Raw genomic sequence first — 172,035 nt, 5'->3', positions numbered from 1 at the left:
GGTTCTTTAAGGTAAGGAGGTGATCCAACCGCAGGTTCCCCTACGGTTACCTTGTTACGACTTCACCCCAGTCATGAATCACAAAGTGGTAAGCGCCCTCCCGAAGGTTAAGCTACCTACTTCTTTTGCAACCCACTCCCATGGTGTGACGGGCGGTGTGTACAAGGCCCGGGAACGTATTCACCGTGGCATTCTGATCCACGATTACTAGCGATTCCGACTTCATGGAGTCGAGTTGCAGACTCCAATCCGGACTACGACATACTTTATGAGGTCCGCTTGCTCTCGCGAGGTCGCTTCTCTTTGTATATGCCATTGTAGCACGTGTGTAGCCCTACTCGTAAGGGCCATGATGACTTGACGTCATCCCCACCTTCCTCCAGTTTATCACTGGCAGTCTCCTTTGAGTTCCCGGCCGGACCGCTGGCAACAAAGGATAAGGGTTGCGCTCGTTGCGGGACTTAACCCAACATTTCACAACACGAGCTGACGACAGCCATGCAGCACCTGTCTCAGAGTTCCCGAAGGCACCAAAGCATCTCTGCTAAGTTCTCTGGATGTCAAGAGTAGGTAAGGTTCTTCGCGTTGCATCGAATTAAACCACATGCTCCACCGCTTGTGCGGGCCCCCGTCAATTCATTTGAGTTTTAACCTTGCGGCCGTACTCCCCAGGCGGTCGACTTAACGCGTTAGCTCCGGAAGCCACGCCTCAAGGGCACAACCTCCAAGTCGACATCGTTTACGGCGTGGACTACCAGGGTATCTAATCCTGTTTGCTCCCCACGCTTTCGCACCTGAGCGTCAGTCTTTGTCCAGGGGGCCGCCTTCGCCACCGGTATTCCTCCAGATCTCTACGCATTTCACCGCTACACCTGGAATTCTACCCCCCTCTACAAGACTCTAGCCTGCCAGTTTCGGATGCAGTTCCCAGGTTGAGCCCGGGGATTTCACATCCGACTTGACAGACCGCCTGCGTGCGCTTTACGCCCAGTAATTCCGATTAACGCTTGCACCCTCCGTATTACCGCGGCTGCTGGCACGGAGTTAGCCGGTGCTTCTTCTGCGAGTAACGTCAATTGCTGAGGTTATTAACCTCAACACCTTCCTCCTCGCTGAAAGTACTTTACAACCCGAAGGCCTTCTTCATACACGCGGCATGGCTGCATCAGGCTTGCGCCCATTGTGCAATATTCCCCACTGCTGCCTCCCGTAGGAGTCTGGACCGTGTCTCAGTTCCAGTGTGGCTGGTCATCCTCTCAGACCAGCTAGGGATCGTCGCCTAGGTGAGCCGTTACCCCACCTACTAGCTAATCCCATCTGGGCACATCCGATGGCAAGAGGCCCGAAGGTCCCCCTCTTTGGTCTTGCGACGTTATGCGGTATTAGCTACCGTTTCCAGTAGTTATCCCCCTCCATCGGGCAGTTTCCCAGACATTACTCACCCGTCCGCCACTCGTCACCCAAGGAGCAAGCTCCTCTGTGCTACCGTTCGACTTGCATGTGTTAGGCCTGCCGCCAGCGTTCAATCTGAGCCATGATCAAACTCTTCAATTTAAGTTTGATGCTCGTGAATTAAACTTCGTAATGAATTACGTGTTCACTCAGAGACTTGGTATTCATTTTTCGTCTTGCGACGTTAAGAATCCGTATCATTGAGTGCCCACACAGATTGTCTGATAAATTGTTAAAGAGCAGTGCCGCTTCGCTTTTTCTCAGCGGCGCGGGGTGTGCATATTACGCCATCCCGCTTCAGAGTCAAGCATTTATTTTTGCTTTTCTCCGCGAAGTTCTCAGTGGAACCCCGCTGACCCGGCGGCCTGTAGCCCGTTGTTCCGTGTCAGTGGAGGCGCATTATAGGGAGTTATTTCAGGCTGACAAGTTAAAAATATAAAAAACCTATCAATCGATTACTTTTCAATCAATATATGTGATACAAACCCATTAGAGCCTTCTTTTTAAACAAAAACGGGTCCTGACGGACCCGTTTTTGATGTTTTGCGGCTTACTGCACTGCCACAATACGATCGTCATTCACTTCCAGGCGAATCGTTTTGCCCGGCATCAGCTCACCAGACAGGATTTGCTGTGCCAGCGGGTTTTCGATCTGCTGCTGAATAGCACGTTTCAATGGACGCGCCCCGTAAACAGGATCGTAGCCATTCGCACTCAGCAGTTTAAGCGCCTCATCAGAAATGTGGATTTCATAGCCACGTTCTTCCAGACGTTTGTACAGACGCTGCAACTGAATCTGGGCAATAGATGCAATGTGTTGTTCCCCAAGAGGATGGAATACAACAACTTCATCTATACGGTTGATGAATTCCGGACGGAAGTTTTGGCTCACAACTCCCAGCACCAGATCTTTCATATGGCCGTAATCGAGTTCACCGAAACGTTCCTGAATCAAGTCTGAACCGAGGTTAGAGGTCATAATCACTACCGTATTACGGAAGTCAACCGTTCTCCCCTGCCCGTCAGTCAGGCGGCCGTCATCAAGTACCTGCAGCAGAATATTGAACACATCCGGATGCGCTTTTTCAACTTCATCCAGCAAAATGACCGAATAAGGACGACGACGCACTGCTTCCGTCAGGTATCCACCTTCTTCATAACCGACATATCCCGGAGGCGCCCCTACCAGACGAGACACGGAGTGTTTCTCCATAAACTCGGACATATCGATACGTACCATTGCGTCATCGCTGTCGAACATAAAGTTGGCCAGCGCTTTGCACAGTTCAGTTTTACCCACACCGGTTGGTCCAAGGAACAGGAACGAACCAATCGGGCGATTAGGATCGGACAGCCCAGCACGGCTACGGCGAATAGCGTTAGAAACAGCTTCGACCGCCTCATTCTGCCCAATGACGCGACTATGCAGTTCCTGCTCCATCCGCAGCAGTTTTTCACGTTCACCTTCCAGCATTCTGGCGACCGGGATCCCCGTCCAGCGCGCCAGCACTTCAGCAATTTCCGCATCAGTCACTTTATTACGCAACAGACGCATCGTTTTGCCTTCGGACTGGGTGGCTGCTTCCAGCTGTTTTTCCAGCTCAGGAATTTTACCGTATTGTAATTCGGACATCCGCGCCAGGTCGCCAACACGACGAGCCTGTTCAATCGCGATTTTCGCCTGCTCCAGTTCAGCCTTGATGGTTTGCGTTCCGGAGAGTGACGCTTTTTCCGCTTTCCATTCTTCCTCTAACTCAGAATACTGACGTTCTTTCTCGTCCAGCTCTTCGTTGAGCATATCAAGGCGTTTCTTGCTCGCCTCATCAGACTCTTTCATCAACGCCTGCTGCTCCAGTTTCAACTGGATAATTCGGCGGTCGAGTCGGTCCAGTTCTTCCGGCTTGGAGTCAATCTGCATACGAATGCTGGACGCGGCTTCATCGATTAGATCGATGGCTTTATCCGGTAGCTGACGGTCAGCGATATAGCGATGGGACAGCGTCGCTGCTGCAACAATTGCCGGGTCAGTTATCTGCACGTGGTGGTGCAGTTCGTAACGTTCTTTCAAACCACGCAGAATGGCAATGGTGTCTTCTACTGAAGGCTCAGCGACAAACACTTTCTGGAAACGACGCTCCAGCGCAGCATCTTTTTCGATATACTGACGATATTCATCGAGCGTCGTGGCACCCACGCAGTGAAGTTCCCCACGCGCCAGCGCTGGTTTCAGCATGTTCCCGGCATCCATTGCGCCATCCGCTTTACCTGCACCTACCATAGTATGCAATTCATCGATAAACAGAATGACGTTGCCTTCCTGTTTCGAAAGATCGTTCAGAACACCTTTCAGACGTTCTTCAAACTCACCACGATATTTCGCCCCAGCCACCAGCGCGCCCATATCCAGCGCCAGTACGCGACGGCCTTTTAAACCTTCTGGCACCTCACCATTAATGATTCGCTGAGCAAGGCCTTCAACGATTGCCGTCTTACCGACACCAGGCTCACCAATTAATACCGGGTTGTTTTTAGTACGACGTTGCAGTACCTGAATGGTACGACGAATTTCTTCATCACGCCCAATAACCGGATCGAGCTTGCCCTGTTCGGCACGTTCGGTCAGATCAACAGTATATTTTTTCAAGGCTTGACGTTGGTCTTCAGCCCCTTGGTCGTTCACGCTTTCACCTCCACGCATCTGTTCAATTGCCTGAGTGATATTGGCGGTCGTCGCCCCCGCTGATTTTAATAAATCTGTCAGCGTACCGCGCGACTCAAGCGCCGCCAGAACGAACAGTTCTGACGAAATAAAGTTGTCCCCACGCTTTTGCGCCAGCTTGTCGCAAAGATTCAGTACACGCACCAGTTCTTGAGAAGGCTGCACATCACCGCCGGTACCTTCTACCTGCGGTAAACGGCTCAACGCCTGATCAATAGCTGTACGTAACTGGCCGGCATTAATGCCAGCAGACGTTAATAAAGGACGTACCGATCCCCCTTCCTGATTCAGCAAGGCGCTCATTAGATGAAGTGGTTCGATGAATTGGTTGTCGTGCCCCAATGCGAGTGACTGGGCATCGGCAAGAGCAAGCTGGAATTTATTAGTAAGACGATCCAGACGCATAACTCCTCCCATAACAGGTCAAAATTGCTACTGGAGATTAAATGAGGTCATCCCTCAATTATTCAAGGTGAATGACCTGAATTATGTGAAAAGAAAATTACGCGTACCGGATCGTCTTGATTCTTTAGGTTATATCAGCCAAATAAAACTTGCCATACGACCCGTGGTATTGTCGCGACGATAAGAGAAGAAAGTCTCACTTTCGCTGAAGGTGCAATGGTCGCCTCCGTAGAGGTTCTCAACCCCGACATTTGCCAGACGCTGGCGCGCTAGTTGATAGATATCTGCCAAATACTTTTCACCGCGAGCCTGAAATGCGCTTTCCGCTTGCGGATCTATTGCCATAAACGCTTCGCGGACTTCTGGTCCCACCTCAAAAGCGTTCGGGCCAATCGCCGGCCCTAACCAGGCAATAATGTTTTCAGGTTTATCAGTAAAACACGACACCGTCTCTTCCAGGACACCCGCACATAGCCCGCGCCAGCCCGCATGGGCCGCCGCGACTTCCGTTCCTGCTCGGTTACAGAACAGCACTGGCAAACAGTCCGCCGTCATCACCGCACATACGGTGCCTGGCGTATTGCTCCAGGAGGCATCTGCACGCTTTGAAGAGTAAGGCCCGCCGCTAAGCTTGAGGACATCTTTACCATGAACCTGTTCTAGCCAGACGGGTTTCGAAGGCAGATTGCCCGCAGCCAACAGCCGATTGCGGTTCTCTTCAACATGCTCCGGGTTATCGCCGCAATGGGCCCCCAGATTCAGCGAATCATAAGGCGGCATACTGACACCGCCAATACGTGTAGAACTACAGGCTGCGACGCCTTGTGGCAGCGGCCACTGCGGGACAATTAGCTTACTCATAACCAGGCAACATCATCCTTATGTTCTTCGAAATCGGCACGCATCACCGCGATCAGATCAACCATATCTTGTGGAATCGGCGCGTGCCATTCCATTTCGATACCAGAGATCGGGTGATACAGGCGCAGCATGGTGGCATGCAGTGCCTGACGATCAAATTTACGCAGCGTAGAAATGAATTCGTCCGATGCGCCTTTCGGTGGGCGTGGACGACCACCGTAAACCTGATCGCCCACCAACGGATGGGTGATATGCGCCATGTGCACGCGGATCTGGTGCGTACGTCCGGTTTCCAGACGCAGCCGCAGACGCGTGTGCACACGGAAGTGCTCCATAATACGATAGTGAGTCACCGCCGGTTTACCCATTGGATGGACTGACATATGCGTACGTTTGGTTGGATGACGACTGATCGGTTCTTCAACCGTACCACCCGCAGTCATATGACCGATTGCCACAGCCTCATATTCACGCGTGATTTCACGCAGCTGCAACGACTCTACCAGACGCGTTTGTGCCGGAACGGTTTTTGCCACCACCATTAATCCGGTCGTGTCTTTATCCAGGCGGTGCACAATACCGGCCCGCGGAACATCCGCTATTGGCGGGTAGTAATGCAGTAACGCATTCAGTACCGTACCATCCGGATTACCGGCGCCCGGATGTACCACGAGGTCACGTGATTTGTTGATGACAAGAATGTCATCATCTTCATAAACGATATCCAACGGGATATCCTGAGCTTCAAAACGGACTTCTTCATCAATTTCAGCATTGATGGAGACTCGTTCTCCACCTAACACTTTTTCTTTCGGTTTATCGCAAAGATGACCATTTACCAGCACGCGCTGATCGAGGATCCATTCTTTTATGCGTGAACGCGAATAATCAGGGAACAATTCGGCCAAAGCCTGATCTAAGCGTTGACCGAGCTGATTTTCGGAGACTGTTGCGGTGAGTTCTACTCGTTGTGCCATAAACTGCTTCTTCGTTTAACGTTGGGTTTTACGGCTTTGCCGTTTAATATAGTGTGCTATTGTAGCTGGTCTTAACCGGGAGCAGGAACAGAGAATCTCCCGTAAAACATTTTGAGGAAAGTCAAAACGTCATGACGCGCATGAAATATCTGGTGGCAGCAGCCACGTTGAGCCTGTTTTTGGCGGGTTGCTCTGGTTCAAAGGAAGAGGTGCCCGATAATCCGCCAAATGAAATTTACGCGACTGCTCAGCAAAAGCTGCAGGACGGTAACTGGAAACAGGCAATAACGCAATTGGAAGCGTTGGATAACCGTTATCCATTTGGACCGTATTCTCAGCAGGTGCAATTAGATCTCATCTACGCCTACTACAAAAACGCCGATCTGCCACTTGCTCAGGCTGCTATCGATCGTTTTATCCGCCTGAACCCGACACATCCTAACATTGATTACGTCATGTACATGCGTGGCCTGACCAATATGGCGTTGGATGATAGCGCACTGCAAGGATTCTTTGGTGTCGATCGCAGCGATCGCGATCCTCAGCATGCCCGAGCTGCGTTTAATGACTTTTCCAAACTGGTACGCGGTTATCCGAATAGCCAGTACACGACGGATGCCACCAAACGACTGGTCTTCCTGAAAGATCGCCTGGCTAAGTATGAGTACTCCGTTGCTGAATACTACACTGCACGTGGCGCATGGGTTGCAGTTGTGAACCGAGTGGAAGGAATGCTGCGCGATTTCCCGGATACACAGGCAACACGTGATGCTCTACCGTTGATGGAAAACGCCTATCGCCAGATGCAGATGAATGCACAGGCCGAAAAAGTGGCGAAAATTATTGCCGCCAACAGCAGCAACACCTGATTTATCTGTAAATGCAAAACGGCAGCCTTTGGGCTGCCGTTTTTTTATCCGTTGACGCTGTAACTGAAGCGGTTTAGCTGCAACGCATCCAGTCAAATATGGCCTGCTTTCAGGTATTCCTCAAGTAATAAATCACCTGTTCCTGCGGTGCCTCACAAAAAGGTTTTCTTGACAAAAAGCGACAAAAAAATGTGATTTAAATCACACATTTTGACATTAGGAACGGTATGCTGGAATCACCAAGACGGGAAAGACAAGAGGTAAAATTTATGACAATGAACATTACCAGTAAACAAATGGAAATTACTCCGGCAATTCGCCAGCATGTCGCAGACCGTCTCGCCAAATTAGATAAATGGCAAACTCATCTGATTAATCCACATATCGTCCTGTCCAAGGAGCCACAGGGTTTCATTGCTGATGCCACCATCAATACACCGAACGGACATCTGGTCGCCAGCGCAAAACACGAAGATATGTACACCGCAATTAACGATTTGATCAACAAGCTGGAACGGCAGCTCAATAAAGTGCAGCACAAAGGCGAAGCCCGTCGTGCAACAACTTCAGTAAAAGACGCCAACTTCGTCGAAGCAGAAGAAGAGTAGTCCCTTACATTGAGTGTATCGCCAACGCGCCTTCGGGCGCGTTTTTTGTTGACAGGGTGAAAACAGTACAGGTACTTTACTGTCGTAGCCAAAGGAAAATTACATGAAACTTGTCCCGTTCTTCTTCGCATTCTTTTTTACCTTCCCCTGAATGGGAGGCGTTTCGTCGTGTGATAAAGAATGCGAAGACGAACAATAAGGCCTCCCACAACGGGGGGCCTTTTTTATTGATAACAAGAAAGGCAACACTATGACATCGGAAAACCCGTTACTGGCGCTGCGAGAGAAGATAAGCACGCTGGATGAAAAATTACTGGCTTTGCTGGCTGAGCGACGTGGACTGGCCGTAGAAGTCGGCAAAGCTAAGCTGCTTTCTCATCGTCCCGTTCGCGATATTGACCGCGAACGTGATCTGTTAGACCGGTTGATTCAGCTTGGTAAAACACATCACCTCGACGCACACTACATCACCCGACTATTCCAGCTCATCATCGAAGACTCCGTACTCACCCAACAGGCGCTCCTTCAGCAGCATCTGAACAAGATCAACCCACACTCAGCACGGGTCGCTTTTCTGGGGCCAAAAGGCTCGTATTCTCACCTTGCAGCACGTCAGTATGCCGCACGCCACTTTGAGCAGTTTATTGAGAGCGGCTGCGCAAAATTTGCCGATATTTTCAACCAGGTAGAAACAGGGCAAGCCGACTACGCGGTGGTACCGATTGAAAACACCAGTTCCGGTGCGATCAACGATGTCTACGACCTCCTGCAACATACCAGCCTTTCTATCGTGGGGGAGATGACGATCACTATCGACCACTGTGTGCTGGTTTCCGGTACTGCGGATCTAAATAGCATTGAAACCGTGTACAGCCACCCGCAACCGTTCCAGCAGTGCAGCAAGTTTCTCAACCGCTATCCACACTGGAAGATCGAGTATACAGAAAGCACCTCTGCTGCAATGGAAAAGGTCGCGCAGGCCAACTCACCACACGTAGCGGCTCTTGGAAGCGAGGCCGGTGGCGTACTGCATGGTCTGCAGGTCCTCGCACATATTGAAGCCAATCAGTCGCAAAATATTACCCGTTTTGTCGTGCTGGCACGCAAGGCAATAAATGTTTCCGACCAGGTTCCGGCGAAAACCACGCTGCTAATGGCGACGGGTCAGCAGGCTGGTGCGCTGGTTGAAGCGCTCCTGGTGCTGCGTAACCATAATCTGATAATGACTAAACTGGAATCACGCCCGATTCACGGCAATCCGTGGGAAGAGATGTTTTATCTCGATATACAGGCCAATCTGGAATCACCAGAGATGCAAAAAGCATTGAAGGAGCTGGGGGAAATTACCCGTTCGATGAAAGTACTTGGCTGTTATCCAAGTGAGAATGTAGTGCCGGTCAATCCGAGCTAAAGTGTGACAATGCCGGATAGCGCTACGCTAATCCGGCCTACGATTCATACGATTTTGTAGGCCGGATAAGACGCGTAAGCGTTGCCATCCGGCATTTTACTTACTGGCGACTGTCGTTAGCCTGGCGCAACAGAGTACGGCTTTCACTCTGAAAACGTTTAGCATAATCACCAAACCAGTGTTCAACCTTACGGAAGCTGTCGATAAAGGCCTGCTTGTCCCCCTGTTCCAGTAAACCAATCGCTTCGCCAAAACGTTTGTAATAACGTTTGATCAGCGCGAGGTTACTCTCTGAAGACATAATAATATCGGCATACAACTGCGGATCCTGGGCAAACAGCCGTCCTACCATCGCCAGTTCAAGGCGGTAGATCGGTGAAGAGAGCGCCAGCAACTGCTCCAGTTGCACATTCTCCTCTGCTAAATGCAAGCCGTAAGCAAACGTCGCAAAATGACGCAACGCCTGGATAAAGGCCATATTCTGGTCATGCTCAACGGCGCTAATCCGATGTAGCCGCGCGCCCCAGACCTGAATCTGTTCCAGGAACCACTGATAAGCTTCCGGCTGACGCCCGTCACACCACACAACCACCTGCTTTGCCAGGCTGCCGCTGTCCGGGCCAAACATCGGATGTAAACCCACTACGGGACCATCGTGCGCCGCCAGCATCGCCTGCAGCGGGCCATTTTTCACCGAGGCCAGATCGACCAGGATACAGTCAGCAGGCAAGCGCGGTAATTTCGCAATAACCTGCTCCGTGACGTGAATTGGCACACTGACAATCACCATTCCGGCGTCAGCCACAATTTCCTGCGCACGATCCCAGTCCTGCTGTTCGAGAATACGCACCTGATAACCCGACAGGGTGAGCATTTTTTCAAACAGCCGCCCCATCTGACCGCCGCCACCGACGATCACCACCGGACGCAGAGAAGGACAAAGCGTTTTAAAGCCTTTGTCATTCTCGCTGGAGTAAGACTCGCGCATTACCCGACGTAAAACATCCTCAATAAGATCTGGAGGGACTCCGAGCGCTTCTGCCTCCGCACGGCGCGAAGCCAGCATAGATGCCTCGCGCTCAGGTACGTAGATCGGTAGCCCAAAGCGGCTTTTAACTTCGCCGACTTCAGCAACCAGTTCCAGACGGCGCGCAAGTAAATCCAGTAGCGCCTTATCCACTTCATCAATTTGATCGCGCAACGCGGTCAATTCAGCAACCATAACTAACCTCTTAAACCAGGCGCGTCGCCAGATGGCCGTTCAAGTCTTTGCTAATTTCACGCAACAACGCGTCCGTCATTTCCCAGCTAATGCAGGCGTCAGTTACAGAGACGCCGTATTTCATTTCACTGCGCGGTTGCTCGGAGGACTGGTTGCCTTCGTGAATATTACTTTCAATCATCAGGCCGATGATTGAACGGTTGCCATCTTTAATTTGAGCAACCACAGACTCAGCCACGGCTGGCTGACGACGGTAATCTTTATTGGAGTTACCATGACTGCAATCTACCATCAGTGAAGGCCGCAGTCCCGCCTGCTCCATCTCTTTTTCGCACTGTGCTACGTCTGCCGGACTGTAATTCGGCGCTTTACCGCCACGCAGGATCACATGGCCATCCGGGTTACCCTGGGTTTGCAGCAATGCAACCTGCCCTGCCTGGTTAATGCCAACAAAGCGGTGCGACTGCGCAGCTGCGCGCATGGCATTGATTGCTGTCGCCAGGCTGCCGTCAGTTCCGTTTTTAAAGCCTACCGGCATGGACAAACCCGAAGCCATTTCACGGTGAGTCTGCGATTCAGTCGTACGCGCACCAATAGCTGACCAGCTAAACAGATCGCCCAGGTATTGCGGACTGTTTGGATCTAATGCTTCCGTTGCCAGCGGCAGCCCCATATTAACCAGCTCAAGCAGCAGTTGACGCGCAATCTTCAGGCCTGCTTCTACATCAAAAGAGCCATCCATATGAGGATCGTTAATCAACCCTTTCCAGCCGACGGTGGTACGGGGTTTTTCAAAATAAACGCGCATCACCAGATAGAGGCTATCGCTGACCTCTGCGGCAAGGGTCTTAAATCGACGAGCATATTCAAGAGCAGTTTCAGGGTCATGAATTGAGCAAGGACCACATACCACCAACAGACGCGGATCGCGACCCGCTATAATGTCAGAAATGGTTTTGCGCGATTGAGCAATTTGCTCCTCTTGCGCCAGGCTCAACGGGAATTCCGTTTTGAGTTGTTCCGGGGTCATCAGAACCTGTTCGTCGGTGATATGTACGTTGTTCAGCGCGTCTTTTTGCATGGTGGTGATCCTGTTTAGCTCGTTTGCGATAGTGTCCTCTGCGAGGAGGAGATAACGATAACATAACAGGTAAAGATTTCAATCCACAATCCGTAAATTTTAATTTACACAACTACATTTTAACGCAAAAAACTGGCCTATAGATGTACATTTAAATTTACACCCCCTCATATTTCAGATCCACTATGCTTTTTTAATAAACCCAGGGAGTACAGGCAATGAAGCAACTCATCAGCACCCTATTTGTATTATTTCTTAGCGGCTGCCAGATAGATCCTTATACCCACGCCCCCACATGGACCAGTACCGACTGGTACGATGCGGGGATACAAGACTCTATTTCGGGTAATGTCATTAAAGATAATGAAATACTTGCCGACAACTACAATGATCCAGAGGTCGATCGTCCACAATATCTTAAGGGTTATGCCGAGGGACAAAGAAAAATCTGTCAGCCAGACTTTGTCTATGCACGAGGATTGAGCGGAAAAACCTTCCCCCCAGCTTGCGATACTGTCGAGAATGTCAGCCAATTACACAGTGCCTGGCAAAAAGGAGCAAACGAGGGAGCCGCCTCAACAAGATTAAATTAAACAAAGACTTACAATTCACCAATCACTGAGGTTTAGCTTAGGTCGTCAATATTAGCCCTCCAGATATAATGACGCCCTGAAAAAATAATGTTATTTTGCTACAAACAATCGCCAATTTATTTCGACGTATACAGCTGACGCTAGTAGGTAACATCTCATGAGCTTTTCTTATCGACTCATACTTCTACTGGCACTGCTCATGACCGGGTTACCGTTGTTTGCCCAAAGCATGACTGAAGAAGCAAAATCTGTACGTTCAATGGTTGCCGGCATCGTCAGTTACACTCGCTGGCCAGCACTTTCAGGTCCACCAAAACTGTGTATTTTCTCTTCATCACGTTTTTCCAGCGTACTGCAAGATACCAGTTCTGCGGCGTTGCCTTATCTTCCCGTCATTGTTCATACGGACCAGGAAGTTTTAGTTGCACAGTGTGATGGTTTTTATTTTGGTAAAGAATCGCCTACATACCAGGTGGAATTAAAGAATAAATATCCATCTAAGGCATTGTTATTAATTGCTGAACAGAATACTGAATGCGTTATTGGTAGCGCCTTCTGCCTCATAATTAATGATAAAGACGTAAGATTTTCCGTAAATATGGATGCCCTGTCGCGCAGCGGTGTAAGGGTTAGTCCAGACGTATTGATGCTGGCACGGAATAATAAGCATGGATAAGGGTATTTCTCCCATAAAACGCCCGACGTTTAAACGGACATTACGGCGTATCAGCATAATCAGCGTTCTGGTAACAATGACGCTGATCTGGCTGCTGCTTAGCATTTCTTCCGTGTTAGCTTTAAAGCAATATGCGCAAAAAAATCTGGATTTGACCGCCGCGACTATGACTCACTCGCTTGAAGCCGCGTTAGTCTTTTCTGATGGCTTTGCCGCAACAGAAACACTGGCTGCACTGGGGAAACAAGGGCAATTTTCAGTTGCCGAAGTACGCAACCAGGATCAAAAAGTGATCGCCACCTGGCGCTATGACGCACAGGATACAACAGACAAAATCAGCGGACTGATAAGCCACTGGCTTTTCCCACAACCGGTTACTCAGCCCATTATGCACAATGGTAACGTTATCGGTGAAGTATGCGTGGTTGCGCGCGATAGCGTGATCAGCCATTTTATTTATTTGTCATTAGCCGTTCTTACCGGATGCATTTTATTGGCATCGGGTATTGCATTAATGCTCACTCGCTATTTACACAACGGCGTTGTGGAGGCTCTGCAGAATATTACTGAAGTGGTGCATGATGTTCGTACTAACCGTAACTTCTCGCGACGAGTTTCAGAAGAACGTATTGAAGAGTTTCATCTTTTTGCTCAAGACTTTAATAGTCTGCTGGATGAGATGGAAGAATGGCAGCTACGGCTCCAGGCCAAGAATGCACAACTATTGCGTACCGCACTGCATGACCCTCTTACCGGTCTTGCTAATCGGGCCGCATTTCGTAACAGCATTAACGCCCTGATGAACGACAAAGACGCTCACGGTAGTTCGGCGTTGTTATTCCTCGATGGTGATAACTTTAAATTTATTAATGACACCTGGGGGCATGCTGCAGGCGATCGGGTTCTGATTGAAGTCGCCAAAAGACTGGCCGAATTTGGTGGCAATCGCCATCAACCGTACCGTCTGGGAGGGGATGAATTTGCCATGGTGTTGTACAGCGTTCATTCAGAACACGAAGTTGAGCACATTTGTACCGCACTGTCGCAAGAGTTTAACCGACCTTTTGACCTTGATAATGGTCATCTGGCAAGCATGACGCTAAGCATCGGTTTTGCGCTGACGTGGGAACATGCCTCTGCTGAAAAATTACAAGAACTGGCCGATCACAATATGTATCAGGCGAAACATTTGCGTTCTCAACGCATAATTAAAAAATAAGGAATTACACACATGCTGAAACGTCTATTATCCCCGTTTATTTTGATAATGCTGATTCTGGCAGGCTGTCAGGCTCCTCAGGGTAAATTTACACCTGAACAAATTGCAGCCATGAAATCATACGGGTTTACTGAAGCTTCGGGAGACTGGTCTCTGGGTCTGTCCGATACCATCCTGTTTGATAAAAACGACTATAAACTCCGCCCTGAAAGTGAAAAACAGATCCAGGAAATGGCATCCAAACTGGCTGCTACCGGCTTGAACCACGCTCGTCTGGATGGTCATACCGACAACTATGGTGAAGACAGCTACAATGAGGCTCTGTCACTCAAGCGTGCTAACGTAGTTGCAGATGCCTGGGCTCAGGGTGCTAACATCCCCAGAACTAATCTGACGACGCAGGGACTGGGTAAAAAATACCCGATCGCCAGTAACCAGACGTCAAAAGGTCGTGCCGAAAACCGCCGTGTTGCGGTGGTTATCAGCACGCCTTAATCATCACTCGGCTGACTGCGCCAGAACAGTATGCGAAGCACTGAACCAGCGCAGCCAGTCAATTGCTATAAAAAACAAAAGACTAATACCTGCAACTGGCATCAAGGCCCCCAGAACAATCGCCACCGCCAGCACAGCAAATCGCCCTTTCCCATTGAGCATCAGCCAGCACTGAACCAGCGTCTGTGCCGGGTTAACCGCTGAACGAGCGGGTCGACGAATCCACCACAGTCGATAGCCAATCACAATCATCAGGCAAAGCCCTGCACCAAAGATAATCAACAGCCATTGATTCAATTGACCAAACAGGATCCCCATATGGAAATCAACGCCCCAACGCGTCAGTTTCGCGATTAACGGGAAATCAGCAAATCGCGTCCGGTCGATTACCTGCATCGTTGTCGCATCAATAGAAACCGCATCGACCTGAGTAGGCCAACGGCGGTCAATCTCAGTGACGGTCCAACCATGCTGTGTATCTTTTGCCGGGCGGATCTCCAGCTTTTTAGCCTTTATCCCCGCCGCCTGCGCCACACGTAAAACGACATCAAACTGGTTACCGTCAATGACACTCATTGCGGGCATCACCATTTCAGCGTGATGCCCGGCATGGTCATGGTGAGATTCTATGGCGCCATGGAGTTGAGTATTGACCTGCGGCGTCAGCCAGCCAAAAGCCGCGCGCATTTTATCCACATTCCCCCCAGCCCATTGTGACCAGGTCAACCCTGTAGCGGAGAACAACAACATTCCCCCCAACAGAAACCACCCCAGCACTACGTGTAAGCGACGGCTGTTTTGCACACGATTATTCAGCCTGCGTTTTGGTCGCGTAAAAAACCAAAGCGCGATGCCGCCCAGGGCCGCTATCCACATCCAGGATGCCGCCAGTTCACTATACAGACGCCCTGTATCGCCCAGCAGCAAAGAACGGTGAGCATAGTCGATCCATTGTCGCAGAGGTAAGATCCCACTGGTGCCATATACGGTCATATCCCCATTTACCGACAGCGTAACCGGGTCGATAAAAATCGCCCGGTTTTCTGAGGGAGCCAGTGTCGGATCAGCAAACATGACCCGGGTTGTTGTCCCTGGCTCCAGAGCAGGCCGTACCGCATGCACACGCAACTGATTGCCGGTTATCTGCTGCGCTTTTGCAACTTGAGCCGCCAGCGATTGCAGCTCCCCTGGTCCTGTTCCCTGAAGCGCTCGTGAGTAAATCGCCTCTTCCAGCTGAGGCGTGGCGACATAGAGTGTACCGGTAAGCGCCGCTACAAAGATAAATGGTCCGACGAACAGACCGATATAGAAATGAAGGCGTCGCAGCAGGGCTACCCATGCCGCACGCGGGGTGCAGGTTGTCATACTTTTCCTTAGAAAAAGCAAAAGAGTGTCGTAGCGCTTATGCGTACAAACGTATTGTTAGAATCAGGAAAAAGCAGGCCTGCGCGGCGGCGCACGGGTATCGGGATAAAGCCAGGGGAAAAAGTGCCAGAATGTCGCTGTAGGATGCAACGGCATTTTTTTCTGAATAAGTAACACACCACACAGCAGGATCACCAGCGCCAGTATCAGCCCGGGGACATGAGCCAACAGGACACAATAGCCGCACGCTTCTCCGTGATCGACAGGCATCGTCATCGGTGCTGCACTCGAATGAGTTTCAGCGTGCTCCGCCATCATGCTCATGTCATGGTGCATACCCGGCATAGTGCTCATGGGATCTTGTTGCAAAGAGACAGAAATCAGCGGCGCAACGACGATCAACAGGATCGCAAACAACGCAAACCATGCCGCGTATCGTTGATTAATTGACTGAGAAGTTACACCAATAGCCACTGTTCCTCCGGCAACGAAGAGTCATTGTAAATGATTTATGAACTAATGGTTAACAATGTGAGTTTCAACGATATAAAAAAAGGGGCCAGCCAATTGGCCAGCCCCTTCTGTCAGGATGTCGCCTGAGCGATATCTTAGTTAAGACGCTCTTTGATACGAGCAGACTTACCAGTACGCTCACGCAGGTAGTACAGTTTAGCTTTACGAACAGCACCACGACGTTTGACAGAAATGCTGTCAACTACCGGAGAGTGAGTCTGGAAGACACGCTCAACGCCTTCGCCGTTGGAGATTTTACGAACAGTGAATGCAGAGTGCAGACCGCGGTTACGAATAGCGATAACCACGCCCTCGAATGCCTGCAGACGTTTTTTGGAACCTTCAACAACCCATACTTTCACTTCCACGGTATCACCCGGACGGAAGGAAGGTACGTCCTGCTTCATCTGTTCTTGTTCAAGTTGCTTAATAATGTTGCTCATAATTTAATCTCTTATCCTGGGTAAACTGATATTGGGGGCTTACGCCTGCCCATCATGTTTATGTTGCTGTTGTGCGTGTTCCTTTTTGAACTCCGCCAGCAACCTTGCTTGCTCTTCAGTCAGAGCCAGGTTTTCCAGAAGTTCAGGTCTTCTAAGCCAGGTCCGGCCCAGCGACTGTTTCAAACGCCAGCGACGTATCTCAGCGTGGTTCCCCGACAGTAAAACTGCCGGTACTTCCATCTGTTCTAACACTTCAGGTCGGGTATAGTGTGGGCAGTCCAGCAACCCGTCAGCAAACGAATCTTCGATTGCTGATGCTTCATGACCCAGAACTCCCGGAATAAACCGGGAAACGGAGTCGATCAGCGTCATTGCTGGTAACTCACCACCGCTGAGAACGTAATCGCCGATTGACCATTCTTCATCAATTTCGGTTTGAATCACGCGCTCATCTATTCCTTCATAGCGACCACACACCAGAATCAGCTTCTGATTCGTGGCCAGTTCGCTAACGCCCGCTTGATCAAGCTTGCGTCCCTGAGGTGACAGATAAATCACCTTTGCGCCTTCACCAGCCGCAGCTTTTGCTGCATGAATGGCGTCCCGTAAAGGTTGCACCATCATTAACATCCCCGGTCCGCCGCCGTAAGGACGATCGTCCACGGTACGGTGTCGGTCATGAGTAAAGTCACGAGGACTCCAGCTCTGGATGTTCAGCAGACCATTTTTTACTGCCCGGCCAGTTACTCCGTAATCGGTAATTGCGCGGAACATTTCTGGAAACAGGCTAACGATACCTATAAACACAAGCCAATCCCCATAACGCCGACTTTTACCGTTTATCCGGTGGTTTAAAAACCAGGATCCCAATCTACTTCGATAGTACGAGTAGCGAGATCGACTTTCTTGATAACCTGCCCATCGAGGAACGGTACTAAACGTTCCTTGATACCAAACGCATCTTTCAGGTTTGCCTTAATGACGATTACGTCATTCGATCCGGTTTCCATCATATCGACGACTTTACCGAGATCGTAGCCTTCAGTGGTCACTACCTGACAGCCCATAAGGTCTTTCCAGTAGTAAGAACCATCTTCCAGCGCTGGCAACTGCGAGGAATCTACGACAATTTCGCAATTCGTCAGTAGATTCGCCGAATCACGATCGTCAACGCCTTTCAGCTTGATGATCAGATCCTGATTGTGGTGCTTCCAGCTTTCCAGCTGTACTTGCTGCCACTGACCCGCCTTCTGGATAAACCAAGGCTGATAGTCAAAAATGCTTTCGGCGTCTTCAGTGGAAGAAAACACTCTGAGCCAACCACGGATACCGTAAGAAGACCCCATTTTACCCAAAACGATGGGGTCCACGGGTGCCTGTGCGGCGAGTTGCTTGCTCATCATGACCACCGTGACAGATTAAGCTGCTTTGTTTGCTGCTTTGATCAGCGTAGCTACGCGATCAGAAATAGTCGCGCCCTGGCCAACCCAGTGAGCGATGCGATCCAGATCCAGGCGAGTGCCTTCTTCTTTTTCGCTAGCGATTGGGTTAAAGAAGCCAACGCGCTCAATGAAGCGACCGTTGCGTGCATTACGGCTGTCGGTGACAACAACCTGGTAGAACGGACGCTTTTTAGCGCCGTGACGAGCTAAACGAATAGTTACCATAACATCCTCTTGTGTGAATAAAACACCGGGCCCCATCGAGGGAAGGGACCCGGTGTCATATTAAAAGCCCGAAAATTTTACTGATTTCTGGGAAAAAAGCAATCAGCATGTGATGAAGCTTTATGCCAGGGCGTTACCGTTGCAGCCAGTTTGGCGTCGGCGTGCACGCAGAAAGCGGAGCATACACGCAGTTCGTGAGCATTTACTCGCTCCGCTCGCCCTGCGGGTCGCCCTGAAGTGCGTTCAAAACACTATAGTGTTTTGTTGAGCACACTCCGGCGTCAAAATGGCAAACAAGGTAGCCCGATATATTTATCTACCAGGGAAGCCTGGCGGCATCATGCCCTTCATATTCCGCATCATCTTCGCCATTCCGCCCTTCTTCATTTTCTTCATCATGCGCTGCATGTCGTCGAACTGTTTCAGAAGACGGTTAACATCCTGTACCTGCATACCACAGCCCAGTGCGATACGGCGTTTGCGAGAACCTTTGATAATTTCCGGCTTGGCGCGTTCTTTCATCGTCATTGAGTTGATGATGGCTTCCATACGCACCAGCACTTTATCGTCCATCTGCGATTTCACGTTGTCAGGAATCTGACCCATACCCGGCAGCTTGCCCATCAGGCTTGCCATACCGCCCATGTTTTTCATCTGTTTAAGCTGCTCTAAGAAGTCGTTCAGGTCGAAACCGTCGCCCTTCTTCAGCTTGGTCGCCAGCTTTTCAGCCTGCGCGCGGTCAACCTTGCTCTCAATATCTTCAATAAGCGACAACACATCGCCCATACCGAGAATACGCGAAGCAATACGATCCGGATGGAACGGCTCCAGCGCTTCTGTTTTTTCACCCACACCGAGGAATTTAATCGGCTTACCGGTGATATGACGAATAGAGAGCGCAGCACCGCCACGGGCATCACCATCGACTTTAGTCAGAACCACACCGGTTAACGGCAGTGCTTCGTTAAACGCTTTTGCGGTATTCGCGGCGTCCTGACCAGTCATGGCATCGACAACAAACAGCGTTTCTACCGGATTGATAGACGCGTGGACCTGTTTGATTTCGTCCATCATGGCTTCGTCAACGTGTAAACGACCAGCGGTATCCACCAGCAACACGTCGTAGAACTTGAGTTTGGCTTCTTTCAGCGCGGCGTTAACGATATCAACCGGCTTCTGACCAACATCAGACGGGAAGAAGTCCACACCGACCTGCTCGGCCAGCGTTTCCAGCTGCTTGATCGCCGCCGGGCGATATACGTCAGCGGATACGACCAGCACTTTCTTCTTGTGCTTCTCGCGCAGGAATTTACCCAGTTTACCGACGCTGGTTGTTTTACCCGCACCTTGCAAACCCGCCATCAGAACGACGGCCGGAGGTTGCGCAGCCAGATTCAACGTCTGGTTTTCTTCGCCCATTGCCGCAACCAGTTCGTTACGGACAATCTTGACGAACTCCTGCCCTGGCGTCAGGCTTTTGTTAACTTCATGACCAACCGCTTTCTCTTTTACGCGATTGATAAACTCACGCACTACCGGCAGCGCAACGTCAGCCTCCAGCAGCGCCATGCGCACTTCGCGCAGCGTTTCTTTAACGTTGTCTTCAGTAAGGCGTCCACGGCCACTGATATTGCGCAGCGTGCGCGACAAACGATCGGTTAAATTATCAAACATTGTCTCTCGCCTGGGGTGGAAACGGTCGGTCGCGACAGCGACACATCAACAGAAATTTGTCGCAGTATAACATGAAGCCGCCTTTGTTGTTATGCAACGGTTGGAGCAGCGGTCACGTAACGCTATACTGCTTTTCTTTATCACTGGCCAAACTGTCGACACATATATGCCCGTTTTTGCTCTGTTCGCCCTTGTCGCCTATTCCATCAGCCTCGCGCTGATCGTTCCCGCCCTGCTGCAGAAAAACAGCGGCTGGCGGCGCATGGCTATTCTTTCGGCGGTTATCGCGCTGGTATGCCACGCTTTTGCCCTGGAAGCTCGTATTCTGCCCGGAGGCGAAAGCGGACAAAACCTGAGCCTGCTGAACGTTGGTTCACTGGTCAGCCTGATGATTTGTACCGTAATGACCATCGTAGCCTCACGCAATCGTGGTTGGCTATTGCTGCCGATTGTTTATGCCTTCGCATTGATCAATCTGGCATGCGCCACGTTTATGCCCAACGAGTACATCACCCATCTCGAAGCCACGCCGGGTATGATGATCCATATCGGACTGTCGCTATTATCTTATGCAACGTTAATCATTGCCGCACTGTATGCGCTGCAGTTGGCGTGGATCGATTATCAGCTCAAAAACAAAAAACTGGCTTTCAACAACGAAATGCCGCCGTTGATGAGCATTGAACGTAAAATGTTTCATATCACCCAGATAGGCGTAGTTCTGTTGACGCTGACCCTGTGTACTGGCCTGTTTTACATGCATAACCTGTTCAGTACGGAAAATATAGACAAAGCCGTTCTCTCTATCGTGGCATGGTTTGTCTATATCGTTCTGCTGTGGGGGCATTACCATGAGGGCTGGCGCGGACGTCGTGTCGTGTGGTTTAACGTCGCGGGCGCAGGCATTCTGACGCTGGCCTATTTCGGCAGCCGCATACTGCAGCAGCTTGTGAGTTAAGTCTTTAAGGAACCCTACGTGGAACATATCTCCACCACCACGCTCATTGTCACTCTTCTCATCATGGTGGTTATTTCTGCCTACTTTTCCGGCTCTGAAACCGGAATGATGACCCTGAACCGCTACCGTCTACGTCACCGGGCAAAACAGGGTAACCGTCAGGCAAAACGCGTTGAAAAATTACTTCGTAAGCCAGACCGCCTGATAAGCCTGGTGCTCATCGGTAATAACCTGGTAAATATCCTGGCCTCGGCGCTCGGTACCATTGTCGGTATGCGCCTGTATGGCGATGCGGGTGTGGCGATTGCCACCGGTGTTCTGACTTTCGTCGTGCTGGTGTTTGCCGAAGTGTTGCCGAAAACTATTGCCGCGCTGTACCCGGAAAAGGTCGCCTATCCCAGCAGCGTATTGCTTGCCCCATTGCAAATACTGATGATGCCACTGGTCTGGTTGCTTAATACCATCACGCGTCTGCTGATGCGCCTGATGGGCATTAAAACGGATATCGTGGTGAGCGGTTCGCTGAGTAAAGATGAACTTCGTACCCTGGTGAATGAATCGCGCTCGCAAATCTCTCGCCGTAACCAGGATATGCTGCTGTCAGTGCTGGATCTGGAAAAAGTCAGCGTTGACGACATCATGGTACCGCGCAACGAAATTATCGGTATTGATATTAACGATGACTGGAAATCAATCGTGCGCCAGTTGTCGCACTCCCCGCACGGTCGCATTGTGCTGTACCGTGACTCGCTGGACGACGCCATCAGCATGCTGCGCGTACGTGAAGCCTGGCGCCTGATGGCCGAGAAAAAAGAGTTTACCAAAGAGACTATGCTACGCGCCGCCGACGAAATCTATTTCGTCCCGGAAGGCACACCGCTCAGCACCCAGTTGATTAAATTTCAGCGTAATAAAAAGAAGGTGGGTCTGGTGGTCAACGAATATGGTGATATTCAGGGACTGGTCACGGTCGAAGATATTCTGGAAGAGATTGTCGGCGACTTCACCACCTCAATGTCACCAACGCTTGCAGAGGAAGTCACGCCGCAGAATGACGGTTCAGTGATTATTGACGGCAGCGCCAACGTTCGTGAAATCAACAAAGCCTTTAACTGGCACTTACCGGAAGATGACGCGAGAACGGTGAACGGCATTATTCTTGAAGCGCTGGAAGAGATCCCGATTGCCGGTACGCGAGTGCGCATTGGTCAGTACGATATCGATATTCTCGACGTGCAGGACAATATGATTAAGCAGGTACAGGTATTACCGGTAAAACCGCTGCGCGAGAGCGTGGGAGACTAGGAAGATGATTGTAGGCCGGGTAAAACATCTGCATTACCCGGCACTACAGGCTGGTTAGCCTTTGGCTTTTGCCACAGACACCATCGCTGCACGAATGGTACGTCCGTTCAGGGTATAACCCTTCTGCATCACCATCAGTACATTACCGGCAGCCACTTCGTCAGACTCAACCATTGCAATAGCCTGATGCACGTTCGGGTCCATCGGCACATCAATATCCGCAACCACCTGCACACCAAACTTCGCTACGACATCCAGCATCGACTTACGGGTCAGCTCAATACCTTCAACCATCGCCGTCATGGAATCGCTGTCTTTGTTCGCCACTTCCAGCGCACGATCCAGGCTATCCAGCACCGGCAGCAGTTCGTTGACGAATTTTTCCAGCGCGAACTTATGCGCCTTTTCTACGTCCAGTTCGGTACGACGACGCAGGTTTTCCATTTCAGCTTTGATACGCAACACGCTGTCACGCTCACGCGTTTCGGCCTCGGCAAGCTGAGCTTCCAGATTCGCAATTTTTTCATCGCGCGGATCCACCTGCTCAGCAGAAGCGTCTGGTTCAACCGCCTCAACTTCTTCATGCTGATCCATGATAATTTCTTCCGGGGCTTGCCCCTCAGGCGTTTTCTGTTCTTTACTACTCATGAATTTCTCCGCGTTTTTTTCGCATTCATCTCGCTAACTTGGCTTATTATGGGGATCAGATTCAGGGATTCAAGGGAAGTACTCACATTGTCACTAATCTTCGCTACAAGGACCTCGAGAAAATGAACAAACATTTCAAGTGTATTGGCATTGTGGGGCATCCACGTCACCCCACTGCACTGACGACACATGAAATGCTCTACCGCTGGCTGTGCACGAAAGGTTATGAGGTTATCGTGGAGCAACAAATCGCCCACGAACTCCAACTGAAAAATGTGAAAACCGGCACTCTGGCGGAGATAGGCCAACAAGCGGACCTCGCTGTGGTTGTTGGTGGCGATGGCAATATGCTTGGTGCAGCGCGCACACTGGCACGCTATGACATTAAGGTTATCGGGATTAACCGTGGCAACCTCGGTTTTCTGACAGACCTTGACCCGGACAACGCCCATCAACAGTTAGCCGACGTGCTGGAAGGCCACTACATCAGTGAAAAGCGCTTTTTGCTTGAAGCCCAGGTCTGCCAGCAGGATTGCCAGAAGCGCATCAGCACCGCCATCAACGAAGTTGTTCTGCACCCTGGAAAAGTCGCGCACATGATCGAATTCGAGGTCTATATCGATGAGACCTTCGCCTTCTCCCAACGCTCGGACGGGCTCATTATTTCTACGCCAACCGGCTCAACGGCCTACTCGCTTTCCGCCGGCGGTCCGATTCTGACGCCATCGCTCGATGCCATTACGCTGGTACCGATGTTCCCGCACACATTGTCGGCACGCCCGCTGGTGATTAACAGTAACAGCACAATTCGGTTGCGCTTCTCCCATCGCCGGAATGACCTGGAAATTAGCTGCGACAGCCAGATTGCGTTACCTATACAGGAAGGTGAAGACGTATTGATTCGTCGTTGTGATTACCACCTGAACCTGATTCACCCAAAAGATTACAGCTATTTCAATACATTAAGCACGAAACTGGGTTGGTCAAAAAAATTATTCTAATTTAACACCAGCCTCTTTACTGTATAAAAAACCAGTTTATACTGTATGTAATTACAGTCATGGTTTTTCATACAGGAAAACAGCTATGTTGGCACAACTGACCATCAGCAATTTTGCTATCGTTCGTGAACTTGAGATCGATTTCCAGAGCGGAATGACCGTCATCACCGGTGAGACCGGGGCGGGTAAGTCCATTGCCATTGATGCCCTCGGTTTGTGCCTGGGTGGGCGTGCAGATGCCGACATGGTGCGCACTGGTGCCACACGTGCCGACCTGTGTGCCCGCTTCTCTTTGAAAGACACACCTGCGGCGCTGCGCTGGCTGGAGGAAAACCAGCTTGAAGATGGTCGTGAGTGTTTGCTCCGCCGCGTGATCAGCTGCGACGGACGCTCCCGCGGCTTTATCAACGGCACCGCCGTTCCACTGTCACAGCTTCGCGAACTGGGCCAACTGCTTATTCAAATCCACGGCCAGCACGCACACCAGCTCCTGACTAAACCTGAGCAGCAAAAATTCCTGCTCGATGGCTACGCCAATGAAGCCTCACTGACTCAGGAAATGGCTGCACGCTACCAGCTGTGGCACCAGAGCTGCCGTGACCTGGCGCATCATCAGCAGCAAAGCCAGGAGCGCGCCGCACGTGCGGAGCTATTACAGTATCAGTTAAAGGAGCTGAATGAATTTAACCCTCAGGCCGGTGAATTTGAACAAATCGATGAAGAGTACAAGCGTCTGGCTAACAGCGGGCAATTACTCACCACCAGCCAACAGGCGCTGGCTATCATGGCAGATGGCGAAGACATTAACCTGCAAAGCCAACTGTACACAGCAAAGCAGTTGGTTGGCGAACTGGCGGAAATGGACAGTAAGCTCTCCGGTATTCTGGACATGCTCGAAGAGGCCACCATCCAGCTCAGCGAAGCCAGCGACGAATTGCGCCACTACTGCGACCGACTGGATTTAGACCCAAACCGTTTGTTCGAGCTTGAGCAGCGGATTTCTAAGCAAATCTCTCTGGCGCGCAAACATCATGTCGCACCGGAAGCGCTTCCTCAGTTTTACCAGTCTCTGCTGGATGAACAACAGCAGCTTGACGATCAGGCCGACTCGCTGGAAACCTTAACGCTGTCGGTGAACAATCACCACCAACAAGCGCTGGAAACAGCTAAAGCACTGCATCAGCAGCGGCTGTATTACGCTCAGGAGCTTGGGCAGCTGATTACAGAAAGTATGCATACCCTCTCTATGCCGCACGGCCTCTTTTGTATTGATGTAAAGTTTGATGAACATCATCTGAGCGCAGACGGTGCCGATCGCGTTGAATTTAAAGTCACCACGAACCCTGGTCAACCGATGCAGGCCATTGCGAAAGTCGCTTCTGGTGGGGAACTGTCACGTATCGCACTGGCTATTCAGGTCATCACTGCGCGTAAAATGGAAACCCCGGCACTGATTTTCGATGAAGTTGACGTCGGTATTAGCGGCCCTACAGCCGCCGTCGTGGGGAAAATGTTACGCCAGTTGGGTGAATCAACACAGGTTATGTGTGTCACACACCTCCCACAGGTTGCTGGTTGTGGCCACCAACACTTCTTTGTCAGCAAAGAAACTGACGGCGCGATGACTGAAACGCATATGCAACCGCTCGACAAACGCGCGCGCCTGCAAGAGCTAGCCCGCTTGCTTGGCGGTAGCGAAGTGACGCGCAATACCCTGGCAAATGCAAAAGAACTGCTGGCAGCGTAAACTTTTTTCCCTTGTAACGGTCTGAGTTCAACATAAAATCGCCAGCCGACCCGACAGCAAAAGGTTTTAAAGTGGTGAAAGGTCTATTATCATCGGCATATTACATATGAGCCGCGTACTGCTCGGGCCCGAAAAGGAATCAAATCACTATGCGCTGTAAAACGCTGACTGCTGCTGCAGCAGTACTACTGATGTTGACTGCAGGCTGTTCCACTCTGGAGCGAGTGGTTTACCGTCCTGACATCAACCAGGGAAACTATCTGACCGCTAACGATGTATCCAAAATTCGTGTGGGTATGACGCAACAGCAGGTTGCTTATGCTCTGGGTACGCCGATGATGTCCGATCCTTTTGGCACCAACACCTGGTTCTATGTGTTCCGCCAGCAACCAGGACATGAAGGCGTAACGCAGCAAACGCTGACTCTGACCTTTAACAGCAGTGGTGTATTGACCAATATCGATAACAAACCAGCGCTGACTGACAATAAATAAGGTTCAGAACGCAGGTTTCAGAGATCAAAAAAGGTGCTCAGTGAGCACCTTTTTTATATCTGCTACTTTTTAGCAGATTTCTCTGCCCGCTGTCTGCGCAGCTCTTTCGGGTCAGCAATCAATGGTCGATATATTTCTACTCGATCACCATCATGCACGGTATCGGCAAGTTTTACCGGACGACTGTAGATACCTACTTTATTTTTGCTGAGATCGATATCGGTGCGTAATTCCAGCAACCCGGAGGTGCGAATGGCCTCTTCAACCGTTGCCCCCTCTTGCAGCGTTACGCGTTGCAGGTACTGTTTTTCCGGCAGCGCATACGCGACTTCGACGACAATCTTAGCCGACACTGACACTGTAAACCTCTTTTGCACGAACGGTGAAGGCCTGCACCATGTTAGACGCCAGCTCTTTGAAGATCCGGCCAAACGCCAGTTCAATTAACTTGTTGGTGAACTCAAAATCAAGCTGAAACTCAATGCGGCACGCATCCTGGCTGAGCGGCGTAAATTTCCATCCGCCGATCAGTTTTTTGAAAGGGCCATCGACCAGATGCATCAGGATGCTCTGGTTATTGGTCAGTTGATTGCGCGTGGTGAACGTTTTGCTGATCCCTGCTTTAGAAACATCCACAGCCGCCGTCATCTGTCCTGGTGTTGACTCCAGGACACGACTTCCGGTGCAACCGGGTAAAAACTGGGGATAGGATTTAACATCATTCACTAACTGATACATCTGTTCCGCACTGTAAGGTACTAAAGCGGTCCGGCTAATCTGAGGCATAACAATTTCCATCAATATCAATCGTACAAATAATACCATTTATCATCCGCTAAAAAAAACGCTATAGCCTAACTCGTGCTAAGATAGCGCCTTACGCCCCGCTGGATGAAATGGGGTGTTTTTCGATTCCAGATTACCTATACTGAGCGGCATTATGACGAAGAAAAAAGCACACAAACCTGGCTCAGCCACAATCGCGCTTAACAAACGCGCACGACACGAATACTTTATCGAAGAAGAGTTCGAAGCCGGACTCGCCCTGCAAGGCTGGGAAGTTAAATCCCTGCGCGCAGGCAAAGCCAATATTAGCGATAGCTATGTCATTCTCAAAGACAGTGAAGCTTTCCTGTTTGGCGCAAACTTCACCCCGATGGCGGTTGCCTCAACACACGTTGTGTGCGACCCCACCCGTACCCGGAAACTGCTGTTAAACCAGCGTGAACTTGACTCTCTTTATGGTCGAATGAACCGTGAGGGTTATACCGTGGTTGCACTTTCGCTGTACTGGAAGAATGCCTGGTGCAAAGTGAAAATTGGCGTCGCCAAAGGTAAGAAGCAGCACGATAAACGCTCCGATGTGAAAGAGCGTGAATGGCAGTTGGATAAAGCTCGTATTATGAAAAATGCAGGCCGATAAATCTCCATACTTTGTGATCAGTCTCTCCCGCGGAGACTGGTCGTTATTGTTTAGTTATTGAAACCACCCCAATACATTCACCGTATTTATAGTTTATTTTTGCTGAATCGTTAAAATCCCAAATACACCGTTCTCTTTTTATTGCCCCTCATAGCTTAATAAAATAAAACATCAAGCCACCACCATCTTATTTCCACCGGTGAATAACATTATTATTACTGGTGTTTATTATATATCTTTCCGACTCAGCAGATAAAACCAAAAAACCTTAAAATACAATGCAATATGAAAACATCCGTACTCAATCAGCCTTTAATTAGTATCTACCTGAATTATCACCATATGTTTTTAATATGTAGAAGTTGCAGAATACTTTCTTTGTGACTATATCATCTAATACGAAAGAACTATCTGACCACGGGGCCAGGATTAATTTTATATAAGCAGCTGACATCATTACGACCTAACCAATGAAATTACATGTGTAAATTCATCTTCATGATGAACGGGGCACCTGTCTGCTCATTATTCCCAGCGCGCCGTTGCGAATTAATACTCCCGGCCAGCCATCAGGAGTGAACATATGCGTCTACTCGCCGTTGTATCAAAATTGACTGGGGTCTCCACAAATATTGAAGCCTCTGAAGTTACGCTCAGTGCACCGTCTGTCGTGAAGCTGTCCGTTCAACGTGAGGACATCAGTCAACTGACTCGTATTAATCAGGATCTGGTTGTCACACTCCGCTCAGGCGAAACCATCACGATTAAAAATTTTTACGTCGCAAACGGTAATGACAAAAGCCAGCTCGTTCTCGAAGATAACAACGGCGCACTGTGGTGGGTTCAGGATACCGATGGCGCATTCCACTTTCAGCACATTGATGACCTGACACCGCTGATGACAGCGGAAGGCAGTCATGAAGGCGGAGCTGTCTGGCCCTGGGTTCTCGGCGGCGTCGCGGTTGCGGGGGGCATCGCCCTCGCTGCAGGCGGAGGCGGTGGTGGAGGTGGTGGTGGCGGTGATAGCGGGAATAACGCTGGCAACGGAAATGGCAACGGCGGTAATGGTAGCGGAAACAGTAATAACGGTAATGGTGACAGCGATGGTGATGGCGGTGCGCCACCGACAACGACGCCAGCAACACCAGATGTGCCCGTTATTACCAGCGTAACAGATGATCAGGAGCTTATTACTGGCATCGTAAATCAGCAGGAATCCACCAACGATAGTACCCCTACTCTTCAGGGAACCGGCCCCGCGAACACTACTTTGCATATTTTCGACAACGGCACTGAAATTGGCCAGGTCACTATTGATGCCAATGGTAACTGGACATTTACGCCTTCATCTCCTCTCGCGGATGGTACTCACGAGTTCACGGTCAGCGCATCGAACAATGCGGGCAGCAGTGAAATGTCTGAAGTCTGGGAGATTATCATCGACACCGTCTCCCCTGATGCGCCAGTAGTCAGCCAGGTAACCGACGATGCAGATTCCATTACCGGACCTGTCAACAATAACGCCGTGACTAACGACGACACGCCAACCCTCTCCGGTACCGGTGAAGCCGGCAACTTCATCAGCATTTCTGATAATGGCATCCTGATTGGCATGACCCAGGTTGATGAGAATGGCAACTGGACTTTTACGCCGGATATACCGCTGAGCGAGGGCATCCACAATCTGACGGCCACGCAAACCGACGCTGCAGGTAACGTGAGTACAGAAACCTCCGTACCAACATTTACCGTCGATATCACCCCACCGTTAGCCGCAACAATTTCCGGTATTAATCCTGAAGGTACAACGGTAACCGGCAACGCGGAAGCCGGTAGCAAAGTCATGATTATTGGCAGCAATAACCAGTTGCTCGGCTCAGCCATCGTCGAGCCAGGCGGCAATTTCTCTATTAATATTTCACCATCGCAGACACATGGCGAATCACTTACGGTCAGGATTCAGGACGAAGCGGGCAACGTTGGTCCGGAGACGCAATTCAACGCTCAGAACTCTGGCTATCCGGGTGTACCGGTTATCGTCAGCGTGATGGATGACGTCGCACCGTCTACCGGAACCTTGAGCAACAATCAGGCTACTAACGACGCTACACCTACCCTTTCCGGAACCGCAGAAGCCAACAGTACAGTTAAAATTTATAACAACGGTACGCTTATCGACAATGTGCTTGCAGACGGTAGCGGCAACTGGAGTTGGACGTCCGGCATGCAGTTGCCAGATGGTCCGTACGCTTTCACTGTCACCGCGACTAACCAGTCGGGTACAGGGGGAATGTCGCCAGCATTCAACATAAATATCGACACTCAACCACCATCACCTCCGGATGATCTGAGCGTATCAACTGATGGATCCGTCATCACAGGAACGGCCGAGCCAGGCAATACTGTGGTTATTACCGATGGCAACAGTAATCAGATAGGTAGTGGCGTCGCCGGACCGGATGGTTCTTTTACCATTACGATTACCCCGCCGCAGACCAATGGCGAAACGCTAACGGCCATCGCAACCGATCCGGCAGGAAACCCGAGCCAGCCAGAAACCGCGCTTGCACCGGATACTACCGCCCCACTGCCGCCTGGCAATTTGCTGATCACTCCTACTGGCGACCAGGTCTCCGGCACGGCAGAGCCCAACAGTACAGTGCATATACTGAATCCGGCCGGCGACATCATTAGTACAGCAACAGCCGGCGTTAACGGGGAGTTTACCGCTACGCTGGTTCCGCCACAGATTAACGGAGAGAAGCTTGCCGCTAACGCCACTGATGCGGCTGGCAACACAGGTGAAAATGCTAATGTCACCGCGCCGGACACCACGGCGCCTGATGCACCAACAGGTGTAACCGTCGCCGGGGATGGTGGTTCGGTGAGTGGTCACGCTGAGGCGGGTAGTACCATCACCATCAAAAACAGCAATGGCATTGCTATTGGCACTGGCCAGGCAGACAGCGGGGGGAATTTCACCGTGCCGATCTCGCCGTCACAAATCAACGGTGAAACGGTAAAAGCCACCGCAACGGATAACACAGGAAACGAGAGCCAGCCGACCACTGCGCTTGCCCCGGACCTCACTGCGCCAGACCAGCCCGTTATCATTGCCGTCATAGACAATGTTGCCGAGATCGTCGGCAACATCGATAACAATACGCTAACTAACGACGACAAACCGGAAATCAAGGGCACCGCCGAGGCCGGTTCTCAGGTCAAAATATATGATAATGGCGTACTGCTGACGACCGTTACCGCCGATATCAACGGTAACTGGAACTACACACCAACCACCTCACTAGGTCAGGGTGCGCACGTATTTACAGTGACGGCGACGGATGCCGCCAACAACACCAGCAGCGCCGCAAGCTGGAAAATTATTGTTGATAGTGTTGCTCCAACCGTACCGGTCATTACCCTGATAAGCGACGACGTCGGCACTATCACCGGTAACATCGCGAATAACGGCTGGGTGACCAATGACAGTACACCCACCATCTCTGGGACCGGTGAACCTGGCTCTCTGGTGACGCTGTATGATGGCAGCCTGCTGATGACAGTGATACTTATCGATAAATCAGGTACCTGGAGCTATACCGTACCAGCGGACAAAGCGCTCAGCGACCGCGATCACCATTTTAAGGTGACAGCCACAGATGCAGCTGGTAACGTCGTCACCTCACAAACCATCGTCACTGTTACCGTTGATACTCAGGCCCCTGGAGCCCCCACTATTTCGACCGCCACAGACGACGTCGGAAATGCGCCAGTCGATCTGCCTTCTGGTAGCCGTTCAAACGACAACCTGCCGCTACTGAAAGGCACCGGAACAGTTGGATCCACCATCACTATTTACGATGGTGCTACCCCGATTGGAACGGCGACAGTCATCACGGGAGGGAGCTGGAGTTTCCAGGTTAGCCAGCCTCTCAGTGAAGGCCCCCACAATCTGTCTGCTATCGCGACAGACACAGCGGGCAATGTCAGTAACGCCGGAAATTTCACGCTGACTATTGATACCACACCACCCGCAGCACCCGTCATCACTTCTGCGGAAGGCCTGATTGGCAGTGATACGAAAACGTTGAGTAACGGGGGCAGCACGAAGAGTACCGAGCCAAAACTGTCCGGAACCGGTGAAGCTGGTGCGACAATTACTATTTTTGATAATAACGGTCCCATTGGCACCGCCCTCGTGAAGCCCGATGGAACCTGGACATTTACGCCTCCCACTCCCCTGTCGGATGGCCCACACAAATTCACCGCAACGGCTACCGACATTGCGGGCAACTCGGGGATCCCGTCAGCAGGCTTTACTCTGACGGTGGATAATCAGCCGCCGGTGAGGCCCGCTCCACCGACGATGACTGATGATACCAACCCGATAACCGGAATTATCACCAACGGTACCACTAACGATACCACGCCAACCTTCAGCGGGACGGGGAGTGCCGGGGATCGTATTTCCATTTTCCTTAATGGCAATACTACACCGCTGGGTGAAGTGACGGTCGGTGCAGATGGCAGCTGGAGTTATACGCCAACCACCCCAGTCGCTCAGGGTAATTACCAGGTGACTATCACAGCAACCGATCCGGCAGGAAATGTCAGCTTACCATCGGATCCTGTCCTACTGAACATCGATACAACACCGCCTGCACCTCCGGTGATTATCGCCGCCAGTGATGACGTCGGTAACGTCAAAGGCGATATCGGTCCCAATGCCGTGACCGATGACACGACACCGACCATTCGCGGAACCGGTACTACCGGAGACACCATCACCCTGTATAACGGCAGCACGGTTATCGGCACCACTACTGTCGTTAACGGCGAATGGAGCATCACTCCCGGAATGGCGCTGGCAAACGGAAACTATACCCTGAACGCCATCGCAACCGATGTGGCTGGTAACGCCAGCGGCAGCTCAAACAGCATCTCGTTTACGGTAAACAACACAACATTGGCCTCACCACTGGTAACAGATATTCAGGATAACGCCGGCGTTATTACGGGTTCGCTTGGTAACGGAAGCGTCACGGATGATACGACCCCCACCATTAGCGGAACCGGCACTCCCGGCAGCACCGTATTAATTTATGATGGCAGTAATCCTGTCGCTATTGCTACGGCAACTGTTGGCGCGAATGGGAACTGGAGTGTTGAAGTTACTCTCTCCGCTAACGCCTCTCACACACTGACTTTCGGCGCACAGGATGCCGCAGGTAACGTGCTACCAGCAGGGAACGCTGTCACCTTAACTGTCGACACTCTGGCACCCGACGCACCTACAGTCACCAGCGTAGATCCAAACGGTACGCTGGTTATCGGTAAAGCCGAAGCGGGCAGTACCGTTATCATTCGCAGCGGTACTACGGTTCTCGGCCAGGGGATCGCAGACGGTTCCGGAAATTATTCTGTCACCCTGTCACCGGCGCAAACAACAGGTCAGGCATTGAACGTCATCGCCCAGGATCCCGCGGGTAATCAGAGCGGTCCAACCTCTTTTGCAGCCGCCACTTCCAGTGTACCGCACCCGCCAACTCTTGAAATCGTAGATGATATCGCTCCCGGCGTTGGCGTCATTGGTAACGGTAAAACCACCAACGATACCCAACCGCTACTGCAAGGAAACGCGACTGCTGGCGCAACGGTCAATATATTTCAAAATGGGATCCTGCTGACCACAGTGACTGCCGATGCCATTTCTGGCGCATGGAGTTATCAACTGCCTACAATCCTGGCGGAAGGTACAACCTATAATTTTACTGTGTCACAAACTGTTGGCGGTACTGACAGCGGTCTGTCACCCAACTACGCCATCACCATCGACAGCACCGCCCCACTGGCGCCGACCATCACCAGCATCATAGACGACATCTCACCGGGCGCAGGATCGTTAGATAAGGGGCAAATGACTAACGACTCGCGCCCAACCTTAAACGGAACCGGTGAAGCTGGCGCCACTATCACCCTCTATGATAAAGGTGTTGCGATTGCCACAACCACGGTAAACAGCAGCGGATTCTGGAGCTTTACCCCGACAAACTCGCTGGGAGAAGGCGAGCATATTTTTACCGTGCGCGCGACTGACGCAGCAGGCAATCAGGGAGATGAGTCTACGGACTTCCGGATTATTGTTGATACTTTGATCCCGGACGCCCCATCCATTGTGACGGTGACGGACGATGTTGGCACTCCCCAAACGCTTACATCAGGACAGTCAACCAACGATAGTACGCCAACGCTCAACGGCGTTACCGAGCCTTATTCCATTGTCACTATTCGCGATAATGGCGCGGTAATTGGCACTGCCACCAGCGACGAAAACGGCAACTGGAACTTTACGCCGCCATCTTCACTCAGCGAAGGCAGTCATTCGTTGACCGCAACCGTCACGGATGGTGCTGGTAATATCAGCCCGGCGACGCCACCGTTCGTCCTGATTGTAGACACACTACCACCCGCCGCGCCGCTTATTACCTCAGTAATTGACGATCAACCCGGCAGCACATCGCTGACAAACGGGCAACTGACCAATGACGCGCAACCTACGCTGAACGGTACAGGGGAAGTTGGCTCCACCATCACGATCCGCGATAAAGGCGTTGATATCGGCACGGCCCTGGTCGATGAGTCAGGTAACTGGAGCTTCACACCGGATAACGCGCTGAGTCAGGGGCAGCATGTATTTACCGCCGTTGCTACTGACAAGGCGGGTAATACAGGCGGTTCCTCCTCGTCCTTCACCCTCGAACTGGATTCCCTTGCTCCACAGGCACCGGTCATCAGTACAGTGCAGGATAATACGGCTCCCACAACAGGCCCGATTAATAATGGTCAGACAACGAACGAAACCCGCCCGGCATTGAGCGGGACTGGCGAAATTGGCGCAACTATTACTGTCCTGAGTGACGGTCAGCCAATCGGCACCACCACCGTAGGCGCTGGTGGGACCTGGAGTTTTACCCCCACAACAGCGCTGGGCAATGGTACGCATACGCTGACCGTAACCGCCACCGACAGCGCAGGCAACACCAGCCCTGCATCTAACAGTTTTACGCTCACGGTTGATACCGTATCGCCAACCACGCCCGCCATCACTCAGGTCGTCGATGACGTCGGCCCGATAACCGGTATTCTGAGCAACGGCCAGGCCACAAACGATGCACTCCCCACACTTAGCGGCACCGCCGAGGCCAATTCAACGGTCAAAATTTACGATAACGGATCGCTTATCGGTACGGTTTCGGCAGACGGGAATGGAGCCTGGAATTTCACCCCCGGGACCGCACTTGGTAACGGCAATCACACACTGACCGTGACTTCAACGGATACCGCCGGAAACGTCAGTCCCTCGTCGGCCGGGTTTGGTATCATCGTTGATACCATCCCCCCTCTTGCGCCCACGATTATTGAAGCTTTCGATGACGTGCAGCCAGGAACCGGTACGCTGTCGAGCGGTGCGTTTACCAATGACACTCGTCCTGTTCTGAGCGGTTCAGCGGAGGCCAGTGCGCGAGTCGCCATTTACGACAATGGCACACTGCTGTTTACGGTAACAGCGGCAATAGATGGCACCTGGGAATATCTGCCAACCACCCTGAGTAATGGCCAGCACGTATTTACCGCCATCGCCACCGACGCCGCCGGAAACGTCAGCTCTGCCTCCGCCGGGTTTATTATCAATGTCGACACGGTCCCGCCTTCAATACCACAGCTAATCACGGTGGTGGATGATGTTGCAGGCGGTGCGTTTAATGTGGCGCTGAGCAACGGGCAACTGACTAATGATGCCCGTCCAACGCTAAACGGCACCGCCGAAGCGGGCAGCACCGTTAGTATCTATGACGGTGGTACACTGCTCGGCACCGCGCTCGTGCAAAGCAATAACAGCTGGTCGTTTACGCCAGGCACACCGCTTGCTAACGGTTCACATACCTTCACTGTGACCGCCACCGATGCCGCGGGAAATACCAGCGGCGCGACAGCCGGGTTTACCGTTATCGTGGACATTACTGCTCCGGCGCAACCATCAATTAGCAGCATTATTGATGATGTGGGACCAAACACAGGGGTAATTGGCAACAACCAGGTCACCAATGACGCGCGCCCGACATTAAACGGCACCACGGAAGCCAATGCCCGGGTCGATATTTATGACAACGGCAACTTTGTCATCAGCGTGACGGCAGACGGAAACGGCAACTGGAGTTACACCCCACCCACAGCGCTGACTCAGGGTGCGCATGCCTTTACTATCACGGCAACGGATACCGCAGGAAATACCAGCGGGACATCGTCTGCCGCCGCGATAGTGGTCGATACCCTCGCTCCGGGCATTCCTACCGGACTGGTGATTAACGCCAACGGCACCACGTTAGCAGGTGTTGCTGAAGCAAACAGTACAGTAATCATCACCTCAAGTAGCGGAACCGTACTCGGCACCGCAACGGCCAATGCATCCGGCAACTTTACTTTCATCCTTAACCCACCGCAGATCAGTGGGCAAACGCTGCTGGTTAGCGCACAGGATGCGGCAGGCAACATGGGTTCGCCAGGTAGCGCGCTGGCTCCGTTTACTGGCGTGCCACCTGCTCCTGTTATTTCCAGTGTATTTGATGATATAGGTACGATAACTGGCGCAGTCGCCGCCGGGAAAACCACCAATGATACCCGCCCGACGCTTAGCGGAACGGCGCAGGCTAACGCCGTCGTCAGCCTCTACAATAATGGGGTATTGATGGGCACAACGACTGCTGACGGTAACGGACTCTGGAGCTTTACCCCTGGCAGTGCACTCAGCGAAGGCAACCACGCATTTACCGCCAGTGCGGCAAATGCCAACGGTTCAGGCGGTTTATCCGGCGCATTCAGCGTCATCGTGGATACCACGCCACCGCCAGCACCAACGGTCCTGATCAGTGCCGATGGCGGAACCATCAGTGGTATCGCCGAAGCGGGAAGCACCGTCACCATCTCCCTGCCTGGTGGTGGCAGCGTAACGGCTATCGCCAACAGCAGCGGTGTATACAGCGTAACCCTGCCGGTTCGCCAGATTGAGGGCCAGTCGTTGTCCGCCACCGCAACCGATGCGGCTGGCAACACCTCATCACCGACAAGTGTTATCGCCCCGGTATTGCCGCTGTTGGCCGAAGACAACGTCACCCGGCTGGCATTACAAACCGATGTCACCATCACCAATGAGCACAAAAGCGATTATGGTTTTCTGTTGGTGGATGCACTGGGAACAGTGGCTAACGTGCTGGGGAACAACACGGCCGCCGTCAATTTCAGCATCCAGTCTGGTGGCAGTGGTTCCGTCACCATCAACGCTGCCGCAACCGGCATTGTGCTGTCACTGCTGAGCACCATGGAGATCGTTATCCAGCGCTTTGACACCGCGCTCAACGCCTGGGTTACGGTAGTCGATACCTCAAAACCCCAGTTTGCCGATCTGCTAACGCTCGGTGCTTCAGGAGTGACGCTCAACTATGATGGATTGACAGGCGGGGATTACCGCGTAGTCAGCTACAACACCAGCCTGCTGGCTACCGGTGCCTATACCAGTCTGGATGTTGCGGTGGTGAAAACCAGCGCCGGAAACATCACCGGTGGCTTGACGGAATCCGGCAACATCATCACAGATACCGACCCCACCAACGGACAGGATAACGCCCCTTCCGGTACCCGGGTGACCTCGATTACCGATGGCAACGGGAATCTGGTGAACATCCCCGCGGGTGGAGCTGATATTCAGGGTAAATACGGCATCCTGCATATTAACCAGGACGGTAGCTATACCTACACTCTCACCAACACATCGGCATCGGTCTATGGGCGTTCCGAAAGCTTCACCTATACGTTGACTCACGGTAATGATCACTCTTCGGCAAAATTAGTGGTCACACTAGGTCAAAGCCCTGCAACCAGTACCGTAACGGCTGCGGATGATGTAGCCTCACTGACCTACGGAACGGAAGTCAGCGCGGTCGACCATGGACCGTCAAAACAAACCGGCTTCACACTCGCGAATATCGGCCTGGGTAATGTTCTGGACGTCAGTCTGGTAAACGGCCTGACCAACCCGATCAAATTCAACGTTGATGACGGTGCCACCCGCACGCTGACAATTCAGGCTGATGTTCTCGGCGTTACGCTTGGCGGTTTTGATCTCTACGTCTACCGTTTCAATGAGACAATCCAGCAGTATGAGCAATATCGGGTACAACCAAACTGGGTCACCGCGCTGTTAGGCGGCAGCTCAACGGCATATACCATCACGCTGCCTGGTGGCGACTATTTGTTCCTGCTTAACGCCTCAGGCGGCCTGACCCTGCTGACAAGCTATACCCTGAATATTCAGGCGGATCACACCTACGCAGTAGACAGTCTGAGCGCCTCAACCAACGGCAACATTCTGGCTAATGACTCGGCTCCGGCCAATACGGTCATCACTGAAGTGAACGGCGTCACGGTCAATGCCACGGGCACCACGCGCATTGACGGGCAGTACGGTACGCTGATAATCGATGCGAAAGGCAATTACACCTACACGCTGAAAAGTGGATTGGGCGCAGACAGCATCAATACGCCGGACAGCTTTGTCTATACGGTAAAAGCACCAAACGGCGATACCGGCAGCGCGTCGCTGAACATCAAGGCGACGCCACAGGCGCTGGATGCAGTAAATGACATCAGCAGCCAGATGGCGGTCACCACACTGCAGGACACCTCTCAGCCGTTTACTGATACCAGCGTAGGGAATGCCAGTTGGAACACTTTGCTGGTGCCAAGCTCGAAAAGCGGCACTGGCACCATCGAGGTGGCAGCGGGTACAGCGGTGCAGAATGTCGTGCTGCACTTTAACGTGGCATCCGGGCTAACGCTTGGCGGGCTGAATGTCGTCTGGGCGTTGTACGACAGCAAAGGCGTTAAGGTGGCCGGGGATTCATTCAACGGTGGGTTGTTGCTCGGCGGCAACATTGATATCGCCCTGAACGGGCTCGTGCTGCACGCAGGGAACTATCGTCTGGACTATACCGGTAGCGTCGGTGCACTGGGTGTGGGTTCCATTACCATCACGCCAAGTGTCAAAGGCTCGGTAGTCGACCTCGATAACTTCGAAACTTCCGGCGTGAATAACGTCACAGGCAATATCTATGACGGGGACCATATTGCCAGCGTGCATACCCTGCTGACGGTGAATGGCGCAGGCGGCAGCACCGCTACGCTGGATCCGCTGGGGAGCAGTACCGCCAGCGCTACCATCAATGGATTGTACGGCAAACTGACCATCGGGATTGACGGCCATTACACCTATACCCTCAACAATGATGTCTCTCTTGCGACGATCACCAACAAAGAGACATTTACCTACACCCTGAACGACCAGAAAGGCCATACCGATACTGCCACGCTGACCATCGACATGAATCCGCAGGTCGTGAGCACCGCCGATGCCGATCGTCTTATCGGCAGCGCATATGGCGATACGCTGATTTATCACCTGCTCAGCGCCAACGATGCGACCGGTGGCAACGGAACAACGGACACATGGACTAATTTCTCACTGGCGCAGGGAGACAAAATCGATATCGGCGACCTGCTGGTCGGCTGGAACGGGCAAAACGCCACGCTCGGCAATTATCTCTCCGTTTCCACCAATGGTAACAACACGGTGGTTTCTATCGACCGCGACGGTACGGGCGCAACGTATCACTCGACTAATCTCATTACTCTGGAGAACGTACACACCACGCTCGACGAGCTGATCCAACAAAACCACATTGTGACCTGAAATCAGTACCGTAACGCCATAACTACAGCCCCGGATGCCATGACGTCCGGGGCAATAACAGTCGTCACAGCCGTATTTTGAAAGGGATAAACTATGAGACGTGTCGCCCCTGTCGCTTTACTGCTGGCATTAACGCTCTGTTCCTTATGGGTTAATGCCGAAGATGAACCTCACGTTATTACGCCGGAAGGGCTGGCCACCAGCCAGATGCTTCCCTCTCTCGATGGTTCCATGGCCGAACTACCGCTTAGCGCCGCCGCGCCCGGCAATCTGACGCTTAGCGATGCGGTAAGCCGCGCTGTAAGCTGGCACCCCTCTATTCGTGAATCCATCGGTAAACTGCTCTCACAGAATGAGCAGATCGACGTGGCGAAATCGAAATATTATCCGCAGGTCACTGCCGGAATGAACAACGGATACAGCAATACCTATAACGATCACGGTTTCAGTCCGTCACTGGTGATCTCGGTATCACAAATGCTGTACGACTTCGGCAAAGTAGCAAGCCAGGTCCGGGCTGAAACCGCCGGGGCCGCTCAGCAACAGGCAAACGTATTACTCAGCATTGATACCGTCGCCCACGCCACCGCAAACGCCATTGTCCAGGTTCAGGCGTGGCAGCAAATGGTCGATGCCGCCGAAGAGCAGCTCGTCGCCCTGAACGGCATCGGCAGGCTGACCCGGGAACGCAATAATGAAGGGGCGACGTCGCAGTCAGACGTGGTACAAACTGACGCGCGTATTGAGTCTGCTCGCTCACAGCTGGCGCAGTATCAGGCTAACCTCGACAGCAGCAAGGCGACGCTGATGAGTTTTCTCGGCTGGAACTCACTCAACGGCATCAGCAATGAGTTCCCGGTCAAACTGGACAGCAGTTGTGATGTGGCAAAACCGGACGACAGGCTGGTTCCTGCCGTACTCGCGGCATGGGCACAGGCAAACATCGCACAGGCAAACCTGGACTACGCCAATGCGCAAATGACACCGACCTTCTCTCTGGAGCCCTCTGTTCAGCATTACCTTAATGACAAGTATCCCAGCCATGAAGTACTCGACAAAACACAGTACTCAACGTGGGTAAAAGTTGAGATGCCGCTGTATCAGGGCGGCGGCCTCACAGCCCGACGCAACGCCGCCAGCCATGCGGTAGAGTCCGCACAATATTCCATCCAGCGCACCCGACTCGACGTACGTCAGAAATTACTGGAGTCCCGTAGCCAGGCGATGAGTCTCGCCAGCGCCCTGCAAATTCTGCGCCGCCAGCATCAGCTGAGCGAACGTACGCGCGAACTTTATCAGCAGCAGTATCTCGACCTCGGTTCACGTCCGCTGCTCGACGTACTGAATGCAGAACAGGAAGTGTATCAGGCCCGTTTTGCCGAGCTACAGACCCAAAGTCAGCTTCGTCAGCTTCAACTGAACTGCCTCTACAACACCGGATCGCTACGTCAGGCGTTCGCCTTAAATAACCGCAGCATCCAGTCGGTGGAGATACAGCTATGAGCCAGGTCGACCCGCATACCGAAGATGTCATTGGAGAACCGACTCTCAGCCAATGGGCGCAGGCGATTACCCACATTGCCGGCCACTACCGCGTGACCTGTTCACCCGGTGCAATTCAGGCCAACGCCCCGTGGTTTGCTGGTAAAAACAGGTCTCTCGCCCTGACGCAACTGGCCCGACAGGCGGGGTTGTCATTTCATACACTGGATACCACAAAGCAGGTATTCAGCCAGTGGCGTTTACCAGTGGTGGCTGAACTTCGCGACGGCCAAATTATGGTGATAGAACATTTCAACGGCGAAGATACGCTGGATGTGTTTATCATTGCCGAAGAGGGACAGCGCAATCGGTTGACTGTTACGGAACTGCTGCCGGAAATCCACACCATCACCGCATTGCGCCCATTATCAGCGCTGAAAGACAGTCGGGTAGATCGCTACATTTCGCGCTTTAAGCCTGACTGGATGCGTGAACTGGTGTTAAAGGACATCCGTCCTTACCTGCCGGTAATGATCGCCGCATTTCTGATTAACGTCCTGTCGCTCGCCGGGATTATCTTTTCCATGCAGGTCTATGACCGGGTGATCCCTGCCCAGTCATATCCTACGTTGTATGTTCTCTCAACTGGAGTGCTGGTAGCGGTGCTGTTTGGCTTTTTACTCCGCGAAGCGCGCACCCATATTATGGATCTGCTCGGTAAACGCGCTGACATGCGGATTTCCGATCGCGTGTTCAGCCATGCCTTGCGGCTGCGCAACAGCGCAGTGCCTCGCTCAACGGGAAGCTTTATTTCCCAGCTACGCGAGCTGGAGCAGGTACGTGAGATGATCACCTCCTCCACCATGTCGACCATTGTTGATCTGCCCTTTTTCTTTCTGTTTATTGTCGTGCTGGCATGCATTGCCCCACCGCTGGCGTGGATAGCTCCTGTCGCCGCCATTCTGATGATCCTGCCGGGATTGCTGTTACAGAAAAAACTGTCGGTGCTCGCCAACCAGGCTGCTCACGAATCCACTCTACGTAACGCCGTGCTAGTCGAGAGCGTACAGGGGCTGGAAGACATCAAACTGATGCAGGCGGAGAACCGCTTTTTGCAGCAGTGGAACAGCTACATCCGCATTACCGGAGAGTCCGGTCTGCGCACCCGCAAGCTGACACAGGGACTGATTGGCTGGGGAATGTCGGTACAAAGTCTGGTCTACGCGGCAATCATTATGTTCGGCGCACCGATGGTCATTGAAGGTACGATGACCACCGGGGCCGTGGTGGCGGCCTCCATGCTCGGCTCACGGATGATCGCCCCAATGGCTAACCTGTGCGGCGTGCTGGCACGCTGGCAGCAGGTCAAAGCGGCGAAGATGGGTCTGGACAGCATTATGCAGTTGCCCACTGAAACCCAGCACGATGAAAACCGGGTACATCAGGAGATCTTTCATGGCCACTATCTGTTTGAAAATGCGCATTTTCGCTACCACAGTGAGGACCAGCGCGTACCGCTGCGCATCTCGCGCCTGGAAATCATGCCAGGAGAACGGGTCGCCATCCTCGGACGTAACGGCGCAGGAAAATCCACTCTGCTACAGGCAATGGCAGGCGGCATAGACATTATTCAGGGCGATGTCCGGCTTGATAACCTGAGCCTGGCGCAAATCGATATGGCTGATTTACGCAGAAACATCGGATTTCTCAGCCAAAACGCGCGACTGTTTTTCGGGACGCTGCGCGAGAACCTGACCCTCGGCGCACCACATGCCAGCGATGCGCAGATATTTGACGCACTGGAAGTCAGCGGCGCAGCAGCATTTGTGAAGCAGCTCGCCAAAGGGCTGGCTCACCCTATTATGGAGGGTGGCAACGGTCTCTCCGGCGGGCAGCGACAGTCAATTCTGCTGGCAAGAATGCTTCTGAGATCCCCCAATATCGTACTGCTCGACGAGCCAAGCGCATCGCTGGATGAACACACCGAGCGAGAGTTTATTCAACGACTGAACCTGTGGCTGGGCAACCGCACGTTGGTTGTCGCCACCCATCGCGTTCCGGTTCTCGAACTTGTCGAACGCGTGGTGGTGTTAAAAGAAGGTCAACTGGTAATGGATGCCCCGAAAGCACAAGCGCTGAATGCAAGCCGGGCTTCCACACAGACTCACGGTCGGGAGTGGAAAAATGAAAACCAATCCGCATGATGCCGCCATGGACGACCTCGATATCCGCCGCGAACACCGTTTTTCCGGTGCCAGCAGTATTATTCTGCTCAGCACACTGCTGTTTGCGGTATTAGCGATATGGGCGTATTTCGGCAAACTGGATGAAGTTTCCACCGGTAGCGGGAAAGTGATCCCCAGCTCGCGTGAGCAGGTGTTGCAGTCGCTCGACGGCGGTATCCTCGCAGAACTGACGGTGCGCGAAGGAGATAAAGTGCAAGCCAATCAAATTGTGGCTCGCCTCGACCCGACCCGTTCTGAATCAAACGTTGGTGAAAGCGCAGCCCGATTCCGCGCCTCGCTGGCCTCCAGCGCAAGGCTCAATGCCGAAGTCAACGATCTACCGCTGACATTTCCCGACTCGCTAAAAGCCTGGCCGGAGCTTATCGCCACCGAAACCCGCTTGTATAAAAGCCGTCGGGCACAACTTGCCGACTCGATGGTGGAACTGCAGGATGCGCTGGTATCAGTGAATAAAGAGCTGGCGATCACCCAACGACTGGAGAAAAGCGGAGCCGCCAGCCATGTGGAAGTGCTGCGCCTGCAGCGACAAAAAAGCGATTTGGGGCTGAAAATCACCGACCTGCGCTCGCAATATTACGTGCAGGCGCGTGAAGCACTGTCAAAAGCGAACGCAGAAGTGGATATGCTCGCATCTATTTTGAAAGGACGCGAGGATTCTGTTACCCGCCTGACGGTACGTACCCCCATGCGCGGCATCGTGAAAAACATCCAGGTCACCACCATTGGCGGCGTAATTCCGCCTAACGGCGAAATGATGGAGATCGTGCCAGTGGACGATCACCTGTTGATAGAAACACGCCTGTCACCGCGCGACATCGCATTTATCCATCCCGGCCAGCGGGCGTTGGTGAAGATCACTGCCTATGACTACGCCATTTATGGCGGACTGGAAGGTGTGGTTGAAACCATCTCACCGGATACTATCCAGGACAAAGTAAAACCGGAAATTTTCTACTACCGCGTTTTTATCCGCACCCACCAGGACTATTTGCAGAACAAACTGGGACGTCATTTCTCTATCGTTCCGGGTATGATTGCCACAGTGGATATAAAAACAGGTGAAAAAACCATCGTCGACTATTTAATCAAACCGTTTAACCGCGCAAAAGAAGCGCTGCGCGAGCGGTAAATCGTTGAGGATAAGGGGTTGCAGGGGCTGGTCACGCATGTCACAAGTCTGTTATACTTACTGCAACACATTGGGGCTGATTCTGGATTCGACGGGATTTGCGAAACCCAAGGTGCATGCCGAGGGGCGGTTGGCCTCGTAAAAAGCCGCAAAAAAATAGTCGCAAACGACGAAAACTACGCTTTAGCAGCTTAATAACCTGCTAAGAGCCCTCTCTCCCTAGCTTCCGCTCTTAAGACGGGGATCAAGAGAGGTCAAACCCAAAAGAGATCGCATGGATGTCCTGCCTGGGGCTGAAGTGCTAAAACTAATCAGGCTAGTTCGTTAGTGGCGTGTCTGTCCGCAGCTGGCGTGCGAATGTAAAGACTGACTAAGCATGTAGTACCGAGGATGTAGGAATTTCGGACGCGGGTTCAACTCCCGCCAGCTCCACCAAATAAAACAAGGGGTTACGTGAAAACGTAACCCCTTTTTGTTTGGCTGTGGCGGCAAAATGGCGGCAGCCAATTTGCCCACCGTTCATAACATCTTAGCCGTTTGTGTAATAAAGGTGATTCACATGGAAGAAATGCACTTTGTTTACATCAATGCGAATGCGCGCATTGGTGCCCATTCAATAAGCAGTGTTAGCCACAGCGATAACCACATTCAGGGTATATGCCAATCAGCCCATTCAATAAGAACGTTTCGTAAAGATAGAATACTTCAAGAATGCACATCTGCTGATGAAGCACAGCAAGCCTGTCTGTCCTTCCTTCCAGAAAATTACATCCATCTAACCAAGGCGACCAAGCCCAAAACCCTAACTTTTGACGTCTGTTTTACAGGTTTCAAAAAGGCAGATAAAGAGCGTTTGATTGAAGTTGCCGAGGCGCACAGCATGACAGTGAGAAGTTCCGTTACTCAAAATCTGCAGATGCTCTGTTGCGGATACAATGCCGGTCCTTCCAAAGTAAATGCTGCACGCATGAAGGGTACGATCATCATTGATGAAGAAAGTTTTGTGCATTTTATAGAAACGGGTGAAATTCCTGACGCATAAAAAACCTGCCGCAGCAGGTTCTTGTTTTAAAAATTCATGTGCCCTTGACCACCCGGCGTAGGGTGCGGCGGGGCATTATTGATTATTGTCGGGGTAACGATAAATCGTACAACCGTTTCATGGGTGACAAATGTGCTGCCGCAATTAATGTTCTGGCACTGGCAGTAACGCTCCTTCGTGCTATCAGTAACCTGAAAGCTGCTCCGGGTGTGCGCCGCATGTCCACACTTTGGGCAATTCATCATTTTTTATTCTCCGCCACCATTAAAATCTCAATAATGATACACAAAGAATCAATATTGAGAACTTATTTATTCCATTTCTAAATCATCAATCTTTACTTCAAGCTCCATGCTGGTCGTAAATCCATTATCCGGGCTGACAGAATGCGTCAGGGTGGTAATGGTCCATTCTGCATCATCGATCGGCTGCTTAAACCCCGTGACCTTCACCGGCATTTCCGTATAGAGATCAGCCCGCCCCTCAGCGAGCTGCAGGGAAAATGAAGCAACCCCGCGCTGCAGACGTTCCCACTGCATTTTTGCTGCGCGCTCTGCATTGCTCCGGTTGGCGTAGGTACGATTAAGAACCAGCACGTTTTCATCCGTTCCCACCAGATAATCGCCCTGTTTTGCTTCCGGCTCTTTAGGTGTGGTGGTTTTCTTTCGACGACGCTTAACACTGGTTGTCTCTTTTTTCCTGGGTTCACGCGTATGCAACCAGCTGGCAATAACACCGGTATAGGCACCACGATCAGCAAGGGTGAACCGATGACCGTCACCGGCTTTGCGCGTGATGGTGATAACCGGCAGCGGCTTGCCGCTTGCCGTTCTTCCCTGTCCCTGGCGGATAAACAGCAGATTCCCGTCCTTAACGGAAGCAATCGCCCCATACTGTCTAGCCAGTTTCATCAGAAAACTTGCATCGCTTTCATTGGTCTGGTCCAGATGATCCAGCGCCTTATCCGTCAGGTCTTTACCCAGCGCCATTTTGAGGTTATGCCGGGCGGCGATTTCCTTTACCACCTCCCCCACCGTTGTCTGATGCCATGATTTTTCGCGCCGTGTATTGAGGGTTTCACGGAAATCTGCGCTACGCGCCCTGATGGTCAGCCGGTCAGGGGCACCGCTGTGTTCAATTTCATCCACGGTAAAAGCCCCTTTAGGGAAAAGCGGCTGGCCTTTCCAGCCCAGCGCCAGCTGAATCACTGCCCCACGTCGCGGCAGGGCGATCAGCCCGTCGGCGTCGTCCAGTTCCAGATCAAGCTGGTCCGCTTCAAAGCCCCGGTTATCCGTCAGCGTCAGACTCATCAGGCGGGTATCCAGCACAGTCGTCACGTCCTTACCTTCAATGACGATACTGAAAGCCGGGCTTTTGCTGTTCAGGTTAATGAGATCAGAATTAACGTTCACTGCAGCAATCCTCCAGCCGTGTTTTTAATCCCCCCAATCGCAGAGGCAGCAGAGTCCTGCAGGTTACTGAGCTGGTCACTCAGGCTCCCGAACATGTCAGACAGCGACTCATCAACCCGTTTGAGGGTGATCGTAAACTCAATGCGTCTGGGCATTCCGCTTGCAAAAAACTCCGTCTTTGTCTGGCTCAGACTCTCAATAACAAACATGCCGTAAATGGTTCCACTGCCTTCAATCAAAGGCCATGCCTTGCCCAGTTCAGCCATTTGTTCAAGCGCCAGTAATGACAGTCTGCCGCCGGTCACTTCCGGCAGTAGAACCCCGGATAGTGTCAGTGAGTCGTTATCCGGGCCAAGAAACTGCGTTGACGGACGGCGGTTCACCCGGCTGTTGGCGGCGTGTCGCCAGCTGCGCTGATACTGCAGTTCCTGATAAGGGACAGTGCGCAGCATAAATACATATAAACCCAGTACCATCATCATGATTCATACCCCCCCTGATCGCTGAAATTGCTGCGCGCTTTTGCCCTGGCCCGGCGCTCCCGCTCGTCAAGCTGGCGTGCCACTTCACGGGCAATATCCTGCGCGTTCTGCCCAGGCTGAGCGACGATATGAATGGGCGCATTTATCTCATAACGAATAACCGGCGGCGGGCTATCTGCCTTAGCAAGCGGGGGCTGGTATGCCCTCGCAGGCAAACTGAACGGATGAAGCGGAGCCGCTTCTGCAGGTGTCGCAGCCACCCCCATCACGCCAGCAACGACAGAGGCCAGCGCAGCAGTACGCCGCCTGCTGGTAACATTTGCCGGTCCGTTCACAATTTCAGGGCCATTTTCTCCGACAATGCCAAACTGCCCGCGTGGAATGATCCCGCCCGTGTCGTACATTCCCGCGTAAGCCGGGAACCCGCCTGGCGGCAGCACCACTTTGCCGTCACTGTTCACTGTGGCGGACTGCTGCTGCGTAACCTGCGCAGGTAGTTTCGCCTTTGCTGCCTCCTTACTGACAATACCGAGCTTTTCCAGCAGCCATGACACACCGGATTTAAGTGACTCAAGTGGGTGCATCACCATATTCAGACCTTCCGCCAGCGCCTCACCAAACCGACGCCCCATTGCAGTTGCGCTGTTCAGTTCTTCGGAAGTGGATTTAACCGGGGTAAGTAAATCATTGAACCAGCCCCACAATGCCTGCACCCTGTCACCAATCCACTGAAACACGGGTCTGAGCGGCTCAAAGGCGGCGCTGATGGGCGCAGCAGCGGCTTTGAACCCATCCACCACGCCCCCCAGAAATGCACTGATGGGCTGCCAGTATTTCCAGATAACCAGCGCCACGCCTGCCAGTGCAGCCACAACCAGCCCTACAGGACTGAGCAGTGCCCCCAGCAGGCTACCAACAGCAAATAATGCCACGCGCAGCAAAGCTAGCGGACCAGAGACCAACAAACGCAGCACGCTACCTGTACGTGTGGCAGCGGCGGCTGCAGAAGGTAACGCTTTAACTGACAGCATGGACAGGCCAAACCGGATAACCGCCAGCGGCCCTAGTACCGCAGCCACCGCCACTGCCAGCGCCCCCAACCCAACAGTGATGGCTGCCGTAGCTGCCGCCACTTTCATCAGAGTGCCAGCCAGCACGGGATTCTGCTCAACCCAGCGACGCAACGCCCCGGTCACGCGCTTAACCATGCCCATAATATCCATCAGCGGTTGACGCAACGTTTCCCCCAGGCTGCTGAAAGCGTTCTGCGCGCCCGTCTTAACCAGCAACCACTGCGCAGACAATGAATCCCTGTTAATGTCGGATTCTTTCTGCATGGAGCCATTAGCACCACTGCCTGATGTGAGTTTCAACTGGCGCTGCAGCTCCGGCAGGTTGTTAGCCAGCTTTGCCGCATCATCGCCAAACTCTTTGCCAAAAATCATTGTCATGGCTGACAGGCGTTTATCCTGCGGCAGATTGTTGACCTTCTCCAGAACCCGCTGAATGGTGCCCATGGCATCGGTGGTCATCTGCTTTTCAATCTCCGCCGGATTGAGTTGCAACAGATTCATGCCTTCAAAAAATCGTTTACTTTGCATGGTGGCAATGGACAGTTCACGCACCATGGCATTAGAGGCGCTGGCGGCGATTTCCGGGGCAGCCCCAAGAGAAAGGAATGTTGAACCCAGCGCCGCGGCCTTTCGGAAGTCAAGGCGGTCAGCCACGCCCCCCATACGCTGCAGTACGTTGATAATGTCCCCACCCTTTGACATGGCGTTATCGTCCAGGTAGTTCAGCGCATCGCCCAGTTGTTCAATATTACGCGTCGGAACTTTATAGAGCTGCGCGATTTTCCCCAGCCCTTCCGCCAGCTCATCGGCGGGCAACTCAAAGGCCGTTGCCGCTTTTGCCGCCGTGGATGCAAAAGCCAGCAGGTCACGTTTCTGCTCTTCGTAAGGATCGTCCTGATTGGTCACCCCCATGCGAGCGCCACCTTCAACCAGCGCGGCATAGTCTATAGCGCCGTTCTCCATCGGCAGCTGTTCGCTGGCGGCCTTGATGGCATCCTGCATGTCATAAAACTGTTTCGTGCGGTTTCCATTATCGTCCCGCAGCCCGTTTACCTGTTTTGCCACGCCTTTCATGGCATCTTCCATGCTGGCGTAGCTCTTAACTGCCGCCACAACAGGTGCGCCCATTGCCACCCCTGCTGCCGTAGTGGTAGCCCCTGCCCCGGCGATGCGATCCCGCACCTCAAGACGTCGCGAATACTGATCGCGGACGGCGTTCATTCGCGCCTGCTGTTCGCCCAGGCGTTTAAGGGATTTCTGCTGCCGATCCATAGCCTGCCGGGTTTCGTCAGCATTCTGCCGCAGTTCCCGCTGTGCACTACTGAGCCTTTTCGTGTCCAGTCCGGCTTCATTGAGCGCAAGACGCTGGCGCTGCACCGACTGACGTAGACCGTTATATTTGCTCTGTAACTCCGTAACGCGGTTTTTTGCCTGCTCAAGCAGCCGTGCCTGCGCCGCCGTCGGGCGGTTGGTGGCAGAGAATTGCGTGGCAAGTTTCGCAGCTTCTTCGCGTGCGGCTTTCAGGCTGTTACCGGTGACTGCCAACTGCGCGCTGGCCTTGCGGAAACCGTCAATGCGGCCCGCCTGAGCATCTAATTCTTTTAAACGGGCGCGGCTTTGCTGAATGGCTGCAGCCAGCTCTTTTGAGCTGGCCTGCGCGGATCGAAATGGGCGGGTGAGCTTGTCAACCGCATTAAGAATCACCTGCAGACGCAGGTTATTGTCACTCATCGCTGGCCCCGCTTCGCTGAATTGCCTTATGCCGCCACGCCAGCACCTCAGTCAGCGGCATAACGTCAGTGATGGATGGCGACCAGTGAAAGATGGTGGCGATATCCGCCACCAGGTCATCAATCGTCAGGCTGTCGGTAAACCGGCAAGCACCGACTTCTTCAACAAAAAAGTCACCACCTCGACCGACAGCGCGGTGAGATCGGCGGGGTCCAGTTCAGCCATTTCCTGTGCGGTCAGCGTTGGGGTGGAAATACGCGGGATCACTGTCATCATGGCCCCCACGTCCATATCCATAATGGCCTGCAGGCGGGTGCCGCGCAGCGCACCGGACTGCGGCTTACGCAGCACAATTTCGGTGATTTGGGTTTTACCGCGCATGACTGGCGTATCCAGTTGTACGGTTTTTTCAGTCAGCTTGTCGCTCATGTTCGTTTCCTGTTAATCAGATACTGGCGCGGATCACCGCGCCGTTAAGTTAAATCAGAGGCCAAGGGCGTTACGGTGTGCTTCCATCAGGTCCACGCCGTCAACGATTTCAATCATGTTGACCAGATCAACCTCATAGAGCACTTCGCCGTTAATGGTCAGCTTCGCGTAGCTGTTGGTGCTGCTGACTTTGGTGCTGCTGCTCTCGCCGGTTTTCCACTCGCCGGAATCAACTTCTTTATGACGCCCGCGCACAACCAGCTCAATGGCCTGCACTTCGCCGGTATCGTCACGCTGAATAGAGCCGGTAAAACGCAACTGAATACCGTCCACCGTGGCAGCTCCCATCTGTTTGAATAACAGCAGTTCGGTGCCGCCGATTGAAAATTCCGTGTCCAGTGCGCCGTCATCCAGCCCCATATCCACATCCACCGCGCCCGGCATACCGCCGCCGCGATACTTCTCAAACTTGCGGGTGAATTTCGGCAGGGTCAGGGACTCAACGATCCCCTGCCAGTTGTTCCCGTCGTTGAACAGGTTCAGGTGTTTTAACTTGCGTGGTAATGCCATGTATCCCCCTTATGCACTGACACGGCTGGCAAAATCGACCAGGTAGCGATCGGTGATGCGCTGGCGCAGCATCAGATTTTCAAGCGGCGGCACAGGCGTGTAGTCGTAGTCGATGGTGAGTTTCCCGGCTTTCAGGGAGTCTTTATCGTTCACTGACTCATCCAGCCAGCAGTCAGCCCCAATGAGGTATCCCTGATTCACCAGGCTGCGCAATTTGGCGCGAATACCTTCGATAATGTCGCGGGCCAGTGACGGATTCAGTGGTTTATCCACCGCCCACATATGCCCCTCTGCAATCGTGTCAGCCAGCACCTGAGCCGTGCGGGTGTAGTTCTCAAACGCAAACAATGGATCGTCACTGAGGCAGCGGGAACCCCAGAAGCGGAACCCGTCTTTGCAGATCAGCGTGGTGACGTCATTCTGGTTCAACAGTCCTGCGTCCGTTGCCGGGTCCTGCAGGTCCCAGAACACATCAGCAGAAACGCCGGTGACGCCATTCACTCCCACGTTGGACAGGGTTTTGTGCCATCCAGTCTGTTCGTCGATTTTGGCGCGCAGACCGAGCGCACGGGCCGAGGCATAAGCCGTGGCATCTGCTTTCAGAACGGTGTCAAAGTTGATGAAATCAGGCCAGATCAACATCCCCTCTCGCTGGCTGAAATTATCCCGGTAAGCAATGGCTTCCTCCACTGTCTTACAGCCATAGGCAGAGAGGTAGGCAAACCCGCGCAGGCTCTGCGCCACGCTAAGCAGCTCAGTGGCAACCGCCTGCGTGTCGTGCCCCGGCACACCGAGAATGCGCGGCTTAACTTTCAGTTGCGACTGCGCAGAAAGCAGCGCTTTCATCCCCGTTTTCTTACCGTCGGATGTGACGCCACCGATAATATTGGAGGTGGTTTCCGCTTCGGTTTCGCCCTGCGCCACGCGCACAACGACGGTCACGGGTTTAGCCTGGTCTGCAATGGCATCCAGTGAACGGGCCAGCGTGCCGGACTCGCCCGCTTTGCCGCTAGCGGTCAGCACGTCAGTCAGCAGGACCGGCTTATTGAGGGGAAACATGGACGCATCAGCATCATCGCCGGTGCAGACCATGCCCACGATGGCGGTGCTCACCGTGGTGATAGGTCGGGTGCCCTCGTTGATTTCAACAACGCGCACCCCGTGGTGGTAATCCTGAGCCATATGGCAGTCTCTCCGGTTTACAGGGGGTGTGCCTATGTTCTGGTTGATATGCACGCTGCGCACGCGCCGGGCTATGTATGGGGAATGGCACAATGGAAGGGGTAAAAAAATCCCCGCAGTTGCGGGGACGGGATTAATCTTCGGGAGGTTCAGGCCAGTTAATATCCGGCGCAGCAGTTAAATCCATTCGTCTTAGTTTAGTTCGATATTCTCGCAGTGCTGAAAGTTCCAGCTGTTCTGTCGCCGTAATATCGTTATCATCCTGAGCTTCCATAAGCTGATTGATTTTTGCCGTGACCGGTGCCATACGCCTGTCGCGTTCTGCTGCCGCTAAAGCAAAATAATCAACCTGAACAGGTGCGATAGTGCCGTTGCTGTAAGTAAAATTACTCGGCTGGAAACCATCAGGAATATCAGTATCAGCGAATTCCACAACAGAGCAATTCAGCGGAAATAGCTTTGTCACATCTTTATCCGCAGCGATAATCAGTCCAGTTTTGTCATACTGAATTTTCAGCGTATCGGGCTGGAATAATTTTTGTAATATATACCAGTCAACACCTGCTTCATTATTGATAAACTGGATGCTGCAGTTCTCTGATAATTCCTGCTGAACGGGTGTTAATTCCGTTGTTTTAGTGAAATTTTTAAAATGTCTCATTTTTATGCCCCCACCGTATACCACTGACCATTCACTTTAAGCTGTAACAAACGTCGTTGGATCCTGTCTGGTGTTTCGTTCGAGTCTCCATTCTCAACACCTGTAATGACGTAACCTAACTGGTCTGCAAATCCGGGCGAACGATATACGTTTCCATGCTCAACGGCACCGAAACGGATGGACTGAACATACCCACTTAGCATGTCAGTTGTGGCAAGGAATACACCAGAACCATCGTCATGAAGCATGAATGGCTTTGTTTTGTCATTCTGGTACACACCGACCATGGTGATATATTGTCGTAACGGTCTGCCTGCTATATATGCACTCAGCCAGCCAGGGCCGCTGCCCATACTCCATATATCGCCGTAAACATCGCCGTTTTTGTTGAATATCGCATTTCCGGCCTGCAAATTTTCAGCAGCTGCGATAACACCGAGTCGGGTGCTGATATATGCCCGGATAGCCAGGTCTGCTGAGTTCTGAAATCCGATACCATTCCATGACTTAATGTTCAGGTTGTTACCATTAAAACCTGCACCATCAACGCCACCTGTAGCCATCCCACCAGAACCATCACCAACCGTGACCAGAGTATCGCCACGCATATTTGGAGCAGAAATATCCCCCGTAAATGCAGCGCCTTCCAGCATCGCCACATTACGCCATGAGGTAATGCCCGCTCCTGTGCCGTGACCAAACAATACGTTATTGCCACTGATTGCCAGTACATCCACAACAGAGGTCGGACTCACGACCTCCGTAAGAGTGATAATTTGCCAGTAACTTACCTGATCTGGTGCATCAGGAGCCTGATGCGCACGCATAAACTGGCAGCCTGTAGCCGCACGCACGCCGATTGATGTTCGGTCAATTGCGTCACTGACAAACGTTCCCGCAAGGAATCGCCCGTCACCTTTTAAAAGTGCGTCTTTTAAACCAAAGTACTGGAGAATCCCTGCAGTGTCTTTTCCACTCAGATTCGTCAGCGTGGTATCGAGAGGCTGTTTTCCTGCCAGCGCATTCATCACAGTTGTCGCAAAGTTTGGGTCACCCCCCAGCGCAGCAGCCAGTTCATTTAATGTATCCAGCGCCGCCGGTGATGACGCAACCAGTGCTGCTATCGCTGCCTGAACAAATGCCGTATTAGCAATCTGGGTGCTGTTATTTCCTGCCGCGGGCGTCGGCGCTTTTGGCGTGCCAGTGAATGTCGGGCTGGCTTTCGGCGCATACTGCGTATGGGGATCGTTAGCGGCGATATGCTTTGCCATCAGGTCATCCACATACACCTTTAGCTCCAGCACCTTGTCATCCACATACTTGCGGGTTGCCAGCACCACTGCCGGGTCAATTTTCAGGGTGATATTATCAGTGCTGCTGGTAATCAGTACCATGCGCACGGTCTGCGTGCGTCCGCTCCCCTCCGCCAGCTGCGGCTTGTAGCTCTCCGGGCAGTTGCCCACGGCAATCAGTGCTCCGGTATCATCGAACAGACCAACCTCACGAATCCACCACCCGCCCTCAGTTTCTGGGATCACCTGCTCAGCAACAATCTGGCTGCTGTTCTGCGGATCGATGTACAGCATATTGAGGGAAGCGCGGCGTTTTTCAGCAACCAGCGCTGTCTGCTGTGCGCTTGGAGTCGGTAGCACGCCGCCACCGTCGCCCACCGCCATCTGGGTAATTTTCAACGGGACACCGAGCGCGGCGGCGCTTGCCAGTTTCGCCGCGCCGATATCCGTCAGCAGGGTATAAAATTTTGCACTCATGGATTCACTCTCATTGTGTCAATAACATGGACCGTCCCGCCCTCATAAGCGGTGCAGCCGGAAATAATGGTTTCATTGATATACGGGTAAATCGTGATTTCTTCGCCGGTGTAGGTGGATGCGCCCACAAAATAGGGGCCGCTGGTCTGCAGGTTGATGGACATGCCGATCAGATGGCGGCTGCACGGTTTGGCGTCACCGATCAGGCGCTCCAGTTCCAGATAGGTTTCTTCCGTGATGCCCTGGTCCTGCACGCCAATGTCCAGGCGAAACGTCCCCGGCCTCTCGCCGGTCTGCCACCACTCAATGATGCGGATCAGAAAACCAAACGGCTCTACCACTCGCCGCACGGCGCTGATTGTCCCCTTGTGCTGATGGATATAGAAAGCATCCTGCACCACACGGCGCTTGACGCTCTCCGTCCAGTTTTCGTCCCAACGGTCAACGGAAAACGCCCACGCCAGATACGGCAGAAATCTGACCGGACACGTTGCCGGGTTCCACAAATCGCGCAGCGGCACCTGCAGATCTGAAATACCGCTGCAGGTCTGCGCCAGTCGGCGCTCAAGCGGCGATGAACCGGGCGGCAGCAGGCTATTCATCCGTGCCCCCGTTGGTTACGCTCCATTCCGTACAGGACGCCGCCTGCGTCTTATCCAGCACAACATCTGCAAGCGGGGAGGCCAGCTCCACACGCTGGACGCCCTCAACGTGCAGCGCGGCATAAATGGCACTGCGACGGATATCACGGCCCAGCCGCGTCTGACTGGCGATGTACTTCTGCAGGCTGGCTTTTGCTTCTGCCATCACCGGCTCAGCCTCCGGTCCCGGATAAAGAAAAATCGTTGCATCCACGCTGTACAGGATAATTTCGGCGCTGCGCACCGTCAGGCGGTCCGCCACCGGGCGCACGTTCTCGCTGTTAAGCGCCTGCTCCACCACCGCCAGCAGATCAGCCTCTGCCGTACCGTCACCCTCACGGCTCAGCACGGTAAGCACCACCTCCGCCGGTGCCGGGCTGGTTGCGCTGGCATCTGCCACGCGCCCGTCCGCGCTTTTGGCGTGAAACTCATAGGCCGCCGTCGGTCCCGCAACGGACAATCCCTCAAATGCAGCCGGAACACGCAGACGCAGCGCCTCATCGCTTTCCATGACGGCAGCAACCGGCGGCACAGCGTCATTGTCGGCAGGTACTACCGTCAGGCGCTTCACGTTGTAGTTAGCTGCCAGCTGATCGAGATCACCGCCGATGGCATACGCCACCATGACCGCCTGCGCGGCCTCGTTAATACGCTGGCGCAGCAGGATTTCGCGGTAGGTGCTTTCCTGCAGCAACTTGGTGACGGGTTCAGATTCCAGCGCCAGCGTGCGCCGTACCGCGTCCTGCTCATCCGCCGGATAAAGGGCCACAAAAGCGGCTTTGCGCTCAGCCAGCAGCGTCTCAAAATCCGGCACGTCCACTATCTGCGGCGCGGGCAGCTGGGAAAGGTCAATCACTGCCATTGTCTGCTCCTGTAGTTACCGAAAGGGAAACCGGCGCGCCGTTATTGCGCTGCCCGGTAAGCTCAACCACCATGGAGCCGTCAAAATTGCTGCTGATGGTGATGGAATCCAGCGTAAGCCGTGGCTCCCAGCGACTCAGCGCCACATAGACCGCAGACATGACCTGCAGGCGTAGCGCCGGGTTCTGCGGCTGGTCAATCAGGGCGGATAGCAGGGAACCATATTCCCGACGGGCAATCCGGCTGCCCTGCGGCGTCAGTAGAATATCCCGCACTGACTGGCGCAGATGGTCCGTATCAGTAATGGCCTTGCCGTTACCCTGGCTCATGCCGATATACAGCGTCATACCGGGCCTCCTGACGTATCACCGCCGGACTTCACGCCGGTGTGACCGTGTTTATCCACCACGATCCCGTTGGAACTCATCGCGCCGCCGCCCTGGGTGACGCCGCCATTGATCACCATCTCGCTGTTAATGCGCGTGGTATCAGCCTCCACCACAAACTCACCGGTTTTGAGGGTGATATTGTCCGCCGCCTCGATCACCATGGATTTGATACCCCGGACATGCCACCGCCCGGTGGCGGGTTCGTACTCAAACCAGCCCCCGTCCGGGTACTCCGTCACGCTACCGTCCACGGAATCCGACGGTGGCGGAAACTGATTGGAGTAGATGGCGGGCAGCACAAAAGCGGTTTCCAGATTGCCGCCCATGCTCAGCACCACCACCTGCTCATCCGGCGACGGGCACCACCATGTACGGGCGCCACCGGCACGCAGCGTCAGCCAGTTAATCCAGTTAGTTTCAAGCTCGCCCACTTTCACCCGGCACAGCCATTTTTCCCGGTCCACTTCGGTCACGGTGCCAGTGCGGATCAGGTTAGTGATAAGGCGCATGATTTCGGTCAGTTGTGCATTCATAACGAAAGGTTGCCATCAGAGGGGAAAGGGAGGCAGCGCGGGCGCTTGTGCCAGCGGTGGCACAAAGATCACCCCGCCAGCCAGCGCAGCAGAGTGTCACGGGTGATGGTTTCCACCTCATCATTCACGCCTAACAAGCGGCGCTCTGCGTAGCGGACCTCCGGGCCTTTTCGGCTGACGCGATCACGCAGGCCGTAATGGTGAACACGGGCAATGCGCTGCACCTTGCCATCAAACTGCACGCTGGCGGAGTCCGCACTGGCGGCGGTTTTCAGGTATTTTGTGGTGCGAAGCTTTGCAAACATCTGGCGTTTGATGCGCCCCTTCTTGCTGCGGGCTGTCACCCGTCGCGGCTCATAGCCGCTGCCGTCAGGATTACGCTGTAGCCTGATGTTCTGCTGCTGCGTCCGGCGCAGCTGTTGCGCCAGTTGCCGCATCATACGGTTGCGTGCGGCAGGCTCCAGATTTGCCAGCTGCGCCGTCAGCCAGTCATCCACCCTCTGCAGCTCATCCACGTTTCACCGTCCACATTTCTTCGGGTTCGTCCGGCTCCGGCACCGCTTCAACGCTCGACACGCTGCCGTCAGTGCTGACCAGCACACGCTCAGTCAGTTGCAGGTTCATACTGATATCGCACACATCGTTGCGCAGAATATCCACTTCAAAGGTGAACAGTTTTTCGCGCAGATCCGGGTTGTTGATGGCATCCGGCTGGCTGGTACTGAGCCACAGCAGGACTGGAGCCATCAGCAGATTCTGGTCGCCGCTGAAATCCTCGATCACCACATTCAGGGTGTAGCGGTATTCCCATGACATGGAGCTGGCCCCTGTTGCCACCAGTGAGCCGTTATCAACGAAAAGGTGCAGCTTGTCCGGGTTGTCCCGGACATAGGCAACCGCTTTATTCAGGGCGCTGCGTAAGGACTGCGGTTTGTTCACTGTCTCGCTCCTGACACGCAATAATCGTGTCCACTTTGTCAGCACATACCGCCCAGGCGGCCTCGGTTTCATCCAGCACCGCATTCAGATCGCCGTTACTGCGCGGCGCTGACCTTTCCAGGCGGCACTGCGTCACTCTTGGACAGCCACTCACGGTAAGCTGCACCTCCGGCGAGGGCCGGACGCTCCCGCAGCCTGATAATGTCAGCAGGCAAAAGAGTGTCAGCCCAGCGGCGCAAATCCTCGTTTTCACGTTTCAGTTCCTCGATCCGGTGCTGGCGACTGCGCAGCAGTGCGGTGGTCTGCTCCGCTGCCGCATAAAGCCGTGCCTGCTCCCGGCTGTTGGTTTCGGTCAGAATGGACAGGCCGATCAACTGACTGTTTTTCTTCGTCAGTTCCTGCGTTTTGCTTTTCAGCGCCGCGCCCTGCGCCTTGATGGTGTGACTGGCATTGTTAATCCGCCACGACTGCCAGCCCAGCACCGCAAAAGCCAGCGCCAGCACTACCGCCAGCAAGCGCGTCATGCCCCAGTTCCTTTTAAGCACCAGGCCAGTTCCCGCGCGCGGCGGTTCTCCAGACCTTTATTTTTCACACCGTTAACGTAAATCCAGCGCGGTAGCTGGTTGCATGCCTGCCACCACTGCTGGCGATTGATATATGACACCATGGTTGACCTGCAGATCGCGCCGGTCCCCACATTGAAACCAATACTCACCAGCGCATCGTAGACATGTTGCGGGGGCTTAACCGTCAGGCAGGCATCCAGTTTTTTTTCAGTCAGCAGTACATTGTTTATTAACCCCTGCGCCGCCTTCCGTTCCGTGATGGTTTTCCCCGGTACCACGCCGGACGTATTGCCGATCCCGTCGGTCCAGACACCCGCGCTGCACTGATACGGCTGCAGGCGACATCCCTCGTAATCGGCAATCAGTTTCAGCCCCTCAACGGAGGTTTTGAGCGACTGAAAACCGGGCAGCGTGGCGGCGATAGCCAGCACCGTCCCGACAAGGCAGCGCTTAACGATTGAAGGATTCATATTCCCCCCGTGAAATTTTGCCATCACGCAGCAACCTGAAAGACTGGTGTTTGTAGTACCAGTTGATAGCCAGCATCAGCACACCAATCAGTACGCCGCCAACCGTTGACGCATCTTTGAGCGACAGATCGCCCAGCCATGCCAGCAGCACGGCGATGCAGTAAGTGATAAAGGCGCTGATTCGTTCAAGCGTCATAATTCAGTCCCATAGCTGGACGGTCTGCGCTGTGGTTGACGCCGTAATGTCCGGCAGCTCCACCTGCAGCCCGTGCGGTAAAAATGGGCCGTACTCAGCCAGGCCCGGATTCGCCTTCAGAACCTGCTCAGTGACACCCTGCGTGCGCCCGTAATGACGCCAGCAAAGCGCGTCCACCGTGTCATACTGATGCGCACGCACTTTCATCAGATAAGCTCCACCGTACAGTGCGGTGCATCCTGCACCCGGCTGATGGCCCAGCGGGCATCACGCCACAGATCGCCGCTGGCCTCCGCCAGCTCCTCCCCTCGCTTCACGCCTGACGCCGTGGCGTCATAGTCCTGATAACGCTCATTGAGCACAGCGCGCGCCCAGCAAAAAACGGCGTTGTGGTAGTGCTGGATACGCTCGCTTTTGCCGTCCAGCATTTCTGCAGGAACCTCAGCAAGTGTCCGCCAGCCCAGCATCTGCTGGCGGTTGCGGAAGTCGTACAGCTCAGCGTTAACCTCAGAAATAGCCGTCAGCACAACCTGCTTTAAACGCGGCTGCGTCACCGTGCCGTCAGTTCGCATCACACTGCGAAATTCCGACAGGTCCACATCAGGCCAGAACGGCGTATTTTTGATGACCTCCGCCTGTTCCGGTGCCTGTTCGGGCGCAACAAACTTCATGCGGCTTTCTCCTGAATAAGTGGGCGGTGGACGGAATTTTGATGTGGCAGTGCCTTTCGCCATCCCGTGCCGCCCGTGCGCGGGGCACGTTCTTTAGCGGCTGTCATTGCGCAGTCTGCGCTCCAGCTGCTGCTTTTCTTTTTTCACACCGCTGCGGGGATCAAGCTGCAGCGCATGGGTAAGGTGATTCAGGGCAGACGCCGGGTTGCTTTCGCTCAGTACAGCGCCGATGGCTTTATGCAGGCGCGCCCGCGACTGGTCCGGCATATCCAGATCGGTTGTCAGGTCCAGCGTCTGCAGAAGCAGATCGGCATCAAAACCGGCAGCAGCAAGCAGAGCGCTTTGCGCCGCGTCTGCCATTTCTTCTGCCAGCACGGTCTGCACGTTACGGTTGCCCAGCGGCATCACCCAGCCATGGCGCAGCGCATGACGCCCGATTTCCAGCGCACCGGCATAATCACCGGCGTCGATACGCCACAACATCACGTACATCAGCACGTCATCCTGCTGCGCGCCTCCGGCAGCCAGCACGCCCTCTGCCCAGGCAGAATATTTCGGCAGCAGTTCCACCTTGATTTCCGCCTTTTTCACCGTGGACTGGATGCCTTTAAGCCTGCGGCGATCTTCTGCCAGTTGCAGCAGCATCAGGTCATAACCCGACGCATGGCGAACACTGCCGCCCTCACGGGCGGCCTGTTCGGCCTGAATGCGCAGGCGGTGCTGCCGTGCGGGACTCAGGCTCATGCGTTACTCTCCGTTTCCTGTTTCTGCTGCAGGCGGGGTGAAATCACCGATTTCGATGTTTTCCACCAGTGCCGAGCAACGGTAGTCCTCGACCACATACGCCTCGTTGACGGATTCAAAGTTTTCAATCCGGTCACGTTTCGGGTTGTCGATAACGGAACGGCGGCGGGTGTCTTCCTGCCAGTAGATGGACAGGTTATCCAGACGGGTGATCAGCAGAGCATTTGCCGGGAAGAAAGGCGCACGCACGGCCTGCAGGCCACCCATGCGTTTCTGGCTGATAATCAGATCGGCAGAGATTTTTTCGCTGTTGTCCTGCTCTTTGTTGACCAGCGGGAAATACTTGTCAGCCAGCAGTTCACGACCACAGACAACAACCAGCTCGTCATCATCCTGATACTCGACATCGATCAGCTCGTTAACGGCATCCATCACCACCGCATCCAGATTTACGTACTTACCACCCGGACCTACTTTTACCGGTTCTGCAGTAGTGGTGCCGTCTTCTGCGGTTTTGCTGCCCATGACGTGATCCGGCGCGTCTTCGCGGATTTTCTGCAGCCAGCCTTTATTGACGTCCTGCAGCAGCGGGTTTTCAGCACGGTTGGAGGTTTTGGCGCGCTTCACGCCGTTAAAGCCGATCATGATGCGGTCCAGCGCCTGACGCTTGACGATGGCGTTGCGGATACGCACCTGGAAGTCCTGGAATTTCGCCCACAGGTCCAGTTTTGCGTAGGTCAGCACCGTATCAAAGTTGGTCTGCTCGCATTTGTATTCCACGTCTTCCATCAGAGTCGGATCGGTAGGTTCGCGCTCTTTGGTGGTGGTATCGGTGGTTCCGGCAATGGTGCTGCCCACGCCCAGCCCCAGCAACTGTCCGGACTGCTCAGTGACCGGCGTGATGTTAATCAGCGTCAGGAAAGCGGCGGACTGCTGAATCTGGTCTTCCAGCGTCTGCTGCACGGACGGCTCCACGGTGAACTTGCTGGACAGTTCCTCAACCTCCACACCATTCAGGCGCGCCAGCTGCTGCAGGTAAGCGTTAAAGGCAAAGCGGGTTTTCTTTTTCATCGGGTTTTATGCTCCATCAGCAATTGGTCAGGGTGCCTGCCGGTGCGTCACCGCCCGGCGCGCGCTGGCGGTAATCCCTGCGGCTGTCTTCGCGGCTCAGTTGCTGCTGTAACTCGGCAAAGGCGGCCTGCTGTTCCTGCAGGGAGGACTCCAGCTCAGAAAGGCGCTGGTCCTGATCGGACAGGGATTTATCAGTGCGCTCGCTCAGGATCTGCTGCTCAGTAGCGACCAGCTCCACGGCTTTATGCACATCAGAGAATCGCGCATCGTCGGTCTGCTCTTTTTTGGTGAACAGCGCGGTGACGCGGGCAAAGAGGGACGGTTTTTCGTCCTGAACTTCTTCCAGTTCGATCAGCGTTTCAAGCGCTTCCGAAAACAGGTTTTCAGGGTTCTGCTTACGGTTTGCCAGCGGGTTATGTTCGGCGCTGGCGCTGAAAGCCAGCATTTCGGTGCCAAGGCTCGCAGGATCGTCCGTCGCACCCAGCCCCACTAGGTAGGCTTTGCCGGTGTCGGCAAACTTCGTGCTGACCTCCATGGAGGTGAAAAGCTTCTGGCCCTTTTTCACCAGGGCCACCAGGGCGTCCGTGGGTTCGATATCGGCATAAAGTGCCATCTTGCCCGCCAGCGGCCCGTCCTGGATTTCTTCTGCAACCAGCCCCGTCACCCTGCCATAACGGTTAAACGTGCTGTCCGGCAGATAAGACTTGATGTGCTCAAGGTTAATCAGCGCGGTGTAGACCGTCGGGTTGTAGCTGGCAGCCATCTGTACCAGCCATTCACGCTGGATCTCGCGCCCGTCAGTGGTGGCACCTTCCACCCCGATACGGAAACGCTTTGCTTTCACTGTCATGAGCCGTGCTCCGTTAGAAATAACTTACTGGAGCCTTATGTTTGCGGTGATGGGGGGAGTGAGACAACGCGCTGTATTTGTACGGTAAACCACACAAACCGCAGCCAGGGAAAGCCGCCATCCAAGGCCGTATGTTTGGGCCATGAACACCACACTGACCCCCGCAGACCTCGATCCCCGTCGGCAGGCCATGCTGCTGTACTTTCAGGGATACCGCGTAGCCCGCATTGCTGAAATGCTGGGCGAGAAAGTAGCAACCGTTCACAGCTGGAAGAAGCGCGACAAGTGGGGCGACTATGGGCCGCTCGATCAGATGCAGCTCACCACCGCCGCACGTTACTGCCAGCTCATCATGAAGGAGCAGAAAGAAGGGAAAGACTTCAAGGAAATTGACCTGCTGGCGCGCCAGTCAGAGCGTCACGCCCGAATCGGCAAATTTAACGACGGCGGGAACGAAGCTGATTTAAACCCGAAAGTTGCCAACCGTAACAAAGGGCCACGCCGCCAGCCCGAAAAGAATGTTTTCACTGATGAACAGACCGAAAAACTGGAAGAAATTTTCCGCAACGGCATGTTTGAATATCAGCGCCACTGGTGGCAGGCAGGCGTAAAACACCGCATTCGCAACCTGCTTAAATCACGCCAGATCGGGGCAACATACTTTTTTGCCCGTGAGGCGCTGATTGACGCCATCACCACGGGGCGCAACCAGATTTTCCTCTCAGCCAGTAAGGCGCAGGCGCACGTCTTTAAGCAGTACATCATCGACTTTGCAAAAGAGGTGGATGTTGAGCTGAAAGGCGACCCGATGACCCTCAGCAACGGCGCGTGCCTGTACTTCCTCGGCACCAACGCCCGCACGGCGCAGAGCTACCACGGCAACCTGTACCTTGATGAGTATTTCTGGATACCGAAATTCCAGGAGCTGCGCAAGGTTGCCTCCGGCATGGCCATTCACAAGAAATGGCGACAAACCTACTTCTCCACGCCGTCCAGCCTGACCCACAGCGCCTATCCGTTCTGGTCCGGCGCGCTGTTCAACCGGGGCCGCGCCAAAGCAGACAAGGTGGATATTGACCTGACCCACAGCAACCTAGCGCGCGGCGTGCTCTGTCCGGACGGGCAGTACCGCCAGATCGTCACCGTGGAGGATGCGGTGCGCGGCGGCTGTAACCTGTTCGACCTGGACCAGTTGCGCATGGAGTACAGCCCGGACGAATACCAGAACCTGCTGATGTGCGAATTTATTGACGATCTGGCGTCAGTGTTCCCGCTCAGCGAACTGCAGGCGTGCATGGTGGACAGCTGGGAAGTCTGGTCCGATTTTCAGGCGCTGGCGCTGCGCCCGTTTGGCTGGCGCGAAGTCTGGATCGGATACGACCCGGCGAAAGGCACGCAGAACGGTGACAGCGCCGGGTGCGTGGTGGTGGCACCGCCAACCGTGCCGGGCGGCAAGTTCCGCATTCTTGAGCGGCACCAGTGGCGCGGGATGGATTTCCGCGCCCAGGCTGACGCCATCAAAAAGCTGACACAGCAATACAACGTGACCTATATCGGCATCGACTCGACCGGCGTCGGTCACGGTGTCTACGAAAACGTGAAAGCGTTCTTTCCTGCCGTGCGGGAGTTTGTCTACAACCCCAACGTCAAAAACGCCCTGGTGCTCAAGGCATACGACATTATCAGTCACCGCCGCCTGGAGTTTGACGCGGGACACACCGACATTGCGCAGTCCTTTATGGCTATCCGCCGGGCCACCACCGCCAGCGGCAACCGCCCTACCTACGAAGCCAGCCGCAGCGAAGAAGCCAGCCATGCGGATTTGGCCTGGGCAACGATGCACGCACTGTTTAACGAACCGCTGCAGGGCGAAGCCGCCAATACCAGCAATATTGTGGAGATTTTCTGATGCACTCAACCCCAACTAACCTCATGACCACCGCCTGCCTGCCTGTAGATCGCCCTTTCTTTGCTTACCAGCATGAATGGAACAGCGGCGCACGCAGCAGAAACCGTGTGCTTACAAAAATGCGTCAGGCTGGCGCGGATTTCTTTTTCGCCTACGAAGCCCTGAACGATGCACTGCATACAGGACGCAACCAGATTTTTCTGGGCTGCACCCCTGGATCCGCCCTGACAGTCAAAACCTATATGTCAGCCTTTATAGATCAGGCCGCAGCCTGGACACACCTTGGAAAAATAAAATCAGGCAAAGCGCATCTGGAACTCCCAAACGGTGCGGTCATTTATTTTATCGGGCCGAAAAGTCTCGCCGCCGCGCTCCATGGAAACGTCTACGTGTCAGAGTATGCCTGGGCTGATTCCCCAAAAAATATGATTGCGCTCGCCAAAGGCCTGTCCATGCACGCGCGCTATCACGCTACCTACTACACCACCCCAAGCCCCAGCCCGGAAGCATGGCGGGAATACAAGAAGCTGATTTCCCGCAACAGCACAACCAGCATGACCTTTACCGCTGATGACGCTGCAGCATCCGGGGCAACGCTCGCAACCGGAGCCGCGCTCTTTGATGATGAATGGCTGAATGACATGAAAAAAGAATTATCAGCAGAGGACTGGAAAATGCTGTTTATGTGCGAATGGCCCCAGGCTGACAAGGAGCAGGCGGCATGAGCAAACGTAAAAACAAGAATAACCGCGCAGCGGTGGATCACAACGCACAATCAGGCGGCGCTGCGGCGGAGGCGTTCAGCTTTGGCGACCCAGTGCCAGTGTTAGACCGACGCGAATTGCTGGACTACGTGGAATGCGTGCAGATGGACCGCTGGTATGAGCCGCCGGTGAGCTTTGACGGACTGGCGCGGACCTATCGCGCTGCCGTGCATCACAGCTCACCGATTGCCGTTAAGCGTGACATTCTCAGTAGTACCTACATCCCGCACCGCCTGCTCAGCCAGCAGGCTTTTGCCCGTTTCGTTCAGGACTATCTGGTGTTCGGTAACGCCTATCTGGAAAAACGCACCAACCGGCTCGGCGGCGTTCTCTCGCTGGAGCCAGCACTGGCGAAGTATACACGGCGCGGCGTGGACCTCGACACCTACTGGTTTGTGCAGTATGGCATGACCACGCAGCCCTATGAATTTACGCAGGGCAACATCTTTCATCTGCTGGAGCCGGATATTAATCAAGAGATTTACGGGCTGCCCGGATATCTCTCCGCCATCCCGTCAACCCTGCTCAACGAGTCCGCAACACTGTTCCGCCGGAAGTATTACATCAACGGCAGCCATGCGGGTTTCATCATGTATATGACCGATGCAGCACAGAATCAGGAGGACGTTAACAATATCCGCCAGGCAATGAAAAGCGCCAAAGGGCCAGGCAACTTCCGCAACCTGTTTATGTACTCGCCCAATGGTAAAAAAGACGGCATCCAGATCATCCCGTTGTCGGAAGTTGCGGCAAAGGATGAGTTTCTTAACATCAAGAACGTTAGCCGCGATGACATGATGGCAGCGCACCGCGTGCCACCGCAGATGATGGGAATTATGCCGAGCAACGTTGGTGGGTTTGGAGACGTGGAAAAAGCTAGTCGAGTATTCGTTCGTAATGAATTGATTCCACTTCAAAAAAGATTAATGGAATTAAATGAATGGCTTAATGACGAAATTATTCGTTTTGACGAATATAAATTAGGCGATGCTTGATTAAAGCCTGTTTAAACTGGCTGTCGAAACAGCCAGTTTAAACACCGGCACCAATGAAATCGCCATATGAATCTTCTTCAAGGCTGATGTATTCCACCCTCCATTGATCCATCCGCCTCAATGCATACAGGGAGAAATGAGTATCGGCAACAGCAATGCACGTATTCAATTCTATAAGCTCTGAATGTCCCAAGATTGGATCACCATAAAACTTATAAAACAATGCCTTTAGATCAGAACAGGTTTGTTCAGCCGCCCCTCTGGCATCGGGGCCACCTTCAGTTGCATCATAAACAACATTGATAGAAAGCTCATATGGTATGCCTTCCTCAAGATCGTTAAATCTTTCTTCGCCCAAATCGAAAAAAACTCCGATCAAATGCTCTGCGTTTGTGGCGATAATGTCCGCAACTTCTTTTTCGAAAATAAACTTTTTATCCTCGTCGTAAGCCCGCAAGCGCTCTTCAAACGAGTTAGGAAACGCTGGACGACCATACTTAGCTGCTAACCATTGCTTAAGAGCTTGTTTCTCTTCTGTGCTAATGGAGAATGCCGGATCGTTTTCCTCACAACGGAAAGCTTCTTTAGAAATGATGACTTTTCTTTCATGCCGAAGCTCTACTGCGTTCTTCTTAGCACTTTCTGGGTTTTCAAAGCATAGATCGAGGATTCTCGGATGCTTAGCTCTTTTCATCTTGCTTGACCCCTTTTTCAAGGGGCCAAACATCAGTTCCACGTTTTTTTCAGAATTACTCTGTAAATCACAATCATGCGTTATAACTACAACTTTATGGTTCGTTTCATCAGGCTTCAGAAGTCCAAGTGAAACGGCATCATCATGTTTAAGAACATGCCCCTGACGCCATGATGTTCCTCGTACCAACATAAATGTGATTTATTCCTCTACTGTTCCAGGAATTGAAATAGATGACTTCCAATCATCTGTCGGTTTCGCTTTGCTTGCTAAGTAATTGGCCGATTCAGCAGCTGCATTCATCGCTTTAGCTTCATCAATCAGTACCTGAACTGGCTTGTTCCAATCCTCACCTTCTTTTACTAAGTCCATTAATGACCTACCATTGAATGCTTTCATTTTCACCAATAGCTTCGCATCATTGAGTCCAGCTTTGGAAAAAGAGTCAGCAACATTACTGAGGTTGGTAATGAATTGGACTTTTGAAGCATCATCAGGCTGGTTCTCCCCTGACAACCATTTATAGAGAGCCTGCCGAGTTATCCCCAAATCCTTAGCCAGTTCTGACATTGATGGAGACAGCACTTCTCGAATATTAGCCAAATGTTGGGCAACATTCCTGACATCAACCTCAGGAGAAATTGCAGGCGTGTACGTTGACTCTATGGAATCAAATGCAAACTGAACCCTTGGCTGAACATACTGACGCCATTGCTTATAAGCATTTACAGGGTATGAAGCCCCCGTACCAACTAATAGTAAAGATGCGGCGACAGCAACAACACCTGATACACATGAGCTTGACTGCGAATCTGGAGTATACCGATCTACAGAGCCTATGCTTCCAGTAGGAATTGCATACATTTTAGTCACCTCCGTTGTTTCAGTGCCATTTAGCACGGGCAAAATCTGAAACCATTCCTTCAAATGCTTCTTTAACTTTACTATGCAACGAAAGAATCTGTTTTTCAATTAACTGCAAATCAGTTGACATGTTGCCTTCAACATAATGATCTGTATCAATTATTGCGTGCATACGATGCTCTGTGTTACTAAATCTCGGCAGCGGCAGTAAACCATTAGGAATCATATCTGGCGGAAAACCTAGTTGACCATTCATCTTATGTATGCGTGAAACCATAAATCCATTAGAGATCAATGGCTCAACACATGTCTGATATACAGACTCTTGTATGGACTGTATTGGCGTCCATCCAAAATCAACACCATGAAGTTCCTTTACAAGATACTGCTCAATTGTTTCGCTTTTCTCAGGAAACACAGCATCCAAATATCGAAGCCCAATCCGGCTTACCAACGATGGCTTAGCAAATTCAAGAACTTTGCTCAGACCAAGTATTAATGACGAGATGAAAGGTACATGATTATCATAATCTGTTGTATGGAACGTAATGAAATCGTTGCCTAAAACAAAACCAGACCTTCTATCTGCATCAATCATCAACCAACTTGTCACAGGCTCAAATGAATGTACCGGTGGCTCATTGGGGTTTTTCATTTCAAATTTCAGTTGAGTTGTATTGGAAACTTCAAATAAAGGAAATCCTTCAACTCTTAGCGCATCTTGTATGTCTGGAACATACTTACTCATTGCAGCTACTGGAGTAAACTTTACTTGCACCAATGCGTAGTAAACGGGCGCATTGGACATACGTTCGCTGTTAGTACTCATGCCGCCCTCCTTGAAGTTGTTTCATCTCATATCTCTCTATCTCACTAACTGTAGTTTACACATAGGTTGACACTTTCTCCATCATTAAGTTCACTATGACATCAATAGCCAAAACTCTTACATAATCGCTTCGGCGCGCGCTCGTATCCCCGCCACGCCTGCCCGCTTTATGTGCAGGTTTTCATGCACCTGCATGGGATAAGCAAAAGCCCGCCAGTTCTGACGGGCCTCAGCAAAGATGATCCTCAGACGATCATGCAATTTCATGCGGCATAGGCATGCACAACATGACAATCGATCATGGGTACTGCTATGACTTCATTTAGAAGCTAGTTGCTTCATCAAAACCTGAGATCACTGTATACGAAATAGACGAGTTATCAGCATTCCTTACCTTAAACTTAGCGCCTTTGTAAGTAATGACATCGCTGATTTTTGAATCTACAGAAAAATCAGTGGTAAATGCTGCACGAGCCATATCGTTTGCGAACTCACGGTAAGTAAATTTCATCACCCCGCCAGCATTACCATTATACTCAATTGTTTTTACAAGAGAATTATCTACTCGGCACAGTCCATCAGGTACCCGTTTGATAGATATTTCAGCAGCCGTGTAAGATGTTCCATTTGGTGGTGAGATTTCGTTTTTCGCAGAGTTATAGCTTACGTAATCAACATAACCAGCAACTTGACCATAAATGTTCTTTAAAGCCACAGACTGTGGGTTCTGATGATTACGGTATACGCCATTGCCAACATTACAGTAAGTACCCGCAGCAATAGATGACATAGCTCCATTAGCAGCCCCTAGCTCCAAAACATCAGTTTTTATCCCTGTTGCTGACTTGATGATTGGGTTTCCCATATATGCCGTAGCTGTCTGCCCTACAGCTGGTTTAATAACCTCCACAGGAGTTCCTACAGGACGAGGGATATTTGGAGCGCAACCAGTCAAAACCCCAGCAAGAGACATTGATAAAATAATCTTATTGGTTTTCATACATTCCCTATATATTTTTTGATTTTGCGGTACAACATCGTTGCTGATCATATGGTTATAGAAGGACTTCATCAACATCTAGGTGAGATGTAAATCTTAAAACATTGGCTAGAATCACTAACCTAGTGCGCCAGCTGTTGTCCCCCAGACCTGTTGCATAATTTCCATCACTCGCTTTTTGTCTTCATCCAGTTTTAACCCGCTCAGTTCAACACCATTGGCACTGCCCTTACGGATACGAATTGCTGTTTTGGGATACAGAGGGCGCAAATTACGGTAAAGCTAGGATTCAAGGGCTTCCAGTGTGGCCTGGCTAATCTTCTGCTCTTTATCGATCATTATTTCAATGCGCATACAGATTCCCTTTAACTGGTAACGTCCATTGACCGGCTGTATTCATGGCTGCGAATTTTCGCCATCAACTCGTCTGTCAGTTCGGACACCCACTGGATAGCCAGCCGCTTTTCTTCGTCGCTGCACTCACTAGCCGCTACAAGCTTGATAAAAAAATCAATACGCTGGAGCTTCAATGACTCCAAAAGATAGTCCTGCATCTTCCCTCCAATCATTACACGGATACACAAATACTGTATATATACCCACTGTTCATACAAACAGTATAGTAGGAACAAAAAAATGTAAAACTCTTTTTTGTCAGTTAATTGGATGTACTGACGCCAGTCAATAAAGCACGAAAGGTTAAACTGCAGCCTTAGTACCATTGACGCCATTTGTCATCTTCCTGCAGCCTCTGGTTACGGTAAAAAATACGTAAACCGGCACCGGATGGAATGCTGCCGCCACGCAGAAGCAAATCAATCTCAGATGCACTACCTTCAAACCCTCTGGCAGTCAGTTCTGCCTCAAGCTGCAGGCGCTGCTGCTCCGAAATACTCTGTATGTATGCTTTTTTCCGCTTCGGTTTTACCAGTCTCAACCTGGCTGTCAGCTCCCGCCGTTCCTTCTGGCCCATGTTGTGGAGATATTCCTGCAGCTCCTTCTCATCCATGGTTTTAATATCGGGTAAATCACCCCCTGATTTGTTCAGATTATCAACAGGGGGACAGTTATTGCCACGAGTCCAAGGGGCGCAAGCGCCCTGGTCGGCTGCCGCCTCCTGAACGTCAACGGCCTTACGAACCTTTTTCCACTTCATCGCGTGCGTGCAAATCTTGCCCTCTACAATCGGGGACCAGATGCCATAGATACGGATACCGTGATCGCCATAGGCGCTCGGTTCGTCGTTAATCTCATAAGCCGTGCGGACAAGGTGATGTTTGCGGGGAACCAGTACACCGCCCTGCTTCATGATGTAGGTGGCAAAGCAACCCGCATCTGCAGCTGCCAGTACCGCATCCAGACGCGGATTATCCAGTACCGGCGCACCCGCTTTGCGTTCGCCCTGCACTCTCGCCGCCTGACCAGCCAGCAAGCGCAGCTCGCGGTATGCCTGACGCCCCGGAATACCAAAGAAACGAAATTGCTGGACACGGTGCAGTGACGCCCAGGCGCTGACATGCTCGGCGCTGTCACGCAGTGATCTGCCGGTTTCTTTGCTGATTTCTTTAGCCAGCCCGCGCCCGTCGATGTTCTTACTGATGTATTTGGCGATGTAGCTGGTCGGCGTGCCCTTGCGCGGGTTGATTAGCTCGGACTTGAAACGCGGCCCGGTATTGGAGCCCAGCTCCTCGCGGTCTTCACGGATTGCAAACTTACGCAGCAGCGCGGTGATGGAACGACGGTCTTTTTTGCGCATAAAGCACAGAAGATGCCAGTGCACGGTGCCGTCATGGTGCGGCTCTGCAACGCGGACGCCGTACCAGCGCAGCCCGGCCTTGTGCATGGCCTTGCGGAAAGCGGCGAATGTATCAACCAGATAATCACTGCTCTGCCGGACAGTGGCGCTGGTCCATTTCGGATTAGGCCTGCCATTGTTGAGGGTTGCGTGGAAGCGTGACGGGCAGGTGATGGTATAGAACACCGCGCAGTCTCCGCGCATTTCCGCGATCAGCTCCAGCCCTTTAACACAGGCCATCATTTCATTACGGCGGTGCGCCGGGTTGCTGTTGCTGGCGTTCACCACATCTTCCATGTCCAGCGTGTCACCGTCTTCGTTGACCAGCTCATGCGAGCGGAAGAACTCCAGCGATTTGCGGCGCTGCTCGCGTTTGTGGATCACGGCTTCATAGCTGACATACGGGGACGCTTTCTTGTTGACCAGGCAGACGGCACGCAGCTGCTCCTCCCGCCACTCGCAGCGCATCTGCCACAATTTGCGATACCACCAGTCCGCACACAACATGCGCGCCAGCGACGGTGGGATCAGTTCATAAGGCACCGGCTTGCGGCGGCGCTTTTTGCGGCGTAACTGCTCAAAGGCAGGCGGGATGACCTCAAGGCGCATGGCTTCTGCAGCAACCCTTTCCCATGCCTGGCGGATTTCTTCTGGTTTAACATCGTCACTGACAAACAGATCACCGCAGGCCGCATCAAGACACATGCTCATATGTGCCGCAACCAGCGTGGAAAGGCGCTTGACCTGATCCTGATTCATTTCAGGCAGTACCAGCAGCCCCTCCAGCCCTTCTTGGCTCGCCATGAACCGGAAAGACGCAGACACCTGGCTGTCACGCACGCGTTCCAGCCGCTCAAGACACGGTCTGATTGTTTCGCGCAGATAGCGGGAATAAGCTTTAGCCCTGCCCAGGCTATGGAAGTATTTAATTCGCTCCAGCAGAGGCTTGCTGATATGGGCAGGCATGGCGCTTACATCGGCAATAATCACCAAATCGGGATTAACGCGCTGCTGTTCGCGGGCCATTTTGGCATGGCTAATCAGCCGATCCTGCTCCATTTCACGCTGGACAGGATCGCGGGATTCATTAAAGAAATAGCGTTCCCAAACCTTATCACTCAGCACATTACGGCGCAGATGCTCCTGCTCGTTATCCGCAGCGTACAGAGTGATGAGGTTTGAAAGCGCAGACTCCGGCGCAACTTCCGCCGGGTCCAGATACGGGTTAACCGCTTTTTTTGGGGCATTCCATGGAAAGGCCACGGCGGCCTCATTCGAGCCGCCGGTGGTTTGTGCATGATGTAATGTGAATTTACTCACTGCCACGCCCACACCTCAGTTTCCACCGAGATATCAGGACCGGACGCTAAATCAACACCAAACCAGCATGCCGATTTTGTGGCGATGATTTCTACTGCAGTTTTACTATCACCGGCAACCACGCCCATGCTGCGCTTAGCGGTTATACGATGGCGGGTAAAATCACGATAAAGCGAACGGGTCAGAGACGTATCGCTGTTGGACACGATAACCGGATGGCCTTCTGATGCCCTGCGTTCAAGAATAGACGCCAGATGGTACTGATCATCCTCTGTAAAACCTGCTGTGTGATATCCGTTAAACGTGCCGTCATATGGCGGATCACAATAAACAACATCCCCCGTCTGCAGCAGCGCAAGTGTCTCGTCATAGCTGGCGCAGATAAACGTTGCGCGTTTTGCTTTTTCAGCAAATGCGCGTATTTCGTTTTCAGGGAAGTACGGTTTTTTATAATTACCGTAAGGAACATTAAAATAGCCGTTCAAGTTATAGCGACACAGTCCGCGATAACCATAGCGATTTAAATATAAGAAATACAATGCGCGTTCAATTGCGCCACCATTGCGCAAGTTAAACTCCTGTCTCGTCTTATAATATGCTTCTGAATCATTACGGGTTTCAAAAAGATATCGGCCCTCTTTGATGAAGTATTCAGCATCATTCTTAATCACCTGATAAAAATTAATCAGGTCTGGATTAATATCCGCGACAAGATAATGAGGATAGTCTGTCTCCATCATGACAGCGCACGAACCCGCGAAAGGCTCAACCAGTCGCTGTCCGGCAGGAAGATGTTTTTTCAGTTCTGCCATGATGGCGGTTTTATTACCCGCCCATTTCAGGATTGTGCTCATTTTCCTTCCCCCATGATTTCCGCAAGGATTGGAAGAGCCTCTTTCTCATCGACCAAAAAAATAGACATAACTACCCAATTACCGCCCGTGATAATGAAATCCCCCACGGGTAATAAGTGAGTCACTTTGGCAAGCGAAACATTGCCCGTAAACTCATCCCTCCATTCACGCAAAAGAATAAAATCACCACATTTGAAATTGCGATCGTTCATTCGCAACTCCGCTTTTTTCTCTCCGGCAATAACTGATGCAAAATGTCCCGGTGCAATTTTTAAGCTATGAATGACACTCATACAGCACCGCCTACGTAATGTTTGCCTTTCAGCTCTGCGATTTCCTGACAGGTGACGCAACACTGCACACCCGGAATAGCGCGGCGGCGAGCTGGCGGGATCGGTGCATCGCAATCAATGCAAAGCACACGGGAAACGCCCGGCGTTCTGTTGCGGGCGGTGTGGATGTGGCGCTGACGTTCTTCTTCAACGCGCTGCTGTACGAGGTCCATTGAATCAGCCATCAGTGGATCTCCTGCGCTTCGTTCTGAATGTTTTCAGCAGCGTTACGCAGCAGCTCTGCGGCTTCTGTACCGTTAAGCTTGCTGCGAGTAATATGCACCGCCAGTTTTTCCAGATGAGCAGCAAATACATCAGCGCGGCCCCGGCGTTCTTCCATGCGTGCATCTGTCAGCAACTGGTTAAGGCCAGCATCATCTGGTCCTGTTTTGGTGATACGGGTTTCAATATTTCGCATAGTTGTTTCTCCTGAATTTGGGCAATAAGATGCCCGGCGGGTTTACGCCTTTAATTTCGGTTGTGGATTAATTCGGCATGGCTAGCCGATTTGGAAATAAACTCACCACTGTACGGAAATGGTTCATTGCTTTAATCAGCTCCCGCTTTTCGTCAGTCGTCAGCTCACTAACATTGACGCTATGACGTTCCGCCGGAATCTTTGCCATAAAGAATATTGCGGCTAGTGCGCGTTTATTCTGCTCATGGTTAATATCCCGTTGGTCCCGCATATCGCTAATAAAGCGCTCCAGTTCTGAATCAATATTTAAGCCAAACACTTTCGCCCTTAATTCCGCGATGTGGTTTAACCCATTAAGGCGGAGGCCAGCGCTTAGCGGAACAGTCGCAGCATCGCCTTCAATAGCCATGGTTTCCCCTGCTTTTTAGTAGACAGTTCGTCCAGCAGCGCATCCTGAGAGCGGCATGGATGCCAGCGCTTGCCATCCTTCCCCATAATCCAGCCATGACCGCAATGCATAGCAGGACTTTGCTTAACGAGCAGTGATGCAAAAGATGGTTCTTTAGTCAGCATAACCACCTCAGATCAGACCGAACGAAGCGCCAAGGCCCGTCACGGTATCCACCGCGCTTGCCATCGCCGGGTTAGCCTGCAAACGCGCCTGCATCGAAACGGCAGCCAGTGCCATCAGACGAGTAACAGAGTTAATGCTGCTGATAACATCGCGGCGGCCTGCGGTGGTTTTCACATCACCCGATACGGCACCGGCAGCAACACGTCCGATTTCAGCAGTAGCGCTCATGACGTAATGCGGCAGCTTCTCTTTTGCCACTTCGTTCATCGGTACGCATGGCAGGCAGTGAATCTGAGCCAGAAAACCGTCAACCAGCGTTGAGTCTTCTGTGATATCAGTCAGCAGCCAGATCTCCGGCGGCGTAAGTTGATGCGGTTGCTCCGGGTTCAGCTTATTGCGCAGCGTCTGGACATTCATTCCTGCGCGTTCTGCCAGCTTCGCCATGTTGTGACGCAGCGCGAAAGACCTGCAGGATTCATCAAAGTGCGGATGTTTGGAAATCTTATAATCAAACATGTGCCCCTCTCAAAAAGTTCTCATAATTGAACTTACTGACCAACAATGACGCGAAAGTTGGAATGACCGAGGGATTCACGAACCTGGTCGGTTTTGTACATCAGATAACGCAGGCTTACACGACCTTTGTTTTTTTCTTTCTTGACCATGTACTTAGCAAGCTGACCATGGTGAATTTTCTGGTAAACAGAGCCACGGGAGATACCTTCCCATTCAGCGAACTCTGCAGGCGTAGCCATCTCTTTTGGTACACGAATTGAAATATCAGTGCTCATAGTGCAATATCTCTCGGTTAAGGTTTGGTTTACGTCGTTTTATCTTGTTTTATTTGATTCAATAATTGATACATCGAGATACTACGATCCAATATTTGATACGTCAATAGGGTTGAAAAATGATACAGGTGAAAGCTGGCGAGAATACCGGGGGAAGGGAGGCTATCCATAGACTAATGGCTGCCTACGATTTTAAGTCCAGACAACAACTGTGTGATCACCTGGGCGCATCAAAAAGCACCATGGCAAACAGATACTTAAGAGATAGCTTTCCGGCGGAATGGGTGATTCAGTGTGCTTTAGAAACGGGAGTTTCGTTACTGTGGCTCACCACCGGACAGGGAGAGCCAGGTTCAAATATTGACCATAAAAAAAATATCAATTTCGTGAACTCCGGCAAAGTTAAACCTCTGTCGGAACTTGTTTCCCCTGAAATTGACAAGGCAACTCTCAGCGGTGGTTTATTGGTCGAGGCAGGAAAAGCAATCATTGATACCAGCCTGCTCCCCTCAGACTCAAGCAACCTATTACTGGTGAATACTTCTGGAGATTCTTATTTAGTGGACCGCAGCCAAACACCTCCAGTTAACGGTATGTGGTTGGTAGATATCGACGGAATAAAAAGCATCGTGAAGTTAACACGGCTTCCAGGAAACAGATTGGTGGTCCATCAAGACGAATCATCCTTTGAGTGCAACCTTGATGATATCGAGGTAGTAGGCCGCGCATTAAAAATAATTAAGAGCCTTTGATATGACCATCAGAAAGCAGCCAAACGGAAAATGGTTGTGCGAGTGCTACCCAAACGGGCGCGACGGCAAGCGCGTGCGCAAGCAATTTGCAACGAAAGGCGAAGCCGTAGCATTCGAAAACTTCACTATGGATGAAGTAAACAAAAAACCATGGCTGGGGGAAAAGGAGGATCGGCGGCGTTTGTCAGAAGTGATTAAGCTGTGGCATTCACTCTACGGGCAGACGCTTGCGGACCCCAAGCGCCTGATGGCAAAACTCAACATTATTTGTAACGGCCTAGGCGATCCCATCGCCTCAGAGCTGACTGCCGGTGACTTTACGAAATACCGTGAAGCACGGTTAAAAGGTGAAGTTCGTAACGAAGACGGCACGCTAATGTCGCCAGTTAAGCCTCGCACGGTAAACCTTGAACAGCGCAACCTATCATCGGTTTTTGGCACATTGAAAAAGCTGGGCCATTGGTCAGCGCCCAACCCGCTCGCCGGGCTGCCAACATTTAAAATCGCTGAGGGCGAACTGGCGTTCCTGACGCCGGAAGAAATTAAACGCCTGCTGGATGCCTGCGCTGATTCTCAAAACCCCAGCCTGCTGATGATTGCAAAAATATGCTTGGCAACTGGTGCACGCTGGAGTGAAGCCGAAAATCTGCAGGGCCATCAGTTATCGAAATACCGGATCACCTATACCAAGACTAAGGGCAAGAAAAACCGTACCGTGCCAATATCCCAGGATCTGTATAACGAACTCCCCAAGAACAGAGGGAAGCTATTCACCCCATGTAGAAAAGCTTTTGAGCGAGCGGTGAAACGCGCAGGCATCGAATTGCCAGAAGGCCAATGTACCCACGTTCTTCGGCACACATTTGCTAGTCATTTTATGATGAATGGTGGAAACATACTCGTGCTTAAAGAAATTCTGGGTCATGCCGATATAAAAATGACAATGATTTACGCTCATTTTTCTCCAGAGCATCTTGAAGATGCTGTAGCTAAAAACCCTCTTACTACTTTAGGTATATAAAATGACCGCTCAAAAAACAAATAACGAAACAATAACTGAATTATTGGAAAAAGTTTTCTCAGATGAATATCTGAACCCACCATATGAATTAAAGAAAGACATAGTTCATGATTTCAATGATCGTTGTAATAAATACATTGAGATGGTTAAAAATTACGCAGCCAGCAACAATACAAAATTTCGTATAGATATAGCTTTAGAGCGAATAAATTCGCTAAAAGATGATATTGAAAAATGTTTGAAGTACTTTTTATCTGGCGATGTGAAATCGGCTTATGAACAATTTGATGAAACACTGAAAAATGGAAAAGTAAATACACACATTCAGTACATATCAATACCACTAAAATCGATATGTAATGAAAAACAACCATTGTACCGTGTAAGAAAATCAGACACACCATTAGATAAAAGAAATGAGATCTTTCATATTCCTTTTTCAAAACGGCATCTTGTTAGTGCACAAAGATATTCTATCGCGGGTCTCCCTTGTTTATACCTTGGAACTTCACTATATGTTTGCTGGCAAGAAATGAATAAACCAGACTTTGACAAACTTTATATATCTTCATTTACAACGGAAGATGAAAAATCAAGAGTACTAAATTTTGCACCTAGCTTACTAAATGAAATATATGAAGATGACGAATCACCCACTTCATTAACACAAAAAAAAGGCTCATATCTTCTACTATGGCCATTAATTATCGCATGTAGCTTCATAAAGAAAAATTTCACATCTCATTTCACACAGGAATATATAATTCCAAATTTATTAATGCAATGGATTAGTCAACGAATTCAATCTCCAATTGTCGGGATCTCATATTTCTCAACGAGAATGAAAAAAACAAAAGACTCACGACTCTCTATAAATGTAGTATTCCCGCCAAAATCCACATACAAGCAAACATCAGAAAACGATTATAGTCCAAAACTATCTTCATTGTTTGATTTTACGCCTCCAGTTTCTTGGCAAGTGTTAAAAACATTAGATTATCAAATTGACGGTAGCAAAACTGATGCGCAACTTGAAGCGATCGAGCATCTCAAATTCAGGGAGAAACGATTTGGAATTACTGATATTGACGAAGATCTTGTTAAACTTTATCCCCTCACTGATTTTTACAAGCTGGAAGTGTGTCTAGATAAAATATTCGATTATGACAAAATTGATGCAACAGCATGACGTATGTGGCGACATTTTGGCGGCAGGATATTAAAAACGCCTAAAACTGACAAACACGACACAAGACTAACATACTGTTTTAAAACGCAATGCATTGTTATTGTTATAGTTGAAATACTATGTAGGAATTTCGGACGCGGGTTCAACTCCCGCCAGCTCCACCAAACATTCATTCATGATGCATCATGAACCTTAAAAAAGCCTGTAACTTCAATGAGTTGCAGGCTTTTTTTGTTGCATGTGTGGTCATGATCTCTGTATGAATCTTGAGCATTATGTATCTTGTTTTGTACCGCGTTGCCTGAACGCTAAAAAAACAAGGTGCAAAAACATGCCTAAGGTATTGAAATCCCTAACCAATACCGAGATCGCTGCCGCCAAACCGCAGAAGACCGAGTATATGCTGCGCGATGGCGACGGACTGGCGTTGTTGATTAAGCCATCCGGCAGAAAGATCTGGTACTTCGAATACACTCCCCCGGCGCTGAAAAAACGGACCAAAATCAGCATTGGCCCCTACCCGGTAGTCACCCTCGCCATGGCGCGAGATTTCAGATTGCAATATCGGCGTTTACTTGTGCAGGGCATCGACCCGCAGGCCCATCTGGAGCAGGTTGCAGAGGAGCAACGACTCCAGAATGAATGCACGCTGGAAAAAGTTGCGGAACAGTGGCTCAAAGAGAAAAAAAGGACCAGCGATCTTAGCGAAGATCACGCCAATGATGTCTGGCGTTCGCTGGAGATGCACGTCTTCCCCTCTCTGGGCAGTACGCCCGTCACCGAGATCCGCCCGAAGATGCTCAAGGAACATCTCACTCCGCTGGAAGAACAAGGCATCCTCGAAACGCTGCGGCGGGTGATCTCACGGCTCAATGAAATCTTCCGTTTTGCCATCTCCGAAGAGCTCATTGAGTTCAATCCGGCTGACAACCTGGTCGCCCGCTTCAAGAAACCGAAAAAGCAGAACATGCCCGCCCTTCACCCTAGTGAACTGGGCAGGCTGATGCTGGCCTTACAGAACGCTTCTATCCGCAAGGAAACCCGCTGCCTTATCGAATGGGAGTTACTGACCTGGGTTCGCCCCGGCGAAGCCGTTAGCGCCCGCTGGTGTGACATCGATATGAAAAAAGCGGAATGGCGCATCCCCGACACCTTTATGAAGATGAACCGTTCGCATACGGTGCCGCTCAGCAAACAGGCGCTGCGCGTTCTTCAAGTTATGGAGCCCGTCAGTCGCCATCGCCCGTGGGTCTTCCCCAGCATCCGCAAACCACTGGAGCATATGCATCAGCAGACCGCTAACGCCGCGCTTATCCGGATGGGGTTCGGTGGCGAGCTGGTCGCCCACGGCATGCGCAGCATCGCCAGAACGGCGGGAGCAGGCCATTTTCCCCGTGAAGTACTGGAATCTGCGCTGGCGCACCAGAAAGAAGACGAGATCGAAGCGGCCTACAACCGCAGCGACTATCTGGAACAAAGACGACCGCTGATGCAGTGGTGGGGAAACTACGTTGATGCCGCCAGACGGCAGGCATTGCTCGGTGAAGAAGAACCGCTGCGAATCGTGGAAGGAGAATAATGTGACCAGTCCCATTCGTCAGAATCTGTTTGAACGGGAATGCGATATGCCGCTGCTGGAAGCGCGGCATCTCGCCCTTCTGCTTCTCGGCCTTGATGCTTCCCAACCTGCAAACGCCCTGCCGGAAGAACATCAGGAGAATTACCGTATCCTGCACGACGCCATCAGCCGCACCATAAAAGCCACAGGCATGGTCAGTGCCCCGGCTAACAAACGCATGTTCTATGCAGATGAGATGTTTGCCCTGGCCTGGCGGCTTATTGATGACGAACTTACGCCGCCAGAAATTAAGACCCGCAGCCTGAAGGCAGTGATGAAACTGTCGCGTAATAGCCGTGGCCGCAAGTGGTTAAAGACGCTCGGTGACGACGCGCTGCCGGCTCTCACTGCTTCAGCACAACCTTCCCTGCGTGGAATGCATAAACGCGACAAGGCTCGAGAAAATACTGCCCGACTCTGCTGGCTGTTGGTTCAGCTTCTGGTTGAGGAAACTGACGGACGGTATGGTACGCCGGATAAACCGGCTTCGGATCGGATACTTCGTAAGCTGAAGACGCTGGCTCAGGAACAGGAATTGCCGTCGGATGGGCTTGGACGAGGGACGTTTTATGAGGTGTTGAAGATGGGGCGGGAGAAGGAAGTTTAGGTAATAACACTGCAGATCGCACGTGAACACAGTGCCACTTTCCCTATGGAATGTGAAATTAATCGGTAATACCCCTCGAAAGAATGTGAACAGACAATCTCTTGCTTAACTGTTGAAACTCTTCGAATTAAAGACAAGGTTCGCCATTTAATTATCTGACAGTTCGCCCCAGCACAACGTTAAAGTGATTTTTGATCAATCACCTACTCTGCTCTGGCAGAGCCAGAGCCGTTTTACTGACTAAAGCATAAGCTTCCAGCGAATGCACCTTTCCACACACCATAAGTCTTGTGTGATACCAGCACTGACGGTGTATGTTACATATCCTTAAAAAGTTCTCCAGACCGACTTAGAGAACCTTAGACTGTTCTGGGAACCAGTTATTAATTATATGTCTTCGACAGACTTTAGATATTTCAAATACCTGTCGTGACACTAATGCACCATCAGGATGGCGCTGGTCAGGTATGTCATTTTCTATGTCATAAAAATTATGCGTTATTTCTGGGGGAAAGAAAACGTTTTTGTCTAAAGGCACGCTTGCATAGGGATTATAATACACATGCAAACCATCAAAATGAGTTTCCTTGTAGTCCCTTGTTCGGCACATTACAATATCCGCGCCAACAACCTCATTGTTGTAGAATTGTCGCTTCGTAGTAACATAATGGTCAGAACCAAGTTTTCTCGTATGAGAACCTTCGTTCTTCATACCTTCATTGGCAATAAAAACATTCACATCAAGAGCTCGGAATCTCGTATATCGGACATATCGATCGACCCGACTCTGAACGATAGCCTTACCAAAAGTACCTGTCGTTGAAAACACGATAGCACTGATTTCTTTGTATGAGTCATTTGTAAAAATACCTAAAGGTATTTCAGTGTCTTCATTTTTTTTAATCGATAAAACCCTTCTTTGCCTACCATTTACTAAATCTCTCATCGTAGGTTCTTCAATGCCAAACAATACCCGGTTAATGATTGTATTATTCTGGGTTAAAGATAGATCTGAATCAAATGGGGCCAATGCTAACACAAAAGGCTTACCGATTACATGTTCCATTGTTGAGTATGGGAACTTCTTACCATTAATTCCGGTAAAGAGATCACGCTTATCTTTAATTTTCCCAAGAAGTTTTAGCGTAGATTGATGCTTAAACTTAGCTTCACTGAAAATTTCACTGACTGGCGGTTTATGGGGCTTGTCAGAGACCATAGCCTCTACGTTAAATTTATAACCTAATGGCGTGCTAACACAAAAATCAGGACTGTCTTTTGTATAGTCAACCGAATACCCCAAACGAATAAACATCTCATTTAGATATAATTCCCACATAGAAGAATTAAAGGTAGTCTGAAATTCGTTAATAAATTTAGTTTGTTCACCACTGCGTTCCAGTAATCCGCGTCCCCATGATTGGATCACCGCCCTAACAGGAGCAAGTTTAGGATCTGTGTAGATTGTTTTAAAGTTGTGATTTAGTTTATTTCTAGCTATTTTTGTTGAGAAGAGATCCATTATTTACCTCTATAAACACTTTGTAAAACTAAACATGTGTATTTTACTGCGCTGATTGTCGAACATATGCTTCAAATTGTAATGCGGTATTCTACATCAGAAAAACCTCTTTTATATTTTCCTCATTAAATTTATTTACACCGAAAAATAGCCGCATGAATCATGTCTGAACAGATGAACTTCTCTAATATAGCCTAAATACCTACGACTGCGCTATAAAGAGGGAACCTCAAGCACTAATAGCACAAAGAAAATATGCGAACACAAATTTGACGCGAAACTATGACTTAGATAGGATGAATCTAGGTGGTGATGGTCACCTGGCGCTTGTTTCGCAAAGCAATAGCCCATCGTTCAGAAGTATACCAAATACTTGGCCGCCATCCATTATGACGCTGCCCGGTTAGCAGGCTATCGGTATCCAAAGCGTTACTTTATTGGAGGTACAGCCATGTCTGACTATTCATACCTAAGCATTCTTAAAACGCGCGCTAAAAAGCTGGCTCGCATTCAGAAAATTAAGCTTTCCAAAGCACTCGAAATCGTTGCCCGTGACGCGAAATTCACCAGCTACCATGAGCTGTCCGAAGTCGCAAAACGTGACCCGCTAGAACAACGGCTGGTTTTCGCTGCAATAGGCGAAGATACTCAAGAGGATGTGATTTATCGCGATGAGATTTTTTATGCCATAGACCGCGAGGTGGAAGATATGCTCTCCGGCGACATAGCGGAAACAAACGCCTATGGTTTTAGCATAGAGAATCTGGAGGCAACAAGCATAAATTACGACCCAAAGCGAGGCATTCTGGTCGTCCAAGTCATATTTGATTATCAGGGTGAACAAGATTCTGAACGCCCTTTCTCTGGTTCGTCCTTTGAAATTGTTGCGAAAATGGAGCTACTTCTTCGCGACAATGTATGGAGCCTCGTAGAAAATAGTCTGGAATTGACCTCTGTTAATTCAAATGTCGATAATGACTGGTACGATTTAGACATATAACAGTAGGAGGCATTCCAAATTTTTGGCGGAGTGCCTTTTTAGTAACTATATCCAGATGAAATCATCGAGTTATCACATGAGCATCCATCTTACGTGTACTCAAAACACTTATGGGCTTCTAAATTCAGGAAGTCCCTACTCCGCTTGCTGGCGCTTCTTTGAGCCTCGTGGCGTCCATATACACCAATTAGGCCAGACCATGCTCAAACAACTTGTCGAGAAATGCTATGTGCAAAAGCCACTGGACATGTTCTCGATGACAGCAGGCAAACTAACTGGGCTTGATCAATCTGGGCCTAAACTAGCTTCCATCATATGCAGAGGGATAGAGCAGGCCAAAGATGTACAACTCGGAGAGTTACTTTTTGCCTGCGGTATCTATGGTGTGGAAGAAGAAGAAGCCTGGTTACTAGCTAAAAGATTCAGTAATCTTGAGGCCTTGTATGGTGCCAGCATAGATTCTCTGATGAGTTATAACCTTCTTAATGAGGCAGTAGCTGTCAATACGTATAACTTCTTCCGTCATCCGCTCAATGTGTCGGCTCTTAACGAGTTACAAACAGAAGGTGGATTGAAGGTGCGCCATGGATAGAATTAACACCAAGGCTGTGCCCGGCCTTTTATCTATGCAACGTAGCCGATGACAGTTAACGGTGAGACAGCAACACCTGTTGTAACATGTTTGTACTCGTGCATTGCCATCCGTAGGCCTAAACATATCTGACTCCCACAGGATGGGGATAAAATACAACATTCGCATTTTCAATTTGTTATCGAAAAACCATTAGTCCTGATGGGAAATAATATCTTCCCGGACTAATGATTTTCTATCCGGACTCCACTTTTTTATCCGGGCCTATACCTCCCCTCATCGTTCCGCGCTATAACCGCTCCGACACTCTGTTCCCGTCCCGTGAGGTGCAATCATGAAAACCAGTGCAGACAGTAACGATGCTTTTCCCGAAAGCGGCAACGTGCGTATGCGGCAGGTAGTCCAGTTTCTGGCGATGAGTGAATCGTCGGTTTACCGCCTGCTTAAAGACACCGACTTTCCCCGCCCCGTCCACCTCTCTTCCCGACTGGTGGTCTTCGATGCCGCTGAAATCCGTCAGTGGCAACAGCGCCGCACCGCCATCCGTTAATCCACGCTCAGGGATGAGCCGACTGATACCTCATCATGAAACGCGCCCCTTTTCTCTGTAAGCAGTCTCCGGACCGCACGCTCGAGGTGGTGATCCTGGCCGGAAGCCTGGCATGGGAGACTTCACGCGTGTGGCGAAAAGATCCCGACCGGGAAGATGATGTTCCTCCGGTGGTACTCGGATCAGATGAACTGGCCGATCTGGACAACCTGACCATTATCAGGCCCGACACACTCTACGCCCGGGTACTTCGCACAGGCGATATCCGCGAAGAGGAGTTGCTGAAAATCGCCGTAAAACTGGCACATGCGGATGTGCAGATGGCCCGGCTGATGACCCCTGACGGTGAGTTACTGGAGAACTGGACCGGTCAGCTTGAACGCCTGCGACAGGAAAGGCCTTCCGACATTCTGCCGGAGCACTTCCGCCTCGATGAAGAGGCACTGTGGTTTGACAAGCTCACCGAACGCCGGGACGGTGAAAGCGACGTTCAGCCCCAGCGCATCTGTTCCCCTCTGCGCGTCACCGCCATCACCTGCGACAGCCATGACGGCAGCTATGGCCGCCTGCTGGAATGGCACACCACCACCGGGCAGTTACGGCGCTGGGCCATGCCGATGTCGATGCTCAGCGGCAACGGCGAGGAGCTACGGCGCATTCTGCTGGAGAACGGTCTGACCTACATCTCCACCCGCCCCGCCCTGCGCAGCCTGCTGTGCGAATACATCTCACGGTCACTCCCCGGACGCCGGGTCACCTGCGTGGAGAAAACCGGCTGGCACAACGGCGTGTACGTGCTGCCGGATGAGGTTATCGGTCCCGGTGGCGACAACGTCATCCTCCAGGGCAGCCACTATCTGACCGGCGGCTTTGCGCAGGCCGGTACGCTGGCGGAATGGCAGGAGCAGGTCGCCGCGCTCTGTGCAGGCAACTCGCGTCTGGTCTTTGCCGTCTGCTGTGCGCTGGCCGCCCCGCTGCTGCGCCTGACCGGAACGGGTGGCGGGGGTTTCCACCTGCGCGGTGAGTCCACCGATGGCAAGACCACGGTGATGAAAGTGGCCGCTTCCGTCTGCGGTGGCACGGATTACTGGCACTCCTGGCGGGCCACCGGGAATGCGCTGGAGGGAATTGCCAGCCGACACAACGATGCCCTGCTGCCGCTCGATGAACTGCGCGAAGTGGACCCGCGTGAAGCCGGGATGATTGCCTATATGCTGGCGAACGGCTAGGGTAAGGGGCGCGCCCGCACCGACGGCGAGGTACGCAACCGCAGGCACTGGACGCTGCTGCTGTTCTCCACCGGGGAGTTGTCGCTGGCGGAACATACCGAACGCGCCGGGGAGCGCCTCTACGCCGGAATGGACGTGCGCATGGTACAAATCCCCAGCGACACCGGGCAGCATGGTGCGTTTGAGCAGTTGCACGGCTTTGCCAGCGGCCAGCAGTTCGCCGATGCCCTCTGCGACCGTGTCGCCCGCTTCCACGGTACCGCCTTTCGTGCCTGGCTGGCCTTCCTCACCCGCGACATGGACGCCAGCACCACGCTGGCGAGAGAGTTACTTCGCCGCTACCAGACCGCCCTGATGCCGGAAAATGCCGGAAACCAGGTGCAGCACATCGTGGCCCGTTTTGCCCTGCTGGCGGTGGCCGGAGAGATGGCAACGTTGCACGGCATCACGGGCTGGCAGGAAGGCACGGCGTATGAGGCAGTGCAGATCTGCCTGCATGCCTGGCTGAACGAGCGCGGCCATATCGCCAACCAGGAGGATGAAGGCGTGCTGGCGCAGATCAAGCGGTTCATCACCGCGCACCAGTACAGCCGCTTTGCCTCGTGGGATGGCCCGGACCGCCCGCTGAATATGGTGGGCTTTCGCCGGGTGGAAAAAGATCCGCTGACGGGCGAGGAACACACGCTGTTCTTCATCCTGCCGGAGGGCTGGCGGGAAATGTGTCGGGGTTTCAGTCCCGCCAGAGCGGCCAGGTTATGTCTGGAAGCGGAATGCCTGCTGCCCGGCAGCGACGGGAAATACCAGTCGCAGGTTCGCCTGCCGGAGATCGGCAAAGCCAGGGTCTACCGACTCACCTCCCGCATCCTCAGTATCTGAGTGCAGTCACGCGTGTCTTAAAAAAAGGTGGTACAGGTGGAACAAGTGGTACACGCAGAGCTGGCGCGGGTTTCAACGTCCCACATTACAGAATTTGGTTTAAAAAAAGTGGTACAGGGTGGGACAGCCGTTGCTGAATCTGTCCCACTTTTCTGACTGGTATTTTTCAGGTGGTACAGCGCAAAGCCACGGCTGGCGCGGTTGTACCACTTGTCCCACCTGTACCACCTTAAAAACAGAAGAAATGAAAATGGCGAAAAGGGACTGCAAAAGCAAAGGCTGAAAGGAAGAGAGAATAAGGGGAACGGACTTACTCTTAAATGGATAACCTATATTTTTATATTCGTACCATTTACATGATGGAGTGCAAAGTTACCATTCAACATGATTTGGATTAGATAGCAAAATTCTCTATAGAATGTTTTCTAGATTTCAGAGGGATTTAACGATAGCTTATCTCACAAATCACAAATTGGTCAAAAAATATACAGAAAACCAAGTTTTGCCCAGAAATCCTTTTAAAATTTTTGAGTTAAAAATCATTGTGTTGTATTAATTTCAGGACGCCACATGTCAAATATCGACACCCAATATAGTGTATAAAAACACAGGAGGACTCATTGTGATTTATATAATAAAATAACCTTATACATCTTTCTGGAAACCAAGTAATGGTTAAAATTCACATTTTAGATGCCGGACATGGTGATTGCTTGTTAGTAGACTGCGATGGTGTCAAATTGTTAATTGACGCTGGCCCAAGTACATTTAGGTATAGAAAAAAAATTTCAGCCAAGTTAGCTGAACTTCTGAATGGCGAGTCTGTTGATATCGCTTTTGTAACTCACAATGATGATGACCATATCGGTGGTTTCAAATACCTAATTGAAAATAAAATAAACATCAAGAGATTTGTATTTAATAGTTTATCTAACATTAAACATGTAATAAAGAATTCAAGCAATAAAATATCGACCAAACAAGATATAAATCTTGATAGAATAGTGAAAGATGGAAGTTTTGTCTTTTCGACACTAACTTCAGATGACTCTCCTATTTTAATCAGAAATATAAAAATAACACCTATTACTCCTTCAAAAAATATCCTTTTAAAATATTTAGAACAACAAGAGCGTAAAAACACAGAAATTAAAATATCATCTTCATCTGAAAAATATAATATTAAAGAAGCACTGCAGTTGCTAAGCAATGGAAATGATATGTTTGTAAAGGATCCATCGGCAACTAATAAAACCAGTTTATCATTTATGATTGAGTATGGGAATTTTTGTGGATTATTCCTTGGTGATGCACACGAAGAAGACATCTACTCATATATGGCTAATCATTGTGCCAATAGAAAAACATCATTTAACGTTGTTAAGTTAGCACATCATGGTAGTGAAAAAAACACGAGTTCACGGTTATTGAAGTTAATTGGTACAACAGAATATATCATATGTGCGAATAAAACCAAGCATAATCATCCAAATAATTTAACTCTTGCAAGAATTTTAATACATGAACAAGAACCTAAAATTCATATGAGTAGCAGCAATCAGGAGATAATAAATTTACTCAATCAAATAAATTTATTAGGCTTCGGCATTACTGCAACCCATTCTGAAAATGGAGTTAATACTTTAATCTATGAGTAGAAAAAATGCTGTAAAAATAAAAGTCAATGATTCGGAATCAAGTGGCTATTTTTTCAAAGCAAGCTCCAGGGATGATTCTTTTGTAATTTCATCCAAGCACGGCCTTTGTTCTAGACAGTCAGATTGTGAAGAATTTCTTGATAATGTTCAGAATTGTTGCCGTTTATGCACTCAAGATTTAAATATTGACAATATATCTTTTGAAATTGAAGGAAATAAGAAGCTAAAGCCAATAAGTTATTTCAGTCTTGAAAACAAAGATATTGTCATCACCAAAGTGGATGGGGTATCTAATTATCCTTTAAGGATAGGAAAGATAGAAAAAGAAAAGTATTATACTTATGGTTACAAGAGTAAATGTGATAAGCCTGGCAGAATTTTATTAAATGAGCCAGATTTATTAGATGGGATTTGTTATTTCAATATATGTTCCGATGCAACACCTGAGTTGATTGAGAAAAGTGAAGAATATTATGGAATTTCAGGTTCATTAGTTTTTGATTCTCCAGAAAAAGATGTTTTAACCGCACATGCAGTAATAACAACTAATGAAACCAATAATGACTTAGGTTCAGAACTATTACATGATATTGATTTCAAAGAAATTAATAACTTTTTCGGCTGTGAAGTATTCTTGGGTAAAAAACTCCAATTTCAACTAGATGATACTTTTAGTAAAAATTTTTCAAAGATTGGAGAAGTGCTTGTTAGCGACAAACTCCAAATTGAAATATTCATTTCATCTTATAAAGGCATACCATATTTTAATTTGACACCAATTGCTGATGCATTAATTCAAAGTAAGTTTTATTATGTTTTTGGAAATGTTAGTAGAAGTGATCATATAAATATAATCGCTGCATCAAACATTATACTCAACAAATCTCATTTAGAACCAGCTAATAAATTATTAACTAGCAAATTAACTGAATCGATATTATCAGCACCTCATATTTATTCCACTAGCATTGATGATAATAATTATCATCATATTCATTTTAAACAAATGACTTCTGGTGATATTGAGCTCATAATATCATGTTATGGTGGAGGAGATGATCTTCCTAAAGATATAAATGGCACTTTAACTGAGTTGTTACACAATATAAATACTTATAACTTAAATAAAAATTCAATAATTGAGAGGTCTTTTCTTAATCAAAAATTTACAGATGCACAATGCGAAATTTTATATGAGATTTTTTTTGAGCGATTAACTGATTCAATCGACAGAATTTCATTATTGCATGTAATTCCTTTGGACCATTATTTAATAAAAGATAAATCAGAAATTAAAAATGAAATTATTACCATTGTTGAGAAAGCGTGTCAAGAATTAGACAGCAACATTTTAGATTATCTTGAGCATGGAATATCTATAAATCTATTAATATTTCCAACTAATAATAAAGATGAATTATCAGGGTTAATGCAAAGGTTGATAAATAATTATGAATGATGCTATTAATTATATCTGCAATAGAATAAAAAATAGTGACGGATTTAGTTACTGTTATGAAAAACTATTGATATCTATTTCAAAGAATCTATTCAATCCAACTAGCAGCAACCCCATTACTCAGCGTGAATATCAACAATTGCTAAAATTCAGCGATTTTTTATCTAATTCCGAAAAAGAAGAAGATCGAAACCTAGCGTTAAAAATAATATCTGCAATATATGATCTTTATAAAGAAGATCATAGTTGCCAATTACTGACAAAATCCATCCTTAGCAAACTTGGACTTTTTGCCGCTGAGGAAGTATTTACTGATAGCGATATAAAACTACCATTATCCTATGAAATTTCTAGCAAATACAGAAAAATAAAAAATCGTATAAATGGTTCTGAGTACATATTCACTAATCGACAATGTGATGTGTACAGTGAGATCATGCAGAATGATTATTTTAGTTTTTCTGGCCCGACATCCCTCGGCAAATCATTCTTGATTAAACATGCTGCCGTTGATCTTATTGAAAACAATAAACTAATTATTTTCATCCTTCCAACAAAAGCTTTATTAGAAGAATATCTAATTGACTTAAAATCTATACTCAATGAAAAAGGCGTGAAAGATATAAATGTAAGTAAATCCGTATCACAAGTTGACAAAGAAAGTAAAAATATATTGGTGTTTACACAAGAAAGATATAACTCATTTTTATATGAAAAGTCTTATGATAATATGGATGTTGACTTTTTATTTATTGATGAAGCTCATAAAGTACTTGACAAAAAGAATAATAGAGCTATAACCCTATATAAAGTAATAAATAACTCCATAGAAAAATATGGTAAATTAAAAGTCATTTTTTCCTGCCCAGTAATTTCCAATCCTGATGTGTTTTTCAAAACATTTAATATACCGAATAGCAAGAAAACAAGAAGTTTATGTATTAAAGAATCTCCGGTAAATCAAGATTTGTACTTTGCAAATTATCAAGATAATAATTTTGTCTATTTTGATTCTATTTTAAATAAAAAAATTAATTTCAATGTAAATAATTCTTATCAAAATGACTTTGAAATAATCAGAGGATTAGCACAACAATCCAAGTCAAACCTTATCTACGTATCAAGTAAAACAGAATGTATAAGGAAATGTAACGAATTTCTAGAGTATTTAATTCGGGAAAAAAAAGTATCGATAACAACAGACGATGAACTTATTTCCGAGTCAAAAATAATCATGGAGTATATTCATAAAGATTTTAACTTAGCTCATGTATTAAAATATGGTATAGCATTTCACCATGGTTCACTACCTCTATTTATAAGAAAAAGAATAGAGGACTTATATTCCAAAAAGAAAATAAATTTTATCTTTTGCACATCAACTTTACTTGAAGGGGTAAACTTACCCACAAAGAATGTTTTTATTTATCCATTCCCTAAAAAGACTGTTAACGATGAAAAAAAATGCCGATTAGATTTTTGGAATCTGGCGGGGCGAGCTGGAAGATACAGAAGTGAATTGACTGGTAACATAGTATGCCTGAATACCGCTGATAATAACTGGAGCAATGCAGATGCTAAAATTAGCCTAGGTAATAATGTTATTATAGAGGATGAAATAAACTCAACATTACTACGCCATCAAAAAATATTAAATTATTTTGATGGTAAAGTTAAATCTCCAACTAATGACATTATTCAACTCAGCTCACTTATTCTATCAGAAATATTAACTTATTTAGATAAAGGTTATATAGGGCGAATTTTAAATACCTTTAATGAAAAGATTCGGTTTATGCTTATTGATTCAGGAAAAAAACATCTTGATCGTAATAGAATTATTGAAATAGATAAAGTGACCTTTTCAGAAAATCATATATTCTCAACATCCATACACGCTAAAGCCCAACTCAATGCTAAAAATGAAGAAAAATTATTGCGTTCTTATAGCAGAGAGGATGTTTTCAATTATTTGGGAACAATAAATGAAATATATGGCCTGCGTAACACCCCTGATTCATTAAACCAACTGTGCATTGTGACTTATTCTTGGCTCATGGGTAATACGCTGAATTTATTAATATCAAACGCTATTAAATATAGCAATTCAGTTAGAGATCCTATTAGCTATAGATGGGTTAAATTTGATAAAACCAATCCTGATCATATAAACGCAAAAATAATGGAGGCAATACAATGCATTGAATCTGAAGTTACTTTTAAACTTGAAACATGTATTGCTCATTTTTATCAGCTATGTCAATCAATTCACGGCGATGAAAATGCAGGCATTAATCTTTCACCTTATTTAGAATATGGAACATTAGATACTAACATCATAGAACTTCAAGAGTTTGGTTTCTCTCGTTTAGCCGCAATTGAAATTATAGCAAAGCACAAAGAGTGTGTTACATTCAAAACAAATGAGACATCATTGCAAATAAACACTCAGAAATTAAGAGCTAAGATTGAAAAGCACAGTGTAATTGATAGAGAACTATCATGGTTGAATTTATAATTCAGCCATGATAAATAATAATTTGAAAGATAAATAGGTTGTAATGATATAACCTATTTATCTTCTCGTTACATGAATTTCATAAGGATTTTTATACGGGGTATAAAATATCATTTTATATTTAACGCGGTATACTGGTAACCTAACCGAATGATTAATCATCATCTAAATTATAATCATGGTAAATAGCCAGTTGCTTGTTGATTGGTAATTTATTGATTTTTAAGGCCAACTCGATAGAGGATGCCGATAACATCTTTCTTTCTTCATCTGAAGTTCGTTCAACACCTTCAACTTGGTAGAGCAAAGCATTTAGCATCTTTTTTATAAATATACCTCGCTGTTCATCAGACAAATGTTCAGCCAAAGTCATTAGTAGACCTAATTCCCTTTTTACTCGTTCGCTATCTTGAGATTGACCTGTTTCCTCACCTAGTAACCAAGCCGGACTAACTCCAGTAGCATGAGCGATCTTCTGAAGTTGCTCAATTCCATTCGGAAGCGAATCTCCGGCAACATATCCACGGATCGTAGAGTACGGGATATCACATTTTTGTGCCAGATCACGCATGGAATCGCCTGTCATAGCGAGAAGTTTCTCTAATCTGGCACTAAATTCACTCTTAATCATCATACTCCGATTTTGTAACCATATGAATGATAAGAAAAACAGATGAATTATCGAAAATTAGATATTTATCACTTTAATTTGTCTAATTTTCGATCTAATCTATCTGTACACATTGCAGACAATCACCCTCTGCAAACCCAACTGCTGAGCATCGCATACTCAGGGCAGAATTGCCACGCATCCGCTCGTCCTGAAAACCGCTCAGTTCACAAAAACACGCCACAAGCGGGGATAACAAAGAAAGCAGTATGAGCCATAGCTGTTTATCGCCATTACCGGAGCCCCAGACGCTTACGCCTGTCATGTCTTAACCTCTGTCCGATAAGTCTGTGCGCTCCGGGCCTTTTACCCGGAGGACTCCTTATGTGGACAGTCAGCCTCGCTGAGGCGTTTATTCATGTATTCCAGGTCGCAGGCAAAATCTTCCTCGACATGATGACCGGGCTTATCCCGATGCTCATCTGCCTGCTGCTGGCCATCAACTTCCTGATGAAGCTGGTTGGTACCGTGCGGATGGAGAAAGTTGCCGCCCTGCTCGGCCGCTCGCGTATCCTCACCTACGGCGTGCTGCCGGTGCTCGGCTGGTTCTTTATGAGCAGCCCCGGCGCGCTGACGCTCGGCAAGCTCTTACCTGAAAAGAGCAAACCCGGCTATGAGGATGCGCTCGGCACCACCGCCCATCCGCTCACCAGCCTGTTTCCCCATGTGGTGCCGTCAGAACTGTTTGTCTGGCTCGGCGTGGCTGCCGGGGTTAAGGCGCTCGGCCTGCCTGTCACCTCACTGGCGCTGCGCTATATTGCCGCCGCCATGCTGATTGGTTTAATCCGCGGGATTATCACCGAGTACCTGTTCCTGCGGCTCAGCAAGCGGGGGAATGCGCCATGATGATTTACTGCGCACGTATTACTGCAATCGGGCTGTTTGTCGCTGACGGCCTGACCGACAAGATGCTCATCACCTTCGACAGTAACGGGCCGAAAGACTGTCTCGATTACTCGCTATCACTGGAGCCGTCGTTCCGGGAAGAGAGCCTGATGATACTGCCCGGCGACCGCCTGATGCTGGCGGGGCACGACTATCTGGTGACTGCCGTTGGCAAAGGGGCACAGCAGGCACTCTTTGAGCTCGGCCACCTGACGCTGGTGTTTAACGGTGACCTGAATCCCTGTCACGTCGGTGCGGTTCACCTCTCCGGCCCGGTTCCGAAACTCCATGACCTGCACGGCAATCTGGTGATTGAGGAGGGGCGGCCATGAATACGGTACTTATTCCTCCCGGTCCCGGCGGTTACGGTAAAGGGCTGTGGCTGCCCGTTGGCAGCGGCAAAAAGGTGCTGTCGCTGACCGGACGCGAGATTCATCCGGTGGCGATAGAAATCGGCGCGCTCACCGAATCGGAAATCGTTAACGGCTTCTCTGACATTCCGCCGGATAACGACATTCTGTGCGTGGTGATTAACTGCGGCGGGTCCCTGCGCTGCGGCCTGTATCCGCAGAAGGGCATCCCGACCATCAACGTGCTCCCCACCTGGCGCGCCGGGCCGCTGGCGCAGTTTATTACCGAGGAGAACTACGTTTCCGGCGTGACGATGGAGCAACTGGTTCTGGTGGATACCGCCGAAGCCCCGGACGGTAAACCGGAGTCGGTGCCTGTCGCTGCACCACGGGTCATCATCACTCCGCCGCCTGCCCGTGGCGCGGAGAAACTGGTGCGCATGGTTGAAAAGACCGGTACCACCGTCGGCCACGTTATCGCCCTGCTGTTCGCCGCCAGCCGTGAGGCAGTGGCTGTCTCCCTGCGCAACGTCATCCCCTTTATGGCCTTTGTCTCGCTGCTGATTGCGCTGGTGCAGGAGACCGCGCTCGGCAGCCTGATTGCCCACGCTCTGACGCCGCTGGCCAACTCGCTGTGGGGGCTGGTGCTGCTGTCGCTGATTTGCGGCATTCCGTTCCTCTCCCCGGTGCTCGGGCCGGGTGCGGCCATCTCGCAGGTGATTGGCGTGATGATTGGTACGCAGATTGGCGCGGGTGCAATATCCCCGGCCTTTGCCCTGCCCGCGCTTTTCGCCATCAACGTGCAGGTCGGCTGCGACTTCGTGCCGGTGGGACTCTCCATGCAGGAGGCAAAGCCAGAGACCATCGCGAAGGGCGTCCCCGCCTTTCTGCTCTCACGTCAGTTAACCGGGCCGCTGGCGGTAATAGTCGGCTGGCTGTTTTCCCTGGGCTTATTCTGAGGACTCAACGATGAACAAAATCAGAGCCGCCGTGGTCGGCGCAGGTATCTACGGCAAACACCATATGAATGCGTACCGCCATAACCCGGACACCGTGCTGGTCGCCATCTGCGACACCGATACAGAACGCTGCGACGACCTCGCCATGACCTGTGGCGTGATGGGTTATACCCGGCTGGATGTCCTGTTACAGGAGGAAGCCATCGACGTGGTCTCGGTGGCGACACCTGACCCGTACCACACTGAATCCATCCTCACCGCCCTGCGCCACGGCAAACATGTGCTGGCGGAGAAACCGCTCGCCACCTCGGTACGTGAGTGCGAGCTTATCGTGGAGATGGCGCAGCAGCGGGACCTGCTGGTCGGCGTCGATTTCCACAAGCGCTGGGACCCGGCGGTGATGCGCATTAAGGCCGAACTGGAGAAGCCGGAAGCCGGGCACATCCTGCGCGGCCATATCAGCATGGACGATGTCATCAGCGTGCCGACAGAGTGGCTGAACTGGGCAGGCGCAAGCTCCCCGGTGTGGTTTCTCGGCTCACACTGCTTTGACCTGGTACGCCACCTTTCCGGTAAGGAAGTGGTGTCGGTGTACGCCGTCGGACAGAAGCGGCTGATGGTCGAATGCGGCCTCGACACCTTCGACAGCGTGCAGAGCCTGCTGACAATGGCCGACGGCAGTTCATGGGTGGTCGAGAATTCGTGGGTATTGCCGGAGGGGTTCCCAAAGGATAATGACGGACGCATTGAGATCCTCTGCGAGACGACCTGGATCCGAAGCTCTTCAGAGCATCGGGGGCTGGAAATCACCACCCCGGATAAGACACTCACACCCAACAGCTATTTCATCAACTACCGCAACGGTGTCGCCAGAGGTTTCGGGATCGACCCGATCAATGACTTTGTGCGGGCGGTCAGGCATAAAGCGCCGAAGACGGGCTGGCGGTAAGCCGGATTTGCGAGGCGGTGCACCGCAGTCTGGAGAGCGGGAAACCTGAAGATGTTTAAACAAACGGCGCAGGGCAGCTCCTTGTGCCAGTTCCATATGATTTTGCTAATTCTACTCACTGGTCTATTCACTCGTCAGGCTTTGGCCCGCAGATATATTAATGTTTTCCATCCTGCCGCAACAAAACCCCACACACGATTGTATGTTTTTTAGTCATTAAGGTGAATAGAGGTATTTTATGGCTATGACCTTTTTCACCTTCCTGCCAATAGTATCATGCTAAACCTCTCATCTATATTTATTGCGCCAATAATAGTCAACAAGTATTTCAAAAAAGTCCCAAGCAAATTATAATGCTGGAGTTTCATAATGTCCCTTTAAAAACCATTTTAAGAAGAGCTATTATGTCCCTCCCTACAAATTTTAATGATATTCTTCGTGTTTTTGAAAAAGATTACGATACAGCCAAAGAAGATAATGCCCTAAGTGCACGCGGCCAATTTCTGCAACTTTACCCCCTTAATCGCCTAAAAAAAATGACGCTTGATGACTATGTCATCGGCAAAGGTACAGCTTCATTTTGTGCTTGTGTTGAAGTAAAAACCAGAACATGGGCAAATATGCAAGGTGCGACGGCGCTCAAATTTGGTATTTATTATGGAAAATCAAAATCAGATCCAACCGTCCGCTATCGTTTTACTCAGAAATTTGGCGATGATGATAGTACTAATAAAGTAGTTTTCGCTAATGTTAAAGACGCTTTACTAGACCTAATACAGTCAGGGAAAGAATTAGATTTTAGAGCGATTGACGAGAACCCCCTATCCCAAATGTTTAAGGCTAAAATATTGAGCCTTTACTTTCCAGAACACTTTATAAACATTTGCAGCAAAGATCATCTTAAAGAAATTGCTATGGAAATGGGTATAAAAGAGCAACAGTTTATTAGTAAATATCAACATTTGTTATTCAAGAAAAAACTAGAGCATAAAATCACCCGAAACTGGAGCAATCCAAAATATATGTCCTTCCTTTATGCCCAGTTCATACGTAAGGATCTTAGCAGCGCTCCTGCTGTGATAGTTAAAAAACCACAAAAAAGAAACCATCCCGAAGTCAATTTCGAAGAAATAACGGACAATCGTGATTTAATAGGCAAAAAAAGCGAAGAATATGCATTAAACTGGGAAAAAAACCGCCTAATCGGTCTCGGCTATTCAAAACTAGCTGAGGAAATAGATGATCGCCGTAATCGTCCAACTTATGGTTACGACTTTCTTTCTTTTAATGCCCCAGGTGATGAGCGATACATCGAAGTTAAATCAATTGGCCGAGATGGAAAAGAGGGAGCATTCCGTTTTTTCCTCTCAGGAAATGAACTCACCGTTTCTAATTTAAGTAACCACCGTAAAAACTATTATTTTTATCTTGTACAGTATGGGAAAGATGGAGAGCCATGCAATCTATATGTAAAACATGCTCAAGATCTTTACACTAAGAGTGAAATGTCCCCTTGTGCTTACGTTGTTAGGTTCGATCTGGAAGAACCTGCTTAATAGTTTCGACAACCTCCGGCTCATAACTTTAAAAGTGTGAAATCAGGCGCAGAGTCACCTGCGCCTTCATCTCAGTGATGCTGCAACAACACCTGCGAAATCTTCCTCGCTTCACCTGCCGGATCCGCCGCATGCGTGATCGCTGATCCCACAATCACCACATCCGGGCCTAACAGCGCATAGTCCTTTACCGTCTGGCTGCTGATGCCGCCTGCCACGGCAATCCGGGCTTTCCGGCGCGCCTTCAGCATCGTTATCAAATCATCAATCGGCTTGCGCCCTGCCGCCTGCTGGTCGGTGCCGGTGTGAACTGCTAGCATATCCGCCCCCGCCTCTTCCAGCAGGCGAACCCGTGCGGGGAGATCGTCGACGCAGATCATATCCACCACCACCTGCTTTCCGGCCTCTTTCGCCGCACGGATGCACGACTGGATCGTCAGCACGTCGGTAACGCCTAATACCGTGACATAGTCTGCCCCGGCGTCGAAAAGCAGCTGCGACTCAAAATGGCCACCATCCATAATTTTCGCATCCGCCAGCACTTCCTTATGCGGGTATTTCTCTTTAATGGCTTTAATCGCGTTCACGCCTTCCCGAATAAGAAAGGGTGTTCCCACTTCAATAATATCAACGTCATCAACCACCTTATCAATAAATACCAGCGCTTCAGGCAGGGTTAACTCGTCCAGGGCAAGCTGTAATTTCATGTTGGTTTCCTTGTGTCGAATGACTTATTCGAGGTTGGCGTGCAGCGCAAAACCTTTGGTTAAGCGATATCCCGTCGACTGCGCCAGATTCACAATCATGGCGTCCCCCAGCACCATGACCGCCTCTTCAAACAGGCTGCCGCCGGGCAGAATGCCTTTCACATTATCGGGTCCATCCGGCAGTTTGTCGGTATAGGCCGGGAGCCTGACCACTACGTCCGCCAGTTTCCCCAGCGTGGACTCGGGGAAAATGGTCAGCAAGGCCACTGTGCCGCCCAGTTGCTTCGCTTTCGTAGCCACATTCACCAGAGAAGCCGTTTCGCCCGATGCGCTGGCCAGCAGCAGCAGGTCGCCTTTTTGCAGCGCAGGAGTGACCACATCGCCGACAACATGCACCTTCAGGCCGATATGCATCAGGCGCATCGCAAAAGCTTTCAGCATCAACAGCGAACGGCCTGCACCAAAAACAAATATCGCGTTCGCGTCATCGATGGCCTGCTCCAGACGCGTCAGCGCAGCACCGTCAATCCGCGACATCGCCTGATGCAGGTCAGTACAGGCGGCGCCTGCAACAGATTGCGTTTCCATCATGCGTCCTCCTGACAGAGCGGGAATAAATTATCCTGATACTCGAGCATCCCCATGATTTCCCGGACATAGTTATCGACATGCCCCAGAAAGTGAAAACGTTCCGGCGCGGCGCGGTAGCGTTGGTAAAGTGGCGTATCGAAGGTGATGCCAAGATGCGGGTTCTCTTTGACGGTGGCGAATTTGATGCGCGGAATATGCGGGTAGTAGTGATTCTTCCGCACGCAGAGTTGCCCGTTCTCCTCCACGATGTAGCAGGCCATGCCGTGGTAAAACTGCACTGTATCGTAGTGAACCGCGCAGGGTTTATACGCCAGGTTGCTGAACACCAGCGGCCCGTCGCCGATATTAATGGAGCAGTGGCCGTAATTCGGCGGCACGATAATGCTCTGCCCCTCCTTCACCACCGCCACGATAAGATCGTCCACCAGCAGATCTTTTGGTGCGACGGCAAAATCCGGCGACTTTTGCAGGATATACGCCGCCGTGCCCTTAATCACTTCATACACTTCCGGATGGGTGTTGTGCCGCGTGTCGTTATAGCCGTGATAATGACCGCTGGTTTTCTTGCGCTCCTTGCCGATCGTTCCCGGCATGATGATGGTGATATCATACTGGTACTGGTCAGCGGCAAGCCGTTCCTGATCCTCCGGAAAGCTGAGCCCGCGATAAACATCGTAAGCCAGTTCATCACGCTGCGCTTCGGTGAATTCCGGTAAAACCACCGCCATCTGCTCGGCGCTTTTACGGCCAAAGCCGAGATAGTTCAGCGGGGGTTTCAGCGCCATCACGCCATCGTCATCGAGATACAGCGGCAAACCGCTGTGGTGTAGCTGTTTCATTTTGCCTCCTGTGTATACGCGTTAGCTGCGCGGATCGCCTCTTTCAGCCGGTCTGATTTCATGCCAAAGACGCTCTGGATATTGTTCCCGACTTCGACGACGCCCGCCGCGCCAAGCTGTTTCAGCAGCGCTTTGTCCACCAGCGTCTTATCTGTCACGTCAATGCGCAGACGTGACATGCAGGCTTCGATGCTGGTCATATTCCCCAGCCCGCCATAGGCCAGAATGATACCGCTCACCAGGTCGTTCTGTTCGCTTTCCTGCGTCACCGCGGTTTCTTCGACTTCACGCCCCGGCGTCAGCAAATTCCAGCGGCGGATGGCAAAGGTAAACAGGACGTAGTACACCGCGCCCATCACCAGACCGACCGGGAACACCATGTACCAGTGTGGGGCCCGCGGCAGAACGCCAAAGAACAGATAGTCGATAAGCCCGCCGGAGAAAGAGAGCCCGATGTGCACGCTGAACCACTCCATCAACAGGAACACCAGACCCGCTAAGACGGCGTGAATGCCATACAGCACGGGCGCAACAAACAGGAAGGAGAACTCAATCGGCTCGGTGATGCCGCAAACAATGGAGGTGATCGCGCCAGAGAGCATAATGCCCTTCACCCGCGCTTTGTTTTCCGGGCTGGCACAGCGGTAGATCGCCAGCGCAATCGCCGGAATGCAGAACATCTTGATGGGCGTCAACCCGGCCATAAAGGTTCCGGCGGTAATCGGCACCTGGTCTTTCAACTGGGCAAAGAAGATAAGCTGGTCACCATGCACCACCTGCCCGGCCTTGTTTACGTACTCGCCAAACTGCAGCCAGAACGTCGGCCACCAGACATGGTTAAGACCAAACGGGATCAGCAGCCGCTCGACAAAACCGAACAGGAAGGCGGACACGCCCGGCCCCTGCACCATCATGGTATTCGACAGGCCATTAATCAAATGCTGAACCGGCGGCCAGACCACTGCCATCACCAGCCCGACAAACAGCGCGGCAAAGGAGGTCACTATCGGCACGAAGCGCTTGCCGGAAAAAAACTCCAGCCATGAAGGAAGCTGGATGCGGTAATAGCGTTTATACAGCCAGGCGGCAATAATCCCGATAATGATGCCGCCAAACACGCCGGTCTGCAGCGAAGGGATGCCCAGCACCATCGTGTAGTCACGCACCTGCGCCACCGACTCGGGCGTGATCCCCAGAAACTGGCCGATGGTGACGTTCATAATCAAAAACCCGGCGATCGCCGATAACCCGGCAATGCCCTGATCGTCACTAAGCCCTACCGCCACGCCGACAGCAAACAGCAGCGGCAGGTTAGCGAAAATCGCACTGCCCGCTTCCGCCATCAGCTTCAGCACGTGAACCAGCCAGTCAGCGCCGAGAAACGGCAGGCTGGCGACAATATTGGGATCCTGAAAGCTGACGCCGAAGGCCAGCAAAATACCGGCGGCAGGCAGCATAGCAATCGGGATCATTAACGATCGCCCGATGCTTTGTAACATTTGCAGAAGGTTGAATCTTTTCATCTCGATCTCCTGAGCGCGTCTTTATGACAGGGATTCGCACAACAGCAGGTTCTGCTCCGAACACCTTCAGTATCCGAACCGGATGTGATTAAAAAAACAGCAATCAAAGACGAAAGTTATTTCCGGTTTTCGCTTAAAACCGGAAAATTTATGAGGGCAATCACGCCGGAAACCGTCAGAAAGGGATAAAAGAGGAAATCACGTTCGGTGGGAGGCCATCAAATGAGTATCTTCGAGGCGCATTTTCGCAGGCTGCACGCCCGCTACGGCGCGGGCCAGACGCACGAATTACAGATGCAGGAGATCGCCGCCATCTTCGGCTGTTCGGTGCGTAACTGCCGTATTGCACTGAAAAAGATGCATCAGGAAAAATGGCTCGACTGGCAGCCCCAGCGCGGGCGCGGCAAGCGCTCACGGCTCCACCTGTTAACCTCACCGGAAAAGCTATTCAGCCAGAACGTCAATAAGCTGCTGGAGAAGCAGGATTACGGCAACGTGCTGCGGTTTATCGGCAACGACAAGTATCTGCTGGATCGCCTGAGCCTGTGGCGCTTTGGGGTACAGGATAAAAGCAGCGAAACGCGGGTACGCATCCCCTACTATCGCAATCTGGATCCGCTTAATCCGCTCGTTCCCCTGCGGCGAACCGAACGCCACCTCCTGCGCCAGTGCCTCAGCGGACTGACGCGCTATGACGCCGTTCAGGGCAGGATCGTCCCTGATATCACCCACTACTGGACCCACAACGAGGACTTTACCCGCTGGGAGTTCTGGCTGAAATCCACCGCCCGCTTTGCCGATGGCAGCGAACTGGATGCCTGCGCCGTTCAGCGCTGCCTGCTTGCCGCCAGCCAGAGCCCACAGTTCGCGCCGCTTTTCAGCCCAATCAAAAGCATCACCGCTGACGCCCCCTGGCATCTGGTGATTGAAACGCATCATCCGGTCAAGCGGCTCGACTGCCTGCTCGCCACCCAGCCGACGATGCTGTTCGATTACCAGCACGGACACATCCGCTGTACCGGCGCTTTCCACCTGCAGGAGCACAGCGACAACTTTATGGTCCTGCGGCGCAATCAACACTGGCACCAGGCGCGGCCCGGACTGGATGAGATCACCATTTTCACCTGGGCGCCAGAACATATCAGCATGAGCTTTATTCCCCTGCTGCGGGGCGAAGAGGCGCAGGATGACCGCCCGCTCAACGAGCGTAGTCTGGAGCAGGGGTGCTGTTTTGTGCTTCTCGACAGTGACGGCGCCTTTGCAGATGAGGCCGGAAGACGGTTTATTAATTACCTGCTGCAACCCATCGAACTCCTCAGCCAGACGCAGCTTCCCGACGAATACGCACGCATCCTCTCCGTGGCTCAGGGCATGCTGCCGCAATGGAACCACCGCCCGGTGGATTTTGGCGGGATCACCGCGCCGTTTAACCTGCGTCAGCCGGTGATCATCAGCACCTTTCAGCAGCCGGAACTGGTGGAGCTTGCCGGGGCGATTCGCATCCTGCTTGAGCGCTGGCATATTCGCGCCGAGATACGGATCGACGCATTTGACAGCTTTAACAGCCAGCCGCGCCCCCCTGCGGATATCTGGCTCAGCAACTTTATGCTCGATACCCTTTCAGTTCCGGCATTTCTGGAATGGCTGGCTTCCACTGCGCTGTTTACACGACTGCCTGAAGCCCAACGACGAAACCTGAACGCCCTGCTACCGACCATTCTGAACAGTGACGATGAACAGGCGTTCGCCACCATTGCCGCCTTTTTCCATGAGATGACCCACCAGCGATATGTTATTCCTTTGCTACATCACTGGATGGAATTTGCGACCGAGAAGTCATTTACCTGGAGGGATTTAAATACGTTGGGATGGCCGGATTTTAGCCAACTTTGGCTCGAATAATGCTACGCCCGCAAAAGCTCGCTAAAGGGCCTTTAAAGGCCTTTAAGGGTAAGGGAGGGAAGTGCGCCATTGTGGCTGTCAGTTCGTTTCGTTTAGCGCCTCCAGCCCTTCCTGATTTTCTTCTTGCATGAGAGAACTGGCATGTTTTTTCGTCTCTGGATCCGGAGGAGCTGCGTCGGGCATCAGAGTAACATTCCGCATGGTGCGTTATATCATTCTGCATACCCAATAATGTTCGTTTAAGTATTTTAGATACGGCTGAAATAGCAGGGTTTTAACCATCAGAAAAATTTAAAATCTACGCCCGCAAAGGCTCGCTTTAGCGAGCCTTTGCGGGCGTAGATTTTCTGGATAATTATCCATGAAAGCCTCACCAGAGATGTAAAAGAATCCTTCCCGCCGTGGCATTCTCTGACAATATTTTCCCAATCTTCTGATGCTCATGAAACCACATGCTGCATCTTGATAATAAAGTTATTTATTATCAATGAATTATGATGGTAAAATCAGCTTAATCATCGCATCCTCCGTGCTATTTTTACGGTAACTGCCGCAGTCCTGGGGCTGCACCCGAGACAGCCATGACCTTAGAGGACTGTGCCTGGCTGCTATGTCAGGTTGGTCAAGCCCTTAACCCCGCAAGCCGGACAATACGGCGGGGGCGTCTCTGACGCAGTCCGGTCGTTGTTGCTGCTATAGCCTGTGCCAGCAAGAGGCAGGTTGGTACCGCGTCTTTAGACGGGGCGTATCTCTGCGCCATTAAACAGGTTGCCTGAAACGGCGGCGCGTCACTTTGGGGGCCAAACAAAACAAAGTGACGCCGACGCACACCGCTGCGCCAGCCGCCGTCTTATCAGGCTTATCGTTGTATTAACCCTCTGACGCCATCATTTCTGCGTCAAAAAGATAAAAAAGAGGAATGAGCAGTGCCGGAGGCGGATCACGACGATCCGGGGGCATCCCTGCTGAGGCAGGCGGCCTGCACACCGTGCAGTACCGTACCCCACCATACCTCAACTCTCGCCTTCCGGCGCACCGGTATTGTTCAGCATGGCGCAATGTTCAGTGCCGTACATTCCCCACGCGCCGGAAAATATTGCTACCGCATCAGGCGGAGGAGTCAGCATGTCGCGACTGGCACAGGATATGAAAAACTGGCGCACCGCGCAGGTAGCAGCCACAAAACCGTCCACGACCGCGAACAGATGGCGCAGCGTTTTGCCCATCATCTGCTGGCGCAGAATATTCAGGTAACCAGCACCAGCCAGCTCAAAGCCAGACACATCGCAGGATATATTCATGAACGACTGGCGCAGGGTATTTCCCTGCGTACCTTACAGAATGAGAACAACAGGAAAAAGGCGCTGAACGTCTGCCCGTGATCTTCGGCACCAAAGGCGGACGACCGCGCATGACACAGATGATTGACCGGGAAGCGATTCGCTAGGCTGTGAAAGAGGCGTTTGAGATTGTCGGGGGAGCGTGACGGACATCTCATTGACAAACCGGATCTGAAATCCGCGATGGATTACTGGCACAACCATCTCCGCGATGCCGGGCTGACGGGTGAATACTCTCCCCACTCCCTGCGCTATGCCAGGGTGCAGGACGCGATCCGCTATTATGAAGTAGATGGATAACAGGGTCCCATGAATACAATGATCTCCCAACGTAAGTCTCTTTAACGTCTGCCGGGTATTTCACTTTTTCGCGGGTACTTTGGGAATACTAGTGGATAATCTCGTTGACCGAAGACTGAGAAAGCAGGGCCTGCCATTGGATTTTCAGTGCCTTGGATAAGCGAGGCTTACCCGCAAAACACTGCTTACGCTTACCAGAAGCAGATTTCCGCTTTCTCGTTTTCATAAAGATCAATGAACAAGCAGCAGGATGTGCCTTCAAGCAATCTATGGCCGTATCTCGCTGTTCTTTGTTATCGAACCGCCAGCTAAAACCACCAGGCAAGCGCATAACATCATCTTTAAAACCTTTATTGGCCCGGAAACCTGTGCTACTGAGGTCCATATTGATACGCCGAATCGCATCAGCTGCATACTTCTGACGACGCGAACCTGGGAGCTCATCAATAGCAATAAGTAAAGAATACTGATACGCAATCATTATGATTCCTCTCCTTCTTTCCCATAAATGGAGGCCAACAAAGTTTCGCTGCTTAGCTTGCGGAATTTTGAGGCTGACTCATGCCGGATCAAGCTATAGCTAGTGTGGGTGATCTGAAACATACACCAGCCACGGTCTTTTAATTCAGATATAAGCGAAGCCAAATAATACTGGTCAACGAAGTCACGTTGAGCGAGCGCCCCAAATCCCTTCAACGACATCTGAAAGCGAGTGATCGGTTTTTCATCGTTAAGTTTTTCCATCGCAATGCGAATGAGTTCAGCGACGTCAGAAGGTGTTCTCATTATTAGCTCCCGCGTAATGGTGATGTAATCACTTTAGCAGTACGTCGACTAGCACTCAACACCTAAATACACTTATTAAATACACCGAGTATCCAATTAACTGCATTTATAGTGAGTAGCATGCCTTGAATTATGATTGTAATGGCGTGACCTTGGCACATTTTCTTCTCGTGTTGATCTCGCACTATTTTCAGTAACACCAGAATTTTGTAACGTATACGATGCTAAATTGTCACTATCAGCCAATTTTGTAACGTATATATTGCATATATATCGTAATCCACAAACTCACGATCCGTTCGATATCTTCTCCTTTTTGCTTCATCAGCAAACCATCATATTTCCTTACGGGTCCGCTTACCGGAGTACCTGAACATCTAAAGCCAGCCGTAACGACTGCCTATGCTGCAGCCCCCAACACCTGCAATGTATTCATTACAAATTCACGTTTTTGGCATATAATGGAACATATAAGTTGCGAGGTTATGCATATGAAAATATCAATAGCTATGTCAGACACAGCCATTGCAAAAGAACTGTTCGAACGCCTGGAGGCTTACCGAAAATCTCGGGGTATTTCTCAGGAAACCCTGGTTGAAAATCTCGGCATTAGTCGGCCAACCTACGCACGGTTGAAGAATGGAGCCTGCAGTCTGGCAACATTTATTGCAGTTCTGCGCGAAATGCGGCTGCTTGAAGGGCTTGATTTGCTTGTACCAACTCTGGAAGTGCGCCCATCTGATGTGTTCAGGGCGCAGAGAAAACAGAGCAGGAGAGTTTCCGGCATCTCGGCTTCAAAAGAAAATCCCGTTTTGAACAGAGTAGGCGCAATGCTGGCCCTCAGGAATAAGGTAAAATAATGATCGCTAATTCATGTGAAGTGCTGTTCGATGGGATTACTGCCGGATATCTGGCGTATACAGGAGACAGCAAAATTGCCACCTTTGAGTACACGGAAGACTGGAGGACCGCTGGTTTCAGCCTATCGCCACGGTATCTGCCTCTTGAGAAGGGAATATTTACCTTCCCTGCACTGCCATGGGAAACATATCGCGGTTTGCCAGCAGTTTTTGCGGACTCGCTCCCGGATGATTTTGGTAACACTCTGATTGATGCCTGGCTGGCACGAGAAGGTCGTGACAAGTCCCAATTTCTTGCAATAGACCGTTTGCTATATACCGGGAGCCGCGGTATGGGAGCCCTGGAGTACCTGCCCACCAATAACCCTGATACACCCTATAGCGAGCCTCTGTTAATTGCTGAGTTGGTAAGCATGGCTCAAAAGGTCCTAGATACGCGAAACGGCCTTGAACTGAACGATCATGAAGAATCTTCTCTTTCCAAGTTGTTGCAGATTGGTACTTCAGCTGGTGGTGCAAGGGCTAAGGCGGTAATCGCAGTTAATCAGGATAGAACGGAAATTCGGTCCGGCCAGGTTAATGCACCAACAGGATTTGAGCATTTTCTCCTTAAGTTTGATGGCGTCGAAGAACACAAAACTGAACGTCAAACCTTTGGTGACCCGAAGGGTTACGGCCTGATGGAATATGTCTATCATCTGATGGCTAAGCAAGTGGGGATCAACATGTCGCACTGTGAATTGCTCCGCGAAGAAGGGTCCCAGCGGGCACACTTTATGACGAAGCGATTCGACCGGGAAAACAACAAGAAATTTCATGTACTGAGCTTATGCGGATTGGCTCATGCAAACTTCAGAAAGGCTGGTGAGTACAGCTATGAAGAGATGCTCGGAATTGCTCGTGAGATAGGGTTAACGAACCATGAGCAGGAACAGATTTATCGCAGGATGGTATTCAATGTAATCGCAAGAAACCATGATGATCACACAAAAAACTGGTCATTTATGGTCAATGATAATTATCGTTGGACGCTTGCTCCGGCCTTCGATATTGCCTGGAGTTACAGAGCAGATTCGGAATGGGTGGCCTCACATCAACTTACCCTCGCGGGTAAGCGAGACAACTTCACAATAGATGATTTACTGAGCGTGGCAACTCACATCACCAGCCTGCGATCAAGTAAGGCCAAGCAAATTATCAAAGAAACAATTAAAACGGTTTCCTGCTGGCGTGAGCTGGCGGAAAGTGAGGGTGTTCCGGCATCACTTAGAGATGAAATCTGGAAAACCCTTCGCCTTCAATGGTAACGTTAACGATACGAAATCACAATTTAACATGCCTTTTGCAACGTTTTCGATACCGATACAATAATCAGCCCACGATTAATTTGGCCCGGAAATGTTACCTCCGGGCTTTCAATCATCTGCAATAAACAACCATCAGAGAGAGTATGCTTGCTAATGCAGGGTGTCGCAGGAGGGATGCTTCCGGATGTATTGGACGTCGCACCAGCTCCCCTCCGCAGTTCGGACACTGGCTGTTAAGCCATTGGGTCACGCAATCGACGCAAAATGTGTATTCGAATGAACAGATGCATGCCTCTTTTGATTCAGGCGGCAGATCTTTATCACAGCATTCGCAATTAGGACAGAGTTCAAGCATGGTGCTCTCTTATTGTTAAAGGGACATCATTGGCTATACCAAAGGCCATCTACCCGTATCTCCTTCGGCGATAGATGACGTTATTGTTTTTCACGTGTATTAGATGAGCATGGTTTACAGTCTGGAAAATTCAAGAGAATGAATTATCCGACAGAAACGCTCACTTCTGGAAACGAACGACAAGCCTATAGTGTCCACCAAAGCCTCGACCAACACGCAAAATCCCGCCCCCAACAATCACATTAAAAATCAATAAATTACGAAAACCCTTTCCATATCAACATCATCGCCACTCTTTTTGCGCCTTCCCCTTCGCGAAAAAAGTGTAAATCCCCAACAAAATCAACCACCTCCCCCACCAATTACAAGGACGCCAGCACCAAAATTCTCCATCGGTGATTACCAGAGTCATCCGATGAAGTCCTAAGAGCCCGCACGGCGCAAGCCCTGCGGGCTTTTTTGTGTCTGCAATTTGTCCCGCGAAGTCCGAAGAGAACTGATTAAATCCGAACCTTTTAAACCCATTGATAGGCCCAACGAAAAGCTCTATTGTTTTTGAGGTGCCTAAAACTACGGAAACCCGGCAATGGCCAGACAAATCACTCTCCGTAAAAGAAATCGAATCTGCCTGATTCGGGGAAACGAATCACGTTTTCTACGATGGCGATGCGCGGGGCTTTCGGGCGGCGTCCAGCACTTTTCTGGCGAAACAAATTGATCAGCAAGAACAACTCCGCTGTTCGTTAGAAGCCAAAATCAATACTTTCCAACTTGCACCTGAAATCACATAGGCCTGAAGGCTACATCAGTCGCCCTTTTAGCTGTTACGACAACACAGTTGCGAAAAACTTATTCTTGTTACTGAAGCGTGAACGGATACATAAAATGATCTACGGAACGCGAGAAGAGACCCGGAGCGATATTTTAAATTTCAACAACCAAAAATCCAAAATAAGATTCATTCTTTTCTGGACTCGCAATTAATCGGCATGTTACTTTAAAATGAATTGATTAATTCCTAACCGTTTCACTGCATCGTGCTGAGATGAGTGTCATTTTTTAAGAAAAGTAACCACATGAACACTGTCACCAGGCTTATTCTGGCATTCAATTTATTTATACCATTAGTGTCACACGCTGAAATTCCTGACAAATTTAATAGCAGTTATCTTCTCGAAGGTTATCAGCTTTATAAAAAGGATCATAACACTATTTACCAACAATCCGCTCCAGCCGCATTTTCAGGATATGTAAGAGGAATAGCAACAGTTCTGACGGCTGAGAAAGAGATTTGTATTTCGGATACATTCGATATAAACCAGGTTTTCGATACCGTAGGCAACTGGCTTAAAAACAAACCAGAAGAAAGAAATAATCCCCCAGCAATGATAGTTGCTGAGGCATTGGTTGAAAAATACCCCTGTTCTTCTTAACTCATCAAAAGGCGGGTTTATACGTTGACGCCAGGTTTATAAACCAGTCGTTCGTTTTTAATGAGCGACTGCTAATCTATATTTCATATTATCTGACTCTTGACTTTAACTGCAAAAAACGCCTTTCTACTAAATACCACGATCCACTTGCCACAAAAAAAGTCAGTATCAATGACAACCCGAATGATAAATATGGATGCGTGTTATATAACCCTAAAGAGTAAAGGAGCTGGATTACAGGGAAGTTATACAGATAGATACCATATGAAAAATCCCCTATTTTTTCAAAATTGAATCCCAAAGGGATATTCAAACAACAAAAAAGCACAGAGGATACAACAAGAAAATATTCACTCAAAAACCTCAACTCTTTCCCTTCCGCCAGCATATAACAAACAGCAGAAACAACTGCAATTGGTGGAATGAGTTTTATAAAATTTTTAACAATAGCAAACAATGCACCGCCGAAAAAATATGCCGCCATACCGACAAACTGTAACGACATCATCCTGGCATTAGGTGAATCACTGATACACCGGAAGTAAAACAGCCACGGGACAGAAACCAAGCAGACCAAAGTAAAAGCGAGCATTTTATTCCGCACGTATATATAAAAAAAGATCGGCACAGATAAGTACAGGATGATTTCCGTTTTAAGCGTCCACAATGAACCATTGACAGCAGTTAATGGATTATCGACAAATATACCGGGCAAAGCCGGATGCAGAAAGTTCATAAATATTGCATTTGCCACAATATACTTTAATAAATCAAGGTTACAAAAATTTTCTCCGACACTATACATCGCAACTACACAGGCACAAAAAACAATAAAAGAAAGACAAAAATAATATGCAGGAAGTAATCTTAGAGCACGCCTGTAGAAAAAACCACGCTGATTCCTCATGTAGCTTTTTACTATCAGATAGCCGCTTATCACAAAGAAGCATTCAACAATCACATCACCACTAAGGTAAGACAGGATCGGCTTTAACACATCTGAATTTGTAATACCTCCATTATGTACAAGTAGTACACCAACAGCCAGAACCAACCTGATTAGGGTAAAATTATCACTGCATTTAACATTCATTTCATTATAACCTCCTGATTTTTTCTCTAAAATATTTTACTTTACATTTAAATAAACTCACCTTCATATATGAAACAAAAAAACACAACAGAAATATATTTATAGGCATCATTAATCAACCAATAAACATAATAAAAGTGAATAATAATAAACCCAGGACACACAACTTTTCTCGTCGCATCAATATCCTGTTTATTTACGCCTATGTGAATTTGACCGATTGCCACAATACGGCCTTAATCAGTCGGCAGTTCTGGCTTCATTGCCCGTCCCGTCGATCGCATTTCCGTTCTTGAGAAATTATCGCCACGCTATAGGAAAGTTAAGCTCTACGGTTTGTGAATCCGCGATCCAAACTCTTTATAAAAGCCCGTGCTCTACGGGCTTTTGTTAATCCAGACTGGGCTACATTTTCGGCTGATATCGATACTGCTCGAAATATTTCCTCGCCTTCGAGTCCGCTTCCTTTAGAGCTGTTGGAGTCAGGTTCTCCCGGGTAATATCAAGCCCAGTCTGCGCATCAAAGTTCCCATTAGCTACGGCCACAGCATTCCAGATATAGGCTTGCGCATAGTCTTTATCGACGCCTTTCCCCTCGAGGTACATCCTTCCCAGCATTCCCTGCGCTTCCGCGTTGCCCTTTCTGGCTGCCTGATCAAATTGTTCAACAGCTTTCTTGTCATCCTGGGCAACACCTTTACCTGCTAAGTACATCAACCCAAGCTCCTTGTAAGAGCCAGCATCTCCCTGTGCGGCGGCCTGTTCATACCACTCGACGGCTTTCTTATCGTCCTGTGCCGTTCCCTCACCCTTTGAATACATCATGCCGAGCATACCCTGAGCCAGCACATCACCGTGGGGAGCTGCTTGATTAAATAACTCAAACGCTTTCTTGTGATCCTGCGCCACACCGACACCTTCACCAAGGTAATACATGGCCCCCAACATGCTCTGAGCCAGAGTATCTCCGTGGCTGGCAGCCTGATTAAACAATGCGAAAGCTTTGTTGTTATCCATACCCACGCCATCACCTTCCAGGTATTTTCGACCGAGCAGGCCCTGCGCCCTGGCATCCCCTTGCTCAGCCGCTTTGCTCAATGACTGAACGGTGTTGTAGCCATCTAACAGTGACTTCTTACTTTCAAGAAAATGCTGCGCGTCAGGATTCCCTTTCTCAACAGCCCGGTGTAACCACTCTATCGCATGATAGTTTCCCCGTTCGGCAGCAATACTTAGCCACTCAACCGCCTTCTTATTTCCTTGTTCGGCCTGTTTGTTAAACCAGTCGATAACCGTTTCGTCATACCAGCGCCTCCCTTCGCCATCAAAATAGACTAAGGCAAGAAAATAGCGCGCATCGAAGTTCCCTTGCTCAGCTGCGCGGGTAAGCCACTCAACGGCTTGCTTATCATCCCGGGCAACCCCCTGACCTTCGAAATATCGTATTCCGAGACAGTACTGCGCATCTACATCCCCCTCCCCGGCGCCCTGCTGTAATACCGCTACAGGCTCCTTTTCCCACTCTTTTGCCTGTCCTTGTGATGTTCCCACGCCCCATAACAGGCCAATGAAAGTTAAGGCGAGGAGAGGCCGACTGTTCATAAAACGTAATCCTTGTTAAGAAAATGCACATAATGGAGATGACACTTGCACAATCCAACCGGTTTGACTGGCGGTTGTGATCCCTATCAGAACTATTAGACATCGGCTGGACAAAGCAGGAAAAATAACTTCATGATAATTCAGGTGATTCTGACAATCATATTTTCAGCGACATAACAATTATTGCGCCAAATGAAAAACATATCTCATCACACATCGTGGCCTTTTGTCTTCAGACTATTATTGAATGTTAATCAAACACATCATTAATACCTGGGATAATATGGAAGCAGATTCAACATAGAGGTACAGGAGGGAGTGGCTTCCCCGCGCAGATCATTTGCAATATTGCCAGGTTAAATTCTGCGATTCCCGATAACTCAGATCTTCGAGTAACAGACTGAGGATCTGAGTTTTTGGGAATAACTTCGCGAAAACGGAGAGAAAACGGTGTTTTTTTTCAGTTAAGCTATGTTCATGCTTTGGCGCTACTACTCGGTCAGTCTCACAATCCAGGAACGCAACCTATAATGGCAAAAAGTATCCCGCAGCTGCCACATGACCCTCACATGTGCCGCAGTTATGAAAAAAAGACTCGCAGCCCACTGGCTCTCTATTCAGAGTATCAGCGGATGGATGTCGAGTTGCGGGCACCGCTGGCGATGACCTACAGCCACTGGCATGGTCAGGTTGAGGTCAATGTGCCATTTGATGGCGATGTGGAATACCTGTTTAATGACGAAGTGGTACGCAGCAAACAGGGTTATATCACGCTATTCTGGGCCTGTACGCCTCATCAACTCACAGATGCCGGGCACTGTAAGCAAATGGCAATCTTCAATTTACCCATGCATCTGTTTTTGTCCTGGCCTCTGGATCGTGAACTGATTAACCATGTGACACACGGGATGGTTATTACCTCGTTAGCCTCACAGCAACTCAGCGCTTTTGAAGTTCAGCGCTGGCAGAACGAACTCAACAGCGATAACGAGCAGATTCGCCAGTTGGCCATTGATGAAATTGCCCTAATGCTCAAGCGCTTTAGTCTTTCAGGCTGGAAGCCTGTACTGGGTCATAAAACATCACGAACCCAGAAGAACAGTATTTCGCGGCATTCACAGTTTTACGTCAGCCAGATGCTTGAGTTTATCGCCGCCAACTGTGACAAACTGCTCACGGTCGATGCCATAGCCGAGCACGTTAAACTCAATCCAAACTACGCGATGGGTATATTTCATCGGGTGATGCAACTAACCATGAAACAGTATATTACCGCGATGCGCATCAACCACGTGCGAGCGTTACTCAGTGATACTGATAAGACAATACTCGATATTGCCATGCTTGCGGGCTTTCGCTCCAGCAGTCGTTTTTACAGCTCATTTCATAAATATGTCGGTATGCCGCCGCAACAGTACCGTAAACTCAGCCAACAACGGCGAAATCATCAACCCTATGTGGAGGGATAATTTATTAGCAAAACCGCCGCTTATATTACTACCGGGATATGAACATCAGAGTCACGATCAAAATAGAGAACCCGATACAGTTAATAAAAATAGCGTTTTTCCGGAAACACTAGCCACTATGTCATTCAATAATTGAATGACCTGTAGCAGGTATTTATTTGATTCGTTCAGCCATTAACGATTGGGATGGAATTATGCAACAGAATAGCTGTACCTCACGCAACAGAAAACCATTATCTTTCTTATGGTCAGTATTACCAATGGTGGTAATGCTGAGCGGAATTAGTATCGGGTATTTTATATTTGGTATTCGCGCAGAACCTATGATCCTGATGGGGACAGCGACCGCCTCATTTATTGCTATCGCTCATGGCTACACCTGGGATGACATTCTAAAATCCATTTGTAATAAAATATCGGAAGCGCTACCTGTAATATTGATTGTCGCCAGTATCGGTTTTTTAATTGGCTCATGGATGGTGTCAGGAACTATCCCCATGATGATCTATTACGGTCTGAAGTGGATTAATCCGCAATATTTCTATATTTCCGCTTTTATGCTGGGAGCACTGATCTCTGTCTGCACCGGTACGTCCTGGGGATCTATCGGTACCGTAGGGATTGCCATGATTGGCGTGGCGATCGGCCTCAATGTTTCACTCCCGGTTGCTGCCGGAGCCATTGTTTCGGGGTGCTGGTTCGGCGATAAACTCTCGCCGGTCTCTGATTCAACCAATATGGCGGCACTGGCTGCCGGTGTAAACCTGTACTCACATATCGGCCATCTGCTATGGACCACAGGACCTGGATTTATTATCTGCTGTGCCGTTTACAGTTATATGGGGATGGGTATTGATGCAACCAGCAGTGCTCCAGAAAATATCACTAATTTAATGAGCTCTATCGGCCAGATTTATCACTTTAATATTCTGTTGCTGCTACCGCCGATTATTGTTTTATACGGTTCATTATCAAAGAAACCACCTATTCCCATGTTATTTCTGTCGACCTTAGTCTCGATGATTCTGGCATTAGTCTTTCAGGCATTCACGGCATCCTCTGTTGGTGAATCCGTAGTCAGCGGCTTTAAGCTCGCTATGCTCACAGGAGATGCCCTTCCGGCACTATCATCTGATGTCTCTCGCTTGCTGGAGAGAGGTGGCGCAATTTCTATGTTTAGTAGCTTTGTGACTGTTTTCAGCGCCTTTAGTTTTGCCGGTGCCATGAGCGCAACAGGTTCTCTGCATACCGTGATTAACGCACTGACAAAAGGCGTTAAATCCACATTCCGTCTGGTTGCCACCACTATTGTTACGACATTCACCATCTGTGCCTGCACGGCAAATGGTACCTTACCGCTGCTGTTATGTGGCGATGCATTTAAAGACGAGTATAAAAAACGGGGACTTGCCGCAAAGAATCTTTCGCGAACCACCGAGGATGCCGGGACGGTCGTCGAACCTATTATTCCGTGGTCTGCTTCCGGCGTTTATTGTGCAACTATGCTCGGAGTCGCCACCCTCGATTATTTGCCGTGGGCAATCTTATGCTACAGCGGCGTCATCTTCGCACTACTGTGGGCGGCGACAGGTATCGGCATTGCTAAATACGAGCCAGATAATGTCGCTGAGAATATGGCCGAACAAAAATCACCGGCTAATTAAAAACTCAATATCGATTTTCACCAGGGTTAACTATTCGATATTTAGCTGACATGCAGATTATATGCATATAAATATTCTGCATTTATATTTCATTGTTTAAATAATAATTTATAGAGACTGACCAGGAGTTAACAATGTCTTTGTTTGACGATATTGTCATAAGGGATGATAGTTGCCGTAAATACGGGCAATTACAACAGATGTTTGGCACTCATGATGTATTGCCGCTATGGATTGCAGATATGGATTTTGTCACTCCAGAGCCGATTATGAATACGCTACATGCTGTGGTTGAACAACCCGTTCAGGGATATAACCTGGATTATCCGCACTGGAAGGAAGCGGTTATCCACTGGTATGCGAAACAGTATGACACCGATATCAAACAGCACTGGGTGCATTTCGTCCCAGGGGTCATTAAAACGATTGTGTTATCTCTGATGGCGCTCACCCGTTTGGGCGATAATATATTGACCTGTACCCCAATATATGACCCTTATCCAAATCTTGTAAAGACCAGCGGCAGAAACCTGATCCAGACACGCCTGGTCGAGATGAATGGGGGCTATAAATTTGACTGGCATGATTTCCGTGAGAAGCTAAAACAGTGCAAAATGTTTCTTTTTCCTTCACCACATAATCCCGGCGGGATGATATGGAGGCGGGAAACGCTTGAGAAAATTAGCCTCTATTGCCAGGAGGCTGGCGTTATCGTTGTATCGGATGAAGTCCACGGTGATTTAACCTTACCGGGTAAGCAACATTACCCGTTTTTTACCATTGATGAAGGTCTCAACGCTAAATCAATCGTATTGACTTCGATCAGCAAGACCTTCAATACCGCGGCAATCCAGGGCGGGATAGCAATTATTAAAAATGATGAGCTGCGCAGTCAGTTTTATGGTTTTCTCGATAATTGTTATCTTGCAGAGACAAATTCATTACAGCAGGCAGCCATTTATAGCGCCTATACTCACTGCGCTAACTGGCACCAAAATTTATTAACTTATCTGTCTGATAACGTCGCGTTTGTAAAAAGCGAAATAGAGAAAAACTGTCCTTTAATATCAGTTACCTATGGTGGTGCATCCTATCTGCTTTTTCTTAATGCTGAAAAAATGGAACTCAGCGATAAGCAGCTCGCTTCATTTTTTGTTCATGAAGCCCGACTGGGTCTTTCTCCTGGCGCACAGTATGGCCCAGGCGGAGAGGGACACATGCGATTAAACGTTGGCTGTCCACGCGCCGTTCTGGTGGAAGCGATGAACAGGCTAAAAGCGGCTTACCAAAGGCGCTACGCAAGCTAATCTTGAGCTTATCAGCGTACTTTTTCGCTGTCCGCTATCGATATTATGTTGCCCTGCAGCGATGGGGCAACCATTGGCCTTACAAGGTAAATACCTGCCATTTATTACCCAAAGATATTGGTTTAACGGCTATAAAGTCTTTCTCTTCTGTCTGCTGGTGTTAAACTGGAAAGTGTGATCTTCATCATAACCTGCTTAAACAGAGAAAAGAGACACTGCTATGCAACATATCATTGAGGGCTTCCTCAACTTCCAAAAAGAGATTTTCCCTCAACGTAAGGAACTCTTCCGCAGCCTGGCATCCAGCCAGAATCCTAAAGCGCTTTTCATCTCCTGCTCAGACAGTCGCCTGGTACCAGAACTCGTCACACAGCAAGAGCCAGGGCAGCTTTTTGTTATCCGCAACGCCGGTAATATCGTGCCTTCCTTTGGCCCGGAGCCAGGTGGGGTATCTGCGACTATCGAATACGCGGTTGTCGCATTAGGCGTGACGGATATCGTTATCTGTGGCCACTCCAATTGCGGCGCGATGAAAGCCATTGCCGAAAGTCAGTGCCTGGATCCGATGCCTGCGGTCGCCCACTGGCTGCACTATGCCGATGCCGCTAAAGCGGTGGTCGATAAAAAAACCTGGGATAACGAAACCGATAAAGTTAACGCGATGGTAGAAGAGAACGTTATCGCCCAGTTGAACAATATTAAAACGCATCCTTCCGTTGCTGTTGGGCTACGTAATAATGCACTGCGTCTGCACGGTTGGGTGTACGACATTGAAAGCGGCGAAATCCGTACTCTGGATAAAAACAGCAAAGCCTTTGTTTCGCTGGCAGATAATCCGCAGGTACATTTCGAATAAATCCTCAACTGGAGCAGGGATGCTCTGGCAACGTCATACCTCCCCCCACTATCTCTGCTAGTGGACAAAAATCACTGTTGCTACTAGCTTTTACACTGGCAATGAGTGTAGCCGTATTGGAACCAGCAGCAAATTAAGCGATAAAAAGGAGCAGTTGCGAATGCGAACGAAAAATAACAGACTTATTAATATGTTATTCTTTCATGAGTCGTGGGACACTGTGATCATTAAAAATGACGGCCCTCATACATTCCCCACCAATACGCTGGACATCCTTACTAACACCAAGGGACAACAACTCAAAAAAAAATATACCTTCCAGGCCGATCCTTTCATTATTGAAAGGGACAATAAAGTGTATGTTTTTTATGAAGCATTAAGTTTTCGTAATTCTAAAGGAATATTACGATGTCGCATACTTGATGCTAATTTGGTTGAGCTTGATGATGTAAAACTCGAAGGTTTTGATAACCTAAAGTGTCATTTATCATTCCCTTTTTTATTTTACAGTCATGATCAACTCTTCATGATCCCTGAGTCCTCCGAAAGAAAAGAAGTTATCTTATTCCAGTCCATAGATTTCCCCGTACGCTGGCAGCAAGTAAAAATATTACTGTCTGACATCGCATTAACAGATAATGTTCTTTGTTCGCACAATGGGAATCTCTATCTTTTATCCACCACGATGGATGATGAGTTAACGATTCATACAGCCGCGGAGGTAAATGGGCCATGGCAGAAAATAACGCCAGCATTACACGTATGTAATCAACACCATCGGGGAGCGGGTTCGCCACACTGTATAAATAATAAAATGTACATCCTCACCCAGGAGTGTACGCCAGAGACTTATGGAAAGTCAGTCTATATCAAAGAGTTAAACACTCTTGACGCTGCCACATTTGATGAGAGTCTGGTTGTAAAAATAAACGCCAGCATCAACCAAAGCGAAGGGGTACATACATTAAATTTCACCGACAACTATATTGTTTATGATACCAAGATAAACCGGTTTAGCTTTTTAGCCATACTTAAAAAAATATCATATAAGTGCATGGTGAAATACAGGAATTTTTACCTTACCAGACGCCACCAATAGCGTTTTATTTATGGCAGTGGCATTGGTAAATCAATGGTCGTTTGCATAAAATTTATCTGGAGACTGTATGGCAATTCTAGTCACAGGTGGCGCTGGTTATATTGGTTCACATACCGTGCTAACCCTTCTGGAGAGAGGAGATGACGTCATCGTCATCGATAATCTCTCGAATGCCTCTCAAACATCACTGAACAGAGTCGCAGAACTCACCGGAAAAGAACCCGTCGTTTACATTGCTGACATCCTGGATCGGGATACTTTGAAAACAATTTTTTCCCGTCATAGCATCACCGACGTTATTCATTTTGCGGGACTAAAATCGGTTTCAGAGTCAATAAAAGAACCTCTCGCCTACTATGAAAACAATGTCACAGGAACGCTGGTTTTGCTTTCTGAGATGTTAACCGCAGGAGTTAAGAACTTTATATTCAGTTCTTCCGCAACGGTATATGGCGAACCGGAAAACGTGCCGCTAAGTGAAAAGTCACGTACAGGCGGTACAACTAATCCGTATGGCACATCCAAATTTATGGTCGAGCAAATTCTGGCGGATTTTTCGCGCGCACAACCCGAGTTTCGCATCACCTGCCTACGCTATTTTAACCCCGTTGGCGCTCATCCTTCAGGCCGGATTGGTGAAGATCCTAATGGGATACCTAACAACCTGGTACCCTACATTTCACAGGTTGCGATTGGCAAACTTGAAACCGTGTCTGTATTCGGTAATGACTATCCGACCCCTGACGGAACAGGCGTGCGTGATTACATCCATGTTATGGATCTGGCAACAGGTCATTTAGCGGCACTGGATTGCCAGGAGAAAGGCGAGTCATTCAAAGTTATCAATCTGGGTACCGGAGTCGGTTATTCCGTCATTGATCTCATTGAAGCCTTCGAAAAAGCGGCGCAAACAAAAATCAATTATAAGATTGTAGCGAGAAGACCCGGTGATATCGCCGAATGTTGGTCGGACCCGTCGTTAGCACGAGCAGAGCTAGGCTGGCAGGCCATCTACGGACTTGATGAAATGATGCGTGATACGTGGAACTGGCAAAAAAACAATCCTGACGGATATCACGAGTAATATTTAACCCGCAATGCGCCTTACTATTGGGCGCATTGCGGCTGCAGGCTAACGTGCGGTAATCGACGACACTCGATACCAACCGCTGCTCTGTTTTCCTTCATTGGCAAAGTTAATTCTGGCCATGCCAGACTTGTCCACAATAGCAACCTCAAGATGGTACATCCCTTCCGGCAACGCACCTGGCATTGGCAACTGATAATTCAGCAGATGTTTTCCGGGCAACCAGCGGCGAATATCTTCCGGCACATTCCCTTGTGCAATAACTTTATTGGCATCATTAATAATGCGAAATGACAGCGTGTAAGGAAGATAAATAGGCGCGATACCATCGTTATACCAGGTGCTGGTCAGTGCCAGGCTTTGTCCATTTTGCCATACTGACTCGTGGCTCAGGGAGGCTAAACGAAACCGGTAGCCCAGCTTTGTCAGCGCATCATCGACAATCGGCCGATATTCACTGGGGACCGCTCTCGATTTCAGGTTGATCGTACTGGCGTGCTGCTTCACCGCCCAGTCAAAAATCCCCTGCACTTCATCCCGCGTATAATGGTAGGTCTTCTTCCATTCCGGCATATATGAACACATTTCCAGACTCACTGGCGCTTTCTTCCAGGCATCATTAAATCCTGAAAAACTTGTCTGCGCCGCCAACAATCGTTGTGGATAATCATCGTGCATATGATTCCAGGTATCGGAAAACACGCGCAGGTCGCCCCAGCAGTCCGCGCGCCATCCAGCCCCTCGCACCACCGCATTCGCCAGGCTTTGACCACCACTCATCAACATAATTTTCGGGGTAATAGGAAAAGCAGAAAAATGCATGGCGACGTAACGATCCAACTGAGCCGTCGTGTACCTCTCCAGCAGCGGTTTCAGCGTCGGAAAGTTGCTGTTATGCCACTCTCCCCATGCCCCTACCATGCCAATATCCACAAAAGCCAGATTCTCATTACCATCGTAACGCTTACCAAAGGCATTCAGCAGTCGCTGACTGTATTCAATAAACAGGGGATCATCTAAATCAGGGGCGAAGGTTTTATGATCGGGCGTCCATGTTCCTTTCACTCCTTTTTTAATCAACCAGTCAGGTATTTGCGGACCACTTTCCGGTTCTGCAAGCGCCATAAACCGCAGCCCTACATTCATCGCAGGCCGATGTGCGGCTGCGTATTTGAAAGCATCATCAACAAGTGCAAAATTGTACTGACCTTCGACGGGCTCCAGTTCTCGCCAGTAAAAACGCTCATATTCAAATCCGGTATCAGGGTAATCAGCCAGGCCCAGCTTTTCGCCATATCCCTGATGAAAACTGGCAACCCCAATACCAGGATTCGTCAAAGGGCCGGTCAGTGCTTGGGGCGTTACGGTCGTTAATGCGGCCATTGCCGCCAGCGGAAAGAACAAACACAACAGTGCAGAAACCCATTTACACTTCATCGCAGCAACGCCCTCAGCAGTCTGTTAACACTAGCGGTCTTTCAGGCTTAACCACCAGTCCCAAATACCAACGTGGAAATTGTGGAAAATATCGATACCCAATGCAGATTTGATCATATACAGCGTCAGCAATATACAGCTGGTGACAAACAGCACGGCAATCAGCAGCAAAAAAGTGAGCAAGATTCGCGACAACGTCGACTCCTGGCGATGCTGCTGACGTAAATCTCTGCCAAGCAAAAAAACCAGATAAAAACGTTTACCGAAAAAAGGGAAACTTCTGCGGATATCAACCTTGTGCCTTGCGCCCAGGGTAATGGCGAGGACCGCTTTCTCTACCCCCGCTTTTTGTTCCGGAGTTAACTCTTCCGATATCTGCGGATCAAGCTGAGCATAAAATCTCTCGATAGCGGGGGGACGTGTTTGAGGACTGGTCAAAATTAACCTATATCTTTATCGATTGAGTGATAGACATTGACTGTTTTTCTGGCGATTTCGTGCCAGTTATAATTTTGCAAATATACACTATAGTCAACGCTATTAGCTGCTGCCCACACAGCCATTTTCTCAGCCAGATTAGTCAGATTCCCCACCTTAAAATACGCATCTGGAGGCAATTTGACCTCGAGGTTAGCAGGAATATCGCTCACCACAGCTGGCAGGGAGAATGACATAGCTTCCAATAACGCTATCGGCAATCCTTCATGGTACGAAGGCATCACGAACAGTTTTGCCTGCGAAAACACCGCCTGCAGCTCATCACCTCTTAAAAACCCAGTCATTACTACGCCAGGGGTATCGGCAGCAAGCTGCTTGAGTCGAATGCTGTATTCGGTCGGATGATCCGCATCACCAATTAATACTAATGGCAGTTGCAAACCGCTTTGTTGATAAGCGGAAATAGCATCATGCATCCCTTTTTCTTCAACGAATCGTCCAACCACAACTAAATAGTTTTTCGCTTCGAGTCCGAAGCGGGAAAGCGTGGTGTGAAGAGTGTTATCTGATAATAACCGAGGTTCATTGACGCCGTTGTAAATCAAATGTGCATCATAGCGGCCATGTTTTTTCTGGATCAGTTGGTTAATAACCTCAGAAATAACAATCACCTCGCTGGCATATTTCACCGCCCAGCGCTCACCGAGCAGCAATATTTTTTTGGCGACATATCCCCATTTCTGCCGATCGTAGTCAGGCCCATGATGGGTGAAAACTACCTTCTTACCTAACAAACGCAATAAAGGAATAACTAGTCCAGGACCAATAGCATGTACGTGCACAATATCCGAGCGGTCTATGCAGGTTCTGAACGCCGCTAAAACGGAATGGACAATCGCTTCCAGCGAGCGTTTTTTAGGTGCCCACAATGCATAAGTTTCAACTTTCTTATAGGAAGACCGTTTGTAATTCACATACGGCGAGCGGGCGATGACACAAATATCAACATCAAACTGCTGTTTAATAGCAGGATAAAGATTCTGGCAATGCGTTTCCACACCGCCCAATACATCTGGGATCCCACGAGTACCAAACACCGTTATTTTTTTGCTCATCTTATGGCCTGCTTAAAAGTTCTTTATATAACGTCTGTAGCGTCTCCATATGCTTGTCGAGAGCATATTTTTCACTTAGACGTTCACGGCCATGTAAGCCCATCACCCGAGCTTTCTCAGGATCCTCTACAAGGGTATCCATCGCCCCCGCCAGCTCCTGTGCATTGCCCGGCTCAAATAAGATCCCTTCAATACCATCGCGAATTTGTTCTGGAATGCCGCCAATGCGCGACCCAATCACCGGCTTCGCAAATGCCATCGCCTCTAACACCGCCATCGAGCAGTTTTCATAACATTCAGAAGGGAGGATCACCACCCTGGCTCGTTTAATCAGATTATCCAGCGCCTCTCCCTGCTGCACGTAACCTAAAAATTCAACATCCGGGTATTTAGCAACCAACTCGTCATACAGCGGACCGTGACCGACAATTTTCAGTGTGGCTTTGTTACGCATTTTTTGATGAGCCTGCAGCAACGTTGCCACCCCTTTCTCACGACTCAAGCGACCAAAGTACAGCACGTAACCCTCATCGTTTATCTCACCGACAGGCTGGCTGTCATCAACGCCATTGACGATCACATCAATACGGGAATTCGGCAGGGTACGCAGCAAAATACCGCGCAAGAACTTACTGGGTGACACGATCACATCCAGTGCCTGATAGTTTTGCGCAATATATTGCCAGGTAGCCTCTAAAGAGAGCAGTAAACTCTTCGAGGCAGAGCCTTCCTGGCAGCGATATCTGAAAGCATTAAAAACTGTCCCGGTGATACAGGCATCACAAACCTTACCCTCACGTAACATTGAATACGAGGGACAAACAATCTTATAGTCGTGCGCAGTCAACACCGTTTTACAGCCAAAATTGCGCGCCACTTTAATCAATGCCGGCGTCAACTGGTGGTAGATATTATGAAAGTGGACGATATCCGGGCGTTCTTTTTGTAATAACGCCAGCATTTTTTTACAGGCTTCAGCGTTATGAATAAAGCTAACTGCCGTTTTGATACCGCCCAGCAGACTACTGTCTTTATGATAATCCACATTACCGACGAAAAAATCCGCATAATCAGAAGGGAAATTCTTTTCATGCTGCATGGAAAAATCAATCACCTGCACGCCAGCTTTTTTCAGCATGCTTCGTTCCTGAAAATAAACCGTTTCCGCCCCACCCTTAATGAAGAAAAACTTGTTAACCAATAAAATTTTCATCACATCTGCCCTGTTTATTCATGAATGATTTTACTGTTGGGCGGAGTCAGCGGATCGCGTACCGGATAAATACACCCTTTGAGCAACCCCGCTGAACGAACAACCATATTTATTACGCTTTGTAACCCATCGGTTAGCGAGCGGTTTTTCACTATTTTCAACAGGGTAAATACCAGTAATGGCAGAAGTGCAACCGCCATGACTTTACCGTTAAGAGTGAGCAGTGCAGCGAACAACAAAATAAGATAGAGGGCAAATACGGCCTCATTCCTGACTATTTTTAGTGCCCCCATAAACCAGGGTTTCCCCCAGCTACAGCGCAACAGCTCGCCTGGCGCCTGGTAATATCTTGTCTTCCACCGATGCATCAGCATCTTAAACGTCGGCATGGTATGTGAAGTATGGCTAAAATACGGAATATCCAGACGACGCAGTTTGTAACCGGCGCCAGTAATGCGCAGACCCAACTCAGCCTCTTCATAAGCATGTAAATTCCGGTTTGTCAGATAGCCTATTTTTTCTATCGCAGAACGGCGATACAACCCACCGCCACCTAAATGATCGCAATCCCCAATGGGATAAATTTGATTAATTCGTTGCTTACGGGATTTAAATTCATAGTTAACGGCATCATCCATTTCTACGGTCCCGGCAACACCCGCATATTCCGGTTCAGCCTGCAAAAATGCGATAGCCCGATCGATAAATCCTTCTTCCAGCTCCATATCGCCATCCATCAGCAACAGGTAATCTCCTTCACTAAAAAGATAACCCAGTTGATGCCCCACACCGCAGCAGCGATCGCCAGGATCGGTTAATGACACCACCGTCACCCCTTTATTTACCGCCAGTTGCTGGGTGTTATCGGTCGACAGGCTATCGGCAACAATAATTTTATGTGGGTAGCCTACGAGCTGTCGCCGGATACTATCGATCGTTTTCTCAATACCTTTTGATTCGTTGAGAGTCTTAATACTTACTGAAATAAATGGTTTATTGTCCATCCCATCCCCCTGCGCTGCGAAGAACGGTTCGACGAATCACTAAGCTTGAGCCCAGTGACAAATAAAAAAGGAACTGTAACATCGGCGTTATCATCAGTATTTGGCTGTAAGGTAAGCTGATTAAACAACTAATAGCAAAAGCGTTGAACGCTGGCGCGAAGCTCAACAACTGGAGATCCTGCTTATCCAGTTGCTCAAGCACCAGCAATGGTTTTGGCTGGCACACTTTCAGAATATAAATAAACAGACTAATAAAAAGCAGTGTGCCGATAACACCAATTTCCCAAAGAAGCATACTCAGAGAAGTGGAATCGAGAATTAAGTTATAAACAATATTCAAAAACCCAGGGGAGACTGTACTTCCGCTGTTTGTCGCATTAAGTCCGTAGCCAAATAACGTGCCCGACAGCCCCCACAGATCGTTATTTTTTAGCCAGAACAGAAACGTCGTAAAGCGCCCCAACTCACCGGTAGACATGACGTAGTTTGGGTCAAAAATATAGCTCAGAGAATCGATGAAAATGCTCAATGAGCTTTTCGTTGGGTCGGCGCCAAAAGCCGAAGTATAGTACCAGGCAAGAATCACAACCGACAGGCAGATAAGCAATAGCATACCCGCTACGATCAAAATCAACGTCTTGAAGTTAATCTTACTGACGTCTTTGACATAGCTCGGGGAGAGCCATACCCATACCAGGAATAGAGGTGAAAGCAGGATGACAAACTTCACTTCACCAATGATGCATAACCCTAGCCCGAGCACAATATGCAGCGCCATAGATTTAAACGTCGTCAGCCCGTGCTTATACTCCGAGAGTTTTAGCAACATGATTAACAGGCAAAACAACCCCATTGCTGCTGTATTCCCGCCGCCCATTGGGTCGCCGCCAAATGTACCCACTACGGAGTCCCATTTTTCATCTTCACCACGCTGAGCAACGCGCTGAGGAACCACCAGTAACACCTGATATATCATTACCGGAATTTGTACGTAAAACACCCAATACAAATATCGCGTGGCCCGATAAATCTGCGATTCCCGGCAAAATCCCAGTAGCAAACAGATCATCACCAGCGACAACGCAATTTCGTTTTTAAACGCGACAATCGCGACGGTTACTCCCCCCTGGAGCAGAGTTGAGGCCCCGGCCAGCACCAGAAAAGAGAAATACAGTGCCAGGATTATGGTTTCCTGCGCATCCAGTTGCAGCGGGGCATCCCGTGTCTGCATGACCATTAATCCGACCATCAGCAGCGTCAGAAAAAATGGGATCCACAGCACCGACTGCATACCAGTGAAATACTGCACCAGACCACACAGTATCAACGTAATAAAGGTATAGGCCTGTAAATAATATCCGGTATTCAATGTCATAATATCACCGGCTTGTCTTTCAGGAGATTGGCACGTTTGTTCATTTTGAGATAAATGAACGCATAACGAATAAAGGTCAGTGAAGAAAATAATATTACTGACGCTGCATAGTCATGATAAAAATAAGGCGTCACAACAAAAGCAATCAACACAATGGCCAGCTGTTCAAGCTGGATCCTGAGAAAATAGCGATGGGAACCAAATATCAGCTCAATCACCGTCAAAGGGCTGATCGCCAGCGCCGGAAACAAATAGGGCAACATGTAGCGCGAAGTCTCAATAGAGTTAATCCAGTCTTCGCTAAAACCAAGCCGCATCACAATCGGATAGAAAATAAACACCCCGAGAGTGCAAACAACCCCAAGAACTAAAAGCAGCATCCTTACCTTAGTATACTCTTGATAATTAAAGGTGTTATTCCGGAAATCCATAGACCACTTTGAGAAAATCGTATTGCGTACTGCATTACCGATAATCACGACGGGTGCCAGACAGAACCGACTGACGACTGAAAAATAGCCCGCTGTCAGCGCCGAGAACCAGAAGTTAATTAACATGATCGGCAAGTTGCTGCTTGCCATCGCCAACACCTCGGCACTCCCGACCTTAGTGATGTGATGAATATGCTGTTTAAAAAATAGCAGGTTACTGGATGGGCGCAGATGCTTAACAGTCACTGAACGAATATCAAACGAATGTAAAATGCAGCTCGTCGTCAGCAGCATCATCGCACATGCCCACGACCAGTAGAACATCTGTACATGATGAGTGAGCAGCACTGAGAGCACCACTACCACTGAGACAGAAATTCGCTGAAATATCAGAAAAGAAAAATTTGCCGTCCGCAGTGACAAATTCTCTGATATTAAAACCCACGCATTTGAAAGCGACAGCAAATAGAGAAACAGGACGTTCTGATGAAATAACCATGCTGTTAATGCGGCATACGGCAGCGCAATTACCGCACTTTGCAGCAGACAAAACACCACATTTTGCGCCAGGTCCTCATCCTGCTGTTTAGGAATCAACAGCTGTGAGGCAAAGGTACACACCTGTGCCCCAACCACCGCAATGCTGTAGTTGAGCGCATAAAGCCCAACCTCAGCCATATCATACTTGTGTGAGATCAACCAGATAGACAGCGCACCAATCAACTGCGAGATGACTGATGAACCGGCTATCGTGGAAGCACTCTTCAGTAGACTCATACACGACCTGGCGTAGTCATCAGTTGGTCAGTATTAAAGTTCAGTGAACGCAGTCCCTCTTGCGTTTCAAGATTCTTTTCCTCGACCGCATTTAATACCGCGCCAATCACAACGCCCTGATTATCTTCAATCTTATCCAGCGCGCTGGCAATTGTCTCCGCTGAACCACTCCCGGCTTTCACGATGAAAACAACGCCGTCAACCGCCCGTTTAAGCAGTTGGATATCCTGGCTCTGATTCACCGCGGCAACATCAATAATAATGCGCTGGTATTGCGACTTGAGTTCGCGCATTAAGGGTTCAACACGTTCAGACGACAGCATCAGTAAAGAGGAGATCGTGGCCTTGCCGTGTGGAATAAAATCAAGATTCTCATTAATCTTAATACGCGTATTTTCCAGTACGGCTTCACCCCGCAGTAGTTCCGCCATGCCAGCCGATGCCGGGGTAGCAAGCTCAGTAGACAGACCATCATGATTAAAGAAGTCCGCATCAATAAGCAGTGTTTTCTGATCGAAGCTAAATGAACTCGCCAGCAGATTAGCTAACAGAGAGCGCCCTTCACCATGCTCCGCCGATGCCATCGCTACCGTCTGTAACGCGCGGTTATCTAACATTATCCGCGTGCGAATACCGTGAATAATATCGGCGTTCAACGGGTTCTTGAGGATCAGGTCGCGAACCTGTGCTCGCCCCGTTATACCGATGAAACGACGGATCTCACCCAAGGGTTCGATATTAAGGCGTTTTTTCATCCGGCTAAGGGTGCTAATCGAATTATCCATTGCCGCTTTAACGATGAAATACATAATGCTGAAAACGACCACCAGCATAACAATCATCACCAGCAGTAACGACTTATTCGGCTTAGCAGGCTTTAGCGGAGGAACTGCAGGATCATACAGCACCGCGTCAGCGTTTACGCCGGAAAGCGACAACTCCTGAGTACGCTGGTAAAGCGTTTTATACAGATCTTCCATTTTATCCAGTGACAGTTTTTGGCTGTTGTAGATATCCCGTTTTGACGCCATTTTCTGGAATATCTCTTTCTGCTGCGCCAACTGCTGCCGGTAGTTATTTTCATCTGTCACCGCAGCCAGATATTGCTGACGTAACCCAGCTTTCAGTTCACCCAGTACCCGCTGCGTTTGATTTTGAATCGACTGAACGTCGGCTTCTGCTTTTAAGATGGTTGCGTGCTTAGGCCCATACAATTTTCTCTGTTCAGACAGCACGCGCTGTGCCTGAATCAGCGCAATACGTAAATCCTGAATCTGTGCATGGTCAGAAACAGAGGGCAGAGAAATGATATCCCCGGAAGACTTTCCGCGACCATTCACTTCGTTATAAACAGATTCCGCGGCGACACGACGTTGAGTCGCATCTGCCAGACGATTGGTTACAATACTTAATTGCTCTGTTTCAAAGCCATCAATACCGCGGAACGTTAATAGCCCCGCATTTTTCAGGTAGTCATCCATCTCCGCTTTTTGTTTAGCAATTGACTTCTGCACCTCTTCCATCTTTGCAGCGTTTAACTCTTTCGCTTTCTCTGCTTTCTCGCGCTTTTGCTCAACGGTGTAGTTGATAAAAGCCTGAGCCACGCCATTGGCTATCTCAGCCGAAAGCTGCGGAGAGGTAGATTCATAGGAAATGGACGCCAGATTAGTCGTGCGAATGCCGACGATCTTCAGGTCTTTCGACAACGTCTTCAGCGCCTGTTCGACCCTCAACTGCCGACTCTCACTGCTGTCAGCCCCGCCAGTACCCGATTTCTCACCATTGAAGTCCGGATTTTCATCCAACTTCAGATCGCGCACAGCCTGCTCCAGAATGATTCGTGACTGCATCAGAGCATATTGGGTTTCGTAGTAACCACTGCGCGTTGAATCAAAACCATCAACCTGTGGAAACGGCGAAACATTATCAGCCTGGGCCTTAATCAGCACAGTCGCCGTCGAAACATACTTTGATGACATCATGCTGATTAATGGATAGGCCACCGCCCCCGCAACGATACCGGCAAGTGCGATTTTCCAGGCATTCTTTTTAAGTTCTTTGGCAAAGCGTGAGAAATCGACTGAGTTCTCTCTTTTCTTGCCGTTTTCCACTATAGATAGTTTCATCGTTAGAAGAACCCCATGCCAATAATCACGACGTCCCCAGGACGAACAGAGTGCGTTAAATCGACATTCTCAAGGAGCTGATTGCTACCAGCCAGTCGAATGTTGATATCTTTGCGGTCTGCACGGTCAGTAAATCCCCCCGCCTGGGCAATAGCTTTTTCTACGGTAAGTCCCGGCTCATAAGCGAATGCATTCGGGCTTTTCACTTCACCTGAAACGTAGAATTTACGGAATTCAGCAATGCTTACGGTCACCATAGGATTAACCATATAACCATTGCGTAAACGTTGAGATAATTCCGCACTCACCTGTTCAGGCGTTTTGTCTTTCAATGCAAGCACGCCAATATAGGGGAAATTTATTGAGCCACTCTTATCCACAATAAACTTCATCGTCATCTCCGGTTCCCCGTAAACAACGATATTGACAGTATCCCCGGCACCAAGTCGGTAATCCTCTGAGGTGACAGCAGGATCGTCCGTTAATGGTGGTCTGGACGTTGCGCATCCGACCAACAGGATACTGAATAGAAAAAACGCGCACAGTTCTATTATTTTCATTTTAGATCTGAACCTTAGCTTTAAGCATAATCATCGAATTATCATAACCTAACGTTCTTATGACTTCCTGATTGTCATTGGGACCGATAAAGAACGAGTCAGTATCCTTATTCGAATTTAATGTATCTAACTGATATTTAATCTCAAAATTAACAGACGGTGTGTAGTCATAGCTCATGGTTACACTGAAGACACCATTTTTATCATGTCGGTCCTTGTTTTGTTTCTTATAGTCTTCCATGGTGTAGGCATAGTCGAGAATGGTTGAAAAGCGTTCACCTAACCAAAAATGCTGGTAAGAAACCCCATACTCAGTCACTAAAATATACCCCCCAACTTCCGATGGGTCTTTAATGCTTTGCGCGGTACGAGCGGTAAAAACAGACTGTTTTAACGGTTTCCACTCTCCCTTAATATCCCAGTTTAGACCATTAAAATCATGCGAGTTTGGGCTGTTTTCAAATGTTTTGTACAACCAGGCGATATTCATATCGACATTGGTTTTCCCTGTCAGCTGCGATTTCAGACCGTAAAGCAAATAATATTCATTACTGTCTTTTTCTGAGTTGTTATCATAGTGACGTTGGTTAGTAATAAAACTATAGCGAAAACGCGTTCTGGATGTGTATTGATCAAAAATCTCTGCAACCAGGCTATTTTCATGCCATTCCTGATCAAGGATGTAATTGTAAAAATCCTCACTGGTATCTTGCGTATCCTGCGTGTTACCGAAAGTCAGTTTTTTATATAACAACGCCAACTCCGCTTTACCACGTCCATCTGGCGCACCGTAGCTATAGCGTAATTCACTGTTGATAAAATTTGTCGTCAGCGGAGATGTAATTCCGTACTGCCGAAACTGGCCCGGCAGAAAACCTTCAGTGATATCACGACCACGATTTTCATGCCCAAGAGAATCTTCCAGATTGAGAGTTAAACCGTGCATTTGCCCATAACGCCAGGCACCGTTAAAACGGAAAAAATGATCGTTGTAGTTATCAGCGGAATCGCTTGAATAGTTACGGTAATCGCCGGAATACATCAGTAAATACTTATCCTGACCGCGCTCTCCGATCATACTCAGCACTGGCGCTGCGCTCTGAAATGAGGAACCAATAGCATCACTGTTATGTGGCTGATAAGTCACGTTATCATCATAACCGTAGTCCACAGCAACCTTGCCCTGGAAGTCGATCCCGGCAAAGCCAATGTGTGATTTCGGTGTTAAATCAGCCCATGCGGACTGCGATATCACGATTCCGGTAATAACTATTAATTTAGTATGCATTCTTACCGACAAATCCTTTGAAAATAGTTTTAATAATAATTTTTATATCCAGCCATAACGACCAGTTTTGAATGTATTCGATATCATACTGAACGCGTTTTTCCATCTTGTAGAGCGCATCAATTTCCCCACGAAACCCGTTAATTTGCGCGAGGCCAGTGATCCCAGGCTTAACTTTATGGCGGATCATGTAATTTTCTACCTGCTTACGGTATTGCTCATTATGCGTAACCGCATGCGGTCTTGGACCCACAATCGACATGCTGCCTTGCAACACATTAATAAACTGAGGTAACTCATCAAGCGACGTTCGACGCAAAAAACTACCAAATTTCGTCACTCGCGGATCGTTCTTCGTGGCCTGAATCACCGTGTCGGAATTCTCCATTACCCGCATAGAGCGAAACTTCCAGACTTTAATTTTTTGCCCACTCAAACCATAGCGGTCTTGTTTAAAAAATACTGGCCCACGTGAAGTGAGTTTGATACCAATAGCGATCGCTAACATTAGCGAAGAGATCATCACCATAATAATGCTGCCCAGCACCAAATCTTCAGCCCGCTTAATAAACGATCCGGCCCCTTCAAACGGGGAACTAAAGATACCGATAGTTTGCAGATTATGGATAGATCTCAACTTAGACATATTGTTACTGTAAGTATAAAAATCAGGAACAATATAGGTATCAACCGTGGTATCAGACATCATGGCCAAAAAATGACGAATACGTTGTAGCGCCACCATCGGCAACGCAATATAGATTTCATCTATATTTCCCAGTTTAGCCTCTTCAACCAGGTTGATCACCGGCCCTCTAAAGGGGCTTTTAATTTTGTTAACAAAATCACCGCAGCGGGATAAGCTGCGTTCATCATAAAAGGCCAAATCTAATTGGATATTGGAATATTCATTCATCAATGCATTTTCTGCAGCGAGGCCATTATCGGTAAGACCAATAATCGCTACGCGAACATTTTTCTTGGTTGAATATTTAAAAATGAAAAAACGAATGTAATATAAAAAAGGTAAGGGAAAGAGATACCAAAAAATAATAGCTGAACAAACTGGGTTGTCCAGTTTACTTAAGTATCCTAATGTCTGAGGTTCAGCCACCGCAACGCTGACTATCTCAATAGAAATAATCGCCAGCAAGGTACAAGAAAGCAGTCGTTTTTGATTACGTAAGCCAATGGTCTTTATTTTTTGCTGATACATTTTAGTATATTCAGCAAACAGCAGAAAAAAGGTAGAAAAAAGAACACTCAAAATAGCAACTGTCTTAAATGGCGCCATATTCAACAGATGTGCGCTAACAATCAACGTTAAGTTGATAACAATAAAATCGACCAGTTTTATAAATACTGGGTATCCTTGACTGCTAATCTTTAGCGAATTTTTCAGCATATCCCAGCCTATTATCTATTGATCTTTAATTATTTTTTGCTCTTTTCATGTTGCTAATTATATCACAAGTCAAAAAAACGCAATGGTACATTGTCAGTAAATGTAAAAAATAATGCTACACAATGTGACTCTGGCTCCATTGATAGTATGTATTTATATGATTTTTAAGGTTATTAAAAATATCAGCACTTGATTATCATTATCAAAAAAAATGATTATTAGCAACAAAGCGACTATTGACAGATAACAATCCATAGACTATGGAATACCCACTTATGTATGATAAATATCATCTGTTTTTCCTTTTTTGCCCACCATTACTGCTAAGTTAATGCTCAACACAGAGAGAGTTATAAAAATATTCTCCACACATCCATCCAATAAATAACAAAATGAAACCATTAAAATTCTAATTAATAATAAAGTTAATTAATTGGAATATATACCCAATAGATTTCGAGTGCATTGAGGCAGCTTGAAAGACCAGGGGTACAGACAGACGATAAACAGCATCTGTATCTCTTTCTTAGCACGATACGCTCAAAAACCGTACCCGTACGCTCAACCCTCCTAACGTCTCACTGCGAGACAGGTGTGGACGCGTATGGTGCAAACGCGCGATGTCATTCACCAGCGCCAGACCGATACCCGCTCCGGGAACATTGCCGACATTATCCAGGCGATGAAACGGCAACAGCGCCTGATGCATCCGATCATCATCAATACCGGGACCGCTGTCTTCAACCACCAGCACCACCGCTTCCCCTTCTCGTAGTAGTCTGGCGGTGACTATTTCCTGCGCTGGCGTATATTTCAGCGCGTTATCCAGTAGATTCCCGCACAGCTCACCAAGCAGAACCTCATCTCCTTCAATCCATACTGCGTCCTGTTCACCTTCATAACCCAGATCGATGGCTTTACTGCGCGCCTGCGCCAGACGAGTAAAACAGCTGGTTTGCACGACCTCATACAGATTGACCGGTGAAAAATGTCTTTCCCCCTGCTCCTTACGCTTTACCGCGGAAAGCTGCAGTAGCCTTTCTGTCAGTTGAATGGTGCTATCCAGCGTCGAACTCATCGCTTGTAAACTCTCATACCACTGCTGCGGCTGTGGGCTGGCGAGGGCTACCGCCGCCTGGGTTTTAAGCACCGCCAGCGGAGTTTTAAGCTGATGAGATGCATCTGCGCTAAAGCGTTCCTGACGCGAAATAAGCGCGCGTAGCCGGTCGATATAGCGGTTGAATGCCACAATCAGCAGACGGGTTTCCGACCATGGCAGCAGCTCCGGCAACGGCGTCAACAGCCCCGGTTCACGGCGTACCATCAATGATGACAGCTGGCGCATGGGGCGTAATACCCGACGAAGCAGCCAGCCGACCAGCACCAGCGTCAGTAACACCAGCAACCCTTGAGAAACCCATGAGGAAAAGAGCAGTTGCCCCGCCAGATAGCGCCGCGATTGCAGCGTTTCAGCGACATAAATCTCCGCCATACCAACGATTCCCCCTTCGTTCACCGGCTGGAGAAGACGCGCCACGCGGATAGCCTCCCCGCGATACTCAGTGTGATAAAACCACGCCAGCGCCGGATAAAGCCGGGTGCGCGATGTAGCTGGCGGCATCGCAGGTAAATCGTCATAGCCGGAAATCACCTTCCCCGCCGGATCAACCACTTTGTAATACAGCCTGTCATTCATGTTCAGTTCAAAGCTGTCCAGCACCACCCATGGCACATTGACTTCGAGCTGTTTATTACGAACCACAAGTCGCTCAGACACCGTTCTGGCCGATGAGAGCAGCGTCCGGTCATACGCCTGCGTCGCTGCCTGTAGAGCGCTAACGTAGCTGTTAAACGCCGACAGTCCCCACAGCAGCAACAGCGGCAAGCCAAGAAACATTAATAACTGCAGGTACAGCGACTGGGGCTTAACCCACTTCATCACAGCACTCCAGCACATAACCCAGGCCGCGCAACGTCGCGATCCTCACATCGCTCCCCTGCAGTTTTTTACGCAGGCGATGGATATACAGTTCAATGCTTTCAGGGCTGACCTCATCGCTCAGACTGAAGACCTGTTCAAACAGTTGCTGGCGCGAAACCGGGCGTAATCGCCGGTACATCAGCACCGTCAGCAGCGCCTGTTCACGCGGCGTGAGCGCCAGCGGCTGCCCCTGCAACAGAAAATAACCTTCATCATGAAATGCCAGTTCCCCCAGTTGCTGTATACCTTGCACCTGGCCTGCGCTACGTCGCAGCAGTGCCCGCAGTCGCGCATCAAGCTCTTCAATTTCAAACGGCTTCGCCAGATAATCATCGGCCCCGACGTTCAGCCCCTTCACTCTGTCAGCCACTGCGCTACGCGCCGTCAGCAGCAGAACCGGGAGCGTCTGCCCGCGTTTGCGCAGTCGCTGAACGACTTCCAGACCATCCAGCCCCGGCATATTGATGTCCAGAACCGCCAACGCATACGTTTCGCTATGCAAGAGATGATCGGCGGCCTGCCCATCAAAGACGCAATCGACAGCAAAACCGTTTTGTACCAGCGCTTTCTCCAGCCAGTGAGCCAATTCACGGTTATCTTCCGCTAATAAGAGACGCATATCACATCCTGTAAAGTTTCTGCCGCATTGAAAGGGAATTGAAAGGTTAATGTTTTAACAATCATGCAACCGAACTGCTACACATCGGCTCACATAATCACAAAAATCTTCTTTCGTACCCGAAACTCCGGTCGCCCGGCGCGAGGATAAATAATGAAAAAACAATTACTTCGTACCCTTACTGCAAGCATGTTACTGATGAGTACCGCTGTTCTGGCTGAACAAGCCCCCTCACGCACTGAATGTATCGCTCCGGCGAAACCCGGCGGGGGATTCGACCTCACCTGTAAGCTGATTCAGGTGAGCATGATGGAAACGGGTGCTATCGAAAAACCGATGCGCGTGACCTACATGCCCGGCGGGGTGGGCGCGGTAGCCTATAACGCCATCGTCGCGCAACGCCCCGCCGAGGCGGGAACCGTGGTGGCCTTCTCTGGCGGCTCGCTGCTGAACCTGTCGCAGGGCAAGTTTGGTCGCTATGGCGTCGATGATGTGCGCTGGCTGGCAAGCGTGGGAACTGATTACGGCATGATTGCCGTACGCAACGACTCACCGTGGAAAACGCTGAAAGATCTGCTGACGGCCATGGAGAAAGATCCCAACAGCGTGGTGATTGGTGCTGGTGCTTCTATCGGCAGTCAGGACTGGATGAAGTCAGCGCTGCTGGCACAAAAAGCCAACGTCGATCCGCACAAGATGCGTTACGTGGCGTTTGAAGGCGGCGGCGAGCCGGTGACTGCGCTGATGGGAAATCATGTGCAGGTAGTGTCTGGGGATCTCAGCGAAATGGTGCCCTATCTCAGCGGCGACAAGATCCGTGTGCTGGCAGTGTTCTCTGACGAACGTCTGCCTGGCCAACTGGCAAATGTCCCTACAGCTAAAGAGCAGGGCTATGACCTCGTGTGGCCAATCATCCGTGGCTTCTACGTCGGACCCAAAGTCAGCGATGCTGAATATCGGTGGTGGGTTGAAGCATTTAACAAGCTCCAGCAGACCGATGAGTTTAAAAAGCAGCGCGAACTGCGCGGTCTGTTCGAATTCAACATGAGCGGCAAGCAGCTCGACGATTACGTGAAGAAGCAGGTCACCGATTATCGTGAGCAGGCGAAAGCCTTCGGCCTGGCTAAATAACCGCAGGGACATTGATGATGAGCGATCGTATTTTTGCGGGTATCTGGCTGTTGCTCTGTATCGCCGGGCTGTTCATAGCCTGGCAAATCAGCAGCGAATACAGTTATGAACCGGTTGGGCCGCGTCCCTTTCCACTTGGCATTATCAGCCTGATGCTCCTGTGCGCCGTGGCGCTGCTGTTGCGTCATCCGGACACCATCAGTTGGCCTCGCCGCCACGTGCTGCAAAAACTGCTCACGATGGTGATTGTTCTGTTGATGTACGCCTGGGGGTTTGAATGGCTGGGCTTTCCGATTGCCACCGCCATTCTCACCGTGGTGATTGGCATGTTGTTCGGTGCCACCATTCCGGCTGCGGGTATTTCTGGCTCTGTCCTCGGCATTCTTCTGTGGTATGCCTTCGATCGGCTGCTTGACGTCACCTTACCTCTCGGCGCCTGGCTGAGTTAACGGAGAAACGATGGATACCTGGATATATCTTTCTCAGGGTTTTGCGGTGGCGATGACGCCGGAAAACCTGGTTATCGCCTTGATCGGCTGTTTTGTTGGCACCATCGTTGGGCTGCTGCCGGGCCTCGGGCCCATCAACGGCGTGGCGATCCTGCTGCCGCTGGCCTTCGCATTGCATCTGCCAGCAGAGTCTGCGCTGATCCTGCTGGCCACTGTTTATATCGGCTGTGAATACGGCGGGCGCATCTCCTCGATTCTGCTCAATGTTCCCGGCGATGCAGCCGCCATTATGACCGCGCTTGACGGCTATCCGATGGCGCAGCAAGGGCGCGGCGGCGTGGCGCTCTCTATCTCGGCGGTCAGCTCCTTTTTCGGCTCACTTATCGCTATCGGTGGCATCATTCTGTTTGCCCCAGCGTTAGCGCAATGGTCGCTGGCTTTCGGTCCGGCAGAATACTTTGCCTTAATGGTCTTCGCCATTGCCTGCCTCGGCAGCATGATGGCGCAAAACCCACTGAAATCATTTCTGGCAGCGCTAATCGGTCTCGGTCTTGCAACCGTCGGCGTAGATGCCAACACCGGGGTATATCGCTTCACCTTTGACAGTGTCCATCTCTCTGATGGCGTGCAGTTTATCGTGGTGGTGATTGGGTTGTTCTCTGTGTCAGAAATACTGTTAATGCTGGAACATACCAGCAGTGGCCAGACGCTGGTGCGTAAAACAGGCCGCATGTTGTTTAACGCCAAAGAAGGTATGCAGTGTGTGGGCGCGACACTTCGCTCGTCGGTGATTGGCTTTTTTGTCGGTGTGCTACCAGGCGCCGGGGCGACCATCGCCAGCGCAATCACCTACATGACTGAGAAAAAACTCAGCGGTAACAGCGACAGCTTTGGTAAAGGGGATATTCGTGGCGTCGCCGCACCAGAAGCGGCGAACAACGCCTCGGCCTGCGGATCCTTTATTCCGATGTTGACGCTCGGTGTGCCTGGCTCCGGTACCACAGCGGTGATGATGGGTGCGCTGACGCTGTACAACATCACGCCAGGCCCGGCCATGTTCACCGAGCAACCAGATATCGTCTGGGGGCTGATTGCAGCGCTGCTGATTGCTAACGTGATGCTGCTGGTGATGAACATTCCGCTGATAGGTTTGTTTACCCGCATGCTAACCATTCCGCTGTGGTTCCTGGTTCCGGCCATTGCCGCAGTCTCCGCAGTAGGCGTTTATGCAGTCCACAGTACCACTTTCGATCTGGTGCTGATGGTCGCCCTCGGCGTACTGGGCTACATACTGCGAAAAATGCACTTCCCGATGTCACCGTTGATTCTCGGGTTTGTACTGGGGGAAATGCTGGAGCAGAATCTGCGTCGCGCGCTGTCTATCAGTAATGGCAACATAGATATTCTGTGGGCAAGCGGGGTGGCAAAAGTACTGCTGGTACTGGCAGTGATGGTTATCGTGATCCCACCCGTGCTGCGTCTGATCCGTAAGCGCCACAACAAGCCGCAGGTGGACATCGGTTAGTAAAATGACGCGCCTTATCCGGCCTACGATTGATCGCCACTGTAGGCCGGATAAGCGCAGCGCCATCCGGCATTTTTATTTTGAGCGTAAACCCTGAGTTCCTGCCAGGACATGCTCGACAAACTGCGTCAGCTTTGGCAGCGGGCGTAAATCCTGCCGCCACAGCAGATGTATCGGGCGCGGTTCAGGTGTAAAGCCCTCCAGTACCCGAACCAACCTGCCACTTGTGAGTTCTTCGGCCAGTAAAACCTCGGGCTGCAACAGCAGACCCGCCCCTGCGACCGCCGCCATACGCAGGCCGTGGCCATCGTTACAACGCAGGATCGCATCGCGTTTCCATCTGACCTCCCCTTCCACGCCCGGCAGCTTCCATTCGTTGCGGGCCGTCCACACCGTGTGGGATAAACACAAATGATCCACCAGATCTGCCGGCGTTCGGGGCGTACCGTGACGGGCCAGATACTCCGGTGAGGCGCAGATCGCCATACGGTACGGACACAGGTATTTCGCCACTACATCAGTCTGATGAATATCACCAATCCGGATCGCCAGATCCACACCCTCATCTACCAGATCAACCATCCGGTTAGTCAGATCCAGTTCAAGACGTACCTCCGGCCAGGTCTGTAAAAAAGCAGCAGCCAACGGCGATACCACACATGCGCCAAATGAGGTTGGTGCGCTGATGCGCAGCGTGCCAGCAGGTACCAACCGCAAGCGCTCTATCGAGCTTTCAGCTATTGCCACCTGCTCCAATACTCGTCTGGCTTCTTCAAAGTAAACCCGCCCGGCATCGGTCAAACTCTGGCGACGGGTATTACGCTCCAGCAGACGCGTACCGAGCTGAACTTCAAGCTGGGCGATATATTTCCCCACCATTACCGCCGACATCTCCAGTCGCGTTGCCGCGCCGGTAAAGCTGCCGCTCTCCACCACGGCGATAAATGTTTCCATGCCGCGCAACTTGTCCATATTACAAACCTCTGGTTAGCAATCATCTAACTTTTAGCCAGTTTATCTGATTTCATTTTCATTAAAGAATGGTGGCTCACACTATTCAGGAGGTGGTTATGAAAATCGTCGTTATTGGTGCCAGCGGCACAGTCGGTCGCGCAGTCACAGAAGTATTGAGCCGTACACATGACGTTGTTCGCGTGGGCCGCACACAGGGTGATTACCTGGTTGATATCACTTCTCAGGAGAGCGTGCAGGCGTTGTTTGAAAAAATCGGTCGGGTAGATGCGATCGTGTCCGCCACCGGCAACCTGTTCTTTGGCCCGTTGTCGACAATGACCGACAACGAGTTTAATCAGGGGTTGCAGGATAAGCTGTTAGGTCAGGTGCGGCTGGCATTAACCGGGCAACACTATCTGAATGATGGCGGTTCAATTACGCTTATCAGCGGCATCATCGCTCATGAGCCGATTGCGCAAGGGGCAAGCGCTGCAACCGTCAATGCCGGGCTGGAAGGTTTTGTTCGCGCTGCTGCCTGCGAATTAGAGCGCGGAATTCGCATTAATCTGATCAGTCCCACCGTGCTGAGCGAATCCGCCGACGCTTACGATAGTTTCTTCCCTGGTTTTGAAAGCGTGCCCGCCGCTACGGTGGCAAATGCTTTTCGCCGCAGCGTGGAAGGCATACAAACTGGTCGCGTCTATAAAGTCGGCTACTGATATTTTGCTGCCGCTGCATCCTTTATCAGCGGCAGCATTATTAACTCATTGTTTTAAAACATTCCCTTCTTGATTTTCTTCCCTGCATCACACTTACCCTCACCTTTTATATTGTTAAATAATTGTTTCTTTTGATCACAAATAATAAACAAAGCAGTCCATTTTGTGCGCACTTTTCAAAAATGTAGATATTTTTAATTTATGGCTACGAAACGTAGCATCGCCATGTCTCCCTGACAATCTACTGAGAGGATCGATTCTGATGAACGCACTGACTGCCGTAAAACCGAACGCTGAAGATCCAGCCCAGCACTACAGCGGTTTCACGCTGAAACCATCAGCCCAGTCTCCACGCCTGCTGGAACTGACTTTCTCCGCCGAGACTACGGAGCAATTTCTGCAAGCTGTGGCACAGTGGCCGGTGCAGGCACTGGAATACAAATCTTTCTTGCGATTTAAAGTGAGCAAAATCCTCGACGATTTGTGCGGTAATCAGTTGCAGCCTCTGCTGCTGAAAACGCTGCTGGATCGTGCTGAAGGCGCACTACTGATCAACGCCGTGGGTGTTGATGACGTGGCGCAAGCAGAAGAGATGGTCAAGCTGGCAACGGCAGTCGCACATCTTATCGGACGCTCCAATTTTGATGCGATGAGCGGTCAGTACTATGCGCGTTTTGTGGTTAAAAACGTTGATAACTCAGACAGCTATCTGCGCCAGCCGCACCGTGTAATGGAGTTGCATAACGACGGAACCTACCTCGAAGAAATCACCGACTACGTGTTGATGATGAAGATCGACGAGCAGAACATGACCGGCGGTAACTCGCTGCTGCTGCACCTTGACGACTGGGAACATCTGGATCAGTACTTCACCCATCCGCTGGCACGCCGCGCTATGCGCTTCGCCGCACCACCAAGCAAAAACGTCAGCCAGGACGTGTTTCATCCGGTGTTTGACGTCGACCAACAGGGTCGCCCGGTGATGCGCTACATCGACCAGTTCGTCCAGCCAAAAGACTATGAAGAAGGTGTCTGGCTGAGCGATCTCTCAGACGCGCTGGAAACCAGCAAAAGCATCCTGTCTGTTCCGGTTTCAGTCGGCAAATTCCTGCTGATCAACAACCTGTTCTGGCTGCACGGTCGCGATCGTTTTACGTCGCATCCTGATCTGCGCCGTGAACTGATGCGCCAGCGTGGTTACTTTGCTTACTCCACCAACCACTACCAGACCCATCAGTAAGCGCGAAGGAAAATAGCGGATGTATGATTTTGTGATTATTGGCGGCGGCATTATCGGCATGTCGACCGCCATGCAGCTGATTGATGTCTATCCGGACGCCAGAATTGCGCTGCTGGAAAAAGAGTCCGGCCCGGCCTGTCACCAGACGGGCCACAATAGCGGCGTGATCCATGCCGGGGTTTATTACACCCCCGGCAGCCTGAAGGCACAGTTTTGCCTGGCCGGAAATCGTGCTACCAAAGCCTTTTGCGACCAAAACGACATCCGCTATGACGTCTGCGGAAAAATGCTGGTTGCCACCTCTGAACTGGAAATGGAGCGGATGCGCGCCTTATGGGATCGCACCGCCGCCAACGGCTTAGAACGCGAGTGGCTGAACGCTGAAGAACTGCGTGAGCGTGAGCCGAACATCACCGGACTGGGCGGTATTTTTGTCCCGTCGAGCGGGATTGTCAGCTACCGTGAAGTGACGGCTGCAATGGCGAAAATCTTTCAGGCCAGAGGCGGTGAGATTATTTACAACGCCGAAGTCAGCGCGCTGAAAGAACACGCTACAGGTGTAATCGTGCATACCCGCCAGGGTCAGGAATATGAGGGCGCGACGCTGATTACCTGCTCCGGCCTGATGGCTGACCGACTGGTGAAAATGCTTGGCGTCGACCCCGGCTTTATCATCTGCCCGTTTCGCGGTGAATACTTCCGTCTGGCGCCAGAGCATAACCAGATAGTCAACCATCTGATCTACCCCATTCCCGACCCGGCGATGCCGTTTCTTGGCGTTCATCTCACCCGCATGATTGACGGCAGCGTAACGGTAGGTCCCAACGCAGTACTGGCGTTTAAGCGTGAAGGTTATCGCAAACGCGATATTTCCCTCAGCGACACGCTGGAGATATTAGGTTCCTCCGGCATCCGCCGGGTGCTGCAAAATAACCTGCGTTCCGGCCTTAGTGAGATGAAAAACTCACTGTGCAAAAGCGGCTATCTGCGGTTGGTACAAAAGTACTGCCCGAGCCTGACGCAAAAAGATCTGCAGCCGTGGCCCGCGGGCGTACGTGCGCAGGCGGTATCGCCTGACGGTAAGTTGATCGACGACTTTCTGTTTGTCACCACGCCACGTTCAATTCATACCTGCAACGCCCCCTCTCCAGCCGCGACATCGGCAATCCCTATCGGTGCGCATATCGTCAGCAAGGTTCATGCGCTGCTGGAAAACCAGAACAATCCCGGACGCACGCTGCGTGCGGCACGTAGCGTGGAAACATTACACGCCGCATTCACTCGTTAAACATTTTATGACAGGAAGCAATCATGCAACTTAACGATCCAACCTTGTTTCGCCAGCAGGCATTGATCAACGGCCACTGGCGTGACGCCAACAGCGGCGAGACCATCGCGGTGACCAACCCCGCAAATGGTCAGCAGTTAGGTAGCGTACCGAAAATGGGTGCGGATGAAACCCGCGAGGCCATTGAAGCCGCTAACCGTGCACTGCCCGCATGGCGAACGCTGACCGCCAAAGAGCGGGCGAATATTCTGCGCCGCTGGTTTAACCTGATGATTGAACATCAGGACGATCTCGCCCGTCTGATGACCCTCGAACAGGGGAAACCGCTGGCGGAAGCGAAAGGTGAAATCATTTATGCCGCCTCCTTTATTGAGTGGTTTGCCGAAGAGGGCAAACGTATCTACGGCGACACCATCCCAGGTCATCAGGCCGATAAGCGCCTGATCGTCATTAAGCAACCTATCGGCGTGACCGCCGCGATTACGCCGTGGAACTTCCCTTCGGCGATGATCACCCGCAAAGCCGGTCCGGCGCTGGCGGCAGGCTGCACGATGGTACTCAAACCGGCCAGCCAGACGCCTTACTCAGCGCTGGCGCTGGCGGAGCTGGCCAATCGCGCCGGGATCCCGGCGGGCGTATTCAGCGTCGTCACCGGCTCGGCTGGCGCAGTTGGCAACGAGCTGACCAGCAACCCGCTGGTACGCAAGCTGTCGTTTACCGGCTCTACCGAGATTGGTCGTCAGTTAATGCAGCAATGCGCTAAAGACATCAAAAAGGTGTCGCTGGAACTGGGCGGCAATGCGCCGTTTATCGTCTTTGACGATGCCGATCTCGATAAAGCGGTGGAAGGCGCGCTGGCATCGAAGTTTCGTAACGCCGGGCAGACCTGCGTCTGCGCCAACCGTCTGTATGTTCAGGACGGCGTGTATGAACGTTTTGCTGAGAAACTCCAGCAGGCCGTGAGCAAGCTGCACCTCGGCGACGGCCTGGAGCCCAACGTCACCACCGGGCCGCTGATTGATGAGAAAGCGGTTGCCAAAGTGCAGGAGCACATCGCAGATGCGCTGGAGAAAGGCGCTCGGGTTATCACGGGTGGCAAGGCGCATGCGCTGGGCGGCAACTTCTTCCAGCCCACCATTCTGGTGGATGTACCTGACAACGCAAAGGTCGCCAAAGAAGAGACCTTCGGCCCGCTGGCTCCGCTATTTCGTTTTAAAGATGAGGCTGACGTCATCGCACAAGCCAACGATACCGAGTTTGGTCTGGCGGCTTACTTCTACGCCCGCGATTTAAGCCGCGTTTTCCGCGTCGGCGAAGCGCTGGAGTACGGCATCGTCGGGATTAACACCGGCATCATCTCCAACGAAGTCGCCCCATTCGGCGGAATTAAAGCTTCTGGCCTTGGTCGTGAAGGCTCTAAATACGGCATCGAAGATTATTTAGAAATCAAATATATGTGCATTGGCCTTTAATAAAACAAATACTGGAGAACACCTGATGAGCACCAATAAAGAACTTATGCAACGTCGCAGCAATGCCGTTCCTCGTGGCGTAGGACAGATCCACCCTATTTTTGCCGAACGCGCAGAAAACTGCCGGGTCTGGGACGTTGAAGGCCGCGAGTTCCTCGACTTTGCTGGCGGTATCGCGGTGCTGAATACCGGTCACCTGCATCCACAAATTGTCTCTGCGGTAGAAGCTCAGCTAAAAAAGCTGTCGCATACCTGCTTCCAGGTGCTGGCTTATGAGCCGTACCTGGAACTTTGCGAAATCATGAACAAGAAGGTGCCGGGCGATTTTGCTAAGAAAACGCTGCTGGTCACTACCGGCTCTGAAGCGGTGGAAAACGCGGTGAAAATTGCCCGAGCCGCCACCAAACGAACCGGCACCATCGCCTTTAGCGGCGCTTATCACGGTCGTACCCACTACACCCTGTCATTAACCGGGAAAGTCAATCCGTACTCTGCCGGAATGGGACTAATGCCGGGCCACGTTTATCGCGCACTGTATCCTTGCGCTCTGCACGGTATCAGCGAAGACGATGCTATCGCCAGCATCCATCGAATCTTTAAAAACGACGCCGCCCCGGAAGATGTCGCCGCCATCGTGATTGAGCCGGTACAGGGCGAAGGCGGTTTTTACGCCGCTTCCCCCGCCTTTATGCAACGCCTGCGCGCAATTTGTGATGAACACGGGATCATGTTGATTGCCGATGAAGTGCAAAGCGGCGCGGGCCGTACCGGCACGCTGTTTGCCATGGAGCAGATGGGCGTCGCGCCAGATATCACCACCTTCGCTAAATCCATCGCCGGTGGCTTCCCGCTGGCAGGTGTTACCGGACGCGCCGAAGTGATGGACGCCATCCCCCCAGGCGGTCTGGGTGGCACTTATGCCGGTAACCCGATTGCCTGTGCCGCTGCGCTGGCGGTGCTGAACATTTTCGAGCAGGAAAACCTGCTGCAAAAAGCCAATGAGCTGGGCAAGACCCTGCGTGATGGGCTGCTGGCAATCGCCGAAACACATCGCGAAATCGGTGATGTTCGCGGCCTGGGAGCGATGATTGCCATCGAACTGTTCGAAGACGGCGACCACAACAAGCCAGATGCCAAACTGACTGCTGAGATCGTTGCCCGGGCCCGTGATAAAGGGCTGATCCTGCTCTCCTGTGGGCCGTACTACAACGTACTACGTATCCTCGTGCCACTCACCATCGAAGATGCGCAAATCCGCCAGGGGCTGGACATTATCGCCCAGTGTTTTGATGAGGCGAAGCAGCACTAATTGCCGGATGGCGCAATCTGTAGGTCAGATAAGGCCTTTACGCCGCCATTCGACAAACAAGCAAAACAAAACGGATAAGGCCGTCCGGTAAAAATATCCAATAACAATTATACGCGTGCCCCGGCGCGGGAATGCCGGGGTGCTCTCCCAAGTGAAATACTTTCGAGAGGTTTAAAAGATGGGGCAAGTGTCACAATCACATGATTTAGGGGGCGGGCTGAAATCACGCCACGTCACCATGTTATCTATTGCCGGGGTTATCGGTGCAAGTCTGTTTGTAGGTTCAAGCGTAGCCATTGCAGAAGCAGGACCTGCGGTATTGCTGGCCTATCTGTTCGCCGGATTACTGGTGGTGATGATTATGCGTATGCTGGCCGAAATGGCCGTTGCCACCCCAGATACCGGTTCCTTTTCTACTTACGCCGACAAGGCTATCGGGCCGTGGGCTGGTTATACCATCGGCTGGCTGTACTGGTGGTTCTGGGTATTGGTGATCCCACTGGAAGCTAATATTGCCGCCATAATACTGCACTCATGGATCCCGGGCATTCCTGTCTGGCTGTTCTCGCTGGTTATCACGCTGGCGTTAACCGGCAGTAATTTGCTGAGCGTCAAAAATTACGGTGAGTTCGAGTTCTGGCTGGCGCTGTGCAAAGTGATTGCCATTCTGGCGTTTATCGCCCTGGGCGCGGCAGCGATTAGCGGTTTCTATCCCTACGCTGAGGTCAGTGGAATTTCACGGCTGTGGGATCACGGCGGCTTTATGCCTAACGGTTTTGGCGCGGTGCTCAGCGCGATGCTGATAACCATGTTCTCCTTTATGGGCGCGGAGATTGTTACCATTGCCGCCGCGGAGTCCGACACCCCGGATAAACACATCGTGCGCGCCACGAACTCGGTTATCTGGCGTATCTCTATTTTCTATCTGTGCTCAATTTTCGTGGTGGTGGCATTGATCCCGTGGAACATGCCGGGGCTTAAAGAGGTTGGCTCTTACCGCTCGGTGCTGGAATTACTGCACATCCCGCACGCGAAACTGATCATGGACTGCGTCATTTTACTGTCGGTAACCAGTTGTTTGAACTCTGCGCTGTATACGGCATCCAGGATGCTCTACTCCCTGAGCCGTCGTGGAGATGCCCCAGCTTTTATGGGCAAAACTAACCGTAGCAAAACACCTTATGTCGCGGTGCTGCTGTCGACTGGGGCCGCTTTCCTCACCGTGATCGTCAACTATTACGCGCCAGCAAAAGTGTTTAAGTTTCTGATCGACAGCTCTGGCGCCATCGCGCTGCTGGTCTATCTGGTGATTGCTATTTCCCAGCTCCGGATGCGCAAGATCCTGATGGCACAAGGCGGGGAAATTAAGCTGAGAATGTGGCTCTATCCGTGGCTAACCTGGCTGGTCATCGCCTTTATTATCTTTGTATTAGTGGTGATGCTCTTTCGCCCGGCGCAACAGTTGGAGGTTATCTCAACCGGGCTGCTCGCCATCGGGATTATTTGCACTGTGCCAATTATGTCACGCTGGAAAAAACTGCTATCGTGGCAAAAAGCACCGTTGCAAAATACGCATTAAATCCGTTCCCGGCACAGGCCGGGAAACCTTTTCAGGAGTATGACCATGACCGCCATTTCCCAACCGACGGCCATTGATGGGTACCGCTGGCTCAAAAACGACATCATCCGTGGTGTGTATCAGCCTGATGAAAAACTGCGAATGAGCCTGCTGACCTCGCGCTATGAACTGGGAGTCGGGCCGTTGCGCGAGGCGCTTTCGCAACTGGTGGCAGAACAGCTGGTCACGGTGGTCAATCAGAAAGGGTATCGTGTGGCATCGATGTCAGAGCAGGAGCTGCTCGATATTTTTGACGCCCGCGCTAATACGGAGGCGATGCTGGTGAGTCTGGCAATTGAGCGCGGCGACGACGCCTGGGAAGCAGAGATTCTGGCGCGGGCACATATGCTGAGCAAGCTTGAAGCTGTTGACGCCAGCGAGCAGATGCTGGATGAGTGGGATCAGCGACATCAGGCGTTTCACACGGCAATTGTTGCCGGGTGCGGTTCACACTATTTGCTGCAAATGCGCGAACGGCTGTTCGATCTCGCAGCACGCTACCGGTTTATCTGGCTGCGTAAAACGGTGCTATCCGTTGAAATGCTTGAAGATAAACACGATCAGCATCAGACGCTTACCGAAGCAATTATGGCGCGCGATGCAGAGCGCGCCAGCGAATTAATGCGCCAGCACCTGCTGACGCCAATTCCTATTATTCAGCAGGCCATGTCCGGAAAACTTCTGACGGAATAAACCTGTTCTTCTTTACTCTTCCGGAATACGTAAAACCTGCCCGGGATAGATTTTATCCGGGCTTTTCAGCATCGGTTTATTCGCCTCGAATATCTTATTGTACAGGTTAGCATTACCATAAACCTGTTTCGAAATAGCGCTCAGCGTGTCACCGGACTTCACCGTATAAAACTGACTTTCATTCGCCGGCGCAGAAGTTGTGACCTGGTCATCCACACTACCAATACCGGAGATATTACCGATCGCGATCAGAATTTTTTCTTTCGCTTCCTGGCTTAACCCATCTCCAGAAACGGTCGCCTTACCTTCGGCAATTTGGACGTTCACTTTATCTGCATCTGGAATACCGGTTTTACTCAGGTGTTCCTGCACCTTTTTCGCCAGTTCGTCACCACCATGATTTCCTGTGACCGCATCCCAGAGTTTTTCACCCGCATCTTTCACAAAATTGAAGAGACCCATATTCACCTCGGTTATTAACAATCAACACCAAGAAGTGTAGCAGAGGGGAAGGATCGATCAGGAAAGCGGCGCAGATGCGCCGCAATAGTGGAAAAGATTAGTTACGCGTCTGTACCCAGAATGCATGAATAAGACCGGGGATGTAACCCAGCAGTGTCAGTACGATATTGAGGATAAACGCCCAGCCAAATCCTTTCCCCAGCAGTACACCAAGAGGAGGCAAAATAATAGTTAAAACAATTCTCCAGAAACCCATACACACTCCATACAAGCAAAAAATTAATCATTGTGTATACCCAAAATAATTTGAGTTGCAGCCAGGCGACAAAAGAGTGAGTCCCGATGAGCTTGCTCTTGCAAGTGATTCGGGTGAGCGACAAATCTGTCAGAAACAGATTTGAGCGCTACGGAACAACCGCCCGTAAGGCGAGACTCATGGATGAGTCGTGTAACTCGTAGCCAACGCGCATGCAACTTAAGTATGACGGGTATAAAAAGAGATTTCGTCTCTAAGCATAACCAGTGTACTCAACTCTGCCAGCCCTCCCCTGCGGTTTTACCCTCCTTTACTCTCTTTACGCTGGCGTACGATGATTGTTTATTTTAGAATGTGCTTAATTTAGAACTCACTTAAATAACTATGACTGAACTTGAACAACTCCAGGCCAGCGCTGAAAAAGCGGCCGCCCTGCTCAAAGCGATGAGCAATCCGAAACGGTTGCTGATTTTGTGCATGCTCTGCGGTTCACCGGGTACCAGCGCAGGTGAATTAGCCCGCATTACCGGCTTGAGTCCTTCCGCGACCTCCCAACATCTGGCGCGAATGCGCGAGGAAGGTCTGATAGAAAGCCAGCGAGATGCTCAGCGCATCCTCTATTTCATTAAAAATGCGGCGGTGAATTCACTTATCGCCACATTAAAAACACTGTATTGCCCATAAGGAACCATCATGACCATTGGGATAATTTCCCCGCGCGAAGCACAGGCGCTCCTGGCACAAGGGGCAAAACTGATTGATATCCGTGATGCAGATGAGTATCTGTACGAGCATATCCCAGAGGCGCAACTGGCCCCGCTATCCACCCTGGAACAGAACTCACTACCCACAAATTTGCGGGCCGAGCGCATTATTTTTCACTGCCAGTCGGGCAAGCGCACACAAAACGCCGCAGCCAAATTGCATGCCACCGCCGCGCCTGCACAGGTCTGGCTGCTTGAGGGCGGAATCGACGGCTGGAAAGCTGCAGGTTTGCCGGTAACAAAAGATAACTCACAGCCGTTGCCGCTGATGCGTCAGGTGCAGATTGCGGCTGGTAGCCTTGCCTTACTCGGCGTCGTTCTCGGTTACACGGTCAACAGTGGCTTCTTCTTACTCAGCGGTTTTGTCGGCGCAGGTCTGGTTCTTGCTGGCGTTACCGGCTTTTGTGGCATGGCACGGCTACTGGATAAAATGCCGTGGAACCGACGTACTCATTAAGCGGTAATAACCGAAACAGCGCTGTACCCGCCAATTGACGTGCTCTATGGTGGGCCATGTGATAAAGAAAGGAACGCAGTATGTTTAAACCTGGCGATTTGGTGCAACCGCGTATGGGCGGACCAAAACTGAAAGTTGTCGAAGTGAATGATGACCAGATTGTGGCCGTACAAGCCAGTAACGAAAGCGGTGAGAAATTCACACTGAAAGCTGCTGATGTTACGCGATATTCCGAAGACGGTGATTTCGGCGTTTGCTGAAATAAGCGGTGAGGATCTCCTCACCGCATTGCTATCAGATCAAAAAATCGTCGAGAGATTTACCAGCAGCCAGTGCCTGAGCAATGGGCTTCGGTGTACGTCCTTGTCCGGTCCATGTTTTCGTTTCACCATTGGTATCAGTAAAATGATATTTCGCCGGACGCGGTTGGCGTTTTTTTCCGCCCCGTGACGTGGTTGGCACCATACTCAGCAACTCTTCTGGATTAATTCCATCAGCTTGCATCAGCGCCAACAACGTATTAATTTTTTCCTGCTGCTCTGCACGCTGACGCTGTAGCTTTTCTTCTTCATCGCGTCTTTCTTTGGTAACTACCCTGAATTTTTCCAACATATCTTCAAGAACCTCGATGGGAAATTCACGGGCCATAGAACGCAGTGTGCGGATATTATTTAAGTTTTTTAACATTAAGCTCATATTAATAAAACCTCTTTAACGCAGAAATCAAAAACAGTAATACGGCAGGAAGTGTATTCGATTGTTTTTTCTATTTCCAGTATATTTTGTCGCAAAGTATTAAGCTAACAACGTTTCTTATTATTTACCTGTTGGTACGGGTGAGTCGATTTTCCGATATTTTATATAACGTGAGTATTAAAATAAATATGGCTAACGGCCTCTTAAATCATATACCCACAATACAGAAAATCACAACGTACAGTCTGGTCTGGCAGACATACCCAACATCAATTCACATTCAGAAAGGAGCTCAAAAAATTCAGAAAAACAAGTCAAAATAAGATATTGATTTAAAAGAGTTTTAACCAATACAGCAACGAAAATGCCAAAACGAACAAAAAACGAACCAACACAGAGCATTTTATCGACAAAAAGACAATAAATAAAAATTTTAAGCTAGTTGCCAGTTATTATGTAGCCATATATCCTATTAAAACGCGAAAGCAGCAAGATAAAACACTAGTTAAAAGGTATTCAAAACCTTTTATTCCCTTTTTACAAGGAGCATTAACATGTTCTCTCCGCAGTCACGCTTGCGTCATGCTGTAGCAGACACGTTCGCGATGGTTGTTTATTGTTCTGTCGTGAACATGTTGATCGAAGTATTCCTCTCTGGAATGACCTTTGAACAATCGCTTTCTTCCAGACTGGTGGCTATCCCTGTTAACATTCTGATCGCCTGGCCCTATGGTATGTACCGTGATTTATTCATGCGCGCGGCGCGTAAAGCCACGTCAGCCGGATGGGCTAAAAATCTGGCAGATGTGCTGGCGTATGTAACGTTCCAGTCTCCGGTATATGTCGTTATTCTGTTGACGGTTGGCGCTGACTGGCACCAGATTACAGCTGCAGTAAGTTCAAACATCGTGGTATCAATGCTGATGGGGGCTGTGTATGGCTACTTCCTTGATTATTGCCGCCGCCTGTTTAAAGTCAGCAGCTATCACCAGGCTAAAGCCTAAATACATCTTCTTCGCGACTGGCATCGCCAGTCGCGCCTTTAGTTCGAACTCACGTCACCAAACAACCCATTTAAATAACGCTCAAGCGCAACACGCGAGCTAAAGCCGTGCGGAATACCATAATGTTCATGGGTTTCTCCCGCTAAATAAAGCGGAAATTGCTGATAGTGATCGCAGGTTTTAATATCTGTTGCGGGATCAGCCAGCGATGAACTGCGCTCTTTTAGCGTGGGATGGATAACTAAAGCGGTACGTCCCATGCGTGCTTCCCGGTTAACGTACACATAATTTTCACCACGTCGATAGCCATAAGCTTTCTGTGTGACTACATCGACGGTAAAGCCCACTTTTTCAAGTACGCGCGCCACCTCATCTGGTCGTAAATACATATTATTTTCCTCGTTATCTTTTACTGCGGGCTTACCTTACCTGATTCAGCATTAGCAACGCTTTCAGAAAAGTCCATAAAGAAGTGAATATGACGGGATAAATATCTACAGAACGACTGACAATCAGGCCATTGCCAGCCGAAGTTGATATGCGGCCTGCTGCGCCATTTCCACAGATCTAATATTGGTAAATGACAGCAGTATTCCGCCCTTTCCTGTCGATGTTATTCGCCAATCAGTTAAAGCCTGAACTGCCAGACCCGCGAGATTAGCTTTACGTACTAATACTGTGTCCTCTCCGCTAACCGACATCACCAGTTGGATCCCGCCGTCCTGAGGAACTACGGTAAATCCTTGCTCTGTCAGCGCAGTTTCCATCCATTGACGTCGTTGAGCGTAATGTTGTCGCATCTTCTTCAGATGCCGCCAGAAATACCCCCCGTGGATAAAATCAGCCAGCGTTTGTTGCCATAAAACCGGAACACTACAGGCCGTTAGCGCCGCTTGCTGGCGGAACCGCGACACCTGAGTCAGGGGGACCACCAGCCATGCCGTGCGCAGTGCAGGAAACAGCGATTTACTGAACGTTCCGGCATAAATAACCCGCTGTGGCGCATCCAGGCTTTTTAGCGGTGGCAACGGTTTTCCGTGGTAGCGAAATTCACTGTCGTAGTCATCTTCAATGATCCATGCCTGCGCACGGGCGGCCCACTCCAGCAACTGATGTCGACGGGCTAACGAAAGCGATACCCCCAGCGGACTTTGGTGAGCTGGCGTGAGGAGCGCAAAGCGCGCATGTGGATAGTCACGGATCCCGACGTACACATCCAGTCCCTCTTCATCGACCGGAACAGGCATCATTTCAACCCTTTCCTGCGCCACTACTGGCCTGATTAAAGGAAAACCCGGATCCTCTACCCACATTCCATCACCAGGTTTTGCCAGAGCGCGTAGGATTAATGTCATCGATGCCGCATATCCAGAAGTAATAAACACCTGCTCCGGCAGGCACTCAATGCTGCGTGAAACGCGCAGGTAATCGACAATAGCCTGGCGTAACGTCAGTTCACCGCAAACATCTCCCAGCGCAAGGTCAAAACGCGTCTGTGTGCGCAAACGCCGCCCCATTACCCGCGCCCAGGTTTCCCGGGGGAAAAGATCGAGAGCGGGCAGCCCCATCTGAAACAACTGCGGCGTTGGACTTTCTCCGGCGTATACAACAGGGGCAGCAGACGTTGTATCCAGCCGCAGTTGTCTACTCACAAACGTTCCGGCCTGGCCACGTCGCACAAGCCAGCCCTGAGCCACCAGCTCAGCGTATGCATTTTCCACCGTCGAACGTGACACGCCCAGCTCCTGAGACCATGTACGGCTGGAGGGTAATCTTGTGCCAGGCTTAAGTTCACCTTTCTCAATAGCGGTTTTTAACTGGCGGGCGATTTGCTGGTAGCGTGGCATTTATGGTCTGCTTTTTTAGTGAAAATATGGCTCTCTTTTGCAGACCATTATAGTGCTACATTGCTGGTCATCCAAACGAGGAGAAATACCATGAATATGTTACGCCAGCCCTACTATGAACTCAGCCCTGAAGTCTATAACGCCCTGGTTCAGGCCAGCAAAGCGCTGGAAAACTGCGCTCTGGACACCACGCTGACGGAACTGATTTATCTGCGCATTTCACAAATTAACGGCTGTGCATTTTGTCTGGAAATGCACAGTAAAGCGCTGCGCAAATCTGGCGTTGAACAAACCAAGCTGGACGCACTGGCGGGATGGCGTGTAAGTCATCATTTCAGTGAGCAGGAACGTGCGGCACTGGCGTGGGCCGAGTCTGTCACACACATCGTCACAACTCATGCCGAAGATGATGTTTATCTGCCGCTGCTTGACCATTTTAGCGCCAAAGAGATTAGCGACCTGACATTCGCAATTAGCCTGATGAATTGCTTTAACCGCCTGGCGGTAAGCATGCGTATGTAATTGCGGGCTGCCCGATAAACCGCCTTATCGGGCCTCTCCATGCTTGTCAGTAAGCCCGAGAAGCGTAGGCATCGGGCAATTTATACGTCACTCATCCTCTTCCCCCGCTCCGCTCGTTACTCTGAACACTTTCAATCTAAAATTCCCATATCTTGTATGGTTGAATCTTTTTAAAACTACATCTAGTATCTTCTGTATCAAGACACACACAACCCGACGCCTGTTATCGCGCCGTTCTTTTATTTTTAGATGGAAATACGAATCATGCGCATTATTATTTACACTCGCAACAACTGTGTTCAGTGCCATGCCACTAAGCGGGCAATGGAAAACCGCGGATTTGATTTTGAAATGGTGAATGTCGATCTGTTGCCAGACATGGCAGACACGCTGCGTGAACAAGGTTTTCGTCAGTTACCGGTGGTAGTCGCAGGTGAAACCAGCTGGTCAGGATTCCGCCCGGATATGATTAACCGCCTGCGCCCGCAACCCCATGTGGCCAGCGCATGAATACCCTCGTCTACTTCTCCAGCAGCTCCGAAAATACCCATCGCTTTATGCAGCGTCTGGAGATGCCCGCTATTCGTATCCCACTTAATGAGCGCGAACGAATCCGGGTAGACGAACCTTACATTTTAGTCGTGCCGTCTTACGGCGGCGGCGGTACGGCTGGTGCGGTCCCACGGCAGGTGATCCGCTTTTTAAACGATACGCACAACCGGGCATTAATACGCGGCGTGATCGCCTCCGGCAATCGCAATTTCGGCGAAGCCTATGGCCGCGCGGGTGAGGTTATCTCACAAAAATGCGGCGTGCCGTGGCTCTATCGCTTTGAGCTGATGGGAACGCAAAGCGATATCGACAATGTCCGAAAAGGAGTGAGTGAATTTTGGCAACGACAACCGCAGAACGCGTAATCCCGCAAACGCTGGACTACCACGCCCTTAACGCCATGCTGAATCTGTACGATAAAGCCGGGCGGATTCAATTCGATAAAGACCATCAGGCGGTGGACGCTTTTATTACTTCCCACGTCCGCCCCAACTCGGTGGTGTTTGCCAGCCAGGATGAGCGTCTGAATACGCTCATCCGTGACGGTTATTACGACGAAAGCGTTTTAACTCGTTACGATCGCGCTTTCGTGGTGAGGCTTTTTGACCAGGCCCACGCCAGAGGATTCCGCTTCCAGACCTTCCTCGGCGCATGGAAGTACTACACCAGCTATACGCTAAAAACCTTTGACGGTAAGTGCTACCTTGAAGATTTTGCGGATCGTGTGACGATGGTGGCGTTAACGCTGGCGCAGGGTGACGAAACGCTCGCCATGCAGCTTACCGATGAGATGCTCTCCGGGCGCTTTCAGCCTGCTACACCGACATTTTTGAACTGCGGTAAACAACAGCGCGGTGAACTGGTCTCCTGCTTCCTGTTGCGAATTGAAGACAACATGGAGTCAATTGGACGGGCGGTAAACTCCGCGTTGCAACTCTCCAAACGCGGCGGCGGCGTGGCGTTTTTGCTCTCTAACCTGCGGGAAGCTGGTGCACCTATTAAGCGCATTGAAAATCAGTCTTCCGGTGTGATCCCGGTAATGAAAATGCTGGAGGACGCATTTTCTTATGCTAATCAACTGGGTGCACGTCAGGGTGCGGGGGCCGTGTATTTGCATGCACATCACCCGGATATTCTGCGTTTTCTCGATACCAAACGCGAAAACGCCGATGAAAAAATTCGCATCAAAACGCTCTCTCTCGGCGTGGTGATCCCGGATGTCACCTTCCGTCTGGCCAAAGAAAATGCGCAGATGGCGCTGTTTTCCCCTTATGACGTGGAGCGCATTTACGGCAAACCGTTTGGTGATATCGCCGTCAGTGAACACTATGACGAACTGGTTGCTGATGTGCGCGTGCGCAAAAGCTACATTAATGCCCGCGATTTCTTCCAGCGGCTGGCGGAAATCCAGTTTGAGTCAGGCTACCCGTACATCATGTTTGAAGACACGGTGAATCGTGCCAATCCGATTGCCGGACGCATCAATATGAGCAACCTGTGCTCCGAGATTTTGCAGGTCAATAGTGCCTCGACGTACGACGAAAATCTTGACTATGTGCAGATCGGACACGATATCTCCTGCAACCTCGGCTCGCTCAACATCGCTCACACTATGGATTCACCGGACTTTGGTCGCACGGTTGAAACAGCGGTTCGCGGCTTAACCGCGGTCTCTGATATGAGCCATATCCGCAGCGTGCCGTCTGTTGAAGCCGGAAACAACGCCTCACATGCCATTGGCCTCGGACAGATGAACCTGCATGGTTATCTGGCGCGAGAAGGCATTGCCTACGGTTCACCTGAAGGGCTGGATTTTACTAATCTCTATTTTTACACCATCACCTGGCATGCGCTGAACACATCGATGAAACTAGCCCGCGAACGCGGTAAAACCTTTGCCGGATTCAAACAGTCCCGTTACGCCAGCGGCGAATACTTTACGCAATATCTGCAGGGAAACTGGCAACCGAAAACCGACAAAGTCCGCGCGTTATTTGCCCACAGCGGCATTACATTACCGACGCGCGAAATGTGGTCACAACTGCGTGACGATGTGATGCGCTACGGCATCTATAACCAGAATTTACAGGCCGTTCCACCGACCGGCTCTATCTCCTACATCAATCATGCGACCTCAAGTATCCACCCGATTGTGTCGAAGGTGGAGATCCGTAAAGAGGGTAAAACCGGGCGCGTTTACTACCCGGCCCCGTTTATGACCAACGACAATCTGGACATGTACCAGGATGCTTACGAAATCGGTCCGCAAAAAATCATTGATACCTACGCCGAAGCGACACGACATGTCGATCAAGGTCTTTCACTGACGCTATTTTTCCCTGATACCGCCACCACCCGCGATATCAATAAAGCGCAGATCTATGCCTGGAAAAAAGGGATCAAATCGCTGTACTACATCCGACTACGCCAGCTGGCGCTGGAAGGCACTGAAATCGAAGGCTGCGTGTCATGCGCACTGTAAGGAGAGCAGGATGAGATTAAATCGCATAAGTGCCATCAACTGGAATAAGATCCAGGATGATAAAGATCTCGAGGTATGGAACCGCCTGACCAGTAACTTCTGGCTGCCGGAAAAAGTCCCGCTGTCGAATGATATCCCTGCCTGGCAGACGCTGAATGCGGCCGAGCAGCAACTGACTATTCGCGTATTTACCGGGCTGACGCTACTCGACACCATTCAGAATATTGCGGGTGCGCCAACGTTAATGCAGGATGCACTAACCCCGCATGAAGAAGCCGTGTTGTCGAATATCAGCTTTATGGAGGCGGTACACGCCCGGTCATACAGCTCTATTTTCTCCACTTTATGCCAGACCCAGGATGTGGATGCAGCCTATGCCTGGAGTGAGGAAAACGCCCCTCTCCAGCGCAAAGCACAAATCATTCTTGAACATTACGCCAGCCATGATCCGCTGAAGAAGAAAATTGCCAGCGTATTTCTGGAATCTTTCCTGTTCTATTCCGGTTTCTGGTTACCAATGTATTTCTCCAGCCGTGGCAAGCTGACCAATACTGCTGATTTAATCCGTCTGATTATTCGTGACGAAGCGGTACATGGTTATTACATCGGTTATAAGTATCAAAAAGGTCTGGAGGCCATTACAGAATCGGCACGCGAAGAACTGAAGAATTTTGCGCTCGATCTGTTAATGGAGTTGTACGATAACGAAGCACGCTATACGGAAGAGCTCTACGCAGAAACGGGTTGGGTGGAGGACGTCAAAGCATTCCTTTGTTACAACGCCAATAAAGCGTTAATGAACCTGGGCTATGAGGCGTTATTCCCGGCTGAAATGGCGGATGTAAATCCGGCGATCCTCGCCGCACTGTCACCTAATGCCGACGAAAACCACGATTTCTTCTCCGGTTCGGGGTCGTCCTATGTAATGGGAAAAGCCGTCGAAACCGAAGACGACGACTGGAACTTTTAACACACATTATTGCGGAGAATATCCGACTGTTTTCCGCAATAATATTTTAACTGCATCACACAATTATGCATATGTGATCTACACTCAATCTCAGTCACATTATTCGTCTGCATTTCAACAATTCAGACGTCTTTTCGGTGTTCCTTACAAAAAATATCATCTTGCTGTTATCAGCGCTCAGCCCTTATATCATGGGAAATCCCGCCTCCTGGCCTTCGGCAATATTCATGCCATTAACAAATTCAGGGTTGTCTCAGATTCTCAGTATGTTAGGGTAGAAAAAGGTAACTATTTCCATCAGGTAATATATCGATATAAACAAATAACAGGAATCATTCTATTGCATGGCAATTAAATTAGAAGTTAAAAACCTCTATAAGATATTTGGCGAGCATCCACAGAGAGCGTTCAAATATATTGAAAAAGGACTTTCAAAAGAGCAAATTCTGGATAAAACAGGGCTATCGCTTGGCGTTAAAGACGCCAGTCTGGCCATTGAAGAAGGCGAGATATTTGTCATCATGGGATTATCCGGCTCGGGTAAATCCACAATGGTACGCCTTCTCAATCGCCTGATTGAACCCACCCGCGGACAGGTACTGATTGATGGCGTAGATATTGCCAAAATATCAGATGCCGAGCTTCGCGAGGTGCGCAGAAAAAAGATTGCGATGGTTTTCCAGTCCTTTGCATTGATGCCGCACATGACGGTACTGGACAATACAGCATTCGGTATGGAATTAGCCGGTATTGCCGCAGATGCTCGTCGTGAAAAAGCGCTGGATGCGCTACGCCAGGTCGGATTAGAGAATTACGCTCACGGTTATCCGGATGAGCTTTCCGGTGGTATGCGCCAGCGTGTTGGCCTTGCCCGTGCATTAGCCATTAACCCTGACATCTTATTAATGGATGAAGCTTTCTCAGCGCTCGATCCGTTAATTCGAACTGAGATGCAGGATGAACTGGTAAAACTGCAGGCGAAACATCAGCGTACCGTGGTCTTTATTTCCCATGATCTTGATGAAGCTATGCGCATTGGCGACAGAATTGCCATTATGCAAAATGGCGAGGTGGTACAGGTCGGTACACCGGATGAGATCCTGAATAATCCGGCAAATGATTATGTGCGCACTTTCTTCCGTGGTGTTGATATAAGCCAGGTATTCAGCGCGAAAGATATTTCACGCCGTAGCCCTGAGGGCTTAATTCGTAAAACACCAGGCGTAGGTCCACGATCGGCCCTGCAATTATTGCAGGATAAAGATCGTGAATATGGTTACGTAATTGAACGCGGTAATAAATTCATTGGCGTCGTCTCCATCGACTCATTAAAAGCAGCCTTAAGCCAGTCACAAGGTATTGAAGCAGCTTTAATTGATGAACCGTTAGCTGTAGATGCACAAACCCCTCTGAGCGAGTTGCTTTCTCATGTTGGTCAGGCGCCATGCGCCGTACCGGTTGTCGATGAGGAACAGCAGTATGTGGGCATTATTTCAAAACGCATGCTGTTACAGGCTTTAGATCGCGAGGGGGCAAACAATGGCTGATCAAACGAATCCGTGGGATACCACACCAGCGGCCGATAGCGCCGCACAATCCGCTGATGCCTGGAGTACGCCGTCTGGTGCGCCAGCCGACGGAGGCAGCGCAGACTGGCTGACCAGCGCACCCGCACCAGCGCCTGAACATTTCAACATTATGGATCCCTTCCATAAAACGCTGATCCCGCTGGATAGCTGGGTTACCGAAGGGATTGACTGGGTAGTAACCCATTTCCGTCCTGTCTTCCAGGGGATTCGTGTTCCGGTAGATTACATCCTTAATGGCTTCCAGCAGTTGCTGCTGGGTATGCCTGCACCTGTAGCGATTGTTCTTTTTGCACTGATCGCATGGCAGATTTCCGGCGTCGGGATGGGTGTTGCCACCTTAATCTCATTGATTGCTATTGGCGCAATTGGCGCATGGTCGCAGGCGATGATAACCCTGGCACTGGTACTGACCGCGCTGCTGTTTTGCGTGGTGATCGGCCTGCCAATGGGAATATGGCTGGCGCGTAGTCCCCGAGCGGCAAAAATTGTTCGTCCCCTGCTGGATGCAATGCAAACCACGCCTGCGTTCGTCTATCTGGTGCCGATTGTTATGCTGTTCGGTATCGGCAACGTACCGGGGGTAGTCGTGACGATTATCTTCGCCCTGCCGCCAATCGTACGTCTGACCATTCTGGGGATTAACCAGGTGCCAGCCGATCTGATTGAGGCCTCGCGCTCATTTGGTGCCAGCCCGCGTCAGATGCTGTTTAAAGTACAGCTGCCGCTGGCGATGCCGACCATCATGGCGGGGGTTAATCAGACACTGATGCTCGCCCTTTCCATGGTCGTTATCGCTTCGATGATAGCGGTCGGTGGGCTTGGTCAGATGGTCCTGCGTGGTATCGGTCGTCTGGATATGGGACTGGCTACAGTCGGTGGGGTCGGGATTGTTATCCTCGCCATTATTCTGGATCGTCTGACACAGGCTGTCGGTCGCGACTCGCGTAGCCGCGGTAACCGTCGCTGGTACACCACCGGACCTGTCGGGCTTTTCACCCGTCCTTTCATTAAGTAATTCACCCATTGCCCGGTGGCATTGCGCTCGCCGGGCCTGAAACTCATAAACTTTGCACAAAATCATTTAAGTTGCACCGCGGCAGCAAACGAATGTATCCCGGAAGCGTACAAACAGTATGTGACGAGTACATAAGTGCAGCCAACAAAGAGTCAGCTTGAAAGATGAAGTGTAATAAGGAACAACGATGCGACAGAATATAATCCTTGCCACAACGTTTGCCACCCTTGTCTCTACCAGCGCTTTCGCTGCCGACCTGCCGGGCAAAGGCATCACTGTACAACCTATCCAGAGCACCATCTCTGAAGAGTCCTTCCAGACGCAACTGGTCAGCCGCGCGCTGGAAAAACTGGGGTATACCGTCAACAAAGCGAGTGAAGTTGACTACAACGTCGGCTACACCTCCATTGCCTCTGGCGATGCGACTTTTACCGCCGTGAACTGGCAGCCGCTGCATGATGATATGTATGCCGCAGCAGGCGGAAATAAAAAGTTTTATCGCGAGGGGGTATTCGTAACAGGTGCGGCGCAGGGGTATCTAATCGACAAGAAAACCGCTGAGCAGTACAAAATCACCAATATCGCCCAACTGAAAGATCCGAAGATTGCCAAAATTTTTGATACCAATGGCGACGGTAAAGCCGACATGATGGGCTGTTCACCAGGCTGGGGCTGTGAAGCCGTTATCAACCACCAGAACAAAGCATTCGATCTGGAAAAAACGGTCGATGTCAGTCACGGTAACTACGCGGCGATGATGGCCGATACCATTACCCGCTTTAAGGAAGGCAAACCGATCCTCTACTACACCTGGACACCGTACTGGGTGAGCGACGTAATGAAGCCGGGCAAAGATGTGGTCTGGTTGCAGGTACCGTTCTCTTCCCTTCCGGGTGAGCAGAAAGATATTGATACCAAACTGCCAAACGGCGCTAACTACGGCTTCCCGGTAAACACTATGCATATCGTTGCTAACAAGGCGTGGGCCGAAAAAAACCCGGCGGCGGCAAAACTGTTCGCGCTGATGAAACTGCCGCTGGCAGATATCAACGCGCAGAACGCGATGATGCATGACGGTAAATCTTCTGAATCAGACGTACAGGGCCACGTTGATGGTTGGATTAAAGCCCACCAGCAGCAGTTTGACGGTTGGGTGAAAGAAGCGCTGGCCGCGCAGAAGTAATTCCCCTTTATGCCGGATGGCGGCGCGACGCCACCATCCGGCCTGGTAACCAGCGCACTTCTCTCCCTTCCCCATAACCGCACAATCTATCACCTAACAAATCTGCAACATGTAGCTGCTTCCGTTATGATTGTTTTCTGAAACCCATTATTCAGTTGAAAACAATGACTAAAACCACTCATGGACTTAGCCCGTCGCTGATCCTTTTAATGTCCATCGCAACCGGTCTGGCCGTCGCCAGTAACTACTACGCGCAACCGCTACTCGACACCATTGCGCGTAACTTTTCGTTGTCGGCCAGTACTGCGGGCTTTATCGTCACCGCCGCGCAGCTTGGTTATGCTGCAGGCCTGCTGTTTCTGGTGCCGCTTGGCGATATGTTTGAACGTCGGATGCTCATTGTCTCCATGACGCTATTAGCGGCTGGCGGCATGTTAATTACCGCCAGCAGTCAGTCATTGACAATGCTGATCCTCGGTACGGCGCTGACCGGACTCTTTTCCGTGGTGGCACAAATTCTGGTTCCGCTGGCGGCAACGCTCGCCACGCCGGACAAGCGCGGCAAAGTCGTTGGCACAATTATGAGTGGTCTGTTGCTGGGCATTCTGCTGGCGCGTACCGTCGCCGGATTACTGGCCAATCTGGGCGGCTGGCGCACTGTGTTTTGGGTGGCGTCGGTACTGATGGCGCTGATGGCTATCGCGCTGTGGCGCGGCCTGCCGAAGATGAAATCTGAAACCCATCTCAACTATCCGCAACTGTTAGGTTCCGTCTTCAGCCTGTTTATCCACGACAAGCTGCTGCGTACCCGTGCGATGTTGGGCTGCCTGACCTTTGCCAACTTCAGTATTCTCTGGACATCAATGGCCTTTTTGCTCGCCGCGCCGCCATTTAACTATTCAGAAGGCATGATCGGTCTGTTTGGTCTGGCTGGTGCTGCCGGTGCGTTAGGCGCTCGCCCTGCTGGGGGATTTGCCGATAAGGGTAAATCACATCTCACGACCACCATCGGTCTGTTATTACTGTTATTCTCCTGGCTGGCTATCTGGTTCGGGCATACATCAGTGCCAATGCTGATTATCGGAATCCTGGTGCTGGATCTCACCGTGCAGGGTGTTCATATCACCAACCAGACGGTTATTTATCGCATCCATCCGGATGCGCGTAATCGGCTGACTGCCGGATACATGACCAGCTATTTTATTGGCGGAGCGGCAGGTTCCCTGATTTCTGCTTCTGCCTGGCAGCATGCCGGCTGGGCTGGCGTTTGCCTGGCGGGTATGACCGTTGCCGTACTCAACCTGCTGGTCTGGTGGCGAGGTTTTCACCGCCAGGAAGCCGTAAATTAAGCGGATACAGCTCGTTTATCTCTGATTAAGCTCCTCAGGGTGTTAAGGAGCTCATCAGTCTGCTAAGGTTATAACTCATTGAGCCAGGTTATTTTAATTTCGGTAATGAAGCCTATAATCCTATGGAAAGCCCTGTTCCCCAGTCTGACCCCAGCCCGGCAACGTTAACGGAAGGGGTCAAAGACAGCCTGCCGATAGTCATCAGTTATATTCCGGTCGCATTTGCATTTGGTCTCAATGCAACTCGCCTGGGATTTACTCCCGTTGAAAGCCTCTTTTTCTCCTGCATTATTTACGCGGGAGCCAGTCAGTTTGTCATCACCACCATGCTCGCCGCAGGAAGCTCACTGTGGGTCGCCGCGCTTACCGTGATGGCAATGGATGTTCGCCACGTTCTGTATGGCCCTTCCCTGCGTAGCCGTATCGCCCGACGACTCAGCAAACCCAAAAGCGCGCTGTGGGCCTTTGGCCTCACCGATGAAGTGTTCGCTGCTGCAACGGCAAAGCTGGTACGGGATAACCGGCGCTGGAGTGAAAACTGGATGATCGGCATTGCGCTGTGCTCATGGATTTCCTGGGTATTCGGCACGATTATTGGCGCATTTTCTGGCAGTGGTTTACTGAAGGACTTTCCGGCGGTCGAAGCGGCTCTCGGATTTATGCTCCCGGCTCTGTTTATGAGCTTTCTGCTCGCCTCTTTCCAGCGTACACAGGCGCTATGCGTCACAGCGGCATTAGCCGGAGCGCTGACGGGGGTAATATTGTTTTCTATCCCCGTCGCGATCCTGGCAGGCATTGTCTGCGGATGCCTGACGGCGCTCATACAGTCATTCTGGCAAGGGGGTCCTGATGAGCTATGAGGTTCTGCTGCTCGGCCTGTTGGTCGGTGGCGTCAATTACTGTTTTCGCTATTTGCCACTCCGTCTGGGGATGGGAAATGTTCGCCCGACTAAACGCGGCGCGACAGGCATACTACTCGACACTATCGGCATTGCATCAATTTGCGCCCTGCTGGTGGTGTCTACCGCACCAGAAGTGATGCACGACGCCCGTCGGTTTGTGCCTACACTGGTGGGGTTTATTGTACTGGGCGCAAGTTTCTATAAAACCCGAAGCATCATCATTCCGACATTGTTGAGTGCTCTGTGCTATGGATTAGCATGGAAAATGCTGGTTGTTTTATAGATAAAAATAATCATTTTAATTAAATAATACATTTACTTTATTTGTCACTGTCGTTACTATATCGGCTGAAATTAATGAGGTTATACCCAAATGGATAGTTCGTTTACGCCCATTGAACAAATGCTAAAATTTCGCGCCAGCCGCTACGAAGAGTTCCCTTATCAGGAAGTTCTTCTCACTCGTCTTTGCATGCATATGCAGGGCAAGCTGCTGGAAAACCGCAATAAAATGCTGAAAGCTCAAGGGATTAACGAGACATTGTTTATGGCGTTGATTACGCTGGAGTCTCAGGAAAACCACAGTATTCAGCCTTCTGAACTGAGTTGCGCGCTTGGCTCGTCGCGGACTAACGCCACCCGCATCGCGGATGAGTTAGAAAAACGTGGCTGGATCGAACGTCGCGAAAGCGATAACGATCGCCGCTGTCTGCATCTGCAATTGACCGAGAAAGGCCATGCATTTTTGCAGGAAGTATTACCGCCTCAGCATAGCTGCCTGCATCAACTCTGGTCCTCTCTCAGCGCCACCGAAAAAGATCAGCTTGAGCAAATCACTCGTAAGCTTCTGACCCGTCTTGATCAGATGGAACAAGATGGCACGGTATTAGAAGCGCTGCGCTAATGCGCTGACTCGCTCAAAAATCCAGATTTATAAATGAAAAACCGACAGGCCAGCACGTCATACTGCTGGCCTTTCTGATAAACAGGTCGGCTCAGCCGATGTGAAAAAAATAAGATCGTGGAGAACAACATGAGCGCAAATGCGGAGACTCAAACCCCGCAGCAACCGGTCAATAAGAATGGCAAACGTAAAAGTGCGCTGCTCCTTCTGACCTTGCTCTTTATTATCATTGCCGTGGCATATGGGATTTATTGGTTTTTAGTACTGCGTCATATCGAAGAGACTGACGATGCCTACGTGGCAGGGAACCAGGTTCAAATCATGGCTCAGGTATCAGGCAGCGTGACGAAAGTCTGGGCTGATAACACTGACTATGTCAAACAAGGCGATGTGCTGGTCACACTCGACCAGACGGATGCTAAGCAGGCATTTGAAAAAGCCAAAACTGCGTTGGCCTCCAGCGTGCGCCAGACGCATCAGCTGATGATCAACAGCAAACAGCTACAGGCCAGCATTGAAGTGCAAAAAACGGCACTGGCCCAGGCCCAGAGCGACTTTAATCGCCGGGTTCCACTGGGTAATGCCAACCTGATTGGTCGCGAAGAGCTGCAACATGCCCGCGATGCCGTCGCCAGTGCTCAGGCTCAGCTTGATGTCGCAATCCAACAATATAATGCGAACCAGGCGATGATCCTCGGAAGCCGACTGGAAGATCAGCCTGCCGTACAACAGGCAGCCACCGAAGTGCGTAATGCCTGGTTGGCGCTTGAACGTACCAAAATCGTCAGCCCGATGACCGGTTATGTTTCCCGCCGTGCCGTGCAGCCTGGCGCGCAGATTAGCCCGACCACGCCGCTGATGGCGGTCGTACCAGCCACTAACCTGTGGGTGGATGCAAACTTTAAAGAAACGCAATTAGCCCATATGCGTATCGGCCAACCTGCTACGGTTATCAGTGATATTTACGGCGATGACGTTAAATACACTGGTAAAGTTGTCGGCCTGGATATGGGGACAGGCAGCGCCTTCTCCCTGTTACCTGCACAAAACGCGACCGGTAACTGGATCAAAGTGGTACAGCGCCTGCCGGTTCGCATCGAGCTGGATGCGCAGCAACTGGCGCAGCATCCACTGCGTATTGGTTTATCTACGCTGGTTACGGTAGATACCTCAAATCGTGACGGACAGATTCTGGCAAGCCAGGTCCGTACGACACCTGTAGCTGAAAGTAATGCACGTGAAATCAACCTTGATCCGGTCAATAAGATGATCGAAGAGATCGTGCGGGCCAACGCGGGTTAATTCAAAGGTGCGTGTGATGCAACAGCAAAAACCGCTGGAAGGCGCGCAGCTCGTCATCATGACGATCGCGCTTTCCCTGGCGACATTCATGCAGGTGCTGGACTCCACCATTGCGAACGTGGCGATCCCCACTATCGCCGGGAACCTGGGCTCTTCGCTGAGCCAGGGGACCTGGGTGATCACCTCTTTCGGTGTGGCGAATGCTATCTCCATCCCGATCACCGGCTGGCTGGCAAAGCGCTTTGGCGAAGTCAGACTCTTCATGTGGTCTACCATTGCCTTCGTTATTGCGTCATGGGCATGTGGGATGTCCAACAGCCTGACCATGCTGATTTTCTTCCGTGTGATTCAGGGGATTGTCGCCGGCCCGTTAATTCCACTGTCACAAAGCCTGTTACTGAATAACTATCCTCCTGCCAAGCGGTCTATCGCCCTGGCACTTTGGTCGATGACGGTGATTGTCGCGCCTATTTGTGGCCCGATTCTCGGAGGCTACATCAGCGACAACTATCACTGGGGCTGGATATTCTTCATTAACGTGCCGATCGGCGTTGTGGTGGTGTTGATGACGCTGCAAACCCTGCGTGGTCGGGAAACTCGTACCGAACAGCGGCGCATTGACGCGATTGGTCTGGCACTGCTGGTTATCGGTATCGGTAGTTTGCAGATCATGCTCGACCGCGGCAAAGAGCTGGACTGGTTTGCCTCGCAGGAGATTATCATCCTGACGGTAGTCGCCGTAGTGGCCATCAGCTTCCTGATTGTCTGGGAGCTCACCGACGATAACCCAATTGTCGACCTCTCCTTGTTTAAGTCGCGAAACTTTACCATCGGCTGTTTGTGTATCAGCCTGGCCTATATGCTCTACTTCGGTGCAATCGTCCTGTTGCCACAGCTGTTGCAGGAAGTCTACGGATATACTGCGACCTGGGCGGGTCTGGCATCCGCACCGGTTGGGGTGATTCCTGTGCTCCTGTCGCCGATTATTGGTCGCTTCGCGCACAAGCTGGATATGCGTCGACTGGTTACGTTCAGCTTTATTATGTACGCCGTCTGTTTTTACTGGCGTGCATGGACGTTCGAACCTGGTATGGATTTTGGCGCGTCTGCCTGGCCGCAGTTTATTCAGGGATTCGCCGTGGCCTGCTTCTTTATGCCACTGACCACTATCACGCTGTCAGGTTTACCACCTGAGCGTTTGGCGGCGGCATCAAGCTTGTCTAACTTTACGCGAACACTGGCGGGTTCTATCGGAACGTCGATTACAACGACAATGTGGACTAACCGTGAATCGCTCCATCACGCACAGTTGACGGAGTCAGTCAACCCATACAACCCCAACGCACAGGCTATGTATGACCAGTTGCAGGGGCTGGGGATGACCCAGCAGCAGGCTTCCGGCTGGCTGGCGCAGCAAATTACTAACCAGGGCCTGATTATTTCTGCTAACGAAATCTTCTGGATGTCGGCGGGGATTTTCCTGGTGCTGCTCGGGCTGGTCTGGTTTGCCAAACCGCCATTTGGCGCGGGCGGTGGTGGTGGTGGTGCGCACTAACAGAACGTAAAAAGGGCCCGTGTGGGCCCTTTTTTATTGCCCGGTAGTTCGTTGCTTACCGGGCCTGCACTCAGCACAATTCTGTAGGGCCAGATAAGGTGCGTAGGCACCATCCTCCGGCGCGATAACTAGATATGCAGTTCCTGCAGCTTCTCTTTCGGCAACGCCAGCTCTTCATTGCTGTTGACGCGCACATCATGCTCAAGAATATGGCGTGCAATATCCTGCGCCTCACTGAGGGAGTGCATCTGATACGTACCGCACTGGTACACGTTAAGTTCCGGGATCTGATTCTGATCCTGCACTTTCAGCACATCAGCCATCGCTGCTTTCCAGGCATCAGCCACGCGCTGCTCGTCAGGCGTACCAATCAGACTCATATAGAAACCGGTACGACATCCCATTGGAGAAATATCGATAATCTCGACACCATTACCGTTGAGGTGGTTACGCATAAAACCGGCAAACAGGTGTTCCAGAGTGTGGATACCTTTCTCAGGCATCACCTCTTTGTTTGGAATACAGAAACGCAGATCAAACACGGTGATTGCGTCGCCATGCGGGGTGTTCATCGTTTTTGCGACCCGGACTGCAGGAGCTTCCATCCGGGTATGATCGACAGTAAAACTATCTAACAACGGCATTTAGCCACCTCCGATAAATTTTTTAAAAATAATCTGAACTCTTTGTTCCGGGGCGAGTCTCAGTATATGAAAGACGCGCATTTGTTATCATCATCCCTGTTTTCAGAGATGAAATTTTGGCCACTCCCGAGTGGCCTTTTTCTTTTGTATCAGGCGTGCTTTTCCAGCCACACGTCAAACGACTCAGTATCGGCCGCTTCAATTTCCTGCTGACGACGCTTTGATGCCTCGGTTTCAGCAATAAACTCTTCTTCCTGCAACATTTCCAGCGGCTCTTCACGCAGCAGATTACGGTAAGCCTCTCCCAGCGCTTTGCCAGTGCCGCCAATGCCTGTATCAATCATAGACCGCAGGATCCGGGCTGAAAATGTCAGTTCAGGATTGTCAAAGCACGCGACCAGCTCATCACAGACTTTTTGATATTCCTCTCCGCCGTGGATGCTGTCCAGCGTTTGTGCTACGCGTTTCAGATCACGGAACAGATCTTTGCCCACTTTAGGCAGTGGGAACTGGGCAGTTTCGCAGCCAATGCCTAACGTCAGGCCCGGCTTACGTCCTTCCAGAATCACACGGTTCCAGTTAGTACGAGTGCATAACAGCTCATCGCTACTCATCTCCGGCGCATCAGCCAGTACGCACCAAACCATAAACAGATCGAGGAAACGCACCTGCTGCTCATCCACGCCAATGGGTGAGAATGGGTTAATATCCAGCGAACGCACTTCAATGTACTCAATGCCGCCGCGCAGAAGCGCATCAGACGGCGATTCACCACTGCGAGTAACGCGTTTCGGGCGAATAGGTGCATACAATTCGTTTTCAATCTGCAGCACGTTGCTATTGATTTGCAGCCGCTTACCGTCTTTCTCCAGACCGATCACCGCGTACTCCTCGGAAGGGGTTTTAATCGCGCGCTTCAATCCTGCCACATACTCATGCAGATCGTTAAACGTAATTCCGAGATTGCTTTGCGACTTATTGGTATAACCCAGGTCACTCAGGCGCAGAGACGTTGCATATGGCAGGTAATACATACCACAGTCGGTTTTTTCAAACGGCAGGGTCGTTGGTTTTCCTTGCAAGAAGGAGGAACAAATTGCCGGAGAGGCACCAAACAGATACGGGATCACCCAACCAAAACGGTAGTAATTACGGATCAGACGGAAGTAGCCTGCGGAGACTTTCTCTTTGGCGTCATCATCGCTCGTTACGCCGCACTTTGCCTGCCAGAATGCCATTGGCAGAGAAAAATTGTAATGTACGCCGGAGATCGTTTGCATCAACGCGCCGTAACGGTTCTTGAGGCCTTCACGGTAGAGCGTTTTCAGACGACCAATATTTGAAGTACCGTACTGCGCCAGTTCAATATCCTGACCTTCGGCAATATAACAAGGCATGCTCAACGGCCACATACGCTCATCGCCAAGGTTTCTGGCGGTATAGCGATGCAGATCGCGCATGAATGTGAGCATTTTCTGAATGTCGTCGCCAGGAGGAGTAATAAACTCCAGCAGCGTTTCGGCAAAATCGGTGGTTATCCATTTATGCGTAAGCGCTGAGCCTAATACATCAGGATGTCCCGTCGTTGCCAATGAGCCATCAGCATTAACGCGCAGCGTTTCACGCTCCAGCCCACGTTGAATCCCCTTTAACGCCTGGGGATTTTTTTCCAGCCAGGCCAGCGCCTGTGATACGTCCGGGATCAAATTGACCTCCCGCCTGTCAAAATCGTTTTAATTAGCATAATGGTATTGGTTACCCTACAGGCTATCCACAACACAATTAGTGCCACCACATAATGCCTTGCGTCGTAACCGCTGCCACCACAACGTAGCGCAGCGCTTTGCCAAGACATAAAAAAAACATCACCGGGCCCCACGAGATACGCATCCATCCCGCTAACAGGCACAGTAAATCACCCACAACTGGCATCCAGCTTAATAATAGTGTGACAGCGCCATAGCGCTTCAACCAGCCAGTGGCTTTCTCTTGCCAGCGTGATGTTTTACGCAACGGAAAGAAACGCCCAAGGATAACGTTAGTTAACCCTCCAAGGCTATTACCCATTGTTGCTGTTAAGACTAAGACCCAGGGATGACTTACCCCAGAGACCAGCAAAGCCACTAAAACAACTTCAGAATTACCAGGTAATAGCGTGGCGCTGAGAAAACTGCTGGCAAACAGTGACAGGAGCGACAGTCCATCACTCACAATAACCGGACATCCACGGCATCCATTCCGGCTGCGTATGCCGCCTGCAGTCCAAAATCGGCATCTTCAAATACTACGCAGCGAGTTGGCTCCACCCCCATACGCTCGGCACACAGTAAGAACGTATCAGGAGCAGGCTTATGGCATTGCACGTGGTCTGCAGCAACGACAGTATCAAAATAGTGACGCAGCCCGAGATGAGCGAGCAGAGCTTCAGCAATCGCACTTTCGCTCCCGGTACCTACCGACATTGGCCGACGACCATGCCAGGCTTTCACCACATCGACTAACGGCAAAGGCTGGACACTGTCCAGCAGCATGCTTTTAACTTTATCGGTTTTTTCGCGAGCCAGTGCATGAGGATCCAGATCGGCCTGATTCAGTTCAATAACCGATTGGGCAATACGCCATGTTGGGGAGCCGTTGAGTGCAACCATGGCCTGCTCATCAAAACGTAGTCCATAGCGCCCTAATACTTCACGCCACGCTTTACGGTGCGTCGGTTCAGTATCCAGGATGGTGCCATCCATATCAAAAATCAAACCCGCATAACGTTCGTACATCGTCTTCTCACAAGCCGAATGACCAGACGTTATTTTATCGTAATTGATTGATTTTGTCGCTGACGGAGAATTGAGGATTGTTCAGATTGAAAGAAAATGACTAAGGAGGAGAATAGAAACTTGCGATTATCTTGCAGATGATGAAACAACAGAATCGCTGTTATCTCGGAGAAGATGGTGCATCCGGGAGGATGACTCACTGACGTTCGCCCTACGGGCCGTTGCTGAAGCAACGTTATCCTCCCTGGTTCTAGCGACTATCTCGCAGACCATGAAACAACAATCCAGCTGTTATTTTGGAGAAGATGGTGCATCCGGGAGGATTCGAACCTCCGACCGCTCGGTTCGTAGCCGAGTACTCTATCCAGCTGAGCTACGGATGCATCAGGGAACTTATTTTACTGCTGATACTGAAATCGCTATAAAAACGGTTTCAAGTAAGAGATGGTGCATCCGGGAGGATTACTCGGCTGCGCCTTGCCCTACGGGTCGTTGCTGAAGCAACGCTATCCTCCCTGGTGCTCGCGATTATTTCGCAGACCATGAAACAACAGCTTAGCTGTTATCTCGGAGAAGATGGTGCATCCGGGAGGATTCGAACCTCCGACCGCTCGGTTCGTAGCCGAGTACTCTATCCAGCTGAGCTACG

At 50.3% G+C, this 172,035-nt stretch carries 163 protein-coding genes, 1 tRNA gene, 1 rRNA gene, 1 other RNA gene, 6 pseudogenes and 1 other annotated feature; of the genes and pseudogenes, 81 read left to right on the top strand and 91 right to left on the bottom strand.

What is annotated here, in order from left to right:
• Window positions 1-12 precede the first annotated feature (12 nt).
• The 4 genes from OGY01_RS08880 to rluD all read right to left on the bottom strand — a co-directional run bounded on the left by OGY01_RS08880 (window position 13) and on the right by rluD (window position 6,414).
• A 16S ribosomal RNA gene (locus tag OGY01_RS08880) occupies window positions 13-1,554 on the bottom strand.
• A gap of 448 nt (window positions 1,555-2,002) precedes the next feature.
• The gene (gene clpB / locus OGY01_RS08875) at window positions 2,003-4,576 is read right to left on the bottom strand and encodes an ATP-dependent chaperone ClpB (protein WP_045446336.1); all 2,574 of its coding nucleotides are present in this window, start codon (window positions 4,574-4,576) and stop codon (window positions 2,003-2,005) included.
• 129 nt (window positions 4,577-4,705) lie between these two features.
• Window positions 4,706-5,437: a purine nucleoside phosphorylase YfiH gene (gene yfiH / locus OGY01_RS08870; protein ID WP_286492925.1), complete on the bottom strand. Its 732-nt coding sequence runs from the start codon at window positions 5,435-5,437 to the stop codon at window positions 4,706-4,708.
• The gene (gene rluD / locus OGY01_RS08865; RefSeq protein ID WP_286492924.1) at window positions 5,434-6,414 is read right to left on the bottom strand and encodes a 23S rRNA pseudouridine(1911/1915/1917) synthase RluD; all 981 of its coding nucleotides are present in this window, start codon (window positions 6,412-6,414) and stop codon (window positions 5,434-5,436) included. Before rluD ends, yfiH begins: the two co-directional genes overlap by 4 nt.
• Window positions 6,415-6,545: 131 nt before the next feature.
• On the opposite strand from rluD, the gene bamD reads away from it, so the two are divergent.
• The 4 genes from bamD (at window position 6,546) to pheA (ending at window position 9,302) form a co-directional block, all read left to right on the top strand.
• Window positions 6,546-7,283 carry an outer membrane protein assembly factor BamD gene (gene bamD, locus OGY01_RS08860; protein WP_136345265.1) on the top strand — a complete coding sequence of 246 codons (738 nt, stop codon included), beginning with the start codon at window positions 6,546-6,548 and terminating at the stop codon, window positions 7,281-7,283.
• 269 nt (window positions 7,284-7,552) lie between these two features.
• The gene (raiA, locus tag OGY01_RS08855) at window positions 7,553-7,891 is read left to right on the top strand and encodes a ribosome-associated translation inhibitor RaiA (protein WP_045446346.1); all 339 of its coding nucleotides are present in this window, start codon (window positions 7,553-7,555) and stop codon (window positions 7,889-7,891) included.
• Window positions 7,892-7,993: 102 nt separating this feature from the next.
• Window positions 7,994-8,119: a sequence feature (Phe leader region), on the top strand.
• Complete coding sequence (gene pheL / locus OGY01_RS08850) at window positions 7,995-8,042, top strand: pheA operon leader peptide PheL (RefSeq protein WP_100250063.1); 48 nt, start codon at window positions 7,995-7,997, stop codon at window positions 8,040-8,042. It overlaps the preceding feature by 48 nt.
• A 22-nt stretch (window positions 8,120-8,141) precedes the next feature.
• Window positions 8,142-9,302 (top strand): bifunctional chorismate mutase/prephenate dehydratase, encoded by a 1,161-nt coding sequence (gene pheA, locus OGY01_RS08845; RefSeq protein WP_045446349.1) that lies wholly within the window; start codon window positions 8,142-8,144, stop codon window positions 9,300-9,302.
• A 100-nt stretch (window positions 9,303-9,402) separates the two neighbouring features.
• On the opposite strand, the gene tyrA is transcribed toward pheA, so the two are convergent.
• Entirely contained in the window at window positions 9,403-10,524 is a 1,122-nt protein-coding gene (gene tyrA / locus OGY01_RS08840; RefSeq protein ID WP_045446352.1) for a bifunctional chorismate mutase/prephenate dehydrogenase, read from the bottom strand.
• Between the two features lie 10 nt (window positions 10,525-10,534).
• Window positions 10,535-11,605 (bottom strand): 3-deoxy-7-phosphoheptulonate synthase AroF, encoded by a 1,071-nt coding sequence (gene aroF, locus OGY01_RS08835; RefSeq protein ID WP_045446355.1) that lies wholly within the window; start codon window positions 11,603-11,605, stop codon window positions 10,535-10,537.
• A 218-nt stretch (window positions 11,606-11,823) separates the two neighbouring features.
• Between aroF and OGY01_RS08830 the strand changes: the two genes are divergently transcribed.
• The 4 genes from OGY01_RS08830 to OGY01_RS08815 all read left to right on the top strand — a co-directional run bounded on the left by OGY01_RS08830 (window position 11,824) and on the right by OGY01_RS08815 (window position 14,588).
• Window positions 11,824-12,198 (top strand): DUF2799 domain-containing protein, encoded by a 375-nt coding sequence (locus OGY01_RS08830; RefSeq protein ID WP_045446358.1) that lies wholly within the window; start codon window positions 11,824-11,826, stop codon window positions 12,196-12,198.
• A 157-nt stretch (window positions 12,199-12,355) separates the two neighbouring features.
• On the top strand, window positions 12,356-12,874 hold the full coding sequence (gene yfiR, locus OGY01_RS08825; protein ID WP_045446360.1) for a regulatory sequestration protein YfiR: 519 nt from the start codon (window positions 12,356-12,358) through the stop codon (window positions 12,872-12,874).
• A complete protein-coding gene (dgcN, locus tag OGY01_RS08820) occupies window positions 12,867-14,093 on the top strand; it encodes a diguanylate cyclase DgcN/YfiN (RefSeq protein WP_045446363.1) in 1,227 nt (408 codons plus the stop codon). The genes yfiR and dgcN overlap by 8 nt, the downstream gene beginning before the upstream one ends.
• Window positions 14,094-14,105: 12 nt before the next feature.
• Entirely contained in the window at window positions 14,106-14,588 is a 483-nt protein-coding gene (locus OGY01_RS08815) for an OmpA family protein (protein WP_045446366.1), read from the top strand.
• Window positions 14,589-14,591: 3 nt separating this feature from the next.
• Here the strand turns inward: OGY01_RS08815 and OGY01_RS08810 are convergent, their stop codons facing one another.
• The 7 genes from OGY01_RS08810 to ffh form a co-directional block, all read right to left on the bottom strand.
• The gene (locus tag OGY01_RS08810; protein ID WP_286492922.1) at window positions 14,592-15,953 is read right to left on the bottom strand and encodes a PepSY-associated TM helix domain-containing protein; all 1,362 of its coding nucleotides are present in this window, start codon (window positions 15,951-15,953) and stop codon (window positions 14,592-14,594) included.
• A gap of 63 nt (window positions 15,954-16,016) precedes the next feature.
• Entirely contained in the window at window positions 16,017-16,427 is a 411-nt protein-coding gene (locus OGY01_RS08805) for a DUF2946 domain-containing protein (RefSeq protein WP_404842369.1), read from the bottom strand.
• Window positions 16,428-16,561: 134 nt separating this feature from the next.
• Entirely contained in the window at window positions 16,562-16,909 is a 348-nt protein-coding gene (rplS, locus tag OGY01_RS08800; RefSeq protein WP_004104634.1) for a 50S ribosomal protein L19, read from the bottom strand.
• 39 nt (window positions 16,910-16,948) lie between these two features.
• On the bottom strand, window positions 16,949-17,716 hold the full coding sequence (gene trmD, locus OGY01_RS08795; protein WP_003031232.1) for a tRNA (guanosine(37)-N1)-methyltransferase TrmD: 768 nt from the start codon (window positions 17,714-17,716) through the stop codon (window positions 16,949-16,951).
• Window positions 17,717-17,760: 44 nt separating this feature from the next.
• A complete protein-coding gene (gene rimM, locus OGY01_RS08790) occupies window positions 17,761-18,309 on the bottom strand; it encodes a ribosome maturation factor RimM (protein WP_191239006.1) in 549 nt (182 codons plus the stop codon).
• Window positions 18,310-18,327: 18 nt separating this feature from the next.
• A complete protein-coding gene (gene rpsP, locus OGY01_RS08785) occupies window positions 18,328-18,576 on the bottom strand; it encodes a 30S ribosomal protein S16 (RefSeq protein WP_003031228.1) in 249 nt (82 codons plus the stop codon).
• Between the two features lie 312 nt (window positions 18,577-18,888).
• Window positions 18,889-20,250, bottom strand: a complete 1,362-nt coding sequence (ffh, locus tag OGY01_RS08780) for a signal recognition particle protein (RefSeq protein WP_045446375.1) — start codon at window positions 20,248-20,250, stop codon at window positions 18,889-18,891.
• Window positions 20,251-20,416: 166 nt separating this feature from the next.
• On the opposite strand from ffh, the gene OGY01_RS08775 reads away from it, so the two are divergent.
• Together OGY01_RS08775 and OGY01_RS08770 are read left to right on the top strand one after the other, a co-directional pair.
• On the top strand, window positions 20,417-21,208 hold the full coding sequence (locus tag OGY01_RS08775) for a cytochrome C assembly family protein (protein ID WP_045449751.1): 792 nt from the start codon (window positions 20,417-20,419) through the stop codon (window positions 21,206-21,208).
• Between the two features lie 18 nt (window positions 21,209-21,226).
• Complete coding sequence (locus tag OGY01_RS08770; protein ID WP_045446378.1) at window positions 21,227-22,513, top strand: HlyC/CorC family transporter; 1,287 nt, start codon at window positions 21,227-21,229, stop codon at window positions 22,511-22,513.
• Between the two features lie 54 nt (window positions 22,514-22,567).
• Here the strand turns inward: OGY01_RS08770 and grpE are convergent, their stop codons facing one another.
• A complete protein-coding gene (gene grpE / locus OGY01_RS08765; RefSeq protein WP_045446381.1) occupies window positions 22,568-23,161 on the bottom strand; it encodes a nucleotide exchange factor GrpE in 594 nt (197 codons plus the stop codon).
• A 122-nt stretch (window positions 23,162-23,283) separates the two neighbouring features.
• Here grpE and nadK point away from each other — a divergent pair, with 122 nt between their 5' ends.
• The 3 genes from nadK to bamE all read left to right on the top strand — a co-directional run bounded on the left by nadK (window position 23,284) and on the right by bamE (window position 26,403).
• On the top strand, window positions 23,284-24,162 hold the full coding sequence (nadK, locus tag OGY01_RS08760; RefSeq protein ID WP_045446384.1) for an NAD(+) kinase: 879 nt from the start codon (window positions 23,284-23,286) through the stop codon (window positions 24,160-24,162).
• An 85-nt stretch (window positions 24,163-24,247) separates the two neighbouring features.
• Complete coding sequence (recN, locus tag OGY01_RS08755; RefSeq protein ID WP_284097260.1) at window positions 24,248-25,909, top strand: DNA repair protein RecN; 1,662 nt, start codon at window positions 24,248-24,250, stop codon at window positions 25,907-25,909.
• A gap of 149 nt (window positions 25,910-26,058) precedes the next feature.
• Entirely contained in the window at window positions 26,059-26,403 is a 345-nt protein-coding gene (bamE, locus tag OGY01_RS08750; protein ID WP_045446389.1) for an outer membrane protein assembly factor BamE, read from the top strand.
• A 62-nt stretch (window positions 26,404-26,465) separates the two neighbouring features.
• On the opposite strand, the gene OGY01_RS08745 is transcribed toward bamE, so the two are convergent.
• Together OGY01_RS08745 and OGY01_RS08740 are read right to left on the bottom strand one after the other, a co-directional pair.
• Window positions 26,466-26,756, bottom strand: a complete 291-nt coding sequence (locus OGY01_RS08745; protein ID WP_136345272.1) for an RnfH family protein — start codon at window positions 26,754-26,756, stop codon at window positions 26,466-26,468.
• A complete protein-coding gene (locus OGY01_RS08740; RefSeq protein ID WP_071829014.1) occupies window positions 26,746-27,228 on the bottom strand; it encodes a type II toxin-antitoxin system RatA family toxin in 483 nt (160 codons plus the stop codon). Before OGY01_RS08740 ends, OGY01_RS08745 begins: the two co-directional genes overlap by 11 nt.
• 115 nt (window positions 27,229-27,343) lie before the next feature.
• On the opposite strand from OGY01_RS08740, the gene smpB reads away from it, so the two are divergent.
• The 7 genes from smpB (at window position 27,344) to OGY01_RS08705 (ending at window position 45,531) form a co-directional block, all read left to right on the top strand.
• A complete protein-coding gene (gene smpB / locus OGY01_RS08735; protein WP_045449753.1) occupies window positions 27,344-27,826 on the top strand; it encodes an SsrA-binding protein SmpB in 483 nt (160 codons plus the stop codon).
• 583 nt (window positions 27,827-28,409) lie between these two features.
• Window positions 28,410-39,632, top strand: a complete 11,223-nt coding sequence (locus OGY01_RS08730) for a BapA/Bap/LapF family large adhesin (protein ID WP_286492920.1) — start codon at window positions 28,410-28,412, stop codon at window positions 39,630-39,632.
• A 93-nt stretch (window positions 39,633-39,725) separates the two neighbouring features.
• On the top strand, window positions 39,726-41,135 hold the full coding sequence (locus OGY01_RS08725; protein ID WP_286492917.1) for a TolC family outer membrane protein: 1,410 nt from the start codon (window positions 39,726-39,728) through the stop codon (window positions 41,133-41,135).
• Entirely contained in the window at window positions 41,132-43,318 is a 2,187-nt protein-coding gene (locus OGY01_RS08720; RefSeq protein ID WP_048220773.1) for a type I secretion system permease/ATPase, read from the top strand. Before OGY01_RS08725 ends, OGY01_RS08720 begins: the two co-directional genes overlap by 4 nt.
• Window positions 43,319-43,325: 7 nt before the next feature.
• A complete protein-coding gene (locus OGY01_RS08715) occupies window positions 43,326-44,489 on the top strand; it encodes a beta-barrel domain-containing protein (protein ID WP_136345271.1) in 1,164 nt (387 codons plus the stop codon).
• A gap of 72 nt (window positions 44,490-44,561) precedes the next feature.
• Window positions 44,562-44,924: a transfer-messenger RNA gene (gene ssrA / locus OGY01_RS08710) on the top strand.
• A 124-nt stretch (window positions 44,925-45,048) separates the two neighbouring features.
• On the top strand, window positions 45,049-45,531 hold the full coding sequence (locus OGY01_RS08705; protein WP_286492915.1) for a BRCT domain-containing protein: 483 nt from the start codon (window positions 45,049-45,051) through the stop codon (window positions 45,529-45,531).
• Between the two features lie 26 nt (window positions 45,532-45,557).
• Here OGY01_RS08705 and OGY01_RS08700 read toward each other — a convergent pair whose 3' ends face one another.
• The 25 genes from OGY01_RS08700 to OGY01_RS08580 form a co-directional block, all read right to left on the bottom strand.
• Window positions 45,558-45,776, bottom strand: coding sequence for an ogr/Delta-like zinc finger family protein (locus OGY01_RS08700; RefSeq protein ID WP_023184674.1), 219 nt, complete (start codon window positions 45,774-45,776; stop codon window positions 45,558-45,560).
• Window positions 45,777-45,842: 66 nt separating this feature from the next.
• Complete coding sequence (locus OGY01_RS08695; RefSeq protein WP_286492913.1) at window positions 45,843-46,943, bottom strand: phage late control D family protein; 1,101 nt, start codon at window positions 46,941-46,943, stop codon at window positions 45,843-45,845.
• The gene (locus OGY01_RS08690) at window positions 46,940-47,425 is read right to left on the bottom strand and encodes a phage tail protein (RefSeq protein ID WP_168999281.1); all 486 of its coding nucleotides are present in this window, start codon (window positions 47,423-47,425) and stop codon (window positions 46,940-46,942) included. The genes OGY01_RS08695 and OGY01_RS08690 overlap by 4 nt, the downstream gene beginning before the upstream one ends.
• On the bottom strand, window positions 47,422-50,229 hold the full coding sequence (locus tag OGY01_RS08685; protein ID WP_286492911.1) for a phage tail tape measure protein: 2,808 nt from the start codon (window positions 50,227-50,229) through the stop codon (window positions 47,422-47,424). The genes OGY01_RS08690 and OGY01_RS08685 overlap by 4 nt, the downstream gene beginning before the upstream one ends.
• Window positions 50,222-50,341, bottom strand: a complete 120-nt coding sequence (locus tag OGY01_RS08680; protein ID WP_000763316.1) for a GpE family phage tail protein — start codon at window positions 50,339-50,341, stop codon at window positions 50,222-50,224. The genes OGY01_RS08685 and OGY01_RS08680 overlap by 8 nt, the downstream gene beginning before the upstream one ends.
• Before the next feature lie 14 nt (window positions 50,342-50,355).
• Window positions 50,356-50,658, bottom strand: a complete 303-nt coding sequence (locus tag OGY01_RS08675) for a phage tail assembly protein (RefSeq protein ID WP_019077474.1) — start codon at window positions 50,656-50,658, stop codon at window positions 50,356-50,358.
• A 54-nt stretch (window positions 50,659-50,712) separates the two neighbouring features.
• The gene (locus OGY01_RS08670; protein ID WP_286492910.1) at window positions 50,713-51,228 is read right to left on the bottom strand and encodes a phage major tail tube protein; all 516 of its coding nucleotides are present in this window, start codon (window positions 51,226-51,228) and stop codon (window positions 50,713-50,715) included.
• 9 nt (window positions 51,229-51,237) lie between these two features.
• A complete protein-coding gene (locus tag OGY01_RS08665) occupies window positions 51,238-52,410 on the bottom strand; it encodes a phage tail sheath protein (RefSeq protein WP_286492909.1) in 1,173 nt (390 codons plus the stop codon).
• A 133-nt stretch (window positions 52,411-52,543) separates the two neighbouring features.
• Window positions 52,544-53,071: a tail fiber assembly protein gene (locus tag OGY01_RS08660; RefSeq protein ID WP_286492908.1), complete on the bottom strand. Its 528-nt coding sequence runs from the start codon at window positions 53,069-53,071 to the stop codon at window positions 52,544-52,546.
• A 2-nt stretch (window positions 53,072-53,073) separates the two neighbouring features.
• Window positions 53,074-54,840 (bottom strand): phage tail-collar fiber domain-containing protein, encoded by a 1,767-nt coding sequence (locus tag OGY01_RS08655; protein ID WP_286492907.1) that lies wholly within the window; start codon window positions 54,838-54,840, stop codon window positions 53,074-53,076.
• Complete coding sequence (locus tag OGY01_RS08650) at window positions 54,837-55,442, bottom strand: phage tail protein I (protein ID WP_286492905.1); 606 nt, start codon at window positions 55,440-55,442, stop codon at window positions 54,837-54,839. The genes OGY01_RS08655 and OGY01_RS08650 overlap by 4 nt, the downstream gene beginning before the upstream one ends.
• Window positions 55,435-56,343, bottom strand: a complete 909-nt coding sequence (locus OGY01_RS08645; RefSeq protein WP_286492904.1) for a baseplate assembly protein — start codon at window positions 56,341-56,343, stop codon at window positions 55,435-55,437. Before OGY01_RS08645 ends, OGY01_RS08650 begins: the two co-directional genes overlap by 8 nt.
• A complete protein-coding gene (locus tag OGY01_RS08640) occupies window positions 56,330-56,689 on the bottom strand; it encodes a GPW/gp25 family protein (RefSeq protein WP_023223444.1) in 360 nt (119 codons plus the stop codon). The genes OGY01_RS08645 and OGY01_RS08640 overlap by 14 nt, the downstream gene beginning before the upstream one ends.
• Entirely contained in the window at window positions 56,686-57,264 is a 579-nt protein-coding gene (locus OGY01_RS08635) for a phage baseplate assembly protein V (RefSeq protein WP_286492901.1), read from the bottom strand. The genes OGY01_RS08640 and OGY01_RS08635 overlap by 4 nt, the downstream gene beginning before the upstream one ends.
• Before the next feature lie 68 nt (window positions 57,265-57,332).
• The gene (locus tag OGY01_RS08630) at window positions 57,333-57,779 is read right to left on the bottom strand and encodes a phage virion morphogenesis protein (RefSeq protein ID WP_286492899.1); all 447 of its coding nucleotides are present in this window, start codon (window positions 57,777-57,779) and stop codon (window positions 57,333-57,335) included.
• Window positions 57,772-58,203 carry a phage tail protein gene (locus OGY01_RS08625; protein WP_001039961.1) on the bottom strand — a complete coding sequence of 144 codons (432 nt, stop codon included), beginning with the start codon at window positions 58,201-58,203 and terminating at the stop codon, window positions 57,772-57,774. Before OGY01_RS08625 ends, OGY01_RS08630 begins: the two co-directional genes overlap by 8 nt.
• Complete coding sequence (lysC, locus tag OGY01_RS08620) at window positions 58,166-58,414, bottom strand: Rz1-like lysis system protein LysC (protein WP_223151184.1); 249 nt, start codon at window positions 58,412-58,414, stop codon at window positions 58,166-58,168. The genes OGY01_RS08625 and lysC overlap by 38 nt, the downstream gene beginning before the upstream one ends.
• Window positions 58,299-58,727, bottom strand: coding sequence for an Rz-like lysis system protein LysB (lysB, locus tag OGY01_RS08615; protein WP_286492898.1), 429 nt, complete (start codon window positions 58,725-58,727; stop codon window positions 58,299-58,301). The genes lysC and lysB overlap by 116 nt, the downstream gene beginning before the upstream one ends.
• Window positions 58,724-59,239, bottom strand: a complete 516-nt coding sequence (locus OGY01_RS08610; RefSeq protein WP_286492897.1) for a lysozyme — start codon at window positions 59,237-59,239, stop codon at window positions 58,724-58,726. The genes lysB and OGY01_RS08610 overlap by 4 nt, the downstream gene beginning before the upstream one ends.
• The gene (locus tag OGY01_RS08605) at window positions 59,220-59,435 is read right to left on the bottom strand and encodes an HP1 family phage holin (protein WP_001397650.1); all 216 of its coding nucleotides are present in this window, start codon (window positions 59,433-59,435) and stop codon (window positions 59,220-59,222) included. The genes OGY01_RS08610 and OGY01_RS08605 overlap by 20 nt, the downstream gene beginning before the upstream one ends.
• Window positions 59,436-59,438: 3 nt before the next feature.
• Entirely contained in the window at window positions 59,439-59,642 is a 204-nt protein-coding gene (locus OGY01_RS08600; protein ID WP_001397651.1) for a tail protein X, read from the bottom strand.
• On the bottom strand, window positions 59,642-60,106 hold the full coding sequence (locus OGY01_RS08595; RefSeq protein WP_025711939.1) for a head completion/stabilization protein: 465 nt from the start codon (window positions 60,104-60,106) through the stop codon (window positions 59,642-59,644). Before OGY01_RS08595 ends, OGY01_RS08600 begins: the two co-directional genes overlap by 1 nt.
• A 93-nt stretch (window positions 60,107-60,199) precedes the next feature.
• On the bottom strand, window positions 60,200-60,850 hold the full coding sequence (gene gpM, locus OGY01_RS08590) for a phage terminase small subunit (RefSeq protein WP_286492895.1): 651 nt from the start codon (window positions 60,848-60,850) through the stop codon (window positions 60,200-60,202).
• Window positions 60,851-60,853: 3 nt separating this feature from the next.
• Window positions 60,854-61,921 carry a phage major capsid protein, P2 family gene (locus OGY01_RS08585; protein ID WP_128317387.1) on the bottom strand — a complete coding sequence of 356 codons (1,068 nt, stop codon included), beginning with the start codon at window positions 61,919-61,921 and terminating at the stop codon, window positions 60,854-60,856.
• Window positions 61,922-61,937: 16 nt separating this feature from the next.
• Window positions 61,938-62,771, bottom strand: a complete 834-nt coding sequence (locus tag OGY01_RS08580) for a GPO family capsid scaffolding protein (protein ID WP_128317388.1) — start codon at window positions 62,769-62,771, stop codon at window positions 61,938-61,940.
• Window positions 62,772-62,913: 142 nt separating this feature from the next.
• Between OGY01_RS08580 and OGY01_RS08575 the strand changes: the two genes are divergently transcribed.
• Genes OGY01_RS08575 through OGY01_RS08565 form a run of 3 tightly spaced genes read left to right on the top strand, consistent with a single transcriptional unit; the run spans window position 62,914 to window position 66,439 of the window.
• Window positions 62,914-64,680, top strand: a complete 1,767-nt coding sequence (locus tag OGY01_RS08575) for a terminase ATPase subunit family protein (RefSeq protein ID WP_194694082.1) — start codon at window positions 62,914-62,916, stop codon at window positions 64,678-64,680.
• Window positions 64,680-65,405 carry a terminase large subunit domain-containing protein gene (locus OGY01_RS08570; protein ID WP_286492893.1) on the top strand — a complete coding sequence of 242 codons (726 nt, stop codon included), beginning with the start codon at window positions 64,680-64,682 and terminating at the stop codon, window positions 65,403-65,405. Before OGY01_RS08575 ends, OGY01_RS08570 begins: the two co-directional genes overlap by 1 nt.
• Window positions 65,402-66,439, top strand: coding sequence for a phage portal protein (locus OGY01_RS08565; RefSeq protein WP_286492892.1), 1,038 nt, complete (start codon window positions 65,402-65,404; stop codon window positions 66,437-66,439). Before OGY01_RS08570 ends, OGY01_RS08565 begins: the two co-directional genes overlap by 4 nt.
• 37 nt (window positions 66,440-66,476) lie before the next feature.
• Here the strand turns inward: OGY01_RS08565 and OGY01_RS08560 are convergent, their stop codons facing one another.
• From OGY01_RS08560 to OGY01_RS08490, 15 genes and pseudogenes are all read right to left on the bottom strand, one after another.
• Window positions 66,477-67,325: a hypothetical protein gene (locus tag OGY01_RS08560; protein WP_013098799.1), complete on the bottom strand. Its 849-nt coding sequence runs from the start codon at window positions 67,323-67,325 to the stop codon at window positions 66,477-66,479.
• A gap of 9 nt (window positions 67,326-67,334) precedes the next feature.
• The gene (locus tag OGY01_RS08555; RefSeq protein WP_096079987.1) at window positions 67,335-67,997 is read right to left on the bottom strand and encodes a hypothetical protein; all 663 of its coding nucleotides are present in this window, start codon (window positions 67,995-67,997) and stop codon (window positions 67,335-67,337) included.
• Window positions 67,998-68,016: 19 nt separating this feature from the next.
• Window positions 68,017-68,826: a TIGR04255 family protein gene (locus OGY01_RS08550; protein WP_044593269.1), complete on the bottom strand. Its 810-nt coding sequence runs from the start codon at window positions 68,824-68,826 to the stop codon at window positions 68,017-68,019.
• A 322-nt stretch (window positions 68,827-69,148) separates the two neighbouring features.
• Window positions 69,149-69,826, bottom strand: coding sequence for a hypothetical protein (locus OGY01_RS08545; RefSeq protein ID WP_234102570.1), 678 nt, complete (start codon window positions 69,824-69,826; stop codon window positions 69,149-69,151).
• A 144-nt stretch (window positions 69,827-69,970) separates the two neighbouring features.
• Window positions 69,971-70,180, bottom strand: a pseudogene (locus OGY01_RS08540) (DinI-like family protein); the annotation flags it as partial.
• 11 nt (window positions 70,181-70,191) lie between these two features.
• On the bottom strand, window positions 70,192-70,380 hold the full coding sequence (locus OGY01_RS08535; protein WP_001154444.1) for a hypothetical protein: 189 nt from the start codon (window positions 70,378-70,380) through the stop codon (window positions 70,192-70,194).
• 158 nt (window positions 70,381-70,538) lie between these two features.
• Window positions 70,539-72,947: a replication endonuclease gene (locus OGY01_RS08530; protein ID WP_286492891.1), complete on the bottom strand. Its 2,409-nt coding sequence runs from the start codon at window positions 72,945-72,947 to the stop codon at window positions 70,539-70,541.
• Window positions 72,938-73,795 carry a DNA adenine methylase gene (locus tag OGY01_RS08525; protein WP_286492888.1) on the bottom strand — a complete coding sequence of 286 codons (858 nt, stop codon included), beginning with the start codon at window positions 73,793-73,795 and terminating at the stop codon, window positions 72,938-72,940. Before OGY01_RS08525 ends, OGY01_RS08530 begins: the two co-directional genes overlap by 10 nt.
• Window positions 73,792-74,088 carry a DUF3850 domain-containing protein gene (locus OGY01_RS08520; protein WP_286492886.1) on the bottom strand — a complete coding sequence of 99 codons (297 nt, stop codon included), beginning with the start codon at window positions 74,086-74,088 and terminating at the stop codon, window positions 73,792-73,794. Before OGY01_RS08520 ends, OGY01_RS08525 begins: the two co-directional genes overlap by 4 nt.
• On the bottom strand, window positions 74,085-74,312 hold the full coding sequence (locus tag OGY01_RS08515) for a TraR/DksA family transcriptional regulator (protein WP_016150819.1): 228 nt from the start codon (window positions 74,310-74,312) through the stop codon (window positions 74,085-74,087). The genes OGY01_RS08520 and OGY01_RS08515 overlap by 4 nt, the downstream gene beginning before the upstream one ends.
• Window positions 74,312-74,545, bottom strand: a complete 234-nt coding sequence (locus OGY01_RS08510) for a DUF2732 family protein (RefSeq protein ID WP_275371144.1) — start codon at window positions 74,543-74,545, stop codon at window positions 74,312-74,314. The genes OGY01_RS08515 and OGY01_RS08510 overlap by 1 nt, the downstream gene beginning before the upstream one ends.
• Window positions 74,546-74,612: 67 nt before the next feature.
• The gene (locus OGY01_RS08505; protein ID WP_000963480.1) at window positions 74,613-74,954 is read right to left on the bottom strand and encodes a DUF5347 family protein; all 342 of its coding nucleotides are present in this window, start codon (window positions 74,952-74,954) and stop codon (window positions 74,613-74,615) included.
• The gene (locus OGY01_RS08500; protein WP_079836358.1) at window positions 74,918-75,118 is read right to left on the bottom strand and encodes a phage filamentation protein Fil family protein; all 201 of its coding nucleotides are present in this window, start codon (window positions 75,116-75,118) and stop codon (window positions 74,918-74,920) included. The genes OGY01_RS08505 and OGY01_RS08500 overlap by 37 nt, the downstream gene beginning before the upstream one ends.
• A 7-nt stretch (window positions 75,119-75,125) precedes the next feature.
• Window positions 75,126-75,635, bottom strand: a complete 510-nt coding sequence (locus OGY01_RS08495) for a phage regulatory CII family protein (protein WP_286492884.1) — start codon at window positions 75,633-75,635, stop codon at window positions 75,126-75,128.
• Window positions 75,636-75,667: 32 nt separating this feature from the next.
• Window positions 75,668-75,910 carry a Rha family transcriptional regulator gene (locus tag OGY01_RS08490; protein ID WP_000102106.1) on the bottom strand — a complete coding sequence of 81 codons (243 nt, stop codon included), beginning with the start codon at window positions 75,908-75,910 and terminating at the stop codon, window positions 75,668-75,670.
• A 119-nt stretch (window positions 75,911-76,029) separates the two neighbouring features.
• Here OGY01_RS08490 and OGY01_RS08485 point away from each other — a divergent pair, with 119 nt between their 5' ends.
• From OGY01_RS08485 to OGY01_RS08465, 5 genes are all read left to right on the top strand, one after another.
• A complete protein-coding gene (locus OGY01_RS08485) occupies window positions 76,030-76,662 on the top strand; it encodes a phage repressor protein CI (protein WP_286492883.1) in 633 nt (210 codons plus the stop codon).
• Window position 76,663: 1 nt separating this feature from the next.
• On the top strand, window positions 76,664-77,683 hold the full coding sequence (locus OGY01_RS08480; protein WP_286492881.1) for a site-specific integrase: 1,020 nt from the start codon (window positions 76,664-76,666) through the stop codon (window positions 77,681-77,683).
• Between the two features lies 1 nt (window position 77,684).
• Window positions 77,685-78,872 (top strand): hypothetical protein, encoded by a 1,188-nt coding sequence (locus tag OGY01_RS08475; protein WP_286492880.1) that lies wholly within the window; start codon window positions 77,685-77,687, stop codon window positions 78,870-78,872.
• 331 nt (window positions 78,873-79,203) lie between these two features.
• Complete coding sequence (locus tag OGY01_RS08470; RefSeq protein WP_286492879.1) at window positions 79,204-80,451, top strand: integrase domain-containing protein; 1,248 nt, start codon at window positions 79,204-79,206, stop codon at window positions 80,449-80,451.
• Window position 80,452: 1 nt separating this feature from the next.
• Window positions 80,453-81,097: a hypothetical protein gene (locus tag OGY01_RS08465; RefSeq protein WP_286492877.1), complete on the top strand. Its 645-nt coding sequence runs from the start codon at window positions 80,453-80,455 to the stop codon at window positions 81,095-81,097.
• Between the two features lie 349 nt (window positions 81,098-81,446).
• Here the strand turns inward: OGY01_RS08465 and OGY01_RS08460 are convergent, their stop codons facing one another.
• Complete coding sequence (locus OGY01_RS08460) at window positions 81,447-82,619, bottom strand: hypothetical protein (protein ID WP_286492876.1); 1,173 nt, start codon at window positions 82,617-82,619, stop codon at window positions 81,447-81,449.
• A 451-nt stretch (window positions 82,620-83,070) separates the two neighbouring features.
• On the opposite strand from OGY01_RS08460, the gene OGY01_RS08455 reads away from it, so the two are divergent.
• The 7 genes and pseudogenes from OGY01_RS08455 (at window position 83,071) to OGY01_RS08425 (ending at window position 92,501) form a co-directional block, all read left to right on the top strand.
• Window positions 83,071-83,619: a hypothetical protein gene (locus OGY01_RS08455; RefSeq protein ID WP_219247198.1), complete on the top strand. Its 549-nt coding sequence runs from the start codon at window positions 83,071-83,073 to the stop codon at window positions 83,617-83,619.
• 199 nt (window positions 83,620-83,818) lie between these two features.
• Window positions 83,819-84,211, top strand: a complete 393-nt coding sequence (locus OGY01_RS08450) for a helix-hairpin-helix domain-containing protein (protein WP_001305742.1) — start codon at window positions 83,819-83,821, stop codon at window positions 84,209-84,211.
• Between the two features lie 334 nt (window positions 84,212-84,545).
• Window positions 84,546-84,761: an AlpA family transcriptional regulator gene (locus tag OGY01_RS08445; RefSeq protein ID WP_032671906.1), complete on the top strand. Its 216-nt coding sequence runs from the start codon at window positions 84,546-84,548 to the stop codon at window positions 84,759-84,761.
• 35 nt (window positions 84,762-84,796) lie between these two features.
• Window positions 84,797-86,866 (top strand): annotated as a pseudogene (locus tag OGY01_RS08440) (DUF927 domain-containing protein).
• Window positions 86,867-87,537: 671 nt separating this feature from the next.
• On the top strand, window positions 87,538-88,524 hold the full coding sequence (locus tag OGY01_RS08435) for a ComEC/Rec2 family competence protein (RefSeq protein WP_256066369.1): 987 nt from the start codon (window positions 87,538-87,540) through the stop codon (window positions 88,522-88,524).
• The gene (locus tag OGY01_RS08430) at window positions 88,517-89,983 is read left to right on the top strand and encodes a hypothetical protein (protein ID WP_286492874.1); all 1,467 of its coding nucleotides are present in this window, start codon (window positions 88,517-88,519) and stop codon (window positions 89,981-89,983) included. The genes OGY01_RS08435 and OGY01_RS08430 overlap by 8 nt, the downstream gene beginning before the upstream one ends.
• On the top strand, window positions 89,976-92,501 hold the full coding sequence (locus OGY01_RS08425; protein ID WP_286492873.1) for a DEAD/DEAH box helicase: 2,526 nt from the start codon (window positions 89,976-89,978) through the stop codon (window positions 92,499-92,501). The genes OGY01_RS08430 and OGY01_RS08425 overlap by 8 nt, the downstream gene beginning before the upstream one ends.
• 154 nt (window positions 92,502-92,655) lie before the next feature.
• Here the strand turns inward: OGY01_RS08425 and OGY01_RS08420 are convergent, their stop codons facing one another.
• The gene (locus OGY01_RS08420; protein WP_001305747.1) at window positions 92,656-93,132 is read right to left on the bottom strand and encodes a helix-turn-helix domain-containing protein; all 477 of its coding nucleotides are present in this window, start codon (window positions 93,130-93,132) and stop codon (window positions 92,656-92,658) included.
• Between the two features lie 363 nt (window positions 93,133-93,495).
• Here OGY01_RS08420 and srlA point away from each other — a divergent pair, with 363 nt between their 5' ends.
• The 5 genes and pseudogenes from srlA (at window position 93,496) to OGY01_RS08395 (ending at window position 97,870) form a co-directional block, all read left to right on the top strand.
• Complete coding sequence (gene srlA, locus OGY01_RS08415) at window positions 93,496-94,017, top strand: PTS glucitol/sorbitol transporter subunit IIC (RefSeq protein ID WP_181231171.1); 522 nt, start codon at window positions 93,496-93,498, stop codon at window positions 94,015-94,017.
• Entirely contained in the window at window positions 94,014-94,388 is a 375-nt protein-coding gene (locus OGY01_RS08410) for a PTS glucitol/sorbitol transporter subunit IIA (RefSeq protein ID WP_032649173.1), read from the top strand. Before srlA ends, OGY01_RS08410 begins: the two co-directional genes overlap by 4 nt.
• Window positions 94,385-95,365, top strand: a complete 981-nt coding sequence (srlE, locus tag OGY01_RS08405) for a PTS glucitol/sorbitol transporter subunit IIB (protein ID WP_286492872.1) — start codon at window positions 94,385-94,387, stop codon at window positions 95,363-95,365. Before OGY01_RS08410 ends, srlE begins: the two co-directional genes overlap by 4 nt.
• 10 nt (window positions 95,366-95,375) lie before the next feature.
• A pseudogene (locus OGY01_RS08400) lies at window positions 95,376-96,373 on the top strand (Gfo/Idh/MocA family protein).
• Window positions 96,374-96,667: 294 nt separating this feature from the next.
• Window positions 96,668-97,870, top strand: a complete 1,203-nt coding sequence (locus OGY01_RS08395) for a protein NO VEIN domain-containing protein (RefSeq protein WP_181231167.1) — start codon at window positions 96,668-96,670, stop codon at window positions 97,868-97,870.
• 71 nt (window positions 97,871-97,941) lie between these two features.
• Here the strand turns inward: OGY01_RS08395 and hxlA are convergent, their stop codons facing one another.
• The 4 genes from hxlA to ptsG are packed head-to-tail and all read right to left on the bottom strand — an operon-like array spanning window position 97,942 to window position 101,530.
• Window positions 97,942-98,577 carry a 3-hexulose-6-phosphate synthase gene (gene hxlA, locus OGY01_RS08390; protein ID WP_181231166.1) on the bottom strand — a complete coding sequence of 212 codons (636 nt, stop codon included), beginning with the start codon at window positions 98,575-98,577 and terminating at the stop codon, window positions 97,942-97,944.
• A 24-nt stretch (window positions 98,578-98,601) separates the two neighbouring features.
• Window positions 98,602-99,165: a 6-phospho-3-hexuloisomerase gene (gene hxlB, locus OGY01_RS08385; RefSeq protein ID WP_286492926.1), complete on the bottom strand. Its 564-nt coding sequence runs from the start codon at window positions 99,163-99,165 to the stop codon at window positions 98,602-98,604.
• Complete coding sequence (locus tag OGY01_RS08380; protein ID WP_286492871.1) at window positions 99,165-100,007, bottom strand: glucose-6-phosphate isomerase family protein; 843 nt, start codon at window positions 100,005-100,007, stop codon at window positions 99,165-99,167. Before OGY01_RS08380 ends, hxlB begins: the two co-directional genes overlap by 1 nt.
• A complete protein-coding gene (gene ptsG / locus OGY01_RS08375; RefSeq protein ID WP_286492870.1) occupies window positions 100,004-101,530 on the bottom strand; it encodes a glucose-specific PTS transporter subunit IIBC in 1,527 nt (508 codons plus the stop codon). Before ptsG ends, OGY01_RS08380 begins: the two co-directional genes overlap by 4 nt.
• A 222-nt stretch (window positions 101,531-101,752) precedes the next feature.
• On the opposite strand from ptsG, the gene OGY01_RS08370 reads away from it, so the two are divergent.
• Together OGY01_RS08370 and OGY01_RS08365 are read left to right on the top strand one after the other, a co-directional pair.
• The gene (locus tag OGY01_RS08370; RefSeq protein ID WP_286492868.1) at window positions 101,753-103,432 is read left to right on the top strand and encodes an SgrR family transcriptional regulator; all 1,680 of its coding nucleotides are present in this window, start codon (window positions 101,753-101,755) and stop codon (window positions 103,430-103,432) included.
• Between the two features lie 1,125 nt (window positions 103,433-104,557).
• A pseudogene (locus OGY01_RS08365) lies at window positions 104,558-105,069 on the top strand (integrase domain-containing protein); the annotation flags it as partial.
• Window positions 105,070-105,160: 91 nt separating this feature from the next.
• Here the strand turns inward: OGY01_RS08365 and OGY01_RS08360 are convergent.
• Both OGY01_RS08360 and OGY01_RS08355 read right to left on the bottom strand, forming a co-directional pair.
• Window positions 105,161-105,553 (bottom strand): hypothetical protein, encoded by a 393-nt coding sequence (locus tag OGY01_RS08360; protein WP_063408818.1) that lies wholly within the window; start codon window positions 105,551-105,553, stop codon window positions 105,161-105,163.
• On the bottom strand, window positions 105,553-105,858 hold the full coding sequence (locus tag OGY01_RS08355) for a hypothetical protein (protein WP_063408817.1): 306 nt from the start codon (window positions 105,856-105,858) through the stop codon (window positions 105,553-105,555). Before OGY01_RS08355 ends, OGY01_RS08360 begins: the two co-directional genes overlap by 1 nt.
• A 491-nt stretch (window positions 105,859-106,349) precedes the next feature.
• Here OGY01_RS08355 and OGY01_RS08350 point away from each other — a divergent pair, with 491 nt between their 5' ends.
• Both OGY01_RS08350 and OGY01_RS08345 read left to right on the top strand, forming a co-directional pair.
• Window positions 106,350-106,718 (top strand): helix-turn-helix domain-containing protein, encoded by a 369-nt coding sequence (locus tag OGY01_RS08350; RefSeq protein WP_286492866.1) that lies wholly within the window; start codon window positions 106,350-106,352, stop codon window positions 106,716-106,718.
• A complete protein-coding gene (locus OGY01_RS08345) occupies window positions 106,718-108,025 on the top strand; it encodes a type II toxin-antitoxin system HipA family toxin (RefSeq protein ID WP_286492864.1) in 1,308 nt (435 codons plus the stop codon). Before OGY01_RS08350 ends, OGY01_RS08345 begins: the two co-directional genes overlap by 1 nt.
• A gap of 112 nt (window positions 108,026-108,137) precedes the next feature.
• Here OGY01_RS08345 and OGY01_RS08340 read toward each other — a convergent pair whose 3' ends face one another.
• On the bottom strand, window positions 108,138-108,380 hold the full coding sequence (locus OGY01_RS08340; RefSeq protein WP_286492862.1) for a DUF1272 domain-containing protein: 243 nt from the start codon (window positions 108,378-108,380) through the stop codon (window positions 108,138-108,140).
• A 665-nt stretch (window positions 108,381-109,045) separates the two neighbouring features.
• On the opposite strand from OGY01_RS08340, the pseudogene OGY01_RS23790 reads away from it, so the two are divergent.
• The 3 genes and pseudogenes from OGY01_RS23790 to OGY01_RS08325 all read left to right on the top strand — a co-directional run.
• Window positions 109,046-109,162: pseudogene (locus OGY01_RS23790) on the top strand (hypothetical protein); the annotation flags it as partial.
• Window positions 109,158-109,313, top strand: a pseudogene (locus OGY01_RS08330) (IS3 family transposase); the annotation flags it as partial. The pseudogenes OGY01_RS23790 and OGY01_RS08330, both read left to right, overlap by 5 nt.
• A gap of 143 nt (window positions 109,314-109,456) precedes the next feature.
• Window positions 109,457-109,813 (top strand): Rap1a/Tai family immunity protein, encoded by a 357-nt coding sequence (locus tag OGY01_RS08325; protein ID WP_045446450.1) that lies wholly within the window; start codon window positions 109,457-109,459, stop codon window positions 109,811-109,813.
• A gap of 88 nt (window positions 109,814-109,901) precedes the next feature.
• Here the strand turns inward: OGY01_RS08325 and OGY01_RS08320 are convergent, their stop codons facing one another.
• Both OGY01_RS08320 and OGY01_RS08315 read right to left on the bottom strand, forming a co-directional pair.
• The gene (locus OGY01_RS08320; RefSeq protein ID WP_286492860.1) at window positions 109,902-110,906 is read right to left on the bottom strand and encodes an acyltransferase family protein; all 1,005 of its coding nucleotides are present in this window, start codon (window positions 110,904-110,906) and stop codon (window positions 109,902-109,904) included.
• Window positions 110,907-111,311: 405 nt separating this feature from the next.
• Window positions 111,312-112,508, bottom strand: a complete 1,197-nt coding sequence (locus OGY01_RS08315) for an SEL1-like repeat protein (RefSeq protein ID WP_286492859.1) — start codon at window positions 112,506-112,508, stop codon at window positions 111,312-111,314.
• 530 nt (window positions 112,509-113,038) lie between these two features.
• Here OGY01_RS08315 and melR point away from each other — a divergent pair.
• From melR to galE, 6 genes are all read left to right on the top strand, one after another.
• A complete protein-coding gene (gene melR, locus OGY01_RS08310) occupies window positions 113,039-113,977 on the top strand; it encodes a transcriptional regulator MelR (RefSeq protein ID WP_045446456.1) in 939 nt (312 codons plus the stop codon).
• 194 nt (window positions 113,978-114,171) lie between these two features.
• Entirely contained in the window at window positions 114,172-115,641 is a 1,470-nt protein-coding gene (nhaC, locus tag OGY01_RS08305) for a Na+/H+ antiporter NhaC (RefSeq protein ID WP_286492858.1), read from the top strand.
• Between the two features lie 134 nt (window positions 115,642-115,775).
• On the top strand, window positions 115,776-116,948 hold the full coding sequence (locus OGY01_RS08300; RefSeq protein ID WP_048220724.1) for a MalY/PatB family protein: 1,173 nt from the start codon (window positions 115,776-115,778) through the stop codon (window positions 116,946-116,948).
• A 220-nt stretch (window positions 116,949-117,168) separates the two neighbouring features.
• Window positions 117,169-117,804, top strand: a complete 636-nt coding sequence (locus OGY01_RS08295) for a carbonic anhydrase (RefSeq protein WP_045446462.1) — start codon at window positions 117,169-117,171, stop codon at window positions 117,802-117,804.
• A gap of 160 nt (window positions 117,805-117,964) precedes the next feature.
• Window positions 117,965-118,903 (top strand): glucosamine inositolphosphorylceramide transferase family protein, encoded by a 939-nt coding sequence (locus OGY01_RS08290; protein WP_286492856.1) that lies wholly within the window; start codon window positions 117,965-117,967, stop codon window positions 118,901-118,903.
• Window positions 118,904-118,970: 67 nt separating this feature from the next.
• Window positions 118,971-119,987 (top strand): UDP-glucose 4-epimerase GalE, encoded by a 1,017-nt coding sequence (gene galE, locus OGY01_RS08285; protein WP_284097253.1) that lies wholly within the window; start codon window positions 118,971-118,973, stop codon window positions 119,985-119,987.
• A gap of 48 nt (window positions 119,988-120,035) precedes the next feature.
• Here the strand turns inward: galE and OGY01_RS08280 are convergent, their stop codons facing one another.
• From OGY01_RS08280 to tctD, 13 genes are all read right to left on the bottom strand, one after another.
• Entirely contained in the window at window positions 120,036-121,427 is a 1,392-nt protein-coding gene (locus tag OGY01_RS08280; protein WP_286492855.1) for a DUF4832 domain-containing protein, read from the bottom strand.
• A gap of 30 nt (window positions 121,428-121,457) precedes the next feature.
• On the bottom strand, window positions 121,458-121,865 hold the full coding sequence (locus tag OGY01_RS08275; RefSeq protein WP_045446474.1) for a hypothetical protein: 408 nt from the start codon (window positions 121,863-121,865) through the stop codon (window positions 121,458-121,460).
• A 2-nt stretch (window positions 121,866-121,867) separates the two neighbouring features.
• Window positions 121,868-122,980: a glycosyltransferase family 4 protein gene (locus OGY01_RS08270; protein WP_200012312.1), complete on the bottom strand. Its 1,113-nt coding sequence runs from the start codon at window positions 122,978-122,980 to the stop codon at window positions 121,868-121,870.
• Window position 122,981: 1 nt separating this feature from the next.
• Entirely contained in the window at window positions 122,982-124,193 is a 1,212-nt protein-coding gene (locus tag OGY01_RS08265) for a glycosyltransferase family 4 protein (protein ID WP_045446480.1), read from the bottom strand.
• Between the two features lie 14 nt (window positions 124,194-124,207).
• A complete protein-coding gene (locus OGY01_RS08260) occupies window positions 124,208-125,197 on the bottom strand; it encodes a glycosyltransferase family 2 protein (RefSeq protein ID WP_200012316.1) in 990 nt (329 codons plus the stop codon).
• Window positions 125,187-126,572 (bottom strand): hypothetical protein, encoded by a 1,386-nt coding sequence (locus tag OGY01_RS08255; protein WP_045446486.1) that lies wholly within the window; start codon window positions 126,570-126,572, stop codon window positions 125,187-125,189. Before OGY01_RS08255 ends, OGY01_RS08260 begins: the two co-directional genes overlap by 11 nt.
• Complete coding sequence (locus tag OGY01_RS08250) at window positions 126,569-127,780, bottom strand: lipopolysaccharide biosynthesis protein (protein ID WP_200012319.1); 1,212 nt, start codon at window positions 127,778-127,780, stop codon at window positions 126,569-126,571. Before OGY01_RS08250 ends, OGY01_RS08255 begins: the two co-directional genes overlap by 4 nt.
• Complete coding sequence (locus OGY01_RS08245; protein WP_048220717.1) at window positions 127,777-129,906, bottom strand: GumC family protein; 2,130 nt, start codon at window positions 129,904-129,906, stop codon at window positions 127,777-127,779. Before OGY01_RS08245 ends, OGY01_RS08250 begins: the two co-directional genes overlap by 4 nt.
• 2 nt (window positions 129,907-129,908) lie before the next feature.
• Window positions 129,909-130,466, bottom strand: coding sequence for a polysaccharide biosynthesis/export family protein (locus tag OGY01_RS08240; RefSeq protein WP_045446495.1), 558 nt, complete (start codon window positions 130,464-130,466; stop codon window positions 129,909-129,911).
• A 1-nt stretch (window position 130,467) separates the two neighbouring features.
• Window positions 130,468-131,754, bottom strand: a complete 1,287-nt coding sequence (locus OGY01_RS08235) for an outer membrane beta-barrel protein (protein WP_045446498.1) — start codon at window positions 131,752-131,754, stop codon at window positions 130,468-130,470.
• Window positions 131,744-133,159 (bottom strand): undecaprenyl-phosphate glucose phosphotransferase, encoded by a 1,416-nt coding sequence (locus OGY01_RS08230; protein ID WP_286492853.1) that lies wholly within the window; start codon window positions 133,157-133,159, stop codon window positions 131,744-131,746. Before OGY01_RS08230 ends, OGY01_RS08235 begins: the two co-directional genes overlap by 11 nt.
• Window positions 133,160-133,685: 526 nt before the next feature.
• Window positions 133,686-135,098: a sensor histidine kinase gene (locus tag OGY01_RS08225; protein ID WP_045446504.1), complete on the bottom strand. Its 1,413-nt coding sequence runs from the start codon at window positions 135,096-135,098 to the stop codon at window positions 133,686-133,688.
• Entirely contained in the window at window positions 135,085-135,759 is a 675-nt protein-coding gene (gene tctD, locus OGY01_RS08220; protein ID WP_045446507.1) for a transcriptional regulator TctD, read from the bottom strand. Before tctD ends, OGY01_RS08225 begins: the two co-directional genes overlap by 14 nt.
• 153 nt (window positions 135,760-135,912) lie before the next feature.
• On the opposite strand from tctD, the gene OGY01_RS08215 reads away from it, so the two are divergent.
• Genes OGY01_RS08215 through OGY01_RS08205 form a run of 3 tightly spaced genes read left to right on the top strand, consistent with a single transcriptional unit; the run spans window position 135,913 to window position 138,864 of the window.
• Window positions 135,913-136,890: a Bug family tripartite tricarboxylate transporter substrate binding protein gene (locus tag OGY01_RS08215; protein WP_045446510.1), complete on the top strand. Its 978-nt coding sequence runs from the start codon at window positions 135,913-135,915 to the stop codon at window positions 136,888-136,890.
• Window positions 136,891-136,904: 14 nt separating this feature from the next.
• Window positions 136,905-137,339, top strand: a complete 435-nt coding sequence (locus tag OGY01_RS08210) for a tripartite tricarboxylate transporter TctB family protein (protein ID WP_200012333.1) — start codon at window positions 136,905-136,907, stop codon at window positions 137,337-137,339.
• A gap of 10 nt (window positions 137,340-137,349) precedes the next feature.
• Window positions 137,350-138,864 carry a tripartite tricarboxylate transporter permease gene (locus OGY01_RS08205; RefSeq protein ID WP_045446512.1) on the top strand — a complete coding sequence of 505 codons (1,515 nt, stop codon included), beginning with the start codon at window positions 137,350-137,352 and terminating at the stop codon, window positions 138,862-138,864.
• Window positions 138,865-138,939: 75 nt separating this feature from the next.
• Here OGY01_RS08205 and OGY01_RS08200 read toward each other — a convergent pair whose 3' ends face one another.
• Window positions 138,940-139,836 carry a LysR substrate-binding domain-containing protein gene (locus tag OGY01_RS08200; RefSeq protein ID WP_286492851.1) on the bottom strand — a complete coding sequence of 299 codons (897 nt, stop codon included), beginning with the start codon at window positions 139,834-139,836 and terminating at the stop codon, window positions 138,940-138,942.
• Window positions 139,837-139,934: 98 nt separating this feature from the next.
• On the opposite strand from OGY01_RS08200, the gene OGY01_RS08195 reads away from it, so the two are divergent.
• The 7 genes from OGY01_RS08195 to csiR all read left to right on the top strand — a co-directional run bounded on the left by OGY01_RS08195 (window position 139,935) and on the right by csiR (window position 148,157).
• Window positions 139,935-140,537 carry a short chain dehydrogenase gene (locus tag OGY01_RS08195; RefSeq protein WP_045446515.1) on the top strand — a complete coding sequence of 201 codons (603 nt, stop codon included), beginning with the start codon at window positions 139,935-139,937 and terminating at the stop codon, window positions 140,535-140,537.
• A 262-nt stretch (window positions 140,538-140,799) separates the two neighbouring features.
• Window positions 140,800-141,777, top strand: coding sequence for a glutarate dioxygenase GlaH (glaH, locus tag OGY01_RS08190; RefSeq protein ID WP_045446517.1), 978 nt, complete (start codon window positions 140,800-140,802; stop codon window positions 141,775-141,777).
• A 19-nt stretch (window positions 141,778-141,796) separates the two neighbouring features.
• Complete coding sequence (gene lhgD / locus OGY01_RS08185; protein WP_048220712.1) at window positions 141,797-143,065, top strand: L-2-hydroxyglutarate dehydrogenase; 1,269 nt, start codon at window positions 141,797-141,799, stop codon at window positions 143,063-143,065.
• Between the two features lie 23 nt (window positions 143,066-143,088).
• Window positions 143,089-144,537, top strand: coding sequence for an NADP-dependent succinate-semialdehyde dehydrogenase (gene gabD, locus OGY01_RS08180; protein WP_286492850.1), 1,449 nt, complete (start codon window positions 143,089-143,091; stop codon window positions 144,535-144,537).
• 25 nt (window positions 144,538-144,562) lie between these two features.
• Window positions 144,563-145,846, top strand: coding sequence for a 4-aminobutyrate--2-oxoglutarate transaminase (gene gabT / locus OGY01_RS08175; RefSeq protein ID WP_048220709.1), 1,284 nt, complete (start codon window positions 144,563-144,565; stop codon window positions 145,844-145,846).
• A 178-nt stretch (window positions 145,847-146,024) separates the two neighbouring features.
• The gene (gene gabP / locus OGY01_RS08170; RefSeq protein WP_284097245.1) at window positions 146,025-147,425 is read left to right on the top strand and encodes a GABA permease; all 1,401 of its coding nucleotides are present in this window, start codon (window positions 146,025-146,027) and stop codon (window positions 147,423-147,425) included.
• Between the two features lie 45 nt (window positions 147,426-147,470).
• Entirely contained in the window at window positions 147,471-148,157 is a 687-nt protein-coding gene (gene csiR / locus OGY01_RS08165; protein ID WP_045446529.1) for a DNA-binding transcriptional regulator CsiR, read from the top strand.
• 12 nt (window positions 148,158-148,169) lie between these two features.
• On the opposite strand, the gene lysM is transcribed toward csiR, so the two are convergent.
• Window positions 148,170-148,619 carry a peptidoglycan-binding protein LysM gene (gene lysM / locus OGY01_RS08160; RefSeq protein ID WP_286492849.1) on the bottom strand — a complete coding sequence of 150 codons (450 nt, stop codon included), beginning with the start codon at window positions 148,617-148,619 and terminating at the stop codon, window positions 148,170-148,172.
• A 97-nt stretch (window positions 148,620-148,716) separates the two neighbouring features.
• On the bottom strand, window positions 148,717-148,875 hold the full coding sequence (locus OGY01_RS08155; protein WP_045446535.1) for a YqaE/Pmp3 family membrane protein: 159 nt from the start codon (window positions 148,873-148,875) through the stop codon (window positions 148,717-148,719).
• A gap of 384 nt (window positions 148,876-149,259) precedes the next feature.
• Here OGY01_RS08155 and OGY01_RS08150 point away from each other — a divergent pair, with 384 nt between their 5' ends.
• The 3 genes from OGY01_RS08150 to OGY01_RS08140 all read left to right on the top strand — a co-directional run bounded on the left by OGY01_RS08150 (window position 149,260) and on the right by OGY01_RS08140 (window position 150,356).
• Complete coding sequence (locus OGY01_RS08150) at window positions 149,260-149,559, top strand: ArsR/SmtB family transcription factor (RefSeq protein ID WP_048220707.1); 300 nt, start codon at window positions 149,260-149,262, stop codon at window positions 149,557-149,559.
• A 9-nt stretch (window positions 149,560-149,568) separates the two neighbouring features.
• A complete protein-coding gene (locus OGY01_RS08145; protein WP_045446541.1) occupies window positions 149,569-150,096 on the top strand; it encodes a rhodanese family protein in 528 nt (175 codons plus the stop codon).
• 80 nt (window positions 150,097-150,176) lie between these two features.
• Window positions 150,177-150,356 (top strand): GDFGVC terminal motif YodC-like protein, encoded by a 180-nt coding sequence (locus OGY01_RS08140; protein WP_006687214.1) that lies wholly within the window; start codon window positions 150,177-150,179, stop codon window positions 150,354-150,356.
• A 34-nt stretch (window positions 150,357-150,390) separates the two neighbouring features.
• Here the strand turns inward: OGY01_RS08140 and stpA are convergent, their stop codons facing one another.
• Window positions 150,391-150,792, bottom strand: coding sequence for a DNA-binding protein StpA (stpA, locus tag OGY01_RS08135; RefSeq protein ID WP_045446547.1), 402 nt, complete (start codon window positions 150,790-150,792; stop codon window positions 150,391-150,393).
• Window positions 150,793-151,346: 554 nt separating this feature from the next.
• Here stpA and alaE point away from each other — a divergent pair.
• Window positions 151,347-151,796, top strand: a complete 450-nt coding sequence (gene alaE / locus OGY01_RS08130; protein WP_045446551.1) for an L-alanine exporter AlaE — start codon at window positions 151,347-151,349, stop codon at window positions 151,794-151,796.
• 38 nt (window positions 151,797-151,834) lie between these two features.
• Here the strand turns inward: alaE and OGY01_RS08125 are convergent, their stop codons facing one another.
• Window positions 151,835-152,185, bottom strand: a complete 351-nt coding sequence (locus tag OGY01_RS08125) for a DUF2002 family protein (protein ID WP_045446554.1) — start codon at window positions 152,183-152,185, stop codon at window positions 151,835-151,837.
• A gap of 123 nt (window positions 152,186-152,308) precedes the next feature.
• A complete protein-coding gene (gene pdxR, locus OGY01_RS08120; RefSeq protein WP_045446557.1) occupies window positions 152,309-153,643 on the bottom strand; it encodes a MocR-like pyridoxine biosynthesis transcription factor PdxR in 1,335 nt (444 codons plus the stop codon).
• Window positions 153,644-153,733: 90 nt separating this feature from the next.
• Between pdxR and OGY01_RS08115 the strand changes: the two genes are divergently transcribed.
• From OGY01_RS08115 to emrB, 14 genes are all read left to right on the top strand, one after another.
• Entirely contained in the window at window positions 153,734-154,165 is a 432-nt protein-coding gene (locus tag OGY01_RS08115; RefSeq protein ID WP_045446560.1) for a carboxymuconolactone decarboxylase family protein, read from the top strand.
• Window positions 154,166-154,429: 264 nt separating this feature from the next.
• Complete coding sequence (nrdH, locus tag OGY01_RS08110) at window positions 154,430-154,675, top strand: glutaredoxin-like protein NrdH (protein WP_045446564.1); 246 nt, start codon at window positions 154,430-154,432, stop codon at window positions 154,673-154,675.
• Window positions 154,672-155,082, top strand: a complete 411-nt coding sequence (gene nrdI, locus OGY01_RS08105) for a class Ib ribonucleoside-diphosphate reductase assembly flavoprotein NrdI (protein WP_045446567.1) — start codon at window positions 154,672-154,674, stop codon at window positions 155,080-155,082. The genes nrdH and nrdI overlap by 4 nt, the downstream gene beginning before the upstream one ends.
• A complete protein-coding gene (gene nrdE, locus OGY01_RS08100) occupies window positions 155,055-157,199 on the top strand; it encodes a class 1b ribonucleoside-diphosphate reductase subunit alpha (protein ID WP_286492848.1) in 2,145 nt (714 codons plus the stop codon). The genes nrdI and nrdE overlap by 28 nt, the downstream gene beginning before the upstream one ends.
• Before the next feature lie 10 nt (window positions 157,200-157,209).
• Window positions 157,210-158,169 carry a class 1b ribonucleoside-diphosphate reductase subunit beta gene (nrdF, locus tag OGY01_RS08095; protein ID WP_225761558.1) on the top strand — a complete coding sequence of 320 codons (960 nt, stop codon included), beginning with the start codon at window positions 157,210-157,212 and terminating at the stop codon, window positions 158,167-158,169.
• Between the two features lie 344 nt (window positions 158,170-158,513).
• Window positions 158,514-159,716, top strand: a complete 1,203-nt coding sequence (gene proV, locus OGY01_RS08090) for a glycine betaine/L-proline ABC transporter ATP-binding protein ProV (RefSeq protein ID WP_045446575.1) — start codon at window positions 158,514-158,516, stop codon at window positions 159,714-159,716.
• Window positions 159,709-160,773, top strand: a complete 1,065-nt coding sequence (proW, locus tag OGY01_RS08085; protein WP_045446578.1) for a glycine betaine/L-proline ABC transporter permease ProW — start codon at window positions 159,709-159,711, stop codon at window positions 160,771-160,773. Before proV ends, proW begins: the two co-directional genes overlap by 8 nt.
• Window positions 160,774-160,960: 187 nt before the next feature.
• Window positions 160,961-161,956, top strand: a complete 996-nt coding sequence (proX, locus tag OGY01_RS08080) for a glycine betaine/L-proline ABC transporter substrate-binding protein ProX (RefSeq protein WP_045446581.1) — start codon at window positions 160,961-160,963, stop codon at window positions 161,954-161,956.
• A gap of 164 nt (window positions 161,957-162,120) precedes the next feature.
• Window positions 162,121-163,305, top strand: coding sequence for an MFS transporter (locus tag OGY01_RS08075; protein WP_045446584.1), 1,185 nt, complete (start codon window positions 162,121-162,123; stop codon window positions 163,303-163,305).
• Window positions 163,306-163,427: 122 nt separating this feature from the next.
• A complete protein-coding gene (locus tag OGY01_RS08070) occupies window positions 163,428-164,165 on the top strand; it encodes an AzlC family ABC transporter permease (protein WP_200012347.1) in 738 nt (245 codons plus the stop codon).
• Window positions 164,155-164,490, top strand: a complete 336-nt coding sequence (gene ygaH, locus OGY01_RS08065) for an L-valine transporter subunit YgaH (protein ID WP_045446590.1) — start codon at window positions 164,155-164,157, stop codon at window positions 164,488-164,490. Before OGY01_RS08070 ends, ygaH begins: the two co-directional genes overlap by 11 nt.
• A 90-nt stretch (window positions 164,491-164,580) precedes the next feature.
• Window positions 164,581-165,111, top strand: coding sequence for a transcriptional repressor MprA (mprA, locus tag OGY01_RS08060; protein ID WP_045446593.1), 531 nt, complete (start codon window positions 164,581-164,583; stop codon window positions 165,109-165,111).
• A 129-nt stretch (window positions 165,112-165,240) separates the two neighbouring features.
• Window positions 165,241-166,413, top strand: coding sequence for a multidrug efflux MFS transporter periplasmic adaptor subunit EmrA (gene emrA, locus OGY01_RS08055; protein WP_045446596.1), 1,173 nt, complete (start codon window positions 165,241-165,243; stop codon window positions 166,411-166,413).
• 16 nt (window positions 166,414-166,429) lie between these two features.
• Entirely contained in the window at window positions 166,430-167,968 is a 1,539-nt protein-coding gene (emrB, locus tag OGY01_RS08050) for a multidrug efflux MFS transporter permease subunit EmrB (RefSeq protein WP_045446599.1), read from the top strand.
• Between the two features lie 128 nt (window positions 167,969-168,096).
• Here the strand turns inward: emrB and luxS are convergent, their stop codons facing one another.
• The 5 genes from luxS to OGY01_RS08025 form a co-directional block, all read right to left on the bottom strand.
• Window positions 168,097-168,612 carry an S-ribosylhomocysteine lyase gene (gene luxS / locus OGY01_RS08045; RefSeq protein WP_016154160.1) on the bottom strand — a complete coding sequence of 172 codons (516 nt, stop codon included), beginning with the start codon at window positions 168,610-168,612 and terminating at the stop codon, window positions 168,097-168,099.
• Window positions 168,613-168,761: 149 nt separating this feature from the next.
• Window positions 168,762-170,318: a glutamate--cysteine ligase gene (gene gshA / locus OGY01_RS08040; RefSeq protein ID WP_286492846.1), complete on the bottom strand. Its 1,557-nt coding sequence runs from the start codon at window positions 170,316-170,318 to the stop codon at window positions 168,762-168,764.
• Between the two features lie 76 nt (window positions 170,319-170,394).
• Entirely contained in the window at window positions 170,395-170,823 is a 429-nt protein-coding gene (locus OGY01_RS08035; protein ID WP_045446605.1) for a YqaA family protein, read from the bottom strand.
• Window positions 170,820-171,386 (bottom strand): fructose-1-phosphate/6-phosphogluconate phosphatase, encoded by a 567-nt coding sequence (yqaB, locus tag OGY01_RS08030; RefSeq protein WP_048220699.1) that lies wholly within the window; start codon window positions 171,384-171,386, stop codon window positions 170,820-170,822. The genes OGY01_RS08035 and yqaB overlap by 4 nt, the downstream gene beginning before the upstream one ends.
• Before the next feature lie 306 nt (window positions 171,387-171,692).
• Window positions 171,693-171,769: transfer RNA gene (locus OGY01_RS08025), tRNA-Arg, on the bottom strand.
• Window positions 171,770-172,035: the final 266 nt, after the last annotated feature.

Origin of the sequence: Citrobacter sp. Cm038, from assembly GCF_030333105.1 — a bacterium.
Classification (GTDB): Bacteria; Pseudomonadota; Gammaproteobacteria; order Enterobacterales; family Enterobacteriaceae; genus Citrobacter; species Citrobacter murliniae.
This window is presented reverse-complemented; position numbering and strand designations above follow the sequence as displayed.

Coding starts and splice junctions, on each gene's coding strand:
- OGY01_RS08215 (WP_045446510.1), top strand. CDS start 135,913: ATGAAAAAACAATTACTTCGTACCCTTACTGCAAGCATGTTACTGATG.
- OGY01_RS08320 (WP_286492860.1), bottom strand. CDS start 110,906: ATGAATGTTAAATGCAGTGATAATTTTACCCTAATCAGGTTGGTTCTG.
- OGY01_RS08300 (WP_048220724.1), top strand. CDS start 115,776: ATGTCTTTGTTTGACGATATTGTCATAAGGGATGATAGTTGCCGTAAA.
- rimM (WP_191239006.1), bottom strand. CDS start 18,309: ATGAGCAAGCAACTCGCCGCACAGGCACCCGTGGACCCCATCGTTTTG.
- yqaB (WP_048220699.1), bottom strand. CDS start 171,386: ATGTACGAACGTTATGCGGGTTTGATTTTTGATATGGATGGCACCATC.
- aroF (WP_045446355.1), bottom strand. CDS start 11,605: ATGCAAAAAGACGCGCTGAACAACGTACATATCACCGACGAACAGGTT.
- OGY01_RS08650 (WP_286492905.1), bottom strand. CDS start 55,442: ATGAATAGCCTGCTGCCGCCCGGTTCATCGCCGCTTGAGCGCCGACTG.
- OGY01_RS08200 (WP_286492851.1), bottom strand. CDS start 139,836: ATGGACAAGTTGCGCGGCATGGAAACATTTATCGCCGTGGTGGAGAGC.
- nrdI (WP_045446567.1), top strand. CDS start 154,672: ATGAATACCCTCGTCTACTTCTCCAGCAGCTCCGAAAATACCCATCGC.
- OGY01_RS08340 (WP_286492862.1), bottom strand. CDS start 108,380: ATGCTTGAACTCTGTCCTAATTGCGAATGCTGTGATAAAGATCTGCCG.
- recN (WP_284097260.1), top strand. CDS start 24,248: ATGTTGGCACAACTGACCATCAGCAATTTTGCTATCGTTCGTGAACTT.
- OGY01_RS08345 (WP_286492864.1), top strand. CDS start 106,718: ATGATCGCTAATTCATGTGAAGTGCTGTTCGATGGGATTACTGCCGGA.
- OGY01_RS08250 (WP_200012319.1), bottom strand. CDS start 127,780: ATGAGTCTACTGAAGAGTGCTTCCACGATAGCCGGTTCATCAGTCATC.
- nadK (WP_045446384.1), top strand. CDS start 23,284: ATGAACAAACATTTCAAGTGTATTGGCATTGTGGGGCATCCACGTCAC.
- lysB (WP_286492898.1), bottom strand. CDS start 58,727: ATGACGCGCTTGCTGGCGGTAGTGCTGGCGCTGGCTTTTGCGGTGCTG.
- OGY01_RS08315 (WP_286492859.1), bottom strand. CDS start 112,508: ATGAACAGTCGGCCTCTCCTCGCCTTAACTTTCATTGGCCTGTTATGG.
- dgcN (WP_045446363.1), top strand. CDS start 12,867: ATGGATAAGGGTATTTCTCCCATAAAACGCCCGACGTTTAAACGGACA.
- OGY01_RS08445 (WP_032671906.1), top strand. CDS start 84,546: ATGAAAACCAGTGCAGACAGTAACGATGCTTTTCCCGAAAGCGGCAAC.
- OGY01_RS08685 (WP_286492911.1), bottom strand. CDS start 50,229: ATGAGTGACAATAACCTGCGTCTGCAGGTGATTCTTAATGCGGTTGAC.
- OGY01_RS08255 (WP_045446486.1), bottom strand. CDS start 126,572: ATGACATTGAATACCGGATATTATTTACAGGCCTATACCTTTATTACG.
- rluD (WP_286492924.1), bottom strand. CDS start 6,414: ATGGCACAACGAGTAGAACTCACCGCAACAGTCTCCGAAAATCAGCTC.
- OGY01_RS08460 (WP_286492876.1), bottom strand. CDS start 82,619: ATGGATCTCTTCTCAACAAAAATAGCTAGAAATAAACTAAATCACAAC.
- OGY01_RS08705 (WP_286492915.1), top strand. CDS start 45,049: ATGGAAGAAATGCACTTTGTTTACATCAATGCGAATGCGCGCATTGGT.
- OGY01_RS08145 (WP_045446541.1), top strand. CDS start 149,569: ATGACCATTGGGATAATTTCCCCGCGCGAAGCACAGGCGCTCCTGGCA.
- nrdF (WP_225761558.1), top strand. CDS start 157,210: ATGAGATTAAATCGCATAAGTGCCATCAACTGGAATAAGATCCAGGAT.
- tyrA (WP_045446352.1), bottom strand. CDS start 10,524: ATGGTTGCTGAATTGACCGCGTTGCGCGATCAAATTGATGAAGTGGAT.
- lysM (WP_286492849.1), bottom strand. CDS start 148,619: ATGGGTCTCTTCAATTTTGTGAAAGATGCGGGTGAAAAACTCTGGGAT.
- OGY01_RS08450 (WP_001305742.1), top strand. CDS start 83,819: ATGCTCAAACAACTTGTCGAGAAATGCTATGTGCAAAAGCCACTGGAC.
- OGY01_RS08645 (WP_286492904.1), bottom strand. CDS start 56,343: ATGGCAGTGATTGACCTTTCCCAGCTGCCCGCGCCGCAGATAGTGGAC.
- OGY01_RS08580 (WP_128317388.1), bottom strand. CDS start 62,771: ATGACAGTGAAAGCAAAGCGTTTCCGTATCGGGGTGGAAGGTGCCACC.
- tctD (WP_045446507.1), bottom strand. CDS start 135,759: ATGCGTCTCTTATTAGCGGAAGATAACCGTGAATTGGCTCACTGGCTG.
- OGY01_RS08655 (WP_286492907.1), bottom strand. CDS start 54,840: ATGAGTGCAAAATTTTATACCCTGCTGACGGATATCGGCGCGGCGAAA.
- hxlA (WP_181231166.1), bottom strand. CDS start 98,577: ATGAAATTACAGCTTGCCCTGGACGAGTTAACCCTGCCTGAAGCGCTG.
- OGY01_RS08270 (WP_200012312.1), bottom strand. CDS start 122,980: ATGAGCAAAAAAATAACGGTGTTTGGTACTCGTGGGATCCCAGATGTA.
- OGY01_RS08245 (WP_048220717.1), bottom strand. CDS start 129,906: ATGAAACTATCTATAGTGGAAAACGGCAAGAAAAGAGAGAACTCAGTC.
- nrdH (WP_045446564.1), top strand. CDS start 154,430: ATGCGCATTATTATTTACACTCGCAACAACTGTGTTCAGTGCCATGCC.
- gabD (WP_286492850.1), top strand. CDS start 143,089: ATGCAACTTAACGATCCAACCTTGTTTCGCCAGCAGGCATTGATCAAC.
- OGY01_RS08420 (WP_001305747.1), bottom strand. CDS start 93,132: ATGATTAAGAGTGAATTTAGTGCCAGATTAGAGAAACTTCTCGCTATG.
- pdxR (WP_045446557.1), bottom strand. CDS start 153,643: ATGCCACGCTACCAGCAAATCGCCCGCCAGTTAAAAACCGCTATTGAG.
- OGY01_RS08410 (WP_032649173.1), top strand. CDS start 94,014: ATGATGATTTACTGCGCACGTATTACTGCAATCGGGCTGTTTGTCGCT.
- mprA (WP_045446593.1), top strand. CDS start 164,581: ATGGATAGTTCGTTTACGCCCATTGAACAAATGCTAAAATTTCGCGCC.
- grpE (WP_045446381.1), bottom strand. CDS start 23,161: ATGAGTAGTAAAGAACAGAAAACGCCTGAGGGGCAAGCCCCGGAAGAA.
- stpA (WP_045446547.1), bottom strand. CDS start 150,792: ATGAGCTTAATGTTAAAAAACTTAAATAATATCCGCACACTGCGTTCT.
- OGY01_RS08210 (WP_200012333.1), top strand. CDS start 136,905: ATGATGAGCGATCGTATTTTTGCGGGTATCTGGCTGTTGCTCTGTATC.
- OGY01_RS08725 (WP_286492917.1), top strand. CDS start 39,726: ATGAGACGTGTCGCCCCTGTCGCTTTACTGCTGGCATTAACGCTCTGT.
- OGY01_RS08395 (WP_181231167.1), top strand. CDS start 96,668: ATGCTGGAGTTTCATAATGTCCCTTTAAAAACCATTTTAAGAAGAGCT.
- OGY01_RS08715 (WP_136345271.1), top strand. CDS start 43,326: ATGGACGACCTCGATATCCGCCGCGAACACCGTTTTTCCGGTGCCAGC.
- OGY01_RS08555 (WP_096079987.1), bottom strand. CDS start 67,997: ATGTATGCAATTCCTACTGGAAGCATAGGCTCTGTAGATCGGTATACT.
- OGY01_RS08525 (WP_286492888.1), bottom strand. CDS start 73,795: ATGAGCACAATCCTGAAATGGGCGGGTAATAAAACCGCCATCATGGCA.
- bamD (WP_136345265.1), top strand. CDS start 6,546: ATGACGCGCATGAAATATCTGGTGGCAGCAGCCACGTTGAGCCTGTTT.
- OGY01_RS08560 (WP_013098799.1), bottom strand. CDS start 67,325: ATGTTGGTACGAGGAACATCATGGCGTCAGGGGCATGTTCTTAAACAT.
- OGY01_RS08545 (WP_234102570.1), bottom strand. CDS start 69,826: ATGAAAACCAATAAGATTATTTTATCAATGTCTCTTGCTGGGGTTTTG.
- OGY01_RS08640 (WP_023223444.1), bottom strand. CDS start 56,689: ATGACGCTGTATATCGGCATGAGCCAGGGTAACGGCAAGGCCATTACT.
- OGY01_RS08075 (WP_045446584.1), top strand. CDS start 162,121: ATGACTAAAACCACTCATGGACTTAGCCCGTCGCTGATCCTTTTAATG.
- OGY01_RS08520 (WP_286492886.1), bottom strand. CDS start 74,088: ATGAGTGTCATTCATAGCTTAAAAATTGCACCGGGACATTTTGCATCA.
- OGY01_RS08455 (WP_219247198.1), top strand. CDS start 83,071: ATGTCTGACTATTCATACCTAAGCATTCTTAAAACGCGCGCTAAAAAG.
- smpB (WP_045449753.1), top strand. CDS start 27,344: ATGACGAAGAAAAAAGCACACAAACCTGGCTCAGCCACAATCGCGCTT.
- OGY01_RS08125 (WP_045446554.1), bottom strand. CDS start 152,185: ATGTATTTACGACCAGATGAGGTGGCGCGCGTACTTGAAAAAGTGGGC.
- OGY01_RS08600 (WP_001397651.1), bottom strand. CDS start 59,642: ATGAAAGTGCGTGCGCATCAGTATGACACGGTGGACGCGCTTTGCTGG.
- OGY01_RS08550 (WP_044593269.1), bottom strand. CDS start 68,826: ATGAGTACTAACAGCGAACGTATGTCCAATGCGCCCGTTTACTACGCA.
- OGY01_RS08230 (WP_286492853.1), bottom strand. CDS start 133,159: ATGCTGAAAAATTCGCTAAAGATTAGCAGTCAAGGATACCCAGTATTT.
- OGY01_RS08730 (WP_286492920.1), top strand. CDS start 28,410: ATGCGTCTACTCGCCGTTGTATCAAAATTGACTGGGGTCTCCACAAAT.
- OGY01_RS08490 (WP_000102106.1), bottom strand. CDS start 75,910: ATGAGCACTGATATTTCAATTCGTGTACCAAAAGAGATGGCTACGCCT.
- OGY01_RS08325 (WP_045446450.1), top strand. CDS start 109,457: ATGAACACTGTCACCAGGCTTATTCTGGCATTCAATTTATTTATACCA.
- OGY01_RS08775 (WP_045449751.1), top strand. CDS start 20,417: ATGCCCGTTTTTGCTCTGTTCGCCCTTGTCGCCTATTCCATCAGCCTC.
- OGY01_RS08260 (WP_200012316.1), bottom strand. CDS start 125,197: ATGGACAATAAACCATTTATTTCAGTAAGTATTAAGACTCTCAACGAA.
- OGY01_RS08295 (WP_045446462.1), top strand. CDS start 117,169: ATGCAACATATCATTGAGGGCTTCCTCAACTTCCAAAAAGAGATTTTC.
- OGY01_RS08535 (WP_001154444.1), bottom strand. CDS start 70,380: ATGCAGGACTATCTTTTGGAGTCATTGAAGCTCCAGCGTATTGATTTT.
- OGY01_RS08635 (WP_286492901.1), bottom strand. CDS start 57,264: ATGAATGCACAACTGACCGAAATCATGCGCCTTATCACTAACCTGATC.
- OGY01_RS08810 (WP_286492922.1), bottom strand. CDS start 15,953: ATGACAACCTGCACCCCGCGTGCGGCATGGGTAGCCCTGCTGCGACGC.
- nhaC (WP_286492858.1), top strand. CDS start 114,172: ATGCAACAGAATAGCTGTACCTCACGCAACAGAAAACCATTATCTTTC.
- proX (WP_045446581.1), top strand. CDS start 160,961: ATGCGACAGAATATAATCCTTGCCACAACGTTTGCCACCCTTGTCTCT.
- rplS (WP_004104634.1), bottom strand. CDS start 16,909: ATGAGCAACATTATTAAGCAACTTGAACAAGAACAGATGAAGCAGGAC.
- OGY01_RS08570 (WP_286492893.1), top strand. CDS start 64,680: ATGCACTCAACCCCAACTAACCTCATGACCACCGCCTGCCTGCCTGTA.
- OGY01_RS08435 (WP_256066369.1), top strand. CDS start 87,538: ATGGTTAAAATTCACATTTTAGATGCCGGACATGGTGATTGCTTGTTA.
- OGY01_RS08150 (WP_048220707.1), top strand. CDS start 149,260: ATGACTGAACTTGAACAACTCCAGGCCAGCGCTGAAAAAGCGGCCGCC.
- OGY01_RS08070 (WP_200012347.1), top strand. CDS start 163,428: ATGGAAAGCCCTGTTCCCCAGTCTGACCCCAGCCCGGCAACGTTAACG.
- OGY01_RS08830 (WP_045446358.1), top strand. CDS start 11,824: ATGAAGCAACTCATCAGCACCCTATTTGTATTATTTCTTAGCGGCTGC.
- alaE (WP_045446551.1), top strand. CDS start 151,347: ATGTTCTCTCCGCAGTCACGCTTGCGTCATGCTGTAGCAGACACGTTC.
- galE (WP_284097253.1), top strand. CDS start 118,971: ATGGCAATTCTAGTCACAGGTGGCGCTGGTTATATTGGTTCACATACC.
- emrA (WP_045446596.1), top strand. CDS start 165,241: ATGAGCGCAAATGCGGAGACTCAAACCCCGCAGCAACCGGTCAATAAG.
- OGY01_RS08155 (WP_045446535.1), bottom strand. CDS start 148,875: ATGGGTTTCTGGAGAATTGTTTTAACTATTATTTTGCCTCCTCTTGGT.
- OGY01_RS08140 (WP_006687214.1), top strand. CDS start 150,177: ATGTTTAAACCTGGCGATTTGGTGCAACCGCGTATGGGCGGACCAAAA.
- bamE (WP_045446389.1), top strand. CDS start 26,059: ATGCGCTGTAAAACGCTGACTGCTGCTGCAGCAGTACTACTGATGTTG.
- OGY01_RS08670 (WP_286492910.1), bottom strand. CDS start 51,228: ATGGCATTACCACGCAAGTTAAAACACCTGAACCTGTTCAACGACGGG.
- OGY01_RS08500 (WP_079836358.1), bottom strand. CDS start 75,118: ATGCTGACTAAAGAACCATCTTTTGCATCACTGCTCGTTAAGCAAAGT.
- yfiR (WP_045446360.1), top strand. CDS start 12,356: ATGAGCTTTTCTTATCGACTCATACTTCTACTGGCACTGCTCATGACC.
- OGY01_RS08380 (WP_286492871.1), bottom strand. CDS start 100,007: ATGAAACAGCTACACCACAGCGGTTTGCCGCTGTATCTCGATGACGAT.
- OGY01_RS08605 (WP_001397650.1), bottom strand. CDS start 59,435: ATGACGCTTGAACGAATCAGCGCCTTTATCACTTACTGCATCGCCGTG.
- OGY01_RS08690 (WP_168999281.1), bottom strand. CDS start 47,425: ATGATGATGGTACTGGGTTTATATGTATTTATGCTGCGCACTGTCCCT.
- yfiH (WP_286492925.1), bottom strand. CDS start 5,437: ATGAGTAAGCTAATTGTCCCGCAGTGGCCGCTGCCACAAGGCGTCGCA.
- OGY01_RS08240 (WP_045446495.1), bottom strand. CDS start 130,466: ATGAAAATAATAGAACTGTGCGCGTTTTTTCTATTCAGTATCCTGTTG.
- raiA (WP_045446346.1), top strand. CDS start 7,553: ATGACAATGAACATTACCAGTAAACAAATGGAAATTACTCCGGCAATT.
- OGY01_RS08610 (WP_286492897.1), bottom strand. CDS start 59,239: ATGAATCCTTCAATCGTTAAGCGCTGCCTTGTCGGGACGGTGCTGGCT.
- proW (WP_045446578.1), top strand. CDS start 159,709: ATGGCTGATCAAACGAATCCGTGGGATACCACACCAGCGGCCGATAGC.
- OGY01_RS08355 (WP_063408817.1), bottom strand. CDS start 105,858: ATGAGAACACCTTCTGACGTCGCTGAACTCATTCGCATTGCGATGGAA.
- OGY01_RS08675 (WP_019077474.1), bottom strand. CDS start 50,658: ATGAGCGACAAGCTGACTGAAAAAACCGTACAACTGGATACGCCAGTC.
- OGY01_RS08720 (WP_048220773.1), top strand. CDS start 41,132: ATGAGCCAGGTCGACCCGCATACCGAAGATGTCATTGGAGAACCGACT.
- OGY01_RS08665 (WP_286492909.1), bottom strand. CDS start 52,410: ATGGCTCAGGATTACCACCACGGGGTGCGCGTTGTTGAAATCAACGAG.
- proV (WP_045446575.1), top strand. CDS start 158,514: ATGGCAATTAAATTAGAAGTTAAAAACCTCTATAAGATATTTGGCGAG.
- OGY01_RS08360 (WP_063408818.1), bottom strand. CDS start 105,553: ATGATTGCGTATCAGTATTCTTTACTTATTGCTATTGATGAGCTCCCA.
- OGY01_RS08290 (WP_286492856.1), top strand. CDS start 117,965: ATGCGAACGAAAAATAACAGACTTATTAATATGTTATTCTTTCATGAG.
- glaH (WP_045446517.1), top strand. CDS start 140,800: ATGAACGCACTGACTGCCGTAAAACCGAACGCTGAAGATCCAGCCCAG.
- OGY01_RS08515 (WP_016150819.1), bottom strand. CDS start 74,312: ATGGCTGATTCAATGGACCTCGTACAGCAGCGCGTTGAAGAAGAACGT.
- ptsG (WP_286492870.1), bottom strand. CDS start 101,530: ATGAAAAGATTCAACCTTCTGCAAATGTTACAAAGCATCGGGCGATCG.
- OGY01_RS08510 (WP_275371144.1), bottom strand. CDS start 74,545: ATGCGAAATATTGAAACCCGTATCACCAAAACAGGACCAGATGATGCT.
- OGY01_RS08575 (WP_194694082.1), top strand. CDS start 62,914: ATGAACACCACACTGACCCCCGCAGACCTCGATCCCCGTCGGCAGGCC.
- rpsP (WP_003031228.1), bottom strand. CDS start 18,576: ATGGTAACTATTCGTTTAGCTCGTCACGGCGCTAAAAAGCGTCCGTTC.
- srlA (WP_181231171.1), top strand. CDS start 93,496: ATGTGGACAGTCAGCCTCGCTGAGGCGTTTATTCATGTATTCCAGGTC.
- OGY01_RS08280 (WP_286492855.1), bottom strand. CDS start 121,427: ATGAAGTGTAAATGGGTTTCTGCACTGTTGTGTTTGTTCTTTCCGCTG.
- OGY01_RS08430 (WP_286492874.1), top strand. CDS start 88,517: ATGAGTAGAAAAAATGCTGTAAAAATAAAAGTCAATGATTCGGAATCA.
- OGY01_RS08595 (WP_025711939.1), bottom strand. CDS start 60,106: ATGAAGTTTGTTGCGCCCGAACAGGCACCGGAACAGGCGGAGGTCATC.
- OGY01_RS08495 (WP_286492884.1), bottom strand. CDS start 75,635: ATGTTTGATTATAAGATTTCCAAACATCCGCACTTTGATGAATCCTGC.
- OGY01_RS08565 (WP_286492892.1), top strand. CDS start 65,402: ATGAGCAAACGTAAAAACAAGAATAACCGCGCAGCGGTGGATCACAAC.
- lhgD (WP_048220712.1), top strand. CDS start 141,797: ATGTATGATTTTGTGATTATTGGCGGCGGCATTATCGGCATGTCGACC.
- OGY01_RS08370 (WP_286492868.1), top strand. CDS start 101,753: ATGAGTATCTTCGAGGCGCATTTTCGCAGGCTGCACGCCCGCTACGGC.
- OGY01_RS08815 (WP_045446366.1), top strand. CDS start 14,106: ATGCTGAAACGTCTATTATCCCCGTTTATTTTGATAATGCTGATTCTG.
- OGY01_RS08265 (WP_045446480.1), bottom strand. CDS start 124,193: ATGAAAATTTTATTGGTTAACAAGTTTTTCTTCATTAAGGGTGGGGCG.
- OGY01_RS08505 (WP_000963480.1), bottom strand. CDS start 74,954: ATGGCTATTGAAGGCGATGCTGCGACTGTTCCGCTAAGCGCTGGCCTC.
- OGY01_RS08485 (WP_286492883.1), top strand. CDS start 76,030: ATGATACAGGTGAAAGCTGGCGAGAATACCGGGGGAAGGGAGGCTATC.
- gabP (WP_284097245.1), top strand. CDS start 146,025: ATGGGGCAAGTGTCACAATCACATGATTTAGGGGGCGGGCTGAAATCA.
- pheA (WP_045446349.1), top strand. CDS start 8,142: ATGACATCGGAAAACCCGTTACTGGCGCTGCGAGAGAAGATAAGCACG.
- clpB (WP_045446336.1), bottom strand. CDS start 4,576: ATGCGTCTGGATCGTCTTACTAATAAATTCCAGCTTGCTCTTGCCGAT.
- OGY01_RS08700 (WP_023184674.1), bottom strand. CDS start 45,776: ATGATGAATTGCCCAAAGTGTGGACATGCGGCGCACACCCGGAGCAGC.
- OGY01_RS08425 (WP_286492873.1), top strand. CDS start 89,976: ATGAATGATGCTATTAATTATATCTGCAATAGAATAAAAAATAGTGAC.
- OGY01_RS08235 (WP_045446498.1), bottom strand. CDS start 131,754: ATGCATACTAAATTAATAGTTATTACCGGAATCGTGATATCGCAGTCC.
- OGY01_RS08205 (WP_045446512.1), top strand. CDS start 137,350: ATGGATACCTGGATATATCTTTCTCAGGGTTTTGCGGTGGCGATGACG.
- emrB (WP_045446599.1), top strand. CDS start 166,430: ATGCAACAGCAAAAACCGCTGGAAGGCGCGCAGCTCGTCATCATGACG.
- OGY01_RS08225 (WP_045446504.1), bottom strand. CDS start 135,098: ATGAAGTGGGTTAAGCCCCAGTCGCTGTACCTGCAGTTATTAATGTTT.
- hxlB (WP_286492926.1), bottom strand. CDS start 99,165: ATGGAAACGCAATCTGTTGCAGGCGCCGCCTGTACTGACCTGCATCAG.
- OGY01_RS08470 (WP_286492879.1), top strand. CDS start 79,204: ATGCCTAAGGTATTGAAATCCCTAACCAATACCGAGATCGCTGCCGCC.
- OGY01_RS08115 (WP_045446560.1), top strand. CDS start 153,734: ATGAATATGTTACGCCAGCCCTACTATGAACTCAGCCCTGAAGTCTAT.
- csiR (WP_045446529.1), top strand. CDS start 147,471: ATGACCGCCATTTCCCAACCGACGGCCATTGATGGGTACCGCTGGCTC.
- OGY01_RS08585 (WP_128317387.1), bottom strand. CDS start 61,921: ATGAAAAAGAAAACCCGCTTTGCCTTTAACGCTTACCTGCAGCAGCTG.
- OGY01_RS08480 (WP_286492881.1), top strand. CDS start 76,664: ATGACCATCAGAAAGCAGCCAAACGGAAAATGGTTGTGCGAGTGCTAC.
- gabT (WP_048220709.1), top strand. CDS start 144,563: ATGAGCACCAATAAAGAACTTATGCAACGTCGCAGCAATGCCGTTCCT.
- ygaH (WP_045446590.1), top strand. CDS start 164,155: ATGAGCTATGAGGTTCTGCTGCTCGGCCTGTTGGTCGGTGGCGTCAAT.
- srlE (WP_286492872.1), top strand. CDS start 94,385: ATGAATACGGTACTTATTCCTCCCGGTCCCGGCGGTTACGGTAAAGGG.
- melR (WP_045446456.1), top strand. CDS start 113,039: ATGGCAAAAAGTATCCCGCAGCTGCCACATGACCCTCACATGTGCCGC.
- OGY01_RS08195 (WP_045446515.1), top strand. CDS start 139,935: ATGAAAATCGTCGTTATTGGTGCCAGCGGCACAGTCGGTCGCGCAGTC.
- OGY01_RS08740 (WP_071829014.1), bottom strand. CDS start 27,228: ATGGTATTATTTGTACGATTGATATTGATGGAAATTGTTATGCCTCAG.
- gpM (WP_286492895.1), bottom strand. CDS start 60,850: ATGAGCCTGAGTCCCGCACGGCAGCACCGCCTGCGCATTCAGGCCGAA.
- ffh (WP_045446375.1), bottom strand. CDS start 20,250: ATGTTTGATAATTTAACCGATCGTTTGTCGCGCACGCTGCGCAATATC.
- OGY01_RS08475 (WP_286492880.1), top strand. CDS start 77,685: ATGACCGCTCAAAAAACAAATAACGAAACAATAACTGAATTATTGGAA.
- OGY01_RS08350 (WP_286492866.1), top strand. CDS start 106,350: ATGAAAATATCAATAGCTATGTCAGACACAGCCATTGCAAAAGAACTG.
- OGY01_RS08660 (WP_286492908.1), bottom strand. CDS start 53,071: ATGAGACATTTTAAAAATTTCACTAAAACAACGGAATTAACACCCGTT.
- luxS (WP_016154160.1), bottom strand. CDS start 168,612: ATGCCGTTGTTAGATAGTTTTACTGTCGATCATACCCGGATGGAAGCT.